We start from the raw sequence: 230,686 nt of genomic DNA on the forward strand, positions 1-230,686 counted from the left end.
GCTGTATATTCATGAGGCGTTAAAGGTAACGGCTGCAAAGGTGACGTCTCTGTCAGCCTACGAGGCTATCCCTCTATTCATCGGCCTGGAGGAGCTGCTGGAGCCGGCGGATACCTGGAATCTGGTGCCGCATACGACGAAGAGCAGTGATCTGCCGCATCAGATGGGCTCTGCAGGACCCATGAGCACCCAGATTCATCCGCTGCTTACCGGTGTGAGTGCAGATGGCAGGCATATAGCGGCCCCGGTCGTGCTGTGGGAAAATTCACGCGGACCCTTTGGAGGCTCGCGCTGGATGTTCGTGAATCAGCCGCTGACAGCGGCCTTTTGGGAGAAGGGCGGCGCGGCGGAGCTGCTGAAATGGGCGGAGTTCTGCGCGAACGGCGTGACGGAAATGTCGCTTAAGTCTAACTATGCTACCTATGAGCTTGGGGAGCGGCCTGTACTGACCCTGCAAACGCAGATTTTGCAGCAGGGAAAGAAGCACCGCAAACAGCCTGAGCCCTGGACATTTGAACTTCATATCGAGCGTGAAGCTCAGAGCCGGCAGGGCTCTGCAGAGGTGATATGGGAGCATAAGCTTTGTGCCGATGTGACCGGAGAGCAGCGCTTTGAGCGCATTGCATTGCCTTTCCCTGTACACAACGGACTGTACCGGGTCATCTGCCGTGCACAGGGGCCAAGCGGTGAGACGCGAGTGCTTCGCCAGGGCTTCTGGGGACGGGATGCCGCGCTGCTATCAGAAGGAGAGATCCTCACGCGTGGGCGGGATTATTTTATGAGAGGCGATCGCGCCATGCCTGTTGTTGGTATGACTTATATGGCCTCGGATGTGGCGCGAAAGTTTCTGTTTTTGCCGAACCCGGATGTGTGGGACCGCGATATGGCGCAGATGGCCCGCGCAGGCATTAACTGGATTCGAACGGGGGTATGGACAGCGTACCGGAATATGATGCAGGTCGATGGCCATGTCTCGGAGGAGGTGCTGCGCGCGATCGATGCCTTCCTGCTGACGGCCAAACGTCACGGGCTGCAGGTTACGTTCACCTTTTTCTCGTTTACGCCGGAGACGTGGGAAGGAGTCAACCCTTATTTGGATCCACAGAGCGTAGAAGCGCAAAAGCGGTTTATTCGCAGCATCGTGAGCCGGCATCGGCATACGACGAATGTCGACTGGGATTTGATCAATGAGCCGTCCATGTTCGATCCTGCCCGTATTTTCTCCAAAGGACCGCGCTCTGCAAGGGATGCTTTTGAGCAGGAAGCTTTTGTTGCCTGGCTGGAGAAGAGGCATGGCACGGTTGAAGCGCTGCAGGAGGCATGGAATATGTCGCCGCAGCAGCTTCCGGATTTTTCGGCTGCGGTCATTCCCGAACCGGAGGAGATCAATTTTGATGTGCAGGATATGCACCAGGCCAAAAAAGGGACGAGATGGCTGGATTACTGCCTGTTTTCCATGGATATGCATAATGTATGGGTAAAACAGCTGGTAGAAGCGATCAAGGATTTATGCCCGCAGCAGCTCGTTACGGTCGGACAGGACGAGGCGCTTGGAGCACAGCGGCCTTCACCATTTTTTTATCAGCAGGAAGTAGACTACACGACAGTACATTCCTGGTGGCTGAATGATGATCTGGTGTGGGACAGCATTTTTGCCAAAACGCCGGACAAGCCTTGTCTCGTACAGGAGACAGGCATCATGTATGTAGAGACACCGGATGGACGCGCCAAGCGGACGGAAGAAGAGCTGTATTGCCTGCTGGAGCGCAAATACGCCTATGCTTTCGCCACCGGGGGGGCGGGAGCCGTGCAGTGGATATGGAACACAAACTTCTATATGGATAACGCCAATGAATCGCATATTGGCGCTTTGCGTGCAGATGGCACCGAGAAGCCGGAAGCGGCAGTGTCTTATGATTTTGGGCGCTTTATGCGGCAGATCGCTCATTTGTTTACAGACCGCAGTCTGGAGGATATCGTCGTGGTCTTCCCGTATTCCAACGACTTCTCGAACCGTGCGCTGGCTTATGAGGCGACAACAAGATTGACCCGGGTCATGGCCTATGAGCTCAAGCTTCCGTTCCGCGCGGCATCCGAATACCATCTGAATTCCCTGCAGTCCCGGCCTCCAAAGCTGATCATTGTGCCGAGTCCGCATAATTTGGATAGCGGCGCATTGCAACAGCTCCTCCAACTGGTGCAGGACACAGGAAGCCATTTGCTGGTGACAGGGCCGCTTGGTCTGGACGCGTACTGGCGTAAGACGGATCGGGCTGACAGTATACTGGGTGAACGCAGGCTGGGCAATGTACAGCGTGAAGAAGTATTGGACATTCAAGGCACCTATCATCGCTTGACCTATGGCCGGCGCCGGATTGCGGAGGTGGCCAAGGAAGAACAGATGCAAGAGCAGAAAGGTAGCCAGCCTGCAGAAGTGGTGCATATGCCGTTTGGTAAGGGAAGCATCCTCTGGAGCCCGCTGCCTGTTGAGCTGAACGGGCGGGATGAACCGCTGGCTGCCCTGTATCGCTGTGCCACCGAGCTCGCAGGGATATCAAGTGAACTGGAGTGGCTTGCGGGAGGCGATTGCGCGGGCGTATATGGCCGGAAGCTTGCTTTTGCAGGCGGCAATCTGTTTATTTTTGTGTCCGAATATGCTGTGTCTGTTCAAGTACATGTCAGAGATGCTGTTACAAGCCTGTCCTATGAATTTTTGCTGGAAAAGAACCGCTCTGTTCTGTTTGCCACCGATGCGGGCGGCCAGCTCTTGGCGGTATATCGTCCTGAAGAAGTCGAGATAACACTACATGGGAGAGAGGTGGAGTAGGCTCATGAGCCATTCAAAAAGAGCGCATATTATCTCACACACTCATTGGGATCGGGAATGGTACCTTCCTTACGAGAAACACCATATGCGTTTGGTCAGCCTGATGGACTCGCTGCTGGACCGGCTGGATCAGGGTACGGATTTTAAAAGCTTTTATCTCGATGGCCAGACTATTATTATTGAAGATTATCTTCAGGTGCGGCCGGATCAGAGGGAACGCCTGCTGAAGCACATTCGGGACGGCCGGATTTTCATTGGACCCTGGTATATTCTGCAGGATGCTTTTCTTACGAGCGGTGAAGCGAATGTGCGGAATATGCAGGTGGGACACAGGGATGCGAAGCGCTACGGGGTACCTTCCAAGATCGGTTACTATCCTGATACCTTCGGCCTGGTGGGGCAGACTCCGCAGCTTATGCGGCAATCGGGCATTGATAATGTGTTTTTTGGACGGGGTGTAAAGCCGACGGGCTTCAACAATACCGTATCGGATGGAAGTTATGAGTCCAGCTTCTCGGAGCTGCTGTGGGAAGGGCCTGACGGCTCACGGGTGCTCGGGATTCTGTTCGCCAATTGGTATTCCAACGGCAACGAAATCCCTGTTGATGCGGAGGAAGCCCGTAAGTACTGGGAGCGAAAGCTGGCGGATGCGGAGAAATACGCAGCGACCCGCGAGCTGCTGTATATGAACGGCTGTGATCATCAGCCGGTTCAGCTGGATTTGCCGGAAGCGATTCGCACGGCGCAGCAGTTGTTTCCGGATGTCGAGTTCGTTCATTCCAACTTTGCGGATTATCTCGCCGCTGTAGAGCAGTCCTTGGATCGTGAATTGTCCAAGGTAAAGGGCGAACTGCGCAGTCAGCGCACGGACGGCTGGGGAACGCTGGTGAATACAGCTTCGGCTCGTATCTATCTGAAGCAGATGAACCAGGCCGGTCAAGCTTTGCTGGAAAAAGTGGCCGAACCGCTGGCTTCCCTGGCTCACCTGCTCGGGCAGGAATATCCGCATGATCGCTTCACCTATGCCTGGAAGACACTGATGCAGAATCATCCACATGACAGCATATGCGGCTGCAGTGTCGATGAGGTGCACCGGGAGATGGTCACCCGATTCGAGAAGAGCCGCCATGTTGCAGAAACGATCATTACAGACAGCGTGCGCCGAATTGCTAATGAGGTAGATACCGCAGGATTTGAGCGGTGGGGAAAGGATGCGTGTCCGTTCGTTGTCTTTAACACCTCCGGGTGGGAACGTACCGGCGTGGTCAGTGTGGAGCTGGATGCAGCTCGTCTTTATTTCCGTGAAGGGCTGACGCTTGCGGAGACGACCCGCCGCATGAAGGAACTGGATCTGTCCGGACGTATACTGGTGGACAGCGAGGGAAAGGAAGCGGCCTGCACGGTAGAGGATTTGGGCCTGCAATTTGGCTATGATCTGCCGGACGACCGTTTCCGCCAGCCTTACAGCTGCCGTCGTGTACGGATTACCTTTGAAGCAGAGTGTGTACCCGCGCTTGGTCTTCGCACGTATGCATGGGTGCGCAAGAGCGGAACCGCAGCAGCGTCTTCGGTAACTCCATCTTCGCTGCTTGCGGGCAAGCGTGGAATGGAGAATGAATGGCTGAAGGTGGATATCGCGGATAATGGTTCGTTCACGGTGACCGACAAGCAGACCGGACGCAGCTACAAGGATCTTGGGGTCTATGAAAATGTGGGAGATATCGGCAATGAGTACATGTTCAAGCAGCCGGATGGAACGGAACCCCTGACAACGGATGAGCTGTCTGCAGAGATTCGGGTGCTGGAAGATACGCCATATAGAGCATCCTATGAAATTATTCATCGCTGGGAAATTCCTGCATCAGCTGATGAGGTGCTGGATCGGGAGCAGAGAGAGCTGATCTATTATCCACAGCGGACTGCGCAGCGTTCCAAGCACACTGTTCTGCTGAACATTCGGACAGTAATATCCTTAAGCCGCAGCGGAAAGGGAGTAGTTGTGGAAGCCTACTTTAATAATGAGGCCAAGGATCACCGTCTGCGGGCATTGTTTCCGACAGATATTTTGTCAGCGACACACAAGGTGGATTCGATGTTCGAGGTCGTGGTTCGTGATAATAAACCGGCGTCTGAATGGGAAAATCCAAGCAATACACAGCATCAGCAGGCCTTTGTGGATGTAAGTGACGACAATGCCGGCTTGACTGTGGCGAATCTGGGGCTGAATGAGTACGAGGTATTGCAGGATGGACGGAATACCATAGCGGTAACCTTGCTTCGTGCGGTGGGAGAGCTTGGTGATTGGGGACTGTTCCCGACACCTGAGGCCCAGTGTCTTGGCGAGCACACAGTTCGTCTGGAGATTATCCCGCATAACGGGGACGGGATAACAAATGGAGCTTATGCGGAAGCCTATCAATTCCAAATTCCCTGGCCGGCTGAGCAGACCGGGGTTCATACAGGCGCTTGGGCGCCGGACACGGCAGTGTTGGCATGGAACGGAGCAGGGATGGCATTCTCTTCTCTCAAGGTGAACCCGGAATCAGGTGACCTCATGCTGCGCTGGTACAATATGAGTGGTCATCAGACAGGGCTAAATTACAGAGCTGCCTCTCTTGCCGCGGAGAAGCTGGCCTTCGGGGAGACGTACTGGAGTAATATTTTGGAGGAGCGCATTGACGATGCAAATCGGATTTTGATGAACCACGCAACCGGTGCATCGCCTGCTCAAGAATGGTCTGTTCAGGTTGGTCCCTGTGAAATTGTTACGGTGGGTATGCCTAAACGAAGATAGCCTGCTTCTGCTTTGTTAGCTAAAACGTAAACAGACGCTTCCCGGTTCCATTGATAAAATGGTTTGGGGAGCGTCTTTGTTTTGAGAACGATTTTGTTATTGGGATTAGATCATGCGGTCGGTTATTTGACGCGTATTAGTCAACTGAGCGATTTTTTTAAACTTTCCAGTTCAGCTTCGAATTTTAACTGGCGACGATTGAGAATATCTATGCTGTGTCCATGTGTTGTCAATTCGGAGGATACTTTACGTTCAAAACTGGCTTGAGCGGTATCGACCTGCTTGGTCAGGGCTAAATTCTCCAATACGGCCTGCTTGATGGCTGGTATATCCTTGGTATGCTCCTTGATGTCCTTAAGCTCCGTCTCCACTTTGCCCAATCGAGAGTCAATTCCATCAAACCTTAAATCCATGTTGTCTACCCGGGAGTTCAGTGACTTAAGCTCGTCTAAAATTTGGTTTAAAAGTGGTTCGCTCAATGATTCCAACACCTTTTTTTTGAATTTTGTCATGAAAAGATTGGAATGTTAATCTGGCTGTGAAAGCAATTGTGACTAAAAACAGTTGTGAACTACTTTCCACTTACACCTCCCCTGAATGGTGGGGCTACCCAACATATCACTTTTTTACGATTCTTTACAAGGTGCAAGATGGTAATCTAACGAGAAAACGAAGGCTGTAAACTATGTGATTCCAAGTGTATAGCGGGCTCTTGTTTGTATGGGCTAATTATATCACAACACGTAAATAAGTGACAATCTAAAAGTTTTAGGCTGCATCTGCCTAACTTCATCCTCCACTTAGATTCATCAAGCTTCGCAAGATTTGGAATAGGAGGTCTTCTTTCATTACGAACTTAACGCAAAAAGACGCTTTCGATGTTATGGATTCGAAAGCGTCTTCTGATATGCTATCTTCGAGAATAGATTACTCCTTCTTAATCTTGGAAGGATTGTTGATTTTATATGGAACCGGATGCTTGGTGAGTTTTTTCTTGATGATCTTGGCATCGAAGGTGAGGATGTCTCCTTCGGCCAGTTCATGCTTCTTCATGGTGGCGCTGTGGCTGGACCAAGCTGTACCGATCTCCAACATCTCCGGCTCAAGGACCCTCACGTCTTCATAAATGATGACCTCATCATCATTGTCCGAGAAATGATTGGGAACTGTGGTAAATTCTTTAATGGTAGCCGTCATTTTGACCTTGTCCTCGGGCAGATCAAGCTTCGGAGCTTTTTCCTTGGTGTTCCTGGACTTCCCTGAGCCGTCACGGCTGGTCTTGTCTTCAGGTGTGACGTCTTCTTCAACCGTCTCATCGGGATCGCTCTTAAGTTGGCTGCCTGCTGATTCTTCCTGAAGCGTATCCATGGGAATAGTTACGTCTGCAGTATCGGGACGTGAATTAGGGTTATTTTCCTGCAAATTTTCTTGCTCCTGCTCTTCAGCAGATGATGACTTGTCAGTTGTGGATTTCCCGATAGCGGATGATTCGTCGTCCCCTGTTTGCTCGCTTCTCGAAGCGGTTGTCTTGGCGTTATAGCCGGCTGCCTGCATTTCTTTCAGATAAGAGGGATGGATACAGTGTTTCTGTCCATTGTCCAGCAGGATAACCGCCGTCAGATCATCAACATATCCAAGCAGCTCACAGGGAATGTTCAATCCGTTACCTTTATAATAGAAGGTCTTCAGCTTCGTGGCCTTGTCCGACAGCAGCCCCCATGTTTTGCATTTGTCCAGCAATTCGTCTTCATTCTCAAACGTTATGTAGTGTACAGGTTCAATCCTGAATGTATAGCTCATGGCCTGGAATTCCGCCCTTTCTCATCTTGTCTAGTTCCCATTAGTTTAGCACAGTTGGCTGCTGACTTCATCGGCATAACAATCGTACATGAAACGGAGTGCAGCAGATGTCTTTTCTGTTGAAAATCATATAGGTCTGTGCTACCATGCGGGAGTTGGGAAATTTTTAAAAAAACATCTATCGATGTAATTCACAGAAGCCAGACCGCGTGTAGTGGAAGTTTTTCTTCCGATATCAGGAAGCCTGTTCCAGGAAGTTTATACTTTCTAATTATCCTGATAAATGGCAGGTAAATTAAAAAGGGCAGCGGCATGATTGATTGCTGGAACTGCACCTGAAGGGGAGTCAGACAGAAATATGAAAAAATGGTATTATGCCGTGGGTGGCATTTGTGTGGCAATCGCTGCCGTACTGCTAATATTATGGGCGGCTCCATTCCAGACAGAGAAAATGGCGGGTGTAGGCAGTGTAAGCCCAGTAAGCTCCGCGGGCCCTGTAACTCCTGCGAACCCTGCAAATCCTACAAGTTCCACAAGTCATACAGATTCTCCTGGTTCATGCGCTGAGGGGTGCGAAAAGTATGATGTTGTAGTAATCGGCAGCGAGATTCAGGGGGTGCTTCTTGCGAGAGAAGCCCGCAATAACGGACTGCGTGTGCTGATTCTTGACCCCCGAAGCAAGCCGGGCGGCGAACTTACGCTTGCGCAGATGCAGTTTCTGGATGAGCCGAATGACAAGAACAAACACAGCCTGGTGCAGGGGGATATCAAGCCCTTGTTTGATGGTTACAAGAGGGGGAGGATTCGCACGGCAGCTGAATTTGACCGGTATTACAACAAGATGGCCGAGGGAATTCCAATGGAAAGCGGGATTGTGATTCAATCCGTGGTAACGAATGACGTACAGCAGGGAAAGACCTTAACCACGCTGACCTATCAAACACCGGACGCCACGACACATAAGATTCAGGCCAATTACTGGGTGGAGAATACGGATTTTGCGGCGCTGACCAGCAAGCTGGGAGTAAAGCGTATTCCCGGAATGGAGAGCCTGTACAACGTTGCTGACCATGAGCCTGATTATATGGCAGCGACACTCATGCTCAAATTCAAGAAGGTCAACTGGGGCAGACTGCATCAGGCAGTACTTGAAGACTATCCGCTGACGAATGTAGTGGAGAAATACGGTCCTAATACATATGTAGACTGGAATATTGCAACAGGCTTCAGCAATATCATGAGTAATTACAAGCCGCAGGATCCGCAGCTGGTGCTAAGGGGTATGAATACCGTGGACCAGAAGCACGGGGAAGCCATTATGAATGCGCTGTTGATTTACGGAGTGGACCCTGCCGACCCGGAGTCGGTTCAGGAGGCTATTCGCAAGGGGGAGAAGGAAGCCCCATTCATACTGGAGTTCCTTCGCAAGAACATCCCGGGGTTTGAAAAGGCGGAGATCAACGGTTTTCCGGAGTACTTGTACATCCGTGATTATAACCGATATGAAACGGAATATGTTCTGCAGTATGATGACGTTAAAGATGGGCACATGTTCTGGGATAACGTAAGTATCGGAGGTTATTCGATCGATCTGCAGGGAACCCAAAAGATACCGAAAGGGATTGGGCTCGGGAAGACCGACCGGTACGGTATGCCGCTTCGTTCCTTCGAACTGAAAGATTATGACAACGTGCTCGTTGTTGGCAAAAATGTTGGTGCCTCCATCAAGGCTTACGGCAGCGCCAGGATCATGCCGAACACGGCCCTTGCCGCGCAGACGATCGGGATTATACTCGGCCGGGAGCGTGATAAGCGTCTGAAGGAATTGACCCCGGATGATTTTCAACGAATTTACGATTACCTGCAGAAGGATTACGATATTGTGTTGAACCATTGATGAGGTTTCAATAACCCGGGATTCTGTAAAATAATCGATAAGCAGAAAAAGCCCGTTAGATCCCTTGAGAAAATCAAGGATTTAACGGGCTTTTCGTATCTTTGTGCATTTATGGTAAACTTCCGATATGGTCAGGGATAAATACATTCAAAGAAGGAGCTTTGCATGAGGAACATTTGGCGGATTTACATAAATGACTGGAAAAATGTATTCAAGGTGTCCACGGGCGTGCTGCTGGTTATTGCTATTATTTTTCTGCCGTCGGTGTATGCCTGGGTGAATTTGAAGGCGATGTGGGACCCTTATGCCAATACCTCCGGGATCAAGGTGGCTGTGACAAGCGAAGACCAGGGGACGGAGGTTAACGGCATGAAGATCAATATCGGGGATGAAGTGATCAACAGCTTGAAAAGCAACACCAAACTCGGGTGGACATTCGTGGACCGCGCGGAAGCCAGGAGGGGGATAGAGGAGGGGGATTATTATGCCAGCCTCCTGATCCCGCAGGATTTTTCCAGCAAGATTGCCAGCATATTGACCGCGAATCCGCAGAAGCCACAGATTGTGTATACGGTCAACGAAAAGCTGAATGCAGTCGCAACGAAAATTACATCTTCAGGCGCAACCTCGCTGACCAATCAAATCAGCAGCAACTTTATTGAATCGGCAAGCGAGGCTGTATTGAGCAAGCTCAAGGAGGCCGGAATCAAGCTTGAAGAGGAACTGCCCACCATTAGAAACATCGAAAACCAGGTGCTGGAGCTGAACGACAGGCTGCCGGATATCGAGAAGCTTGGCAATCAGGCGCTGGAGCTGGAGGCGAAACTGCCTGCGATCAAGCAGCAGGGGCAGAAGATAATGGCACTGCGGGACCGTATTCCCGAAATTAACAAAGCGGGTCAGCTTGTTTTGAAAATTGAGGAAAATCTGCCGCTGCTCGACGAAGCGGCAAAGGTCGTGCTGCTGGTCCAGCAGCGGCTGCCCGAGATCCAAAACGCCGCGGACCGAATCGTAGAGCTTGACGGGAACTTCGGACAGGTGGAGAATACGCTGGAAACAGCGCTGAAGGATCTGCAAAGCGCGCATGAAGTCATCGGTGCCGCACAGGAAGCGCTGCCGAAGCTGGAGCAGGTTGCGGAAAGCGGCGGCAATTTTGCCGATAGCTTGTCCAGCTTTCTGACAGACAACCAGGGGGCGTTTGACTCGCTCGCGCCGATCATCAAAGAGGATCTGATCCTTGTACAGCAAATTGCCGGCGAAGTGACCCAGCTTACGGACATGATCAGAGGCACGGATTTTGATCCGGATGAAACCGCGGCCCTGCTGAACAGGGTGAACGGGCGCATCAATACGACAACCGCGGTGCTGGGGCGTATATCAGGACTACTGACAGAGCTGAATTCCTATCTGCCGGGTCAACCGCTGAATTCCGCCATTTCCCGTATAGGTGGGGTACAGGATCGTTTTAACCGGTTGGCAACTGTCATGACAAGCATAGGCCAAGCCTTGCAGCAGGGGAAAAAACCGGCATCCGATCTGCTGGACAACGCAGATAAGCTCGCAGGGGACATCAGTACCGCGATCGGGGATGTTTTATCCCGCTATGATACAGAGATCGTTCCCAATGTCCGGAATGCGTTGGAGCAGCTTCGGACGACTGCAACGAATGCTGCGGATGTGCTGAAGACGGCGCAGGAACAGCTGCCCAAAATCGGCACCATTCTCGCTGATGCGCAGAAGGCGGCCGAATTCGGCCAGGAGGAACTGACTCGGCTGCAGAACGATTTGCCTGTTATCCGGAGCAGGCTTCATGAAGCGGCCACCACCATCCAGGGGAATATGGATAAATTTACTTTGGCAGTGAATCAGGCCGCCGATTTTGTAAATAAGGATCTGCCGGGGGTAAAGCAAAAAATCCATCAAGCCGCGGATTTCGTCCGCAACGATCTGCCCAAGGCGGAGGCGCAGTTCGAACGGCTCGCGGATCTCGTGGAAAATAAATTCCCCGAAGTGGAGAATGCCATCCATCAGGTGGCTGGCTTTGTTCGCGAGGACCTCCCCGGCGCGGAGAGCTCCATCAGCCGCGCGGCGGCCGCCATCCGGCAGTACAGGGCACAGAACGATCTCGGCCAATTGATCTCCGTGCTAAAAGGAGACGTGCAGAAGGAGAGCGATTTCCTCGGTAGCCCGGTGGAGTTGAAGGAGGAACGGCTGTATCCGATACCGAACTATGGCTCGGCGATGTCGCCGTTTTATACTACATTGTCCATCTGGGTTGGTGCCATGCTGCTTGTATCCCTGTTCAAGGTTGATGTCGAAGATGCGCAAGGGATCTACAAAAGCTATCAGGTATACTTTGGGCGTTATCTGACCTTTGCGACCATCGGCATTTTTCAAGCGTTAAGTGTATCGCTGGGAGATTTGTTATTGCTGGGAACCTACGTACATGCCAAGCTGCTGTTCGTATTGTCGTCGGTGTTAATCAGCCTTGTTTTTGTTGCCATTACCTATACATTAGTCTCGGTGTTTGGCAACATTGGCAAAGGACTGGCGGTCATTTTCCTGGTGCTGCAGTTTTCGAGTTCAGGGGGAACATTCCCGGTCAGCACCAGCACCGCCTTTTTCCAGATGCTGAATCCAATCGTGCCGTTTACGTATGCCGTCAGTCTGCTGCGTGAGATGGTCGGGGGCATTCTGCCGCGTACAGCCATCATGGATGTGCTGATGCTGATCCTGTTTCTCGTCATCTGCTTCGTTGTAGCGCTGATCTTGAAAAAGCCGCTAGGCAAATACACAAAACGGATGGCCGAGAAGGCGAGAGAGACCGGGCTTATTCCGTGATGGATCGAATACCGTAGGGAGGGTTTGCCCCGAACGGGATGCGTACCGCATCGAACGCTTGTGGAGATCCGGTCAGACCTTTCCTGCAGAAGGGCAGCGATCGTTGAAACAAGAAGCCCCTACCTCTTCAGGCCGTGGGAACATTCACACATCGAATGAAGGCAAAGGGTTTTAAACACAGCTAGAAGCATGTAAAATAGTGGTTGGCAGCGTTCTCACTTCGTGGATGGATACTGACTTCAACTGGAACGCAGAAGTTTACGCATTATTGCCAAATCCTATTTCTCTTGAAAGGGCGGGAGGCTGGACATGCAGTATTCTTACTTGGGCAAGTCGGGATTGAAGGTCAGTCAGCTGTGTCTGGGGACGATGAACTTCGGACCGGAGACGGAAGAGAAGGAAGCGTTCAAAATTATGGATGCCGCACTGGATGCGGGCATCAACTTCTTTGATACGGCAAACGTATATGGCGGCGAGGCGCACAGGGGCTGGACGGAGGAAATTATCGGCCGCTGGTTCAAACAGGGCGGCGGCCGGCGCGAGAAGGTCGTGCTTGCAACCAAGGTGTACGGAGACATGAATGATGAGACAGACGGCCCCAATGCAGAACGGGGATTATCGGCTTACAAGATCCGCCGTCATCTGGAAGGATCGCTGCAGCGGCTGCAGACCGATCATATTGAGCTCTATCAGATGCATCATGTAGAACGCAATGTGTCGTGGGATGAGCTGTGGGGCATGTTCGAAAACGCTGTGCAGCGTGGACAGGTCGGTTATATCGGCTCCAGCAACTTTGCCGGCTGGCATATTGCCGTAGCTCAGGCTGAAGCCAAGGCGCGTCATTTTCTCGGGCTGGTGTCCGAGCAGCATTTATACAATCTGATGCAGCGGACGGCCGAGCTGGAGGTGCTGCCGGCCGCGGAAGCGCTGGGATTGGGAGTTATCCCCTGGAGTCCGCTGGCAGGCGGCCTGCTCGGGCGCAATGCGCTTTCCGGAACAGGCGCACGAAGTGCGCGCTCGCAGGAACGGATTGAGCAGAACCGCAGCAAGCTGGAGCAATTCTCCGCTTTATGCCGGGAGCTCGGGGAGAAGGAGGATGTTGTTGCACTGGCGTGGGTGCTGTCCCATTCGGCCGTAACGGCGCCGATCATCGGACCCCGGACCTTGCAGCAGCTTGAAGACTCTCTTCGTGTTCCGGAAGTGAAGCTGGAGGAGGACGTGCTCAAGAAGCTTGACGAGATTTTCCCGGGCCCCGGCAAACCGGCGCCGGAAGCTTATGCCTGGTAATTTGACATAGTGAACTAGGAAAAGGAGTACCGTGCGGTTTGATGTGAACCCGCAGCAGGTGCTCCTTTTCTGTGACAAGCTTAAATGGAAGAGGGCTTGATCCATATTTTTGAAATATCGACAAAGCCGTAGGCTTCCACCTGCAGGCCGCGCAGGGAAGGGTGGAGCCGGCTTTTTTTGTTCACATGGCAGCCATGCAGCAGCCAATTTTCATCGCGGATCATTTGTTCCAATTGGTCAAGACACTGCTCGCGCTCTTCCGGCTTCAGTTGGCCGAAGTTGCCAAGCAGGGCGGCTATTGTCTTTTTCTGGTCGTCCTGCAGCAGCAGGTTAAGGTAATTTCCCGGATTAAGATAGAAATTGATAAGTCCCCATTGCACATCGGTTTCAAGTACCTCTTCAGCGAGAATCATATCCGCTTCTTCTCTGAACATGTACGGGTCAATCCGGTGTATCGGTTGAAGGTCAAGCTGAACACCGACGGAGGCACAGCGCCGCTGCAGCCAATGCGCTTCCTCGGTCTCGTCCTTTTTCGGAAGGAAGTACAGCTTCAATGCTTCCCCATTATATCCGGCCTTTGTCAACAGGGGCCTGACTTCGTCAAGCGGTCTGTCCGGGATCGGCGAATTACGGCTTTTTTCCGGGAGAAGGCTGTTTGCCGCCAAAAGACGGTTTCCCTTCAGATCCCGGATCAGGGCATGCGGATTGTACAGAATGCGCATCGCTTCACGAAACGGACGCTGTCTGTGAACCCCCTTTCTCGTCATATTGAACAGCAGATAGCGGCAGCCGGTAACGGCAAAGTCCAGCTCCGACACAGCCTGCTGCTCCTCCACTTTAGGTGTGTTCGCTTGCGGAAGCGAATAATTTCTGACATTGGACCGCTCGTTGGGCACGAACAGCAGCTCCACACGGTCAAGCAGCGGCCGTTCCCTGAAATGATCGCTGAATGCTTCCAGCACAATCAGATGCTCGGTTTGTTCTGCTATACGGAACGGACCTGTGCCGATCACCGGATGCTCGTTCAGACTGGTTCCCACGGGAAGAATGGACATATGAATGGAGGCAAGGGAATGCAGCAAGAAGGTATTCGGCTTCCGCATATAAAAAACAACAGTCCATCTTCCGCAGGCATCAACCCGCTCCACATCGGCAAACTGCCACAAAGCCGGAGAATGCAGCTCCCGCAACCGGTTAAAGGTGAAAACTACGTCCTCTGCGGACAACACTCTGCCATGATGAAAACGGACATCCTTGCGCAGATAGAATACCCAGCACCCTTTCTCTTCATGGTACTCCCAGGTGTGTGACAAGGACGAAAGAAAGCTGCGGGTAGCCGGATCATACACGATAAGCGTGTTGCACAGCTGGCTGAGAAGGCTGCTTTCGATCGCCGTAAATACTTTGGCTGGATCCATCACATGAAGGTGACGGTTATAGGTTATGCGCAAAACCTCGGGACCGGCGGCATCCTGCTCCAGGGACTGCAGGCCAAACTCCCGGTCCAGCATATTCCGCAGCTTGTCCTGTAAAAATGGAGACAGGGCGGGGTTCACCATCAGCTCTACCGCTTCCCTGACTTTACCGTCGTTGAGATATGCCCTGAAATGTTCCTCTACCATTTCATCCAGTCCGCGCAGCAGGGTAATGCGGGAGGTACAGCCTCGGCCTTTTCCCGCTTGCCAGCGAATATAACCCGTTTCCTCCAGCTTGCGCAGAATAAATTTAACGTTCCTGGGCGTGCAGCATAGCTCGTCCGCCAACTGCTGCACGGTTACAGGGTGCTCCTGCTCCTCGCCGCTTATGTTTCGGCACATTTTCAGAATTCGTATATAATGCTGTTCCATCAAGTTCATGAGACTTCCTCCGGTCGTCAGCAACAAGTATATAGTACATCATACACTCATTTTCCTGTTTTTGCGTGAACATTTGGGGTGCCCTATAGAGGGGCATCTCCGCTTTCGCCCGGAACCATTAAAAATAGGGACGAATACATTGTTAACAGAAGAATGAGAGGGGGGAATATCATGCAGATGATTTACCCGCTGGAGCAAAGCGTGTGCAGACAGCATATTGGCAAAAACGTATGCGTAGTCTTCCATGACGGTTCCTATATGACCGGCACACTGAGTGATGTGACAGATCAGGGACTCGTATTTGGCGGTGCGCCTGTCGCGTCTGTTAGATCGACCAACATCTCCAAGACAAAGCGGCGGCGCAAAAAGGCAGGCGCAGTGAAGACCAAGGCTTTTGGCCCTTTTGGATTCCGCAGGCCATTTTTCAATTTTGCGCCTTTTGCAGCCATATCTTTCTTATTCCTGTTGCCTTTTCTTTTCATTTAGCAGACGGATCGGCAGACAAGTCCCGAGATTGGGCATTGTCTGCCGATTGTTCTCTTGAACTTTACAGCGGGAAAGACATCCCGATATAATGAACCATTATATACATAGGCAAGGATTACACGGTGATCAAAGGTGTTAATTTTGGGGTGCATTTTAATGCCGAGAACAATATCACTATGAAAGCAGGGTGTATAGGGAATGACATATAGTTATGTATCTCATTTGGAGTGCCCGATATGTGAAAAAACGTATGATACGGAAGAACGGCACCAGCTTTGCACCTGCGGGTCGCCCCTGCTGGTCCGGTATCATTTGGATCGGATCAAGGCGGAGGTTGAGCGATTGTCCATAGGGGAGAGGTCCCGTGATCTATGGCGCTATCATGAGCTGCTCCCTGTCCGGAGTCCGGAGCATGTCGTTTCATTGGGGGAAGGCATGACTCCGTTGCTTCACCTGCCGCGGCTCGGCGGAGAGTACGGTCTGGCTCGGCTGTATATGAAGGATGAGGGTCTGGTGCCTACGGGCAGTTTCAAGGCACGCGGAGCGGCAGTGGGAGTGTCCAAGGCAAAAGAGCTCGGTGTCAAGGGGCTTGCCATGCCAACCAACGGGAATGCTGGAGCTGCCTGGGCGCTGTACGCCGCGCGGGCGGGGATCGAGGCGACCATTGTCATGCCGCAGGATGCGCCTTCCATCACCCGCAGCGAAGTCGCTCTTGCCGGAGCAAATCTGTATCTTGTGGACGGGCTGATCAGCGACGCAGGCAAAATTGTGGCTCAGGCCGTAGCGGATCGAGGGCTGTATGATGCTTCCACTCTCAAGGAGCCTTACCGTATTGAAGGAAAGAAAACGATGGGCATTGAGATCGCCGAGCAGCTCGGATGGACGATGCCGGATGTGATCCTGTATCCGACCGGGGGCGGTGTCGGCTTGATTGGCATACATAAAGCACTGCTTGAGCTGAGGGAAATCGGCTGGCTGCAGGGGCCGCTTCCGCGTCTCGTCGCCGTGCAGGCGGAAGGGTGTGCTCCCATTGTGAAAGCCTGGCAGGAGAAGAAAGAACGGTCGGAATTCTGGCACGATTCGACTACGGTGGCTTTCGGCATCAACGTGCCGAAGGCGCTTGGAGACTTCCTGGTGCTGAGAGCCCTCTACGACACAGATGGGGCCGCAATCGCCGTGTCGGATGAAGAACTGCTGCAGGAACAGAAGCGGATTGCCCGTTTGGAAGGGACGTTTATTTGCCCGGAAGGCGCGGCGGCCTTTGTGGCAGCCCGCAAACTCGCGCAATCCGGCTGGATCAAGCCGGATGAGAAGATGGTCGTGCTCAACACGGGGGCTGGCATCAAATATCCGGAAACGGCGGTAGTGAGCCCTCCTTTGCTGAACATCGGGGATCGTATTCCTGCGAAATGATCATATACGACAACAAGAAGAAAGCTCGCCGAAAGGCGGGCTTCCTTTCATCTAATTCCACTCTGGGCGAGAAATCTCGTCAGATCAGTACGTAAGCGCCAAACGATGATTCTAAAATGGAGGTGAATTTCATATGCAAAAATATAATTGGACTGCATTTTCTCTGGCAATAATTTTGTTTATTTTAACTCTATACTCGTTATATTCTTTTATTTATAATAAATGGCTAATTTCGCCGCCTGATTATATTATTCTTATTTTTTCCTTCCTGGCTTTGATTCTGGGTATATTAGGCATTAACGATAAATCAAGCTGGTTTGCGAAGTTACGGAGCTGGGTCTCCATAATTCTTTCCTCAATACTTATTTTCACGCTGCTCATTGCTCTATCATTTACAGTTATGTTCTCCGGATCAAAAGAGCTGCTGGCAACGGTCCATTCTCCTGATGAAAAGTATACAATCCATTTCTATCGTACTAACGCGGGGGCCATGGGGACATTTGGTATATTGGGTGAGTTAAGAGGCCCACTCTGGTCAAAGAAAAAGATTTATGCTGAAAAGAGAGTAGATCAAGTTGATGTTGAGTGGGAAAATAATCACACAATTTTGATTAATCATCATAAATTGGATTTAACGAAAGGGGAATCATTATTTCTACAGTAGGGCCTGAAATGTCGTTTGTGTTATATAAATTAACTCAATAAAATATAGTAAGCGATTTCATATAAAATTTTGTTTACAAAACCTCAACTTCATTGTTAGAATTAGTTACATATCTGGCATCGCCATCCATCAGGTCGACGGAAGTTTCCCTTTTGTCATCCCTCATGAATGTTAGAAGATGCTGATGAAAGGAAGATGCTTGTGAGCTACGACAAGGAGACTGTCTACATCATTGGAGATTCACAGACTTCCATGAACAATCCGATTACACAGCAGTTCAGCGCCTTTTTTATTGGCCTGGTAATCGATCCTGTCAGCCATAAGATTGTGGATGCCGGCTGCTCTTCAACGATTCCGCTGACCTCGCAGTTTATTCAATCCATTTTTGTCGGACACAGCATGCTTGACTTTGAAGCGGTGGCCGAGGAAATACGGCGGAGGTATCACGGTTCGTCGCAGAAGGCTTTGATCGTTGCGTTTAAAGATGCCCAAAAAAAATACAAATCCGTTCTGGCTGCCCGGCAGGAAGAAGCTTCTGAAGCTTCCCGGACAGGCTGAACCGAGCTGCTTTATTTATCAGTATGAAAGCATACGCGTAAATGAAACCCAGCAAATGATGACCGATTGCTCGCTTTGGGCGGTACGGAAGTTGTTTGCCGGGTTTTTTTAATATTCAAAACAGGAGGGAATGCAATGAAGCTGTATATTTCAGTCGATATGGAAGGCATCACAGGTTTGGTGGATCACACCTTTGTGGATTCGTCCCGCTACAATTATCCGCGGGGGCAGAAGATTATGACGGCTGAGGCCAATCATGTCATTGAGACTGCGTTTTTTGAAGGCTTTGCGGAGGTGGTCGTCAATGACAGCCACTCCAAAATGAACAATCTGCTCATCGAAGAGCTGCATCCGGAAACCCAGCTCATCTCCGGGGATGTCAAACCGTTTTCCATGGTACAGGGGCTGGATGCCAGCTTTGCCGGTGCGGCCTTTCTCGGTTATCACTCCATGGCCGCCAAGCGGGGCGTGATGAGCCATACGATGATCTTCGGCGTACGCGGAATGCATATCAACGACACCGCTGTCGGCGAGCTTGGCTTTAATGCATATGTGGCCGGTTATTATGGCGTTCCCGTCCTGCTAGTGGCAGGTGATGACGAGACCGCACTCGAAGCGGAGGCGTTGATCCCGGGTGTTACTACAGCAATCGTCAAAAAGCGCATTTCGCGCTCCGCAGCGCTCTGCCTGACACCGGAGAAAAGCGGCGTGCTGCTGCGGGAGAAAGCGAAAGAGGCTATCGCCGCACGCGACCGTGTCAAACCGCTCGTCCCGCCGGACAAGCCGGTGCTGTCCATTGAATTTGCCAATTACGGTCAGGCGGAGTGGGCGAATCTGATGCCCGGAACGAAAATAGAATCAGGCTCGCCGATCGTTACTTACGAAGCGAAGGACATCCTTGAAGCCTATCAGGCCATGTTTGTCATGACAGAGCTGGCCATGCGCACTACATTTTGCTGAAGAAAGGGTGATTGAATGGCGCAGTACATATTCAAAAGATTTGTATCCATGATCATCACGTTGTGGCTGATCGTCACCGTCACCTTTTTTCTGATGCATGCGGTGCCTGGCTCGCCCTTTGATCGGGACGGCAAGGAAGCGAATGCGAACGTCGTGCAGAACATGATGGAATTTTACAATTTGGACAAGCCGCTGGGGGTTCAATACCTGCTGTATTTAAAATCACTGCTGACTCTGGATCTTGGCCCTTCCATCTCTCACTATCCCGACAGTGTCAACAGCATGATCGAGCGCGGGTTCCCGGTATCCTTTCAGCTTGGCATCATTGCGCTGCTTATGGCGATTATCGCGGGCATTGCTCTGGGTACGGTGGCGGCGCTCAAACAGAACGGCCTGATTGACTACATTGCCATGATTCTGGCGGTGATCGGCATCGCGGTTCCGAGCTTTATCATTGCTCCGCTCCTCATCAAATATTTCGCGGTGGAGTGGAAGCTGCTGCCGGTGGCCACCTGGGGAACGTGGAAGCATGCCGTACTGCCTGCTGCAGCGCTGGCGGTCGGCCCGATCGCTACGATTGCCAGGCTGACAAGGGCCAATCTGATCGAGGTGCTGACACAGGATTATATTGAAACCGCCAGGGCCAAGGGTCTATCGCCGCTGACCATCATCCTGAAGCATGCGCTGCGCAATGCGATTTTGCCCGTTGTGACGCTGCTGGGTGCGCTGCTTGCCAATGTGCTGACAGGAAGCTTTGTGATCGAGAAAATATTTGCGATTCCGGGCATGGGCAAATACTTTGTGGATGGTATAAACAACCGTGACTATGCGGTCATTATGGGAACGACCGTCTTTTACAGCGCCCTGCTCATTTTCCTCATGTTCCTGGTGGATATCGTCTACGGGTTTATTGATCCGCGGATCAAGCTGTACAGGAAGGAGGCGTGAGCATGTCCGTTCCGGATCAATTATTCGTTCCGCTGCACAAACAGCAGGGAGCTTCCGAGCTTATCGTCCGTCCGCGGCTATCGCCCTTCAAGCAGTTCCGGCTGCGACTGTTCAGCAACAGGCTTGCCCTGCTGGGACTGGTGCTGATCCTGGTGCTCGGTGCCTTGGCTGTGTTTGGTCCGCTGCTGACAGAGCACAGCTATGCGGAGCAGACGCTCCTGAACGGCAACCAAAAGCCGTCCGCCGAGCACTGGTTCGGCACAGATGAGCTGGGCAGGGACGTATTTGCCCGCATTATATTTGGCGCACGCATTTCTCTGTCCGTCGGACTGATTGCCGCCCTGATCGACTTTATGATCGGTGTTGTCTATGGGGGCATCTCCGGTTACTTCGGCGGCCGCATTGACAACATTATGATGCGCTTTGTCGATATTTTGTACGGGATTCCTTATCTGCTCGTAGTCATCCTGCTGATGGTGGCGATGGGACCGGGCCTACTGACGATCATCGTCGCGCTGACGGCGACGGGCTGGATCGGCATGGCCCGCATTGTGCGCGGACAGGTGCTGCAATTAAAAACATCCGAGTATGTACTGGCTACCAAAACGCTGGGAGCAAGCTCCTGGTACATTATCCGCAAGCATATGCTGCCTAACGCCATCGGGGTGATCATCGTACAGATTACCTTTTCGGTGCCATCGGCCATATTCGCCGAAGCCTTTCTCAGCTTCCTCGGTCTGGGCATTCAGCCGCCGCTGGCGAGCTGGGGCACGATGGCGAATGATGCACTGCCGACCATTTTGTCAGGCAACTGGTGGAGATTGTTTTTTCCGGCTTTATTCATCTCATTGACGATGCTTGCCTTTAATCTGCTGGGTGACGGTCTGCTGAATACATTCAATCCGAAGCAAAGGAGGTAGGGAGATGGCCGGATTAAATAAAACCAACGACAAAGAGGTGCTGGTCGAGGTTGAAAATTTGCAGGTTTCTTTTAAAACCTATGGCGGTACAGTCCAGGCTGTACGCGGGGTGAATCTCACCCTTCACAAAGGCGAGACTTTGGCCATTGTGGGCGAGTCGGGCAGCGGCAAGAGCGTGACCGCCCGCAGCCTGATGAAGCTGCTGCCTCTTCACACGTCCGTCATTGGACAGGAAAGCAGCATCCGGTATAAAGGCCGGGAAATAACAGGCTTGTCGGAGAAAGAGATGCGTGCGCTGCGCGGCTCGGAAATAGCGATGATCTTCCAGGACGCCATGACGGCGCTGAACCCGACGATTACGATCGGGGAGCAGATCATGGAGGGAATCATCCGGCACCAAAAGCTCTCCCGCACTGAAGCGAGACGCCAGGCCTTGGAAATGCTGCAGCTGGTAGGCATACGTGATCCGGAAGCCCGCATGAAGCAGCATCTTCATCAGTTCAGCGGTGGCATGCGCCAGCGTATCATGATTGCCATTGCCGCCATCTGCAATCCGTCCGTGCTGATCGCAGACGAGCCGACGACGGCGCTGGATGTGACCATCCAGGCCCAGATTCTGGATTTGTTCAAAATGCTGCAGCAGAAGACGGGGGTCTCCATCATCATCATTACCCATGATCTTGGCGTCGTTGCAAGCATTGCAGACAGAGTCAACGTCATGTATGCAGGGCGGGTGGTGGAATCGGGCACGGTGCGCGATATCTTCTATAATCCGCAGCATCCGTATACCTCCGGTCTGCTCGGCTCCATGCCGAGGCTGGACCGGAGCCGCAAGGAGCCGCTGCAGGCGATTCCGGGCACGCCGCCGGATCTGTTCGCCCCTCCCCGGGGCTGTGCGTTCGCCGCAAGATGCAGCTGCGCCATGGAGGTTTGCGCTTCCTATCAGCCGGGTACGACACAGCTGGCTGATGGACATGCCGTCGATTGCTGGCTGCAGGATGCACGAGCCCGTCATTTGGCACCTGGCCGCAGGAAGACGGCGATTGAAACGGCAGCAACACGTTAGGACCAGTATTTTTCGGTGAAGGAGAGGTTGTAATGAAGAACAGGAAAGTAACGGCTTTGCTTCTCGTATGTATGATGATGGTACTTATGCTTGCCGCCTGTGGAGGGGGAGGCAGCCCGGAAAGTGCAGCATCCGAGGAAGGCACCAAAATCCTTCTGTATAACAATACGAGGGAACCGACCTCTCTTGATCCGCCTGTCGGCTTTGACATGGTGTCCTACGATGCGCTCAATAACGCCATGGAAGGTTTGACCCGCCTCGGCAGCGACCAGACCCCGCAGCCTGCGCTTGCCGAATCCTGGACGGTGTCCGAAGACGGCAAAACCTACACGTTCAAGCTGCGTGAAGGCATTAAATGGTCAAACGGCGAACCAATTACGGCCTCCGATGTAGAGTTTTCCTGGAAAAGACTGCTCGATCCGGCGACCGCTTCTCCTGCTGCATTCCTCGCCTATGTTATCGAAGGGGGAGAAGCCTTTAACTCAGGACAGGGGAAAGCGGATGATGTCAAGGTGAAGGCTGTCGATGATTCCACAGTGGAAGTCGTGTTGAGCCAACCGGCACCCTGGCTGCTGAGCATGCTGTCCAACCCGGCATTTTTCCCTGTTCCAAAGGCGGCTGTGGAAGCCAATCCGACTTGGGCGAGCGAAGCGTCAACCTTCGTCAGCAGCGGTCCTTTCAAGATTGCAGAATGGTCACATGATGCGGAAATCAAGATGGTGAAGAACGATCAATATTGGGATGCGGCCAATGTGAAGCTGGACGGTGTCACCTTTAAAATGGTCAATGACAGCAACACAGAGTACCAGATGTTCACGAATGGAGAGCTGCACATTCAGGGCGTTATCCCTCCGGAAATGAGCGAGCAGCTGTTTGCGGAGAACAAGGTAAAGGTGGAGGATTCGGCAGGCACTTATTTTTACCGTTTTAACACAACGATGCCGCCGTTCGATAATGCCAAAATCCGCAAAGCGTTTGTGATGGCCGTGGACCGCCAGACCCTCATCGATCTGGTCGTCAAGCAGAAGCAAAAACCTGCGGAAGGGATCGTCTCTTACGGTCTGAAGGAGCCTTCCGGCAAGGATTTCCGCGAGGCTGGCGGCAACATGGTCACGTATGACCCGGAACAGGCCAAAAAGCTGCTTGCAGAGGGCAGGGCCGAAGCTGGATATTCCACGCTTCCTGAAGTGACACTTACTTATAATACTAACGACCTGCACCAAAAAATTGCCGAAGCGATGCAGGCGATGTTCAAGGACAATCTGGGCGTGAACGTGAAATTGGCCGGCATGGAAGGCAAGGTGCTCACAGCGCAGCAGAAGGCCTTACAGCTGCAGTTCTCCCGATCCTCCTGGCTGCCGGACTTTGCGGACCCGATCAACTTCCTCGATATTTTCCGCAGTGACAGCCCGAACAACCGGACAGGATGGAAAAATGCGGAATACGACAAGCTGATTGACGCGATTTACGCAGAAACGGATGAAACGAAGCGGTTTGGGCTGATGCACCAGGCGGAGAGCATCCTGATGGAAGAAGCCCCGATTCTTCCGATGTATTTTTATAACTCGGCTTATATGCAAAGCGACAGGGTGGAGGGAGTGCTCCGCCATCCGTACGGATATATCGAATTTAAAAGCGCTGATCTGAAATAAGCTTATAGAGCCGGAGACTGATGATTTGTACCGGGAGGCAGCTATCCTCCGGAGGATGCTCCTCCCTTATGATCAGCGCGGATTCAGACACGGAAGGAAGATGTACAATGCTGCCAGTGATTCGACCGCCCCGTTTGCTGCCCGGAGATACGATTGGCATTACAGCTCCCGCCGGATGGGGAGACCCGGAAGGATTGAAGCCGGCTATCGCTCACTTTGAGCAGATGGGGCTGAAGGTGAAAGTGGGGGGCACGGTTTTTAAAAGAAACGGGTATCTTGCGGGAACGGACGCAGAGCGGGCTGCCGAGCTGAATGAAATGTTCGCCGACCCCGTGATTCAGGCTATAGTATGCTCGCGTGGCGGCTACGGAACGGCCCGGATTGCGGATATGCTCGATTACGAATTGATTCGCAGGAATCCGAAAATATTCTGGGGCTACAGTGATATTACTTTCCTGATTAACGCGATCCGCCGCTATAGTGGACTGGTCACCTTCCATGGACCGATGCCTGTCAGTCTTGCCGGAGAGGATGTTCATCCGCTTACGCTGGAAGGTTTTAGCCTGCTGACGGAGCCGCGGCCTTTTCGATACGACGAGACAATAACCCCATTGCAGGTCTTGGTTCCTGGGGAGGCTCGCGGCCGGATTGTGGGCGGCAATCTGACTTTGCTGGCCAGCACGCTGGGGACGCCGTTTGAGCTGGAAACGAAGGACTGCATACTTTTTATAGAGGATATCGATGAAGAGCCGTACCGGATTGACAGAATGCTGAATCAGCTCCGTCAGGCCGGAAAGCTGTCTGAGGCGGCAGGATTTATGATTTGTGATTTCCATCAATGTGAAGCGAAAAAAGGGCAAAACTCTTTCACATTGCCGGAGGTGCTGGAGCATTACTTTAAAGCGGAAGGCAAGCCCGCACTCGCCGGGTTCGGCATGGGGCATGGAACACCGAATATCGCCATTCCGGTAGGAGTGGAAGCGGTTTTGAACACCGGGAAACGTCAGGTTACCTGCGTGGAAGCGGCAGTGCTGGGTTAAGGAGGATAAATATGAAAATTCAAAGCATAGAGGTCATGAGACAGTCTACCCCGTTGACCCATCCGTTCAAGACCGCCTTGCGGACGGTGCACCATGCGGAATCCGTGCTTGTCCGCATTACGGCGGACGACGGACGAATCGGCTGGGGGGAAGCGCCTGCCACCATCGTGATTACGGGCGACAGCCTGGACGCAATTCATTCCGCCATTCAGGATACTTTTGCCCCACTGCTCATCGGCGCGAATCTGCTGGCATATGAGCAAATTTTGCAGTCGGTCCATCACGCCATGGTTGGCTGCAGCAGTGCCAAAGCCGCGGTGGATATGGCGGTATATGATCTGGTGGGGCAATACAGCGGCATGCCCTTGTATCAATTTCTGGGCGGTTACCGCGACCGGATCGAGACGGACTTCACCGTCAGCGTCAATGCGCCGGCGGAAATGGGCGAGGATGCGGCCGAATATGTTCGTTCCGGGTTTAACGTGCTGAAGATCAAAGTCGGGAAGGATGATATCCGCGAGGATATCGAACGCATCCGTGAAATCCGCAGCCGCGTTGGTGAAGATATCAAAATCCGGCTGGACGCCAATCAGGGCTGGCAGGTCAAGGATGCCATCCGCTCGATCCGGAAAATGGAGGATATGGGGCTGGACATCGAGCTGGTTGAGCAGCCTGTGAAAGCGTGGGATATTCCCGGCCTGAAGGCTGTGACCGATGCCGTATCCACGCCGATCATGGCGGATGAAAGTGTGTTTTCGCCCGTGCAGGCCCTGGAGGTGTTGAAGCTGCGCGCGGCGGATCTGATTAATATCAAGCTGATGAAATCAGGCGGCATCTATAAAGCGCAGGTGATCAATCAGGTGGCGGAGGAATATGGTGTAGAATGCATGGTGGGCAGCATGATTGAGTCGCGTCTAGCTGTGACAGCGGCGGCTCATTTTGCGGCCAGCAAAAAAAACATCACCCGCTTTGATCTGGACGCGCCGCTGCTGCTGCAATATGATCCGGTTACGGGAGGAGTGCGGTATGACGGGCGGTCCATGACGTTTCCGAACCGTCCCGGACTCGGCATCGAGCATGTGGAGATCACGGGTGAGATAGGAGTCGTATCATGAGCAAGCTTGCCGGAACACGAATGATCGTATCTGTCTCCGTGGCTACCGTCTGGTCAAGCCCGGATTCTCCCCGGCCCATCGATGCGCCTGCTCTTGCAGCCCCAGCTCTGGTGGAGGAATGGCTGAAATCGATGAGCATTGAGAACAAACTGGACTTATACAGCGCCAGCCGGATACAGACACAGGTGTTATATGGTACAGAGATTGCAGCTGTTGAAGAGCAGGGAGAATGGTTGAAAATTGTAATCCCGGACCAGAGCACACACAAGGAGCCTGCCGGATATCCCGGCTGGGTCCCGAAGCGTCAGCTTGCCAAGTGCCCCGAACATACGGAATTTGATGCTTTTGCGGAAGTGATCGCGAAAAAAACAATTTTGCAGGTTGAACCTGCCGATGCCGCAGCCGCTGTTATAGAGTTAAGTTTTCTGACCCGGCTGCCTCTGCTGGAGGAGCGGATTGATGAAGTGATTGTCAGTACACCCCACGGTCCGGGGAGACTGGCGAAGCAAGATGTCCGCATTACGGGAAGCTGGCCCGCCAGCCCGGAATCGAAAGAAAAGCTAACGGGCGAACAGATTGTACAGGATGGACAAAGTTTTCTCGGACTCCCGTATTTATGGGGCGGCATGTCCGCTTACGGTTACGACTGCTCCGGCTTTGCCTACAGCATGCATAAGGCCCAGGGCATTCTCATTCCCCGGGATGCGTCAGACCAGTCGCGGCAGGGAAATAGCATTGCCAGGGATGAACTCGAACCCGGTGATCTGCTGTTTTTCGCTTATGATCAGGGCAAGGGCAGGGTGCACCATGTCGGTATTTATGCCGGTGAGAACCGCATGATCCATTCCCCGGATTCCAGCGGTAGTATTGAATTCGTGGACCTGGACACATACAAGCTGAAGGATGAGCATTGTGTGTCCCGAAGATATTGGGATTGATCCTGCCTCAACCATTTTATCGCTCTATAATTAAATAGTGTGGTAAAATAGTGGAAATGGTAAATGGTGGGGATCGAAATATGTTCAAAAAGTACAATAAAAAATATTGGATTCTTCTTCCTCCTTTTGTGGCAGCCATAATACTTCTGGAAATTTATTTGCCTCAGGAATTAAAAAAGTTTGTATTTGTTGTACCTCTCGTATTTTGGGCTTCATACTATACTTGGGAATATACAGAGAAGAAAAACGAAGCAAAGAGAAGTCAGTGAGAGAACAATCGAAAACCTTATGGATAGCGAGGGCAATCCCTTAAGTCATGAAAAATGGCTGAGGGACTGCCCTCTTGCTGTGAATAAGCTCTTTATAAGAGGCTCTCAATATTTGCATTTCGCCAGACTCAAGTTTTACCGGTACAAGAGAGGCAAGGCACTGCTGTATAATCTAAAAATGTTCATTCGAAAAAATTTTTCATGATCCTGCTACAAAATAAAAAAAGGCTTCGTCTTCCTAATAGCTGCAGCTGAAAGGAGGCAAAACAAAATGAGTATTCCGGAATCCTCAGCGTTCCGTAACATATTTTATGAGCATTACCCAACCGTACACAGAAAACTGACCGCCTTGGTGCGTGATGAAGCCGCGGCCGACGATTTGGCGCAGGAGGTATTCCTGAGGCTGTACCGGAACCCGCCGGATAACCCGGAAGCCCTGGGAGCATGGCTGCACCGTGTACTGACAAGAATCGGATACGATTACCTGGAGAAAAAAGCTAGAGAGAGAAAGCTGCAAAACAAGCAGGAAATGATGTACGAGGGAGAAGCCGCGCCTGAATCCGGAGAAGAGGCGCTGATGCGCCAGATGGATCAGGAAGAAGTCCGGGCCTGGTTGGGCAGTCTTCCCGAGCGGGATCGCCAGGCGCTGCTTCTCCGCTACTCGGGCTACAGCTACGCGGAGATTGCACAGGAGCTCAATGTCAGGCAGCCGCTGATCGGCAGCCTGCTGCAAAGAGCTACACGAAAGCTGCAGGCCACAGCTACCAAGTCTATGGCCCGGCAGGATCAACAATCGGAAAGGATTGAAAACATATGACGACCAATCCACAGAATTCTCAAGAGGATAAGAGAACACACGAAGCCTGGGAAAAGCTGCAAATGAGACTGGCATCGGAGCCGGCAAACGCCAAATGGGAGACATGGGGGACGGAGAGTAAGCAGAACGGCCTGAAGCTTGCCAATGCTCTTACGGCGCCGGCGGTTTCAGCTGCAGCTTCCAGCCAGGCATCCGAGCTGCACAATGGAGCTCCGGCTCCTGCAAAAGTCGCCCGCCGCCGGGCAAGCAGTGCCCGCAAGTGGACAGCGGCCGCAGCGGCAGCCGTGATCTTTGGCGCCGTTCTTGCCACCCCTTTGGGAAATAATGCGCTCGCGGCGATTTTAAATCAGTTCCGTGTGCAGGAGATCGCCACCGTTGACAGCGATACACTTGAAAGCATGTTTTATCAGTTGACTCCGGGTGAGTCGTTCAGCAAGGACAACTCATTTGGGGAGTTTACAACCAAGGGCGGTGCCGTGCAGGGTGAATTTACCCGTGAACAGGCGGCTTCCCGGCTGGGGTATCGGCTCCTGCCCGCTGATCTGACAGGCGACAAGGATACTGTCTACATTTCCCCATCCAACGAGATTACAATGAAGATGAATGTCGCAGAAGTGAACCAGGCCATGCAGCGTGTGGGGGCAACGAAGCTGCTGCCGGAATCGCTTGATGGAAAACCGATCACTTTAACCCTTCATGAAAGTGTAATGTACGAGATGAAAACAGGTCAGGACCAATGGGCATCCCTGACACAGATGCAGGCACCGGAAATTACAGTGGATCCGTCTGTTGATGTGAAGGAAGCACTGGAGGCTGTTTTGCAGCTTCCGATTTTGCCAAGCAATCTGAAAAACCAGCTGCAGCAGAGCAGCATCCTTGCAGGATCGATTCCGATGCCGTATGTCGTTGATAAAAGCGCCAAAACCGAAGATATCACGATCGGAGACACGAAAGTGCTCGTTGAAGAGCGCAAGTTCAACAGCATGACTGACCGCACGGCAATCTGGATTAAAGACGGACAAATGTTCTATTTTGAAGGTGGATCTGCTTACGAAAAGGAAGCTGACTTCATGAATAAATTGAAGGAGCTGGTGGAGGCATGAGCGAGGCGGCCATCGACGCTAACGGATTGACCAAGGAATACAGCAATGGGCGCGGTTGCCGCAACGTCACCATCACGGTAGGGAAAGGGGAAGCCTTTGGCTTCCTCGGTCCTAACGGTGCGGGCAAAAGCACGTTCGTGAAAATGCTGGTCGGGCTGATCCATCCGACGGCTGGCGAGGCAAGCGTGATGGGCGCCCCCATCGGCACGCTTGAGGCGAAGCGGCAAATCGGCTATTTGCCCGAGCTGTACCGGTATCAGGAGTGGCTGACCGGTGAAGAAGTCGTCCGGCTGCATGCGCGTTTATGCGGATTGGACAAGCAGGAGACGGAGCGAAGAATCCCTGAGCTGTTGCACAGAGTCGGTGTGGGCAAGCGAGGGAAGGACCGGGTTAAGCACTATTCCAAAGGCATGCAGCAGCGGCTTGGATTGGCTTGCGCTCTTGTGAACGATCCGGCAGTCGTTTTCCTGGACGAGCCTGCGTCTGCCATGGATCCCGTCGGCCGGATGCATGTCCGGGCGATCCTGGAAGAGCTGAAGCAACAGGGAAAAACGATTTTCTTGAACTCCCATCTGCTGGAGGATGTGGAGGTGCTGTGCGACCGCATGGCGCTCTTGAATAACGGACAGGTGCTCCGTCACGGACGGGTTGCCGAGGTGCTTCAGAAGCGAGTCTGCTGGCGTTTTAAAGTCGGCGGATTTTCGCCTTTTTTGCTGTCCTGGCTTCAGGAAACGACAGGCTTCAGCTTTCGGGTATCTGCCGATGAAAAAGGAGAAGGCGGCATGAACGCCGCAGGAAGTGCGGATGATACCGTATGGCTTGAAGCGGAGCTGGAGAGCGAAGAACAGGCAGGCTGGATTAATGCGCTGCTGATCGGGCAGGGGATGACGCTGTATGAAGTCACCAAGGTCCGTGAACGGCTGGAGGAGTGGTTCATGGAGGCTGTGGCCGGGCTCAATCATAGGGGGGAACAGGAATGAGGATGATATGGTCCATGACCTGGAAGGAGCTGCTGCGCAAGCGGGTGCTGCTGCTGACATTTTTAATGACAGTCGTATTTCTGATCGGATTCTGGTTTATTGCCGGAGCAATCGGAGGGGAGGCAAGCATAGGCGCGAGTGGTGCTGAAGGGGTGATCCAGGAGTTTACGGTGGGTATGTTCATTTTGATGCTCGGTTTTTTCTTCGCCAGCTTTGTGCTCGCTTTTTTGGCTATTTTCAGTTCCTTTTCCGCCATTGCCGGCGAGGCCGAGCAGGGGGTTATGCAGGCGATGCTGCCGCGGCCGCTTCCGAGGTGGAAATGGTATATTGGCCGCTGGCTTGGCTATGTTTCGCTGGGCATGATTTATGCCTTGATTTTATTCAGCCTGATCCTGTGGATCACCGATATCCATGCTGCAATTCCGCGGGACCCGGCCGTGCTGGCACAGTCTTTCCTGCTCTTTGCCTCCGTTGTTCCTTTGCTCGTTACCGTGTCGATGTTCGGCTCAGGCTATCTGTCCTCCGTTGCGAACGGTGTGGTTATGACGATGCTCTATGGGGCAGGCTGGCTTGGCGGCATGATCGGCAAAATCGCCGGCGCAATCGGCCTGAAGCCTGAGCCGTTGCAAACGTTGAACAATGTGGCGGGAATCCTGCAACTGCTCATGCCGGCCGACGCGCTGCAGCGGAAAATGCAGGCAGTGCTGTTCAGCTTCGAGGATATCAGCGGATTTATACCGGTAAGCATGAGCGGACCACTCGGCATCGGCGAGATTCCCTCGACAGCTTTTTTGGTTTACACGTTATTTTATACGGTTGTCCTTTTTTGCTTGGGGCTGCGCCGTTTTATCCGCAAAGATTTATAAGCGCCCTTATGGAACAGGCTTCTGCAGCCAAGCAAACATATTTTGAATCGCCAAAGCATGCACGGCGGGCGGAAGATGGTGGCCATATCCATGAAACGTATGAAAAGTTACGTCTTTTCCTGCTTCCTGCAGCCGTCTGAACATTCTAAGCCCATGACTGTAATCTACCTGCACATCCTCGGTGCCATGCATGATCAGCACCGGGCAGTGGATGTCGTGTACATAGGTGACTGGTGATCTCATGTCATACGCTTCCGGAATTTTGCCGGTGGAGCCACCGATTACCCGCTTCAGCATGCGGCGCAGATCGATCCGTTCCTCGTAAGTTTGGGCCAGATCCGATACGCCGCCCCATAATACCAGCTTGTACATTTGCTTCATCCGTACGGCTGCAGCAGTTGCATTGATCGAGCCTCTGGAAAAACCCATGACCGAAATACGCCGTTCGTCGACAAAGGGCAGTCCGGCCAGAAATTGATAGGCACTGCACACGTCCTCGATATCGCTTCCCCCGAATTGGTCCCTTCCTTCACCGCCCTCAGTGCCGCGATAGGAAGGGGCAAAAATAATATGGCCATGGATGGAGAAGTCCTCCAGCCAGGTTGTTTTAACCTGACCCACTCGTCCGATGCCCCCGCGGCAGTAAATCAATACCGGCCATTTTCCTTTCGGCATCTCCGTGTGCGTTACACGAATGGGACAGGCGAGCTCCGTTACTTCCAGATCTTTTATCCGGTAATGGTGCTGCAGCCATTCCTGCACCGCTGATACGGGTAGTCTCCAGCCGTGTGGCAGGCATATATAACCTTTTACGCGCAGTCCGTCTGATACATAAGTGAGATGGTACATGTAAGAAGCTCATTCCTTTATGATGTCGGTTGTATACATGTATCTTATATTACCATGAAGGTCAGCTCCCACTAAAATATGGTTTAACAATGAAAGGCCGCAATCCTGTGCGAATGCGACCTTGTTTTAATTCGTCTATATTGGCTTTAGCGGTTTCTGCTCGTATTGTCGCTTCTGTTTCTTAAACCAACCAATCCCAGCAGTCCGGCCAGACCGATCCAGCCCCAGTCCATACGATTATCATTGTTTCCAGCAACGCGTGTATTTGCGTCTGCAGCAAAAGTGTGCTCTTCCGTCCCGGCAGCGGTTGCTGCGGCCGAGATAAGAAGGAACGCCAGCAGGAAGCTAAAGCTTGTAAGCAGCATTTTTTTGAACAAAATCATCAATCTCCTTTTGTAGTAAAATCGTTGGGGTATTCCCGGATTATTCTCCGCTATGCGGCAGAAATTATACATTTCTTTCCTACACGAATGGAAAATGTTTATAATTAATTCAGGAAACTGAGCATGGTCGGAGTTATGCATATTAAATCGGAGCAAGAGCGAATAGATTTTTTCTTCGCTACAAACCGGTGGTCTGGAGAAATTACGAATGCTGAACCGCATAAGTGTGATGATATGAGATGGTTCCGAACCGATCATTTCCCCGACAATATGATACCTTATGTACGGATGGCCTGGGATCAATACGGGGAGGGAACCTGGTTTTCGTCGTACGGATGGAATTAAATTTTGGAGGAGTCGTGATTATGGATTACATTACTTTTTTAACGCTCATTCCTATTTTGCTGTACTTGATCCTTTTTGGAGTAGGCATTTATGTGTTGGTGCTGTTTATCAAGCTGGCAAGAAGGGGGATCAAAGCGCTGGATCTCTACATAGCGGAAAAAAGTAACCGGATGTGATAGGCTTAATGTGCGAGTGATCAGAACCAAAAACAGCAGGGCTGATTGCTAATCTCCCTGTTGTTTTAATTGCCTCCAAGTGGAAAATTATCGTTAAATTAAATTTCGACTTGATTTTTGTAAGTAAAAGGAGTAAAGTAATAGGAGTCAAGAAGATCATGGATTGTTAGCTCAGTTGGTAGAGCATCTGACTCTTAATCAGGCGGTCCAGGGTTCGAGTCCCTGACAATCCATCATTAGTAAGTTCTAAAAAGCTGATACATTGTCCTAACGGACGTCATCAGATTCAAACTGCGACCGCCCTCCGGTTTTACCGGAGGGCGGTCATTTTTTTAAAAATGAATTGGATTGCAAACCTGTTTAATGTCCAAATATACTAAATTCAAGCATCATAATCTTAATGCCGATATTAAAATTAACGAAGTAATGGGACGAAGGAGCATGTACTATGTCACGAAAAAGGGAAATTACCGTTTCCAAAGGCTTTTTTTCCAGATTTAAAACGATTGGCGATGCGATTGCAGCAGCTTCCCCTGGAACGGTAATTTATATTGAGCCTGGAGTTTATGAAGAAAATTTATTTATCAATAAGCCGCTTGAACTGATTGGCAAGGGACGCCCTGAAGACGTTGTGATTTCGGGAAATACAATGAATGAAGATACAACTATAGATGTGTTTGCTGATCATGTCCGAATAAGTGGGTTAACGATACTGCAAAAGGGCAAAAGCATTGAAAAGGATTTCTATTATTCGGCCGTAGATCTGGGAGAAGGCTCTGTTCTTATTGAGAACTGCACCATTATTTCAGCCCACGGCAACGGTATACATGTCATGAGCGAAGGCAGTCAGCCAACGATTCAGCATTGCAAAATTTATAATTCGGCAGGTCATGGGATATATGTTCAAATTTTTGGGAATATAACGGTCATCGACTGTGAAATTTATAATAATCAGCAAAACGGAATTATGTTCGACTCCGGGGGTACGGGGGTATTTGAAAATTGTCATATTTACGGCAACCGCCTAGCTAACATACATATTTCAAACGAAAGTGATCCTGAAATAATCGGCTGCAAAATATACGCCAGCGGGGAATATGGGGTCTGTGTGTCCAATAAGGCCCTTGGCACCTTCACTAATTGCGATATATATGACAATAGATGCAGTAATGTATTGATTGAGGACGAAGGGGACCCGGAATTCACATATTGCAATATTTATAACAGTAACGAGCATGGAGTATACAGCTATGGCGGCTGGGGTACCTTTGACCACTGTGATATTTATGGTAACCGCTCATCTAACATCATGATCGAAACTGAAGCTGAGCCGACCATAAGGAATTCCAAAATTTATAATAGTGAGGAAAATGGTGTTGAGGTAGACGAAGAAGGTTACGGTACTTTTGAAAATTGCGAGATTTACAGCAACGGCCGTGAGTATCATAATGTCGCCATTTTCGGGGGAGGAAATCCGGTTTTCCGGGACTGTATCATTTACGATTCTGAAGATTGTAATATTTGGATAGATGATCGGGGATTGGGCCTGTTCGAAAACTGCGAGATTTATGATTGTAATTCGCCCAATATTATTATTGAAAATGAAGGGAACCCACAGATTAAAGGCTGCAAAATATACAACAGTACAACCTGTGGCGTATGGGTTCTTAACAATGGACGGGGCAGGCTCGCAAATTGTGATATTTATGATACAGAGACGCCGATTATTTCAGAGGAAGGATTACTTGAAGTACTGGATTCATCAGAAAATAAAATAACTGAAAGTACTACTCCGAGCAAATCACCAAATGAGCAGGCAGTTTCGGCTGATTTGTCGGCCATTTTGGAAGAATTAAACTCCTTAATAGGATTGGACAATGTAAAAGAACAAATCGCCAAAATCGTTGAATTCACTAAATTCAACAAAGAGCTGGCAAGCTTCGGAATTGCTGGCACAGATGCCAAAAGCGCTGTGTCCCATACTGTATTATATGGAAACCCGGGAACAGGCAAGACGACCGTTGCACGGATGCTGGGGCAAATCTACAAAGCGATGGGGCTGCTGTCCTCCGGACATCTGGTGCAGGTAAATCGTGAAAAACTGGTCGGAGAATACATAGGGACTACTGCCCCAAAAACAAAGAAAAAGATCGAGGAAGCGATCGGCGGTGTGCTCTTCATTGATGAGGCCTATGAGCTTACAAATAAAGGGCTGGATCGGGATTTCGGCCCGGAAGCCGTTGCGGTGATATTGGAGGAAATGGAAAATCGCAGAGGGGAATTCATGGTTGTCGTGGCAGGTTATGAGGGAGAGATGGAAAGGTTTACTGAATCGAACCCGGGGCTGAAAAGCCGTTTTACCCAATATTTTCACCTGAAGGATTATACACCGGACGAGCTGGCCCGGATTGCGCAAAAAATGGCGAAGGACCAAAACCGTCAACTGTCGCCGGAGGCAGAGCGACTGTTGCATAAGCAATTTACGTTTTTATGGCGCAAAAGGGATAAGTTCTTTGCCAATGCCCGCACTGTCCGCAACTATATTGACGGCATGATGCAGGCGCAGGCTCAGCGGTGTATGCAGATTCCAAAGGAACAGTGGACCAAAGAGCTGATACTAACCTTATCTCCGGAGGACGTAAAGGCCGTGCTTCCGCAAGAAGAGGCCCCGGCATATCTTTTGCCAATTAACGAGGAGCATTTGGCTGAAGCTTTACAGCAGCTCAATCGAATGGTTGGTATATCCCGTATTAAAGCGGAGATTGAGAAGCTGATTACCTTGGTCCGGTATTACAGGGAAGAGGGACGGGATGTCTCGGAGCTTTCGCCGCATACACTTTTGGTCGGCAACCCGGGTACAGGGAAGACGGAAATAGCGCGTATTATCGCGCAGATTTATGAGGCCTTGGGAATTTTGGAGCGCGGGGATTTAGTTGAGGTGAAGCGTGAAAATCTGGTGAGTCCATACCCGGGGGAAAGCGAAAGACTCATCTCCGAATATATTGACAGGGCGATGGGCGGAACGCTGTTTATAGATGAAGCGTATCAGCTTACCCAATACGGCCCGCAGGATCCGGGACATACCGTCATCGAAGTGCTTCTGAAGCGAATGGAGGATGACCGCGGTGAGTTTATCGTTTTGGCGGCAGGTTATAAAGAACATATGGAGCAGTTCCTCGACAGTAATCCCGGATTAAGCAGACGTTTTAACCGTGTGCTGGAATTTGAAGACTACACACCGTCAGAGCTGCTGAAGATCAGTGAATTGATGCTCAGCGATAGAGGCTACAGGCTGAGTGACGGGGCGCGGAGTGTACTTTTCGGCTGTTACGAAGAAGCATATGCCCAGCGTGATCAATCCTTTGGCAACGCAGGCTATGCAAGAAATATGGTAAACGAAATGATAAGCAACATTGATTATCGGGTCGCGAAGATGCCAAAAGAACAGCGCACGCAAGAGATCAGGCAAACGATCCAGGCAGAAGACTTGAACCTGATTTTTCCCCCGGCCTTATAGGCAGGGGGTTCTTTGCGCTCTAATGAAGCTTTGCAAATAAAACGTGATTTTAACCGCATATCTAAGGTATAATCAAAGGATGGACTTTTAGAAAGATGTGGAGGCACAGCCGTAATTGACAACTTATCCATTTACCTTTGATCCTTCGCGGCCGTTTATACAGCAGGCTGCGGATTGGATTGCTGACGTGTTCTATGAAATACTGCCCGAGGCCGGATTTGAGGTCCGGGATGAGCAGATTTATATGGCGTTCCAGCTGGAGCGGGCGTATACCGAGAAAAAAACGATTTTTGCCGAAGCGGGTGTAGGTACAGGCAAGACGCTCGTCTACCTGCTCTATGCCATCGCATATGCCCGTTACACACGAAAGCCGGCCATCATCGCCTGCGCCGATGAATCCTTGATCGAGCAGCTGGTCAAGCCTGAAGGCGATATCGCCAAGCTGGCCCGTCATCTGGAGCTGACCATTGATGCACGCATGGGCAAGTCCCAGGATCAGTATATCTGCTTGAATAAACTGGATGATGCGCGGACAGGCTTGGAAGAAGCGGATCTATACCGCGAAATCTACGAAGGGCTGCCGGAATTCGTTCATTTTCCGGATACCATGCAGTCCTTCCATCCGTATGGCAACCGCAAGGATTATCCTCAGCTATCCGACGGACAGTGGAATAAGGTGGGCTGGGACGTGTTTCAGGACTGTCTCGTGTGTAACCAGCGCCATCGCTGCGGGCAGACCATTTCCCGGGATTACTATCGCCGGGCTGCGGATCTCATTATCTGCTCGCACGATTTCTATATGGAGCATATCTGGACGTACGAGTCCAGAAAGCGGGAAGGACAGCTGCCGCTGCTGCCGGAGCATAGCTCCGTCGTATTTGACGAAGGGCATCTGCTGGAGACGGCAGCGCAGAATGCGCTGACTTATCAACTGAAGCACTCTTTGTATGAAAGCATTATCGTCCGCTTGCTGGAGGGTGAAGTCCGCGAATCCCTGGCGGTGACGATTGAGGAATCAATCATGCAGAGCGATAAGGTGTTCCTGCTGCTCGAACAAATGAGCCAGCCTGTCCCGGGCTCAAACCGGAGAAGGTTTGAGGTGAGCGGCCAGCTGCTGCGTGAAATCAGCCGTTTTGGCGAGCTGCTGTCCACGATTGAGGAGGAGCTGGTGTATGAGGGCGGTTTGTTTACCATTGACGACTATCAGCTCAAGATCGTGGAAGAGCATCTGGATATGATGCAAAGGGCTTTGGCATTGTTCCGCCAGCCGGACAAGCTTATTTCCTGGGTCAGGGAAGACGGGGACGAATTGACACTCGTGATCATGCCGAAGGGTGTTAAGGAAATTATGCGGGAGCGCGTATTTGCCAAGCAAATGCCGGTCGTGTTCTCCTCGGCAACCTTGTCGGTACAGGGTTCATTCGATTACATGGCAGAAATATTGGGAATTGACGACTACCTGTCCTTCTCTGTTGCGTCGCCTTATGATTATGCCGAGCAGATGAAGAGCGTCTTGTACCCTGTAGAGGAACCGGGCGACAAAATAAAGCATGTGCTGAAATTTCTCCAGGACAGCGGCGGGAAAGCGTTAATTCTCTTTCCGTCCCAGGACGAACTGGAGCGGTTCAAAAGGGACGCCGTGCAGACAACTGGCTTTGAGCAGTTCCGTTTTCTGTACGAGGGAGAGGCTGAAATCAGCCATCTGATCTCCTTGTTTCAGAACGATGAAGACAGTGTTCTCTGTGCTGTGACACTGTGGGAAGGGCTGGACATTCCGGGCCCCTCCTTGTCGCACGTTATCATTTGGTCGCTGCCGTTTCCGCCTAATGACCCGTTATTTGAGTCACGCCGGGCGGATGCGCAGGACGCTTTGGCGGAAGTGGATATGCCGTATATGCTGCTGCGGCTGCGCCAGGGAATCGGCCGCTTGATCCGTTCCCGTGAAGACAAAGGTACGGTGTCGATTATGGGAGCTGAATTAAAGCAGGAACGGGTTAGAGAGCAGGTCAGCAAGATTCTGCCCTAGACCGACTAGAGAGGAGGATAAGAGTGGAGATTACATCATTTTCAGTGGAAAAAGTGAAAGATCCGTTTGGCATCATTGCAGGTACACGGTATGAATATAATCTCGATCTTGAGATTGACGAAGACGACGAGTTGTACAGCGAACAAGGTGTGTATCTAAGAGTGATTTACAGTGTGGAAGAGGAGAAAAGCCGCATTGTGAAGTATGAGCTGTACGAGCGATCCACGGACCGTTATCTGGAATTTGATCTTGAAGAGGATGAACTGGCGGAAGTGGACGCATTCTGTCGTGAGCATTTGGCGGAAGCCGAGGTGTAAAGCGGATTAACAGTTCAGCATTGTTTTTGAATCAAGCATTCCCATAGAATACGGGGAAATTAAAAAAAAACGGGGCATTCCCATAGTCATTGAAAATGGCTTAGGGAATGCCCCTTCTATTGAAAGGAATATGGAACAAGCCGATCCAAATGTCGCCATGGGGAGGCCCTACTTCACTAAAGCTGCCCTCAATGTCGTGATGCTGAATTCCATATAAGCCTTCAGGCATGGCATTTTTTTGCCGGCCAATAGCCCGATAAGCCCATCCAGGCATAAATGCCAGCCCGACGCGTAGGATGGTGCCTGTTTCCAATCCGCAAAACGATGATACAGGACAAGAACAGTTCTTTCTCCATCGTCGCTTAACTCCCGGCGCAGGATGTCAGGTATGAAGTACAAAAGGTTGAGAACAGGGGGGATTTGATCCCGTTCTCAACCTTTTTTGTCAAATTAGAAATTTCAGAAGACAGGCGTTTTCTTCCTATCCGAAAAACGTCTGATACAGCAGAAACAGGTTCAGCGCGATGATCAACACGGCCACGCACCAGCCAATAATAGTGGTGATACGCCGGTTCACCAGGCTGCCCATCAATTGACGATTGCTTGTAAACATAATCAAAGGAATTAGTGCAAATGCAATCCCGAATGACAGTACAACCTGGCTCATCACCAGTGCATAGGTTGGGTTGACGCCAAACGCAATGATGACCAGCGGCGGTATCATGGTAATGAAGCGTCTCAGGTACAGAGGAATACGTCTTTTAATAAATCCCTGCATAATGATATCACCTGACATGGTACCTACCGATGAACTGGATAAACCGGAAATCAGCAGGCTCACTCCGAACAGTATCGCCGACACAGGTCCTACCAAATGATTGAACCCCTGGAATGCTACATCAAGATCTTCCACGTTTAACCCATTTTTGAAGAACAATGCGGCAGACACAATGAGCATGCTGGCATTAATGGCTCCGGCAATAAACATGGCGATCAGGATATCAATAAATTCAAAACGGAAAATTTTACGCCGATCCGCTTCCGTTTTGCCCACGATTCTGCGCTGTGTCAGCGCGGAGTGCAGATAGATCGCATGTGGCATGACAGTTGCACCAAGAATACCTGCAGCAAGCAGGATGCTATCCACCCCCTGAAATTGAGGCACGAACAAACCATGCAGGACTGGAGCAATTTCCGGTTTGGCAAAAAAGATTTGGGCAACAAAGCCCAGCACAACGATAAACAGCATGCCGGTGATGCCCGCTTCAAGCGAACGGAATCCCCGCCGCTGCAGCTCCAGGATAGCGAAGGATCCTACAGCAGCAATTAATGCTGCAGGAAGCATCGGAATACCGAACAGCAAGTACAATCCTAAAGACGCACCAATAAACTCTGCAAGGTCTGTAGCCATAACGACCAGCTCAGCCTGGATCCAGAGTCCAAATGAAACTTTCTTCGGAAACCGTTCACGAGCGACCTCAGGCAGGTTTTTGCCGGTTGCAATTCCTAATTTGGCTGACATGGACTGAATCAAAATCGCCATCAAATTGGAAAGCAGCACGACCCACAGGAGCAAATAACCGTACTTTGAACCTCCGGCGATATTGGTTGCGAAGTTTCCCGGATCAATGTAAGCAATGGCCGCAATAAAGGCAGGTCCGAGGAACGGCAATAATCTTTTTAATCCCTGAGTTTTGCCGCTTAAAGCAGCATGTGCAGATTGAACAGTTGCATGATTGGCAGAAGACTGCTGTTGTACAGCGACATTTTCTCTCATAGTTTATCCCACCTTTGAAGATCATAATCTAATATATTATTTTCACCTTAAGCACAGATGTTTCCTTAGGGCAAATTTCATTTTAAAAAAATGCACCGTCCAAATAATTTTGCCTCTGTGCAAATTATATTCCCTAATCCACGTTTTAGGCAATACCTATTTTATTTTTTTAAAACAATATTGCTTTTGCTAATTCATCCATTCCCGGTCACAAGCTCGGCCAGCAATTTTTCAAATTTGTTTGGACTAGGAATTTCATGTGTTATAAATTTTCCATTATAAAAAAAACCAAATGTCGTCCAGATAACCGGGGCGTTTTGTGCTTCTTTTCGGCTGGTAATTCGATGGGCACAAAAGGGCACCTGTCTGTGTAACGCTATCGCTCGCAGTTCTTCCAATACGCCGACAGCAAAAGGGCATTGAACAGTATAAAAAATCGAGATACCTTTGTCAGAGTGAATGATCTTGTTCTTTTTGTTAAAGAAAGGAAGGGGAGCATCGGCGTTCCACTTTAATGCCATTAATTGAAAATAGGGCTCTGCCTGATCTACCGGCTTAAAATCCATGTGCTCGAAAAAACGTTTATCGCTTAAATAAGGGTATTTTTTTGTTCCGACGATATGTACCAATCCATCCATTCCGCGTTGAATGGCGTCCTGCTTGCAATAATTGAGCAGTTGTCTCGCATGATCATTATTTTTATGCCTTCCGGAAACCCATAAGCAATTAATATACATATAATTGGGGGCCTTAATGGGAAGCCAGGCCATCTCAGCCGGCAAATATTCAATAAAAACCTTGGCCCGTTCGTCCAAACGGTAAAAAACCAATCCTTCGTTCATCCGTTCACTCAGCCAATTCTTTTTTTCATTTACGGCCCGCTCGTACTGCTTTGCCCCGAGGGCACAGCAAATGTGCTCAGTATCGATATTTTCTTTTGTGATTTGGATATAGCTCATCTAAAATACACCCCTATATGGATTTCATAATAATTCATCTTTATTATGAATTATTTGAGATGCGCAGTGGATTCCCGGTAGATTGGTTTGGTGTAAACATGTGAGACCTGATAAGGCTGATTCGGATCTTGAATACGGGATAACAGCATTTCGGCCGCTTTGATTCCCATTTCATTGCTGTAAATCCAGACGGTTGTCAATGGAGGCTCAACAATTTCGGATTCAGGGCTGTTGTCAAAACCGCAAATTACAATATCGTCGGGGATCGAAATTTTACAATTCTTCAGCGCTTTCATGGCTCCCACCGCAATGGCATCGTTTGCACAAACAAATGCCACAGGGAGTTCTGTCATTTTTTGCAGCCTTTCTTCCATCCATCCCTGTTGAAAGAAAAAACGATCTTCATCCAAAATACACTGGGAGAGGTTCAGTGGAATCCCCGCCTCGGTTAGCGCCCGATTAAAGCCCACCCATCTTTCATTAAAGCTGCGGCAGTGATTGTAGTCACCGATAAATCCCAAACTTCTGTAACCGTTGTTGATCAGCTTTTTGGCAAGCTGGTAGGTGCTGTGCTCATTCTCCATCAGCAGAACATCGGCTCCAAACTCGGAATAGCAGACTTGAGCGGAGCAATCAATAAAGATGGTAGGGATGTTCAGGCCTGTAATGAGCTTGCTGTACTCTAAATCAAAGAGTTCGATACATATGATCCCGTCCACATTGGATGGATCAAAATTATTCGGTAAAGATAATGATTTCCGCTCAATATCCCTGACAAAATGAATGGACAAGTTAAATCCCTCGGCACTGATTCTTTTCTCAAGACCGCTAATGAGAATGGAGCCAAAGTGGTACATATTGGGGAAATTCTCTGTGAGCAGGGCAATATTCCCCGAGCGTTTAGCCAACAAAGGCTCGCTTTCCATAAATGCGAACTGCTTGTATTTTAACTCAATCGCTTTTTTTATCACTTTATTTCGGGTGGCTTCCGGAATTTTTTCATTCCCGTTAAGAGCCTTGGAAGCAGTGTTGCGCGAAATGCCCAAAGCATTGGCTATATCCTGAATCGTTACTTTTTCTCTCACTAATGTGTCACCTCTATGATTAATGTTCTGCCGAGCATCTATTTGAAAGATTGATTATCTTTGCTGCATAGTTCAAATGTATAGTAATTTATTTAGAATAGCAATAACGTGGTTACAAATGAACAAAAATGTGTTTACAAATAGTGAAAATCATTTACGAAAACAAGTCTACTAAATTTGATTTTTCGTTAAAAAACTACTGGAAAACGAAAAAATATAAAACGAATATAAACTAAGTCTGCGTAAAAGTTACATTTGTAAACTATATTAATATTATTATTTTACATATGTGCATATATATTTTCGCAAAATGTATTGACCCCGTAAGATGTGTTTGGTAAATTGTAAATGCAGAAAGGATACAAAATTTGAAAATGAAAGCCTTTTCTGTTGGCAGGTGCAAACTTCACGGATGATCGGAGGCAATGAAATTGCAAAACTTGATTAGGGTGGCAAAAGGAAAAGAGGGGATCGCCAATATTCGAAGGCAGTCTGTTAAAGAATACCTGAGGAAGCATTATTTCCTCTACCTGCTGCTGACACCGTCTTTGTTGTTGACCCTTATATTCAAGTATGGTCCTATGTATGGGGCCGTTATTGCGTTCAAGGATTTCAGTCCCATTAAAGGCATTGCAGGTAGTGAATGGGTTGGCTTTAAGCATTTTGCGAAATTTTTGTCTTCCCCAAATTTCGAAGTGATTTTTATGAATACGCTTAAATTAAGCTTGTACGGACTCATCCTCAGTTTTCCTGTACCCATCTTGTTGGCCCTCATGCTCAATCAGGTACGCAAGGCGGGAATCAAGAAAAACATCCAATTATTCCTCTATGCCCCGAATTTCATATCTGTTGTGGTCATCGTCGGTATGCTTTTTATCTTTCTGTCGCCGACCGGACCGGTCAATCAATTTATTTCCTGGTTTACTGGAGAGCCCATGATGTTCATGTCACGGCCCGAATATTTCAGGTGGATCTATATTCTATCCGATATTTGGACAGGGGCGGGGTGGTCATCCATTATTTATGTAGCCGCTTTGGCAAATGTAGATCCGGAGCTGCATGATGCGGCGAATTTGGACGGTGCCAACCTGATGCAGCGCATCCGCCACATTGATCTGCCAACCATTCGGCCGATCATGGCCATTGTCTTTATACTTGCGGCGGGCGGAATCATGTCTATCGGTTTTGAGAAAGCATATCTCATGCAGACGGCCATGAATTTGCCGACCTCGGAAATCATCCCGACTTATGTTTACAAGATAGGTCTGCAAGCCGGCGATTACGCCTATTCTTCCGCGGTTGGATTATTCAATGCGGTCATCAATGTTGTGCTGCTCGTAACTGTAAATTTTATCGTCAAAAAGATGAACGAAGGCGAAGGCCTCTATTAAGGAAAGGAGAGAAATACAATGTCCATCAAACACTCCGGGCTGGACCGCTTCCTGCTTGTGCTGAATTCCATTTTTTTGACATTGGCCGTGCTTGTTGTCATTCTTCCGCTGCTGTACATCGTGGTTGCTTCCTTTATGGATCCATCTGTATTGCTAAGCCGGGGGTTGTCGTTCCGTATCTCGGATTGGACTTTGGACGGATATGAGAAAATTCTCTCCAACCCGGCCATGATACGGGGATTTGGAAATTCGATTCTATACTCCATTTCCTTTGCAATGATCACTGTGACAGTTTCCGCCTTTGCCGGATATGCCTTGTCGGATGATCGCCTGAAGGGCAAAGGTTTTTTTATGACTCTGTTTCTGATTACTCTCTTCTTTGGCGGAGGACTTGTCCCCACATACCTCCTGGTCAAAAATCTTGGTTTGATCGACACCGTTTGGGCCGTCATTATTCCCGGAGCCGTAAATGTTTGGAATATCATTTTGTCCCGTACCTTTTTTAAAGGAATTCCCAAGGAATTAAAAGAGGCGGCCGACGTAGACGGTGCTTCCGAAAGCATCATCTTTTTCCGAGTTGTCCTGCCGCTTTCGAAACCGATTATTTTCGTCCTTGCCTTGTATGCTTTTGTGGGCCAATGGAACTCTTATTTTGATGCCATGATTTATTTGGATAATCCGAACCTGCACCCTTTGCAGCTCGTGCTCCGTTCCATTCTCATACAGAATCAGGTGGATCCAAGTATGATCAGTGACCAGCAGGCCATGGCGGAAATGAAGCGTTTGTCAGAGGTTATCAAATACGCAGCGATCGTAGTTTCAAGTATTCCACTGGTTGTGATGTATCCATTCTTTCAAAAGTATTTCGAAAAAGGTGTCATGGTTGGGTCTCTTAAGTAGAAGCCAGGCGCTCCGCAGTTTTCCTGAACATAGTTAGTTACGGGAGGTAAACATGATGAACAAAATGAAAAAAACAGAATTTGTCCGCAAGCCTGTATTTATTTCGCTGCTGGTATCCGTACTTTTGCTCTCCGCCTGCAGCGGCGGAGGAAACGGCGGCTCCGCCAGTGAAAAGCAGGATCCGAACGGGAAAGTAACTCTGAACTTTATAACACAAAGCTCACCGCTTGCCCCTTCGGATCCGAATGAAAAGTTGATTAATAAAAGGCTGGAGGAAAAAACGAACGTCCACATTAATTGGAAAAATTTCACCAAAGACGTATTTGTGGAAAAAAGAAACCTGGCAGTAGCCAGCGGCGACCTTCCGGATGCCATTTTCAATGCTGACTATGGCGATTATGAGCTGCTGAAGCTGGCCAAGGACGGAGCCATTATTCCGCTGAACGATTTGATAGAGCAGTATATGCCGAATTTTAAAAAGGTGCTGGAGGAAGCGCCGGAGTACAGAGCGATGATTACGGCGCCGGATGGCAACATTTATGCTTTTCCCTGGATTGAAGAGCTTGGAACCGGGAAAGAGCGTATCCAGGCCGTTGACGCCGTGCCATGGATCAATGTGGAGTGGTTAAACAAATTGGGGCTCGAGATGCCGAAAACGACCGCGGAATTAAAGCAGGTTCTGATTGCTTTTAAAACGCAGGACCCGAACGGAAACGGCCAGGCGGATGAAATTCCGCTGTCCTTTATCAACAAACCCGGAGCGGAGGATTTGGTTTTCCTGTTCGCATCATTTGGTCTTGGAGAGAATCCCGATCATGCTGTCGTGACGAACGAAGGCAAGGTTGTATTTGCCCCTGCCGACGAGGGATATAAAGAAGCCGTAAAGTTCGTTCATGAGCTTTATAAAGAAGGACTCATTGACGTGGAGGCGTATACACAGGACTGGAGCACCTATCTTGCCAAAGGGAAGGATCAGAAATACGGCCTGTATTTTTCATGGGATAAAAAGAATATTACAGGAGCCAATGACAGCTATGAAGTGATGCCGCCTCTGGCAGGCCCAGACGGAGAAATTAACGTAACCCAGACCAACGCTCTCGGTTTCCATCGCGGCAAAATGGTGATTACCAGCGCCAACCAGAATCTGGAGGCGACGGCGAAATGGGTGGATCAGCTGTATGACCCGCTTCAATCGGTGCAAAACAACTGGGGGACTTACGGGGATGAAAACCAGCCCAACATCTTTGAGTTTGATCAGGGGAAAAACATGCTCAAGCATTTGCCGCTGAACGGAATCGCACCGGTCGAATTGCGGGAAAAAACGAGCATCGGGGGACCGCTGGCGATACTTGACAGCTATTACGGCAAATATACAACCTTGCCGGATGATGCCAAAGAAAAACTGCAGATTGTCAGGGATATTATGGCGCCGTATATGAAGTCAAACCAAATTATGCCCAATGTTTTCAATTCTATTGATGAGCTTGAACGCCTGACCACGATTGAGACGGATTTGTTCGCCTATGTTCTGAGAATGCGGACAGAGTGGTATCAAAACGGGGCGGTTGATCAGCAGTGGGATGAATATCTGCAGGAGCTCGACCGGCTGGGACTTCAGGAATGGCTGGAAATCAAGCAGGCCTCCTATGACAGGGCGATACAAAAATAAGCGGGATACCACCGTGTTAATGGATAAGGAGAGGACAGCATGCCGACGGCTATGAAACAAAATTATAGAGGGGTGTATCATTTTTCCCCCAAAGAAATGTGGATGAATGATCCCAACGGAATGGTTTATTTTGCAGGCGAATATCATCTTTTTTTTCAGCATCATCCGCATGGAATGACGTGGGGACCCATGCACTGGGGCCATGCTGTAAGCAAAGATCTGGTCACCTGGGAAGAGCTTAACATCGCGCTCGTGCCTGATGAGAATGGCATGATTTTTTCGGGAAGCGCGGTAGTTGACTGGCATAATACAACGGGCTTTTTCGATGATGGACCTGGCCTTGTAGCCATATTCACTCATCATCTTGATGCCGTGGGCGAACATCCCGTGCAAACCCAGAGTCTTGCTTACAGCAAGGATAAAGGGAGGAGTTGGATCAAGTATGAAGGAAATCCGGTCCTGAAGCATGATTCTTTTATCGATTTCCGTGATCCCAAGGTGTTCTGGAATGAGACCGCAAGCTGCTGGACCATGATCATAGCATGCGGACAGAAGGTATGCCTGTATCATTCCCCGGATTTAAAGGAATGGACATTGGGCAGCGAATTTGGAACCGGCATAGGTTTTCATGAAGGCGTATGGGAATGTCCCGATTTGTTCCCTCTGCAGGTTAACGGGGATCCGGCGAGGCAAAAATGGGTCATGCTGGTCAGCATCGGCGACAATCCCGCATTTATTGAAGGTTCAAGAACGCAGTATTTTACAGGAGATTTTGACGGCCATACGTTTGTTCCCGACGCTGAATCACGCACGGTACGGTGGCTTGACTGCGGCCGGGACAACTATGCCGGTGTAAGCTGGTCCGATATTCCTTCAGAGGATGGAAGACGCCTGTTTATCGGCTGGATGAGTAACTGGAAGTATGCAAACCTTACCCCGACAGAAGGCTTCCGTGGAGCGATGACTATCCCAAGAGAGCTGCTGTTGGAAGAAAGGGAAGGAAAGGTGACATTGGTGCAAAGACCCGTAAAGGAACTGGAAAAGGCCCGTGTTCCGGTACTTTCCCTTGCGAATGTGTCTATTGAAGAAGCTAATGCAGCCTTGAGCTCTCTGCAGCTTGAGAGTTTTGAACTGAAGGCCGTCGCGGCAGCGGGTACCTCCTTTGCTTTTAAAGTAAGAGCGGGGCAGAATTCGGAAACCGTGGCTGGTGTGGATGCCAAGGAAGGCAAGGTCTATGTCGATCGTACAAGGTCGGGATGCTGTGATTTCCAAGAACATTTCGCAGGAATCCATACAGCCAGCCTGATGGCGGTTAATGAGGAGACCGACATCGATCTTTTTGTGGATCGTGCCTCTATCGAGGTGTTTGCAGCCGGCGGGCAGGCGGTCATTACCGATTTAATCTACCCCGATACGGAATCCACAGGGATATCTGTACATGCAGGGGAGTTGGATATGAAGCTGATCTCGCTGTCGGTGTATGCGTTGGCGCCATCTGCAGTGTCATAATTGTACGGAATTTGAACGGATATGTGAACGCAAAAGAGATTTTGAGTCATATCATTTGGGAGTTGCGGAAAGAAACTTTTTCCATTTCATGTCGTCTAAAGTTGTGGGCAGTGCCTTGACTTTGACATGTAGATGAGGGGAAGAAGCGCTATGCTTAAAAAGCAAATTTTGTTGACTGGGGTATTGTTAATCGGTTTGATTTCTCCATTTTCATCTGTGGAAGAAGCCGATGCTCAATCGGCTGCCGTGGATACGAGCATGTTCCAAACCGGCAACCTGGTGGGAACGAGTGCAAGCCATGCGGATGTCATGTACCAGCCTTTGTTCGCGGCAAGACCGGAGGACCGTGAAAAATTGGCTAAAGTCAGCCGGATCATGAGCACTGTGTGGAGCAAAGGCAAGACATCAGTAAAAGAGGAACTGGATCCCTTTGAATCCTTTTTTGACACAGATATGCGGGTGGAATTGAGGAACGGTCAATGGGTGGGACTTTATCCAGAGAGTGAAAAGAGTGTTGGAATGGTTTACGAAGGGGCGTACAAGACTCTTCAAAATCAAGAGATCCACGATCTGCTGCAAAGCCTGCTCGTTACAGGAGAAAGCATGTCCATAAGCCCGAAAAAAATGAAGATTGATGAAAAGGTGCGTGTGAAAGGCAGTGACGGGACAAGTGAAGCGGGATCCGTTTATGTTTTTCTGGCGCCGGCAGGGGGAGAGTTCTCGTCTCTGGAATCAGCAGATGGCTTAAACTACCCAAACCGGGCATCCTTACTGATTCATCAGGATGAACTCCGGTTCGGACGGTATGATTTCGAGTTTGCCCTTCCAGCCTACGGCAAAGCGGTTGACGGAACGATGAAACCAATTCCTGCGGGGAGCGTTACCATGGCAGTGGATTTTCCAGGTATGACATCCTTCCAACAAGTAACCATTTCACCCGAGCGTCCTGTCTCGATTGCATTAGATGGATCATTGCTTACCGAGCCAGCAGCTCAACCGGTGGTCCACAAAAATACGGTTTATCTTCCAGTCAGAGCTGCTGCCAAGCTGGTTGGGCAGGATTTGCAGTGGGACGGAGCAGCCAGAAGTGTTCTTATTCGTACAAATTCGGCTGCAGCAATGAAAAGAGCGGACGGACAAATCGGCTTATGGATGGATGGCAAGCAATCGGCAGTGCAGCCATTAAATATCAAGAACACCGTTTATATCCCGCTCAGGGTCGCCGCAGAAGCGTTCGGCTTGCAGATCAACTGGAACGCCGCAACCCGGACAGTTGAAATCCGTACCGCTGGGGAACAAGGATAGTCTTATATGTAAAAAAGCCGTTACATGCTCATATGGCAGCTTGTAACGGTTTTTGCGTTCTGATTTTTTTGAAAAAATTTTGATTTTATTTGCAGGGGGAAAGCATTCCCGTTACGTCTAGAGTTAGAAGGCCGCAGGCCTTCGATGCAGGTCTTCGTTCAAGTGTGTGTTCAAAAAGTCAGGTTTTCAGCACCGAGAAGGTTGAATGAAGATAGGGACTGAGGAGCGGAGCGTACTAGGGGTACGTGAGCACCGGAAGGCCCGGCTGAATTCAAGATTCGATGTCGAGTCCGCTTCCTGACTTCCTTCGTGATCAAAAGATGACTTTTTGAACTACCTCTTCAAGAAATTCCGTTCCTGTGGTCATAACGCAGACGGTAAATGTCCTTTACTTCATCGGCAAGATCGCCAAACGGCTCGTACGGGTTGGCCGTAACAATCTTGTGCAGCCGCAGAAAGCGGTCTTCAGGAAGCCTGCGGGCATATCTGTAAATAAATTTGGCATGTGCCACTACATATTTCTTCAGGCGTACGGCAGCACTGGCAACGGAGATCAGGATCTGCTCACCGCCGGGCATGTCCAGAATCCGGTTCTCGTAGAAGGTGACGTAGCGGAGCGTTTTCTCCTTGATCAGCTCGCGCTTGATTTTGGCGATCTCGCCAATATATTCGGCCAGCAGCGGCTCAAAGCTCTTCAGCAGCAGGGCATCCAGGATCAGATCCATATCACGCCGTAACACAAAGGATTGCAGCAGCGCAATCTGCTGCAGCTTCATCCGGTCATCCCTGAGCAATACGCCGACCTCACGCAGCATTTCGTAGCACAACAGCTCATCGGTTTGCCTGCGGGCAACCGCTTCGGCACGGTTTCGGGTCAAGCCTTCCTCAAGATCCTCGAAGCGGTATTTGAAGAGCCGCCGCAGCTGCCGTCTCTGCTCGAAAGGCTTGATCCTGCGTTGTACTGCCCAGAGAAGTAACAGCAGCGCCAAAGAGCCTGCCGCTACGAGCAGCGTTTGCTCTGTCGAGGTGCTGAAATAAATGGCCGCTCCTGCGATCACTATGCCGATGAACAGATCTTTGCCGAAATAGCGGAAGGTTTTGCGGTTAGCCATCTCCTGTACGGGGATGAGCGTGCTTCTTTCGCAGGATGAGCATTGATCCTCCCATAAAGCGGTGAAGCGGCCGCAATGTTTGCAAATGCGCAGCTTCTGAAAGGCGTAACGTGTTCTGACGAACGGACGGAAGCGGACAGGCTGCTTCTGGGTCTTCATGAGTGCTCACTCCTGCGGTTCAAAGCGGCCAGCAGCTCGGTGTCGATATGTTCGAGCGAAGGCGCCTTTTTTCTATGAAAATAGTAGTTTAGCAGCTTGATCATGACAAAAAGAAACAAAACGGCAAGACATCCGTAAGAGATCATATGCATTCCTTTCCATGAAATGGTGTCAGTTTTTTCATAATTTGCGGCATTGATTGCGCTATAATTATATCACTGCTGCTGTTTAATGGTAAAATGCCGGCATGTTTACAGAAGGCTATCCGACAGAGGGAGGGTACTTTTCAGCTAATTTTCATATTCATTTCATCAAAATTTAAGAGAAGCATAGTACAACTATAGAACTATGGGTAAAGGGGTACAGAGATGAGAAGTCGATTCAGGCATATAACATGCAGAATATTGTCGCTGATCATGCTCGCGGCGGCTGTGGCAGGAGTGCTGCCCTTAAAGGCTGACGCGGCAAGCTCTGTTTCACAGGTGGATGCGGTGCTCGTGGTTGATGTCAGCAATTCCATGAATACGAGCGATCCCGACAAAATCGGCAATGAAGCCATGAAAATGTTCATAGACATGCTGTCCCAACAGGACAATAAGGTAGGAATTGTAGCCTATACGGATGTCATCCAGCGGGAGAAGGCTTTGCTGACCGTAAAATCTCAGGAAGACAAGGCCGGGCTGAAGGAATTTATTGACGGCTTGAACCGGGGTGCATATACGGATACCTCCGTCGGGATTAAAGAAGCGGTCAATCTGCTGCAGGACGGGGCGGAAGCCGGGCATGCTCCCATGATTGTGATGCTGGCTGACGGCAATAACGATTTGAATGAAAAAACAGGGCGCACCGAAGCGGATTCACAGCAGGATATGCAGCAGGCGGTCGCGGAGGCGAAGCAGAACGGCATCCCGATCTATACGATCGGCCTCAATGCCGACGGCAAGCTCAACAAGGAGTCACTGGCGAGCATCGCCAAGGAGACGGGCGGCAAGTCCTTCATCACCAGCAACGCGGACGATTTGCCCGGGATATTGAGCGAGATTTTCGCCAGCAATCTGGACCTGAATGTCGTTCCGCTTAAGTCCATGACCGGGAACGGGCAGTACCAGGACGTAACCGTGAACGTACCGAATGAAAATGTGCTGGAAGCCAATATTTCCATCATGTCCTCGAAACCTGTCGATGCGCGGCTTGTAGATCCAGAGGGCAAGATACGACAAATTCCTGCAAATGATATTTTGCTCTCGAAGTCAAAAAGCTACTCGCTCATCAAAATGCTGAAGCCGCAGGCCGGGGACTGGAAGCTGCAAATTAAGGGTGTCAGCCAGGACAAGATCGATATCAACCTGGTATTCAACTACGATCTGGGCCTTACCATGAATCAGATTCCCGATCAGGACTACGGGAAGGGCGACAGCATCAACATCAATGCCTACCTGACAAGCGGGGGGCAGCAACTGCAGGACAGCTTGCTTTATGAAGGCATGAACGCGGTGCTGAACATTACGGATCTGGATACAGGCAAGACGGACAAAATGGAGCTGGACAATCAGAACGGTTCCTTCAGCGGCACCTTCAAAATTCCGGAGGATCACAATTATGAATTAAAGGTAAGGGCAGAGGACGCAAGCTTCTTCCGTGAAACCGATCCGGTAACCATCCGGGCGGGGGCGGCAGCATCTGGCAGCTCGTCTGCATCGGCCGGAGCGGGTAACAGCAAGGCTGGGTTATGGCTTCCGGCAGTCCTGATGGGAATTATTGTTCTTATACTGTTAGCTGCGGCGTTTCTCATCTGGAAGTATTTCAAGAAAGCGACCAGAGGTTTTGTGGGACAAATGGTCGTGGAGGTAAGGGATGAAAATACGGGCGAGAAATCGTACCCGCAGTACAGGAAGCTGAACGGCTTCCGCGGCAAATTCAACCTGCATCAGCTGCTGCAGCTGGCTCCCGAATTCACCGGAACGGAGAAGATTGTGTTTACTCCAGGCAGCGGCGACCGTTTGACAGTGCGCAGCACGGGCGATCTGACGGTGGAGAAATCAGGCAGAGCCATCGATGCATCGCGCGGAGTCGAGCTGAAGAACGGCGACAGACTGACGATTGCCCTCGGCAGCGCAGGCAAAACGATTTTGCTTGAGTATTTGTCGGTCAACAGCTGATAAATCCATCTTTATAAAAAAATTGATCCAAGCATTTATTATGTTCAGGGGGTAAAAGGATGAAACCAGTAGTTAGAGAGCATATCCAGCAGCTGGACGTATCGCTCGGCGGCGGTATCGTCAGTGAGAAGATCAGGGTGAACACGATCGACAATCCGATTTTGATCATCGGTCTGGGCGGCACGGGCATTGATGCCCTGCTGCGCCTGAAATACCAGATCAACCGCCGTTTCAAGCTGCCGGAGGATCCGGTATCCAAGAAAAAGTCCGACAAGCCGGACAATGTCGAATTTCTCGCTTTTGAAACCAATGAGCAGGACCGGAACAAAAAGTACAAGGGCATCGGCCTTGATCCGATTAATGAATTCGTACTGTTATCCAATGCGGAGATCGGCGGTCTGCTGCAAAACCGCAGCATTCTCGAGCCGTACATAACAGAGTGGCTGTCGCCGGAGCTGAGCATTACCGACGGCATGAACGGCGCTGCCGGCGTGCGCCAGGCCGGACGGCTGCTGCTGTTCACCAAGATCAATCAGGTCGTGCAGAGCATCGACAAGAAGATCAAAACACTGTCTGTCGGCACGAACAAAAAGCTGATGGTGTTTCTACTCTCCGGTCTGTCCGGGGGAACGGGCAGCGGCTCGTTCCTGGATATTTCATACATCGTAAGAGGCATTATTGAACGGGATTACGGCTCCGCAGGCATCGACCGGGTGAATATTCTCGGTTATTTGTTCACGCCGGATGTCAATCTGGCGAACAAGAGCCTGAGCGAGCATACCCGCGAATATATCAAGAAGAACGGATACGCCGCCTTGAAAGAGCTTGACTACTGGATGAACGTGGACAGCCGCGGCGAACGGTTCAGGCAGCAGTATGGAAATATTTTGACGGTGAACTCGCCTTTGCCGCCATTTAATCTCTGTCACCTGATCTCGGCCACGAATACGGAAGGCAAGCTGCTGGAGAACGCCTATGATTACTGCATGAACGTGACGGCGGAAAATATTACGAACTTCATGGCCAGCGAGGAAAAACAGTCCGGCGAAGAGTTCGCCATCCATGACTATATCAGCAATATCCGCACCAACATCGCGCAGATGAACCGGGCGTATCCGGCCAACTATGAATACAACATCATCGGCGCTTCGTCCGCTGTCCTGCCGGTGGAGGAAATGACGACATATCTCGCTTACCGTCTGTTCGGCAAGATGGAGAAAATGTTCGAGAAAGCCCCGGGCCAGGAGGAAGTGGAGAAATTTGCGCGTAAGCTGGGCGTGGATCTCGACAGCATGGTCAAAAATTTCGAGTCCCGTGTTCCCGAGCCGCTTCCCGGCTATGAGAACAGCGAGCGGCTCAGCTATAGCAATGTGATCAAAATGCAGGTCGTCAATATGGACACCGAGCTGGAGCAAACCTTCCTGACCCGTGCCCGCGAGGAATACATCAAGGCGAAGAAGCAGCTGCCAGGCGAAATTGTGGGCCAGTTCACGGATCAAATCCGCCGCATGTTCCTGCATCCGGAGCAAGGGCCGTTTTATGTGTCCCGGCTTATTTATACGGAGAAAGGCTTCTGTCTTCTGAAAATGCTGCTGTCCTACATTGAGACGCTGCGCGAGAGCCTGCACCGGATTCCGCGCGATATCGAGACCGCGCGCGAGCAGGCCGAGGACAAAATGGGTGACGCCAAGAGCGCCTTTGTCTCCAAGGACAAGAAGAAGAATGCTTATATTGAAGCCAAAATCAATGAATATTGGCTGCGCGCCGATGTGGAGCGCACGGAGCAGCTGATCGAATTTTACGAGGATTTGTACGATCTGCTGAATCAGGAGAACAGCCGCATTTATAATGTATATTCCGAGATTCTGAATGCCCTGAGCGCGATCTTCTCCAAGAACGGGGACATCCTCATTAACGGGGAGGAGCAGACCGACCATCGGGGCAACAAAACCTACTACTGGAATTTGGTCAGTGTGCCGGATATCGCGGCAGTGGTGTCCAAGATGATGGAGAAACGCGACGGGGACGATTTGATCCGCGATTTCACCCAGGAGCTGCTTACACATTCCAATCAGTGGGTCAAAGAGCAGGAAATTGACATCGTCAGCTCCATTTCCGATTTTTTGACCGAAAAATTCGGCGATCTCATCACTCGCTCCATGGAAGACTTCCTGGTGATGAAATACGGCCAGGACGAAGCGGTGGAGAAGTTTGTGGAGCGCCATATCGCCAGCCGTCTTGATGAAGACGCCGTTCCGGTCTTCCATCTGAGCAACAGCTCCGGCAATTTGTATTTCCCTTCCTGGGGTTTTGTATCCGTTCCGGTGCAGGCGCCGGGCATCCTGAAGGGAATCCGCAATTATCAGAATAATGCGGTCGGCAAGTCCCATTTTACAATCAAGGAGAGTGAGGTCAAGAACCGCATCTTCTGGCTGAATACACGCAACGGGGTGCCACTGTTCGTATATACGCCGCTCAAGGTGTATGAAGAAAGCTATGAAAAAACGATTCTCGACCGCGAAGGCATCGGACGCCACCTCGTGCAAACAGCCCAGAACAACTGGACGTTTCTGCCGTCCCCGATTCCGGAAAAATCGTGGGGGGACACTTACGTTAACCCGCGTGTCCGGCAGCACAATGCGCGTGTACGGGAGGAGTTTGCCCGTGCATCTGCGGCAGGCATCATCCGTTTGAAAGGGGACGACAAGAACACAAGCAGTCGTTATGAAGTGGCGAAGACACGCCCGCTGGACCTGAATGCCATACTTGCCCCTTATGATATGCGCCTTCAGGAATCGAAACCGAACCTTGGCGAAGTGAAGCGCGCGTTGGATTCCCTGAAGAGGCTGCTGTCCGAAGGGCTTGAGACCGAATACGTAAAGGACATCTTTGGCAGCATCAATGAAGAGCTGGCACAGGAGAATCTGATTCGTTCACCTGAGCTGTCACGTGTTGTACGCGATGAATTGGCGAAGCGCGAAAGCATCCAGGCAAAAGTGGCGGAACTGGGCGCCGTGCTGGACAAATTCCAGGACGAGGAGAAATGGCTGGACCAGTTCATCGAGGCATTGTATACGGGCACTATCACCAAAAAAGGAGCGCTGTATGTGTATGACCGCGATCCGGAAGAGGATGCCTGGGAGCCGTTTGCCAATGTGCTGAAAAGCCGCAGTTATGTGGAGTATGAGGTGTTTGGCAATTTCCGCGCTTTGGATGAAAAACACCGAGCTGTGCTTTTGCGCAAAGCTTCGCGCCGCGATGCCGATATGACTTCCTCGGAGGATATCACGCCTCTCCTGGCAAAGCTCGACGAATTGGCTGCCGCATTTACAGAAGGGCGCGACCAGCTGCAGTATGAGCGGATAGAGCTCGCAAACGGCGAGGAGCTGTACGCCTTCTATAGAGAAATGGCGGGCAAGCTTAACGATATCCGCAGAAGGCTGAAGTAGGCCATGAGAGAGAAGCTGAACCAGTTTGCGGAGGATTATGCCCGTGCGGAAGAGCAGCTGATCGGCAGTGGGGATGGGCGCAGCAGCATCCATTACCCCGCTGTGTTTCTCTTTGTCGGGGACCGATGCGGCCCGGCCCTGAAGACGGTGATGGAAATCAACAGCCGCAAATGGGATAACAGCGCTGGGGTTGCCTATATCCATGTGGCTGCGAAGGCTGAAGCACTGCATTCCACCGGCGGGGTGCTCGGACATGTGATCCCGCCGCTTGACGGACTGGATGACAAGTCGGAGAGAAGCGGGTTATACCGCGCCTTTTACAGCAATGAGGAGCAGCTTATACGGCTGAATGCCGTACTGCGGCAGGCCGCCCGTCAGCTGGCGGAATACGGGAGGCTTTATTCTTCCTTTGAACGGGTGCACCTGTCCGTCATCACCTGCGCGGATGATCCGCTGAACACCGTAGTTGCCGAAGTCACGCTGCTGGCGGATTACATTCTGGGCCAATCCTTCAAGTCGGTGCAGACGGATTTATATGCTTTGGTGAAGGAGAGCCCTGAAGAGCAGTTCGGTTACAGCAGCGCCATCAATGTGGCGTTCCTGCGTGAGCTGGAATGGATGCAGAGTCCCGGGTTTACGTTCTCCGCTCCCCTGCACTTGACGGAGGAGCGACTCGCGATTCAGGTGCAGCATGCGCCGGCTCCGCTGTTCGATCTGGTCTACCTGCTTTCGGACAAAAATGAGCGCGGCATGATCGTTCCCGATGAGCTGCGTCAGAACTGTGAAATGATTTGCCACATCCAGCTGCTCAAGAACCGCAGCAGGACAGCGGAAGAATACAGGCCGCAGGACGGCGGGTACAACAATACATCGTTCAAGAACAACATCATGACCGCCTCTGGCCGGGCCGGATATGTGTCGGCAGGCTTTTCGCGGGTGAAGAGGCCCAATGAATCCATTGCCCTGACGGTGTTGTATCATTTCTACATGCAGCTGCTGGAGCGCATGAAGAGCGGCCGGGACTGGAGCATTCGCGACAAGCTGGCCTATTTCGGCCTTGATGCCCCGGACCGGGCGGAGCTGCTCGACAGTCTGGTGCCGGAGCCGTCGGCGATCAGGGATATGACGGGCCTGATGACTTCCGGAATCGGCTACGGTGCTCTGAAGAGAATGACGCTGCAGGAGGCGGAGGAAGCGCTGTTCGGCGAGGGCTGCCGCATGTTCTTCAGGCAAAACTTTGAGGAGTCCGCTGCCGCCCGGCTTCGTTCCTTTGATGCGGAGGAGTGGCTGCGCAGCCGGGTGTCTCTTGCCCTTGCGGGAACGGAGGCGGGCATTTACGAGCTGCTGGAATGGACGGATGAGCAGGCTGCAGGCAGTGTGCTCGGCGCGGTGAGGAATCTGGTCCGCGATACAGCGAACGATCTCGCCGTCAGCAGTGCGGAGCTGGAAGCTCTGTATGCCGCCTCCGTCGAGGATCAGCCCTTTCAGCGGCTGCCGCTGATGGATAAGCATAATACGCGGAACCTGATCCGCTATTTGACAGAGACAGTCTACAGCCTCAAGCTGCATATGCTGCGGCTTCATACAGAGCTGGAAGCCCTCCGCCGCTGCGAGGCTGCGCTGGAGCGGCTGCACAGGCAGACGAAAGCGCTAGCCGTACAGCTGGAGCAGGTAAAGTTGGAGCTGCGGACGGCTGCCGAGGACAGCATTCGTCTGGCAGATCAATATACCGGCCAGAATCTGTTCGAGTATTATGAACATGTGACTGCAGAGATGATGACAGAAATCGAAAATAAGCGGGGCAAGCAGGTGTTTTTCGAGGAACGGTTTATGGGTTCATCCGCGGAGCTGCTGGGCAGAGGACCGGATGGGCTGGTGGACAGACTGATCCTGACCTGCCGCAGCCTGATCCTGAGCGGGGAGCCTTTCAAGCAGACGTTCGAGGAAGAACTTCTGCGGCGCGCCAACGTCGCCTCGGATTATGACAACCGCCAAATTGTGCCTCAGGATGAGCTGTTTAAACGCTTGTACCGCACGCTTGAAGAGAATGCAGTGATCAGTGTGAGACTTCTTGACTACACGCATGAACACAGATACGAAGAAAGATATTTTTTCGGTGATTATGAAGGCGAATTTCTGCCTTACGCCCTGGGCGCGGATGACTCATCCCGCCTCTACAAGACAGGCTTCGTGCATGAAAAGCGCAGCAGCGGGGTGGAGAAGCTGCAGTTGATGGGCGGTTTTCATATGGAGGATTTGATGGTGTACAGGAACGGAAAGACGTATTACGAGACGTACTCCGCGAATGGATACGAGCTGCACGGGATCGCTGCGGAGCGGCTGCCTGAATTACGCTAAGCAGGCACGAAGCTTGATCTAATAGAGGTAGTTCAAAAAATCATCTTTTTGATCACGATTTTTTGAACACTCACTAATTGAAAAGGGGTAAGGGGTTAAGATGCAGAGAAAAATAAATCTTCTTATGCTGCTGTTCAGTCTGATCGGGGGAGCGGCGGGGTTTCTGATCGGTGAAATTATTCTGCTGCGCTTTCTAAACGAGTGGCCGCATTGGTTGGTCATCGGTGTGTATTTCGGAATCATGGCATTCTGTATCGGGTTGTTCTGTCTCATCGCCGAGCTGATCAGCCCGAAGCTGAACGGGATGTCCTGGAAGCAGCGTTATGCGGGCCTGTCGTGGAAGCTGCTGGTGCCTGCCACGCTCGTTCTGCTTTTTGCGGCAGGATCACTGCTGGAGTTGGGGTATCAAATCAATCCTGCGGGAGCCAAAAAGGTGAACGATCTGGTTCTCGTCATCGACAACTCGGGCAGCATGGCACAAAATGATCCAAACAATGACCGGATTGCTGCGGCCAAAAATATGATCGGCCAAATGGACAAGGACAAGCGGGTTGCTGTCATCCTGTTTGGCGACGAGCCGCAGGTGCTGCAGCCGTTCACTCCGGTCGGGACGGATGCCGAAAAGCAGGCCGTCTATGACAAGCTGGACCACATTCCAAGCACGGATTCGGGGACCAATATCGATCTGGCCTTGAGTGAGACGCTGCGCCAGATCGAAGCCCAAGGGGAAAGCGACAATGGCGCCATGGTCATCCTGCTGTCAGATGGCTACAGCGAGCTGAATACGGGCAGCGCTCTTGCTCCTTATATGGAGCGGAATATCGCGGTCAATACCGTGGGCCTCAGCATGACGGATGCCGGCGGGGTCGGACTGCTGCGGACGATTGCACAGATGACCGGCGGCACCTACTATGATGTAACGGATGCAGGCCAGCTTTCGCTCGTATTCGGTGAGATTTACAACAGTCTTGGGGACCGGACGCTGCTAACGGAGCGTACAGGTATGTACGCGGACAGCACCTATCTGGCCATCTACCGTACAGTGGCCTTGGTTATAATCGGAGCATTGATCGGGCTTGCGCTTGGACTCATGTTCGACAATCGTTATTTGGCGCGGAATTTTGCCATTGGCGGCATCCCGGCAGGGCTGCTGGCAGGCCTGCTGCTGGAGAAAGGACTTCATGGCTCCATCTGGCTGGACCCCATCGTCAGGCTGCTTGCGGCGCTGCTGCTGGCAGGCATTATCGCCCTCTTTTCCTTTGTGCTGCCGATTCGCGATCATGGCAGATCATCCGGCGGTACCGGCCGCGGAGTGTCAACCCGCCCGGGCAGAGGCGGGGAAGGGTTCGACCATGCGCGCCGCAACAGCAGCAGCAAAGGATTTTAGGGACGGAAACGGGGGCATATAAACAATGCAGTATAGAGAAGCTCAGCCAGGTATGCCTGCCATATCCGAGCTGTCCTGCAGGCTGGTTGACAACCAAGTGGTGCTCCGCTGGCGCTGGCCTGAAGGTGTGCAGGCGGTATACATTGAAAAGCGGGACGCAGAAACGGCGGACAGCTCTCCTCCTTCGTTGGAAGGGGGGCTGAAGCTGTTTACCCGAGAAGAGTATAAGGCGGCGGGCAGCTACCGGGACCGAATTGAAGGCATTGGCCGTCTTCGTTATACGGTATACGCGAGCATTACAGAAGACGGGCAGGTGCTGCTTGTTCGGCAGAGCGACGGCCGCAACAGCGCGGAAATCAGTACAGGCAAAGCCAGGATTCGTTACACGGTGGATCACAAGAAGGGCCTGTTCAGCCGCCGCAAGACGGTGCGGATCACTGTCACCGCCGAAATTCCCGTTCCCCAGGAAGCGCTCTGCTACGTGAAGAAGGAGGGAGGGTATCCGCTCGACAAGGAGGACGGGACCGTATACCCGTTCACGAGACCATTTGCGGCCGGCAGAAATGTGCTGCCGCCCATTGAGGTGGGGACCAGCGAATATGTGCGTGTTTTTTTCACTGACGGCCGCAAGTATGGGAGCACGTTCGAGCTGATTCCTGAATGAGAGGAGAGGAAGTATGGGCTTTTTTCAACAATTTTTCAAAAAGAAACCGCAGCCTGAACCGAGGCCGCTGTTCTATGATATCGTCTGTCCGTATTGCTTCAGTAAATTTTCACCGGAGGATGTAGTCTTCCGGGCTGCACATCATCGTGAGGATGACGAGGATTTTGCGCTTGGCGAGGATGAGCTGCTGAACAAATACCGGGAGCGGTTCGGCCTCGACCAGGTGTACGAGATGGAGGCGGTTATTCATCCGCATGATGTGCCGGAGGAGCACCACATGTATTCCGATCATGTGCTGATCGGTCTGACGGACCGCTATGGGGAGCTGACCCGGCGCCGTCTGTGCCCGCACTGCCACAACGAGCTGCCGGTAACGGCCGGCAAGGTGCCGAGCAACATCATTTCCATTATCGGGGCTTCGCAGGCGGGCAAGTCGGTCTACATGACCTCGCTGATTCATACGCTGCAGCATTATACCGCCGATCATTTCGGCGCTGCGTGCATGCCGCTGAACGCAGAGATCAGTCGCAAATTCCGCACCCTGTACGAGGAGCCGCTGTTTGAGCGGGGCGATTTGCTCTCGTCCACGCAAAAGGAGAAGATGCAGGAGCCCTTCATTTTCCAGTTTGTGTTCAAGGATGAGGAGAAGGCCCCGCTGACCTTGGTCTTTTTTGACGTAGCTGGTGAGGGCATGGTGGATCAGGATTATCTCGGCCTGCATGGACAGCACATCAAAAATTCGGCCGGCATTCTGTTTATGGTCGATCCGCTGCAGATTCGTTCCATTCGGGAGCGAATCAAGCTGAACCTGGGCGGTCAGCCCGGGGAATTTGTGGCCCAATATGACGAGCCCCGCGATGTTGTGCTGACGCTGTTCGGCGATTTTATCGCTTATCAGGACAAAACAAAAACAGATATTCCGACCGCAGTGGTGCTGACCAAAAGCGATATGCTTACAGCCCTTGCCGATGAGGAAGGCACTTACATCAAGAGCAACAGCAATATTTTTAACCCGATGGAGCACCGCAATTATCTGGATCTGACCGAGGTTGCCAATATTGACGGTGAAATCCGGCGTTTTATCGAGAAGGTGGACAGGCCGTTCAAGGGCACGATGGATGTCTACTTTTCCAACACTGCTTATTTTGCCGTATCCGCGCTTGGCAGCAATCCGGTGAACCAGAAGCTGCAGGGGCTGGTCAGCCCGATTCGGGTGGACGAGCCGTTCATCTGGCTGCTGTACAAGCTGAAGTACATTGAGGGGAGAGAATTGCATTGAGCAGTTTGAAGCCCATCCAGCAGCAGATGTACACCCGTGAAAGACAAGGCATTTTCCGGGCCGCTGAAGGCTTCGATACGATTGCCAAGTCGCAGGGGCTGGAGAACAATTGGATCAAAAAAGTGCTGCATCCTTTATGCGTGTATGATGCGCCTGCCGAGCTGGCTTCGCGCGGGGAGAAGGACGAGAAGGCCTATCCGGATGCCGTTCACCTCGTACGGACAGAGAACGGGGATATCGTGCTGGGGCGCAGCCTTTATAAGGCAGCCGATTTTACGGGTCTGAGAAGCGCATTCTTTACGCATAATTTTGTCATTCCTGCCGGACACGGAGAGGGTACGGCGGACTACAAACAGTGGCTGAATACGACCTTCGCGGACTCCTATGATATCGAACAGGGAATGGAGCTGCCGGAACTGGATACTCTGCCCGGGGAAAAGATTTATCCGGCCATCGCACCGGCATCCGTACTTGCCGAGCTGAACATCGATGAGCAGACCTTCAAAAGATTGCTGTATGCGGTCATGACGTCGCTGTCTGGCCGCAAAAAGGTATACGTCTCGCTGAATGCCCCTGCCGGGGATACGTCAATCGCTGCCAAAAAGCTGCTGTTCGTTTTATACGGCTATATGCCATATGACTTCAGAAAGAAGCTTGGTTTTCTGACTTATTCCGCGGAGCCTGCCAGCAGGAAAGGCATCCATTTGATGTTTGTGCCGCAGGGCAGCCTGCGGCCGGGAGACCGGAATATTGAAAAGGAATTTGTGTTTGACCTTCCGCAGGGACGAATCCTGAATGCAGAGGCCGAGGAGGCTGAAAGGCCTTTTCTGGAGTTTATATGGGAGCATGTAAAAAGCGGAGAATCCCCTGAAGCGTTCTTCAAGTTCGCGGATCAGATGCTCAGCGGAATGGAGTTCGGGCGTGGGCTTAGCCTGCAGGGCTATGATGAACTGAGCGTCTTTTACCGGATGGAGCAGGGCGAGAACGAGTGGTATCAACGGAATAAAGCGTCTGTATTACAGGGGCTGAACGAATACCTGACCAGCCCGGAAGCGATGCGGCGGCGGATGAGGCTGAATGACTTGTTTCTGGCCGCGTTCGACCGTGAATTTGACGCTGTCAGACAAGGCGCGTTGCCTGACCCGGAAGTGGTCAAGTGCTTCAAGGATTACTACAATGCCGATTCATCATATCTCGGTAATAAGCTGATCGAGTATCTGATCCGTTCATTGAACAATCTGTATGCCGCCAAAAGAGCGGACCTGGCGGCGCGGATCTGCCAGATTATCGACAGCAGCCAGGCGCTTCTCACAGCTTTTTTACATAAGGTGCTCAGCACAGGCGCCTTGACGAACGCGTTGTTTCTCCCTTATGCCCAGGAAAAGCTTGCGAGAGCTGCGGACGTCCAGGATATGCTTGACCTGATCCGGGATTGGAGCAGGGTTCAACCGGAGCTGCCGAATCGCCCGGAGTTCCAGAAGCTGGCGGAGACGGCAGTCATGGACCGGCTGCGTTCCATGCCGCAGCGGCACGAAGCAACGGTGCATTTTCAGCAGAGCGTATTGAACATGATGCATGAAAGGCTTGGCACGCCTGCAGAAGAAGAGATGCTGGGCAAGCTGTACGAAGCAGGGGAACGTTTCCTGCTGACGGAAGTCAAGCTGCAGGAGATTACGCCAGCTCAGCTGAAGCAGTTGGGCTTTTGCACCCGTGCGGATCTTGGACCATGGGTAGCCCAGCTCCCGCCGAGGCTGCAGTCGCTGGCTGTTGAATTCGTCGCTGCTTATGATTGGTTCACAACGGAGAAGCCGGAGCCTTCTTTGCTTATGGAGCTTTCGGAGCAGGAACGGGAGCATGTACAGGACTGGGCCAGGCGCTGGCTGCCGGCCGAACTGCAAAACGGAAATTATGCCCGGCTGCTTCCAGTCTACTGCGAGGTTTCGGAGAAAGGCAGCAGGGCTCTGAATTATGACGCGCTGCTGAAGGATGTGCGGAGCTGGGCAGGAGATGTAGAACTCGTCTTCCGTTTTATCCGCTGGAGCGAGCTGCATACGGCATTCGGCAGCCCGCGTACAGGCTTCCATCCGGATTACCAGAAGAGCCTGATGGTGTTCTTCAAGGAGGAAGGAAAGGAAGGATTGCATAAGAAAGCGCTGTGGCGGCGTCATTTCGAGCAGGCACAAGGTCCTTACCTGGCCTTCTATAATAAAGCGAAACGGGCTACCGATCCGCCGCTGCTGCAAACGCTGCGTAAGCTGCGCAAGGGCAGAGCGCTGCTGGTATTGCTTGCTACGGCCGCTTTGGTTGCAGTGGTGGTCGTGTTCGCCTCCGGTCTGTTAAGCCAGGAACCGGAAGACACTTCTCTGCAAGCGGCCCAGACAAATGACACGTTGACTCCCGCTACAACGGAAGCCGAGCCGGCATCGCCGCAGCAGGAGGCTCCGGCAGTACAAGTGACATTGCCGGCGGAAGAGGAAGGCTCAACAGCGAAGGGGTTAAAGCTTTTGTTTGCTTTCACGGACCTCGTACGGCAGGAGACATTTGAGCCAGAGTCGATCAACATCACGGACCCCGAGGGGAATCGGCATGAATTTACAGATTTTAAGCTTGAGCCGGTGACGCCGGATGCTTCGACTGGGGACGGAAAAGGTATCCTGTCAAAGAGCGAGACCGGGTCTGCCAACGACGCGCAGGGGGATACTCAGTCCGCCGGGTCTGCGAATGGCGCACAGGGGGATACCCAGTCTGTCGGCTCTGCGAGTGGTGGCACACAGGAGAACAACCAGCCTGCCGGAGCTGCAAATGGCAGCGGGAACCCGTCTGACGGCGCAGCAGGATCAGTCTCGGGCGCTCCGGCTGTCACGAAGCAGCCTTCCTATCCTTACAAGGTATTGGTTACGATCAATGAAGACTACTCCATTCAGGAAGGCAGCACGGTTGAAGTGGATGGAGAACAATATCCGATCACTTCAGCGGCTGATTCTGAAAAAGGAACTGTCGGAGAACATTAGGGGAATTCGTTAAGAAGGCAAAAAAAAAGGCGGAGACAGCCCAGGACTTCATAAGTCCATAGGTCGTCCCCGCCTTTATTTGCTGAACGCATCATAAACACCGGGCTGCTTCTCTTTGGTCCACGTACTGGTAGCCGGAATTTTCGCGTGGTTCACGCGGTGCGCATATTTCCTGGCGATCATCGTTACCTCCTGCATGAGACCGTGATCGAGAGTGATGGGATTGAGCCCTTTGGACAGCAGATGATCATTGGAGATACTCAGCTCATTCTCGGCCGGCTCGTTGCGGGGATTAGGCACGTACTGAATGGGGGCACCCGTAAGATTACTGACGAGCTCCGCAAGCTCACGGATTCGATACGTTTCGGTGACCTGATTAAAAATCATCACTCTCTCTTCAGGCAGGGGAGGATTCTCGATGGCAAGCTGAATACAGCGGACGGTATCCTGAATATGTATAAAAGCCCGTGTCTGCCCCCCTGTTCCATGAACGGTAATGGGGTGGCCAACAGCCGCCTGCATTAAAAAACGGTTCAAGACGGTACCGTAATCTCCGTCATAGTCAAACCGGTTCATTAGTCTTTCATCCAGACTCGTCTCGTTTGTGTTTGTCCCCCATACAATTCCTTGATGCAGATCAGTAATTCTGACCTGGTCGTTTTTATTGTAATAAAAAAAGAGGAGCTGATCCTGCGATTTTGTCAAATGATAGATGGATTCAGGGTTGGTCGGGTACAGAATTTGCTTTTTCAGACGTTCTCCTGTTTCGGTCTGTACTTCAACGTCCAGATAACCCTCGGGGATTTTGATTCCGGCCGTTCCATATCCATAAATCCCCACAGAACCCAAATGAACAAGGTGAATATCCAAGCCTGATTCTACGATGACGCTTAATAGATTATGTGTGGCGTTCAGATTGTTGTTGATGGTGTAGCGCTTGTGCGCCGGGGATTTCATGGAGTAGGGGGCAGAACGCTGTTCCGCAAAATGAACGATAACATCAGGCTTCTTCTCATTGACGATCTGCAGCAGCTTTTCATACTCCACTGCAATGTCTATTCGGTGGAAATCGATAAACTGCCCGCTCATTTCCTCCCAGGCATTGAGCCTTGTGCCCATGGGATAAACGGGAGTCAGGGAATTGCTCTCAAGTTCATTATCGATGTTGCGTCTGGAGAAATTATCGATAATCGTTACTTCATGACCTAATCCTGAAAGATGGAGGCTGGTAGGCCAACCGCAAAACCCGTCACCGCCTAATACCATAATTTTTTTGCCGGGTTTGAAAAAATTTGCACTTTCAAAGTTCAAAATTCCCCACCCTCTATTCATCTATGATGTAAGACTGCATATTACTTTTCGTCACAAGAAGCCGAACTCCTGCCAGCGCAAATAGAAAAATGGGGATCATTGCCAAGCAATTCCCCTAAAAAATACCCATCATATATCAGCTTTGCCGGATACCAGTGCATGCTGCCGCCTGCCGGAGTCAGGGAGCATTAAAGTGAATATGAGCCGGACTGTTCTAAAATGTAAGGTCCCAGCGTTCTTCGACCAGATGTGCTCCCCATAACGGCTTTTCTTCCAGCACCTCGGTTTTTACAAAGCCGAATTTTTCATACAGCTTCCGGGCCTCTTTCATGCTGCTTACGGTCCATAGAATAACCCGTTCGTAGTTCTGGGTCCTGCAATACTCAAGCAGGTTTTGCATCAATTGCGTTCCTATTCCTCGCTTATGAAAAGCCGGCTCTACAAGAAACCAGCGGAGCTGTGCCGTTGCGGCATCAATCCTCACCAGTCCCACACAGCCGGCGAATTTGCCGCCGCTCTCCGCGATCCATATTTTATCGATGTCCCCTTCAAACGTCTTCCGCAGGTACTCCAGAAATGTGTCATCCCAACCGTGGGCCGCAGCAAAAAAGGCTCGTTGCTTTTCAATCATGGTCTTAATATCGTCGGACAAATGATAGTCTCTTATCGTGATTTCCGTCCGGCTCGACTGAAGCTGTTGTGACAAAATGCTTTCGATCGTTTGCATGGATTCGATGAGCTTGGTTTGTGTGGTTTGCTCCAGGTTATCAAGAATATCGTCAATTTGTTGATTGGCCCTGGCCTCCAGCGTTTTGAAAATCTCTTCCCCGGACTTTGTCAAATACACATAATGGTTGCGGCTGTCCGCGGTGCTTTTTTGCTTATGAATCATGTTTTCCTGTTCAAATCGTTTGATGATTCTGCTCACATACCCGCGGTCCAGGTCCAGATTGTCCTGCAGCACCTTGGCTGTGCAATCCGGCGTATTATAGATTTCATACAAAACCCTCGTTTCTGTTAACGAAAAAGGGCCGTCATAGGCATGTTCATTCAGAAAACCGAGAACCGTTGTGTAAAAGCGGTTAAACCTTCTAAATTCCGCTCCATAGCTATTTTTGCCGTGTGTCATAAGAAGAACCAGTCCTTTCTGGATAGTTGACTTTATCAACAATATAAAACATATGATTGACTTGGTCAACTATTTAATCTGTGCAGGTTCCTATAAGAGAGAAAGGTCCGTCTATCCCTTAGGAGGATAACGGACCTTTTGCATCTTTACAGTCATTTTTCCGTTCCATTCAATTAATTTTATACTGATTGATCCAGAAGTTATTGACAAGAGAAGAGCGATAATTTATATTTGCGGAGTGATCGTTCCAGAAATCATTCAACTCAAGGAGGAGCATATGGTGTCAAGATATTCATCATCACCGGAGGGTGTGGTGCAAATCACAAGTATTCCGGAGCGCCTTCCCTGGCTGGCGCTGCTTGCACTTGCCATGACCGGTTTTACCTGTATTGTTACAGAAACCATTCCTGCAGGTCTGCTGCCGCAGATTGAGGAAGGGCTGCACATTACCAAAGCGATGGCCGGGCAGCTCGTAACGCTGTATGCACTCGGCTCGCTGGTGGCGGCTATTCCGTTCGCCATGTTTACAGGAGGGATACGCCGGCGCCCGCTATTACTCGCCGTTATTATCGGCTTTTTGGTATTCAACACGATTACCGCTTTATCATCCAGCTACGCTTTGACGTTAGCCGCAAGATTTTTTGCTGGTGTGGCTGCCGGGGCTGCGTGGGGAATGATTGCAGGTTATGCGCGGCGCATGGTGCCTGATGCGCTAAGAGGGCGTGCCCTGGCCGTTGCTATGGTAGGAACGCCAATTGCTCTTACATTCGGGGTACCTGCAGGGACTCTGCTCGGTGACGTGATCGGCTGGCGCTGGGTGTTCGGGCTTATGTCTCTTTTAACATTGGTACTGCTTGTATGGGTGCTGTGGAAGGTGCCGGATTATCCGGGTCAGCCGGCAGGGCAAAGGATGTCGGTCGGCCGGGTGTTCATGCTGCCGGGCATACGCCCCATCTTGTTTGTTGTGTTAACCTGGATGCTGGCTCACAATATTTTGTATACGTATATTGCCCCGTTTCTTGAGCGTTCAGGGCTTGCAGGCCGAACGGATCTGGTCCTGCTGGTCTTTGGGGTCGCGGCGCTTATTTCCATCTGGATCGTAGGCCTGGTCATCGACCGCAAGCTGCGTCAGCCGGTAGTGCTCAGCTTGCTTGGTTTCGCGCTTGTCTCCGTTGCACTGTGGATCGGAGGGACGTCTGCTCCGGTAGTTTTTGCCGCAGTGGCGTTATGGGGACTTACCTTCGGCGGAGCAGCCACTCTGCTGCAGACTGCGCTTGCGGAAGCAAGCGGAGAAGAGGCGGTGGATATCGTGATGCCAATCAATACGACGGTATGGAACCTGGCCATTGCCGGCGGCGGAATTGTGGGCGGTGTTTTGGTAGAGCTTGTTGGAGTACAGGCTTTTCCAGGAGTGCTGCTGCTTCTGCTGGTGCTTGCACTGATTACGGTATGGAGTGCGAGAAGGTACGGTTTTCCACGATGATTTTTTAAGGCCTGGAAAAATTTTAAAAAATCCTCCGGATCACAGGTGTCTGCTATTCATTTTTGCAGTGAAGCTGCCGATAAAGAACTTGTATTTGTCTCTTTGGATCCAGAAAGAAGAGGAGAATGTTACCATGATTCATTCCAATAATAATGAACTGAACGCGTCCCTGCTGGTCGCGCTGAATGCCAGAAACCGCGTGATTGCAAACAATGTCGCCAATGTCGATACGCCGTATTACAAAGCCCAGTCTGTTGAGTTTGAGGAAGAGCTGAAGCGCAAGCTGGAAAGGGGCTCGAGTGGCCAGCTTCCCCTGAAGCGTACCGACCCGCGGCATCTGCCCGTGCCGAGCGCCTCCAACCAGGTGGATTTTAAGGTTGTTGAAGATCAGAACACATCGATGAACAACAACCAGAACAATGTGGACATCGACAAGGAGATGTCTGCACTGGCGGAAAACCAGCTGCTGTACAACTACACCGTTGACCGGGTGAGCGGTTATTATTCCAAAATGAAGAATCTGCTTTCCGATTTGAAATAGTTAAAGTGAATATTTAAAGCCAGAAGATCCGCGCCTTGCGCGGATTTTTTGTTCATCGATAGACGTTTTGTTACAGTAGAGTTGAAAAAGGACACTATATAGATAGCTGGTAATTTGCAAGAACTGCTGCAGAGGAGGAGAAGGGATGGCAAGACAAAACATAAGAGTTCCTTACGGATATGAACCGCCTGAAGAGAGCAGGAAGGGAACGCTGATTTTCTATGACTCTTTTGAGGATGTAACGGATGCTGAACTGGAGCGGGCTTTTGCTGCCTTTGAGCAGCGGGCTTTTGCCAGGCTGGTGCTGTACCCGCTGCATGAAGATACGGTTCGGCGAATGTGGAAGGAGCCAGTCAGCGCTTTTCATAAACGGCAAAAACGTCTGGAAGAATGGAAGCTCGATTCCGGTCATTCTGCGGTCAGCATTCAGAATTGGGATGGCAAACGCAAAAAATACACACCGATCGATACTGCCTTGCGCTACCTGACCGAGACATATCCGTCCCCGTATTTTCTCTACATGACCCCGGAGATGGCCAATTTATTCGCTTCCTTTTCCACGTTTGAGGAGTGGATTGTGCAGCTGAGGCTGCTTTTGTCCGCTGAGCCGGAAACCGTACATCCACGGCTGGAAAAGTTTCGACACAGGTGGGATGTATTTTCCGGGGAATAAGAAAAACATCTATCGACGTACATTCAAAAAAGACAGGGTCCCTCCACAAAGGGAGAACCCTGTCTCTGAACCGCTATATGTTACAGAAATGCCCAGCCGACAAGCCCGGCCAGAATGCCGATAACCACAACCGATGAAGCGGTGAACGCCAGCACTTTCGCCGGAAAATGCTTCGCAATCATCAGCAGGGAAGGCAGGCTGATCGCCGGCAGTGTCAGCAGCAGCGCCGCTGCAGGGCCGCCGCCCATGCCCATGGACATAAAGGTTTGAATAATGGGAATTTCAGCCGCTGTCGGAATGACGAACAGCATGCCTGCAATTGCGAAGCCGATAATGGCCAGCAGGCTGTTGGCACCTGCGTCGCTTAATACTGGGAACATCCAGGCCCGGAAAGCGCCAAGCAGCAGAACTGCGATCACGTAGGCAGGCACGAGCGAAATAAACATGCTCCAAATAGCTTTGCCCCAACGTACATAAAGCGGCTGCTCCGGTCTGTCATCCTCAGGAAGCGCAGCTTCGACCTCCCGCGGCACTTGTTCATTTGGCGCGAAGCGGTTGGCCAGGTAGCTTACCCCGAACGTCAGCAGCAGCCCGAATACAAGACGCAGCAAGGTGAATTTCCATGAGAGAACAAATGTCATGAAAATCAGCGTCGCCGGGTTAATGGTCGGATTGCCGATCCAGAACGCCAGGCTTGCTCCGACCGAGGCGTTCTTCTTGCGCAGGCCGACGGCAAGCGGTGCCGCGCAGCAGGTGCACATCATGCCTGGCAGTGAGGCCAGACCGCCGATGGCGGTGCTTTTAAAGGTGGCTTTGCCAAGCATGTTCAAGAGCCACTTGGAAGGCAGCAGCACCTGCACGAGCGAACCGAGCAGGATGCCGAGCACAGCCGCTTTCCAGACAGCTTTGAAATAGGCTAAAGCATATTCCCAGGCCGTGCTCCACGAAGGGGCCGGGATAGCTTCATTCGCACCGTTCAGAATGGAAGAGCCGATGGAATGGGTGGTGGCTGATGTGATGGCTTTGCCATAGTACGGCCACCATTTTACATACAATAAGCCGGCTGCGGCGATCACAATGAATAGCAAGGCCAGCAGCAATGCTCTTCGGTTGAAGTGACCGGACGGCCGGGCGGAACCTGAAGAATTCATTTCTTTCTTTCCCTCCGATAAAACAAATTAGCCGATACATTTTGAAAAATGCAGACGGGAGATATTATATCACATGCAAGCTGCCAAACACCGCTAAAATGGATAATTATAATGTCCTTTACATCGGCAGAGGATTCTAAGGATATCCGTCTCAAAAATACAGTGCAGTTCCTTAGGAATAGTTTAAATACCACTTCCAAAGCATTGCATCCAATACGTGACAAAGTAACGATATCAACAAAGTTTAGAGTCTATAAGGAAAATGGAAACGTGGAAAAGCAAGTAGAAAAAGCTATAGATGGAGCACTTAAACGGCTGAATACAGAATATATTGACCTCTTCTACTTGCATCGAATCAATCCTGAAATTCCTGTAGAAGAAGTGGTATTTGGCATAGGCAAAATGATTGAGAGTGGTAAGATTAAAGGTTGGGGATTGTCACAAGTCAGTGAAGATGAGATCCGACTAGCAAATAATGTTACTCAGCTTATTTTGAAATCCTGGGGCATCCGTGATAGAATACAGCCAAGATCAACTTGTATATACAAGTTTGGAGTTTGTGAATAATCCACTATTTGATTAAAGGAGACGAATCAGATGGCTATCAAGTTAATTGCAGTCGATATGGATGGTACGTTTTTAGATCGTAATCAAAGTTACAATCGAAAACGCTTTAGGGATCAATATTCAGAAATGAAAAAACAAGGGATTAAGTTTATCGTTGCGAGCGGTAATCAATATTTTCAATTAAAATCTTTTTTTTCAGAAATTGAAAAAGAAATCGCTTTTATTGCTGAAAATGGAGCTTATATTGTTGATGAAGGAAAGGACATCTATAACGGTGAGATGTCTACAGAGACTATTAATGAAGTCCTAAAAATGCTCAAGCAGTATGACTATCCTGACTTAGTGGTTTGTGGTAAGAATGGAGCCTATGTTCACGCTTCAGTTTCAGAAGAGTTTTATCAGCAAACATTACGTTACTATCACAAACTTTCTAGGGTTACTGATTTTGAAAAAATAGATGATATCATATTTAAGTTTGCAACTAGTTTTCCAGAAGATATTGCTGCATCTGTTTTGGATGACTTTAATAATCATGTAGGTAAGTATGTCACTCCTGTTTCTAGTGGTCATGGTGACATTGATTTAATCATCCCTGGAATTCATAAAGCGAGAGGAATTAAACTGCTACAAGAACGTTGGGAAATTGCAGATGAAGAAACGGCTGCTTTTGGAGATAGTGGGAACGATTTTGAGATGATCTCTCATGTTAAATATGGTGTTGCTATGTCCAATGCTATTCCTGCTGTAAAAGATGCTGCCATGCATATCACTGGATCAAATAATAACGAAGGTGTATTGGACGCTATAGATTTGATTCTCGATAAAAAATCGCCATTTTATTGATAATATTTCTCTAACATCGGGATCACATCCTCATTGGGTTTGTTTCCCTTTATTACCCGTTTTAGGAGTAACCGATTTTAAGAAAAGTAGTTCTAATGTTCAGTCTATATAATATTTCTTTGGGGGAGTATAATAGTTATTTGGATTAGTTTCATATGAAAGGAAGTTGTGTTCATGTCACTTCAAGATAAAATAAACGGTATCAAGCTGACGTCACTCTCATCCAAAGGAGGCTGCGGCTGCAAAATCGGCCCGGCCGACCTGGCGCAGGTCATCCGCAGTCTTCCGCCTGCCGAACCGAACCCGAACCTGCTGGTCGGTCTGGACACAAGCGATGATGCAGGCGTCTACAAGCTGACGGATGAGCTGGCGATGGTACAGACGGTAGACTTCTTTACGCCAATCGTCGATGACCCGTATTCGTTCGGGCAGGTTGCCGCAGCCAACGCCATCAGCGATATTTATGCCATGGGCGGCACTCCGCTGACCGCCTTGAACATTGTGGCTTTCCCCATTCATACCCTGGATAAAAGCATTCTGTCCGAGATTCTGAGAGGAGCCGGCGACAAGCTGAAGGAAGCGGGCGTTACGCTCGTCGGCGGCCATTCCATCGATGATAAGGAACCGAAGTTCGGACTGGCGGTTACCGGGCTAGTGCATCCGGACAAGGTGCGGACCAACGCGGGAGCACGGCCGGGGGATCAGCTGATCCTGACCAAGCCGATCGGCGTGGGCATTCTGACGACCTCCATCAAGAAGGACCAGCTCAGCGAAGAAGAAGTGAACCGTGTTACCAAGGTCATGTCTACCTTAAATAAAACGGCGGCAGAAACGATGGCTTCCTATGATGTGCACGCCTGCACGGATGTAACAGGTTTTGGTCTGCTCGGACATGCCTCGGAAATGGCCAAAGGCAGCGGCAACGGAGTTGTGATCGAGAAAGCGCTCGTACCGCTTCTTCCACGCGTGCGCGAGCTGGCGGAAGCCGGTTTTGTGCCGGGAGGAACGAAAAATAACTTTGCCCATCTGGAAGGCTCAGTGACCTTCCCGGCGGATATGGATCAGCTCGACCAATATATTTTGTATGATGCAGTAACCTCCGGAGGTTTGCTGATTTCCGTGGAGGGCAGCCAGGCGGAGGCCTTGCTGGCGGATTTGCTCAAAGCGGGCGTTGAAGCAGCACGCATCGGTGAAATTACAGCAGAGCATCCGGGTCACATCGTTGTCCGCTAGGGACAGTAAGAGGGAGCGATAGGGAAATTGATTCAGGACATCACAGTTGAAGAATTGCTAAAGCTTCAGAAAGATAAAAGTCTGCTTCCGGTCGACGTCAGATCACCTTCCGAGTTTGCGGCGGCGACCATACCGGGCAGCATCAATATTCCGATTTTTAATGATGAAGAACGGGCCGAGATCGGTACCCTGTACAAGCAGGTGAACGTACAGGCAGCCAAAGAGAGAGGGCTTGAGATCGTGTCCGCCAAGCTGCCTGCATTTATCCGCGAATTTGCAGCCATTCCGCAGCAGAAGGCCGTGTTCTGCTGGCGGGGAGGCATGCGCAGCAAAACGTCGGCAACCGTCCTTTCCTTAATGGGCATCAAGGCTTACCGCCTGTCAGGCGGAATACGCGCATACCGGAAATGGGTTGTCGAGCAGTTAGAGAACTTTGAGGTCAAGGTTCCTGCCATCGTTATTAACGGGCACACAGGATCCGGCAAAACGAAGATTTTGCGTCTGCTGCAGCAGGAAGGCTATCCGGTGCTGGATCTGGAAGGAATGGCAGGACATCGCGGATCGGTGTTTGGCCATATCGGATATGCCTCCCGCAATCAGAAAACGTTCGACTCCCTGCTGCTGCAGGGACTGCTTCAGCATCATGAAGCTCCCTATATCCTGTTTGAAGCGGAGAGCCAGCGGATCGGCAAAGTGGCACTGCCTGAATTTCTGTTAAACAAGAAGGAAGAGGGCGTTCATCTTTGGATCGAGATCCCGGTCGCAGAGCGTGTCCGCCAGATCATGGAGGATTACGAGCCGGAAAAGCATGCGGAGGCATGCATACAGGCGTTTTTGCGGATCAAGGAACGTATTCATACGCCGGTAGCGGCGGAGATTGAAGCGGATTTGCGTGCGGGGCAGTATGAGGAAGCGATTCGCCTGCTGCTGGAATTTTACTACGATCCGCGCTATGAGCATACTGCGCGCCATTATGACAGCGAGAAGCGCGTAACGGTTCAGGCGGACTCTGTTGAGGAAGCAGCCGGGCGGGTAAAGGACTATCTGGAAAATTTTAAGGGGTAAAGCAGACGGCCTGCGAGGTAAAACTGGAATAGAATCAAGGATTGCCGGATGACAGCCCAATAGCCAGCGAACACGAATTTTGTGTTTGCTGGCTTTTTGCTTTTTTTACGTAAGGTCAAAATAAACGGAACAATTAACAATTTATTTACTTGGATTTTATATTGATTTGGATATTCGACTTTAAGCTTGGAATAGCTTGTCAAGGAATCGAGGTGGATGTCATTAGCCCATGCTAAGTAGCTTCATGAACAATTAAGAGAATATGACAACGACCTGAAAGGGAGGGAAATATACGGTGTCTCAAGTGAAAATATTATTTAGCCGTTTACTGTGTGCCATGCTTGCAGTTATCCTCAGCATACCAACGTTAGGTCTATTTGCACAAAAGGCTCATGCGGCTGATTATACGATGGCTGCGAACAAGTCGGTTTACTGGCAGGGTGAAAGCGTTGAGGTAACCTATTCAGGAGCGGAGAATGCAAAAGATTGGATCGCTTTATATGAAGCTTCCGATGATAATCTGAAAAACTACCTGGAGTGGCATTACACGGGGACAGGAGAAGGTACTTTAACATTCAATACTTCCTCCTTGAAACCGGGAGAATATATCCTGCGTTTTTTGGTTAATGATGGGTATCAAGCTGAGACAAGCACCTCGTTTACCATTGAAGCGCTGCCGGCGCCTTCCGGTCTGTCTCTGGACGCAGTGATCGGCAGCGATAAAACCATTACCGGTGATGTCACGATTACACCGCCTGCAAATAATAAGATCATTCAAAATTATAAATTGTATTGGGGCGGAACGAGCGGTATGCTCCCTGGCGCACCTGAAGTAATCACGGTAACATACGCTGCCTATCAGGAGGATGTCATGTTCACATTTCAACCGGGCACCATCGTACCAGATGGAGCTACTTCACTCCTGGCCTATTCCGAACATGATGGACTGCAATCACAATCCTTCGCGAGAGCGCTGCTTCCCGGATATGTGACCCCGGAGGAGGTGGATTTGACCGTGATGAGCTTTAATATATGGCAAGGACCGGTCAAATCCAAATACGGTGTTGACGGTGCCGCGCAACATATCGCAAACGCCATCCGTGAAAGCGGAGCTGATGTGGCGGGCATTCAAGAAACGGACAGAGATATCGTCGTCAAAGCAGCGCAATTGCTTGGGTTTTATGCGGCTGTCAAAGCGGGCAGCGATCTCAGTCTGATCAGTAAATATCCAATCATTGAGGTTGATGAAGCGAATGACTATTATCTGATTGAAGTTCTGCCGGACAAGGCGGTGGCCATCGGCAATATCCATTTGTCTTCTTCTCCGTATGGTCCATACGATATTCAGGAGGGCAAAACGGTCGAAGAAGTTTTGCAAAACGAGAATATGTATCATATGACAGAAATGAAGAGCATGTTCAACAAGCTTCCGGTGTTGGCCGCGCAAGGAATGCCCGTATTCCTCACTGGCGATTTCAACGTTCCGTCACACCTAGATTGGGTTGAAGGCAATAAAAATCGCCATAATGGACAAGTCGTCGAATGGCCGGTATCCAAGAAACTGGAGGAACTTGGTTTCCAGGATTCCTATCGTGCCATCCATCCAGATCCTGTAGCAGAGCCTACCATTACTTGGGCTGCTGAAGGAACGGAGTGGAAGAACCCGGAAATGTATGATCGGATCGATTATGTATACAGTCACGGTCCCGCTGTTGTAAAGAACAGCCAGGTCTATGGCGAGAAGCAGGTCGTCGGAGGAAACTCCAATTCCTTTACCAAATCCGATGTAGAATTGGATACTTGGGTATCTGACCACAGAGCCGTGGTTTCGACTTTCACCGTAACTCCGCGCAGTTACAATGACCTGGAGCTGCCGAAAGATCCGGAAATCGAAAAGGCGGCGATTCGTCTGGAAAAAACCTCTTTTGTGCAAGGAGAATCTATTACGGTCGGCTATAAAGCAGCTCAACGTAAGACAGATTGGATAGGAGTATACAAGAAAGATGAAGTTCCAGGAGGCCCTGGTTCAACCAAATGGGCGTATGTGCCAAATCTTCCTGACGGCGCGTTGACCTTAAATGACGACAGCCCGGGGACGGCGGGCAAAATGGCCGATATGGCACCGGGAGAATATTTCGTTGCTCTGATGAGCAATGGCGGGTATGAGGAAATTGCCGAACGAATTTATTTTAACGTTACCGCCAAGACAACGCCGGAAACACCGGAGACCCCAGGAACGCCGGAAACTCCAGGAACACCAGGAACGCCGACAACGCCGAAACCGCATGACTCGGATGATGATGATTCGGATCATTCATCCTCGGGCGGCGGTTCGAACCATGGTTCAGTTTCGAAACCGGGACAGGAACAATCCAAGCCTGGCACCGACCCTGAAACCAAACCGGAAACTACACCGGCGGATGACGATAAGCAAAATGCAAAACCAAGCACGCCGGTTGAATCGGTCTTTACCGACATCGACTCTTCGTTCAACGCGATCGATGCGGTTCAATCCATGTTTGACAAAGGTGTCATCAAAGGCGTAAGCGGAAATAAGTTCAACGGCGACGCCAAACTAAACCGTGCGGATTCCATCATCATGTTGAACCGGTTGTTCAACATTGCCGGCCAATCCGGGACCAGCTTTGCCGATGTGAAGCCGAACAGCTACTATGCCAACGATATTGCTGCGGCAAATCAGCTTGGTCTGGTCAACGGAACGGGCAGCGGCAAGTTTAACCCTGCGGGAAATATTCACAAATTGGATTATTTGGTGATGTTCTATAGATACTTGAATTATCAAGGCCGGATATCCAGCCCGCAAGAGATGAACTCGGTGGATGCCGCTGCATTGAATAATGTACCGGCATATGCTCAGCAAGCCATCCATTACTTCCTGAATGCCGGGTTCCTTAAACTTGACTCATTAAATCTGTATAATGAGCTTACTCGCACAGATGCCGTTGTATTGCTTGATCAACTGGATAAACAATTTTTGGCTGAATAAAGTCGGCAAAATAAAGAAAGTATCAAAGAAGACCCCCGCACTTATTTATGGAGTGCGGGGGTCTATTCTCTTTAGCGTGCCATCCAGCCGCCGTCAACACACAGCACATGTCCGTTCATATAGTCGGAGGCAGCGGAAGCAAGGAATACGGCCGGGCCTTTGAGATCCTCCGGCGTACCCCAGCGTCCGGCCGGAATACGCTCGGTAATGGAACGCGTCCGGTCAGGGTCTTTCAGAATCGGCGCCGTATTGTTCGTATCGATGTAGCCTGGTGCGATAGCGTTGACCTGGATGCCCTTTTGCGCCCATTCGTTGGCCAGCGCTTTTGTCAAACCTGCAATGCCATGCTTGCTCGCGGTATATCCGGGGACATTGATGCCGCCCTGGAAGGAGAGCATGGAGGCGATATTGATGATTTTGCCGCTGCCGCGGCTGATCATATGCCGACCGGCGATTTGCGACAGCATGAAAATAGAGTTGAGGTTCAGATTGATAACATCGTTCCAGTCCTGCAGACTGTGCTCAGCCGCCGGAGCTCTGCGAATTGTGCCGGCATTATTGACGAGAATATCAATGTTTCCAGTCAGGCCCAGGGCATCGGTGAACACCTGCTCAATACCGTCGGTCAGACCGAGGTCGGCCTTAATATCAAGCGCCTGTCTTCCCAAATTACGAATGGCAGAGACTGCTTGATCGCTGCCTGATCTGGATACGGTAACAACGTCGGCTCCCGCCTCAGCAAGACCAATCGCAATGCTTTCCCCGATTCCGCCGGAGCTGCCTGTGACGAGCGCCGTTTTTCCTTCAAGCTGAAACCATTGCATATGCGAATGACACTCCTTTATAGAGATTGTGTACAGGTAGAATCAGGTATAACTGATCAAACGGACGCCAGTCTCCTTAATACGCCGTCCCTGTTCGTTATCCGGAATCCGGTCTGTAATCACCGCTGTCAGATCTGACAGAGGGGCGAAGGTACGCAGAGCGGTCTGTCCGAATTTGTGATGATCCACAGCAGCGTACACCTCTTTGGAGACCGTGATCAGGGCCCGTTTGAAATCAATCAGATCGCTTGTATACACGGATAAGCCGTTCTCCGGGTGGATGGCGGTAGCAGAAATGAATGCTTTCCGGATATTCAGGCCGTGTATGAAGGCCACCGCTTCCGGTCCGGCAAGCACGTTACGGACACGGTAGCCGCCTGGCACAACAAGGCGAATGTGATCCTTTGGAGCCAGCTCGCTGATGACATATACATCATTGGTAATGACCGTGATCGGCTCCGGTCCCAGCTGCTTCGCAATTTCAAGCATCGTGCTGCCGCCGTCCAATGCAATAATATCGTTCTCGACGATGAGCGACGAGGCCGCAGCGGCGATTTGCTTTTTCTCGGACAGGTGCTTGATTTGCGATTCCTGCTCGGGCAGAATCCCGTACTGCTCGCGGCTGGCCAGCATGGCTCCGCCGTGAACACGTACGACCAGGCCCTGCTCCTCCAGTTTGGTGAGATCCTCGCGGATTGTTTTGCCGGTCACATTCAGGCGCTCGCTGAGCTCATTGACCGTTACTTCCTTGTCACGCAGTAAGACCTCCATAATAATTTCATATCTTCTAAGAGGGTTCATAAAGCTTCATCCGTTCTGTTTTTGCTTAAGTTTTTCTTATCTTAACTCTTCCATGGCTACGCCGTCCATATCCTCGAAAATCTGGTTTTCCCCGGCCATTCCCCATATAAATGTGTAATTATGAGTGCCAACGCCGCTGTGAATGGACCAGCTTGGGGAGATGACCGCCTGTTCATTACGCATGACGACATGGCGTGTCTGCTGCGGTTCTCCCATGAGATGAAACACGACGGCATCGTCCGGCAGATTGAAATACAGGTAGACCTCGGAACGGCGGTTATGGGTATGCGCCGGCATCGTATTCCACATATTGCCCGGCTCCAGTACAGTCATGCCCATCACGAGCTGGCAGCTTTGAATGCCTTTATCATGGATATAACGGTAAATCGTCCGTTCATTGGAGTGTTCAATGGAACCGAGATGAACGTTAAACGCATCGGAAGGACCTGTTTTCACCGTCGGATAGTTTTTGTGGGCAGGTGTCGAATTCAGATAAAATTTGGCCGGATTGGCGGCATCGGTGCTTTTGAACAGCACTTCCTTGGCTCCCAGCCCCACATACAGGCATTCCCGCGTGTCCAATTCGTAATCGCTGCCGTCTACGGTTACTGTGCCAGCGCCGCCGATGTTGATAATCCCAACTTCCCGGCGTTCCAGAAAGGTGTCTGCGCCAATGGTTTTAGAATCCGCTTTCAATTCAATCGCTTCCTGAACGGGAACGGCAGCTCCGATGATATAGCGGTCTACATGGGAATAGACGAGCTTAAGTTCACCGGGAACAAATAAAGACTCGATCACAAACTCCTGGCGAAGGCGCTCCGTGTCGAAAGCTTTCACTTCATTGGGATGAGAGGCGTGGCGATTTTCCATAATTTTCGTCTCCTTCACTGTTCGTTTTGGTTAAAAATAGGTTTATATAAGTTTAAATTAATCCATATTGGTTCATTTGGCAAGTGAATGAATGAAATTTTATGTATGTGGTGGAAAGAGAAAAAATAAAATAGCCCCCTCTCGGAGCAGAATCTCAGGAAAAAGGTTGGCCTGAGGCTGCGGATGCAGTCCTGTTTCTGCTCGGGCGAGGAGGCTTGCGGTTATTCAGTGCCGGGTTGTCCCGGTCTCTGAGGGAAACTTACTTTAAACATTCCGGTCAATAAGTCATTCCTGTCAGTCCAGGCTGGCGGGGATTTTATCCTGGCGCAGATCGAGCCATTCAAGCTCCGCTCGGGACAGCTTAATTTCGGCCCCTTCAGCACAGGAGTCCAGCTCCGCGGGGTTGCGGGCGCCAATGACGGCACTGGTTGGGAACGGTTGATTCAGCACATAGGCAAGGGCGATTTGAATGGTGCTGGCATTCTTCTGCTCAGCAAGCTGCTCCGCGCGCCGGAGGCGCTCCCAGTTATCATCACTGTAAAATACGCGCACCAAATCCTCATTATCCCGCCGCTCCGGGGTGAATTGCCCGGTGAAAAAACCTCTGGCCTGTGAAGACCAGGATAACAGGGGAAGCTGCTGCTGTTCATGCCAGCTGCAGGTAGCCTCGTCAGCAGAGACACAGCCGGGCCAGAAAGGCTCATTGGCTTTCGCCAGGCTGAGATTGGGGCTGCTGAAGGAGAAGCCCTGCAAGCCGTGAGAGGCTGCGTATTCATTCGCTTCCTGCAGCCGCTGCCATGTCCAGTTGGAGGCGCCGATCGCTTCAATCGTTCCGGCCTCAATGTGGTGATTAAGAGCTTCAAGGATCTCCCCGACAGGGACGGAAGGGTCATCCCGGTGCAGGGCGTAGAGCTCTACCGAGGACGTTTGCAGCCGCTCCAGACTGCGGGCCAAATCCGCATCAATGGCTGCGCGGTTTACACGCGGCCCGTTCTGATCATGATGCGCCCCTTTCGTCAGGATCACCCACTGATCGCGGTTTCCCTTTTCCTGCATATATCTGCCGATGACCTCTTCACTTTGGCCGCCTGTATAGATATGAGCTGTATCGATTGTGTTGCCACCGGCCGCCAGAAAAGCATCCAGATTGCGCGCGGCCGTATCATAGGTCTCATGGGTAAAATAATCGGAGCCTTTAATCAGCCGTGACACCGGTTTACGAGTTCCTTCAATTGAAATATAGTCCATAACGCTGTCGCCTCCCTGATTACTTTAATCACTTCTCAAGAGCAATCGGCTGCTGCCGTCAGGGTTATATTAACATTGTAAAGAAAACGGTTCCATATAAGAAATACGAAGCGGGAGTGCGGAATATCACTTCTTTTTTGTTATATCAGAGGCCTTACAGCCTACGAAAGGGGTGCCCCAGGTCAAAGGACCTTGTGGGACACCCCCGGTATCCGATATTAAAAGTGAGTGTTCAAAAAGTCAGGTTTTCAGCACCGAGAAGATTGGATGAAGCAGGGACTGAGGAGCGGAGCGTACTTGGAGTACGTGAGCACCGGAAGGCCCGGCTGAATTCAAGATTCGATGTCGAACCCGCTTCCTGATTTCCTTCGTGATCAAAAGATGACTTTTTGAACTACCTCTAAAAGTGCCGTCCAGTGATGTAGCGGCTGCCCCAATAGCCTGTATTAATACTGGCGATGCCAACACCCTTGCTCGGCATGTTGCTGATCATTTTGCCGTTTCCGATATAAATGCCAACATGATCGATTTTACCGGGCTTGTTCACGCTGAACATAACAAGATCACCCACGGTCAGCTTGCTTTTACTGTGCACTGCTTTCCCCCGTTTAGCCTGGGCTTTGGAGCCCCAAGGCAGATCTATACCATTTTTCTTGAACACAAATTGAGTAAAGGAGGAGCAATCAAAGATCAGCTTGGAAGGATTGCGAACACCAAACTTGTATGTAACTTTGCCCTGATAGGACTTGGCGGTATTGACGATTTTGCTTCCGCTGGTTGCAGAAAATTCCTGGGCAGAATCGGAGGCAGAAGCGGAACTTGGAGTTATGAAACTCACAGCAGAGAATAGCGTCGAGATCGTTAAAGCAGCAGTAATCAGTTTTTTCATGGGTCAACTCACTTCCTTGATTGGTAGATATATCAGTTACAGGAGTACATTAGCATAGGCGCTAACAAAAAATCCTTAGTGGATGTTTGGGCATGGAGGAAATTTCGGCCAAAGGCACATGAAAATCGACCCGTATGCCGATAAAAAAAACATCTATCGATGCACATTTAGAACATCGGGAAGGTCGGGTGAAGATGGAATGAGAGTTAATGGAAGCAGAAAAGGCGGCAGATTATGGATAAATATGTCCAGCGGATTTCACAAATTGGGGGACTACAGAGAAGAATTCGACGTCAGTACAGGGGACAGGCTCATGTCCAGTCTGACCCGGCGGGTGTATTCCATCGTGCGGATTCAAATCGGAGAGGAGAGCTTTGCCGAGCTTGAGCTGTTCGTGAAGGAAGAAGCCAGCCCTGGCGCCTGAAAAAAACGGATAAAACCCCAAATAACCGGCTTCGAACTTGAGGCCGGTCATTTGAGGTTCATCCTTATGATTATAACTATCCATCCAGTGCAGCTGGTTTAATCAACGTTTTATCGTTACTTTATATTCATTACTTTACGCTCTCCCAGGGGCTGCACCGGACGATGATTGTCAGAAAAAATGACTGCAAATTGGTCAATTTGCGCTTGCGACATCTCAATCGGGTTGTCCAGCACAGTCCAGCTTACACCCTCAGTGCACGGCGGGGTCGTGAGCGAGCCGCTGTAACGGATGGAATGCAGATTTGCCGGAAGCATGGAAGCGAGATCAATGGTGCCTTCCAGTTCAACCGCTTCTTCTGTTTCCTTGGCAGGCATGCTGCTCCATACGTTCCCGAAAGCCTTGTTCTCAGATCCGTTTTTGATCAGAACACCAAGCACGGCGGTTTTGCCATCCTCGCTTTTATGGACAAAATGCAGCTCCATGTCCGCTTTTTGCCCGTCAATCTGATGCTCGCTCGGGTGATGGAAATGGAACTGGGCAAGCGTAAACTTGGTTCCGTCCAGCATGATATAATTTTTGTTATCCTTTAGAGTGACCTGGATCGTATGTCCGTTGTTTTGTATATTTGCTTCCGTTTTGCCGTAATGAACCTCTACCGGCTTGAGGCTGTTGGAGGCTGTCAGCTGGGAATGATTAATATCGATGGGAGACTGCTCTGTTCCATTTTTGCATGCAAGGTAGTCTTCATCCAGCTCGCCCCAGTGCTCCGGTCCGGCATCGTCTTCATAGGTCCAGTGCGCGGGAGAGGCTTGGGAAGCACTGGCCGTTTGAGGGCCGGGAGAATTGCTTCCCGTATCGGCTTCTAGGGTCTGGCCCGACTGCTGCCCGCATCCGGCCATAAAAACAAGGACAAGCACAGACATACAAGCGATTTGCAACCTGTTTCTCATTTCCTTTTCCTTCCTTCTCCTATTTGTATATAACTTGTAACATTGTAATTTGTTTCATATCAACCCTCAAGGGTATTAAGACCTTGTTATATGAGATGCTGCATGACAAATTCTAGGAAAAGAGGAGGGGAAAAAGAGGAAGACCGTCCCAGGTTTGTGCAGCGGGACGGCCATTGAAGGGGATACATTACGGAATAAACTTTCTGATAAGAATAGCGGAATTATGTCCGCCAAAGCCGAAGGAATTGGACATGCCGACCGCCAGCTCGGCCTTCCTTGCCTGATTTGGCACATAATCGAGGTCGCATTCCGGGTCAGGCGTCTCCAGGTTGATGGTCGGCGGGACAATGCCATCCTGCAGGGATTTCACCAACGCAACCGCTTCGACGGCGCCTGATGCTCCCAGCATATGTCCGGTCATGGACTTGTTCGCTGTTACGGGCATCCTGTAAGCATGGTCTCCGAATACTCGCTTGAGCGCGGCGGTCTCCGAGCGGTCCCCGATCATCGTGCTCGTGGCATGGGCGCTGATGACGTCCACCTGTTCCGGAGAGATTCCGGCTTCGGACAATGCAGCAGCCATCGCCCGGGCCGCTCCGTGTCCGTCCGGCGGGGTGGCTACCATATGGTAGGCATCCGAGCTCGCCCCGTAACCGATCACCTCTGCCAGGATGGTGGCTCCTCTTCGCTGAGCATGGGAGAGGGATTCCAGTACGAGGATACCGGCCCCCTCCGCCATAACGAATCCATCCCGTTCCGCGTCAAACGGGCGGCTTGCCCGCTCAGGCTGTGCATTGCGGGTGGAGAGGGCGGTTGCATTGGCAAAGCTCGCCAGGGCAATATCCGTCAGGGCTGCTTCCGTGCCGCCCGTGATCATGATGTCCGAGCGTCCTGCCTGAATGCTGAAAAAAGCTTCTCCAATGGCGGTGTTCCCAATGGAGCAGGCGGTCACCGGCGACATGGAAGGACCAAGCGCGCCATATCTGATGCTAATCATGGCAGCTGCCATATTGGAGATCATCATGGGCACCAGAACCGGACTGATCCGGTCCGGTCCGCGTGCAGCGAGCACGGCGCTCTGGTTCAGCAGGCTTTGAATACCTCCCACTCCGGAGCCGACATATACCCCGAACCGTTCTCTATTAATCTCATCAAGCTTCAGCGCTGCATGCTGGAGGGCCTCGTCCGCAGCGGCCAAGGCGAACTGGCAGAAACGGTCCATTTTGCGGGCTTCTTTAACGCCAAAAAGCGCATTCGCATCAAAATCATGTACGATTCCTGCCATTTTCACCTTATGCTTTGAGGTGTCCAGCGTATCTATTTGCGAAATTCCGGATTCCCCGCGCACAAGGCCGGACCAGAATGTCTCCACATTGTTGCCCAGCGGCGTAATGACGCCCATGCCTGTGATTACGACTCTCTCTTTTTCCATAAAAGGAATCCTCCCTTGGACTGAATAATTTCTGTGGTCTGGAATTAGAATGTCATGAAATTTATCCTATTACAAGATATAGTTTATGCTAGTATAATTACTACCATAATAACTAATGAATCTTGGTGAAAAAGGAGAGACGCATGAATTCTCAAACGAGGCTGCAGGCTTTATCCGCTTTTTTAAAGGCACAGCGGGCCAAGCTTTCTCCCGAAGCGGCCGGGTTTCCGGCAGGAGCGAGAAGGAGAACTCCAGGGCTGCGCAGGGAGGAGGTGGCACAGCTGGCAGGGGTGAGCACCACCTGGTATACATGGCTGGAGCAGGGCCGCGACATCAAGGTGTCCCCGTCTGTACTGGATTGCGTAGCCACAGCACTCCAACTGACAGCCGACGAGCGAAAATACTTGTTTTCGCTCGCTCTGGAAACCGGGCAGTCCGCATCCCACCCGGCAAAACAGGAAGTGCCGCTCATCACCCCCTCTCTGGAAAAAATCATCACCGAGCTGCGCTATTGCCCTGCGATTATTTCAGACCGGACCTGTCATATTGTGGGCTGGAATCTTGCGGCTGCTTATGTGTTTCTTGATTTTGAGCTGATCCCGCAGGAAGAGCGCAATATGATCGAGCTGCTCTTTTCGCGCAGGGAATTCAAAAGGCTGGCGGTGAACTGGGAGCATTTTGCCAGCGGTTATCTTGCGATGTTCCGTTCGTATTATGGCCAGTATGTGGAAGATGAGTGGTATGATCATTTTCTGGAGGAGATGAAAAACCGTTATCCGGATTTTGAGCAGATGTGGGAGCAGAGCCGGGTGAGCTACGCGCCGGAGGTGCATTTGGAGTTCAGGCATGCCAAGGCGGGCAAGATGGTATTTGAGCTTACGTCGCTGCAGGTTTATGGCGAGCATGATCTGCGCTGCAGCATTTATACCCCGGATGCTGCAACGGAAGAGAAGCTGAAAAAATTGATGAATGAGCAGGGTGCATGAGTCGCAAAAATGATGCCGACATGATATGGAGATAAAGTCGAGTGAAACAACCAGCTTTTTTGTGATATTATTTTCTGGAGTATAAATTATTTCTACTACGGAGGTATTACCATGCGACAAGGAAAAAAAATGAGGGCACAAAACAAAGGGGATAACGCATCAACGGCCCTATAAACTGCGTAATCCCCTTACATTAGAAGGGGCATTACTGTATGAATAAGCCACTTGAGGGAAGTATCCGGAAATCTCTGGTTTGGCTAAGCATTCTTGCATTTTTCAGTGTGTTGAACGAGACGGTATTTAACGTATCCTTACCGGACATTGCGGAACAATTCGGTATTCAGCCATCTGCCGCGAACTGGGTGAATACAAGCTTTATTCTTTCTTTTGCGGCGGGAACCGCGGTGTACGGGAAAATATCGGATATGTATGGCATCAAAAAGCTGCTTCTCGCCGGTCTTCTGCTTTATGGGGGAGGATCGCTGATCGGATTGCTCTTTCATGCCTGGTTCCCGCTTTTGCTTGCGGCACGTTTTATTCAAGGAGCTGGGGCTTCAGCTGTCCCTGGACTTATTGTGGTTCTTGTTGCCAGCTGTATCCAACAGCAGCATCAGGGAAGAGCTTTTGGTCTAATCGGTTCGACGGTCGCATTTGGAGAAGGCATTGGCCCGGTTCTCGGGGGCTTGATTACGGACTATGTGGATTGGTCGTATCTTTTTGTCCTGCCGATGATGACACTTTTGACGCTGCCGTTTTTCCTTCGCACACTTCCTGACAAGCCATCGCAAAAAGGCCGGATTGATGTGCCCGGTGGTTTAATGCTTGTTTTTGGAATCATAACGTTTGCCTTGTTTACAACCCATTACGAATGGTGGTATTTAACCATCTGCATTATTCTGTTCTCAGGATTTGCGCTGCGAATCCGGTATGCCAAAGAACCCTTTATCGAGCCTGCCTTGCTCAGGAGAAAAAGGTTTATTGCAGGTGTGCTCCTTGGAGGAGTATTTCTGGGCAGCGTTGCCGGAATGATCTCCATGGTCCCGTATATGATGAGAGAAGTGCATCATATGTCTGCAAGTCTTATCGGATACGGCATTTTATTTCCGGGAACGGTCAGTGTCATTCTTTTCGGAATGATTGGCGGTGCTTTGTTGGATAAACGGGGAACGGGTTTGGTGATCATTGCCGGAATATTATTGATCGGCGCAGGGTTCTTGAGTGTTTCGCTCTTTGCGGATAAGAGCCCGTGGATGATATCCGGCGCGCTTGTTCTCACTTTCGGCGGACTTTCCTTTGTCAAAACAGTGATTTCAACCATTGTGGCCGGGACGCTTCATTCCGAGGAAGCCGGTTCGGGAATGGGGATTTTAAATTTTGCCTGCTTCCTGGCGGAAGGAATCGGGGTTGCTGTAGTGGGGGGACTACTTACGCAGCACTGGCTGAATACTCCCGTGCTGCCTGTCATTACTGACTCTGCAGCCTATCTGTACAGCAATCTGGGGCTGCTGCTGTTTGCCCTGGTGATTGCAGGGGGAGGCGTATTCCTGGCCATATTCAAGGGGGTGGAGCGCTCCCAGAGAAAATTATAAAAAATCTTGAAAAAACGGACTATTGATTGTCGCATAATGTCATACTTGATAAAAAGGTCCTATTCCCAAACGATAAAACGGCATATATATTATACTATATAATTAAAAATTTATTGTTCGTACGACAATAGCAAACCCACCGAAAGGTGGCGACGCAAAGCTACAGGGGCTAAGGAGAAATACTGATCACTATGCCAGCCAGTTGCCGAATACGACGGGAGCCCCCGTCTATTTTGCTATGGCTATCAAAATGGACGGGGCTTTTTCATTTTTGCGAAATGGCTGCCGGATTCGGCAATGGCAATGATTGGGAGATCGATTTCATTATAGTCACTTATACTTAAAGGGAAGAAGGGAAAATAATGGACCACAGAATATTACTTGAAGTAAACGATCATTTTCCTAATATTCTCAGTATGTCTGGAATAAAAGAAAGGCTGATTGAACGGAAAGAAATCCTGCATTTACTGCAAGAGGAAACAAGGAGTATGAACGATATGCTGTCTATACCCTATTTATTTATGATCGCGGATACAGATGGAACCATTGTCGATTATTGCGGTACCGATTCGTTAATAAGTTATTTTGAAAGAAATAATATAAGAAATGGTACATCCTTCGCAATGAAAAACGCGGGAATCCATGCCATATCATTATCCATGGAACATCAAGCGGTGTCTGTCGTCATTGGGGACGAGCATAGCAACAAATTGTTTGCCGAATTGTCTTCTGTTTGTACACCTATTCGAATTAAAAATGTTGTTATAGGCTACCTGGGCCTCTGTTTTCACTATGTTCACCAGGTTACATTTGCACTGCCCCTCATTGAACACCTGGCAAGGAATATTGAAGACAAATTGCCTCAAAAGGACCCCGTTCTGCAAAAAGAGCTGACCTATTCTCTCTTTGAGCAATATGAATTAACCAATCGTGAGAAAGAAATAGCCTATGGGTGGCTCGAAAATAAAAATGTACCTGAAATTGCGGATAGTTGCGGCATTAGTCAAAGTACGGTGCGTACGTTTATCAAAAAAATCTATGCCAAAACGAGAGTCAATCATAAAGGAGCATTTCTTAAGAAATTTTCATAACATACAAAAATACATAAGCATAAAATGCCCAATTGTGGGTATTTTTTTGTTTGTTAACGTTCATTCACATTAATTTATTTTGGGATAGCCTCTTAATCTGCCGAAAAAAATAGTGAGCGGCTGAATGATTCGATTGACTTTTTGGTCCACAATAATATATTATTGTGGACCAAAAAGTGGGGTGAAGCAATGTCGGCCAAAAAGATGGGGCGTCCTCCATCTGACAATCCCAAAAGCGAAACGATCAAGATACGTATCGATCAGGACATGATGAGAAAGCTTGAGGCTTCTGCTAAGAAGCTGAATATGTCACGTTCGGATGTCGTGCGCAAGGGGATTGAGAAGATCTACGACGATCTCCAATAATTAAAGAAGGAAGCAGCGCAATGTCCCCAAAGAACACCGCTACTTCCTACCCCGCATCCGCTTGAGTAAGCAGACTGCATAAATATCCTACCATGTGCAGGATTCTCATTCAAGCGATGCGATGACATTTATGGGAGGATTAATATGCAAACCATTCTGGAAGCCCTGTACCGCGGGCAGCTTCATCCCGATGAAACCATCGTGCCATCTCATCCAGAATACCGACGCTTAAGCCAGCAAGTGGTCGCGCAGACGGAACAATGGCGAGACCGATTGGGTGACGAAGCATTTCGTCAGCTTGAAGAATATTTTGACTTGTGTGATCGTGTCAACAGCATGCATGTTGAAGCCGCTTTTCAACATGGGTTCAAGCTTGGAGCCAACTTGATGATCGAAGTCTCGAGCAAACGCGAAGGATTGCTTCAGGATACAGCTTCAGGATTGTCATGATGATGCAACTAACAACTTAATGACCATCTTCCGGGTCCGCTCGTAATGAGCGGGCTTTTATCTCTTGAATATTCTGACAGATATCTTCATGATTCCTCAATTAGAGAATAAAAGAAATACCCAATTCTGGGTATTCTATTTATTTAAGTCGGATTTTATAATTATTTGTAAGTTGTCCGTGAAGGGTTACTAAGCAAATTGACAATTTCATATTTCGTACGACAATAGCAAACCCACTGAAAGGTGGCGACGCAAAGCTACAGGGGCTAAAGTGAAATACAAATCTATTATGCCAGCCAGTTACCGAATACGACGGAAGCCTCCGTCTATGTTGCTATGCTACCAAAATGGACGAAGGTTCTTCATTCTTTTCAATGGATATCGAATTCAGCCGTGGCGATAATTAGGAGTTGGTTTCATTATTAGTCGCTTATTCTTAAAGGGAAGAAGGGAAAATAATGTACCAAGGAATATTACTAGAAGTTAACGATCATTTTCCTAATATTCTCAGTATGTCTGAAAAGAAAGGTTGATTGAACGAAAAGAAATCCTGCATTTGCTGCAAGAGGAAACCAGGAGTATGAACGACATGCTGTCGATCCCCTTTTTACTTGTGATTACAGATCCGGATGGAACTGTTGTCGATTACCGCGGTACTGATTTGTTAATAAGTTATTTTGAAAGAAATCATATAACAAAGGGTACATCTTTCGCGAAGGAACACTTGGGGATCAATGCCATATCATTATCCATGGAGCATCAAGCGGTTTCTGTTGTCATTGGAGAGGAGCATAGCAGCACATTGTTTGCCGAGTTGTCCTGGGTTTGTACGCCCATTCGCATAAAAAATGTTATTATAGGTTATCTTAGTCTCTGTTTTCACTATTTTCATGAGGTTACATTTGCTCTGCCCCTCATTGAACATCTGGCAAGGAATATCGAAGACAAATTGCCTCAAAAGGACCCCGTTCTACAGAAAGAGCTGACTTATTCTCTCTTTGATCAATATGAATTAACCAATCGTGAGAAAGAAATAGCTTATGGGTGGCTGGAGAATAAAAATGTACCTGAAATGGCGGATATTTATGGGATCAGTGAGAGTACGGTTCGTACTTTTATAAAAAAAATCTATGCAAAAACGAGAGTCAATCATATAAGGGCATTTCTTAAGAAATTTTCATAGCACTTGGTAGAGACGTGGCATTAACTAATTTCAGAAAAATGTTACATAAAAATCATATACCCAATTATGGGTATTTTTTTTATTTATGTAGAATTTTATAATTTTATGTAACAGAATGTTGTAAGGCAGCTTAGAGATCCGCACCCAAGACATGCTACTTTACAAGAAATGAGGGATATGCAAATGCCATTCCAGGGGGAAAGAACAGTTATCGTCACAGGTGCCGCTCGCGGCATTGGCTATTCTATTGCCGAAGCATTTGTCAAAAATGGTGACTTCGTTGCGATTGGTGATTTGAACGTGGAAAGCGCGGTTAGCCGTGCGAAAGATCTTGGAGACCGGGCAAAAGGTTACGAATTGGACGTTGGAGATCCGGTATCAGTACAGCTTTTTGTCCAACAGGTGATCGCAGAGCGGGGAAACGTCCATGTTCTGGTCAACAATGCAGGCTTGCAGCATATTGACAAAGTAGAGGATTTCCCCATTGAAAAATGGAACCAACTGATTAATGTTATGCTGACCGGTCCTTTCTTGTTAACGAAGTACGTGGTTCCTTTTATGAAAGAACAACAGTATGGAAGAATTATTAATATTTCTTCTGTTCATGGTATAAAGGCTGCCGCTTATAAATCCGCGTATGTGTCTGCAAAACATGGCGTTGTGGGTCTCACGCGTACAGTAGCGCTTGAAACTGTGGACGAGGGTATTACAGTTAATGCTATTTTGCCAAGTGCTGTAAAAACGGAATTGATCATGCAACAAATAGCACAAGTAGCCAGAGCAGACGGGATCACCGAGGAGGAAGTTCTCCATAAGCATCTTTGGAGTAAGCAACCTCTGAAACGTTTTATAGATCCGTCTGAGATTGCCGCAGCTGCCATCTATCTTGCTTCCGATGCAGCAGCCGCTATAACTGGTCAAACGCTGAGTGTATCCGGGGGTATGTAATACCAGGGGATTGGGATATTCGAAGACCGTTGAAAGCTCTCTTGGAGGTTAAACCACAATATGAATCAACTGAATAAAAACAATTTACTGAATCAAGTAGAAATTAAAATCAATCAAGGCCAATTCTCTGATGCGTGTAGTACCCTCTATGATGGATTAAGCCACATACGCAGCCATTCCTCAGCAGAAGAATGGAAACAATTTGTCACCCAATATCGTGAACATGCAGTAAGCCAGTTTTTCTTACAAGATCCGCTAACCCGTCGGGCATTTGAAAAACCGCGCGGTTATGCGGGTGATCCTGTAATGATCGACTTTGTATATGACCATGATAAAGTAGCAACACCTTGTGCCAGACCCACCGAGATTTCCGAAATTCTAAACTGCGAACTTAACCGTATAGTTCAAGCAAGTCACGCTGTTCGTGAAAGAAAACATATTTTGTCCAGAAAGATTAATCAAACTGCAGAACGGGTTGCGAATCCATATATTCTCTCAGTTGCTTGCGGCCATCTGAGAGAAGCATTAGATAGTGTGGCGATTCAAAACAGAAAAATCGGAAAATTTGTCGCTATGGATCAGGACAAGGAAGCTCTTTCTGTCGTTGCTGAACTAATAAAGGATTTTGGAGAAACGATCCATGCCACTTTAATTGACCTTATTTGTGACACAGTACCCCTTCCTTCCTTCGATTTTATTTATACCGCTGGTTTATATGACTATCTGCCAGAGAGTCTTGCGCAAAAATTAACCAGCAATTTATTTAACTTACTCAATCCAGGAGGTCGATTGCTCATAGCTAACTATCTTCCGGATACTCCCTCTATTGCTTACATGGAGGCTGTGATGGATTGGTGGCTCATTTATCGGGATAAAGAGCGAATGCAAGCGTTGATACAACAAATACCGCAAGAGAAAATTAATGATGTTGATATGTTTGTGGAAAAAAACCAGGTTATCATTTTTATGGAAATTGAGAAGGTCGGCGGAGCAAACGCTGGATCTGTGTAGCAACGGGCGTTGCAAACTTCGTTACAAAAATATGGGATTGAAGGTGGTTAGCAATGTTAGATCAGCAGAATCCTTGTAATATCGCAATCGTTGGAGTTAGTGCTCTGTTCCCTGGATCGACGGATGTTTCTGGTTTCTGGAATGATATACTTGCTGGAACAGACATGATTCAGGAAGTACCCCCTACACACTGGCTGGTCGAGGATTATTATGATCCTGATCCTGCTGCGATGGATAAAACCTATTCCAAAAGGGGTGCATTTTTGGGGGATGTTGACTTTGATACCTTGGAGTATGCCCTACCTCCCCTTAATCTTCCAGCCACCGATCCGAGTCAGCTATTAGCGTTGATTGTGGCCAATCAGGTATTGCACGATGCTGCACGCGGACAGTTCCGGCAAATGGACCGCGAGCGCATTAGTGTCATCCTTGGTACTTGGACGGCCTCATTGGTTTCCGACATGGCTTCCAGGCTGCAGCGTCCGGTATGGGCCAAGGCATTGCGGGAGAGCGGATTGCCGGAGTCTCAGATCGAAGAGATCTGCGAACGCATTTCGGCTTCTTATGTGCCGTGGCAGGAAAATACATTCCCTGGTTTGCTTGGCAACGTTGTTGCCGGCCGCATCGCGAATCGGCTCAATTTGGGCGGAACCAACTGTGTAGTTGATGCTGCCTGTGCCAGCTCCTTATCAGCGCTTTCCATGTCGATTATGGAGCTGGCCACAGGAAAATCGGATATGGTGATCACAGGCGGCGTTGATGCGATGAACAATATTTTTGCATATATGTGCTTCAGCAAGACCCCCGCACTATCGCCCACCGGCGATTGCCGTCCTTTTTCGGATGCGGCGGACGGCACAATCCTCGGAGAAGGAGTCGGGATGGTTGCACTCAAGCGGTTGGCCGATGCGGAGCGTGACGGGGATAAGATTTATGCCGTCATAAAAGGGGTGGGCACATCTTCCGACGGGAGAGCCAAAAGTATATATGCTCCTGTAGCAGAAGGTCAGGCAAAGGCATTGCGGAGGGCTTATAAAGAAGCTGGCTATTCCCCGCAAACCGTAGAATTAATAGAAGCGCACGGAACCGGAACGAAAGCCGGCGATATTTCAGAATTCGAGGGACTGAAGCTTGCTTTTATGGAGCAGGAGGCGGTTTCGGCCCCCTGGTGTGCTCTCGGATCAGTCAAGTCCCAGATTGGCCACACGAAAGGTGCTGCAGGTGCCGCAGGTTTGATCAAGACGGTTATGGCTTTGCATCATAAAGTTTTGCCCCCAACGATTAAGGTCGAACGTCCCAATCCTAAGATGGGGATTGAAACAAGTCCATTCTATTTAAATACGACGGCTCGGCCTTGGATTCGGGATGGATTGCATCCACGACGGGCATCTGTAAGTTCCTTTGGATTTGGCGGGACTAATTTTCATGTGACTCTGGAGGAATATACCGGTCCTGTGAAGGGTGCTGAGAAGGTGAGATCTTTTCCGACAGAGTTACTCCTATTTAGTGCTGATCTGCTGGAGGAGCTTAAGTCAGAATGCCGAAAGACTGCGGAGCTTTCTCCCAGTGGAAAAGCATGGGTGGCTGCAGCCCGTCGATCGCAGAAGGAATTTGACCCCGGCAAGCGGCTAAGGTTGGCTGTCATTTCCGCAGGCGGCAGCGAGTTAAGCACTAAGCTCCACAAGGCAGTTGCACTCATGGATACGCACAGCAGTTTTTCAATCGAGGGTCTCCACTTCGTAACTGGGATTCCTTCATACGGCCGTATCGCCTTCTTGTTCCCGGGTCAAGGCAGCCAATATGTCAACATGGGAGCAGATCTGGCTATGGGATTTGACCAGGCACGGTTGGCTTGGGACAGCTCGGCTAATATCTCTTTTGCCGGGACTGATACCAAGCTCCACCAGGTCGTTTATCCGATTCCAAGGTTTACGGATGAAGAGCGTAAAGCACAATCAGATGTGTTGACGCAAACGGAGTGGGCGCAGCCTGCCCTTGGCACAGCATCCTTGGCAGCACTTGGTGTGCTGCAGGCTGTGGGACTCAAAGCCGATGCTGTGGGTGGTCATAGCTTTGGCGAGCTGACTGCTTTGTCTGCAGCCGGTGTTATCGACGAAACTGCACTCATTGAAATTGCACGCACGCGGGGAGAACTTATGGCGCAGGCCGCAACCATTCCGGGTGCCATGAGCGCTGTGTTCAGCGATAAGGCAACCGTAGAAGCGCTAATTCAGAACAACCATTTGAATGTTGTCATCGCCAATTATAATAGTCCGGAACAGCTCGTGGTGTCCGGCCGGACAGATGAGGTTGAGCGGCTGGAACTGCACTTGGCGGAGAAGCAAATTCAGTTCAGACGTTTACATGTGGCAACTGCGTTTCATTCTTCTGTTGTGGAAGCATCCGTTGCTCCCTTCCTGGAAAGCTTACGCAAATATCCGTTTAAAAAAGCTGTTACCAAAGTATATTCGAACATGACAGGAAAACCATTCTCCTCAGATTCAGAGATGATCCGTGAAACGATTGCGCGGCAAATTGCCAAACCGGTATTATTTGAGCAGCAGCTGCAGTCTATGTATGAAGATGGCGTCCGCACCTTCATCGAAGTAGGGCCGGGTGGTGTGTTAACAGGCTTGGTCGAACAAACTTTCAAGCACCGGCAGATCACCGCAGTATGTATGGACCGCAGGGGCCAGCATGGAGTGACGATGTTGTGGAACGCACTGGGGAAATTAGCCGCTGCCGGATTGACATTGGATTATGAAGCACTCTGGGAAAAGGCTCTGCCCGAAGAAACGGAACCGGAAACGAAGAAGAAGCCGCGTATGGCTGTGAAAATTAACGGTTCAGGCTACAAAAAACCTTATCCTTCTCTTGGGGGCACAACTAGCGTTACCAAAGGATGATCCGGATAAAGTGGAGAGTTACCCGCAGTGATTTGAATCTTGACCCAAAACAGCACACTATAAAAATGTTATTGAACCCTAGGAGGATTACCTATGACAAACCCATCGGGAAATTACATGTTGACCCAAGTCAATTCTGATTTCACAGCCTTGCTTCACACCTTTGAGGAGCTTCAAAAGCAAACCGCAGAAGCCCATACTGCACACCAGCAATTCATGGCGTCCGGACATGCTGCGTTTCTTCGCGCAGCCGAGGCAACATTTACAAACCTGAGCAGATTAATCTCAGGAGAAATGTCCCTAAGTTATCAACACTCAGCTGCGGGAGAAGCAGTAATTGATGAACAACCTCAGCAAAGCCCTAAAATTATTGAATTTCCTCAACCTAATGCGACAAATGAGTTGGACAGACTCCATCATATTGCACCCGCTCCGGAACTGGGGCAGATAGCTGAGGTACAGCCTGTCATGCAACCTACGGAGCAGCCCGCCACACATTCTGAGGTTGTTCCATCCAGCCTGCAATCAGATGAATCGGTCATAGATATTCAACAGCTCCTTTTTCAAATTGTTGCCGATAAAACCGGTTATCCACTGGAGATGCTCGAATTTGACATGGACTTAGAGTCTGGCTTAGGCATTGATTCGATTAAGCGTGTTGAAATATTATCAGCTCTGCAAGAGCAGCTTCCATCCTCAATGAATCTAAACCCAACCGAAATGACCACTCTTCACACGTTAGGTGAAATTGTTGATTATTTGAGAAAAAATAATGCAAAAGCATCTACGGAAGGCCAGATTGTGGATTCGGACATAAAAGATTCAGCTTCGATCACTTCGTCTACGAAATTAGATACAGCACAATTATTAATAGATATCGTCTCTGATAAAACTGGATATCCCATTGAAATGATTGATCCATCGATGGAATTGGAATCTGAGCTTGGCATTGATTCTATTAAACGTGTGGAGATTCTTTCTGCCCTTCAGGAACAACTGCCAAAGGACATCCAAATAAATGCCAATGAATTGGCTGTCCGCCGGACCCTGGGAGAAATTGCAGAGTATGTGGAGCGCAGCTCTGAAAAAAAGTCGTAACGGTTGAATCGTCAGTTTCGGATTCTCCGGTTCAGCCGCTTGCACGTTATTGTTTAAGCCTGCAAATAGCACCTGCTAGAGGATTTACGATGAAAGCCCTGAGTTCTAGAGTGGAAGGTGTCTTGGCCATCACAGATGATGAAACAGGCATCGCCCCATTACTTGCTAGCAAACTCAAGGCTTATGGTATTCAGTCGGAAGTGGTTGGCAGCGTGCCAAAGCATGCGTCCGGGGTTGTATTCCTCGGAGGTTTGCGAAGTCTGACAACGGAGTCTGAGGCAGTAGCTGTTAATTATGAAGCTTTTGCCGCAGCAAAGTCAGTGGCTCAACAGCTTACGGATCATGGCGGACTATTCGTAACCGTGCAAAATACAGGCGGTTCCTTCGGCTTACGCGGTATGGATTTGCAACAAGTCTGGACAAGCGGGTTGACAGGCCTCGCGAAGACAGCTGCTTTGGAATGGCCGAAAGCTACGATTAAAGCCATTGACTTGGAAATGGCCGGTCTTACCAAGGAACAGGCAGCTGATGCGATTGCGTCTGAGTTAATTTGGGGTGGGCCGGAAGTCGAGGTGGGATTGCGGATGAATGAACCACGTGTGACCGTACAGTCCGAGCCTTCTCCGCTCTCCCAATCCATATCCAAGCGGGTTATTCATCAAAAGGGTGTAATCGTTGTCACGGGTGGAGCTCGTGGAGTTACAGCTGCCGCATTGCAGGCGCTTGCTGAAGCCGTACCTCTGCGATTTGTGTTACTGGGGCGCACAGCTTTGACAGAGGAGCCAGCAATCTTTAAACATGCCAATACAGAAGCCGAGCTTAGACAAATCCTGTTTGATTTCTATAAGGCGAACGGGCAGAAAATGACACCGAGAGAACTGTCAAAGCGTGTCCAGGAAATTATCGCCAATCGAGAAATCAAAGAGACCTTGCATACTCTAAAACAATTAGGTTCTCATGCAAGTTATTATGCAGTTGATATTCAGGATCAGCAAGCATTGGCACATACCCTATCGGAGGTGCGCCGGGAATGGGGGCAGATTACGGGCATTATTCACGGTGCGGGCGTTCTGGCTGATAAAAGGATTGCCGACAAAACATCCGAAAGTTTTGATCTGGTGTTTCGCACCAAGGTAGAGGGGCTGCGTAATTTATTGGCTGCAACCCAACAGGACCCGTTGGATATGCTTGTCTTATTTTCATCTATTGCTGCGAGAGCAGGGAATATCGGGCAATGTGATTATGCGATGGCAAACGAGATTTTGAATAAAGTCGCGGCAGCCCAGGCATTACAACGCGGAGCTGGCTGTCTGGTCAAATCTTTCAACTGGGGGGCCTGGGATGGGGGGATGGTTACCCCAAGCTTACGGACTCATTTTACAGAAAGGGGAGTCAACCTTATTCCGATTGAACAGGGGGCTCGTGCCTTTGTTGAGGAACTGTTATTCGGCGATCGGGAGCAAGTTGAAGTGGTTATTACCGGAGATCGAGTCGGCCAAGGCCTTATGGGAGGACAGACATGAACTTTCAGCGAACTGTTATGAATTATCACAATCAGCTTGTTCAAACGCATAGGGATTATCAAACACAGCAAGGGGAGCTTCATCAGCAGTTTTTACAGCAGAGGGAATTGGCTCTTGCAGAAATGACCGCTGCTTTGTCTAGAAAACCGCTGGTTTTGAGTCAAACAAGTGAGCCTTTACATCCATTTCGACCTGTGGGACCTTCATTTTCCCGTGCTGAACTTGAGGTGTTGGCGTCTGGCAAGGTTTCCGATGTATTCGGAAGCCGATTCGAATCACAGGACAAGTATGCTCATCAAGTGCGAATGCCCAAACCCCCGCTGTTATTCGCTGATCGGATTCTCGGAATAGAAGGTGAGCCGGGCTCACTTGGATTGGGCAAGGTCTGGTTTGAAATGGATGTTTCGGGGGATTCATGGTATTTACATGATGGTTGTATGCCAGCAGGACTCATGCTTGAATCGGTAGTAAACCTTAGTCCACTGCTCATGAGTTGGTTGGGTATCGATACACAAAGTAATGGCGAACGATTTACCCGGTTTTTAGGTTGTGAGTTCATGTTTCATGAATCTCTTGTTAAGCGTAATACTACACTAACTTCTGAACTTACTGTGGATGGACAAGCTCATCATGACGAAACATGGCTGACCTTTCACCACATTGACAGTTATGCCGACGGACAGAAACGATTGACAGTACGAGAAGCACTGGTAGGTTTTTTAACTGAAGCTAAATTGCTTGGAGCCAGTGGCGTGAAATGGGATGCTGAAACAGCAGAGTTTAATACAGATGCCAGACGGGATGCTCCTGTTGTGGCCTGCGAACATCGTTCATTCACTAAGGAACAAGTACATTTATTCTCCGAAGGGCGTACTGCCGAATGCTTTGGAACCGGATATGAAAAGGCTTATACGCACACCAGATCACCGCGTATTCAATCGGGAAAAATGCTCATGATTGATGAAGTGCAATGCTTCGATCCGCAAGGGGGACCATGGGGCTCAGGGTACTTAAAGGCCAAAAAAACAATTCACTCCAATGAATGGTTCTTCTTGTGTCACTTCCATAACGATCCTGTGATGCCGGGTATGCTGCAATTAGAAGGCTGCCTTCAAGCGATGGCATTCTATCTCGCTGGACTTGGGTTTACACTGGATAAGGATGGCTATCGCTTTGAACCTATTCCAGAGGTGATGTATAAGGTGGAATTTCGGGGACAAGCGCTTCCAACCGATAGGGAAGTTATCTATGAGGTATTTGTCCAAGAGGTTCATGGAGGGGATGAACCCAAGTTATATGCAGATTTATTGGTCACTGTGGACGGATTAAAAGTTTGTTATTGCCAAGGAATGGGATTGCGGCTCGTTGAAATGCAAAACGAAAGAAAGGGATGAGCGGTATGAAGCAGCAAGCTGCAGGAGTTTGGAATGCAGATGGTGTAATTGGCGGCTGGCAAAGCGGCGGTGAATCCCCGCACTTTGATGCAGAAGGCATAAAAAGCTCAATCTCCAGAATTCGTGAACCGATCCATATCGTCGGCGGCGGTCCAAGCGGATCGCGAGGGTTAGCCTTCGGAGGAAGCATACACCATAGTTCACATGTGGGTCAGCAAGGAATCTATCCGCTGATTGCCTCCCTACCGGCGATTTATCTGGAATGGCTGGGGGATCGTTCCTTTCTGCAAACCCATGGTCTGCGCTTCCCATATGTAGTCGGTGAAATGGCAAATGGGATTGCAACGACTGCCATGGTTATCGCTGCAGCAAAAGCAGGGATGCTCGGATTTTTTGGATCTGCCGGGTTATCAACCGCGCGGGTCTCACAAGCCATTGACGAATTGAAAGCTGAGCTGGAACCGCTTGGACTGCCATGGGGTGTGAATTTGATTCACAGCCCGAGCGAGACAGATCGGGAAGAAACGAATGTCGATCTGTATCTTAATCGGGGGGTTACTCGCATGTCAGCATCGGCATTTATGAGTCTGACACCGAGTATTGTTCGATATGCATGCAGCGGATTGCGTCTGGATGAAAATGGGCGTATTGTTCGACAGAATCATGTGTTCGCGAAAATTTCCCGTCCCGAAATTGCGAAGCTGTTCATGTCGCCGGCACCTGAGGATATGCTGCTGAATCTTGTCAGGAGTGGAAAACTCACAGCCGAGGAAGCACAGCTGGCCGGTCGTATTCCTCTGTCTGAAAACATCACGGTCGAATCCGATTCGGGCGGACATACCGATAACAGACCCCTGGGCTCATTATTCTCAACCATTGCAGCATTACGGGACGAATTAACGGCTCTTTATGGATACGATCGGCCCATACGGGTGGGTGCAGCGGGAGGGATTGGCACCCCTGCCGCCGCAGCGGCTGCTTTTGCTTTAGGCGCTGCTTATATTGTCACAGGCTCGATTAATCAAGCGTCGCTGGAATCGGGCTTGTCCGATGCGGGCAAGCAGATGCTGGCCAAGGCGGATCTGGCCGATGTCATCATGGCTCCATCGGCGGATATGTTTGAGATGGGAGTCAAGGTGCAGGTGCTTAAGCGAGGGACCATGTTCAGCGTGCGGGCGCATCGACTTTTCGAAGTCTATCGACAATTTGATTCTCTTGAATCTATACCTATGGAGCAACGGGCGAAGCTGGAGAAAGAAATTTTTCAAGACTCCCTGGAACAGATCTGGGATGAGACGGAACGCTTTTTTCAGATTAGGGATCCCCAGCAGTTAATCAGAGCGAAAAAAGATACCAAGCACCGGATGGCACTTGTATTTCGTTGGTATTTGGGAAATGCGAGCCGGTGGGCCATTCAGGGGACAGCCGAGCGCAGACTGGATTATCAAATCTGGTGCGGTCCGGCTATCGGGGCGTTTAATGTCTGGACAGCAGGTTCGTTTTTGGAACACCCGGCGAACCGCAGTGTCGTGCAAATCGGATTGAATATGATGGAGGGAGCTGCGGTCATTACGCGTGCCCATCAATTACGTACGTATGGCGTTGACGTAGTTCCAGAAGCATTTAAAATTTTCCCAAGGCCGATGTCAGTATGAATCCAGGATGCCAATGAACATAGGAGCTATTCGACTTTCTTCTCCGATATCCGATTCTGATTTTCAACAGGCCTATGCAAGAGCGAATCTATCCAGACAAAGAAAAATCGATGCCTATCTGCATCAGGAAGATAAAGAGCGTTCGCTTGTAGGGGATATGCTTATCCGTCTAATGCTCTTTCGCCATTTCGGATATGTTAGCTTGAAAGTACCTTTTACAGCAGATCGCTTTGGTAAACCATATGTGGAGGGTCAAAGCGGTATGCACTTTAATATCTCACACGCAGGTGATTGGATCGTCTGTGCTGTGGACTCGAGCCCGATTGGAATCGATGTAGAACTAATACGGGCCATAGATATGGCTATTGCCCATCATTATTTCTCGGATGTGGAGCAAGAAAGCTTAAAGGCTGTTCCCCCAGAGAATAGACTTTCCTATTTCTTTGATTTATGGACTCTGAAAGAGAGCTATATTAAGGCAATTGGCAAAGGATTAAACGAACCACTCCGTCTTTTTACGATGGATTTATCAGTTAATGAGATCAAACTTATCTCAACAAAAAAGAAAGATGCTGCATGGAACTTCCGTCAATATGAGATTGACCCGGCATACAAGCTATCCATATGCGCGACAAATGACAGCTTTCCCAATAAAGTTACAGAAGTGGTCTGGGAAGAATTGCTTGCTTTTTACATGGAGGAAAGGTGATGGAAAATTGAAAAAAGATGAGGTACGAAAGCAAATGACGACCCCGTTAGGGGCTCCTGCTTATCCTTCTGGCCCTTTTTATTTTCGTAATCGGGAGTACCTGAACATTCTGTATCGTACTGATATGGAAGCCCTTAGACGTGTAGTTCCCGAGCCACTTGAAATTGATGAGCCTCTAGTCAAATTTGAGGTCATGTACATGCCGGATGTTACTGGTTTGGGGGCCTATACAGAATCCGGTCAGGTGATACCGGTATCCTTCAATGGCGAGAAGGGCGAATATCTGCATGCTATGTATGTGGACAATCATCCTGCAATAGCAGTTGGACGAGAGGCGAGTGCATACCCGAAAAAACTTGGTGCTCCCAGATTGTATATTGACTCGGACACATTAGTCGGTACCCTGGATTACGGATCGTTACGTGTTGCCACAGCTACAATGGGTTATAAACATCAACCTATGGATTTAGAACACGCTCGCCAAGAGATTTGCCAGCCAACATTCATGCTCAAAATTGTGCCAAACGCTGATGGAAGTCAGAAGCTGTGTCAATTGATGCGTACTCAGATCAATGATCTGACCATTCATGGTGCCTGGACTGCCCCAGCCCGGCTGCAATTGTTTGCCCATGCTCTGGCACCGATGGCAGACCTGCCAGTGCTTGAAGTAATATCAGCTTCACATATAATTACTGATTTGACGCTATCAAAGCCGGACGTTATTTATGACTATTTGAAAGAACAGTAGGACAACTAAATTTTGTTGATCTATATAGTAATTTTTTAAAAAAAAACAATTCGGATTAGAAGGAAGTGCAGCGATGACATTCGAACCAATCGCGATCATAGGACAAGGCTGCGTGCTGCCCGGTGCGTTACATCCAGAGGAACTGTGGAACGGCGTATTGGCAGGTCGCAGCTTGTTGTCGGAGCCAGAAACGGACCGTTGGCGGGTGAGCCGCGAGCAGGTCGAAACCAATCGAGGGGGAGCGCGTTGGTCGCTGCGGGGCGGCTACGTGCATGGGTTCGAGCAGCGGTTCGATCCGGGCGAATACGCCGTCGACCGAGACGAATGGCTGCGAATGGACCGGATGGTGCATTGGATGCTGCATGCCGCGGGAGAAGCGATCCGCACTTCCGGAACCGGCGGCTTGGCCGAGCGTGAGCGAACGGGCTTGATCGTCGGCAACTTGTCACTGCCGACCGTTTCGCTGGCGCAATATGCCGAATCGGCATGGCTACGCCGCCAAGGGTTGTCCGCAAGCGAGGCCGCCCGCATCGTTGGCGCGCCACCGCAAGCGATCGACCGCTTCATGTCGGGTTATCCCGCGTTTGCGCTGGCCAAAGCGCTCAGGCTTGGCGGGGAAGCGTATTGCCTGGATGCGGCGTGCGCTTCGTCGCTCTATGCGATCAAGCTTGCTTGCGACAGCCTGCACGACGGCCGTGCCGATCTGATGTTAGCCGGCGGGGTGAACGGCGCCGAGCCGCTTTTTCTACATACCGGTTTCCGAGCGCTGCAGGCAGTCAGCAAGACGGGGCAAAGTCGGCCGTTCCACGCTCAAGCGGACGGGCTCGTTCCCGCTGAAGGCTGCGGCTTTGTCGCGCTGAAACGGTTGCCCGACGCCGTCCGCGACGGCAATCGCGTGCTCGGTGTCATCCGCGCCGTCGGATTGTCCAACGACGGCGGCCACAGCGGGCTGCTGGCGCCGTCGGCTGCTGGGCAGGCGGCGGCGATGCGCCAGGCGTATCGGCAGTCGGGCTTGTCGCCAAGCGACATTTCGCTGATCGAATGCCACGCGACAGGCACGCCGCTGGGCGACGCGACGGAAATCGGCAGCATGAGCGACGTATTCGCCGGCTTGCGCGAAGTGCCGATCGGCAGCATCAAAAGCAATATCGGGCACGCGCTCACCGCCGCCGGCATCGCCGGGCTGATCAAGGTGCTCGGCTCGCTGAACAGCGGTGTGCTGCCGCCTTCGTTATTCGGCGAAGAGGAGATCGAAGTGCTGCGTGAGTCGCCATTCCGTCTGCTGCGGGAGGCGGAGCCGTGGCGATGCGACGGGAGGCGCCGCGCGGCGATCAACAGCTTCGGTTTCGGCGGCAATAACGCGCATCTGATCGTCGAGCAATATGAGCCGGTACCGGAGCGAGCCGCCGTGGGGACAATGGTGCGTTTGTCGCCGATGGAACGGGCTGTTGCTCGTGAGGATGGCAGACGCGCCCCAGCCTGCGGCGACGGCAGGCTGGCGATTGTCGGTATCGGCGCGATCGTGGCGGACGGCGGCGGCACGGACGATTTTGCCGCCGCATTGTTTGGCCTGGACCAGCGGCCGTGGTCGACGAAAGCGGAAAAGGTGGAGTTGCCGCTGGCCGGCATCGCCGTCCCGCCCAACGATTTGAAGCGTGCGCTGCCGCAGCAGCTGCAAATGCTGAAAGCGGCCAAGGCGGCCGCGGCCGAAGCGGGTGAACTGCCGTCCGAGCGCACCGGCATTTATATCGGCATGCAAATCGATGCCGAAGTCGCCAGGCATTGCGCGCGGCTGCGGCTTGCCGAAGGGCAGCCGGTCCAATCGGCGACAGCGGGGGACGAAGTGCAGCTGGAAGCCGCCCGCGAGCGGATTTTCCCACAGCTCGACGCGCCGACGGTCGTCGGTTTGCTGCCGAACATACCGGCTAACCGGCTTAACAAGATGTTGAACATAAGCGGCCCGGGCTTCACTGTGTCCAGCGAGGAGCTGTCGGGCATAACCGCGCTGGCGATTGCCGCCCGCGCACTGCGCGCAGGCGAGCTTGACGCAGCGATTGTCGGCGCCGTCGATTTCAGCGGCGAGTACGTGCATGAGACGGCCGTCGCCGAATGTGGCGGCCCGGATGCGGCGACGGCCGGCGATGCGGCAGTGGCGATCGTCGTGAAACGGCTGGCCGATGCGGAGCGGGACCGTAACGTTATTTACGCGGTGTTGCCGGTGGATGTTGAGGGGATGCAACCGGGAGCGGAGCAACCGGGGCTGCTGCTGGGCGATGGGGAAGACAAAGCCGTCGGCAGCGTGATAAATCGTGGCGCGCTTGGCGATGCCGGCAACGCGCGCAAAAGCGGGAACGTAAGCGCCGTAAGGTTGGAGCGGCGCTTCGGCAAGGCGCATGCCGCACATGGCTTGCTGCATGTAGCGGCAGGCGCGCTTTCGCTGCGCTACGGCTTGTGTCCGGCGTTTGACGGAGGCGGGCCGCAGCCGTGGCCAGCTTCGTCGCCGCGCACGGCACGCGTGTCGATCGCCGCGCTCGGCGGTGTAAAAGCGCGCGTAGCGATGGCATCGCACGACGCTGAAGGCGCGGATACCGCCGGCGACGGCCGCGAGCAGCGCTTGCGGCTGGACGCGTTGCTTGCACGCATTGCAGAAGCGGGGCGCGATCGCGATGCTTCGCCTTCGATTGCCATTGCTGCGCACCGGCCGCCGGTCGAGCTGTCGGCCTTCGTGCAAGCATTGCCGCACGCGGCAGGCGTCGCCAGTGCTCCGCATGTTGCCGCCGCGCCTCGCACCGCTGCCCCGGCCGCCGCGTCGCCACATGCCGCTCCTCCGATGGCCGGCCCGATGCGTCGGCCAACCGGCCCGGCCTTTTCGCGTGCGCAATTGGAGCAGCTGGCGTCTGGCCCGATTTCGGCGGTGTTCGGCCCGGCGTTTGCCGACCAGATCGGCTATCGCCGCCAAGTCCGCATGCCGGAGCCGCCGATGCTGCTGGTCGACCGTGTCACCGGCATTGACGCCGTGCCGCATAGCATGGGCACCGGTACGCTCTGGACCGAGACGGACGTCGATCGGTCGCGAGACTACATGCACAAAGGCCGCATGCCGCTTGGCTACATGGTCGAAGCGGGCCAGGCTGATTTGCTGCTTATCTCGTGGCTCGGCATCGACCGCTATAACAAAGGCGACCGCGTGTACCGGCTGCTCGGCTGCGAGATCACGTTCCACGGCGCGCTGCCGCGGCATGGTGAGACGCTGACCTATCAAATCGTGGTCGACTCCCACGCGAAGTCCGGGGATATGCGGTTGTTTTTTTTCCATTACGATTGCTATGCGGGAACTGAGCGGCGGCTGACGATGCGCGGCGGTCAAGCCGGTTTTTTCACCGACGAAGAGCTGGCTAACTCCGGCGGCGTCTTGTGGGACCCGGCAAAAGCCGCGCCTCGGGCCGGTGCGCGGCTCGATCCGCCAGAAGCGGATTGTACGCACAGCCGGTTTACTCCGGAGCAAGTGAACAGCTTTGCCCAAGGCAGGCCGTACGATTGCTTCGGGCCTGGTTTCGAACGGGCGGCGTCGCATACGAGCAGTCCGTCGATCCAGCACGGCGAAAGGCTGTTTTTTCAGGAAGTAACGCGCTTTGATCCGCGCGGCGGTCCGCTCGGCAGAGGGTATTTGCGCGCCGAAGCGGCGCTGGATGGCACGGAATGGTTTTTTCCATGCCATTTCACCAACGATCCGGTTATGCCGGGAACGATGATGCTCGAAGGCTGTGTGCAGGCGATGTCGTTCTATATCGCGGCAATGGGCTTTACGCTGAATAAAGACGGCTGGCGATTCGAGCCGGTTCCGGACGTGTCTTATCGGATGGTGTGCCGCGGCCAAGCGACGCCGGCATCGCGCAAGCTTATTTATGAAGTGTACGTCCAGGAGGTAGCCGGCGGTATGACGCCGACGCTATTTGCCGACGTGCTGGTTACGGTCGACGGGCTCAAAGCGTTCCATTGCGCCGGGCTCGGCATCAGGCTCGTTCCGGATTATCCGCTTGAGACGGCCGACGTCCGCTTGGGGCGGTAACGGCGGGCGCGTAACCCATGACATCCGTGCGCTGCTCGCCTGCGCGCTCGGCAAGCTGACAGACGCGTTCGGGCCGTTCTACGCTTCGTACGATGCCAGTGGGTAGCGGACGGCCCGGCTGCCGGGCCGCCGTATCATTTTATGACGTGAATCACCGCGATCGAAGGTGAAGTCGGCGTCCCCCACATCGGCAGCGCCGTCGAAGCGGAATATGAAATCGAGGAAAAACCCCCCTGCGCCGAGGTCTTGATCAAGACGAAGTCGGAGATGCGACATTATTCTTCATCAGTGATCTATCAAGAGGTGTGACAGGGGAGATCTTGTACGTTGACTCAGGATTTCATATTATCGGTGGTTGACATAACTGCTGTTCTAAAAGGTGTGATAAAAGCAGCGGCTAAAAGAGCGGGTGTCGGTGGAAGATCTCACCAACACCCGCTTTTTTCCTGCACTTTGGCTATGAGCGATAACGGACCCAAACCGTCATTTCTCCCGGCGTCCGATTGCTCCAGGCATAATACGGAACGGCCGTGATCTGAGCTGGTACCCGTGCCGCAGGACTTGTGGCGTACAGCTCATCTGCATCGGCAGCAGAGCTGTCGGACCGGGTAGCGGCGCCGTTGATGACAACTACGCCTCCAAGCAGCTTCTCATCGAATACCGCTTCCAGTTTAGCGTCCGCCGCCAGCTCAATATCCTGCAGGTTGGCGCCGTTATCCGCTTCTTCGAGGCAGAAGACGACCGGTCCCCGCTGCAGAGCGGCTTTGCCCGCATTTTCCCGCAGCGCTGGATGGGCAAATATCAGCTCAACCGGCATGCTCAAATCCAGCGTGATGCGGTCTCCCGGCTGCCAGGTTCTGCGCAGAGAAGCATATCCGCTGTTTGTCACAGCATCCGTTACTTCCACGCCGTTGACGGCGATTTTGGCTTCCTTGCACCAGCCCGGTATGCGCAGTGAAACGCCGAATTCGGTTACCTGTTCCATGTCCAGCTCAAGCTCAACCGATCCGTCCCATGGATAGTTGGTCGTCTGAATGAGCCGCACCGGCTGACCGGCAAGCTCCACTTCGGCCTTGCTGCCGATATACAGGTGCACGTACAGCTCCTTGCGTTCCTCATTTTGCGAGTAGATGTACTGGCCGAGCGAAGCGATCAGACGCGCGATGTTCGGCGGGCAGCAGGCGCAGCCAAACCACGGCTGGCGGGTGACCTTGACCGTCGACATATCGTGGCGGTGGTTGGCGGTATCCGGCCACACCTCCAGCGGGTTGACGTAGAAATAGCTTTTGCCGTCAAGGGAAATGCCGCTCAGCACGCCATTGTACAGCGCCCGTTCCATAACGTCTGCATATTCCCGGTCCGCCTCGATCTGCAGCATTCGGTGTGCCCAGAACATGAGGCCGATGGCCGCGCAGGTTTCCGCATAGGCGCGGTCGTTGGGCAGGTCATAAGGCACGGTGAATCTTTCTTCATATTCGGAAGAGCCGATGCCGCCGGTGACGTACATTTTGCGGCGTGTTGTATCCTTCCACAGCTGTTTGCACGCATCAAGCAGCTGCTGATCCCCGTTCTCCACAGCCAGATCGGCCATGGCACTATAGAGATAGACTGCACGTACCGAGTGGCCTTCCGCCGTATGCTGCTCACGCACCGGGGCATGGGCCTGGAAGTAATCATAACTGCGCTTCCGGGAAGAGTTCTCCTGCCGTTTCTCCGCTTCCTGATCAAAGAAATATGGCTGCTGTCCGCGCTGGTCGACGAAGAAGCTGCTCAGCTCCAGATATTTGGCCTCTCCGGTGGCCTCATACATTTTTACCAAAGCCAGCTCAATTTCCGGATGCCCGTCGTACCCCTGGATTTGATCAGGTCCCGGACCGAAGACGGTGGCAATATAGTCGGCATATCTGGACATGATGTCGAGGAACTTTCTTTTGCCTGTTGCCTGGTAATACGATACGGCCGCTTCCATCAGATGGCCGGCACAGTATAGCTCGTGATTGTCACGCAGGTTGGTCCAGCGTTCTCCCGGTTTTTTGACCGTATAATACGTATTCAGGTAGCCGTCCGGCTGCTGGGCTCTTTCCAGCAGGTCAATGACCTCATCGGCCGTTTTTTCCAGCTCGGGGTCCCGTTCCCTGGACAAAATGAAGCCCACGGTTTCCAGCCATTTGCCGAGGTCGCTGTCCTGGAACACCATGCCGTAATATTCGCCTTTAGCCTCACCGGCGGCGAGACGGAAGTTCTCGATGGTATGGCTGGGCTCGGCGCCAGGGATATTGTCGTTCAAAGCGTCCCATTGATAAGGAACAACCGTCTCGGTAACATTTTGCTCGCGCGAGCTCCAGAAAGGATCCTGAATCGTCACCTGCTGCAGAGTTAGCGGATTCATCTTTTTCTGTACCTGATTATTCATCGTGCTCATGGACATGCTCCCTTCGGAAATGGATTTTTTTACTCACCCTTCAAACCGGACAGCGTAATGCCTTTGATGAAAAAGTCCTGGGCCAGCAGGAACACCACAATGAGCGGAATGATCGTAATGACGGTGCCAGCCATCAGCACAGGCCAATCCGTCGAATACATGCCCTGCATGGAGGCGAGGCCAAGCGGCAGTGTCATCATTTCCTGCGAATTGATGTACACGAGCGGAGAGAGGAAATCATTCCACATCCCCATGAAGACAAACACGCCGAGCGTGGCCATGGCCGGTTTGGAAAGGGGTATGAAAATACGCCAGTACACCCCGAAAGGCGTGCATCCGTCGATCTTGGCCGCATCCTCCAGGGAGGCGGGAATGGTGAGGAAAAACTGGCGCAGCAGGAACGTGCCAAAAGCGGATACAAGGGCGGGCAGAATAAGTGCCCAATGCGTATCCACCAGGTTGTAAGAACGCATGATGATAAAGTTCGGAATCAACGTCACCTGGGCGGGAATCATCATTGTAGCCAGGTACAGTCCAAACAGCAGCTCCCGGTATTTGAACTTCAGCCTTGCAAACACAAACCCCGCCATGGAGCTGGTGATCAACTGGGCCGCCACAGCAATGACAGTGACTTTAATACTGTTCAGCAAATAGGTCATGAATGGAAAACGGTCTGATATGCGCAAATAATTTTCCCATTGAATGGACTCCCCGAAGAGCGTGGGCGGAAATACAAACACTTCGCTGATATTTTTCAGGGATGTACTGACAGACCAGAGAAAGGGCAGAATCATCGTGACGGCACCTGCAAGCAGCACGGCGTGTGCGGCAATTTTCAGCCCCAGATTCGTTTTCACGGCTCACCCTCCTCAATAAATGCTCCATTTTTTTTGACGCCAGAACTGGAACAGGGTAATCAGCAGCACCAGGAAAAACAGAATATAGGCCATGGCGCTTGCATATCCCATATTGAAATACTTGAATGCCGTCTCATAGAGATAATGCACGATGACCGAGGTGGAGCGCGCCGGACCGCCCTGGGTCATGAGGAACACGGTGTCGAACACCTGAAACGAGCTGATCACGGACATGACGGTTACGAAAAATGTCGTCGGTGACAGCAGCGGAACAGTTATATAGCGGAACTTGTGGTACCAGCGGGCACCGTCCATTTCCGCGGCCTCGTAATAGCTCTCGGAGATCGATTGCAGGCCGGCCAGGAACAGCAGCATGTTAAAGCCGATGTTTTTCCACACACTTGTGATGATGACTGCTGGCATGGCCCACACCGTGCTGGTCAGCCAATCCGGCCCCTTGATGCCGAAAAAGCCGAGGAAGTAGTTCAAAATGCCGTATTCGGGATTGTAAATCCACTGCCACACGACCGCGACGGCCACCATGGAGGAAATGACCGGCAGAAAGTAGGCGGCACGGTAAAACTTCTTGAACTTGATGTTCTGATCCAGGGCCACAGCCAGAAACAAGGCCAGTACAATGCCCAATGGAACGGAAACGGCCGAGAAATAAAGGGTGTTCCAGAATACCTTGATGAAGGTCTCATCATGTATCAATCCGGCGTAATTATCCATACCGACCCATTGAATGGGGCTCAGCATATCCCAGGATGTGAAGCTCAGCAGAAAGGATGCAATCACGGGCAAAAACGTAAACGCAAGAAATCCGAGCAGGTTGGGCAGCAGCAGAAGAAACGCCCAGGTGCCATCTTTATAAAACAACCGCTTAAGCCTGCTTGTTCGGCCCGGCGCGCGCGGTTCCACGGATGCCATGCCAGGGTCGGCCAAACCTTGATTCGGAGTCATACAGGGTCACCTCCGCAACGGGGCCCGGCTTGCCGTACCGGGTGCGCCCGTCAGAATATGTGCTGGTGTGCCAGGAGATCATTGGGCAAGCTCAACGTTGGCTCTTGTCTCGATATTGGCGAGCGTGTCATCCACCGACTGGCCGGAATACCAGAGTTTATCCGTCTCTTCGGTAATAATATCGTTCACTTTATTTTGCCGGATCAGGGAGAAAGGATAAGCCTCCGCATCTTTAAAGAAAGAGACCAGCTCTTTGAAGCCTTCGGGATGAACCTTGTCGTTATACCATTTGGCAATGCCTTCTTCGGTGTACAGATCCGTGCGGTTCGGCATCCATAATCCTTCCTTCACCAGCCCGATCTGATATTCCTCGGAGGATAAAAATTTGATCAGCTCCCATGCTTCCTGCGGATGCTTCGTATTGGCTGCGGCCGAGTGCAGATGCGCCTGTCCCTGGGTGATTGCGCGCTCAAATTTGGGCAAGGCCGCCACGCCTACAGGGAAGCCCATGCTCGCCAGCTCCTGCAGCGCCCATGAACCGTCGACCATCATCGCCACCTTGCCTGTCTGCAGCATCTGGGCGGGCTTCATGCCGATGCTCTCCAGTGTCTTTGCGGTGGGGGCGGCGCCGTCGACAAGCCGCAGATCGAGCACGGACTGCAATACCTTTTTCGTTTCCGGCGTATTGATGGCCATCTTTGTGCCGTCCTCATTAAATATCGTTCCGTTGTTGGATAAAATTTCGGCGGTTGTATTGGCGAAGGCTTCCAGACCAAACGCCCCGTACTGCGTAACCTTGTCACCATCTTTAATGGTCAGCTGCCTTGCGGTATCGCGGAACTGCTCCCAGGTCCATGCCTTGGCCGGATCGCTTGGCGGATAGGCAATGCCCGCCTTGTCAAAAAGCTGCTTGTTATAGTAGAGTACAGGGGAAACCGTACAGCTGCTTACACCGAATATTTTTCCGTCAACCTGCATAATGCTTGCTGAGGAAGGAATAAATTGATCCAGCGAAAGATCCGCCTGGAAGCGGTCCGTTAGATCCAGCAATACCCCCCGTTTCTGAAAAGCTCTGTACTCCGCCGAACCGAGGAAAAAGACGTCCGGTGCCGAGTTGCCGGCAAGCATTGTCAGCAGCTTCTGCACATACTGCGCCTGCGGCACGGGCTGATACTCAACTTTGATGTTGGGATGCTCCTTCATGAAGACTTCAAGACCTTGCTTGACGCTTTGCGTTTCGAGGGGACTGGCTTCCCAGCCCATAAACTTGAGGGTAACGACATCGTTCGCCTGATTGCCGTTTGCCGCGCCGCCGCCCGGAGCCGTACCTCCGGAGCATCCGGAGGCAAGCAGAGCGCACACCAGAGCAATGATTAGCAGTTGCAGCTTTCTCACAGAATGACCCTCCTTCAATAAACAAAGATCGTATGGTACGGAAAGGAAAAAGTATTTTTGTTAATTGCAAGCGCTTGCAAAAAAATCATAACATGATTGAATTTTGATGTAAGTAGCGGTTATGACAGAAAAGGTGGATTTTACTGACTAAAGGTGAGTGTTCAAAAAGTCAGGTTTTCAGCACCGAGAAGGTTGAATGAAGATAGGGACTGAGGAGCGGAGCGTACTTGGAGTACGTGAGCACCGGAGGGCCCGGCTGAATTCAAGATTCGATGTCGAGTCTGCTTCCTGACTTCCTTCGTGATCAAAAGATGACTTTTTGAACTACCTCTAATGGAATGACGGATGCGGATCAAAGGCTTGAGGGAGCTGAGAGTATGAAGTTTCTAAAGACAGACATCAGTAATCCGGTCGAATTCATATCATGCGGACATTTTATTTCCAGTGTGCCCTGGACCCACAGCAAACGGAGTATCGATTCTTATGAAGTGCTGATCGGGGTGCACAAAACGCTGTATATTACGCAAAATGAGGTTGAGTATGAGCTGCAGCCGGGACAGGTGCTGCTTCTGCAGCCCGGACTTATCCATTATGGACATAAACCGTGCGAGGAGGGCGTTTCTTTTTACTGGTTTCACTTTATCCCGTCAGCACAGGCAGAGTGGCTGGATGAGCAGGAGATGGCCCGTGTATGGCAGGTTTTGAACGAGCCGGATGCGGATCGTAAGTGTAAGGATATTTATCTCCCCTTGATGTGCACGCCCCTGGCGGTGGAGCGGATTAACATTCTGTTTCAGCAGCTCCAGCATGTCGTGCATTCCAATTATTATTCCCTGCAAAGCGCCCACTATTTGACGACTTCTCTACTGATTGAACTGACAGAGCAGACAATTACGGACGTGTACCGCAGCTCCCAGCAAAATAAAGGGGACCGCAATATTGCGGAAATTATAGAATGGGTGCGCATTCATGCGGCGCAGGACATTTCGGCAGCCGACGTGGCTCGCAGGTTCAATTACAACCGTGACTATCTGTCGCGTTTTTTCAAGAAAAAGACCGGGTATAACCTGCAGGAATACATTCATCTGCTGAAAATTGCCAAAGCCAAGGACATCCTGTCCCGCAGCTCTGCCAGTGTCAAGCTGGTGTCCGCTACGGTGGGGATTGAGGATGAAAAATATTTTATGCGTCTGTTCAAAAAATACGTGCAGATGACACCTACGGATTACCGGAAGGCCTATTATAAAATTCACCTGAACAACCACTGAAAGAGGTAGTTCAAAAAGTCAGCTTTTGATCACGAAGTAAATCAGGAAGCTGACTCGACATCGAATCTTGAATTCAGCCATTGAATTCTCACTGAAAGGTGGCGGGATTCGGAGATTTGGTGGATAATACTGACAAACGGGAAGAGGTGAAAAGATGAAAGAGCAGCTGGAAAAGGCCATGCAGCTCAGAAGCGAGGGACAGCTTGAGGCGTCAAACCAGATATTAGTGGAACTGGTGAGGCTGTACCCGCAGGATGCCTTGGTGAATTATCAGTGCGCCTGGAGCTTTGATGTACTGGGACGGGAAAGGGAAGCCATACCTTTTTATGAAAAGGCTGTGTCGCTGGGACTGGCGGGCGAGGATCTGGAGGGAGCGCTGCTGGGCATGGGCAGCACGTACCGCACATTGGGGGAATATGAAAGCTCACAGCGCACGTTCCGCAAAGGAATGGAGCTGTTTCCGGACAACCGGGCCATGAAGGTTTTTTATGCAATGACTTTATATAACCTGCAGCAGCATCCGCAAGCGATGGAAATTCTGCTGCAATGCATAGCGGAAAGCTCCAGTGACAGCGAAATACAGAAATATAAAAGGGCCATTCTTTTTTATTCAGACCAGCTTGATAAGATTTGGGAGTAAAATAAGGCATCTATGCTTAAGTGAGGTGCACTGCTGATGAAAATTGGAGAGGCAAGACGTGCCGCTGTGGACTGGGTCGTCAGGCATGCCCGCTCTGCGGAAGGTTATATGGGGGCTTATTACAGCGGATCTACAGTGGGGCTTTCTGATGAGCTGGAGCTGCCGGCTTTTTCCGATGTTGACATCGTGGTGGTTACCGCTTTGACCGAGCCTCCGCTAAAACCCGGCAAGCTGGTGCACTGCGGTGTGCTTCTTGAAGTCACTTATCTTTCAATGCAGCAGATTGCTGTGGCGGAAGAGGTGCTGTCTTCCTATCACCTGGCAGGCAGCTTTCGCTTGGATACGATTATTGACGATCCAAGCGGGAGGCTGCGCGCGCTGCAATCCCGGGTTGCTCTTGGATTCAACGATATGTATTGGGTACGCAAGCGCTGCGAGAATGTCATGAAGAAAATTGAAGGTGGTCTGGGATCTATCGACATAAGTGCTCCATTGCACGATCTGGCAACCTCCTGGCTGTTTCCGACCGGAGTAACCACCCATGTGATTCTGGTCGCGGCACTGCGTAATCCGACCGTGCGTCTCCGTTATTCTGCTGCCCGAAATGTGCTCGTCCAGTATAGTCTGGAGCAGCATTATCCGCGCTTTCTCGATCAGCTCGGTTGTACTGGCATGTCCCCTCAGCAAGTTGAAGCTCACCTCATTGAGCTGGAAAAAACATTTGATGCGGCTGCTGGTGTCGCCAAAACTCCGTTTTTCTTCAGCTCCGATATCACTGCCTCTGCCCGCCCGGTCGTCATTGACGGCAGCCGTGAGCTGATCCGCACCGGATACCACCGTGAAGCGGTCTTCTGGATGGCCGCCACCTTTGCGCGCTGTCATAAAATTATGGCGGCGGACGCGCCTTCCGGCCTGCAGCAAGCACTTGCTCCGTCGTTTGAGGCCATGCTGTCTGATCTTGGAATAACTGCAAGAGAGGATTTTAGCCGCAGGGCGGAGGAGACGATTCATTTTTTGCCCCATTTATGGGAAGTGGCGGAAACCATCTTGGCTGCGAATCCGGATATTAAAAAATAATCATATAGGAGCATTGGCACGGTTATGCCGGCAGCTTGTGGGCATCATTCGCTTACCGTTTGTCAAACAGGATATCCGCGGTGAGCTGGATGTGCGCCCTAAAGATCTCGACGGCACGATCGCTGTCGCGGTTAAGCACGGCATCCATTAATGCCTTATGTTCGGCGCGTCCATCGCGAGCTTGCTGCTGTGGGGTTGAATAATGTCGATAAAAATCGCTCAAGTCCCAAAGGCGTCTGCAGATATCCAGGAGAACCGGATTTGGACATGCAGCGATCAGTTCGTAATGAAATTGACGGTGGATTTCTGACCACTCTTCGCGAACGGCAAGCCTGTCATTCACTTCCTCGTACTCGGGCGTTTGCGATAACTTGTGGTGAACGGCGATGACATTGGATTCCCATGTGAGATCACCATGGGCGATGGACAGGCGCAATGCAGCGGATTCATTGATCAACCGTGCCTCTATGATGTTATTGAGTTCTTCTTCCGACACCGTCCTCACTGAAAAACCGTGATTCGGGTTTTGCCGGACGAGGTCCTGGCTCGCAAGCCTGGTCAGTGCTTCGCGAACGACGGCAACCGAGACACCGAAGCTTTTGGCCAGTTCCGAAATGGGCAGCGGAGAGCCTGGTTCATATTGTCCGGCCAGAATATCTGACCTCAGTTTCTTCGTGGCATTTTCACTTAATGTGGACGAGCCATTTCTTTTGGCCATGCAGCCAACACCATCCTTCACGAAATCGGGATTATACACGTTCCAATAGTTTACACTAAATTTATAAAAAAACAAAGGATAAGTTCGACAATCAGTTAATTAAACGATTTATATTTACATAATCGATTTTGAGTAATATAATCGAATTAAATTCATGAAAGGGAGGTCATTCAGAATGAGTAACAATCCGTTTGCCAAATTGCCGGAAGTCGGGGGGACCATCATGAAACCGATCAATGAGCAAACGATTCTTGTTACAGGAGCGACGGACGGCATTGGCAAACAGACCGCGATCGATCTGGCGGCGCGAGGGGCGACCGTGATTGTGCACGGGAGAAGTGACGAGCGGGGAAAGGCTGCGGTGGAGCAGATCGTTCGGTTAACGGCCAACGAAAAAGTTCGTTTCCATAAGGCGGACTTTTCATCGCTTGCTGAAGTGCGGAGGCTAGCAGCGGAGGTGCAGAACAAGTATGACAGTCTCGATGTGCTGATCAACAACGCGGGTACCGCTGGGCCGGGGCAGCGTGCCTTAAGCCGTGACGGGCATGAGCTTGTGCTTGCTGTCAATTATTTGACCCCGTTTCTGCTGACAGGTTTGCTGCTGCCGATGCTGGAAGCAAATTCGGCACGTATCGTGAACGTCGCGTCCGCCGGACAGACACGGATCGATTTGTCCAACCTTATGCTGGAAAGAGGCTATTCGCCATTAGGAGCCTATCAGCAAAGCAAGCTGGCAATCGTTGCGTTCACGTTCGAGTTGGCCAAAACTTTCCGAAGCACTGGCATCACCTGCAATTGCTTGCATCCCGGCACTTTCCTTGATACGAAAATGGTCCGCGAAAGCGGAGTTACTCCGCTGGGCAGCGTCCGTTCCGGCGCAGATGCGGTTGTCCAGCTGGCTGTTTCAGCTGAACTGGAAGGGGTGACGGGGAGATACTACGATCGAAAAAAGGAATCACGTGCCGACAAACAGGCATATGACGACGAATTTCGGCGCAGGCTGTGGGAGCTCAGTGCACGCTTAACGGGGTTGGAATAACAACGTAACAAACACAGGCCACCGACTGATCGGTGGCCTGTTACGCTATGAGCATGAAAGGACATTAAGTTCGGGTACATTTTACCTCACTCCTCATGGATTAAGAAAGCGCTCCATCAATGCACGAGCAAGCTCGAAGAAGTTTGGATATATTCTGCATATCGCTTTGCCTCATGAACGAAATAGGCATCGGTGCCATGAGTAGTGTTATAGGTAACAAAAGCGGGAAGATAGGTGCCATTACATCTGGTAATAGTACTTTGAATCGGTCTGAAAAGTTCGCTGATCGTGAACCAATTGTCCCCGCCTGCTTGGTAGCTTTGTTCCGTTCCCCCTGTCGTGGTTGCAAGCATAAATTCTTTGCCTTTCAAATGATCTCCTTCCGGTCCAAACGCCCATCCATGCGTCAATACATCGTCGAACCATTTTTTCAATAACGGGGGGCAGCTATACCAATAAAAAGGGAATTGAAAAACAATGCGGTCGTACGACAAGAGCAATTGCTGTTCTTTTTCCACGTAAATATTCCAGTCTGGATATATGTTATAGAGGTCTCTTACATCGATGTTTGCATGATTATGAATCTCTTGCATAAAAGCCCGATTGACACGGGATACCTTCAAGTCCGGATGTGCGACGATTACCATGGTTTTCATTTTTTTCCCTCCTGTTTTCTAAACCAGCTTATTTGCACCTCCAATTATTAAAGCGAAACATATTTTTGAAAAGTACGCATTTTTTTCATACTAAGTCTCGAAAACAGTACGATTGATGCGGTCGGGGATAAAGGTAGTACGTTGAACCGTACTATGTATGAAAATAAGGAGTACTATTTTAAATCAGGATGCTTTGGTAAAGTAGAGGTATGCACTTATAGAAAATCAGGGGGTGAGAATATGGATGCCGCTATCGATCCGTTGTATAAAAAAGACGGGATATTGACCACCTTGCAGGTTATAGGGGGCAAATGGAAGCCGCTCATCTTGTTTATTTTGCTGCACGAAGGAACCAGACGGTTCGGTGAGTTAAAACGTCTGCTTCCCAATGTGACGCAAGGCATGCTTACCAATCAGCTGCGGGAGCTGGAGCGGGATGGACTGATCGTTCGCAAGGTGTATCAAACCATCCCTCCGAAGGTCGAATACTCGCTATCCGAACATGGGAAAACGCTGAGTTCTGTTTTGACCGATATGTGTGGATGGGGATTTAAACATATTGATTTTATGAACAGCAGCGGCACCCCCGACAATGTACGGGAAGTTGAAGAGCGAATCTAACGAAAATAATGAAACGGGGGACAAATGATGGCAAGTGTTAGCGAAGGTCAACGCAGCATATTTTCATGCCGCCAGGTAACAGCACAAGATTTCGATGTGATCAGCACCTTTCCACGCAGCGAACAGGAACTGTTCTTCATCTCCCCTAAGCTGCGGTACCCACTTACGGCTAGTCAGCTGGAGGAAATAGCCAAAGAGAGAAGGTGCCCGACCGTACTGGTTTGTGATGGGCACGTCCACGGGTATGCCAACTTTTATAATGCAGAAGAAGATAAATGCTGGCTGGGCAACTTTATTATTTCTCCTGAATACCGGGGGAAAGGTGCAGCGGAATTTTTGATCAGGCATATGATGGGGCTGGCCCGAGTGGAATTGAAGGTTCAGGAGCTGCATCTCATCTGTCATAACATAAATACCAGAGCGCTATTGTTTTATACTCGACTGGGTTTCAAGCCTTATGAGATTGGTACCCGTGCGGAACACCAAGGCACGACCGTCGCTGGCATACATATGAAAATAACCGTTTAATCGGGAGGAAACGTCATGAAACCCATTCGAAATGCGGCCAAAGCCATTATTATTGAAAAAGACAAGCTGCTGCTGATCAAGAACCGGAATGAGGAAGACGGGATTTATTACTCTTTTCCCGGCGGGGGACAGGAGTACGGTGAGCAGTTGAGCGACACGATCAAAAGAGAATGTCTGGAGGAAATAGGAGAAGAAATCGAAGTAGGCCAGCTGATGTATGTACGGGAATATATCGGGGAGCATCATGCGTCAGAGGTTTGGCATATGGATATGCATCAGGTGGAATTTTATTTTCGCTGCACGTTGGTTGCGGGGTCTGAGGCAGTCCTTAATGCCTTCAGTCCGGACTCCGAGCAGATTGGGGTGGAGTGGGTCGGATTCGATGAACTGGACGCCATCCCGATTTACCCGAAAACAGTTGTAAACATCATTAAAAGTGGTCGTGAGCAATTCGGTTATCTGGGCGATGTTATATAATTAACAGGGCAGGGAGTAAGCGGGTGCCGCCTGTATTGAATATCCGTCACAATTTATTGTTTACCCATTTATGCTGTAGGGAAAGCATTATACTCAAAGTTGGACTTAATCTATGATCGAAAGGACGGAGTGTGTTGAGAACTTATTTTATGACAACGGCAAGACTGGGGTTTTCCGTTTGGGAGGAAGAGGATCTTCCGTTAGCCCTGGAGCTCTGGGGAGATCCTGAAGTAACCAGGTACATAAGCGCCAATGGTTACTTTAGTGAAGAAGAAATAAGCAGTAGACTACAGAACGAGATTCGGAATGAAGAGTTATTTCGCGTTCAATACTGGCCTATCTTTAACATGGAAACAGCCGAGCATGTAGGATGCTGCGGCTTGCGTCCCTATGATTTGGATAAGAAGGTCTATGAGCTCGGTTTTCATCTCAGGAGAGAGCACTGGGGATGCGGGTTTGGAAAAGAAGCGGCTGTCGCCGTCATCAACTATGCATTTGATCGTTTGCAGGCAAGCAAGCTGTTTGCAGGTCATAACCCGCATAATGCCGTATCGGGTCAGCTACTGACTAAGCTGGGTTTTCGCTATACGCATGATGAGTATTATGCACCAACCGGACTGAATCATCCTTCTTACGAATTTCTGAGAGAACCATGTTAAGATGCTTGTTACCCGAAAGGGTACGATTCCTGGATCATTTTTAAAGCAAAATTATGTAAAAGGCTGCCAGCATGGCAGCCGCATTTGTTTATAGAGGGATTTCTAATTTCAAGTAATACACAGCTAATGGTTGATATCACATTTGTTCATGATGAACGAAATTTGATTTTCGAGCCGGTTCATGGTTTCACGTGTCTCCTTGTCGTCAGTTCCTTGTGAACGGAGTGAAGCGAGCTGCCGCTTCAATTGCTGCAGATCCTCACCGGCGTTGGCACAGTCATAGTTGCTTTCCAGATTATCGAGCATGCAAAATCCTCCATTGTTCCAGTGTCCCTGTTATTATGCTCAAAAGGTAATGTATATACACAAGTCATGAATCTTAACCTGGTAAGAGTTATAGTTGAATAGGTCAATTCCAAAGCCTTACAATAAGAAAAACGTCCATCGACGTACATTCACAGAAGCCAGACCGCGTTTAGCAGTAGTTTTTCTTGCGATTTCAGGAAGCTTATACCAAGAAGTTTATACTTTCTGAAATCTTCAGGTAGAAGGGGATCATACCAATCCCCATTCCGGGATTATCTGGGAGGATTTTATAATGAAGACCGTATATGATTTTGAAGTAAAATTGCCAAATGGGGAAAAAAGATCGTTAAAAGATTACGAAGGCAAAGTTTTAATCATTGTGAATACGGCAAGTAAATGCGGTTTTACACCACAATTCAAAGAATTGCAGGAGCTGTATGCAAAATATCAAGCTAAAGGGCTGGAGATTCTCGGCTTCCCATGCGATCAATTCAATAATCAGGAATTCAGCAATATAGAGGAAACCACTCAATTTTGCCAGCTGAATTATGGAGTGAAATTCCCTGTTTTTGCGAAAATCGATGTGAATGGAGAGCAGGCAGATCCACTTTTTACATTTTTAAGGGAACAGAAAAAAGGAATTCTCTCCAGCAGAATCAAATGGAATTTCACGAAATTTCTTGTCGATCGGCATGGGCAAGTAGTAAAGCGATATGCTCCGACTACCACTCCGGGAAAAATAGAAGAGGATTTCATAGCCTTAATCTAGTAGTGGATTGATCCCGAAACAACGTGCACATTGGTGGCGGCAGATCAGACCGTTATGAAGCTAACGGATCTGGATGACCTTATTTGCCTGGAAAGCCGCCGTTTTCATTTTTAACGGACGGGAGAGCCGCTATTTGCTCAGAAAAAGCCGGATACGTGTACATCAATACCCAATAAGGTTTGTGGTGTCCGTTACAACACTGAAAGCTGTTGATTTCGCAAAATAACGGCGCTGTGGTCCGTTAGGAATTGTCTTGCAGTACGCTTGGCTTGATCCCCTGCCGAATTCTCTTTAGGATATACATATCCGCTATTACTTTGCTTATTTTGGACGGGAGGATTTCAGGTTTGACACCATTTACAGCCCGGGTCATTGAAGTGATCCAACAGATTCCGGAAGGAAAAGTGATGACATACGGACAAATCGCCAGAGAAGCGGGGAGCAGCCGTGCCGCGAGACAGGTTGTCCGGATTCTTCATTCCATGAGCCGGAAATATCAATTGCCATGGCATCGTGTGGTCAATGCCAAGGGCGAAATAGCGGTCCTGGATGACGAATCGGCTGAACTGCAATGCCTGTTTCTGCAGTCTGAAGGAGTTGAACTGCTGGGCAACCGCAGAATTGATCTGAAAACATTTCAGCATCACCCTAATGCCGATTAAAATGCCATTAGGGTGATGCTGAATTTTCTTGCGATGATTCCCAATCCTCAATTCCTTCAACGGCGTTAGAAAAAAAGCATAGGAATATTATGGGCATCACTTGAGTTTGGTGTTATTGCTGCGTCAGACACGCCGTTTGTTTCTTCGATGGCGGTACTGTGACCATTGAAAATGAATGAAGCAGCCGACACAGAAACCAAGGATCGCCACAAAAGCTGCGATGCAGACCATGGCGGAAAAAATGTAAGCAAATGCATGCCACTGCAGCACATAGCCGATCAATGCAAGCAGCAGAAAGCTTACGGCAAGCGTCTGGTTGAAATTTTGCTGGCCCTTATCCTCCTGCAGATACTCGGAAGGCTTTTTTCTCAGGAAAAGCTTGGCCAGGCGCATGACGGGATTAAAGCCGATCAGCAGACCAAGCAGACCCGCGGCGAGGGGAATAGCCAGGAACCAGTAAAAGCCGGTAAGCCATGTGAAAATGACCGACAGAACGATCACCCACTGATTGGTTCTGACGAGCGGCCTGGGAATGGACTGGGCAGCGTTGTCCATTATAGATCCCCCTTTTTATTGTGGTATGAATTACAAATAATTATATCTGACTTAGGCAACTTAATCGAGAAATTTTACAGGAGTGTCTGCAAAATGCTCGTGTGAAAGAACGAGCACTCAGCTTAAGCTTTTTTGCCGACCGGAGGCTGATCGGACAGCGGAGCTCTGTTGCAAATGCGCCCGCTTTTTTCCTGTCTCAGCAGGCCTGCAGCCCAGCAAGCGACGAGAATGGCGCAAGGGTAGAGCATCGCCCAGCCCGTAAACGGAAAGACCACGGCCGTGCTTATAAAAGAAATCCAGCTTACAACGAGCGCGCGCCGCTCTGCCTTCAGCAGACGGATTCCCGCCGCGCAGCCGCACAGATAAGTCAGAATAAAGGCGGCATTCGGCAGCTGTATCAGTGTTGTCAGCGAAACCAGCCGGGTTCCGTACAGCGTCATGATTACGACAAATGAAGCACCAAGAAAGAGCAGCCCGCCCACAGGAGAATGGTAAGTACCGGACACCCGGCTCATCCATGCCGGAGCATGCCCTTCGCGCGCCAATGCGTATGCCACGCGTGAAGCGGCGCCGGCATAAGCGATAATGGTGGCTGTACAGATAAAAATACCCACAACCCCAACGATCAAGGCCCCCAGGTGTCCAAGGGGGGCGCTGATCAGATGAACCAGCGCCGTGTCGGCGCCCGCAAGATAACTTCCCGTGCCAACGACAGCCAGCGCGGACAGGAAGTAAAGGAGACCGACGATGGCTGCAGCGATCATTACCCCTCTTACAGCAGCCCGCTGCGGATTTTTAAATTCCTCCGACATATGAGACACAGCTTCCCACCCGATAAAACACCAAAACAAAATGGCTGCCGCCTGCCCGATGCTGAGCCAGCCATGCGGCATGAAGGGGGTAAAATGCACGGCCTCTATTTGCGGCACAGAGACGGCAAACGCGAATAAAAGCACGGCTGCAATGGCGATGACGACGGCAATTTGAATACTGCCGGCAAGCTTCATTCCGAACCAGTTGACCAGCAAACCGCAGACCAGGATCAGGGAGGCAATGACGATACGCGCATGCTCGCCCCAGCCCAGCGCGGCGGTCAAATAACCGGCGCCGGTAAGAGCGGCGACAGGGGCACCGATTGGCACGGACATCAGAAAGAACCATCCGACAACCGCCCCGGCACGGGGCCCGAAAGCAAGAGTGACAAAATGGGAAACACCGCCTGCGTTAGGATATTTGGCCGAGAGCAGCCCCATGGAAAGGGCCATCGGCAAAATAAGCAGGGTCATAAACCCCCAGGCCAGCAGCGAGGCGGGACCGGCCATTTCTGCCGCGAGCCCGGGTACGATCAGCACGCCTGAGCCAATGACGGCTCCGATATACAGCGCTACGGCCTGAGGTGTTCCGATTGTTTTTTTCAGCTGTTGTTGAGATGTGTTGGATTCCATAACGTCTTTCCTCTTTCCTTGAATTTGAATCCAGCTTAACAGATAATAGGTTCATCGGAAAAACGGAATTATGAAATCATTTGCATCGATAATATCGATGGAAGAGGAGGAGCTATGGAATCCCGCCATTTATTTACATTCCTTGTCGTTGTGGAAGAGGGGGGCTTTACGCGTGCCGCCCAGCGGCTCGATTATGCGCAATCCAGCATAACGGCGCAGATTCAGGCGCTTGAAACGGAGCTTGGCACACCGCTGTTTGACAGAATTGGCAAGAAAATTGTGCTGACGGATGCAGGGAGAAAGCTTCTGCCTTATGCCCAGGAAATTGCCAAAATGCATGCATTGGCCAAAGACGCTGTCCATTCGGTTACAGAAATGGGCGGCACGCTGATGATCGGTGCGCCGGAATCGCTGGCCGTGTACCGTCTGCCTGCTGTGCTGCGGGAATACCGTGAACGTTATCCTAATGTAAAAATCACGCTGAAACCCGGCTTATGCTGGGAGCTGAAGGATCAGGTCCGGTCGGGACAGCTGGATTTGGCCTTTTTGCTGCACCCGGAAGCAGAGGATAAGGAGCTCCATACCGAGCTGCTGGTCGAAGAGGAGATGGCGTTGATCGCTCCGCCGGGTCACCCGCTTGCAGGGCTGGAACATGTGGAGCCCGAGCATCTCAGACAGGAAACGATTCTGCATACCGAAGCCGGCTGCACATACAGGGCCCTGTTTGAACAGCATTTGAACCGCTGCGGAATTTTCCCGGATCCCAGTCTTGAATTCTGGAACATTGAGGCCATCAAGCAATGTGTTATGACAGGGCTTGGCCTGTCGTTATTGCCGCTCGTTACCGTACAGAATGAACTCAAAGAGGGCAAGCTGCTGAGGCTGAACTGGGACGACAGCCTGCAGCGTGTCTCGACACAGGTTGTATATCATACAAAAAAGTGGCAGTCTCCTGCTTTGAGCGAGATGCTGCGGATCGTATCGAAGCATGCTGCGGAATGGCGGCAAAAGCCTGCACCAGCAATTGATTCCAGTCTATAGGAGAATGAGGAAGGATGTTTACAACTGGTCATATATGGCCAGAGCATCCGATTGTGTGTAAATATAAGGCGTTGCGGGTTCTGCTATAGGCGTGATTTTGGCGGCCTGGATTTCCAGCCTCCCCACATCTTCATCCGCCGACACATGCAGTATTCCTTCCACCTTGACCCAGGAGTCCTTGGCCAGGTTTAGGGCATGCTCCGCCTCAACCATCATACCGAACGGGGTGGCATCCGCAGGGCAGCACATCACGAGGAATCGCCCGATGGCAAAGAGCTGCCCGTTCCCCATTTCCTGATTCTTATACACAAACCCTGTAATGGAGATGGGTTTCCCTTCAAACTCATGCTTATATAGATCAATAGCCCCGATCGTTTCAGAAAAAATTTTATCCTGAACGATAATTTTCGGCTCCAAATATAAACGCTTGGCGAGCTCGGCAAACTCCTCATTGTATTCATCCGGTGCCTTAAACCTTTCATCAAGCGACTTTAAGGCCGCTTCTTTTTCGTTCTCCGCTTTTGCTTCTTGCTGCAGTCCCCCGGAGCCAACCTCTTCCTTGCGGCGGAGATCCTGGACTGGGAGTGAGTAAGACATGCCCTTCTTCGTGGCCATTTCGCTTCCCAGCGCTATATCCGGCAGTAAGCCGCCGAGCAGAAGAGGCAGGACAAAGAGTCCGTAAACAAAGATCTTTTTGTAAAAAGTATCCGGAAGGGGATGCTCACAGTCGCACAGCTCTTCGGTGCGGCCGCCTGCCCCATGGATTCCCATCCCGAGGGCTATAAACAGTAATGGAACGGGACAGAACAGCAGCAGAATCTGCATACGTGGTGCAAGATAATAATGGAGCGCATCCGCCCGGTTCAGATGCATGATGTAGACAGCCAGGCCGGCAATCAGCAGCGCCCGCAGCAAATAGTGCAATCGAACGGAGATGGAAGAGTTCATCGTTTGTTCGCCTCCATTTTCTGAAATCCATTTGGCTGATTCCATAGGTGCTTATTACTGAACAATCCAGTTCACGGCGACGGAGCCCGTAAAAACAAGCAGTATGATAAGCCCTCCAATCCCGATGACAAAGGGCAAACGGAACGTGCTCAACATCATTAGGGTGCCTTTGAAGTCGAGCATGGGACCGAGCACCAGAAAGGACACGAGCGGTCCGGTCGAAAAGGAATGGACAAACGCCGAAGCGACAAAGGCGTCGGAAGTCGAACAGAGGGAAAGCACATAGGCAAAGCTCATCATAAAAGCATAAGAAAGCACCGGTCCGCTGCCCATGGCCAGCAGATCGTCACGGCTGATGAAGGTTTGGATGGCCGCTGTCAGCAAACAGCCGATAATCAGATATTTTCCCATATCGATCAGTTCATCTCCGGAGTGGACAAAAAAGCTTTTCCAGGTTCGCTTATGATGATGATGATTGCATTCGTCAGGCGCCTGAGTTGAAAAGTGCAGCAAGGAGCGCTTAAGCGGGTCATTTTTGACAAAAACATATACAAAGAGCCCTGTTATCACCGCTACTATGAAGGCAAGTCCGAACCGGGCTGCGACAATACTGGGATGCCCCGGAAAAGCCGCCATAGTGGCGGCAACGACAATAGGATTAATAATCGGTCCGCTAAGAATAAAGGCGACGGCAATATACGCAGGCATCCCCTTCAGCATCAGGCGTCGTACAACTGGTATAAGCCCGCATTCACAAATGGGAAGCAGAATGCCGAGCAGGACGGCAAACAGAACGCCAGCCAATGGATTGGAGGGGATCACGCGGCGCACCCATTCCTCGGACACAAACAACAGCACCAGCGAGGACAACAATACACCAGCCAGCATAAAGGGCAGCGCCTCCAGAAAAAGGCCCATGAAAATCGTTTTGATATGCTGGAGTGAACTGGATTTAAACATGGACAGCCAATGCGGGCTGAGGATAATGATGACAGGAATAGCAAAGGCAGAGGAAAGGAACAAGGGCAGCAGTTTGAGGAGCATTGTTTTCGGCATCTTCCGTCTCCTTTGGAATGTGATCTTGGAAACATTGTATGCTTGTCTTCCTCAGAACAGAATAACTGCCTGACAGCGAAAAAAACGTATGCCTTACGGGCATTCATCCATTCTCCAGCGACCCTTTTTTCATAACCGCGCATGGACACAAGCGACTTTAGTCGTGTGAGGAATTGCGCTCGGCATAAGGGCTCCATCGGTAGCTCGAAAGCCGAATGTCCATGCTTCCTCCTTTCGTCATGAGAATTTAACATAGTGTGCTATATTGAATGCAGTGAAAAGAGGTGAATCCGATACCCACCATTACAGCAAAATCCAAATCGATGTCCCGCATGAACATACGGAAATGCTCACCAAGACCATCCATGCCTATCGGGAAGCATGTAACTATCTTTCAGTCATTGTATTTCAAACGAAAGCATTAAGCTCGCCACCACCTACGACAGTCAAAGCCGGACGATATTTTATCCTGGACGAACCGTGAAACACAAACGAGGCCAGTATAAAGTCTTACGCAAGCAGCTTCAAATGAGACAAACCCCATCGGCTCGTAAACGACTCAAGGAAATCGGTTCAAGAGAAAACCGTTATGTTACGGATGTTAATCATCAGGTAACCAAGGCACTCGTTGGAACGTATCCGAAAGGCACGCTGTTTGTGATCGAAAATTTAAAGCATGTTCGTTCGGCAACTGAAAAAGTATGTGTTCGTCATCGATATGTGTCGGTTTCCTGGGCATTTCACCAATTCCGTGAAATGTTGGAGTACAAGGCTGAACTGAACGGACAGCGAGTCATTGCATTAGACCCTAAATATACTTCTCAAACCTGCCCAAAGTGTGGGCATATCGAACGAGCCAATCGAAACAAAAAGACGCATACTTTTGAATGCCGAGCCTGTCACTATCGCTCGAACGATGACCGAATTGGTGCCATGAACCTGTATCGCAAAGGAATCGAGTACATCGGTACAGTTACAGCAGGAGTATAACTCTTGTTGTAGGGGCGAGGTCAGCCGTCCTGATGTTCCAACACGCTAAGGTAGGAGCATTGTGTGCGTTTGCACTACCGGTTAGGAATAAGTCTAAAAGGCTTGTGCGAAGCGCAAGCACTGTCTACGAAGTAGGCAGAGACAAGCTCGTGACTTAAGTCATGAGTTGTTGACTGCCGTTAATGATGGGGAACAAACATAATACATTTTCAGACACCCTCCAATAGCCCCCGCAAATTGAGCGCTTTTTCCTGTCTTGGGGAATATACTGTTTTTGGCTAGGGGCAAAACCAATTTGGGCGGGAGGGATGTGCGTGGATCTGGAGAATTGGCGCTTGGAGACGCTTTTTCGGCAGCCCTTGATCATACTGATCTTATTTTTGCTGCTGATACTTGTTTTGCTTATCTTATAACATTTGGGCGTTGCAGAACACGAATTTTACGTGAACGGGGTATTCGTCCATACATTAAAGGTATTTGGGTCATATAGTATTCTGAGAAACAGAGTACACCTTGCAGAGAAAACTTTTTCAGCTTATATCCTGCAAAGGAGGTGGTAAAATGAGCTGCGTGAAAGGAGCTTTCCATCATCATTTCACTTCCACTGGTGTAATACTTGTACTGTTCATCTTGCTTGTAATCATCACCCGTACCTTCTTTATCTATTAATGATTTCGGTTTGCGCAGGATGGCATTATTCAATTTCATGTCTCTTTGCAGAAGCTCCCGGTTTTCCGGGGCTTTTTTGTTTCCGGTGTGGTCATGCAACGAATAAATACTTATGAATATACTGAGCGATATAAGGATTTATAGATCGTTAATAAGCTTTATTACGAAGAGAGGTGAAGTTTATGCGAAAGGATGCGTTCGAGGCGGCCAAGTGTCTCGTTCAACAGGATTTCCCCGGCTGCTCGCTTGCTGTGCTGGGAGGAAGCGTGACGGGGGATCAGGCCACAATTTACTCGGATCTGGACATTGTCATCTATGACGATACCCAGGAGCTGCCTTTTCGGAGAACCGTTATAGCCTCCGGATGGGTTACAGAGCTGTTTATGCTCAATTCCTCGTCCTATCGTGAGCTTTTTGACGTGGGAATCCATGAAGGAAATCCGACACTGCAGCGGATCATTGCGGAAGGGGAGGTCATCCGTGCCGATGACGACGGGCTTGATATCCTGGAGGAAGCCCGTGCCGACCTGGCATACGGGCCAATGCCCTGGGGGATTTATGAGCTGGATCAGGCCAGGTATGAAATTACGGAGCATATTCAGGACTTGAAAGGCAGCGCGCAGCGCTGTGAAACCTGGTTTGTGGTGAGCAGGCTGAACGAAGCATTGTGCAAGCTGATGCTCAGAGCGAACAATCAATGGATCGGGGAAGGTAAGCATTTAATACGCAATTTGAGGGGATTTGACCCGGAAAAGGCAGCAGCCCTTGAGGCAGCCCTTGCGGAGTTATACCGGAATGATTCCATGGAGCAGCTCATTGATCTCAGTCTGCAATGGCTTGAGCCGTATGGCGGTCCCTTGCTTGAAGGTTATGAAGAATAATCCGGCGGAAACAGGCACAATACCCCAAGAAAGTCCCCGATTGCAGGGACCTTCTTGGGGTTGTGCGCGATAAGGATTAGTACCATACCGAGCGAGTGATAATGACCAGCAGGATAAAAAGAACGAGTTTACCAGTAATACCCCGGATAGCCACCGTAGCCGTAAGGTGCGTACCCGCCACCATAACCGTAAGGTCCGTATCCGCCAAAGGCATAAGGCGCGGTGCCAATGGCAAGAAGATCGAAAAGCACAAGTGGTGCGATGGCTGAGGTTTTCACTTTTTTATCTTTATTGGCTACGTAGATTTTATTGCCGCTGATTCGTACAAGTTTGCCTTGCACGACAGTTCCGTCTTTTCTCAGGGCATAGACTTGCTTGCCGACTAGCTTGCGGACGTCGTTTTTGCGTGCCGCTTTTGACATGTAAGTCACCTCCGTTATTGAATCGTTACTTCCTCGGTTGTTTATCAGGTAACGGTATATTCTATGGATTGTATCCACCAGATGCCTGTATGTTGCCCCAGAAACAAGCAAATGGACGTATTTCCCGTTTAGTAGAACTATGCAGCGAAGATTGAATAATGGTTGACAAGTGGAGTAAAGGCATTTATATTAATCGTAATAATTACAAATAAATCGAAGGAGAAGTGATTATGGATCACAAAAAGGTGCCTGTCACCGTTCTAAGCGGTTATTTGGGCTCGGGAAAAACGACGGTATTGAATCATGTGCTGAACAACCGGGAAGGCATGAAGGTTGCGGTCATCGTAAACGATATGAGCGAGCTGAACATCGACGCCCGGCTGGTCAATGGGGGAACAAATCTGTACCGTACCGAGGAGAAGCTGGTGGAGCTCTCCAACGGCTGCATTTGCTGCACGCTTCGCGAGGATTTGCTGCTGGAGGTAAACAAGCTTGTGCAGGAAGGGAAATTCGATTATATCCTGATTGAATCAACAGGAATATCTGAACCGGTACCGGTTGCCCAAACCTTTACATATGCTGATGAAAGCTTGAGCATCAACCTGCCGGAGGTGGTCAGGCTGGATTGCATGGTCACGGTCGTTGATGCATATCGGTTCTGGCATGATTTTGCATCCGGGGAAAGTCTTTTGCAGCGGGGTGAGTCAACCGGTGCGGAAGATACAAGGGATGTCGTTGATTTGCTGCTGGACCAGATTGAGACCTGTGACGTGCTGCTCCTTAACAAATGCGATCTGGTGGAAGAGGAGGAGCTGAACAAGCTGGAAGGAATCATCCGCAAGCTGCAGCCATCCGCCAAAATCATTCGCACCGTCAATGGGCAAGTTGATCCCTCGGAAATCCTGAATACCGGACTGTTCGACTTTGAACGGGCCAGCATGTCAGCGGGTTGGATTCAGGAACTGAATAAGGAAAGTCATACTCCTGAAACCGATGAATATGGCATCAGCTCGTTTGTGTACCGCCGGAGAAGGCCTTTCCATCCGGGACGTCTGGCCGAGTATCTCGGGGAATGGCCGGCAGAAGTTGTGCGCGCCAAAGGACAGATGTGGATTGCAGTCGAGCAGGACTGGGCGGCCAGCTTCAGCCAGGCCGGACCGTCCATTCAATTCGGGCCTGCCGGAGCCTGGCTCGCGGCTTTTCCAAGGGAAGAGCGGGAAGAGATCTTGCGCAGCCATCCCGAGGCAAGGCAGGCATGGGATGAGAAGTGGGGAGACAGATTGAATGAATTTGTGATGATCGGGATCGCTATGGACCGCGAAGCCATCGAGCAAAATTTGGACGCCTGCTTGTTAAGTGAGGAGGAAATGGCTATGAATTGGGCATCCTTTGACAATCCCTTGCCGTGGCTGCCGCGCGAAGCATTTGGAGCCTAACAGGGGAAGGGCCTCCCAGAGTGTGGGGGCAAGGGATGGCAAAAAGTAAAAATTACTGTTAAAATAAATATCGTCATAAGCCGCTGGAGCTGGCAACTTACAGCTTCAGCATGAGGGAAGGGACGATATGCCATGACAGAGCACAAGCACGAGCATAATCAAAGCCATGAAGCCATGGTTCAGGATATAATTGATATAATGACACGGCACGGCTGGCGCATCACCGAACAGCGGAAGAAGCTTGCCGAAATTTTTGCAAAGGCTGACGGTTATTTGTCCCCCAAGGATGTTTATGATCAGATGACTGTCAAATATCCAAACGTGAGCTTTGATACCGTATACCGCAATTTGCGTTTATTGAGCGAAATGGGTGCTTTGGAGCAGTTTTATTTTATGGATGGCGGTTTGAAGTTCCGTGCGAGCTGCACAGAGCATCACCACCATCACCTGATTTGTGTCAACTGTGAAAAGACGCTTACCTTTGATTACTGTCCCATGGAGCAGTCGCTTCACCTGCCGGGCTCCTTCAAAATTATGAACCACAGGTTCGAGGTGTACGGTGTCTGCGAAGAATGCCAGAATCAAACGGCCAAGTCGTAAAGAAGCTGTGGTGACCGGCTTCTTTTTTTGCCGGGATTTATAAATTGGTTGACGCAGTGCATACAGTGGTGATAAACTGACTCGTACGTAAAAATTACATTTAACCGGATAGTCATTATTTTTTTGTGTATTGATCGTAATATTTACAGTAGTGGCTCCGGTTTTATAGATAAAGAATGGAAGATTGGAAAGGAAGCGAATGGGCATGCTTTTGGCATCGTTACAGAATGTCGTGTTTGGTTATAACGATGTTCCCGGACTTGAAGATGCAAGTGTTGAAATATATTCCGGCGAGTTTGTTGCCATCACCGGACCGAACGGAGCGTCCAAATCAACGCTGCTGAAGCTGCTTCTCGGACTGCTGCAGCCCTGGAAGGGCAAGGTATTCCGTTCTCCGGTCAACGCGGAGGGCAAGAAGCTTGTCATTGGATATGTGTCACAGCAGATCGCAGCCTTTAACGGAGGATTTCCCAGCACGGTGATGGAATTTGTCCGTTCAGGCCGGTATACAAAGGGCTCCTGGCTGCGGAGAATGACGGAAGAGGATCATAGAGAGACAGAGAAGGCCTTGCGGCAGGTTGGCATGTGGAACTTGAGACACCGCAGAATCGGTGAGCTGTCCGGAGGGCAGAAGCAGCGCATCTGTATTGCACGGGCGCTCGCCCAGGAGCCGGATCTGCTGGTTCTGGATGAACCGACAACAGGGATGGACCAACAAAGCCGCCAGGGCTTTTATGAACTGATGCATCATCAGGTAAAAGTGCATGGCAGAACCATCGTCATGGTGACCCACGGACTTTCGGAGGTAGAGGGTTATCTGGACCGCATCATTGAGCTGCAAAGAAAGGAGGAGGGCGGATGGAAATGCTGCACTACGACTTCATGCAGCGGGCATTTTATGCCGGTGGGATAATCGCGCTGCTGGCGTCGGTGCTTGGTGTCTACCTGATGCTGCGCAGGCAGGCGCTGATGGCGGATATGCTGTCCCACGTCTCCCTGGCCGGTGTGGCAGCAGGAGCTTACCTGAAGCTGAATCCAACCTTGAGCGGTTTTGCGGTTGCGGTTCTGGGGGCGGTTATCGTGGAATACGTAAGACGCTCCTATAAAACGTACAGCGAAATATCCGTCGCTATTATTATGGTAGGCGGACTTTCCACGGCCGTTATTCTGATGAGCCTTAACCAGAGCGTGAACAAAAGCTTTACATCCTATTTATTCGGATCGGTTGTAGCTGTTAACACAACAGAGCTTAAGTTGATGTTTTTTGTAGCCGCGGTGGCCGCGGTATTCTTCATTCTCTTCAGACGGCCGCTGTATCAGATTACATTTGATGAAGAAACGGCAAAAACGAACGGACTGCCGGTCAACTGGATTTCGTTTGGCTTCAGCATTTTGACTGGGATGGTTGTCGCAGCCGCCATGCCGATTGTTGGTGTGCTGCTCGTATCCTCGTTGATCGTGCTGCCGGCGGCATTGGCTATACGGATAGCCCCCAGTTTCACGACAGCGATCTTCCTGGCGATGGGCATCGGCCTGATCGGCGTCTTCACAGGCTTGACCGCATCCTATGAATTCAGCACACCACCTGGGGGCACAATTGCCTTCGCCCTGCTGCTGCTGCTCATTTTGGGAACAGGCATCAAGCGGCTGGTGCTGAAGCTGGCGAAGCTCAGATCGGCCGGCAATCCTGACGACCAGGCCAAAATCCATGAACATGTTACAAATTTCACCAAAGATGTGCCTGAGCAGTAATGGGAACTGCTCTGCCGAGGGAGAACGATATAGATGGGAGAGAGAGCTTTGAACAGGTTGTTTGCAAAATCATGGCTGGTCAGTGCGGGCCTTGCGCTGGTATTGGCAGGCTGCGGATCGGATGCGGGCAGCACGACCTCCGGCTCCGGCAATGAGGCGGGGACAGGAGCGGACGGAGGCAAGCTGAACATTGTCACGACATTTTATCCGATGTACGAGTTCAGCAGACAAGTGGCCGGGGATCATGCCAATGTAACGGCATTGGTGCCCACCGGCACGGAGCCTCACGATTGGGAGCCGAGCGCCAAGGATATGGCGCAGATTGAGAATGCGGACGTATTTGTTTACAACGGCATCGTGGAAACCTGGGTGGAGGACGCGCTGGCCAGCACGAATAACGATAAACGTGTTGTCGTGGAAGCTTCCAGCGGTATTGAGCTTGCTGAAGGAACAGAAGATGAGCATGAGGGTGAAGACCATGATCATGCCGCTGAAACAGCGGAACATGCGCATGAGGAAGGTGACGGCCATTCCCATGATTACGCGCTGGACCCTCATGTATGGCTGAGCCCGGCGCTTGCCCAGAAGGAAGTTAAAGCCATCGAGACGGCGCTGATCAAAGCTGACCCTGCCAACAAGGCTGATTATGAAGCCAATGCGAATGCTTATATCGCCAAGCTCAAGGAGCTGGACACAGCTTATAGAAGCAGCCTCGCCAACGTCAAGAACAAGGAGCTGGTCACCCAGCATGCCGCATTTGCTTACCTGGCCCAAGAGTATGGCCTGACCCAGGTGCCGATTTCAGGACTTTCTCCCGAGCAGGAGCCTTCTCCGGACCAGATGGCCCGGATTGTGCAATTTGCGAAGCAACACCAGGTGAAAACGATTTTCTTCGAAACGCTGGTTGATCCGAAGGTTGCACAAACCATTGCTTCCGAGATTGGTGCGAAGACCGCTGTGCTGAATCCGCTGGAAGGGTTGACCGAGGACGATATCAAGAATAATCGTGATTATATCACTGTGATGCAGGAGAATCTCAAGGCTCTCACTACAGCACTAAACGAATAAGAAGGATTTGAAGTCGCCGTGACTGCAACGGCGGCTTTTTTCCTTTACCGAGTTTTCTTAAGATTCTGGAAAGTATAAACTTCTTGGTATAAGCCTCCTGGAATCGCAAGAAAAACTACTGCTAAACGCGGACTGTCTTCTGTGAATTGCATCGATAAATGTTTTTCTTATAGGGCAATTGCCTGTAAAATAGTAGAGTGTAACCCTAATTGAGGAGTGATCATGGTGAATGCGTGAAACTGGCTGGAAGCGACGGGGCTGTGCGTATTACGACTATGCCTTGGATGCAATCTGTACAAAATCAAGGTGTAAATGCTTGGAACCGGGGCATAACATGTAAGTAAACTTGAGGAAGGATTGTGAGGGTACTGAAACAGGAGGAAAGCAAGAAATCTTCGTCCCTTTGGTCCTGGGGAGCAGTTATTGTGCTTCTTCTGGCCAAAGGCAAATCCTTGTTGGCGCTTCTGAAGCTGGGGAAATTCGGCGGTGCGCTCCTTTCCATGGCGGCATCTATCTGGGCGTATGCCCTGATCTATCCATGGACGTTCGCACTCGGATTTGTCCTGCTGTTGTTTGTTCATGAGCTGGGTCATGTGATCGCCGCGAAGCGGAAAGGGCTGCCGGTCAGCGCTCCGGTTTTTATTCCGTTCGTCGGCGCTTTGATTGCGTTGAAGAAGCATCCGCAGGACGCGGTTACAGAAGCTTATATGGCATTTGGGGGACCGCTGCTGGGAACGGTCGGAGCGGTGGCTGTATTCGGTGCTGCCTGCATAACGGATAGCCCGCTGTTATTTGCATTATCCTATGTTGGCTTTTTTCTCAACCTGATCAACCTGCTCCCCATTCACCCGCTGGACGGCGGACGGATTGCCACTGCGGTCACCCGCTGGTTGTGGATCGCAGGTCTGGTGGGGGGACTGGTGGTCATCATATATTTGAAATCCTTTGTCTTTATTATCATTTGGTGTATGTTCGCCTTTGATTTGTTCAAAAAATACATCCTGCGCCGTTCAAATCAGCAAAGTGAAACCGAAACCGACAGCTTCCTGTTCCCGGTCGGGCATTTGCAGGAGCAGGGGATGCTGATTCCCGGACCGGAACACCGGCGGGAGCTTCCCTATACTACATATAGTGACCGTGAAGGCCGGCAGTACGTCAAAGTAATGTGGGATAGCATGGATTTTGAAGGCACGGTTGCGCTGCCCAGACAAGGGATTGTGGAAAGGGTTCATGTATATAAAATCGAGCATCTGGAGGCGGAGAATGGTCTTCATTTAAGAATCCATGTAGCCGTAGATTATATCGTGTTGGAAAATGACACCTATTATGAAGTGCCCATGGCGTCACGGCTGAAATTCGGTGCCGGTTATGTGGGGCTGGCTTCATTTCTTGGTGTCATGATGTATCTGGTTCACCAGGTGGGAAATGTGACGTTGTAAATATAAGCAGCAGCGGCCTGATGGTGGTTCTGCTGCTTTTTTACTGCCTATAACAAAGGGAAACTGGGACTATTGATGCCAAATAGCCTGCCATTAGTTGGTATGTTGGACTTATTATCCATATTGTGGGAACGTGTTAAAATGAGAGGATCACGATAGACAGGTGGACGATGGAATGACAACGATTCTGGTAACACCGGAGCAGTTGGAGGCAGCTTCCAGGCAGTTTGAGCAGGCTCGCCAGGAGATTGCCCGGATGAACGGAACACTAACGCTTCAAGTTTCAATGATGGAGGCACTCTGGGATGGAACAACAAAGCAGCGTTTTTATTCCGATTTTGTGACGGCGCGCGGCAGCATGGAGGCAGCAATAGAGCTGACGGATTCCATTTCCCGCGAGCTGCGGAATCATGCGGAGAAATTCAGACTGGCGGACGAAGCGGTGTCTGGGGGAATTGACCCGGCATGTATGGCGCCTCCGCCCAATTCCTGCGCTGCGCCAACGGTGGATACACGCAATGCCTTGGAAAAATCGGCCGACAGCTTGAAGGAGCTGGGGAGCAACTTTATGGCCTCAGCCAATGAGAGATATGAAAAACGGTATGATTCGGTGGGTGCTTTTCTGGATTACTGGACATTTGGTATTCCAAAGGGGATGTGGCAGGGATATGAGGACCGGGCGGATAAATGGCTGGATTCCCCGGAGGATTTCGCGAACGGCCACCCTCGGCGTTCACGTACGATCCGCGAAACGATCTTTCCCAAAAACGCCTGATCAACCGAGCACTGGGCAAATATACTAGGAACAGCAGGGCTGGTCGTCGGCGGCACAATTGCCTCAACAATTAAGCCGAAGAATTATTTTGGCACGAGCACTAAGGCGGTAGCTGAGGTGACGGAGAGAGTTAAAAGGGATGAGATTGTAGCACCTGTTAGTGGAAAAGCGATAAAAGTATACACGGACGGAAATACGCGGGTACCAATCGATAAAATTGAGAAATATATGAGAGGCAAAGTAAACGTTAATATTGAAGAAGTAAACAAAAAAATAAGAGAATTAAACCAAAAGAAACAAACCCAAAGAAAATTATTTGATGCTGATCCTCAGAATGCAAAGGAAATTGAGAAGCTAAAACAATTAAAGCATAATTATGAGCGCTCACAAGATATGAAGAAAAAACTTGAGACAATTGGCTTAAATGATACTGTAGAGAATAATGAGAAAATAGCAGAACATTTTATTGAGGTAGGTAAAAAGGTAACGCCTGAAAATAGATTGGATTTTCCTAGTGTCATAGAGGGCCCAAATGGAAAATTAAAGGTCTTAACAACATGGACTATGGTTGAAGGAAAACCGTATTTGGCAACCATCAAATTAATACCAATAAAGAACCAGGAGGGATAATGATGGAGCACGACTCGTTGGATAGATTAATTGATTATGGGATTTATATTAAGAACTTGTCTACTAGTGATTTAGTTGAATTAATTAAAAGGCTGGAAAACTATGAGGAAGTTTCTAGTGCATTAACGGAATTATCTCAAAGGGATAAAACAATTTTAATTCCATTATGTCATAATATTTTGCAAGCAGAACTTGGAGATGAGTATCTGCAAGCTATAGCTTTCAATTTGCTGTATACTAGTGACCGTGAAAAAGCAATGGAATGGGTAAAAGTGAAATTAGAGAGTGTATTTACATCCGTATTAGGCGAAATATTTGACAATTTATCTACTGACAGCTTACAACCATTCGGGTTATCACTTTCATCTGAATTTTTGCAATCGCTAGCAGATAGGTACTTTGATTTTAGCGACGATGACAAGAAACGTATTTATGAAAATTATGAGTGGTTTAAGGAATCTTATAAAGATAAACTTTCGTAATAAAATTAGGATTCTTATTATGTTAATAAGTCTATTTAACAGGAGATACTTATTGAGTGCAAAGCTCAATGAGGATGTGATCCGTATAGAAGAAGTGAAATTGAGAGCAGCGGCAGCCCGGTGGAGGATCTGCTGCTTTTCTATTGCCCCCCAGGCAGTTTGAGCAGGATTGCCAGGGGTAGCCCGGAGAACTGACTCTTCAAGTTCATGATGGAAACTCTTTGGGATGGCATAAGCAAAGCACTTTTATTCCGAGTTGTAAGTGAATAAATGGGAGGCAGTAACTGATGGAATTGAAACCTTTAACTTTATCGAAGGAAATAAGAGAAGGTAAATTAAGTGATCTTGAGATTATCAAGTGTTTAGATGTTCATCATAATCAGGTCCTAGTCAGCGCAATAAGCCAAATTGTCAGCAGGAAATTGTGTAATGAAGAAATAATCTTAAAATTAGCTGAGATCAGTACGTTTAGGGATCCGAAAGTGAATAAACTTTTTGGAATTGATACATTGGGACATTACAGTATAGCGGCGCTTAAGGCAATAAATACTCCTGAGTCGAAAAAGAAATATGAAGTATTAATGAATGGTCTAGACGACTTGGACAAAGAAATTGTGCAAAGAATTGTAGAAGGTATTGGGAACTGATGATAGTAATTAAGGGATGCTCACTTGTCCTTTACGGATTATCAAGCAATGCTGGTATTTTAAAATATTATAGCCGTTAAAGGAGTGACAACCTTTGACTGTTCTTTTAATCTTAGAAGATATAATTAATGTACCTAACAGAGGGGCAGTACTAATGGGAGCCGCCGATGATGAATTTCATCAAAAAGGTTCTTTGTATAAAAACTTGATAGGTTCAAAAATAAGTATTGAAAAAAAAGATGGAACTAATATGACACTTGAAGTAAAAGACATTAGTATATCTTTTTCTATAGCTAACAATGTGCTTATAGGGATAAATGTTAAAGAAGATATACATGCAGAAGAAATCAAGAAGGGGTCAAAGGTGCTGCTTTTAGAATAAGGCGGCAAGTGCCAAGGACTTTTTGGGGCTAAAAATTGCTGCCTAACGCATTAAAAAATTCGCGCAGCGAGACGCCATCCAGCTCCTCCAAAAGCTGGTCCAATTTGCTGCGTCGCCGCAGTGAACCGCCTAAGACGATTTGCAGGCGCTGGTCTTTATCCACCAGAATGGAATCTACAGTTAATGCGTTGGAAAGCAAACCGGCGATGACCGCAATCTGCTGTGGAGATAACTGGGACAAGAGGGAAGGGCTCTGGGGCAAAGGAGCCTTTTTTTTGGCTCTGCCTTTTTTTTGATTGGCCATCTCATTTCCCTCCTGCGTGCATTCAGTCCTTATTCCGGTATAATGGTTGCAGATGGACCCGGTGTAAGCTTTCCGAATCCGAAAATAAAAGCCATGGAGACGATAATAAACACAACAAGATTTATGCTTCGGTTACGATTGCTCATTTTCTTTTTCCTCCTTCAATCGGAGATCAAACAGCATACAAGGCCTGATATTATCTGACAACCAAAGGGGTTTCAGGGAATGGTCGTACCAATATCTTTCTTGTGGCCCCGTCAGATGCTGACAGTGAAGGGAAGAAGTGAGACGGTGTGACAAAGAAGAGAAAAAATAAGATTGCGGTGATGAAAATGATGGAAAAGTCCTTAAAGTCTTCCTGAGTCTCAAGGAGTGCGTATGCGCTCATAATCCCCCCCCCTATCCGGATCGATATGTTTTATTATAAGAAGGAGTTAAAAAAATGTTCATGGTAAGATGGCAAACGGGCTCAAAAAGGTTAACTATTTGCCTTCATGCGCATCTTCCTTCAGAAAATACAAAAACCATACGGCATGATTCTGCTCGTCTGCGGCTGCGCGGCTGAATTCGTGTTTAATGCGCGGATCATGCGCGCGGTCGAAAATGTCGAGATAAGCATCCACCGTTTCCTGTTCGTCCTTGAAAGAAGACCTTACTCCCTCCAAATAGCTGCCGGGACAAGGCTCGTTCAGGTGGGGTGTATGCTGTCTGCCCGTCAAGGATGTGTAGAGCTTCGAGAACATCTGGTAATGGCGGATCTCATCATTACGGATTTCAAGAATCTGCTTTCTGGCTTCCTCACTGGGGGCCATTTTGGCCAACTGCTCATAACAAAGCACGGCGGTGTATTCCCCGTCGATCGCTTTGGCGATATCGGGCGTCAAATTCATATTTGGTGAAGCATGCATGTATGGGCCAAACATAATCAAGTCTCCCTTCTTAACTAAACACTTGCCTATTCAGCATATGTAATGCGCGGGCAGAGGTGAATGAAGGGAACAGACAACAGACCACTCTGCCGACAGAGTGGTCTGTTGTCTTGCGCTAAGATTATAGAATTTATAAGTTTTCAGCGGAGCTGAACAATTCTATTAAACGCGGTCTGTCTTCTGTGAATTACGTCGGTAGACGTTTTTCTTATAATAAATGCAGCTGATTGCGCATTGAAAGATGAAAAGAGATGCTGCTGATCAGCACCATATCATTATTCCGCTTGGCTTCCTGGATTCGCTGTCTCTTTTCCTGGTCCGTGCCTCGTAAAAACTGGGTCATCCACATCGAAGTATATACTCTGTCCATCATCCTGAGCCCTCCCCCGGAAATCATTGTTAGTTTCATTATATATGTCCAACCTTAATGAAAAATGTCGTCAACCTTAAAATCTGCTTAAATTTGGGTAAATAGTAGTATTCAATCTGTCAAAGGAGGAAGAGGTATAACCCATGACCGTTCCCGGCCATGGTAAGTACAGTGAACTCTGAGTGCCTATTGGGCATATAGTACCCTATAACCATTTTGGAGGGATCGCTATTGAGTTCAAAGGAGAAAAAGAAAACACTGGCCTGGCATGAGACACTGGAAATTCATGAGTTAACGGCATTTCAGGCTAATCATTTGATGGGCTTCAAAATGATGCTGCCAGAGGTTGCAGACCCGGCTCTCAAGACATTGTACAGTCATACTATTGCCGCGCTTGAGCATAATCTGAAGGATTTATTAGGTTTTTATCCGCTTGCGCCTTCCTACACCCGTAAAGCAGGGCAGGAGGATTTGACGGCATTTCAGGCAGGGCATCTCCTGGGCTTCTGGAAAAATGCGGTACGCAGCTATGCGAACAGCATTACAGAAGCAGCGACTCCTCAGGTCAGGGAGACCATGCGCAAGCATCTGAATGCAGCCATTGAGATGCATGCCAAGGCCTTTAATTTCATGCTGGAACGGGGCTTGTACCCTGCTTACGACCTTCCGAAGCTGCTTGAGAATGATGTGAAGACAGCGCAAAAGGCCATTGCTTTATAAATCTCAAGATTCCGTTATTTTCGGACAATATTATGTAAGAAATTGTATCCAACTCCTGTTATACTCAAGCTCGATCATGCATATGCGGGAGGGGAAAGAATGAGCAGCAAGTATCGAATCGCCGTTGCCGGGTGCGGGGGCATGGCTAATGTATGGATGGATTACGTCAGACAGCGCCCGGATGCGGAGATTGCCGCGCTGGTGGATATCCGGCTGGAAGCGGCTGAAGTCATGAGGGAAAAGCACGGCCTTCACTGTCCCGTATTTACGGACTTACATGAAGCGCTGGAGCAGACAGAGGCGAATCTGGTTTTTGACATCACCATTCCGGCAAGCCATTTTGAAATCGCTTCGGTGGCGCTGCGGCATGGCTGTCATGTTTTTGCGGAAAAGCCGCTTGCCGAAACGATGGAGCAGTGCGATGAACTGATCAGCCTCGCAGAACAGGTAAACCGGTCCCACTCCGTCATGCAAAACCGGCGCTTTGATCCCCGTCTTCGTGCGCTGAAAAAGCTGATCGCAGAGGGAACTATAGGCAGGCCTGGCCTAGTATGCGCGGATTTCTTCCTTGCCCCTCATTTCGGGGGCTTCCGTGAAGTGATGGACAGCCCGCTGCTGCTGGATATGGCGATCCATACCTTCGATCAGGCCAGATGCATTCTCGGGGCCGATCCCGTAACCGTCTACTGCGAGGAATTTAATCCGCCAGGTTCTTGGTACAAGGGGAATGCTGTGGCCGTGTGCACATTCACGATGTCGGACGGCTCCATCTTCAGCTATCGCGGGTCCTGGTGTGCCGAGGGGGCGCCAACATCCTGGCAGGCTTCATGGCGCATTACGGGAGAGAAGGGAACGGCCATCTGGGATGGGACCGATATGCCCTATGCTGAGGCAGTCAGCCCGGAAGAACAGGCTGGAGGCCAGTTCATGAACCGTTATGTCCGCAAGGAAGGGGACATGAGCGGCATTCAGATACCTGAAACATTTCATCACGGCTGTCTGGATGAAATGTTTCAGGCTCTGGAAGAGGGGCGTCCGGCGGAAACGGACAGCAGGGATAACCGTTTAAGCATGGCGATGGTTCTTGGTGCACTGGAGAGCGCCAAAAGCGGGCGCAGAGTGGCGATTGAGGAACTGATCAGCTAAAAAAAGCCTGCCCGGCACAGTGCCGGGCAGGCTTTACTTTACTTTGCGATATCAGACTTTCATGCCGCTTTGCGGCACCACTGATGAATGAAAATTTTGCCGCTAAATGCGGGCTGTCGTTTTTCTTACCAGCGGCTTCCCGCTGGGGAGGGGCAGCTGGAGGTCTGCAGTTTGGCTTTGATCTCCATCAGGCAACCGCACCAGCGGCAGGTGGTGCCGAATTGAAAGGCCTCGCACGACCGGCAGGCCTGCATGCGCCGATCGTATTCCTCCTCCGTGGTGAGTTTGACGGAACGGATGCGGGCAACGCTGCCAATCAGCTGCCGGATTTCCTCCTCCGAAACATGAACTGTTGTGGTGCAGCCTTTGCAGAAGCTGCCACTCTGCGACGATGGGGACATGCTGGACATGCTTGCTGCCCCCTTTTATTTGATGCTGAGCACAACGACGGATGCGGCAGGCAGCTTGATCAGCCAGCTGCCATTCTCCTGACGGAAGTCGTGGAATTCAGCCGGAGCGACCTGCTCAGGCTCATCAAATGTATTATGGGCGTCCAGACCGGAGGCCTGCAGTATGGTCCCGGATATCACAGCAGCCTCTGTTCCACGCAGTTCACAGCGCAGTTCAACGGAATCCGCATGGTGCAGATTGCAGAGCGAGATATGCATCGTTCCCTCGGCATCGACCGATGCCGAGGCGCTGATCTGTTCGATCGACTCGCCATTCATTTCGTAGCGCGGCGATTCCAGAGCCAAATCCACCCGCTGTGCCCCTTGATGGACCTTGAACATCTCGAAAATATGATAGGTAGGCGTCAGGAGCATCCGGCTGCCTTCGGTCAGAATAACGGCCTGCAGTACATTAACCAGCTGTGCGATGTTGGCCATTTGCACTCTGTCGTTGTGCTTGTGGAAAATGTTCAGGTTCACCGCCGCCACCAGCGCATCGCGCAGGGTGTTCTGCTGGTACAGGAAGCCGGGATTGGTGCCTGGCTCAACGTCATACCAGGTTCCCCATTCATCCACAATTAGGGCAACTCTTTTCTCCGGATCATACTTGGACATAATGGCGTCATGCCGTTCAATTAACTCGTCCATGTAGACGGTTTGCTTGAACGTCTGGAACCATGCCTGCTCGTCAAAGCCGGTAGAAGGGCCTTTGTTGTTCCATTCACCCGTCTGGGTTGTGTAATAGTGCAGGCTGAGGCCGTCCATCAGGCTGCCGGCTTCGCGCATGAGCACTTCGGTCCAGTTATAATCGGCCGTATTGGGGCCGCATGCGATTTTGAAAATTTTATTATCTCCATAATTGCGAACATAAGAAGAGTAGTGGCGGTAGAGGTCGGAATAATATTCCGGCCGCATGTTGCCCCCGCAGCCCCAGTTCTCGTTGCCGATCCCGAAATATTTCAGGGACCATGGCTTTTCACGCCCGTTGTCCTTGCGCCACTCCGTCATGGGTGATTCGCCTTCAAACGTTATGTATTCCACCCATTCGGCCATTTCACGGACCGTTCCGCTGCCGACATTGCCTGCAATGTATGGCTCCGTGCCAATGAGCTCGCAAAAGCGGAGAAATTCGTGGGTGCCAAAATGGTTGTTTTCCACAACTCCGCCCCAATGGACATTCACGACTTTTTTGCGCTGTTCATAAGGTCCGACACCGTCCTTCCACAGATACGCATCGGCAAAGCATCCCCCCGGCCAACGCAGAACAGGGATTTGCAGGGCGCGCAGCGCTTCGATCACATCATTGCGCATGCCCTCCGTATGCGGAAGGGGAGAGTCATGGCCCACCCAGATCCCTTCATAAATACAGCGTCCGAGATGCTCGGCAAAATGGCCGTACAGGTTGCGGTTGATCGTTCCTTTGTTAATGTCTGCATTAATAATAAGCTTGCTCAAATTTCTCATCTCCTTTTCATGTGGCCTAAAATGAATTGAGAAAACGATTGCAAAGTAATTCGCAATAACTAATTTAATAAAAATATTTATTAATAATATATATGCGAACTATACTCCTATCTTATCATCCCATGGCCGATTTGCAATGAAAAAATAGCAGAAAACCAACAAAAATCAGACTTTTGTAAGCGGAACCAACACGAAAAGCATTTTTGGCGTTACACTTAAGTCAGTAGAAATAGCTGTAAATTTCCTCGAAGGAGATGAAGAGCATGTCTGTTGGTGTATTGGCTCATTTATTCGGCAGCCTGTCTTACCGGGAACTGGCCGCCAAAATCGGGGACGCCGGTTTCAGCCATATTCAGCTGGCTTTGTGGAAAGCCGTGAGCGATGCAGATTTTACGAAGCCCGGCCGGCTTAGCCCAGGCTTGGTAATGGCTATGGCTGAGGAGTTCCGCAAGCATGGTGTGGCGGTATCCGTACTGGGCTGTTATTTGCATTTCTTTCATCGCGATCCGGCGGTGCTGCGGGAGAACAAGGAGCGGTTTAAAGAGCTGATTCGGTATGCACGGCTGTTTGGAGCGCCGATGGTGGCAGCGGAGACGGGAACCCATCCGGACAGGAAATATAACGAGCTGGACCGGATTATTTTGCGCGAGACCATCAAGGAACTGGCGGAGGAGGCGGAGAAGTGGGGCGTTTTTATCGGCCTGGAAGCGGCCAACGGGCATCTTGTCGGCACGGCTCAGGAACTGAATGAGCTTCTTATGCAGGTGCCTTCTTCCCATATCGGGGTGGTGCTTGATCCTGGCAATCTCCTGCATGAGGGGAACATAGACAGACAGGATGAAGTCATCCGGGAGGCGTTCGACCTGCTGGGCACGCGCATTATCGCCTGCCATGCCAAGGACCGAAAGCTTACGGAGGAAGGACGGGTTATCACGGTGTCGCCGGGCCAGGGAGATATGAATTACCCTTTGTACATGAGTCTTCTGCAGCAGTATAAACCGGAGGTACACATTATTATGGAACATGCAGGAGAGCAGGAAATGGCTGCCTGCAAAACATTTATTGAGGAAACACGAGCCGAGGCGGTGAAGGTGGAAGCATGACAAAAACGTCCATCGACTTACCTTCTAAGAAGCCAGACCGCGTTTGATGGAAGTTTTTATTTCGATTGCAGAATTGTTCAGCTTCGCTGAGTACTTAAATCTAAAACAATCAGCCCTCTCCGGATGCGGGAGGGCCGATTGTTTTTGTGTGCTGCTCAGGAAGGAGAAAAGCCTTCCTCCCGCAAGTATTCTTCGGCCTCGTCAAGTGCTTCGAACACCATCTCGAGGCTTTCACCCGCGTAAATGTACCACATTTCGTCTTCCGGCAGCAGCTTTAACGTATGCCCGTCAGGATCTGTCCAAACAGAAGCTTGTTCGGCTGCGGCTGAACCGGCAGCAGATGCATGTTCACCGGCCTCCTGTTCCGGACGATCCTGCCCGGAGAGGGAGTCAATCGATGCCTTCACGATTTCTTTGAGCTCTGCGGCGGAGAAGTCGCGGATATTCACCAGCCCCTTGGCATCGGTCTCATGTCCCGGCAAGAGCCCTGCGTATACATAACCATTTCCGTTGGGATGCAGATGGTAGACGACCGTTTTTTTATCATAGATGCTGTCTTCATAGTGAAAGTTGACCCGACCGAGAGAGACGTTTCTCCGTTCCAGCTCGGGGAAGGATTCAAGAATGCTTAATTTTTGCTCAAACGTTAGCATAAGGCCTCCGACAAATTTTCTTAGTAATGAACCGGATTATATCACAATGCTGTCGGCTGTACCAATGATAGATAGCGTTTCCTGCTGCAAGCTGCCTACCCGCAGATGGATTTACAGCAGCCTGTAATGTCAGTACAATGGGAAAAGCTTGTTAGCATAAAGACATCTTAGTTATTGGGGGAGCAGAGTTTTTGGAAACACAAATTGGAACTTTTATTACAGTCGGATTGTATTTTCTTGTCATGCTGCTGATCGGCTGGTATGCCTTCCGCAAAACAACCAATGATATTGAAGGATTTATGCTCGGCGGACGGGGCGTCGGTCCTGTAGTTACGGCCTTGTCAGCAGGTGCTGCCGATATGAGCGGCTGGATGCTGATGGGGCTGCCGGGCGCCGTATTTGTGCAGGGCTTCTCGGGCATGTGGATCGTCCTTGGCCTCAGTCTGGGGGCATACCTGAATTATGTGTTTGTGGCACCGCGGCTGCGCATTTATACGAAGATTGCGAATGATTCCATCACCATTCCGGACTTTTTTGAAAACAGGTTTAAAGACGGCTCGCGCATGCTGCGCTGGATATCGGCCGCGGTTATTCTCGTGTTTTTCACTTTTTATACGTCTTCGGGCATGGTATCGGGGGGACGTTTTTTTGAATCGGCATTCGGAATGGACTACCGCTTCGGCCTGTTCCTTGTGACCGCGATCGTTATTGCTTATACCCTGTTCGGCGGATATCTTGCCGTGAGTTTGACCGATTCCGTGCAGGGGCTGATTATGTTCGCGGCGCTCGTCACCATTCCTGTAGTCGTGGTGAGTCACCTTGGTGGTGTTAAGGAATCATTTGATGTCGTGCGGACGCTGGATCCCGATCATTTCGCATGGTTCCGAAATACGACGATAGCGGGCATTATTTCTTTGCTGGCCTGGGGGCTTGGTTACTTCGGGCAGCCGCATATTCTGGTGCGCTTTATGTCCATTACTTCAGCCGGCGAGCTGAAAAAAGCGCGCAGAATCGGTATGAGCTGGATGGTAATCGGACTCGTCGGCGCATCCATGATCGGTTTCCTCGGCTTCGGTTATGTACAGCATAACGGGCTGCAGCTGGATGATCCGGAGACCATTTTCATTTTGCTGTCCGGAATTCTGTTCAATCCGTACGTGACAGGCATTTTGCTGGCTGCTTTGCTGGCGGCCATCATGAGCACGATCTCCTCGCAGCTGCTTGTGACAGCCAGTGCGTTAACGGGGGACTTTTACAGAACGTTTCTGCGCAGGGAGGCGTCCGGCAAGGAGCTGGTGCTCGTAGGCCGTCTTTCCGTATTGCTGATCGCCATCATTGCTTTAATCATGTCCTATACGCCAAATGATACGATTCTGAACCTTGTCGGTTATGCATGGGCAGGCTTCGGCTCTGCCTTCGGGCCGGCCATCCTGCTGAGCCTGTTCTGGAAACGGATGAACAAATGGGGAGCGCTGTCCGGAATAGTAGTTGGTGCTCTTGCAGTTATTATTTGGGTGCGTCTGGGATTGTCGGGTGTGCTGTATGAAATGATCCCGGCTTTCTTTGCAAGCATGATCTCCATCATTGTGATTAGCCTGCTGACCAAGGCTCCTAAGGCAGAAATTCAAGCGGAATTTGAGCAAACGGGCAGCGAGCTTGCCCGCAATGTTAAATAGAGCGCGATCAGTTTAACAAGAGGGTGCAAGTGTGCATCCTACAACCATTTCACATAAAGAGGCTAACCGTCCGCGCGGTTAGCCTCTTTATTATCGAAACAGCCCCGTTCCCCGGTTGTATGGCCCGAGAGCGGGATGCGAAAGGAGGAGGGATGGATCGCCGCTTATTCCTTCAGCGAGCCGATGAGCAGACCTTTGATGAAATAGCGCTGCAGGAACGGATAAAACAGCACCACCGGACCGATGGTCAGTATGGCCGTGGCCATTTTCACCGACTCCTGCGGCAGCGTCTGGTTGCCGGGAATGGCGCCGCTGCTCTGCATTTGCTGAATCATGCTGATCTCGGAGTTGAGCTTGAACAGCAGGTACTGAAGCGGATACAGCTTCTCATTGTCCACCAGCATGATGGCGTTAAACCAGTTGTTCCAGTAGGCAATGCCATAGAACAGCGTGATCGTGGCAAGGACGGGCATGCTTAAGGGCAAAAAGATCCGGAACGCGATATAGAAATCGCTTGCGCCGTCGATCTTCGCTGCTTCCGTGAGCGACGCCGGAATTTGGGACATGTAGTTGCGAACGAGAAACAGGTTGAACGGGTTGAACATCAGCGATGGGATGATCAAGGCCCAGATCGTGTTATTTAATCCGAGATTGAGGTTGATCAGGTACCAGGGCACGAGGCCCGTATTGAACACCATGGTGATGAAAAAGAACAATCCGAGTCCATGGCGGTAACGGATGTGCTTGGCGGCCAGCGTGTAGCCGGCCATGGACGTAATGGTAACGGCCAGGATCGTGCCGAACGCGGTTACGAAGATCGAGATCATATAGCTACGGTACAGCGGAGTGCTGCCAAACAGAAGCAGCTTATAGGCATCGAGCGACAGCTCGGTCGGAAACAGTTGGTAGCCGTGCTGTTTGATGCTGGCTTCATCGGTAAAGGACACCATGAGCACCAGCAGCATTGGCAGAATGCACAAGAAGGAGATGATGCTGATCAGGACGGCGTTTACGGTGTCGAACATTTTGGGTCTGGAGGTCATCGGGTTTCGCTCCTTTCAGGACGTTTCCGGTTCATGTCAGAACAACGCATGATCCGTGTTCACCTTCTTCACGATTTTGTTGCTGCCCCATACGAGAATAAAGCCGACCACGGACTGGTACAGCCCGACAGCCATCGCCTGCGCAGGATTTCCGATCGTGCGGAGGGAACGGAACACATAGGTGTCAATGACGTCAACGGTCGGATAAAGGAGGCCGTTATCCTTCACAATGGCATAGATCATGTCGAAGCTTCCGTACATGATTTTGCCAAGCGCCAGCAGGGTCAGAATGGATATGGTCGGCAGCATGAGCGGAATCGTGATGTGGCGGATAAGCTGCCAGCGGGTGGCGCCGTCGATCCGTCCTGCTTCGTAATAGCTGTCATTGATGCCCGTAATGGCGGCCAGATAAATGACGAGGTTCATCCCGAGGTCCTTCCAGACCGCCGCGATCGTAAGAATCCAGGTCCAATATTGCGGCGAGGCATACCAGTTGACGGGATCCATATGGAAGAACGCCAGAATCCGATTCAGAATTCCGTAGTCGGTCGACAGTAGACTGTAAATGATGTAGCTGACGATGACCCAGGACAAGAAATGCGGGAACAAAATCGTGGATTGGCTGATTCGCGAAAACCAGCGGCTGCGCAGTTCGTTGAAAAGAATGGCCAGCGCCATGGCGCCCAGTGTGCCGACGATAATGAACAAGAAGTTGAGCTTCAGCGTATTGAAGGTGACCTCCCACGCCCGGGGAGACGAGAAGAAGAACTTGAAATTGTCAAATCCGACCCACTCCGAGTTGAAGAGCCCGGTCCTGAAGTTGAATTTCTGAAACGCAATGAGCATGTACGGGAGTGTGAAATAGCCGAAGATCAGCGTATAGATGGCGGCCGGTAAGACAAGCAGGTACGCGGAACCGTTCGTGCGGATTTCCCGCAGAAAGCCGGAGCGGCTTTTTTTCATAGACAGGCACGTCCTTTCGTTTAAGCTGGGGCTGCAAGCGTGAGCAGTTCTGTTTTGAGTGTAAAGAGAGTTGCCGCGGTCCGTAAACTATGAAAATGGAGTTTGAGCGGATTGGAAGGCGGAAAGGGGATTTTAAAAAAGGGGAAAAACTTCAAATTTTCGTACTCAAAATGGCGGTTTCTGAACCAAGAACGGCGGGGAATGCTTGATTTTATAAGGTTTTTCGCTGATGATGCTAATGGCTGGAGGGAAAGGGGCGAAAAATAAGAATGCGTTTTCATGTTGATGAATGCCTGCTGCAAATATAAAATGAAGTAACATCCGGATTCAGGCCTAGCGAATTCGATAACGAGACAAACATCATTAAAGTAACATATATATTACATATACACGACATCTAAAAAACAATAACTTTGTTTGCATGTGGATCAAAACCGATGCTTCATGATGATCACCAAATGGCAGGGAGGGAGAATATGATCCGGCAGCGATTGTTCCGTTATGCGGTGTACCGCAACATGTTTCTCAGTTTTGTTTTGCTTACGGCAGCCATGATTGCCCTCGTAACCGTCGTTCTGTTCATGATGTTCTCCTGGAGCACCGCGAAAGAGGTAGGAAAAATTTCCGAGTCGATGCTGAAACAAAACAGCGCTGTGTCCAGCGTGATCCGTGACCAGGTCTATAATGTGGGCAACCTTCTGCTCAGCGATAAGGAAATCGTGGGCGCTCTGCTGGACAAAGGAAACGATCCCGTCAAGCAGTATGGAGTGTTCGGCACCCTCAGACGAATTCAGTCGACCTATCCGTTCATCCATTCGATCGGGATCTATAACGGCTCGAATAACACGTATCTCAATACGAAGGGCATTACCAAAGAGCAGGAGAAGGAGCTGCTGGAGGAGATCAACAGCAAGAACACCTCCTACTTCCACCTGTTTCCGCGCCGGATCTCGGCCGCCAATTCCTCTAACCAGAGCGAGGACGTCATTACCTTCGTTCTCCTTCCAAGCTATTATTCGCCGGTGAACTCCAAAGGCGCCATCGTAATCAACATGAGCACCTCCACCATCCAGAAGCTTATTGGCGGGTACCGGAACGAAGCGACGGATTCCCTGTACGTCATTGACGACAGCGGGACGATCATTACCCATTCGGACCATGCCCGCTTTATGGAGGATGTCTCGCAGGAGTCCTATGTGCAGTCCATTCTTTCATCCGCAGCGGAGAGCGGCTATTTCACCCGCTCTATTGACGGCCGCAAGAGCGTTGTCACGTACGTCAAATCCAAGGAAATGAACTGGACGTTTATCAGCGTAAGCCAATATCAAAATCTGCTGTTCAACATGCAGGCTTTACGTACGACCGCGCTGATTCTCGCTCTGGCCTGCTTCGCCGTCAGCATCTTCCTGTCGATCTGGCTGACGCACCATGCGTATAATCCGATCCGACACCTGCTGGATAAAATGAGCGCTATTCCGAAGATGAAGGGAAATCGGCGGCAAATCAACGAATTCGCCATACTGGATACGACCTACGCGGAAATGACGGAGAGGATGCGTTCGATGGAATCCGAGGCTTTCGCCGCTCGTCAGGCCCATGTGCTGCAGTTGTTGAACGGCGGCGATGAGACGGCATTCCGCCGCTTGGCCGGGGAAGGCAGGGGGCCGTATTTCCTGGCGGCGGCCTTGCTCCTTGATAGCCAAGACGGCTCGCCGGGAGGAGAGGACGAGGGGCTGCAGTCGTATTCCTGCGCCACCGTCGCCCGGGCGGCCCAGCAGATGCTGGAGCCGGAGGGAGCGAGCGTAGCCGCGGTCGGCGAGGGAATCGTGGCGATCATCCTGCCTATCAAGCAGAACCGGCCTCCAATCGGTGCAGTCGGCATGCTGGAGGAGCTGCAGAGTGAGATTTTCCGCACGCTCCGCGTATCCGTCACCGTCGGCATCGGGACGGCCGCGCAGACATACGACGGGCTGCGCGAATCGTTCGATTATGCGCAGTCCTGCTTCCGCCAGCGGTTCTTCGAAGGCAAGGGCAGGCTGTTCCACTGTGACCCGGTTATCGCGACGGAGAAGAAGCGGTCTGACGCGCAGTATCCGGACAAGCGGGAGAAACGCATTATCGAGGCGATCAAGCTGCAGCAGCGGGATAAGCTGGAGAAAGAAATCGATCTGTGGATCAAGGAAATCCGGGATTGCACATACCATGAAGCGATGTTCTTCATCAATCAATTTATCGGCGGGTTATACAAGCAGCTTAATGTCCATATGGTGAAAAACCGGGAGAGCGCGGAGCTCTTCCTTCGCTTCACACGAAGGATTACCCGCTTTCAGACCCTCATGGAAACGGCGGATGCCTTGAAGGAGCTCGCCTTGCGGTTATGCAGCCTGTCCGAGGAATCGGGCGCGGTGCGGCATGCGGAGGTCGTGGATTTCATTCAGATGTATGTGCGCAAGCATTACGCGCGGCCGGATATGTCTCTTGAGCAAGTGGCGGGTGAGGTCAAGCTGTCCCGCAGTTATGTCGGCAAACTGTTCAAGGCGCATTGCGAGCTGTCGTTCAATGATTATCTGAATGCCGTGCGCCTGGAAAAAGCGAGAGAGCTTCTCGCGAGCACCGAGGATTCGGTGCAATCGATCAGCGAGCAGGTGGGCATCTTGAATACGACCTATTTCTATACATTGTTCAAAAAGCATTATCAAATATCGCCGGCACAGTTCCGAAGCCAGCATGCATTAGAGAAGAAAATGGCGCAGTGACAGATAACCTGACTTTTTGAACACGCACTTCAAGCGTTTTAAAATGGCGGAATCCATCATTTTAAAGTATACGTCATCCCAATGTCTCCTTAAGATAGACATCGTACCTATAGCGGCAGGACAATACCACTTGAAGTCAGGGGGGCAAGGCATGAAAAAAAGGAAAGCGCTAGTGCGATGGTTGGCCGCACTCTTCATCGTTTCCGTGATCGCAGGCTGCTCCGGCGGAGGCAATGCCGGTGGAGAGAACCGCTCGACAAGCGGGGAGAGCGGTGGCGGGAACAAGCTGCCGGTCCGGTACCTGCTTCCGGGCAACGCGCCGCAGGATTTGGACACGGTGGTCAAGGCGATTAACGAGAAGCTTGAAGCCGACGGCCTCAACCTTACGTACGAACCAACGTACATACCCTGGGACGCATGGGACCAGAAGACGAACCTCATGATGTCGACAGGGGAGGAATTCGAGCTGATCGCCATCATGCATGATGTGAAAGGACCGACGGTGCTTGCCGGCAGCGGCGGGATCATTCCGATCGACGATCTGCTGGATCAGTATGGCAAGGAGCTGAAAAAATCCATGCCGGACTGGATCTGGGAATCCGCGAAAATCAACGGCAAGATTAACTATGTGCCGAACTTTTGGGCGGATACTGCTTTTAACGACGGCATGTTTACGATCCGGACCGATCTGCTCGAAGCGAACGGACTCAAGCCTCCGGCATCGCCGGAGGAGCTGCTGGATGCGGCGGAGACGCTGCAGAAAAATTGGCCGCAGGAGAACAAGAACGTATATATCAAAATGCTGGAGGAGCCTGCCTACTTCCTGCATACGACGTATGATACCTATCCGTTTACCGTTGCCGACAACATGATTTACATCGATCAGCAGGGGAACGTGAAGTCCTGGATTGAAACCGAGGAATTCAAAAAAGATGTGCAGTACATGAACGAGGCGTATCAGCGCGGGCTGATCATGAGCGATCTGCTGACGACCCCGACGGAAGTCATCAACCAGGAGGAATTGGCCGGACGTTATCTGTACCGCCCGGGGGATGTCGGCACAAGCGATGCCATTCTACAGACGTTCCCGGACGCCAAGCTGGATATTTACTATTTGGCTGACCAGCCGAAGTTCAGATCCTATGCGATCCGTAACTCCAACGGGGTATCGGCCACCTCTCCGCATCCGGAAGCGGCTATTCAATTTTTGAATTGGGTGTACAGCAGCCAGGAGAACATGGATCTCGTACAGAACGGTGTGAAGGACGTGCATTGGAAGGATACCGGCAAGAACACCAAAGACTATCTCGCCAAGAACGAGAACGGTTCCCCAGCTTATGAGCTGCCGTATTGGCTGCTCGGCCACGTTGAAATGAACCGGTATCCGACGAATATCGACCCGGCACGGCTGGAGCGCCGCACAACGATTGCCGACGATGCCGTGAACAGCATTGCGATCGGCTTCACCTTCGACCCGACAAACGTCGCATCCCAATACGCCAACTGCATCGCCGAGCTGAAGACGAGTGTCTATCCGGTCATGCAAGGTGTCGTGAAATACGAGGACGGCTACGAGAACATGCTCGCCGCCATGAAAGCTGCCGGTCTCGATGAGGTCGTGGCAGAATATAAACGGCAATTCGATGAGTGGAGAGCAGGTTAAGGAGGATATGAAAATGACCATTCAGGCGCCAGCCATCCGGGAAGGCTGGAAATGGTTTACGGAAAGCCGATACGGCCTGTTCATTCACTTCGGGCCTTATGCCCGATACGGGCGCGGCGAACAGGTGCTGTTCCGGGAGCATCTGGACCAGTCCGAATATGCCCGCGAGGCCTGCGAGTGGAACCCGGTGTTTTTTGACGCCGAACTGTGGGCCTACACGGCCCGCAAGGCGGGCATGAAATACGCTTGCTTAACGACTCGGCATCATGATGGATATTGCTTATGGGATACGGCCACGACAGATTACTCAAGCGCGAAGCAGGCGCCAGGCAGGGATCTGGTGCGGGAGTTCACCGACGCGTTCCGGGCCGGGGGGCTTCGGGTTGGCTTATACTATTCATGGATCGATTGGCGAATTCCGGCTTACTTCGACGGACCGGAAAAGGATCCGCAAGGCTGGGAGGACATGAAGCGGTACTTGCACGCCCAGGTAGAGGAATTGGTCACAAAATACGGGCGTATCGATCATTTCTTTTTCGATGGTGTGTGGCCGAGAACCGCCGAAGACCTGGACAGCATCAAGCTGGTGGAGCGGATGAAGTCAATTCAGCCGGATATTCTGGTTAACAATCGTCTCGGGCTGTCCGAGGAGGAGAAGCTGCATGCGGACGGAGGCGGCGGGTCGGGAGATTCCGAGGTGCTCGGCGACTTCGGTTCACCGGAGCATGTCATCGTCCCGGACGGGAAGCGGCTCTGGGAATCCAGCCAGGTGACGACATGGCGATTGTGGGGTTATACAAACGGCGAACGATGGCGACCGGCCGACGTCCTGCTCGACATGCTGTGCGAGTGCGCTGAGAAAGGCGGTACGTACGGCGGGAATTTACTGCTTAACGTCGGGCCGCAGCCGGACGGACAGCTGCCGCCGGAATTCGTGGAACGGGCGCTGAAGATCGGACAATGGCTGGAGGTTCACGGTGAGGCGATCTACGGCTCGGATGGCGGCAATCTGACCGAGTTTATTACGTATGGGCGGCAGACGATGAAAGGCAATTATTTGTATCTCATTATCCGGTTCTGGGATGGGAGTCCAGTACTGCGGTTGGCGGATCTCGTCACGCCGGTGGTTCGCGTGACGCTGCTGACGACAGGACAGGAGCTTACGTTTCGGCAGGATGGCGATGTGCTCTGGATCGAAGGTCTTCCACGGGAACGTCCGACCGAACTGTTCCCGGTGATCCGCATCGAATGTGAGAGCCGTCCGGAGACGAACCAATGGGGAAGCGAGCGCCTCTGGACAGGTGATCCTTCCCGGATTGCCGATTGGGCCAGATCGCGTGGGACCACCGTCTATGCCGACGGCCAGCCGCGACATGCAAAGAAATAACCGATGAGGCGGTGGAAGAAGTGCTGATCATGCATGCCAACCAGACAAGCGCTGAGAACCCTTCTGTTATCTAAGCGTAGAAACTGAGGAACAACCGGCAACCGGCGTTTCCTGCTTCGGTTCTTTGAAACAGTGAGCTTGGAGGCTGGACAGCTCTTACTAAAGTGAGCGAAAAAACCGGAGCGGGCCAGAGGGTTTATCCTCGCCCGGTCCGGTTTTTAGTTTTGATTTCACAGACCATGCCCTTACTACAAGAAAGCTGTTTTTGGGACAGACTCCTTTGCCCGGTGTGCCAAAATCAGATTTCAGACCTCAAGCCAGAGCGCCGGTGTTGTCGGCGGTTCCCAGCCCGGCAGAGAAGTGTGGGCCTGACGGCATTGATAGACAACGCCGTTATAGGTCACAAGATCGTTTACATTATAGCTTGTATTAGGAGCCCAATCCGGCGCTTCGGTCGAAGGGGCGGGGGTAGTGGCAGTTGCCGCATTACTGGCGCCGGATTCATTGCCGGCGGCATCCAAGGCTGTGACCGTAAAAGTATAGGTCGTATTTGCGGTTAAGCCTGAGGCTGTGTAGCTCAATAAAGTGCCACTGACGCTTCCGATTTTATCGGTGCCGTTGTAGATGTTATAGCCTGTGACGCCTACATTATCGCTGGATGCTTTCCAGGAGAGTGAAATCGTAGAGGAGGTCATCGCAGTTGCAGTCAAGTCTGACGGTGCAGACGGGGCCTGTTCATCCTTCTCCGGTCCCACAGCGGTTGAAGCGGTCACGGTGTTGCTGGCTGCAGATTCGTTGCCGGCGGCATCTTTGGCTTTAACGGTAAAGGTATACTGGGTACCTGCGGACAATCCTGTAACCGTGTAACTTGTCAGTGTTCCGGCTACACTTCCGACTGGCGTCGTGCCACGGTAAACCGTATATCCGGTGACACCGACATTGTCGGTTGCCGCATTCCAGGCAAGTGTGATGGAGGATGAGGTTGCGGCCGTGGAACGGAGATTGGAAGGAGCGGTTGGAGCTTGTGTATCCGGTCCGCCGCCGGTGTCGCCGTTGGACAGATTTACATCAATAGCCTGATAAAAGGCGTTGCCGGTATCCGCAATTTCCCACACGCCGAGAATGACATAATATCCGCTCCGGTCTGTAGGCACATTGCAGGTATGCGTTACACTGGATGACGGACGGGCGCCACCGTCGTTGAAGGAGCAGAACAGCTCAAGGTCGCTGCGGGCAATCGGCTTGTTGGGGTCCCAGCCGATTTTTGTAATATAATACTTCCATTCCTTGGTGGCATGGGCGGCAGTCAGTGTCCAGTGAAAGGTGTTGGGACCGCCGTTCATATTGACTTTGCTCCAGCGGGTTGCTGTCTGCTCGAACAGCGGGGGGAATATGCCGCCTCCTGTAATTTGTCCGTCAGCAGGCCCGCCAGCAGGAAAGTTGCCTTTCGCTTCTATGCTGTGGGGCTCATACTGCACCGGTCCGCAATTCGTATTTACGCCCTGTCTGCAGAGCTGCGCCCGGCTCGCCGGGGAGTCCACGTACCCATGTGCGGAAATGACACCTGAAGAGATCGAGACAAAGACCAGCACGAACACCGAAACTGCGACAGAACGCAGCCTTTTGTGGATTTTTGCTTTTTGGGTCAATAGAATTCTCCTCCTTCATTAATATGATGGCGTCAAAAATCTGTTAGATGATTTTATTTCCTGCTGCTAACCTGGATCAGCCCCTTTCTTCATAAGATAGAACTTCTGCGTGAATGAGTCTGTTCGCGGCTATGTATAAAGAAAGGTGGAGTAGTACTGAAATAGTCAGGATTGATTTCAATATATTAAGTCGAAAAGATGAAAGAAAGGATAAATTTTAATGATTTAGGGAGAAAAAATGTGAATCCGGACGAAAGTGCGGAAGAATGAATATAAAGAATGGACAGCTTTCCGTTAAGGAAGAACGAGCTGTCCATTTTTACTAGTCAGTCAGCAGAAAACCGGCACGTTCCAGGGCCTGACATGCCTGATCGAGCCGTTCCTGATCCGGCGCAGTCAGCGTATGAAGATGAATACCGCCAGTCAGCTCTGACAAATATGCCGCATTCGTGGAAGTGATGCGCAGAATAAATTCATGTACTTCCTGGCGGGTGGAAGCCAGAATGGGAGCGGTAATCTCACCGTAAACCGGGTGCTCGACAATGACGTCCTTCACCGTAACCCCGTAATCCACAATCAACTGCAGTTCCTCCTCCGTCCGCTCGGGACCGTGCTGAACGGCGACAATCCGTTCCACCGGCCTGTCGGATGCCTCGGGCTGTGCCAGATACATATAGCCCTGGCTTGTTGCCATAATCGGTTCATTCTTCGCCTTGAGCAGCGTAATATCCTGCACTATAACCTGGCGTGACACAGATGCCCTGCGGGCCAGCTCACTGCCAGTAAGCGGGGAATGCTCCTTCAGCCATTGCAGCAGCTTCTCTCTCCGCTCTGCACCGCTTAGCTTAGTCTCATCGTTCATCTATTTTAATCCTCCTTTTACACAGCTATAGCTTGTTCATCACCGTTTCATGCAGAGTGCTCAGAAGTGAATCCACTTCCTGCAAAGTTGTGTGCTGCCCGAAAGATATGCGTATGAAATGCAGAGCCTCCTGATCCGACGCCCCCAAAGCTTTGACGGAAGGGGACGGATTCTGCTGTCCTACGGCGCATGCGCTCCCGGTGGATATGCATATCCCGCTGCGGTTGCATTCTAACATTATATACTGTCCCTCGGCTTTCAGAAAATAGCAGCCTGCAATATGAGGAAGCACCTGTACGCGGGTTTCGTCCACTACAGGCTGTAAAGGGATGCCGAGCCGGTGCCCCTCCATGAACAGATGGGATCTTAATTTCCGGAAATGCTCCGAGAGCTTTGTCATTTGCCGGACCATTGCCTCAGCGGCGGTCACAAAGGCGCCGATGCCCGGCACGTTGACGGTGCCCGGCCGGAAGCCTTTTTCATGCGTGGTTCCGGGGTAGACGGGCTTCCAATCGACTCCGGGGCGAATATACACGGCGCCCACGCCTTTCGGGCCGTAAACTTTGTGGCTGGACACTGTGAGTACATCAAAGCCCAGTTCATCCGCATGAACGGGTATTTTGCCGAAGGTCTGAACCGCATCGGTATGCAGGAGGATGCTGCGCTTTTTCAGAAGCGGTGACAGTTCCTGCAGGTCCTGAATGATGCCGGTTTCCGAATTGGCGTGCTGTATGGAGACGAGCCCCGTGTTCTCCCTTATATGGCTGAGCAGAATTTCAGGTGTAATACGCCCGTTGCCGTCCGGCTGCATGATGGAAACTCCCCAGCCCTGGCTCTGCAGCAAAGCCGCCAGATTGCGGATGGATGAATGCTCCACCGAGGTGGTAATAAAATGCCTCCGATCCGCGGGAAGCCCGTTTAATACGGATTGCAGAGCAAGTATATTCGACTCTGTGCCCCCGCTTGTAAAATAGATTCCATCCTCATGTCCATGAATCAGGGCGGCGAGCTGTCTGCGGCAGTAATTAAGGATATGCTCGGCTTTCCCACCTGCGTCGTGCAGGCTGCTTGCATTCCCGTAGACTTCTTTATTCAATTCATGAAACACCTGCATGGCTTCTTCACTGATCGGCGCCGACGCGGCATAGTCAAGATAAATCATGTCTTTTCTCCTCCATACGGAAGTTAAATTTCAAATAAAAACTCTTGAGTTTATTGTAGGGATGTGTAAAGATATGTGTCAAGACACATGTGACGACAAGAGGTGTTGATATGTCCTATCGATCGGTAATTGTGATTGGCGGCGGAGCAGCGGCCCTGTCCCTGGCTGCGGCAATGCCCGAAGATATACAGATTACGCTGCTTACCAAGAGCACGACGGGCCGCAGCAATTCCATGCTGGCACAGGGAGGCATTGCCTCCTTCCATCAGGCGGGAGATTCTGCGGCTGAACATCTGACCGATACGCTCGCCGCCGGGGGCGGACACAATGATGTCAATGTAGCCTCCGGCATAATCCAGGACGGCAGGCGCATGATTGAACAGCTGCTGGAGCAGCGTTTTCCCTTTGACCTTGATGAACTTGGCGAGCCGCAGCTTGGCCGGGAAGGGGGACATCACAGGAACCGGATCTTTCATGCAGGCGGGGACGCGACAGGTAAAATGCTGGTGCAGCATCTTGAGGGGCTCTTGGGTGACAATGTCCGTGTGATGGAGCAGATTACGGTGTATGAGCTGCTGCTGGAGCAGGGCAGATGCACGGGGGTGCTGGCCAGCCATGAGGAGACGGGGCTGTTCGAGATGAGGGCGGATGCCGTGGTCATCGCGACCGGAGGCTGCGGCAGCCTGTTCAGCCGTCATACGAATGATGCAACGGTGACGGGCGACGGTTTGATGATGGCTTACGAGGCAGGCGCCGAGCTTACGGACCTGGAATTTATTCAATTTCATCCGACTCTGTTGGTGCATGATGGTGTTGTTTATGGACTCGTTTCCGAGGCGGTGCGCGGTGAGGGAGGAGTGATCCGGGACGAAGACGGCAGACGGATTATGAACGGGCGACATGAGATGGGTGACCTTGCCCCGCGGGATGTGGTAGCGAGAGCGATGCATGAGGAAATCCGCAGTGGACACTCCCTGCATATCGATATCAGCGGCATCCAGGATTTCCGGGGCCGTTTCCCGACGATTTCTGGCCTATGTGATGCTGCGGGAGTGGATATCCGCGAGGGCTGCATCCCGGTTGCTCCGGGCATGCATTTTCTGATGGGAGGCATTCGCGTAAATGAATGGGGCGAGAGCACTGTCCCAGGCTTGTATGCAATAGGCGAGGCCGCCTGCACGGGGCTGCACGGAGCCAACCGGCTGGCCAGCAATTCGTTGTTGGAAGCTTTGGTCATGGGCAACCGGGCGGCGGGGCGGATTGCTCAGGTTGTGTCTGCCCGGATAACGGGCGAGAGCGGGCACAGCCTTCCAGCACCGGATCGAGGCGGCTGTTATGAAGTCCCCCGCATCACCCTTGAAGAGCTGCAGCGGCACATGAGTAAATCTGTTTCCATCCAGAGGAGCGGGGAAGAGCTTCAGGCTCTGGGCCGCTGGCTGCATGAAGTGCAAACCGACCCCATTCATGTGCAAAAGATCACAAAAAAACAGCTTGAGCTCCTCCATCTATGGCAGCTCGCGAGGCTCGTTGCGGCCTCTGCATTGCTGCGCGAAGAAAGCAGGGGCGCTCATTATCGAACCGATTTTCCTGTAAGCGATGATGCGGGCTGGAAAGGGAAGCAAATCATCCACAGCCGGAACGGCATACAAATCAGAGAAAATGAAGGGATTGCTCAATCATGGAACGTTTACAGCTGAAACGCATGCTGGAGGCTTTTTTTACAGAGGATATCGGGAACGGCGATCTGACGTCTTCCCTGATCTTCGGAGATCAGGTCTGTGAAGCTGTCATTCACAGTAAAGGCAGCGGCGTCTTTGCGGGCAGCGATATTATTCGTGAAGGCTTTGCGCTGCTTGATGTGGACATTGAGGTTGAGATGTGCAGGAGCGACGGAGATCCCGTGGGACCCGGCACCGTTATTGCCGAGCTAAAAGGCCGCGCGGCGTCGCTTCTGACAGGGGAAAGGGTCGTGCTGAATCTCATTCAGCGGATGTCGGGCATTGCGACTTTGACAAGGGAGTGCGTCTCCCGGCTCAATGATTCAAGTATCCGTCTCTGTGACACCCGAAAGACCACTCCCGGTCTAAGAATGCTTGAAAAATACGCCGTCCGCATTGGCGGCGGTTATAACCACCGCTTTGGCCTCTATGACGGCATCATGATCAAGGATAACCATATCGCCGCCTGCGGCTCCATTCGGGAGGCTGTTGCCAAGGTCCGCAGCGCCGCGGGACATATGGTGAAGATCGAGGTGGAAATCGAGGATAAGGAGCAGCTTCGGGAAGCGATTGAGGCAGGCGCGGATGTCATCATGTTTGATAACTGCCCGCCGGATACGGTCCGCACATTTGCCGCCATGACCCCGCCGCATATCGTGACAGAGGCTTCGGGCGGCATTATCCCGGACAGTCTGCCTTTGTTCCGTGGGACGGGAGTAAATTGCATTTCGCTTGGATTTTTGACGCATTCAGTTCAGAGTCTTGATATCAGTATGGATGTAAAAATATAACTGGCACGAAATAAAGCTATGGGAGAGGAATGAGGAACAATGTCTATTCTGGAAGCGTTGAATGGGCAGCACGGAATGATGCCGGAGCATTACAAGTACATGTCGGCAGCCGAGATGGAGCAGCGGGTTGCCGCGCTAAAAGAAAAATTCGGTAAAAGGCTGCTCATCCCCGGCCACCATTACCAGAAGGACGAAGTGATTCAATTTGCCGATATTACCGGCGATTCACTGCAGCTGGCACAGCAGTCGGCGCTGAATACGGAGGCTGAATATATCGTATTTTGCGGGGTTCACTTTATGGCGGAAACGGCCGACATGCTGACCTCGGAAGGGCAGACGGTCATGCTGCCTGACATGCGCGCAGGATGCTCCATGGCAGACATGGCCGATATCATGCAGACGGAGAGGGCGTGGAAGGAGCTGCAGCTCCAGTTCGAAGACACGATCCTGCCTTTAACTTATGTGAACTCTACGGCAGAGATCAAGGCTTTTGTCGGACGAAACGGCGGAGCAACCGTAACATCTTCCAATGCCAGCAAAATAGTGGATTGGGCGCTTAAACAGAAGCAGCGGATCCTGTTCCTGCCAGACCAGCATCTGGGACGCAATACCGCTTATGATCTGGGCGTGCCCTTGGAGCAAATGGCGGTATGGGACCCTCATCAGAACAGGCTGCTGACAGAACAGGACCCTGATTCTATCAAAGTTATTTTATGGAGAGGGCACTGCTCTGTGCACGAGAAGTTTACGGTGGAGAATGTGCTTAGGCAAAGGGAGCTGGACCCCGAAGTCCGCATCATCGTGCATCCGGAATGTGCGCATGAAGTGGTGCAGCTGGCGGATTGCGCGGGCTCGACCAAATTCATCATCGAAACGATCCGCAATGCGCCGCCAGGCACCAAATGGGCGGTAGGCACGGAGATGAACCTTGTACAAAGAATCATCCGCGAGCACCCCGAACAGCACATTGTTTCCCTCAATCCGGATATGTGTCCGTGCCTGACCATGAACCGTATTGATCTTCCTCATCTCCTGTGGTCGCTGGAGTCTATTGATCAGGGGAACCCGGCAGGAATTGTAAAAGTCCCGTCCCATATCCAGCGCGAAGCGGTGCTGGCTTTGGACAAAATGCTCCATATTGTATAACATGTAAGGATACAGACCTGAGCTGCCAGCTTGGGCTGTATCCTTTTTTTTCGTACAAAAGCGTTCATTGCCGGGCAAAACGGGTACTAAGTCAGCAATGAAGGAGTGAGCGCATGACGGCAAGAGATTATTATTTCGATAATGTGAAATTTGTATTAATTGCACTGGTCGTGACCGGGCACCTGATTGAACCGCTTGGCTCCCAGCCTTTTTTGCGGCCGCTGTATTTGCTTATTTACGCTTTTCATATTCCGCTGTTTGTGCTGGTATCGGGCTATTTCTGCAAAAATCTAAGCAGCGGCGAATATACCAATAAGGTGATCAGCAGGCTGGTTGTTCCTTATGTTATTTTCGAAACGCTGTATTCTTTGTTTGATTATTACGTGCTCGGTGAACAGACACTGAAGTTTTCCTACTTTACGCCATATTGGCTGATGTGGTTTTTGTTCAGCATGATTTTATGGAAAGCGGCATTGCCTTATGCTGTCAAAATCCGCTATGCGCTGCCCATATCCATCATCGTTGCCATTCTGGCCGGTTACGCGAATGATGCCCAGTATTATGCAAGTATTTCGCGCACATTGGTTTTCTTCCCGTTTTTCCTCGCCGGTTATTATTTGAAGAGGGAGCATATTTCCCGTCTGCGGACCCCGCTAATACGAAGTATAGCGGTTATCGTCGTTTTGGCAGCCGCCGCGGTCATGATTTTGTACGGAAACGGTTTTGAGGAGAAATGGTTTTACGGCAGCGTGCCTTATGAAGCTATGGGGCATCCCGAGTGGAGTGCAGGCCTGTACCGGGCGGCTGTTTATGCCGGGGCGGTTTTGCTTGGCGGATCAGTGCTGGTGCTTGTGCCGGAAAACAGATTTCCGCTGATTACCGCCGGAGGAAGAAATACGCTGTACGTATACTTGCTGCACGGATTCATCATCAAGTTTTTGGCGAAGGCCAGCGGCTTGTACGCGTTATTCCGCGATCCGGCGCTGCAGCCGCTTTTGCCGTTGGCGGGTATCCTGCTGACTGTGCTGCTGTCTGGCGGCGGTATCCGTCACTTGTTTAAATGGCTGGTGGAGCCGCGGCTGAACAGATTGTTTAAAAAGCCGCTAAGCAACCGGAGCCAAAGCCGTACCATGAGCAGATAGATTCTTATCGACAAAGGGAGTGCATTCCTTGAAAAGGAAATATGGAGACCATACAGATTGGTAGCGTGTACTGGATAGGGAATATGCAATATTTTGACAAGAGTGTGTGCATCGTTAATGATGGATACTTAACTCTATTCGGTACATTTCTTTCTTACGGTTGCGATATCGCTTATTCGGGCGAAAAAACCAGGGTTTCTTTTCTAACGGTCGTATGCGCGTTTATTTAGACGAGACAGCCCCTTATTTGCGGAAAAATGGGACATAAGCTCGCTGGCAACCATTACATTTTGTACCTCCATGTTTTTACCCATATAGCGTCGCTCACACCCGTTAGAATATCGCACTTTTATATGTACTCGAACCTATTCCACGCCCAAGCACTGATTCGGTTTTTGTGCCAAAAAATCAAATATAAATGGGGGGTCAGCGATTGAAGTAATGGTTCATCCTTGGAACGCCTCTCAACAAACGAAAGGAGTGCCCACGGGTTAAGGATATTTTGGGACACTCCTCTTTGTACTAATAGATGTATGAAATAATTATACCGGACCCCACTTGATCAGCACACCTACAATGATGGAAACAAGCCCGATGATAAACCAGGTCAGGGCGAGCGGCCAAATAAATTTCAGCCATTTTGTATATGGAATGCCTGTCGCGGCCAATATGGCCATCAGCACACCGGAGGTAGGATTGAGGCAGTTGACTACGCCTTCGCCCATCATGACCGCCTGCACGGTGACCTGGCGGGTTACGCCAAGCAGGTCGGACAGGGGCGCCAGAATAGGAATCAGCACAACGGATTCTCCGGAACCCGAGGAAATCAGGAAATGCAGCAGAGCGCTTGCCAAATACATTCCAACCGATACGAAAATGGGGCCATTTCCTTGCAGGAGGCTTGCCAGCCCGTTAACGATCGTATCCAAAATGTTGCCGTCATCAAGCACAATCGAAATACAGCGGGCCATACCGCAGATCAGAGCGCCATACACCAGCTTTTGACAGCCGCCGAGAAACGTTTTTGCCGTTCCGTTGCCGCCCAGCCCGCCGATGATTCCAGCAGCGATGGAAATGAAGACAAACGTGCCGGCCATTTCCTTGTCTCCCCATTTGAGATAGAACGTGCCGGCCAAGAAACCCGCGAGGCACAATCCCGTAACAGCAATAATCCATTTTTGTCTGGCCGTCCACACTGCATTTTCCGAGCCCTCATCTTCACTGATAAGCGCCTTGCTAGGAAACCAATCGCCTGTAAGCAGACTGCCGCGTTCCGTTTTCAGCCTTTTGGAGTACAAATACAAATAAATAATGGTGGCAGCCACAAAACAAACGTAAATGATGCTGCGCAGCCCAATCCCCGAGAACAGGGGCACTTCGGCGATCGTCTGCGATATGCCGAGCGGGGAAGGGGAGAGAAGCGTCGAGTTGAAGCCGGCATAAGTACCGAGGTAAATGACGGCCGCACCCAATACAGCGTCCCATTTCAGAGCCCGCGCTACCAGAATGCCCAGCGGAATAAAGCCGATGACGGAGTTCACGACAATGCCTGTCGTTCCTAGCACCGAGAAAATAGCGGCGACAATCAGGATAAACAATAGCTGCCGTTCACGGAATTTGTTCACAATGGTATGCACCATGCCTGTGATCGCGCCTGTTTTCTCAAGGACTGCAATCGCTCCGCCTGTGAACATAATCAAAAAGATGATGGAGGAAGCGTTGGACATGCCTTCGGCGATGGCTGAGAAGAAGCCGACAAATGAAATGGGTGATCTTTCAACCTGATGATAGCTTCCCGGAACGGTGGTTGTGATATCATTGTTGGTGACGCGATCAAACTCGCCGGCAGGCACAAAGTATGTGGCAATGGCACATATCAATGCTACAGAAAACAGAAGTACATAAGCATCAGGCATTTTCAGCTTGATTTTTCGTGCGGTGTGTTGCGGGGCTGGATTTTGCATTGAGTCAACCTCCTGTGTTGTGTAATCAAGCTTGTTCATTTGCTTCCAGATAATGTTGTAAAAGGCGATTTGTTTGCTATATCATAATAAAGGATTTGCAATATTTCAATCATTTTTGAATAAAAAACTTCAAAAACCAGCTATTGAGGTGATATAATCTGACATCATACCGGGAGAAAATCGAAAAGCATTATGGGGAACTGACGAAAGGGATGAAGAAGGTAGCGGACCTGCTGCTTTCCAATCCCACCGCCATCGCAGCCCATTCCGCCCGCAAGGTCGGGGAACTGGCTGAAGTCAGTGAAACGATGGTTGTCAGACTGGCCGTTGCCCTCGGTTATCAAGGTTACAGCGAGCTTCAGCAGGCGGTGCGGCAGGCGGTATATAACATTTACACAGACATCCATGAGCTGAAAGGGGAGGGACAAACGGAGGAACTGCATTATTTTCAGCAGATGATGCGGGCCGATCAGGCGAATATCGAGCGTGTCTCGCAAAGTATTTCCCCGGAGGATCTGGACAAAGCGGTGCAGCTGCTGGACAATGCAGACCAGATTGTAGTGGCTGGCGTCCATTTCAGCTTTTCCATGGCGCACTGGTTTGCGTTTTCGCTGGGGCTGCTCAAGCCTCAATGCAGGCTGTATCGTCCCGAGGATCAGATTCATCTGAACCATCTGACGGGGGAGAGTGTGCTGATCGTCTTTTCCTTCTACAGGTATGCTTTGGAACCGCTGTGGATTGCCGAGGAGGCCAAGCAGAAGGGCATTACCGTCATTGCATTTACCGACTCCAGAACGGCGCCGATCGTTCCGCATGCAGATATTGTATTTTCTCTCGAGCTGCCGATCAGATCCATTATTCAGATGTCACCCGTTATATTTTCTATCATGAACTCGATTATTATGGAGCTTGCCAAGCACAATGATCAGAATGTAAAAATGACCGAAGGCCATCATATCCGCAAGTTTTACACACAGTAAACGTGGATGCCTGTTTGCCGTGCGACAATGACGAGGGAGAGGGATGATGATTATGCCATTATTGCCTGAAGAATACCGTGCAACGATTAAAGAAGTATTTGCGCACCTGCATGCCAATCCGGAAATCAGCATGAAAGAGGTCAATACCACCAAATATGTAAAGGAGTGGCTGGATAAGCTCGGCTGCCGGACACGGACCTTTGATTCCTGCCCGGGTGTGATCGGGGAGATTGGGGAAGGCAAACCGGTCGTCGCCGTGCGAGCGGATATGGACGCGCTGTGGCAGGAGGTGAACGGAGAATTCCGTGCGAACCATTCCTGCGGCCATGATGCGCATATGACCATGGTGATCGGGGCCGCGATCGCGCTTACCCAAATGAAGGACCTGCCGGCAGGAACCATCCGCTTTGTTTTCCAGCCTGCAGAGGAAATTGCACAAGGGGCATTGGCTTTAATTGAAACAGGGGCCTTGTCGGATATCGATTATTACTACGGTGTGCACCTGCGCCCTGTGCAGGAGCTGCCTGCAGGTAAAGCCGCTTCTTCCATCCGCCACGGGGCCAGCCGCGGAGTCACCGGTGTGATTTATGGAGAGGAAGCCCATGCGGCGCGGCCGCATCTTGGGATTAACGCCATTGAGGTGGCGTCATCCATCGTGCAGGAGCTCGGTCATATCCACCTGGACCCGCGTATTCCTTATTCCGTGAAAATGACCACGATGCATGCCGGTGAGACCCGCAACATTATTCCGGGTACGGGACGTTTTACCCTGGACCTGCGTGCCCAAACCAATGAAGCGATGACAGAGCTTGTCGAGAAAGTCCAGCAAACCGTGAACGGGGTCGCCAGCCGGTACGGTGCACGGATTGAGCTGGAAATCGCACATGGCCTTGCGGCGGCACAGGTGGATGCGACAGCGGAGAATTATATGGCTGCTGCTATTGCTGAGGTGATTGGCCAGGAGAACACGGCCTCGGCGCTATTAACAACAGGCGGGGATGATTTCCATCAGGTAGCTATCAAGCTGCCCCATGTGAAAGCGACCATGCTCGGTTTGGGCTGCGGTCTGGCCCCAGGATTGCATCATCCGCATATGAGCTTTGAGCATGATGCGATGTATACCGGAATTGAAATATTGGCCAGGGTCATCCTGAACACGCTGCAAAATGAGGCTGTAACTGTATAACAGAAAAATGGCTGCCCCAACCATTCAAAGGGTTGAAGGCAGCCATTTTTTTGCCATATCCTAGCTGAGCAAGCGTGTGGTAGCGGAGGGGGCAGCAGCTATTTGACCGTCAAGCATAGCCGTTTTCCACCGTATATAGCTGTCCCAAGCAGTCCCGCTTTCGAGCACGGATTTGCAGGTGTAAATTCCTTCCTCGATCGATTGCACACGTTCTCCGATAAATAGCCGCACGGCGCTGTTGAGCAGCACCTGATTCGTAAACGCCATATGGCCGGTGCCGTTCAGGACCTGCTCCGTCACCTCAAGCTGGAGGGCCGGCGTCCAGGACAGCTCAGGCAGGATGCTTTCGAGGCCGAACATCTCCGGATCGATCAGCTCCAGCCGGGCTGCGCCATTTTCCACAAAATAAGTCCGGGTCGGGCGGTCAATGAACAGGTCCTCGGACCCTTCGCAGCCCTGCACAATCACCGCTTTACGGTAGCCGAGCTTAACGAGCAGCTTGGCGGTTCTTTCAAAGACCGTGTTATGGAATACCCCGAATGCAAGATATGGTGAGCAGCTGTAATCAATCAGCTTCTCCGCCGTATTCAGCACGGTCCGCAGTCCCAATTCCTCGCGGAGCGGGCGCAGTCTGCCGAGCGGCGGGCATTCCTGCTCGGAGGAGACGAACATCACTCCGGTATTTGCTGCTGCCGCGGCGGCTTGCCGGCGCGGGACGCGGGCGCTGTCGATCCCCATCTCCCTGAGCAGCATCGGGATGGTGATGCCCCGTTTCGGCGGCAGCGGCTCCGTGCCGTGCAGCGTGACAGGCAGGCCGCAGGAGGCCACGATAAAGGCCGATGCAAAAGTCGCCATAAACGTCGAGGTCCGTCCGTCATATGGACCCGCGAAATCGATGCCTTGCCGCTCACCGGAACGATTCGCAAAGCTGCGGCATACATCCACGAACGCTTTGAGCTCATCCACACTTTCAATCTTGATCCGTTCAGCGGTAAAAAAGGCCCCGATCTGGGCCGGACTTGCCGTTTGTGTGAGTATTAGGCGGGCGGCGGCAGCGGCTTCCTCATAGGTCAGATCCCGCGCTCCGCGCTTGCCGCGACCGACTTCCTTCAGCAATTCAACCATAGTCATATCCAATCTCCCCCTTATGAGCTATGCCTTAAGCATTTGATGAGCCTTTACAATGGAAACGGCAACGTCCACAATTCTTTTCCGTTCGTTCATGGCTTTCTTGCGCAGCAGTTCGTAGGCTTCAGCTTCGGGAATGCCGTTGACCTCGCCCAGAATGCCCTTAGCCATATCGATCCATTTCCGTTCCTCCAGCCTGGCTTTTAGCTGGTCCCGCTCACTCTTCCACTGCTTGCGCTCGAAAAAGCGTTTGGACCCGAAATGAAGCGCCCAGTTCAGTTCATGCTCCTTCATGCCGGGAGTCAGGATTCCGTCGATGGACACATCGACCTCGCAATCTTCCGTGGAGGAAAGAGCCGCATCCGCGCTGCACCACCAAAAAAGCGGCATCTCCTTTTTCGCTGTCAACTCCGTACCCCACATCTGGATTAATGCGACAGGCAGATGCAGAATAGCGGCATCGGCGTCCTGAAGAATTTGACCTGCCGAGGTTTTGTCACAGGCCAGGAACACCTGATAACCGTGAGCTTCCAGGATCGCCTCCGGACCCGCGCCACTCGGATGATCTCTTTTCTGAACATCAATGACCAAAAATGATCGCATGAAGAGGCTCCCCCTCCTGTAAATGATGACTTAGTAGGTCTCCATACTGTATTAAAGTGCGTGTTCAAAAAGTCAGGTTTTCAGCACCGAAGCCTCTGCTTCCGAAGTGCGTTTTGTGAATCAAGATAGAAAATATGACATACCCTTTTGCCTATTTTGCTGTCTTTTTAATGAAAAAGCAATCTTCTTTTTTGAAATGTGATAAATGATATCTGAAAAAACATAAGTTTATCCTAAAATATATGTTTCGGCCATTTTTTACGTCAATAATATTGACATGAACTCCGAATGCGTATATATTTGAACCAATAATTTAAAATTTACGTATCGGATACAATGGCGTATCCATAACAAGCGGCAACGAAGCCCATTTTCACTTGTGAACAGATGTTTGCAGGGTGGAGTGGGCTTTTTTCATTTTTAAGAAGCAAAAAGATGGGGATTTACGGAGGGGAGAAGTCTCATGGAGAATAAAAAGAAGCTCGTGATGATCGGTAACGGAATGGCAGGTGTAAGAACGATAGAGCATGTGCTGAAGGTGGCTCCCGGGCTTTATGATATTACGATTTTTGGCGCGGAGCCTTATCCGAACTATAACCGCATTATGCTTTCTTCCGTGCTTGCGGGCGGTACCGGTCTGGAGGATATCGTCATCAACGATTGGAGCTGGTATGAGGAGAATGACATCCAATTATATACCGGTGACCCGGTAACAGGGATCGATATTAAACACAAGAAAGTAAAATCCGCCTCCGGGCGTGAAGCGGACTACGATGTTCTGCTGCTGGCTATGGGCTCGAAAGCGTTTATGCTGCCGCTGCCGGGAGCAGACAAGGAGGGCGTAATCGGCTTCCGTGATATCAAGGACTGTCACACGATGATGGATGCGGCGGGAAAATACCGCAAGGCGGCCGTTATCGGCGGCGGACTGCTGGGCCTGGAAGCGGCAAGGGGACTGCTGAACCTCGGCATGGAGGTCACCGTCATTCATAACAGCAAATATCTGATGAACCGCCAGCTTGATCCGGCATCATCCCTTATGCTGCAGGGCGAGCTGGAACGGCAGGGAATGACCTTCCGGCTGGAGTGCCAGACGGCGGCGATTGAAGGGCATAAACGGGCGGAACGCCTTGTATTCCGGGATGGCAGCTTCGAGAAGGCCGATTTGGTTGTGATGGCCGTGGGCATTCAGCCTGAAATCAGGCTGGCGAAGGAGGCCGGCATCGGTACCGGGCGCGGAATCCTCGTGAACGATTTTATGGAAACGAATGTGCCTGATATTTATGCTGTCGGAGAATGTGCAGAGCACAGAGGGATTACGTATGGGCTGGTGGCGCCGTTATATGAGCAGGGCACCGTACTTGCGAAGCGTCTGGCGGGAATGGAGACGGCTGGTTATGAAGGCTCGGTTACATCCGCCAAGCTGAAGGTTTCCGGTGTGGATGTATTCTCGGCGGGACTGTTCGAGGATGCGCCCGGGCTGCGGTCTCTGCGCTACCAGGACGAAATTGATGAAGTGTACAAAAAGATTGTGCTTAAGGATGACAGGCTGGTCGGAGCCGTTCTGTTCGGGGATACGACCGATGGATCCTCCTTATTTTCACTGATTAAATCCGGTGAATCCGTAGCAGGCAGAGAAAAAGAACTGCTGCTCGGCTTCCCGGCCGGTAAAGCTGAAGGTTCCGGGACCGCCAGATTCGAGCAAATGCCGGATGACGAGATTGTATGCGGATGTAACGGAGTCACCAAGCAGATGATCGGCGAGGCGGTAGCCGGCGGCTGCCGTACGGTGGGGGAGATCAAGGCATGCACGAAAGCGTCCGCTTCCTGCGGCGGCTGCAAGCCGCTCGTGGAAGGCTTGCTGCAGTTCTATGCGGGTGATGAAGCGGGAGAAGGTGTGAAAGAAGGCATTTGCTCCTGCACCAAGCTGTCCCGTGAAGAGATCATCAGCGGCATCAAAGAAATGGGTCTGAGCACGGTGAAAGAGGTTATGAATGTGCTGGGCTGGGATGAGCCGGGAGGCTGCTCCAAATGCCGTCCTGCGCTGAATTATTATCTGGGCATGATTTCGCCCGGTACGTACAAGGACGAGAAAGAATCCCGTGTCACCAATGAGCGCTACCACGCCAACATTCAGAAAGACGGTACGTATTCGGTAGTGCCCCGTATTTACGGCGGCGTAACTTCTCCGGGGGAGCTGAAGAAAATTGTCGCCGTCGCTGAGAAATACAATGTGCCTCTTGTGAAATTCACAGGCGGACAGCGGCTTGACCTGCTTGGCGTGAAGAAAGAGGATCTTCCAGGGATTTGGGCGGAGCTCGATATGCCGTCAGGACACGCTTACGGCAAAACACTGCGCACCGTAAAGACCTGTGTCGGCAATACTTTCTGCCGCTTCGGGACCCAGGATGCGATGGGTATGGGCATCAAGCTTGAAAAGGCGTTCGAGCGTTTGAATGCGCCCGCGAAGGTTAAACTTGCCGTCTCCGGATGTCCGCGAAACTGTGCGGAAGCGACGATCAAGGATCTGGGTGTCGTAGCCATCGACGGAGCCTGGGAGCTCTACGTCGGCGGCAACGGAGGCATCAAGGTGAGAGCGGCAGAGCTGTTGTGCACGGTGAAAACGGAGGAAGAGGTCATCGAGTGGACGGCCGCTTATCTGCAGTACTACCGTGAGCAGGCGAGCTGGAATGAGCGCACAGCGCACTGGGTGGAAAGAGTAGGCCTGGAGTCGATCAAGGCGGCGCTGGCAGACGAGGAGGAACGGAAAGCTCTGGTGGCCAGAATCACGGAAACGCTCAGCTATACGACCGATCCGTGGAAGGAAATCATCGAGAATCCCGAGCTGCGCAAAAATTTTGAGCCGCTGGGCGGCCTGCAAACGGTGAATGAGCGTATGCTTCCGAGGTAGTTTTGTACGAAGAGATATCAGGGCAGTAACGCTCACAAAACTTTAAGGGGGAGCATGCATGGAGGAGAAAATCCGGATAGCGAGCATACAGGAAATCGACCTCAGAGGAGCGAGAACGTTCCGGATGGGGGAGTTGGAGGTCGCCGTATTCCGTTTAGATGACGGAAGCATTAAAGCACTGGAAAACCGTTGCCCACATAAAGCCGGGAAGCTGTCGGAAGGCATGGTGTGCGGCACGAATGTGCACTGTCCGCTGCATGATTGGAAAATCGATCTGGCAAGCGGGCTTGTCCAAGCGCCGGATGAAGGCTGTGTGACCACGTTCGGCACGGAAATTGACGAGCAGGGCAGCGTATTTATTTTGGTGGAAAAGGAAGTGCTGCAGTCAGCTTCGGGGACGTGATGAGGACTGTTCAGCGTGGAGAAGCAATGAGGGGTATCCTGCTGGCCGTTTGGCTGTCAGGATACCCCTTTGCATGTTTACTCACAACTGTCGTATAACCTGCAGGTGCTGTACCAGTCGGTACCCTTTAAGCCCCCTTTGCCACAGAAACAGCGCGGGACCGTTCTCCGGCAGGCCGGTTTACCAGATAAATGCCGATGCCGATAATTACGGCTCCTGCCATAGTGTACCAGTGCAGCGGCTCCTTCAGGATCAGCCAGCCTGATAGCACGCCAAACAACGGAATCAGGAATAAATACACGTTTGCTTTGTTCGGATCACTGTTGCTGAGCACATAATACCAGGCTACGAATTGGGCTATAGAGCTGATGAGAATCATCCATCCCAGCACGAACAGCTCCTTGAACGGATTGGCTGCGTCCCAAATAAGTGACGAATGCTCCACAAAAGGACCAAGAATGAATAAAATCACTCCGCCGATCAGCATCTGGTACGCCGCCATCACCCAGGTGTCGAATTCTTTGCCCCAGCGAGAGGTAAGCAGGGTGGCCATGCCCCACGCCATACCGGCTCCAAGAGATAACCAGAACCCGCTTTGCATCTCCACGGCAAATCCCTGCGTCATTGCCACACCTGCGAACCCGATGACCACACCTGCCCATTGCATCGAACGGTAGCGTGTTTTAAATAGAAGAAAGCTGAAAACAATGAACCAGATCGGGTTGCTGGAAGATAAAATGGAGGCACTTCCGGAAGAAATGGTTCTCATGCTTAAATAGTTCAAGCCCATCACAAGCGTGGATTGAAATAATCCGATGACGGCAAGCTTCAGCCAGGAGGCTGCACTGCGCGGATGCGGCCGTCCCCATATGAAAGGAAGCATCAACAGCCCTGCTCCAACGAAACGTATTCCCAGAAGCACAAAGGTGGACCCGTAAGAAAGCGATATTTTTCCGAGGGGAAAATTAAGCCCGGCTACGAGCATCGTAAACAGCGTTAGAATCCATATCCGGGAATTACTCATGAAACGTCAACCTCCTTTCTGAAAATGTATTCCCAGTTTATTTCAACACAGATATCTTGTAAAATAATCATTAAAGATATAAACCATCATTTAAAATGATGGTTCTGAAAGGAGTACACTATGGAAAGCGGGGATTTGAAAATATTTCAGGCGGTAGCCCGTGAAGGCAACATTACCAGGGCCGCGGCACTCTTAGGTTATGTGCAATCCAATGTTACGGCAAGAATCCGCCAGCTCGAATCCGAACTGAACACCCCACTCTTTTACCGGCAGAGCCGTGGGGTCGCACTAACCTCCGCGGGGAGCAATCTGCTGAAATACGCGGATCAAATCACGCATTTGCTGGAGGAAGCAGTTAAATCAACCCAATATTCGGAGGAGCCCTCTGGTCCGCTGCGGATTGGCTCGCTGGAAACGACGGCTGCAGTGCATCTGCCGGGTATCATGCTTGATTATCACAAGCAATATCCCGAGGTCAAGCTGTCGCTCGTTACGGGCCATACTTCGAAGATGGTCGAAAGCTTATTGAATTACGAATTGGATGCCTCTTTTATCAGCGGACCGCTTGAGCATCCTGAGCTGGAGGCGATATGCGCGTTCAGGGAGGAACTTGTGCTAGTCTCCGAACCCACTGATGAAAACTTGGAGCAGCTTCTGGAAAGACCGTTTCTGTTTTTTGGCGTGGGCTGTGCCCACCGGGAACGACTGGAGCAATGGCTTCGCGAGGAGAAGGTGACCCCATTGAATATTATGGAATTTGGCACCCTGGAGGCGATTATAGGCGGGGTGGCGGCGGGGCTTGGCGTTTCGCTCCTGACACGCTCTTCTGTTCGGGAATGGGAGAAGGCCGGCAAAGTGCAGTGCTTTCCGATCCCGGAGCACTACCGTAGATCCAGCATTTATTTTGCATACCGTAAAAATGCCTTCCGCACCAGCGCGTTTAACCGGTTTATGGAGTTGATCGAGCGGCGCGCCGACGAGCAGATCCAACAAGTCTGTTCATAAAATGTAACAAGGCCCTTTTCACTTCATAGAGGAAGGGAAAGGGCCTTGCTACTCTTTTTACATTTAAAATGATAATGATGGTATCTTAGGAAATCGCTTTGCCTGTATTTGCTGTAGAGACGCGCAGCCAGGTGTTTTTCCACTTTATGTGCATTACAATGATCAGGGTGAGTGCTGCCGCAACGATCAGGCTCACCGTGATAAAGCCGGGAGCATAGGAGCCGGTCGTTTTATACAGATTGCCGAGAATGAGCGGCAGGGCATAACCACCGAGTCCGCCGGCGGCGCCGACGATGCCGGTCATCAGGCCGATCTCATTGCCGAAGCGCTGCGGCACGAGCTGGAACACGGCGCCGTTGCCTGCGCCAAGGCACATCATCCCGGCGAACAGGAGAACGATTACGACAGGCAGCGGCGGCAGCAGGGCCACACAGGCCAGCATGATTCCCGCTCCTGCATACAGGAAGGTCAGCATACGGGCTCCGCCGATTTTATCGGATAAAAAGCCGCCCACAGGTCTGAAGAAGCTGCCCGCAATTACGCAGATCGTTGTGATATCCGCAGCCTGTACGGCAGCAAGCCCGTATTGGCTGTTGAAGAAGATCGTCAGATAGTTGGAGAGTCCGACAAAACCGCCGAAGGTTACACAGTACAGCCCACAGAATACCCATGCGTCCTTCTGGCTGAGAATTCCTGCATAGGCAGACAGTTTCTTGGGCTCCGGACGATTCGGGCTGTTACGGGCAAACAAAGAAAACACGACAAATACGATGGCGATAGGAATAATAGCGAGTCCAAAAACGATTTCCCAGCTGCCGAAATGCTGTGCCAGACGGTTGGCGAACAAAGTGGCCAGCACAGTGCCGCTGTTGCCCGCTCCGGCAATGCCCATGGCCAGACCTTGATGCTCTTTCGGATACCATTGACCAGCAAGCGGCAGAGCGGCTGCGAAAGATGCTCCCGCCACGCCGAGCAGCAGTGCCACAATGTAAAGCTGATCCAGGGAATCTACCCACATCCAGCCGAGCAGCAGTGGGAGCAGCGTTACGATCATGCCGATCTGTCCGGTCAGCTTTGGCCCGATATAGTCGGACAAAAAGCCGAACAGCAATCTGAGGATCGATCCGCCGAGCACCGGAAGGGCGACCAGCTGTGCTTTCTGCACAGGGTCCATGGGAATATCCGCCGCGATCACGACGGCCAGGGGGCCGATCATGCCCCAGATCATAAAGCTAATGTCAAAATAGAGGAATGCTCCCAACAGGGTGGGCTTATGCCCGGATTGCAAAAATCCTTTTTTCTCCATCCTTGATTTCTCTCCCTTTTGTTTTTTTTGTCTCCTATTCTCTGGGTGAATCCAAAAAAAGGCCGCAATCCGTCCTTGAAAGAACGATTTGCGGCCTCTTTGCCGTAGCCGGGAACACGTCTTTGTGTCCAAGCTGATGATTTGTTTTCACAGCATTGTGAATTTGATTCAAATTATAAAAAGCGGCAAAACAAATGTCAATATAGATAACACAAAAATTTGAATAATTAAAAAAGTAGTTTGATTCCATTAAAATATGTCATTATTATTGACATAAATGCTTTCATCGAATACGCTGGTTCTATGAGCTGTCACAATGAGGTGACGGTATTATCCGGCAATGGAGCCCTTTTTCTATTTACATTAGGAAAAGGGCTTTTTCTGTCTTCTGGCAGATGTATATAAAGAGAACGGGTCTTGATCCCTGAAAAGGAGAGGATTAGGTTGAGAGAAAGACTGGTTGTCATCGGCAACGGGATGGCAGGGATCAAATGTGTGGAGGAAATTCTGAAGCTTGACCCCGAAAGGTTTGATATCACCATTTTCGGAGAGGAGCCGCATCCGAACTATAACCGCATTATGCTTTCCAAAATGCTCAGGGGCGATGTAGCATTTGATGACATCGTTCTGAATGATTGGTCCTGGTACAAAGAAAACGGCATTACGCTTCATGCGGGAGTACGGATCATTCGCATCGATCCAGCCGGCCGCTTCGTATTTGCAGCCGATGGCAGCAAGGTGCCCTATGATGTGCTGGTGCTGGCTACCGGCTCCTCGGCTTTCATTCCGCCTATCTCTGGTGCGGACAAGGAAGGGGTCATGGCGTTTCGCACGATGGAAGACTGCGAGACGATGATCCAAAGCACAGGCAGCTGCCGCAAGGCGGTGGTAATCGGCGGGGGTCTGCTGGGGCTGGAAGCGGCACGTGGCCTGCTCCATCTTGGCATGGAGGCGCAGGTGATTCATAACGCGCCTTATCTTATGAACCGTCAGCTGGATGTTATGGCGGCAGGCCTGCTGCAGGCTGAGCTTGAGCGGCAGGGTATGGTGTTTCATCTCAGCAAAAATACGGTCAAAATCACGGGCCGGAAACGCGCAAAAGGATTGCGTTTTGCTGATGGTAGTACATTGGAGGCCGATCTGATCATTATGGCGGTTGGCATTCAGCCCAACATTGAACTGGCAAAGGACTGCGGCCTGCGCACGAACCGGGCGGTTGTTGTTGATGACTATCTTGCCGCCAGCATTCCGGGAATTTATGCTGTCGGGGAATGCGCCGAGCATCGGGGCATTGCTTACGGGCTGGTGGCGCCGTTATTCGAGCAGGCCAGAGTGCTGGCGAAGGTGCTATGCGGCAGGGAGACGGGTCCCTACACCGGGTCCGTTCCATATTCACAATTAAAGGTATCCGGTGTTGATGTGTTTTCGGCAGGAGATATCGGCGACCGTGGTGTTATTACAGCGATTCAGCAGTATGACGGAATCCGCAAAACCTACAAAAAAGTGACGATAGCCAACGGCAGAGCCGCCGGAGCCATTCTGTACGGGGATATCTCCGAGGCTCCGGCTCTTCTGAAAGCGGTCCAGCTTGGTGAAGAGGTCACGAAGCTTGCGCTTTCCGACAGCACTGAAAATCCAATGGAAGCCGCAGCCGCAGCGATGGCGGAGCAGGAGACAGTATGCGCCTGCAATGCGGTGACGAAGCAAACTATTCTGCAGGCCGTTACCAGAGACGGTCATAAGACGGAAGAAGAAGTAAGGAAGCACACGAAGGCTTCCTCCTCTTGCGGCAGCTGCAGGCCAATGGTTCAAGCCTTGATCCAGCTTGCGGCATCGGGAAAGGCTGTGGCCGGAACAACGGAGGAGCCTGCGGCTGCCGAAAAGGTACCGGTATGCGGCTGCACGTCGCTGGAGCATGCTGAGCTCAAACAGGCTGTAAGCGGGATGTCTGCTTTTTCTCCTGAAGAAGTATTTGCTCAATTGGGATGGCAGCAGAAAGAAGGCTGTGAGGTATGCAGACCTGCAGTCCATTATTATCTGGCTTTGCAGAAGTATTCTACAGAATCGTATGAACCTCATTCATCCCCTGCCTATGGCAGCGTGGACCCGTCAAGGATCACTTTTGTTCATGATGGGCCCATGGAACAAGGTTTTGGCGGCGAAGGCTGTGCAGGTTTGGCGGCGGAGCTGAAGCTGAGATGGGACGGCTTGAGTCTGCCCGCCCCGATTACAGCAGCGGTAGCAGAAGGTACCGTTTCGCCTGCCGCGGTTTTGATCCGCGATCTCGGGCTGGCGGCATGTCCAGCGGGCTGGGAGGTATATGCGGGGGGCAGAGGAGGACGTCCTGTGCGGGAAGCTCAGCTGATTGGGTTGAGCGAGACGGAGGAGCACGCCGCCGATTTGGCAACTGCCTGCCTGCAGCTGTACCGCAAGGAAGCCTGGTATGAGGAGCCCTTGTGGAAGTGGCTGGAGCGCGCAGGTCTTCTTTCGGTAAGAGAAGCTCTGTATGACCCTGTGAGGCAAAAGAGTCTGCTGGCGGAGCTGCAGGATTGGCCACAGCCGGTTGAAACGGTATAAACGATAGAGCAAAAGATAGAACGGGAGGGAGAAAAGGAATGAACGAGTTGACGACAGGGGCTGCTGCTGTTCAGGAGCCTGATGAAACATGGAATAAGGTGCTGCATACTCAGTGTCCTTTTTGCAGTGTGCAGTGCAAAGCGCAAATCCGAATGGAAACAGCTTCTTCCGGGGCTGTCACATATACCGTTGAAGGAGTTCCCAATGCGGCATCCGGCGGGAGATTGTGTGTCAAGGGACTGAACGCCCACCAGCATGGGCTCCATAGTGAACGGCTGCTGCAGCCCTTCATAAGAAAAGAAGGAAAGCTGGAGCCCGCAACCTGGGAGGAAGCGCTGCAAGTGATCGTGGAACGCTTCACCGAGGGGATGGCAGCGTATGGTTCCGACTCCATCGGGGTGTACGGCGGCGGGTCGCTGACCAATGAAACGGCTTATTTGCTTGGCAAATTTGCCAGGATTGGCATCGGAACGAGATACATCGACTATAACGGACGTTTCTGTATGTCGGCGGCTGCGTCGGCGGGCAGCAAGACCTTTGGCATCGACCGCGGGCTGACCTGCAGGCTGGCCGATATTCCCCTGGCCCGCTGCATTATTTTGGCAGGCACCAATATCGCGGAGTGTCAGCCAACTTTAATGCCTTATTTTAATGAAGCGAAGGAAAAAGGTGCTTTCATTATTGTCATCGATCCGCGGGTTACGGCAACGGCCAAAATGGCGGACCTGCATCTGCAGATCAGACCCGGGACGGACATGATGCTGGCGGATGCCATGCTGAAGATCATGGTTGATGAAGGGTGGATCGATGAGAGATTTATTCGAGAACGGACGAACGGTTATGAAGAATTGCGGTCTCGTATGCAGACGGTCGACTTGGTGGAGACAGCACGGCTATGCGGGATCGAAGAGGAGCTGATTCGCAAGGCCGCATCCGCCTACGGACAGGCGGAGACCGGTATTATTTTCACAGCAAGGGGCGTGGAGCAGCAGACGGATGGGCATTTGGCGGTCAGGGCATTTCTGAATCTGGTGCTGGCAAGCGGCAAAATCGGCCGGGAAGGCTGCGGCTATGGTGCGGTCACAGGTCAGGGCAATGGCCAGGGCGGCAGGGAGCATGGGCAGAAAGCAGACCAGCTGCCTGGCTACAGATCCATTGAAAATGAGTCAGATCGAGCCTATGTGGCTTCTGTGTGGGGGGTGGCTCCGGAAGACATTCCCGGTAAAGGTGTATCCGCGTATGAAATGATGGAGCTGATGCATCAGGGAGAAATCAGAACACTTTTCCTGATGGGCTCCAATCCCATCGTATCCAATCCGAATGTAAATCTGGTCAAGGAAGCGCTGGAAAAGCTGGATTTTCTGGTGGTGGCGGATATGCTGCTCTCCGAAACAGCTCGTTTGGCGGACATTGTGCTTCCGGTTACGTCTTATCTGGAGAACACGGGCACACTCACGAACCTGGAAGGAAGAGTGCTGCTGCGGGAGGCAGCCCTGCCGGCGCCGGGGGAGGCGCGCCAGGATTGGCGCATCCTGTGCGACATTGCGGAACGGCTTGGAAAAGGGCAGCTATTTTCCTATGCATCTGCTGAAGACATCTTCGAGGAATTAAGAGTGGCAAGCAAAGGCGGGGCTGCGGACTATTACGGGATCACGTACGACAGGCTGCGCAGAGAGGAGGGCATTTATTGGCCTTGTCCTTCAACGGATCATCCCGGTACGCCGTTTATGTTCTCCGCAGCATTCGCCCATCCCGACAGGAAAGCCGTATTCACATCCCTGCAAAATCCCGTCACCAAGGAAAGGGTCAGTAAGGATTATCCCTTGATTCTGACGAACGGCAGGGTGCTGGCCCATTATCTCACTGGCGTACAGACCAGAAGAAGCCCTGCGCTCGCGGCAAGGTCAGAGGCCAATTTCGCGGAAATCCATCCGGACACGGCCCGCCGTTACCGGGTTGAAGACGGCCAGTGGATCGAGATTGAATCGGAACGGGGCAGCTTCTCTGTCCGCAGCCGCATCTCCGGCAACATCCGCAAGGACACCATCTTCGTCCCGATGCATTGGGGCGGCGTGCAGAATGTAAACCTTGCAACAACTCCCGCGCTGGATCCATTCTGCAAAATGCCTGGTTTTAAGGTGGCCGCAGTGCGAATAAAACAGGTATATTAATCATCAGCATAAAGAGTCTTCTCATTCGGGAGGACTTTTTTTCTTTAATTACAATTTTCACGGTATAAGGTAATGAACAGGTTAATAAAGTATGAGCTTCATTATATACGAACAGAATAATTTTGACTTTTATAAAATGGAAGTTCTGCTCATCGAAGCTTTTCTGCAGGAGGTAATCACATTTATGGCTCACGAAATGCAGCTTTTGCTGGATCAGTACGGATATTACGTCTTGGGAATTGGCCTAATGCTTGAGCTGCTTGCATTGCCCTTGCCGGGCGAGGTCATCATGACCTATAGCGGTCTGATGGTTTTTCATGGAGAGGAAAATTGGATCGTAAGCATCCTCGTAGCCGCACTTGGCGCTTCTGCAGGCATTACGATTTCTTATTGGATAGGATACAAGCTCGGCCAGCCCTTTTTCATTAAATACGGCTCCAAAATCCACCTGGGACCGGACAAGCTGGAGCGAACCTCCCAATGGTTCAAACGATACGGCAACAAGCTGCTGATTATCGCTTATTTTCTTCCCGTAGTCCGGCATATCACCGGTTATTTTTCCGGTTCCATACGCATGCCTTTTAGAATTTTCAGTATTTACGCTTATACGGGGGCTTTATTGTGGACGGGCACCTTTATCTCCCTTGGCAAAATTCTTGGGCCCAAATGGGAAGAGTACCATCCTGTAATCACCAGATATTTGATTATTGCGGCTGTTGGCGGGATTGTCATTTTCATCATCTTTTATGTCTATAAAAAGCACCGCAAACAGCTGTATCTGTGGACTGTTCAGTGGCTGCAAAAGGCGGTTGCCGCCTTTCACTCGCTCGGCCGGGTTAAATTTCTCATTCTGGCTTCCTTTGCGGCATTTCTTTTGCTGTTTATTTTGATGGCAGGCTTGGTTCAGGATTTTCTGGCTCATGAGTTCGCCCTTTTTGACACCATCACAGCCTATATTGTTCACGCGATATTCGATAAGAGTTGGAGCGAGTGGATGAACCGTTTTGCATACCTGGCCTCGTTTCAAGTGCTTGCAGCAGCGGCGGTGCTTGCATTGATCCGGGTTATCGTAAAAGGGAAAGACCGGCTGCTGGAAGGTACGTTTCTGCTCTTTGCAATGGCCGGAGGCGAGGTGTGGGAGGGGCTGCTGAAAGTTCTATTCCACCGAGTGGGCCCCGGCGGCCTGATGAATACTTTTCCAAGTGAACAGGCTTCCTCGGCAGTAATTATCTGGGGCTTTGCGGCCTATCTTATTTTCAGGCATATGGGAATAACATGGGCTAAATTGGTGGCTTTTGTGCTTGTATTGGCCGCCGCATTTCTGGTGGGACTCAGCAGTGTCTATTTCAACGTTCAATACCCGAGCGACGTGGCGGCAGGATACGTCTTTGGCGGTGTCTGGCTCAGCCTGAATATCGTTCTGCTGGAAATATTCCGGCTGTTGAAGCAAAGGTGAAGGAAGATCCAAACGTGGGGCTTCACTGCGAAAAATGCCGAAAAGGCGTGTTGAAGTTTCCAAACGCCTTTTTACCATTTTCTTCGATTTCTATTTAAGTGCAGCGGGAAGCTTCCGAATTTGCGTTTGCCCTGTCATCGGAAAAGTCCTTTATGAGTGATATCAGCAGAAAATAAAGTATTAGACTTGCGTTGGCGTTAAGCTAAACGGGCTAAAAGAGCACGGTGGATTCCATTCAACGAGCGTGATTCTCATGTAGTGGCGCAGCGGTGAGTTCGCGTTCTTATGGCGCCGGATTTAATGTCGGCATGAGACAGGAAAAGAAGTCATGGTAGTCTACGAACGAAACATCATGTCGAAGACTAGGATCTTCACCTTAATGATAGAGTATTTCAGCAGATCCTATAATTAATAAACAACTTAGAAATGCGATACAAACTTTGCTAGAAGAGTTGGTTTCCTCGCTAACTCTCCTTTAATATTACCGTGATTAGAAATTAACATTGTCAGGGTCCATACCAAAACGCTTATTTTGATTTAATGCGTCAATTTTCTCCATGTCTTCAACACTCAGTTCAAAATCAAACAAATCCGCATTCTCTATGATACGCGACTCTCGGAATGACCTGGGAATTGTGATTACATCATTTTGTAAATCCCACCGTAAAACCACCTGTGCAGGCGTCTTGCCATACTTATCCGCGAGTCCTTTCAACAATGGCACATCCAACTTACCCTGCATCAGTGGACTCCACGCCTCCATCTGAATGTTCTGCTCCTTACAATAAGCGTGCAGTTCCTTCTGTGTGAGGTACGGATGGTACTCAACTTGATTCACCATAGGGCGAACTTCTGCGACTGAGAGTATATCCTCAATATGATGCACTTGGAAGTTACTCAGACCAATTGCACGTACGTAGCCATCCTTGTACAGTTTCTCAAGAGCCTTCCAAGTATCTTTGTATTTTCCCTTAACAGGCCAGTGAATCAGATACAAATCCACATACTCGAAGCCGAGACTCTTGCGACTCGCTTCAAACGCTTGAAGAGTTGACTCATAACCTTGATCCGCATTCCAAACCTTTGTCGTCACAAAGATATCTTCACGCTTGACGTCCGACTTGGCAATGGCTCTGCCGACACCCTCCTCGTTTCCATAAATACCCAGTGTGTTCATAAACGCAGCGGTATCAATTAGGCGATATCCAGCCTTGAGTGCAAATGTTACAGCATTCTCGACCTCTTCGCCGTCCTCCCTTTGCCACACGCCTAAACCGAACCATGGCATCTTAACGCCGTTATGTAGAGTTGTCGTGTCGGTCAAATTTTTAGCAGCCATATAAACACCTCCCAATGATGATCGCTACATCGAGTGTAGTATAGAAAACAACTGAATAGCAGTCAAGTTTGTGCGACCCAAGCGTCGTTGCGGTTAAGGTTGTTAACGTACTGCCGGAGCTGAATGACCCGGTAAATGGGTTAGCAATGATCGAACATGCAAGCGACTCACCGTGACATAATTAGGTTAATGGATAAGCTAATCATTTGATCCAACAATTATATGAACGAATAGGGAGCGATGGAGTAGACAACTTGTTCAGCTGTCTTTCTTAATTCAAAGAAGATAAGATTATGGTCAAAAAACCTCATTACGCTACGTAAAGTCGCCTTTCTTTCCAAGGGTATATGCGCGTTCCCTTACTCTCGCCAGTCTGCAAATTAAAATGGAAACTTCAATTTTTCGGTTCACAGGGTCGTATGAACACATATATTCATCGGTTTCCGAAGCTTTCCATTTGATTTTGCCGCTCGCTGCATCGATAGCCGCAAATTTCAGGTCAGCGGTTACGTACAAGGGAGGTGCCTTCCGTACTTAAAGGACTCAGAAGAAGAGTACAAGCCACACATGCGGCGGTCATGGGACGTGTCCATCCAACCATACGATCTACCTCCATAATGTAAATTTATGTATATGGATTAGACGTGATTCTTCTCCATAAGTTGTACAGCAGGCGAAAGAATGATTATGCCAAGCTCGTAGTAAAGGAATATGTGACGTGGTGAATATACTCAAAAATCCGAAGTAGCTACGGAACAAATCCAAAAATACAGTGAAGGTTTGGACATTCTGTTAACGCCTTAGGTGTTTGCAGGAATAAGTGGTACAATAGGAGCAGCAAAGAAAGGAGGTGAATCCCTTGTTTTTGTTTGAGCTGCAGGAGCTGGTTCCCTTTATTTTTACCATCGGTTTGATTTGTACGGTCAGCTACGCCTGCATTGCCCATCTCTACTGCGGTGTCACTGAATATTGGGTGGAAGGCGGCGGCTGGATCGCTCAGGATATGCTTCCGCTCATTTCTGTGGAAGGGCGTCCGATTTCCTTCATATTATGCCGGGCTGTCCGCCGCAAGGAATCCCCCGATGAGGACACATCGGACTGCCGCCTCCCGTTGATCGCCATCAGAAGAATCAACAGGGAGGATATACATGGAGAAGATCAAGGGATTCACCGGCTTTAAGAAGAACGGAAGATTAATAGGTATTGTTGCAGCGGTGCTTGCTGTGCTGCTGCTTTCAGGATGCGGTACCGGCATGTCGGAAATCAATGCGCAGACACCGGGCTTCTTTAATCATTATGTCGTATTTCCGCTGTCCTATCTGCTAGTGCATATTGCGGGCTGGTTTGGCGGAAGCTTTGGCATGGCTGTGATCATTTTGACGCTGGCCGTCCGTCTGCTGCTGCTGCCGCTGATGATGCGCCAGGCCCGTTCCCAGCAGGCCATGAAGCGAGTCATGAACAGCATGCAGCCGGAGCTGGATGAATTGAAGCGCAAATACGAGAAAAAGAAAGACCGTGACAGCCAACAGAAGATGCAGCAGGAAATGATGGCGCTGTACAAGAAGCATAATTTCAATCCTTTGAACATCGGCTGTCTGCCGTTATTGATTCAGCTCCCGATTTTATCGGGCATGTATACGGCGATCCGTTTTACACCGGATCTTGCGGCTCATTCCTTCGGCTGGTTTCAATTGGGAAAGCCGGATCCGATTCTTGCGGTGCTGGTCGCCTGTATTTATTTGCTGCAGTCCAAAGTATCCCAAATGAGCATGACGCCCGAGCAGCGCAAGCAGTTTGCCATTATGGGATACCTGTCACCCATTATGATGGCAGTGTTTTCGTTCAGCGCACCGGCTGCAATGCCGCTGTACTGGACGGTGAGCGGCACATTCCTGCTGCTGCAGACGCTCTTGTTCAGGAAGCTTTACCCGTCGGATACAGCGGAAAAGTCAACTGATGTTAAACTCAATGATGCCAAATCCAAGGTTAAAACGGTTAAAGGTTAAAATATAATAAGAATGAGGCTGCATTTTCAGGCACAATGTGTCGTGCTTGAAAATCAGCCTCTTTTGCTATGAATCCGCTCATTCTCTTGACCTTTCAAGCAGCACGATTATTATAATAGGAGATTACATCAGTTTCTTGACTATCACTACAAAGAATCGGCAGGGAGGACCGGCGATGAACGTAATTGTGGAACGTGTGGAGTGGGGGTCGCCCGAATATGAGCAAGGACTGGAATTAAGGGACCGTGTGCTGAGAAAGCCGCTCGGACTCAGCATTCAGAATGATCCTACCCATGTGGAGAACGTGGATATTCATATTCGTGCGGTTGCGGATGGACATACGGCAGGTGTGCTCCTTCTGAGAAAGCTGGATGACAGCCGGCTGCAAATGAAGCAGGTGGCCGTAGACGCGGCCGTGCAGGGGCAAAGCATCGGGAGAAAAATGGTCGAGTTTGCCGAACAGACAGCCCTGGAGCTGGGATTTACCGCAATCCTGCTGCATGCCCGCCTGACGGCGGTGCCTTTTTACGAAAAGCTTGGTTATGTCAAAGAGGGGGATTTGTTTACAGAGGTAGGGATTCCCCATTTTCATATGATTAAGGATTTACGGGGGCAAGAGAAATAATTGTTCAAGTAAATTCCAAATGTCGTATACTTCCAACAACCCGCCAATGTTATAATAATTTGGAATACATAACCAAGGGGCAGGTTTAATTGGGGCTCTTTTTTGTCGATATATTATAGTAGAGCCAGAACCGTATATGAAGGAGATAACCCACGATGAGAGTACACGAATTTGCCGTTAAGGAACAGCTGAGCCGGGAGCAGCTTGTCCATATTTCGACGGAGGCCTCCCGCTTTTCTTCAACGATTACAATAACTTACAGCATTGGCGAGTCGGAGCATCGAATCGATGTAAAGAGCTTGCTGGGCATGATGCTGATGATTGTCGTTCCCGGTTCAACGATACGGATGACGGCAGCAGGGGAAGACGATCTGGAGGCACTGGAATATCTGATCCCGATGCTTGAAGGCAGCGGACAATACCTGACTACAGATTAACTGTATAAATCAAGGCCAATACGGCCCGAACACCAACACCCCTTTAAGTTAACAGACAAAAGTTATCCCTGACACGGACTTTTGGTTGTGGAATGAAGGGGGTTTATTTTTTGCATAATGAGCCTGGGCAAAACTATAATGGAAAATAATCGGGAGAAAGGAGATTGAATGAACACACTGCCGCACCGGAATTGGTTATTACTAATAAAGACGAAGCGCAACAAACCGTATCCGGGAGGAATGCGATATGCAACAAGCCGACTTCGAGAAGGCCCGCAAGGCGGAAGCGAGCTATCATGATGAGCTGTACAGCGAAAATGATATTTTGGAGCCTGGGACGTGGATGGCAAAGCCGGTACCTGTCGTAATGGAGATGCTGGAAAGGCTGCTGCGGTTTAAGAGCAGGCTGGAGGTGCTGGATCTGGGGTGCGGAGCAGGAAGGAATGCCATTCCCGTCGCGCTGAGGCTTCGACATACCGGAAGCACAGTTACCGGCCTGGACCTGCTGGATGAAGCGGTAGAAAAGCTGCGGGAAAATGCACAGAAGTATAAAGTCGAGGATATGATCCGGGTTGAAAAGGGGGATGCGGAGCATACCCAGCTCTCTGATGGCAAATATGATTACATTATTGCTTGCGGATGTCTGGAACATGTATCCTCCGAACAGGCTCTCATCAATGTGCTGGAACGGATGAAGGCTGGCACTGCGCCGGGAGGGATACACTGCATTACGATGAATACCGGAATCGAGGAAATCGAAGCAGATTCCGGCCGCAAGCTCAAGCCGCTGATCGAGCTCAACCTGCCAACGGACAGAGCATTAACTTTATTCCGTCAGGCATACGAAGACTGGAATGTACTGGCGCAATCCAGCGTGCTGCAGTCCATCCCTGAAGAAAAATATGATAAGCCGACCCAGTTCAGGGCCTGTTCCGTTTTATTTGCTGTCCAAAAGACAAGCTGACTGCGGGCGGTTTGCCTTTAACTTAATATATACAGGAGGCATGACAATGGACGAAATGACCAAGATGATGAAGGAGCTGACGGAAACGGACGGAGTTCCGGGCTTTGAAGGAAATGTTAAGGATAAAATGCTGGAGTATCTGCAGCCGCTGACAGAAGAGATCGTTAAGGACCGTCTGGGCAGCGTGTTGGGGAAAAAGACGGGAGATGCTGCCGGGCCGAAGGTGCTTTTGGCCGGACATCTGGATGAGATTGGCTTTCTGGTGACCGCCATTACGCCGAAGGGCTTCCTGCGCTTCCAGCAGCTTGGCGGCTGGTGGCCGCATTCGGTGCTTTCCCAACGGGTGAAGGTAAAGACGCGCAAAGGAGATTACATAGGCATTGTCGGCTCCAAGCCGCCGCACATTCTGGACAAGGCCGAGCGGGAGAAAGTGGTTCCGCTTAAGAACATGTACATTGATATCGGAGCGAAGGATGCGGAGGATGCCAAAGCGATGGGCGTTCGTCCGGGGGACTGGGTTGTGCCCGTATCCGAATTTACAACTATGCGTAATGATGAGCTGTGGGTCGGAAAAGCGCTCGATAACCGCGCAGGCTGCGCGCTGGCTGTAGAAGTGTTGAAAAGGCTGCAAAATGACAGCCATCCTAACATTATCTATGCCGGGGCTACGGTACAGGAAGAAGTGGGACTGCGCGGTGCCGTAACGGTGGCTAATGCGGTTCAGCCTGATATCGCTTTTGCCCTGGACGTGGGTGTAGCCTACGATACGCCGGGAAATGAGTCCCAGCATACGGTGTCCAATGTCGGAGAAGGGCCGCTCGTGCTGCTGTATGACGCCACCATGATTCCTCATGCCGGACTGCGTGACCTGGTGATGGATACGGCCGAGGAGCTGGGAATCCCGGTTCAGGTTGATGTTATGCCAGGCGGCGGAACGGATGGCGGCAAATTTCATATCAGCGGCACCGGTTGTCCAACCTTGTCCGTCGGCTTTCCGGTGCGGTACATCCACTCTCATAATGGAGTGATGTCCAAGCAGGACTTTGATCAGGCTGCGGCACTGCTGACAGCAGTCATCAAGAAGCTCGACCGTGACAAAGTAAATGAATTATTTGGCTAGAATAAGGGATTCATTCTTCGGACATGCGGCGGATTTTGATATATTCGCGCGGCCTGAAGTGAGCAGGGGAAGATGGAACAGCATTTCCGTCCGGTGTTGATTTAATTTCGTAATGGTCTGTTATGGTTGAATTGCTCTTGGCAAGATGAGCTTGCATACGGTAGTTCAGCAAAGCTCCGAACAGGATCAGCAAAGCGAACAGAGCGGCACAAATAAATAAGTTGCGTTTCGGCAGGGGAATCACTCCTTATTATTATTAAGCATCAGATTTCCCTGCTTTGATGCATTTTTATACGTTAAACGTCCGCTGTTTTGACACAAAATACAAAATCATGTATACTTATTGCTAATTGCGAACAGAAAATAGCATATGCTTTAAACCGGAGGAGCCTGCCAACAGCGGGCTCTTTTTGCGTTTTTTTTGGAAATTTGGGTCGAAATGATGAGATTTATGGAAAAGCTGTTTTTAGTCGCAAATGTTTTTAAGAGGAGGAGAGAAACTTGTCTTTGCTGCATGCAGCCATCCTGCTGCCCTTCATCTTTGCCGCAGCCATTCCGCTTGCGCAGCGGCTGGCTCGCCGCGTGCATGCCGGCTGGTTCGTTCTTCCGGTCCCGGTCCTGCTGTTTGCGTATTTTCTAAGCCGTCTGCCTGAAATGCAAAATGGCGGGCAGGGTAGCTCGGTCCTGCCGTGGATGCCGTCGCTGGGAGTCGACTTTATCGTCAGGCTGGACGGTCTGAGTCTGCTATTTGCCCTGCTCATTAGCGGGATCGGCTCTCTGGTAGTTCTGTATTCATTATTTTATCTGGATAAGAACAAAGAAGCGGTTCATCGCTTTTACGTGTACCTGCTCATGTTTATGGGTGCCATGCTGGGTGTGGTCTTGTCCGACAACCTGATGGTTCTGTACGGCTTCTGGGAGCTGACGAGCGTATCGTCGTTTCTGCTGATCGCCTTTTGGCACCGCAGGGAAAGATCGTTATACGGAGCCTTGAAGTCCATGCTGATTACGGTGTTCGGCGGGCTTGCCTTGTTCAGCGGCTTTATTTTGCTCTATGTCATGACCGGAACGTTTAGTGTTAGCGAGATTATGGGTCAGGCGTGGGGGTTGGCGGATCAACCGCTGCTCGTGCCTGCCATGCTGCTGATTCTGATCGGCGCATTCACGAAATCTGCCCAGTTTCCGTTTCATATCTGGCTGCCGGATGCGATGGAAGCACCGACGCCGGTCAGCGCTTATCTGCATTCCGCGACGATGGTGAAGGCGGGCATTTATCTGGTTGCCCGCTTAAGCCCACTGTTTGCCGGTTTGGCAGGCTGGTTCTGGCTTGTAACCGGGTTTGGGCTGGTGACCCTCATCTATGCCTCTTACCGGGCGCTAAAGCAGACCGATTTGAAAGCCATGCTGGCTTTCTCCACCGTCAGTCAGCTCGGCTTGATTATGAGCTTGCTGGGCATCGGTTCTGCCGCGGCGTTTTATACGGGAGAGGAAGCTCTCTTTTATACCAAGGCAACAACAGCCGCCATCTTTCACCTGATCAATCATGCGGTATTTAAAGGTGCTCTGTTCATGGTGGTCGGCAATGTGGATCATGAAGCAGGCACGAGGGATATCCGTAAGCTCGGCGGGCTGATGTCGCTTATGCCAGTGACCTTCACGGTCGCTCTGATCGGTACATTTTCCATGGCAGGACTGCCGCCGTTTAACGGTTTTCTCAGTAAAGAAATGTTCTTTACCGGTGTGCTGAGCGTCATGGAATTGGATGTATGGAATTTGCAGGCCTGGGGGGCGCTTATCCCTGTTGTCGCCTGGATTGCCAGCATTTTTACGTTCGTGTACAGCATGCTGCTTGTGTTCAAGACGTTTACAGGCAAGCAGAAACCGGAAGCACTGGAGCGGAAGCCTCATGAAGCGCCTCTCGGCATGCTGATCCCGCCTGTAGTGCTTGGTTCGCTCGCCGTTGTATTCGGTCTGTTCCCGAATTTGCTGTCCCAGTCGCTGATTGAGCCGGCCATGTCAGCCATTCATCCGGCTGTGCTTGCAGCCGGTGAATCATTTCATGTGCATATTTCCTTCTGGCACGGCTGGACGATGGAGATATTCATGACGATCGGGGTGGTGCTGCTTGGCATCGTGCTGTACAGGCTGCATGGAAGGGCACGTGTGCTACACCAGCCGCTTACTGGGCGAGTCAGCATCAATCAGGTCTATGATTCGGGCTTGAAGCTGCTGGATAAAGGTGCGCTTAAAGTAACGAGGACTTATATGACCGGGTCTGTCCGTCACTATCTGCTGTATATTTTTTCGTTTATGATCGCTGCTTTGGTGATCGCATTCTACGCGGCGGACGGGATAAGCCTCAATATGGAGGGCTATGCCCCGATGTCGTTTTACGAAGCTGTTGTGCTGCTTGTGCTTGTGCTGGCGACACTGGCGGTTCCGTTCGCCACATCACGCGTCACCTCTATTATTTTGACGGGCGCCGTCGGCTATGCGGTCTCACTGTTCTTTGTCGTATTCCGGGCACCGGATCTGGCGTTGACCCAGATTATCGTTGAGACGGTATCGGTTGCGCTGTTTCTGCTCTGCTTCTATCATCTGCCCAAGCTGCGCAGGGACCGGTCGTCCCTGAAGTTCAGGCTGCCGAATCTGGTGATCTCCATCGGAGTCGGGGCAGTTATGACCCTGATCGCTCTTGCAGCCAGCGGCAGCCGGGCTTTCGATTCCATTTCGGATTTCTTCCTGGCCGAAAGTTATAACCTGGCAGGTGGGCGCAATGTCGTCAATGTCATTCTCGTTGATTTCAGGGGATTTGATACGCTGCTGGAGATTATGGTGCTCGGCATCGCATCTTTGGCGATCTTTGCTTTGGCAAGACTTAGCTTGGATGCAGATGCGGATGGATTACAGTCACAAAATAAGCGCCCCGGCGCAGGCATGTATCTTGCCAGAAGCAATGACGTGATTCTCCGGACAGCAGCCAGAACAGGCGTTGTATATATCGTGATGACGTTTGCATTATACCTGTTTTTTGCGGGACATCATGAGCCGGGAGGGGGTTTCATCGGTGCACTGATGACTTCCGGAGGACTGGTGCTGATGCTGATGGCCTTCGGAATGAAGACGGTGAACAGGCTTATTCCGATTGATTTTAAAAAGCTGATTGCCACCGGTCTTTCAGTTGCCCTCTTGACAGGCATCGGCTCCTTTGTGTTTCAGGCTCCGTTTCTGACGCATACATTCGGATATTTTCAGCTTCCGCTGCTGGGTAAAACGGAACTGGCTACGGCCGTGCTGTTTGATCTCGGTGTATATCTGGCCGTCATCGGCGTCACGATGAATATTTTGTATACGATTGTGAGGGATGAGTAGGCATGGAATTGTATATGGCTTTGGCCATCGGCGTGTTATTTTCCGTAGGAGTATATATGATCCTCTCCAGAAGCCTGCTGCGGGTCATTCTTGGCACATCCCTGCTGACCCATGGCGTTCATCTGCTGCTGCTCACGATGTCGCGGCTGAAGACAGGTGCGCCTCCGCTGCTCGGGGAAGAAGCGCAGTCCTATGTGGATCCGCTGCCACAGGCGCTTATTCTAACCTCCATTGTCATCAGCTTTGGCGTGACATCCTTTTTCTTCGTGCTGGCCTACAAGGGCTATCGGAAGCTGGGGACGGACAGCATGGATCAGCTTGGGGAGGAAGATCATGAATAATCTGCTTGTTTTGCCGCTTTTGATTCCTTTGTGTACGGCGGTTGTACTTGTATTTCTTAAAAATAGCGTTTCAGCCCAGCGGATCATCAGCACCGTCAGTGTCTTGTTAAATGTGATTGTTGGGGCTGTCATCGTACAGCAGGTTCGCGAGCAGGGGATTCAGACACTTCATATGGGGGGCTGGATGCCGCCGTATGGCATTGTGTTTGTGGCGGATATGTTCGCGGCTCTGCTTGTGCTGACGTCGGCGGTTGTCAGTGCTGCTTGTCTGTTTTACGCCTTCGGCACGATAGGAGAGCCGCGCGAGAAGCATTATTTTTATCCGTTTTTTCAATTCCTGCTTGCCGGAGTGAACGGTTCTTTTCTAACCGGGGATATCTTCAACCTGTTTGTCTGCTTCGAAGTGATGCTGATCGCTTCTTATGCGCTGCTCGTTCTGGGAGGAACGAAGGTGCAGATCCGGGAGACCTTGAAATATATACTCGTCAATATTGTGTCGTCCACCCTGTTCGTCGCTTCGGTTGCTTATTTGTATGGCGTGGTAGGCACTCTGAACATGGCGGACCTGAGTCTGCGCATTTCAGAAACAGGGCAGGGAGGAATCCTGTCCGTCATTGCGATCCTGTTTCTGATCGTGTTTGGTTTGAAGGCTGGTCTGTTCCTGTTTTTCTGGCTGCCGGGCTCGTACAGCGCTCCGCCGCCAGCAGTTGCGGCATTGTTCGGGGCACTGCTGACCAAGGTGGGCTTGTACGCCATCATTCGTACATTTACGCTCATTTTTCTGCAGCAGCTCTTTGATATTCAAAGCTGGATCGGCTGGATGGCGGCGGGCACGATGATTCTGGGTGGCATCGGAGCCGTTGCTTACGGGGATATCCGGCGCATCCTGAATTACAATGTCATCATCGGTGTCGGTTTTATCGCATTCGGTGCGGCCGTCGGAAACGGAGACGCCATGAACGGTGCTGTGTATTACCTGGTCCATGACATGATTGCCAAAGCGCTGATGTTTTTCCTTGGCGGCATGATCATTGCGGCTGCGGGTACGGATAAGCCGAGTGCAATGGGCGGTATGATCAAGCGTTATCCTGCCGTAGGCTGGATGTTTCTCATTGTGGCGCTGGCGCTTGTCGGCATTCCGCCGCTCAGCGGTTTTCCCGGCAAGCTGTTGATCGTGCGTGGCGGTCTGGGGGAAGGAGAGTACTGGTTGACAGCTATAGGCGTTGCTTCCAGCCTCATCGTGCTTTATTCCCTGATCCGTGTGTTCATGAAGGCGTTCTGGGGAGAGGAGAAGAATACCGCTCCTGACGCCGGGAATGATCCCAAAACCAGAATTTCGTGGAAGCTGGCCTGTATCCCGTCCGTTTTCCTGCTGCTGATCGTCTTTATTCTGGGCTTCGCTTCGGAGGGGATCTATTCATACGTTTCCCAGGCGGGAGAGGTGCTGGTGCAGCCGGCCCTTTATATTGAAGCCGTATTAAAGGAGTAGTTGAGATGGCCTATCAAATTGGATTGAATATTGCAATTGCGCTGGTATGGACCTTTCTCCACGATGAATGGTCGGCTTCACAGCTTGTGGTGGGGTATCTGATCGGCATGGTGCTCATATGGGCGATTTACCGCGTGCGTCCGGACAGGTTTTATATGAAAAAGACATTGGCGATTATTTATTTGCTGCTGCTGTTTCTGAAGGAGCTGTGGGTGTCCAGTCTGGCGGTTGTCCGGCAAATTCTCCGTCCCAAGCTGAACATTCGTCCCGGCATTTTCGCCATGACCACGGAGCTGGAGACGGATTTTGAAATTACTCTGCTTTCCTGCCTGATCTGTCTGACTCCCGGCACGCTGACGCTGGAGGTGGGGCATGACGGACGGACGCTTTATATCCATGCCATGGATATCGAGGATGCGGATGAATTATCCCGCCAGATCAAAAGCACATTTGAAAAGGCAATTATGGAGGTGACGAGAGCATGATGCACGGACTGCTCATTGCTTCGCTGGCTATCATGTCGCTGGCAGCGCTTGGCTGCCTGCTGCGGCTGCTGATGGGGCCTTCCATGGCGGACAGAATCACCGCGCTGGATACGATCGGCATTATCATCCTGTCTATGATCGCCGTGCTCAGCATGCTGCTGGAGACGAAGGCTTTCATGGATATCATTCTTCTTTTGGGCATTTTGACGTTTATCGGAACGACCGCTTTTGCCAGATATATAGAAAGGGGTGTGGTGATTGAACGTGGAGATGATGATCAACATCGCTGAATGGATTTGCGGAATCATTGTGCTGGCCGGTTCGTTGTTTACAGCGCTCAGCGCCTTTGGGTTGCTGCGGCTGCCTGACGCGTATTTGCGGTCCCATGCCGCCACGAAGAGTGCCACGCTTGGCGTGCTGCTGGTGCTGTTGGGAGCGTTCCTTTACTTTTGGCTTTATTTGGATCATGTGAGCGTCAAGCTGCTGCTGGGCATTCTGTTTGTGTTTATCACCGGCCCCGTGGCAGGCCATTTGAACGGCAGAGCCGCCTATCGTTCCGGCGTTTCGCTCTGGGAGCAGAGTGTGCAGGACGACCTTAAAAAGGCGCATGCCGAAGAGAAAGCCAAGAGCAAAGCATAAAGAAGAACATATTTCGATGTACATTCAAAGAAGACAGACCGCGTTTAGCGGAAGTTTTTCTTGCGATTATAGAATTGTTCAGCTCCGCTGAAAACTTATAACTCAGCTTTCGCAGCATGAAATCGGCAAACAGGCCTTGATGTGACTGGCAAGACGGAGATCTACTGCTGGAGTTGACGTTGAATCAAAGCAGACACTTTTTTCTAGCTTTTTTGGAAGAAGGGGATTCGGCCCACTCAGAGTCTAGTATCCAGAATGAGACGGGTGTCTATAGAGTATGGTGTTTGGTATTTGGTGTCTGGTGTGTCTGGTGTCTGGGTCTAGTGTCCGTTGGCTGATGCCTGTTGCCTGTTGCCTGTTGCCTCTTCATACAGCTTTGCATGATTATCCCGTTTGCTCAGAATGCGGGGGTTGGGGTTTGGGGGACTAGGGGAAGGAATAAAGAGAAAAGAGATACGAAAAAAAGAGGCAGCTTTAGTGGGATGTTCGGCTTGAAACAGGAACATATGTTTGGTATAATGATAAAAAGAACATATGTTCTTATTTTGTTGATTCGGGGGCGAGCAGACATGGAAGTCCAAGCGGAAACAGAACTTCAATCCTTTAGCAGTTGTTATCACAACGAGCAGGACTGCATGAAGGCATTGATCGCGATGAAGTGGCCGAACGGCTTCGTCTGCCCGCGTTGCGCTTACACCCGCTGCAGTCGTCTGACTTCCCGGCGCATTCCCCTGTTCGAGTGCACCAGGTGTGCGCATCAAACGTCGGCTTTGGTCGGTACGATTTTTGAACGAACCCATCTCCCCTTGACCAAGTGGTTCCAGGCGCTGGAATTGTTCCTGCTGCCCGACGGCATCTCGGCGATGCGGCTGAGCCAGGTGATCCAGGTCACCTACAAGACCGCCTGGTTAGTGCTGCAAAAAATCCGCCATGCCGTCGGGGAGTTCGATGCCCGGGAGCTGCTCTGCGGAGACGTGAAGGTGAACAGCGACCTGTATGGGCGTAATCCGACCCGGCCACAGTTTCCTCATCCGTATGCTTCGGCAGTCGTAGCGGGATGCACGGTCACGGAGTCGGGCGAGCCGGAGCGGGTCAAAATCCGTCTGGTGCCGCAGATGAGGGGAGATGGGAACGGAGCGAATCGACTCGAACTCGCTGCGTTTATCCATGAACAGGTAGATGTTCGTGGATCGGTGGTACAGTCGTTCCCTCAAGCCTTTCGGCTGTATAGACCCTTGCGGAAAGTCGTGAGCGAGGCGTGGGAATCGCTGAAGCGTACGTATATAGCCTTGGGTCCGAAGCATCTGCAGGCATACCTCAACGAGTACACCGTACGTCGCCGACTGCGCCTGCCCGGAGCGGAAGAATCGATGTGGCAGAAGTTGTTGTACATGGGCGTGGCGATTCCGGCGATCCCTTACCGCCGATTGATCGCGCGCCAACCGGTTCAGCTTCTTGCGGCTGCTTCCTGATCACAGGGCTTGAACGAGGAAAGGTGAGCATGAAGTGCGTGGCTTGAACGGTGTGGGTTAGGATGAACGAGGAGATCGGAAAAATTCAGGTTCAAGCGGCAACGAGGGCCAGGGTCTTTTATTTTTTCAGGACTTTGCTCCGCTCCCTCCTTCTCTCTCGGTCGGTTTCACATCACCTAAATGCTCTGCTTTCTGCAAAGATCACCTCATAATCTCGAACCGATCTGCTTTCTCCTAAGATCACCTCATGATCTTGAGCCGATCTGCTTCTCCATAAGGCACGATCCCAAAATAATAGACCCATTCGATTGTCCTGAATAGCGTAAAAACAGGCATTTTCGCGCCTCATTTGATCCGTTATTTTCTTTAACGCGCCTAAAGTATATTTTCGGTTCCCGGTTTTCTGTTTTTCTTTACCTGATCCAACGGGATAATCGTGCAAGGCTTTCGGGCAGCAAGTTCACATGCCTTGCCACGATCGACGGGCGGCTTGACTGTCAAGCCTTAACTTTCGCAGCATGAAACTGGCAAACTTGAAAGGAGGGGATTCGAATTCCTCAGAACCCAGCCAGAAGCTACAAAGGTTTAAGTGGATTTAGACTCTGCGAAAGTTGAGTTATAAATTCTATAATCAATCTTAAAACATCTGATTTCTGCACCCGTTCAGGGTGCTTTTTTCGTCACCTTTCTTGCGGTTTACGCAATACTGAACCATAGTGTATAACATTGAGTATACAAGAACTGTCAGGAAAGGAGCTGCAGTCATGAGGTTGATCGAATACCGTAACGGCACAGCATCCATAGTGGAAGTTAAGCAACTGCTGTCCTATGCAGCAGGGTCATCAAGCGAGAGGCTTAACCAGATTCTGGATAAAGTATACTCCGGCCCTAATACGAAACTGTATGTTATGACAGATAACAATATGGTGTTAGGGATTATTGGCTCTAAACGGTCAGAAGATTCCGCTGAAATTCTCCATCTGGCTGTGGATACACATAAACGCAGGCAAGGGATTGGTCGGAATATGGTCGATGAATGGATGGCCTTGGAGTGGCCGGTAGAAGTGACTGCCAAAACGGATCATGATGCGGTTGGTTTTTACCGAAAATACGGATTCATCATTCACTCCCTTGGTGAAAAGTATCCTGGTGTGGAGCGTTTTCTGTGCAGGTTTATCCCCCAGTCTCGCTGAATCGTTGACCAAAATAAGCCTGAAAAGCCGGATTTCTGTACATATTTTCCGAAAATTATATTAGACGTGCTCTTTTTCAGGAAATGTCTTATTTACTTGTCTAGGCTCGAACATCCACGACTTGATTTCAAGAAGTGAATTCAAAATAATGATAGCGTATTTCAAAATGTGAATGAACAATCAGAGTGGAAGGAGAAAACCGTCAATGGATTTTTCCAGGCGCAAGCTGATAACCTGTGAGGTGCTGTTGGAGGAGATGAATATCAAGGAACTGCCGGTGCTTGCACGCGGCAAGCTGTCTTTCGGCGGGATCGGGGAGCGGGATGTATACAATATCACAGCCCCATTTCTGGATGAAGGCAGGCGAGTGCTGGCCGGCAGGGTGGAGGCAAGGGATAACGAGGATTCGGAGATTATGTTCTTTACCGAGCAGGACGGGATATGGAGACCGCAGGAGGGTGCACCGGTGTTCAGGCTGCAGGATCCGTTTTTTACCCATGTCGACGGAGAGCTTGTACTCGGCGGGGTTCAGATTTACCCTAATCCTGAACAGCCTGGTGAGCTTAAATGGCGTACCTTAATGTATAAAGGGCCATGCCTTGCGAAGCTGCGGCTGTTCTTTACCGGACCGGCCGGCATGAAGGATATCCGACTTGTTCAGCTTCCGGGCGGAGATATTGCCGTGTTCACCCGGCCGCAGGGGAAGAAAGGAGGGCGCGGCAAAATCGGATTTATACGCGTCGGCGGTCTGGAGCAGCTGTCGGCACAGCTGGTGCAGGATGCCCCACTGCTGGAAGAGCAGTTCGCCGAAGGAGAATGGGGAGGAGTCAATGAAGCGATGGTGCTGACCAACGGTTTGGTCGGAGTGCTGGGCCATATCGCCAGATTCGACGAGGATGGGAACCGGAATTACTATCCCATGGTGTTCGCGCTGAATCCGGATACGGGAGAGCATTCGGAAATTGAGATCATTGCTGTCCGGGATGACTTTATTCCGGGGCCGGCCAAGCGGAAGGACCTGGCAAATGTCGTATTCAGCGGCGGAATCGTCCGCAAAGCGGATGGTACGGCGGATTTATATGCGGGTACAGGGGACGCGGAGGCGCAATGGATTCGTATTCCCGACCCGTTTCTCAAATATGAGCAAGAGACCAACAGAAACAGAAAGAATAAATGAAAATGGGTTCAAAAGTACTGGAAAATTGCTGCAAAAAAGCGGATTTCAGAAAAATTTGCGGCAAAATCCTGATTGAACAAATAAGCGGCTCTGGGTTATTTGTATTATTAGCAGTCATCTATGAAGAGTGCTAATATGCTGAGGAGGGTGAGCCATGAGAAGCAAAATGCTTGCTGCGTCATACCATTCCCGTCAGTATCAAAGGAAGCTAAGGCTTAGACTGAGGCGAGTGCTTCGTCGCAACCTGATCATTTAGATTGAACAAGATGAAAAGGAGGCTGCAGCTTTATGACTAGAATTGCTTATGTTGGTACCTATATTCCACAGAAATGCGGTATAGCCACTTATACCCATCATTTAAGACAGAGCATCCGGGGTGCAAAGGGCTGGAAGGGCATCGATCCGGTCATCGCCGTGAAACCGGCGGGCACGCTGCATGAAATGTCCGACCCCGTCATCTTGGAGATGGAAAAGGAAGACCGGGCCGCTTACCGGAAACTGGCTGAACGAATGAACCAAAGCGACGTATCCGTCGTTTCCCTGCAGCATGAATTCGGGATTTTCGGCGGGGAAGCGGGCAGCTACATTCTGGATTTTGTCGAGCATCTGGAAAAGCCGCTTGCCGTCACCTTCCATACCGTATTTGAGGAGCCGCAGGAACCTTATAAGTCGATCCAGAAGCGGATTGCCGAGCGCAGTGATCTGATTCTTGTCATGAACCGGGTCGCGGGGGAATTTCTGCATAAGGCCTACGGGGTGCCATTAGACAAAATCAAAAATGTGCCGCACGGCACTCCCGAACCGGTTCCGGGAAAAAGAAACAGCGTCAGAACGGATATGGGCTGGACTGACAGACAGGTGGTGATGTCGTTCGGACTGCTAAGCCGGGGCAAAGGGCTGGAAACGGTTCTCCACGCGCTGCCTGATGCTGTACGCAGGGTGCCGAACTTGCTGTACGCCATTGTGGGGCAGACACATCCCGAGGTGAAGAAGCACGAAGGTGAGTCATACCGCGAGGAGCTGAAGGACTTGATCCATCGGCTGGGACTCGAAAACAATACGGTCATGATCGACCGCTACGTTGAAGAAGAAGAACTGGTTGGACTTCTCTTAGCATGTGATTTATATGTAACACCTTATCCGGGGCTGCGGCAGATTACAAGCGGAACACTGGCCTATGCCGTGGGGCTAGGCCGGCCTGTTCTGAGTACTCCGTATGAGTATGCCAAGGATTTGCTGGCAGACCATCCGACGCTTCTGCTTCCGCCTGGTCAACCCGAGCCATGGTCGGAACGCATAGCTTCCATTCTGAACAACAAGGTGGAGCATCGCAGACTGGAGAAAGAGATGCTGAAATTGGGCACCCCAATGCACTGGAGAAAAGTAGGGCAGCTTCACCTCGAGCTGTTCTCGAAGCTGGCTCAGAACGAGCCAGTCCGCCAGGCATAACGGAGGAGGGGATTGCTTTGCTGATCAGGCATCTGGAAAGAATGACGGACGATACAGGGCTGCTGGAGCATGCCATGGGTACCATCCCCCGGCGCAAGGAAGGCTACACGACGGATGACAATGCCCGCGCTTTATGGGCATGCATGGAGTGGATGAGCCACACTGCTGCAGAGGAACTTCAGGCGTGGGAATCACTGGCAGACATTTACCTGTCCTTTCTGCTGTGGGCACAGAACGAGGACGGAACGTTCCATAACAATTATGCCTATGACCGCACGCGGGAAAAAGAATCCCCTTCAGATGACTGCTTTGGCCGGTCCGTCTGGGCGGCAGCCGCTGTCTGGACCTGTGATCACAGCCATGACCGCAGATTGGCGGCAGAGCAGATTCTTGATACGTCGGCCAAACAGGCATTAAGCCTGAAGTATCCACGCGGATGGGCCTATACCCTTTCGGCATTTGCCTCCGTGTTGAACGCCAGGGATTGCGTATCCTTGTTAGGGGAGAGGGGGGAATGGCTGTCCCGCCTTCAGGCCAGGGAAATTGTATTACAGCTGCAGGATCGGCTGTTGGAACAATATCGCCGCGAATCCAGTCCTGGCTGGAGCTGGTTTGAGCCGGAGCTTACATACGGCAACGGGGTGCTGCCCTGGGCGCTGTTTAACGCTTACCGGATCAGCGAGCGTGAGGAAGTGCTTGATGCGGCACAAGCTTCTTTCCGTTTTCTGGCTGACCGGATGTCCGCACCGGAAGGCTGGATCCGTCCTGTCGGCAACGAACGCTGGGGAAGTCCCGGGTACATGAGCAAGTGGGATCAGCAGCCGCTTGAAGTCATGAAGCTGGCGCTGGCGGCCAGAGAGAGCTGGCGGGTGCAGGGAGGTCAGGACGGACCGGATATCATCCGCCGCTGTCATGATTGGTTTTATGGTAAAAATGATTGCGGTGTGCCACTGGCGGATGAAACCGATGGCAGCTGCTGCGACGGATTGACTGCCGAAGGTCCGAACCGTAACAGAGGGGCCGAGTCCACCCTTGCTTATTTATTGACAGAAGCGATCTATACGGAGGTTTTCCACAGCAGCGAGGCTCTATTGGAGCAAGTACCTTAGGTCTCCGGGAATCTGTTGATGAATTATGTGTGTAACGAGTGGTAAAGCAAATTTCAGGGCATAATCCCATTAGAACATGTATCGATTGGGGGAAATGTCATGAAAACAAACGGCAAAAAAGGGCATGTGGAATTTCATCAGCCTGTTCTCAAGCTGACGGCCGATCTGCCCGGGGATGCTGAAATGCGCGAACATCTGGCGGAAATGAAAGCGACGGACGGCTATAAGGGCTCCTGTATTCGTATCGGTCAGCAGGCGGATCAAGATACAAAAACTGTTGAATAGGGGGCAAGCCAGTGGAATCAATGCTTGAGGATGTAACCAACTGGTTAAACGGCCATACCAACCGTTCCATATTAATCCGCAAGGTGGAGTCGGGCAACGAGAATGACGTAAAAATGCAGCTGGAGCGTGCAGCCGTGCACAGCGACAGCACCCACGCCATCGATGACTATACCGGCGGGGAAGTCCTGTGCTTGTATGGTAAGGGCATAGTCATAAACGGTCAGGAGGATAACCTGCCTCTCCCGCAAAATGCCTTTCTTATACCGGCAGCAGGCATCCATCAAACCGGCATAAACGATCATTCCGTTCAGCTGACAACAGAACGGGCCCAGTATTCTATTCTACTTGTGTAGATTTACATACGGTGCCCGTTGTTCAATTACCGTTTGAAGGTCAACCTTCAGTATTAACATCTTGCTGGGACAAGGGGCTTAACGCTGATTCATGAATGGCGTTAAGCCTTTTCTTGTCTCTCCTTTGCCGCGGAGATCATTAAAAACATAGGTCTGCGGGTTTCATCCTTCATTTCAGGTATAGTTTCCAGCATTTCAGCGGAAGGAGCGGGCTCCTTAACAGCTTTAATACTGAAACCGGCATGAATCAGGTCATTCATATAGGTTGATATGGTACGATGATATTTTATAACATGCTCGGTTAAAAATGATGTTTCACGCAAGCCCTCTGCCTGATAATGATCAACGGGCCAATGCACACGTTTTCCCTCGCTATCATAATACCAATCTTGTTCATTTCGGGAAGTGAATATTGGATGTTCTACGGAAAAAACAAAAGCCCCATCTGTTTTAAGACACTTATATACTTTTTTGCAAACAGATTCAAACGATTCAACATAGTGAAAAGCCAGTGAACTGATAACCACATCAAACTGCGCCTCAGAAAAGTCGATGTCTTCAATCGGCATTTGTACATATGAAATCAGCGGATCATCCGTCATTTCACGAGCCTTCTGCAGCATTTTTTCGGAAATATCCACGCCGATTACGGAACTTGCCTGCTGCTCACGGGCATATCGGCAATGCCAACCGTAACCGCAGCCCAAATCAAGCACATTTTTATTACGCAAATCCGGCAGTATTGCTTTTAGCACATGCCATTCTCCTGCAGCCTCCAACCCTCTGACAGACCTCGGCATTTTATCATACGCCGAAAAGAAATCCGGGTCATCGTATTTGTTTTGCTTCATCGCTCATTACATCTCCTTTTTACTGACATCCCATTCTAGAAAAACAAGTAACTACTGCTAAACGCGGTCTGTCTTCTGTGAATGTACGTCGATAGACGTTTTTCTTATTATTCAACATAATGGTCCTATATTCCTTGCAAGGCGGCGGTTACTGCCATTTGAAGTACAGCTGAAAAAAAGAAAAAATATTGACATATTTTATCACGTTAAAGTAACATCAAATTCATGAAAATGAATAAATAAGCTGAAAACAGGAGGAAATATGGCATTCACAGAGTATTATGACGAAATTTATAGTGTGGCGCGTGATATTTTCGAACATCCGGAGCTAGGCTATAAGGAAAATCGCACCAGCGCGCTGATTGCAGAATTCCTTCGCAAGGTGAATCCGGACATTGAATTGGAGTCCTTCAGTACCACCGGGTTGAAAACGTATTTGGGCGAGAGCAAACCGCTCACTGTCGGATTCATTGCGGAGCTGGATGCCGTTTATGCGCCAACCCATTGGCGCGCCGATCCGGTGACAGGAGCAGCGCATAACTGCGGACATTACAGTCAGGTTGCCATCGCACTAGCCTTGTATAAGCATTTTTATACGACAGGCTTGTATAAAGATTTGGACTACAAAATTGCGTTTATATTTGTGCCTGCCGAGGAGTATCTGGACCTTGAATACCGGCAAAAGCTGCTGGATGAAGGCACGATTTCCTACTTCGGCGGCAAGCCTGAGGCCATGAAGCTGGGAGTGTTTGACGATATTGACGTGGGGATATGCGTTCACGCCATGGGCGGAGAGTATCCGGTGAGAACGGTGGAGATCAACTGCGACCTGGCCGGATTTTTATACAAAAAATATACGTTCGGGGGTAAAGCCTCTCATGCGGGCTTCGATCCTTTTTCAGGCAAAAATGCGTACAGCATGTCCACATTGTTTAATGTTACACTGGGTCTGGCGCGCCAGCACATGAAGGATGCGGAGAAGGTGCGCATGAATCCGATCGTCATGCATTCGGATATGTCCACCAACGTCATCCCCAACCATATTACAGTGGGAACGGATCTGCGCACCCAGACGGTCGACTATATGAAAGAGGCTGCGGCCAAAATGGACGCCGCCGCCCAAGGCAGCGCCGTAGCGCTGCAGGGAGAGGTCGAGATTGTCACGCAAATGGGGTATCTTCCTTTCGTACAGAACCGTTATCTGTCCACGTTTGTTATGGAGGCTTTTGAAGCCAGCGAGGAAATTCAGGATATTCTGAACAATAACGCCATCAGTGCGGCGGGTGATATCGGGGATTTATCGTATATGATTCCATGCATCCAAATCGGCTACAGCGGGTTTTCCGGCACGATTCACGGCGATGACTTCAAGGAAATCGACCCTGAATTCATATATGAGGTATTTCCGCGTTTTCTGACCGATGTATTCGAGCGCATGAAGGGCTGTATTGACCGTAATCAACTATATCGACGTAGTTTTACAGACTATGAAGAACTGCTGGCTTCCATTATGAAAACTGAATAGGAGAAGAGACATCAATGAAATTTAAAGCTACATATATATACCTGCTTGCTTTCGTGCTTTTGGTCATTGCCGCGTCAGAGTTTATTGGCATTCAATCGTTTATGGTCGGAAATATCCGCATCAATCTGCTGCCGCTTGTGTTTGCGATCCTGATCACGATGGTGCTGGGTGTGCCGGTGTTCCGCAAAGGGCTGCTCAAAAAAATTTACAGTCCCGACAATGTGGGCTTTGCAGGTAAATATCTGATCTTTATCATGCTGCCGCTTATGGCCAGATACGGAGCGGATGTGGCTCCCAAGCTGCAGGAAATCTTCGCGGTAGGCTGGGTGTTTCTGATTCAGGAGATCGGCAACCTCGGTACCGTTGTGCTGGGGCTTCCGGTTGCCATTTTGCTTGGTCTGAGACGTGAAGCGATCGGCGCGACTCTCGGATTGGGCCGTGAAGGTGAACTGGCGTATATTTCGGAGAAATATACCCTGAACTCGGACGAAGGCCGTGGTGTACTGTCCCTGTACATTATTGGAACGCTGTTCGGCACATTGTTCTTTAGCGTTATTGCGCCGGTGCTGCATGGTTTGGGCTTTTCCATCGAAGCCTTGGCGATGTCGTCCGGTGTAGGCTCTGCAAGTATGATGACGGCTGCATCGTCGGCATTAGTCTCGCAGCAGCCTGATATGGCGGAAACGATCAATGCATATGCGGCTGCAAGCCAGCTGCTGACAAGCTTCCTGGGCACATATACGATGGTATTCCTGGCTGTGCCGCTGCAGCGCATGATGTACAAACTGTTCGTAAGAGGTGGTAACAAGTGAGTAAAGGCTTGAATCAATACGTTAAATATGCACTTATTCTTCTGCTGAGCGTCTCGCTCATTTTATTTACGGAGCAAATGAAGTTTTTGAAGGCCGGTGAGGGCGGGCATGTGACGTGGGGCACGATCAGCGGGCTTGCCGTTTTGTGGTTGTTTTCGTTTATCGGCATTTTAATATCACAACTTATGAAAAAACAGCCCCTCAAATTTCTTGCCGAATTCCCGGTCCTGGGCTGGGTGTCGATTACGTCACTTGTATTCTGCCTGATCTCAGATGTGTTTGTTAATGCCATTGCACAAGTGAATTTCCTGTCGATCACAACGCCGATTCTGGCCTTCGCGGGCATTTCCGTCGTGGACCGGCTGGTGGATCTGCGCAAAACGTCCTGGCGGGTTGCCATTGTGGCCATTTTTGTATTTACCGGTACCTACCTGGGCAGTGCAATTTTGTCGGAAATCGGATTGGCGCTGTCAAGCAAATAATCAATGAAACAAAGGGGATTCTCCAAAGATCCGTTGATCTGGAGATCCTCTTTTTTTCATGCTCTGAAACGCTTCGGGTTTCAGCAAGCTCTTTACCGTATTAATAGACCTATAGAGAATATTTATGATGTTATATATGCTGTAGTATGTTGCATAATCATTATTTATGACGTATTATATGTTCAAGTCAATTGTTGGAACTTACTTCGTCCTGGACTGCCCGGTGAATCATGTCGAATGCGCAGAGCAGTGGAGGGGGTGAGCAGGCCAAGGAAAGTGGAACAAAGCGGAGGGATCAACATCGAACTAACGCCAAGACAAATGGAAATCGTAAAAATTGTGCAAAAGCATGCCCCGATCACAGGGGAACAGATTGCAGAGATGCTGAAGGTGAGCCGGCCGACACTGCGCTCGGATCTTTCGAAGCTCGTTATTCTGAATTATATCGACGCCAAACCGAAGGTTGGCTACTTCCTCGGCCAGAAGGGCAATACGAGACAGGAAGAGAAGTTCAAGATGCTGCAAAAGAAGGTCGGGGAAATTCACAGTGTTCCAGTCATTGTGAGAGAAATGACAACCATCCAGGATGCGGTGGTGTCCCTGTTCCTCGCCAACGTCGGCAATCTGATCGTTACAGATGAGGAAGGGAACCTGGCGGGAGTAGCTTCAAGAAAGGATCTGCTGAAGGTAACGCTCGGCAATCCGACGGCCGGGTCTATTCCGGTCAGCATGGTCATGACCAGACAGCCCAATGTCGTGACTGTATCCCCGGAGGACACCATATTGGAGGCGGCGCGCAAAATTATTGCTCACCAAATCGACAGCCTTCCGGTCGTCATACCGTCCGACTCGGGGAAGCCGGGCTCTCACTGGAAGGTCGTGGGCCGGATTACGAAAACCAACATTATTAAAATGCTGCTCGACATGGTTGCCGAGGATTAACGGGAGGAATGGAATGGTACAGTCGTCAAGTCACTTTATTGCAATATGCTCGGATTCGATCGGGGAAACTGCAGAGGCCGTCGTGCAAGCGACGATGCGGCAGTTCGATCTGCCGAACACGGAAATCAAACGTTATATGAATGTCAGAGATGAAGATGAATTAAGACAGATGATGGAGGAGGTTGCGGATAGAGGCGGTCTGGTTGCCTATACACTGGCCCTGCCGGAGCTGCGGGAAGCGATTAAGGAAGAAGCGGTGCGTTTGAGTGTGCGTGTGGTGGACGTCATGGGTCCGATGATGCAGGCGGTGGCGGATACGTTCAACAACGATCCCTTCGAGAAGCCCGGTCTGCTGCACCGGATGGATGAACCGTATTTCAGAAGAGTGGAAGCGATGGATTTCGCCGTGCAATACGATGACGGCAAGGATGTCAGCGCCATTCTGAGGGCAGACATTATCCTGCTTGGTGTATCACGCATATCCAAAACCCCGCTGTCCATGTTTCTGGCTCATAAAGGCTACAAAACCGTCAATTATCCGCTCGTTCCCGAGCTTACGCCGCCGGCCCAATTGTATGAAAAGCTGGAGGGCAAAATATTCGGCTTGACCATTAACGCGGAGCATTTGCTTAAAATCCGCAGCGAGCGCCTTAAGGTGATGGGACTGCCCAATAATGCGCAGTATGCATCCATGGAACGTATTCAGGAAGAGCTCGCGTATGCCAACCGCATTTTCGGGGAGCTGGGCTGCCCGGTTATCGACGTGACGGATAAAGCGATCGAGGAAACGGCGGGCCTGATTCTAAACGACCTATTAAGATAAATTATACAAATAAGATAAATTGTACAAACCAAACCATATTTATTTGGAGGGATGAGGAATGGAGAGTCAACTGGCTTTGGAATTGGTACGGATTACGGAAGCGGCAGCGCTGGAATCGGCAAGATGGACCGGCAGGGGAGACAAAAACAGCGCTGATGATGCGGCTACAACCGCCATCCGCAGCCATTTCAATACAGTGCCGATGGATGGCACCGTCGTCATTGGCGAAGGTGAAATGGACGAAGCACCAATGCTCTATATCGGTGAGAGAGTCGGCAACCGCAAGGGACCGAAAATGGATATCGCTGTGGATCCGCTGGAGGGAACCGAAACCGTCGCGAAGGGGCTGAATAATGCCATCTCGGTTATTGCAGCGGCTCCCCAAGGAAGTCTGCTTCATGCGCCGGACATGTATATGCAAAAGCTGGCCGTCGGACCCAAGCTGGCCGGCAAGCTGTCGCTCGACGATCCTCTTGAGCAGACTCTCACCAAAGCAGCGCTCCTGCTGGATCGGCCTTTGACAGATCTGACGGTATCCATTCTGGATCGGGAACGTCATCGCTCGATCATTGAGGTGCTGAGACAAGCGGGCGTGCGCATCAAGCTGCTCGGACATGGGGATGTCATGGCCGCTATTGACACCTGCGCGGACAGCGGCGTTGATCTCTATATAGGCTCTGGCGGTGCACCGGAAGGAGTGCTTGCCGCTGCGGCCATGAAGTGCATGGGCGGCGATATCCAGGGGCGGCTGCTCCCTGAATCCGAGGCGGATGTGGAGCGCTGCAAGCGGATGGGTATCGACCAGCCTGATCGCCTGCTGACCATGGACGATATGGTGGGCCGGCAGGGGGTTCTCTTTGTAGCCACAGGTGTGACGCCCGGAGAGTTCCTGCAAGGTGTTCGTTATCTTCCTGGTAGCCGTGCGGAAACTCACTCGGTGGTCATGTATTCCGAAACGAAAACCGTTCGCTTCGTACGGAGTGTCCACCAGCTCGAAACGCAGCTTGGCACATTGGCCCAAGCCGTATCCTTCTAAAACAAATTGAATTTACTTATAATATGGAGCCGGCCGGAAATAAGGTCGGCTCTTATTTCATCTCAAGATAAACTTACTTTAAACGCGGTTCGGCTGCATAGAACATACGAAGATAGACTTTTATCTTACGGATGTGTCAGTACCTTGAAATTAACCGAAACGCAGCTGCTGAAGGTCTAATGGAGCTTGTTCAAGCGCTTTTTAAGAGCTATAATGGAAAAGGTCATGTTTGAAACGAAAACCAAATTTCTAGATTCAATATAGAAAGAGAGCGGAACAGTATGGGTCGTAAATGGAATAATATTAAGGAAAAAAAGGCGTCCAAAGACGCCAACACGAGTAAAGTATATGCGAAGTTTGGCGTAGAAATCTACGTAGCCGCCAAGAAAGGCGAACCGGACCCGGAATCCAACCGCGCCCTGAAGGTGGTACTGGAACGCGCTAAAACCTATAATGTGCCTAAAGCCATTATTGACCGTGCGCTGGAGAAAGCCAAAGGCAGTGCGGATGAAAACTATGAAGAGCTGCGGTACGAAGGTTTTGGCCCCAACGGCTCCATGATTATTGTAGACGCGCTGACGAATAACGTGAACCGCACGGCACCTGCTGTACGCGCTGCATTCAGCAAAAATGGCGGCAACATGGGTGTGAGCGGCTCGGTTGCTTATATGTTTGACGCCACGGCCATTATCGGGCTGGAAGGCAAGACGGTCGATGAGGTCATTGAAGTTCTGCTTGAAGCGGATGTGGATGTGCGAGACGTGCTTGAGGAGGATGAGGCAGTCATCGTTTACGCGGAGCCGGATCAATTCCATGCTGTGCAGGAGGCGTTGAAAAATGCCGGAGTTGACGAGTTCACCGTTGCGGAACTAACGATGCTTCCACAGACCTATGTAACGATTCCGGAAGACGGACAGGCACAATTCGAGAAGCTGATCGATGCGCTGGAAGACCTCGAAGACGTGCAGCAGGTTTATCATAATGTTGAATTTGAAGACTAATTTTTAGAATCATTAAGCGAAACTCGCTTTTTGTATGGATTCATCCATACGAAAAGTGAGTTTTTTTGTTCATAACTTTTGCTATAATCTTCTCAAACAAATGGGGAGGAAAAAACTTGATCCGAATTGAGAAAATGACCTCATGCACCATAGATGAAGCCGTGCAGGCCTGGAATGACGGGTTTGAAGGATATTATTTTAATATGGCCACAACACCGGATGTTTTTGTGAAAAGAATGGTGGCAGAGGACCTGTTACCTTCGCTCACACTGATCGCATTTGATGGAAACCAACCCGTCGGAATCATCATGCACGGCATACGAACTGTTCAGGGACAAAAAATCGCCTGGAATGGCGGGACCGGGGTTGCGCAGTCCATGAGGGGAAAAGGGGTGGGGAAGAAACTAATATCTGCCGCGCTTGATCTTTTAAAAGGTGAAGGTGTAGAGAAAGTAACGCTTGAAGCGGTGAGCAAAAATGAAGGGGCGATTTCGTTATATAAAAAGGCGGGCTTTGAGATCGTGGATGAGCTTGAGTATTTAACCCTCAAAGGAAGCTTGAACGGTTATACCCCGCTGAGTATTCCGGCCAGTGCGGATTATCATATAGAAGCTGCGTTTCCTGTTCATGCTGGGCAGCTCCAGTTCTACCGTGCGTCTCATCCCTGGCAGACTCAATGGCAGAGTGTAAAAGACGGCGAAGCTGTTATCGTTCGTAGCGGGATGGGCGATCCAGTAGGTTACGCGTATTATCGCAGAAGCTTCAACACAGATGGAGAACACACATCCACCACTTTATATCAGTGTGAAGTGTTTCCCGATCACCCAGATAGCAAATATTTGATACATATGATGTTAAGCCATGTGTTTGGCAAATTTACAGACAATATGAACCGTACTGTTCCCAATCTCCCAAAGCATGCAAGTGCTGTAACCGGGAAAATTCTGAAGCAAATCGGCTTTACTGTGTATGCCGAACAGGTGCAGATGAGCCGTCAGCTCTGATCTGCACCTGAAAAAGTTGACTATTCTTCTATTAAACTTTCAGCTCACCATGCTGCAGCTGTCCATCTTCTACCTGAATGGTGGCGTGGGTAATGTTGAATTTTTGTTCAATCAGCCGGAGAGCCTGCTGCAGCACGGCCTGAGGGTCTTTCTGGTCTGCAATCACCAAGTGGCAGCTTAACGAATTCATTCCGGAAGTGATGGTCCAAATATGGAGGTCATGCACATCGACAACACCATCCACCTGCATCAGTGTCTCGCGCACCTGTGCCGAATCGACTCCTGCCGGTGTGCCCTCCATCAGGATGTGGATCGCATTTTGGATAACACCCCAGGCGCTTTTCAAGATAAGCAGGGCCACGAGCACGCTGATAATCGGATCAGCGACGTACCAGGAGGTCAGGCTCATAATCAGTCCGGCTGCGATGGCACCCACCGAACCAAGCGCGTCACCAAGTACATGAAGATAGGCGCTGCGCACATTGATATTCTCTTTCACATCGCTTTTTCTCATCAGGAACCAGGCGCTGAGCAAATTGGCAAACAGCCCGATAAAAGCGATGACCATCATGGAGCCGCTGGCTACAGTTGGAGGCTCAAAGAAGCGTTGATAAGCTTCCCAAATGATAAATCCGGCAATGACGAACAGAGCGACACCGTTCAGCAGAGCGGCCAATATTTCGAACCGGTAAAAGCCGTACGTTTTTTTTGCGGATGGCGCTTTAGCCGACATGAACATGGCAACGAGACTCAAAGCGAGCGCTCCGGCATCGCTAAGCATATGACCCGAATCCGACAGCAGAGCAAGACTGTTGGTGACAAGTCCGCCGAAAAATTCCAAAAACATAATTCCGGTTGTAATGATGAGGGCGATGGCAAGCCCTTTTTTGTTATTTGGCATGTGGGCATGCGCGTGATCGTGATGGCCGTGAGCATGTCCGTGGCTGTGTGCATGATCATGATGAGCATGCGCAGAGTGCTGATGTGTGGAATGGCTCATAACATTTTCCTCCTAATATATGAATAGTTGCTCATGTGTTCTTATGTGGCAATCATACAATCATTTTCTGAATGATGCAAGCTTTTTTGAAAAACTTGTGAAAAGCGAGAATAACACAAATGAGCTGCTAATTTTACCAACACATATAAGTATGACCGGAAGAACAGAGATCAAGCGCTGTTTGATATCAGCGGGAATACAAAGCTTTGGGGGCCTGCATACTAAACGGGTATGTGCATCCTGTCCAGACAGTCATTCCTAATTTGGAATACAGCCGGAATGGGTAATACATAATGACAGGCATCGGAGAGACATCGAAGGAGGTGCAAATGATGAGTAATGGCGCTAAAAATTCCGTGCAGGAAACCAAGGAAATGCTGGAATCCACAAAAGAGGGCTTTCAGGATCTGGAGTCCGCTGGTTTAGCCGAGGATGCAGGGGAAGAAACGATTGCGGGCGGCAAACTGGTGAAAGAAGGAAACGGGTTTGTCATCCGGGGGGAGCATGGGCTGATCGGGGAAATTACTTATTCGGTCAGACCGGGAACAGATACCTGGATGCTTGATCATACCTATGTTACACCCGAATACCGCGGCGGTGATATCGCCAAACGAATGCTGGACAGGGTGGCCGAAGAGGCGAGACAGGAAGCCAAAAAAATTATTCCTTTATGCTCCTATGCGAGGATTCAATTTGAAAGAAATCCCGGGTACCACGATGTGTGGCAGCAATAAAACAGCATGTACAGTATTTCGGCCGGGGGAGACCCCGGCCTTTAAAATAGTTGGACGATGTTTTGCTCATTTGGGGAACCAGCGGATCACTTACATAACCAGCGGCTGGATAGAGTACCTTTCCCGTTATTGGAAAATTTCATGTTTACAGCCTGCAAGCTAACATGGTATGGTATATAAAATTTTCCATCAACAGGGGGAGTGGTATATGATTCGCAAGCTGACGGAGGCGGACCGTGAGAGTGTAATGCAGCTGGCAGGGCGGGAGCCGTCCCTCAATTTGTTTATTATCGGAGATGTGGAGAACTTCGGCTTTGAAACTGATTTCCAGGAACTGTGGGGAGAGTTTGATGCTGCCGACGGCCGTCTGAAGGCTGTGCTGCTGCGGTATGATGGCAGCTTCCTTCCTTATGCAGAGGGAGATTTTGATGTGCAGGGTTTCGCGGAGCTTGTGTTATCCGGCAAAAAGAAGGAAATGATGTCAGGCTCCTCACCCATTGTGGATCGTTTTGTCCGAGAGATCAGCTTTGCAAAGGAGAAGCGCCTGCACTTTGCTGAGCTTACCGCTCTGCAGGAGAGTGGTGGGATGGGGGCGAACAGTCATTTTGAGATCAGACAATCAGGTGTGGAGGATGTCGAGGCGGTTTGTTCGCTGCTCGATCAGATTCAGGAATTTGTCTCAAGCGGGGAATCCATGCGCAGCGGCATGCGGCGTAAGCTGGAGAGCAGTACGGGACGCAGCTATTTTGTCGAAAAGGAAGGGAAGGTTATTGCGGTTGCTTCTTCCACGGCGGAAAACTCGCTGTCTGCCATGATCGTGGGTGTAGCCACACATCCCGAATATAGAGGGCAAGGGCTTGCCTCGTACCTGGTGCGGCGCCTTTGTGCCGATCTTTTGGCGGAAGGCCGAACCGTCTGTTTGTTTTATGATAATCCGGTTGCAGGCTCCATTTATAAAAGACTTGGCTTTAAAGACATCGGCCAATGGTCCATGATGTACTTATAGATTGTATCTATCCATCCACGGAATGTGGGTGGATATTTTTTATTGCGGAGCACTTTGCCATTGTAACTTTGTATTTTATTTCACAAAGTATAACATACTAAACACATCTGAGATTGGAATCCAATAGTGGAGAAATGAGGAACAGCTCATGATTAATGTAACGAGACTGCTTACGGGTATGGAGGGCACGGGAGACCAATGGCGCTATTCTATATCCATCGGAGAAAAGCCGCACGGCGTTTCAGAAGGGAAAGGCCCTGTAGTAGTCTGGAATGCTACACGGGCATGCAACCTGCAGTGCAAGCACTGCTATGCAGATGCCTGTACTTCCAGGGCTCCCGGCGAGCTGTCAACAGAAGAAGCGATGGCATTCATCGAGGACCTGGCGAGCTTCAAGGTGCCTGTGCTGTTATTCTCCGGCGGGGAGCCGCTCCTTCGTCGTGACATTTATGAACTTGCTGCTTTTGCCGCTTCCAAGGGAATTCGCCCGGTTGTCTCGACGAACGGAACCTTGATCACGGCAAAACGGGCAAAACAGCTCCAGGATGCGGGTGTTCAGTATGTCGGGATCAGCCTAGACGGCCTTGAAAACAGGCATGACCGTTTCCGCGGCCGACAGGGAGCCTTCAATCAGGCGATTGCGGGGATTCGCAGCTGTCTTGCCATCGGCCAAAAAGCCGGACTGCGCTTTACGATCAGCCGGCATACCTATCATGATCTTGACGGCGTATTGGATTTAATCGAGCAGGAAAATATTCCGCGAGCCTGCTTTTATCATCTTGTCTATTCCGGCCGCGGCAGCAAGCTGCAGCATGAGGATGTCACGCGTGAGCAATCCAGGAGCGCTCTTGAACGGATTATTGCCAAGACACTCGACCTTCACGGCAAAGGAAAACGGGTGGAGCTGCTGACCGTGGATAACCATGCCGACGGCGTTTATTTGTATAACTGGATGAACCGGCGTGATCCAGAACGGGCGGATCAGCTGCTGGAGCTGCTGCGCCGCAATGGCGGCAACCGTTCCGGCGTGGCGATTGCGTGTGTTGATTGGCATGGACGTGTCTACCCGGATCAGTTCACCAGGGATGTTGAAGTTGGCAGCATCAGGGAAAGGAAATTCAGCGAGATCTGGAAGGAGGCTGCCCATCCGGTGATAGTGGGACTGCGCAACCGCAAGCCATTGCTTCAAGGACGATGCCGGCATTGCCGATGGCTGGATATCTGCAACGGCAATTTCAGGGCGCGCGCTTCAGCGGGAGGTGACTTTTGGTCACCCGATCCTTCCTGCTACCTGAACGACCAGGAAATTGGCGTGTGATGAACAGACCTAGAGGAGGCAGAGGATAAATGCTTATATCCTGGAATATAACGAGGCGGTGCAACTTATATTGCGAACATTGCTATCGGGATTCCGGCCCTCAGGCTCCGGTTGCGGGGCAGTTGAGCACCGAAGAGGGGCGGCGTCTAATTGATCAGATCAAAGAGGCAGGTTTCAGGCTGCTCATACTCAGCGGTGGGGAGCCGCTGACACGTGACGATGTGTGTGAGCTTGTGGCCTATGCGGCATCAACAGGCCTGCGGCCGGTAATGGGCAGCAACGGCACGTTATTGACCGCAGCCAAGGCCGCCGCTTTGAAGGCAGCAGGTCTGGGGGGCATCGCCATTAGTATTGACAGTTCTGCTCCTGCCTATCATAACCGATTCAGGAACGCTTCCGACGGGTGGCAAAAAGCTGTCATGGGCATCCGCCATGCACGGGAAGCAGGCATGAAGGTTCAAATTAATATGACTCTTTCGGAAAAAAATATCGACGACTTCGAGCAGGTGGTCCGGCTTGCCGAGCAGCTGAATGTTGTTTCACTGCACCCCTTTTTTCTTGTGCCTACAGGGCGCGGAGTGAACATGGAGGAAGAAGCATTAAAGCGGGAGCGGTATTTCAGCGTGTTGAAGAGGGTGCTGGTTAAGCAAAAAACAACTGCGGTGGAGATCAAGCCGACCTGCGCTCCCCAGTTCATGCCCTTGGCCAAAAGCATGGGACTGGATTTGCGCTACACTCGCGGCTGCCTTGCCGGCGTGTCTTATTGCTCGGTATTGCCGGAAGGAGACGTTCATGTATGTCCTTATTTGCCGGTCAAAGCAGGCAATGTGCGAGAGCAGCCGTTTCATGAAATCTGGAGCCACAGCTCTGTCTTCAAGGACTTAAGGAACTTCCAGAAATACGAAGGGGCGTGCGGTTCCTGCCCGGATATTCATATATGCGGCGGATGCCGGGCCAGGTCTTACTTTTACAGTAATGGAAATTATCTGGCTGAAGAACCCTGGTGTTTTAAAAGATTTGCCGATCAATTAGCGGTGGAGGGATAGCAGTGGATCTGGATGCAAAGGACGTTCTTGTGCTGAACCGTCTGCAGCAGGGGATACCTCTTGTGGAACGGCCCTGGCTCGCCATCGCGGTGGATCTGAAACTGGGGGAGGAAGAAGTGATCCACACACTGGCGAAGCTGGAAGTCACGGGCATCATACGCCGTATCGGAGGGATTTTTAATCCGCGCAAGCTGGGGTATGAGGTGAGGCTGTATGCCATGCAGGTGGAAGATGAGCTTTTTTATTGCGTTGCTGATGTGGTAAACAGCCTTCAAACCGTGACCCATAATTACCGCCGTGAAGGCAGATTGAACATGTGGTTTACCTTGGCGGCACGCACCGAAAAGGAACGGGAGAATATGTTAGAGCTCATCCGTGCAGCGGCAGGCAATACGAGGCTGTATGAATTTCCGGCAGAGCAGGTATACAAGCTGAATGTATTTTGGAATATGGATGCGAAGAAAGGCGAATCAAGATGAATGAATTCGAAACGGACATCGATATGATTATTATGCGGGAGCTGCAGCAGGATTTTCCGCTGGTTTCAGAGCCTTATGCTGAAATCGCACGGCGGATCGGATGCACAGTGACCGAAGTGCTTGAGCGGCTTAAGCATCTGCAGGCATCTGGGTCTTTGAAAAGGATCGGGGCCGTTCTGAAACACAGAAAAGCGGGATTTGAGGCGAATGGCCTGTTTGTATGCCTCGTCCCCGAAGAGCAAATAAATGAGGCCGGGCGCATGCTGGCTGCATACAAGGAAGTCAGTCACTGCTATCACCGCAGTCCCTGCCATGATTGGCCATATAATCTTTACGCGATGATCCACGGTATTCGCAAAAATGACGTATTGGCTATTGCAGAGCAATTCACCCGTGAGCAGCGTGTTCAAGTGTACGAAATTCTGTTCAGTACGGAAGAATTGAAGAAAACCAGCTTCTCCTTATGACATCCACAGCCGGCTGATAATTAGCGGCAAAGAGGATCACACTAGTAGCTGTATCCGAATACAGTCATAGTGGGTGAACGGGGTGTTGACGCAAAATAGCAAGAGCGTGATTTATCTTTTGATTGATTCGCTGCTGGCTTCGGCCATCGACCAGGGAGTGGCGCAGAAGAAGCTGCCCGCCCTGCAATTTCTGATTGAACACGGTCAATATTACCGCGATATGGTCACTTCCTTTCCGACGATGTCCGTTACGATAGACAGCTCACTGGTGACGGGCACCTATCCGGATCAGCATTCTGTGCCTGGCCTGGCTTGGTATGATTCGGATGCCGAAAGGGTGATCAATTACGGAACCGGGCCCATGGAAGTGATCCGGCAGGGTATACCGGCTGTGCTTGAGGATGCGGTTCTTCGGTTAAACGGGGAGCATTTGAATCCCGACGTGCCGACGATTTATGAAGATCTGGCACGGCGCGGCTTTACTAGCGGAACGATCAACGGTCTTGTGTACCGGGGTCCGGTCCAGCACACCATGACGATCCCGTCCTGGATGCGCATGATTACATCATGGCCCGAGCGGATTCAGGTCAAGGGCCCGGACTGGTTCAGTCTTGGGGGCTTATCCAATCCGTTAAACGGTAAAATACAGGCACCGCAAAGCATATTTCATCGTCTGGGGCTGAACGATACATATTCGGTTGAGACACTGAAGCACTTGATCCGGACGGAACAGCTGCCTGATTTTCTATACGTCTACATGCCCAGTATGGACAAGCTGCTCCATAAAAAAGGGCCATCCGTTCTGAAAGGTGCAGTGGAGGCGGACAAGAAGCTTCAAGCGGTGCTGGAGGCTTTCGGCTCACCGGAACAGGCGTTGCAGCAGGCTGTATTTGTCATTTCCGGGGACAGCGGGGTCAGCCAAATCATGCCGGCTCAGGAACAGCCCATCATCCAGCTGCACAAGCTGTATGAAGGATATAACGTGCTGCATCCGGGTCAAAAGGTGACGGCCCATACCGAGGTCGTACTTGCCGTCAATGAAACGATGGCCTATGTTTACTGTTTGAAAGAGACGCTCGATTTACGGCATATTGCACAGCCGCTGAGCGCGGATGACCGGATCGATTTTGTTGCGTGGAAGGAAGAAGGATGGATTGTGGCAGCCAGAAACGGGCAGGAGCTTCGTTTCAAGACAGGAGACGCATGGACGGATGATTATGAGCAGACATGGACGATAGAGGGGCCGTTGGAGCTGCTGGATCTGCAGCCGGATGAATCAAGGCATGAAATCCGGTACGGAAAATATCCGGATGTCCTGCAGCGGATATACGGCTCCTTGAATTCCCACCGGGGCCGGTATCTGATCGTGGGAGCCAAGCCTGGTTATGAACTCGCTGACCGGAGTTCCCCAACGCATAAGGGAGGGGGAGGACATGGCTCTTTAAGCTTGGGGGAGTCGCTGATCCCGCTTATTATCGCCGGAACGGATATGAAGCCGTCCAAGCTGCGGCTTGTCGATCTGAAGGCCTATATCATGGAGGTGGTTTCATCCGGAAACTTTTATACATGAGCTGCCCTTTCGGGAGAAATGCTAAGAATGCAGGACACTACAGGTTAAGGAGTGAACAGCGTTGAAGCAGCCTGAACAAGGAGCAAACGAGGATTTGTCGACACACAATGCCGACCATGCCTGGAACGGTCAGCCCATCCCTCATTTTGAGCCTATGGACAGCCAGGGCTCCGGGCAGGATGCAGGCATGCAGCAGTCTGAAGCAACCGGTACGTTTATGCGAGAAGGGACCAGGTATGGAGCCGGACCGCACACGATCGATCCGCGCAAGGCACAAATCGAGGCCGTGCATTACGACAACGGAGCGATTGCCGCCGTCCGCTTGAACAACGGGCAAGTGGTTGATATTGCAACAGCCATCGGAATGGCGGAAGCAGAGCTGATCGAGGATGTGAACACAGGTAAGAACCGTGAGGGGCAAAAAACATTAAGATCCTACCCGGACGGGGATCCGGACAACAATCTGTCTAATCTGCCCCGGTTCTGAACAAAAATGGCAGCCTAGCTTTAGCCGAGGCTGCTTTGTTTTTTTTGCTGGAACGGGTGCAGAACTGCAGTTAGCTTAAGCCCTTACTTGACAGGAAGCGGTATTACGGCAATCATCAATAAATGAAGGTGTACCAACCCATTAGTATCAGGAAATACAGCAACCTACAAATTTCTATAGCAGGTGAACAGGATGAGCAAAATCATTGATAAGATTGCATGGATTTATCTTCAAAATGGCCGTGTGCTTGGCGCGCGTTCCCAAGGGAAAGAGCTCTGTTATCTGCCGGGTGGGAAAAGAGAGCCCGGCGAGACGGATGAGGAAACGCTTATCCGAGAAATCAAGGAAGAGCTGTCCGTAGACATTTTGCCGGAAAGCATTTCTTATGTTGGAACCTTTGAAGCACAGGCGGATGGAAAGTCGGAAGGGATCATCGTGAAAATGACCTGTTATACCGCCAAATTCACCGGCGAGTTGCGTCCTGACTCGGAAATTGCCGAGCTGGTATGGCTGACCTCTCAGGATCGTGACCGTGTGTCACGAGTTAGCCAAATCATTCTTGAACAGTTACACAAGGAAAATCGCATGATGTAAGATTTCATAACAAATTGAGGAGGAGGTGCCCCTGAAACAATCGTTTATTAGGGACACCTCTTTCTTTTGTTGCACGCCAAGACAATCCGTAAAGTTTTTAAAAGCCTTTATATTGAGGCTCTTCATTTTCCAGCTGCTGAACTCTTTGCTCCACCTGTTGAACGATCTGCTGCGTTTGCTGAGCCGCATTTGTGAACAGCGTTTTCGCCTCTTGATTTTGCGTCGACAGAGCAAACTGTTCCAGGCTCGCTTGTGCGCTTTTTAACGAAGCTACGCAGGTTTTTACGTCAGATGCCACGGTCACCGAACCCACCTCCTTCACTCGTATAAGTTGTGCTTGCTAACTATTTCCTCAGCAAGCAACGAAGTTAATGTAACCTTCCTTTTCAAAAAACATACCTGCTTCATCCTTACCGATTTCCCCGGTCGATCTATGTTTAAAATGGTTGAGAATGGAAATCCTGCATACTGTAAATTTTTTCCTCGTGGAATTTGAGAAAGAAGGTGCAGCAATGCAGGATTGGTTTATCGTCGCTATACGTACCCTGGTGGCTATAGTCGTTCTTTTCATTATGACCAAGCTGCTCGGAAAAAGGCAGGTTTCCCAGCTCTCCTTGTTCGAATACATAACCGGAATTACTGTCGGAAGCCTGGCCGCCTATATTCCGCTCGAAGTTGACGGCACGTGGTATCTGGGCGTAGTCTCCCTTTGCGTATGGGTGCTTGTATCCCTGGCCATCGAGTATTTTCAGCTGAAGAGCAGGAGATTCAGAGGCATTATGGACGGTGTGGCCAGGGTGGTCATTAAAGACGGTAAAATTCTCGAAGATAACTTGAAAAAAGAACGGATGACAGCCGACGAGCTACTGGAGCTGCTGCGCAGTAAAAATGTGTTCAGGACCGCGGATGTTGAGTTTGCCATTATGGAACCAAGCGGGGAATTGAATGTGCTGGTCACGAAAGAAAACCTGCCTCTTACCCCGAAAAACCTGGGCATCAAGGTAGCACCTGAGCAGGAGCCGCAAACGGTGATCATGGACGGGGAAATTATGGACGAGCCTCTTTCAACGATCGGCTTCAACAGGGGCTGGCTTGCAGTGGAGCTGGAAAAACAGGGGGTTGCACTGGAGAATGTGTTCCTCGGACAGGTCGATTCTTACGGTCAGCTCTATGTCGATTTGTTTGATGATCAACTGAAGGTCCCGCAGCCTCAGGAGAAAGCCTTGCTGCTCGCTACGCTCAAAAAATGCGAAGCAGATCTGGAAATGTTCTCTTTATCCACAAAAGACAAGGACGGAAAGAAGCTGTATGAAGAATGCTCCAAACAACTGGAAAGCGTGATTAAAGATGTGAAGCCGCTGCTCAGCCGCTAAATCTCAGCCTATAAGAGGTAATTCAAAAAGTCATCTTTTGATCACGAAGGAAGTCAGGAAGCGGACTCGACATCGAATCTTGAATTCAGCCGGGCCTAAGTAGATGCTTCCGAAGCATGTTTCCTGCGGAAACATTTCAGGTGCTCACGTACCCCAAGTACGCTCCGCTCCTCAGTCCCTAGCTTCATTCAACTCCAGCGTTTTGAAAAAACGCACTTCGGAAGCATAGGCTTCGGTGCTGAAAACCTGACTTTTTGAACTCACACTATAAGCAGAAACGGAGGAACTTATCTTGTCGAACAGCAAAAAGAAAAATATGACCCCCACACAGCAGGAGTACCAGAAGCTTGCCCAGCAAAAGGAACCGCCCCGGCCGGTCCTCCTCAACTGCTTGCGGGCGTTTCTTGTCGGGGGCACCATTTGTATTGTAGGCCAGGCCATTCAGGAAATGTTCATTCATTGGGGAGGTTTTGATAAAAAGAGTGCCGGCGATCCAACTGTCGCCACCCTCATCATTATTTCGGTCATCCTGACCAGTCTCGGCGTTTATGACAAAATTGCCCAATGGGCGGGAGCCGGTTCTGCCGTACCCGTGACCGGATTTGCGAACTCCATGGCATCCGCAGCCATCGAGCATAAAAGTGAAGGTTATGTTCTCGGTGTCGGAGGCAAAATGTTCAAGGTTGCGGGACCTGTAATCGTGTACGGAACGGTAGCTGCCTTTGTTATTGGCATTCTGACCTTAGTTTTTAAAGGCGGAGGGGGATCATGAGATGCTAAAAGGGCATCAAAGCTGGATATTTGAAAACAAGCCGGTCATCCGGTCAACGGCAACTGTTGTAGGCCCGTTCGAAGGCAGAGGCCCCCTTGCTGAAGACTTTGATATTGTCCACGGCGATTCCACGCTGGGGCAGGACAGCTGGGAAAAAGCGGAACGGACGCTGATTGAAGAGGCGGCCAAGCTGGCGATTGAGTCGGGTGGACTGACGAAGGAGCAAGTCCAGTTTTACATCGGCGGCGACCTTATGGCCCAACTGATCAGCAGCAGCTTCGCGGCGCGAACATTGTCGATACCGTTTCTCGGCGTATTTGGCGCTTGTTCTACCTCGATGGAGAGTCTTGCGCTTGCTTCCATGATCGTCAACTCCGGTTCGGCCAAGTTTGCGCTTGCCGGCACATGCAGTCACAACTCCAGCGCAGAAAAGCAGTTCCGTTATCCGACCGAATACGGATCACAGAAACCGCCGACAGCCCAATACACGGTAACCGGCGCGGGGGCGGCACTGGTATCCTCCGAGGGTGAAGGACCTGTTGTGACCTCTGCTACAATCGGGCGTGTCATTGATATGGGAATTACAGACCCGTTTAATATGGGAGCGGCGATGGCACCGGCTGCCGTGGATACAATTGAAGCTCATTTCCGTGATTTGGGCGTGGAACCAGGCCATTACGATCTGATTGTAACGGGCGATTTGGCCAAGGTTGGCTACGAGATCGCTTCGGAGCTGTTCCGCAAGCACAACATCCCTATGGACCAAACCGAATATTCGGACTGCGGCATGATGATTTACGACTATGAGCAGCAAATGGTGCAATCCGGGGCCAGCGGCTGCGCCTGTTCAGCGGTTGTTACCTACGGTCATCTGCTGAAGCGGATGCGCAAAGGGGAACTGAAGCGTATTCTGGTGGTCGCGACAGGTGCCTTGCTCTCCCCGATCAGTTACCAGCAGGGAGAATCCATACCCTGTATTGCACATGCCGTTTCCATTGAAGCAGGAGGCGTATCATCATGATATTTTTATGGGCATTTTTGGTAGGCGGAGCGATTTGCGTGCTTGGGCAAATTTGCTTTGATGTGTTTAAGCTGGACCCCGCACACACCATGGCTCTGCTGGTCGTATTGGGTGCGATTGCGGACGGACTCGGGTGGTATGATCCGCTCATTGAATTTGCCGGCGCGGGCGCATCAGTCCCCATTACCAGCTTTGGCAACGCACTCGTTCACGGTGCTATCACGGAGCTGAAAACCGTCGGCTGGATCGGTGTGGTTAGCGGTATCTTCAAGGTGACCAGCGCCGGCATCTCCTCAGCGATTATTTTCTCGTTTCTCGCTGCATTGGTGGTCAAACCAAAAGGGTAATCTTGCTGTATAATCCCTGGTTTCAACTGATTCTCTGCTGCAGGCAACGTACATGAATGACGGCCGGACAGTCGGCCTAAATTTAAAAAAAATTGCAAAATGTCTTGACTCCGCTATTTTGATTTTGTAAGATAACCAACAAATCAATATTGAGGCACGGACCAAAGACATGATTTCCTTCACGAGCTGTCCAGAGAGAGAAGTTCAGGCTGCAAGCTTCTTCAGCAACCGGATGGAAATTACCCCTTTGCAGCTGTGGCGTTGAACCTGTGGATTTGTTCCATGGCAGTAAGCGTCACCGTTTTATCCCCGATACCGGATACCAATAAGGACCTTGCTAACTTTGTGCCTGTAGGCATAAGCAGTCTAGCGAGGTTGAATTAGGGTGGAACCACGAGCTGAACGCACTCGTCCCTTGAGGAGAGCTGCGTTTTTTTGCGTTCACATTTTTCACCATAATTCAGGAAATGGAGGAACAGTCATGGGGATGAATATCATTTTGCCGGATGGAGCAAGCAGGGGGTATGCGAAAGGCACCACAATGGCACAGGTGGCGGCTTCAATCAGTTCAAGTCTGCTGAAGCAGGCGGTCGCCGGGAAAATAAACGGCAGGCTCGTTGATCTTCATCAACCTCTGCAGGAGGATGGTTCTGTTGAGATCATCACACTGGAAAGCAAGGAAGGACTGGAGATTTACAGGCATAGCACAGCACATGTGCTGGCACAGGCGGTCAAGAGAATTTATGGGAACCGTGCGGTAAAGCTTGGCATCGGTCCTGTGATCGAAGATGGCTTTTACTACGACATGGATCTGGAGAACCCTCTGTCCGCAGATGATCTTGTCAGCATCGAAAAAGAAATGGAGCGCATTATTCAGGAGAACCTGCCTTTCGAGCGCCGGATCGTAAGCCGTGCGGAAGCACTGAAGTTGTTTGAAGATCGGGAAGAGCCGTTCAAAATGGAGCTGATCCGGGATTTGCCTGATGATGCGGTAATTTCGATATACTCGCAAGGTGAATTTATCGACCTGTGCCGCGGGCCGCACCTTCCGTCCACTGGAATGATCAAGGCATTCAAGCTGCTGAATGCAGCAGGGGCTTATTGGCGGGGAGATTCAAGCAACAAGATGCTGCAGCGCATTTATGGCACAGCTTTTGCCAAGAAAAATCACCTTGCTGTGCATTTGGAGCTGCTGGAGGAGGCAAAGAAACGGGATCACAGGAAGCTTGGCAGAGAGCTTGGGCTGTTTATGTTTTCCGAAGAAGCGCCGGGAATGCCATTCTATCTTCCCAAAGGCATGACGCTGCGCAATGAGCTCGAAAGCTTCTCGCGTGAATTGCAGCTGCAGCGCGGTTATGATGAAGTACGGACTCCGTTAATGCTGAACAACAGGCTGTGGGAGCAATCCGGTCATTGGGATCATTATAAAGACAACATGTATTTTACAGATGTGGATGATGCCAGATTCGCGCTTAAGCCGATGAACTGCCCGGGTCACATGCTTGTTTACAAAAACAGCCTGCATTCCTACCGGGAACTGCCGATCCGTCTTTTCGAATTCGGCCAGGTGCACCGCCATGAATTTTCAGGTGCTCTCAACGGGATGATGCGGGTGCGGACCTTCTGCCAGGACGATGCCCATCTGTTTGTGCTGCCGGAGCAAATCGAAGCGGAGATCCATGGTGTAATTGAACTGATTGGCTTCGTATATCAAACGTTCGGTTTTGAATACAGGATCGAGCTGTCGACACGCCCGGCTGATTTCATGGGCTCGGAGGGGCTGTGGGACCAGGCGGAGAAGTCCCTGCAAAATGTTCTGGAGCAAAAGGGAATTGAATACCGGATCAATGAAGGAGACGGGGCGTTTTATGGTCCGAAAATTGATTTTCACATTCTGGACGCGCTGAAACGAAGCTGGCAGTGCGGCACGATTCAGCTTGATTTTCAGATGCCGGAAAAATTCGAACTTAGCTACGTCGGCGCTAGTGGCGGCAAACAACGTCCTGTCGTCATTCACCGGGCGGTTTATGGTTCCATTGACCGGTTTATCGGCATCCTTACTGAGCATTACAGCGGAGCTTTTCCGTTATGGCTGGCTCCTGTACAGGCGAAAATACTGGCGGTTTCGGACAACGATGCTGAATATGCGTACAAGGTTAAAGCAGCGCTGGATCAGGCCGGATTGCGTGCCGAGGTGGATGCGCGCAGCGAGAAGCTTGGTTATAAAATTCGCGAAGCCCAGCTGGAAAAGGTGCCGTATATGCTGGTGGTGGGTGAGCAGGAGAGAGAGAACAACCTTGTGTCCATCCGGAAAAGGGGAGTGGGGGACATGGGCTCCAAATCCACGCCCCAGGTTATAGAGCTGCTGCGCATGGAAGTACAGGAAAGAGTATAAGTTGGAAGCTTAATAAGTTCGTTCACTAGGGATTCCCAACAGTCAAGACGTGGTCAGTAGAGCTTGACCTCTCTAATAAAACAGCGGTCTCTTCTTAACACGTTGGAAGAAGCCGCTGTTTTATTAACTCAACTTTCGCAGTATGATATCGGCAAACAGGCCTTGATATAACGAGGTAACACGAAGATCTGGTACTGGGGTTGACGCTGAATCAAAGCAGACAGCTTTTTGCCAGCTTTGGTTGCAAGAAGGGGATTCGCCCCCCTCAGAGGTTTAGTATCCAGAATGAGACGGGTGTCTATAGAGTATGGTGTTTGGTGTTTGGTGTCTGGTGTGTCTGGTGTCTGGGTCTAGTGTCTAGTGTCCGTTGCCTGTTGCCTCTTTATACAGCTTTGCATGATTATCCCTTTTATTCAGAGGGTAGGGGGGGGAGAGGGCCCAAGGGAAGGAATAAAGAGAAAAGAGATACGAAAAAAAAGAGGCAGCTTTAGTGGGATGTTCGGCTTGAAATAGGAACATACGTTTGGTATAATGAGGAAAAGAACTTATGTTCGTGTATCATTGATTCGGGGGGCGAGCAGACATGGAAGTCCAAGCGGAAACGGAACTTCAATCCTTTAGCAGTCGTTATCACAACGAGCAGGACTGCATGGAGGCATTGATCGCGATGAAGTGGCCGAACGGCTTCGTCTGCCCGCGTTGCGCTCATACCCGCTGCAGCCGTCTGACTTCCCGGCGCATTCCCTTGTTCGAATGCACCAGGTGTGCGCATCAAACGTCGGCTTTGGTCGGCACGATTTTTGAACGAACCCATCTCCCCCTGACCAAGTGGTTCCAGGCGCTGGAGTTGTTCATGCTGCCCGACGGCATCTCGGCGATGCGGCTGAGCCAGGTGATCCAGGTCACCTACAAGACCGCCTGGCTGATGCTGCACCGCATCCGCCATGCCATCGGGGAGTTCGATGCCCGGGAGCTGCTCTGCGGAGACGTGAAGGTGAACAGCGACCTGTATGGGCGTAATCCGGCCCGGCCACAGTTTCCTCATCCGTATGCTTCGGCAGTCGTAGCGGGATGCACGGTCACGGAGTCGGGCGAGCCGGAGCGGGTCAAAATCCATCTGGTGCCGCAGATGAGGGGAGATGGGAACGGAGCGAATCGACTCGAACTCGCTGCGTTTATCCATGAACAGGTAGATGTCCGTGCATCGGCGGTACAGTCGTTCCCTCAAACCTTTCGGCTGTATAGACCCTTGCGGAAAGTGGTGAGAGAGGCGTGGACATCGCTGAAGCGTACGTATATAGCCTTAGGGACGAAGCATCTGCAGGCATACCTCAACGAGTACACTGGACGCCGCCGATTGCGCCTGCCCGGAGCGGAAGAACCAATGTGGCAGAAGTTGCTGTACATGGGCGTGGCGATTCCGGCGATCCCTTACCGCCGATTGATCGCGCGCCAACCGGTTCAGCTTCTTGCGGCTGCGTCCTGATCACAGGGCTTGAACGAGGAAAAGCGAGTATGATGGGTGTGGATTGAACGGTGTGGGTTAGCATGAACGAGGACATCGGAAGAATTCAGGTTCAAGCAGCAACGAGGGCCAGGGTCTTTTATTTTTTCATGGCTTTGCTCCGCTCCCTCCCTCTCGGTCGGTTTCACATCACCTAAACGCTTTGCTTTCTCCTAAGATCACCTCATAATCTCGAACCGATCTGCTTCTCCATAAGGCACGATCAAAAAAATAATAGACCCATTCGATGGTCCTGAATAGTGTAACAACAGGCATTTTCATGCCTCACTTGATCCGTTATTTTCTTTAACGCACCTTAAAGTATATTTTCGGTTCCCGGTTTTCTATTTTTCTTTACCTGATCCAATGGGATAATCGTGCAAGGCTTCCGGGCAGCGAGTTCACATGCCTTGCCACGGTCGACGGGCGGCTTGACTGTCAAGCCTTAACTTTCGCAGCATGAAATCGGCAAACTCGCAAGGAGGGGATTCGAATTCCTCAGAACCCAGTAGCTACAAAGGTAACTACATCCTTTTCGGGATTGGGCCGAGTTAGTAAAGTTCCGCTGCAATCCGGCGTGTCAGCACCATAAAATTTTTTCGGATGGGAGATTTACAATAAAGAAAAAATACTGTACTATATTTTTATAAATTTAGAAATATAGAATTAGGCGAACGGAATGTACACGGGGAGGTAGAGGAACGCTAAAAACCTGAATCGCGAATTGGCGAATTAATAGGCCCCCTATCTGAAAACGTAAATTTTTTTGGTCAATTATTCTATATTTTTAGAAATATAATAATTAATTTGAATGAATGGAGACCTGATGGTTTTGAACTATTTTTTGGCAGGAGAAGTTGATCATTGAAAACTGACAATGAAGTCAGGTTTAGATCTGTTACTCAGTCATTGTCCAGTTTTGAGAGTTCAACTCTCAGCCGCTAATATAGAAAGGTGGAACACGACATGATAAAGTTCGTCTACATGATTAATCGGATCGAGGGGATGAGTGTTGATAAGTTCGTAGAATATCATCGATTTAACCACGCCCCCCTATTTATCTCGATCCCGGAGGCCAAGAAGTATGTTCGAAAATATGTGGTGTCTCATCCGGTTGCAGCCGAGGGCTATCCCCAGCCCGCGTATGATGGGCTTACTGAAATCTGGTTCGACAGTTGGGCCGACCATGATGCGTTCTTCGCGTCGGACAACTACCTGCAAAAAGTTCAACCCGACGAAAAGAAGTTCATCGACTTCAGTTCTGTCGGTGTCATGGTCACAGAAGAGAAAGTAGTACTCTAACTTTGTGAATCGCCCGTAGTATCACCGCAATTGGTGCCGCTAAGGAGGATCAACAGTTCGTATTAGCACTGTCGACAATTCGACAGTGCTCTTCGTTGCTTTTTGGCGTGCCTTGAGGCATGCATTTTCTTACCGGAGAAAGTCCGGTCGCGGAACATTGCTGAATACTATTATTTAGGAAATAATGAAATCAGGCGTTGGCCAACTGCATGGCAGGACCAAAAAATTCATAGTGAATACGCTCTTCACCCATTCCCATGGCCCGCAGCTCACGAATGATACTTTCCATGAAAGACACCGGTCCGCATACATAAGCGTCGCCCGTAATATCGACATACTCTTCCAGCACGGCACGATTGATAAAGCCATCCGGCTGACTGGAATAAAAGGTATTGTACTTGACATTGCTCATTCCCGCGGCTTTTTCCTCAATATCGCGCTGGAAGGCGGCGAGCTCTTCATTCCGGGCGGCATGCAGGAATACCGTCGGACGGTCAGGTGTCAAATTGGAGACAGTCTCGAACATGCTCATCATTGGCGTAATACCGACTCCACCCGAGATGAAGGCAACCGGAGTTGTTTTCGTTGTGTCGAGCACAAATTCGCCGGCAGGCGGACTCACTTCAACTGAGTCACCTTCATTGACCTGTGTATGCAGATACACGGAGACAACTCCGTTAGGATCATTGTCCGCTTCCCGTTTCACGGAAATACGGAACTCGTCCGGGTTTGGTGCCTGGGACAAGCTGTATTGACGGATCATCATATATTTCTCGCCCGGAATCTTAACACGGACGGAAATATACTGTCCGGGCCGATATGCAGGCACGCTTAATCCGTCTGCCGGCTTCAGATAGAATGACATGATATTTTCGCTTTCCTTCACCTTCCGGGCTACAGTGAACGGCTTGAAGAAATTCCATCCATTTTCCTGCTCTCTTGCTTCTTGATACATTTTTGACTCGACTCCGATAAAAGCAGCAGCAATAACGCCATAGGCTTCCTTCCAGGCGTCAAGAATTTCTGCGGTAGCAGCGTCCCCAAGCACTTCCTTGATCGCCTTCAGCAGATGTTCACCTACAATCGGGTAATGCTCAGGCTTGATACCGAGGCTCACATGTTTATGTGCAATCTGCACGACGGCAGGGAGGATATTTTCAAGATTATCGATATGAACGGCGGCTGCATATACAGCGTTAGCGAGCGCGGTCTGTTGGCGGCCTTTTGCCTGGTTCGCATGGTTGAAAATATTCAAAAGCTCCGGATGAGCTTCAAACAGGTTCCGATAAAAAACCTTAGTAATTGTGGTTCCGTGTTCTTCCAGCACAGGGGCGGTTGATTTGACGATTTTTCGTTGTTCCGCAGTCAGCATAATAAGAAGCCTCCTTAATTGAAATTTTTATTAATAAAATGATTGTATTTCAAAACTAAGGACAAATTTGTGATTACACTCACAACATTTAAATTTTTAAGTACCAGCATAACATCTCCGAAAAAAAGAAAGCGCAACCAAAAATGACGCGTTAACATAGGATTTTATTGACAATGTCAGAAGGGTGTGGTTAACTGAACATTGATGGTAATGATAATCAATATCAATACCATTTTCAGTCATATTTGAACAGAGAGAAAGGAAGAGGGGACATTGTTGAAGGCGAAAAAAAGCATTTTCATGCTGGCTGCAATATTGATGATTATATTTGTTCTTGCAGGCTGCGGGGGGAATGAAGCGACAGGCACCACCTCTGAAACAGGCCAAACAGCAGCGGCAGGACAGCCTGCGGATCAGGGGGATGTCCGGG

At 50.7% G+C, this 230,686-nt stretch carries 205 protein-coding genes, 1 tRNA gene, 3 pseudogenes and 2 riboswitches (2 of these 211 cut by a window edge); of the genes and pseudogenes, 154 read left to right on the forward strand and 55 right to left on the reverse strand.

From position 1 onward, the window contains the following. Both ACE5KN_RS02935 and ACE5KN_RS02940 read left to right on the forward strand, forming a co-directional pair. A protein-coding gene (locus tag ACE5KN_RS02935; RefSeq protein ID WP_375527705.1) for a beta-galactosidase crosses the window boundary here: on the forward strand, positions 1-2,827 show its 3' portion. It extends 350 nt beyond the left edge of the window; 2,827 of the gene's 3,177 nt are visible here — the last part of the coding sequence; its start codon lies beyond the left edge, outside the window; the stop codon is at positions 2,825-2,827. Positions 2,828-2,831: 4 nt separating this feature from the next. Beyond that, the gene (locus tag ACE5KN_RS02940; RefSeq protein WP_375527704.1) at positions 2,832-5,621 is read left to right on the forward strand and encodes an alpha-mannosidase; all 2,790 of its coding nucleotides are present in this window, start codon (positions 2,832-2,834) and stop codon (positions 5,619-5,621) included. 140 nt (positions 5,622-5,761) lie between these two features. Here the strand turns inward: ACE5KN_RS02940 and ACE5KN_RS02945 are convergent, their stop codons facing one another. Both ACE5KN_RS02945 and ACE5KN_RS02950 read right to left on the reverse strand, forming a co-directional pair. Continuing rightward, on the reverse strand, positions 5,762-6,133 hold the full coding sequence (locus ACE5KN_RS02945; protein ID WP_375527703.1) for a hypothetical protein: 372 nt from the start codon (positions 6,131-6,133) through the stop codon (positions 5,762-5,764). 415 nt (positions 6,134-6,548) lie between these two features. Further along, complete coding sequence (locus ACE5KN_RS02950; RefSeq protein ID WP_375527702.1) at positions 6,549-7,421, reverse strand: hypothetical protein; 873 nt, start codon at positions 7,419-7,421, stop codon at positions 6,549-6,551. A gap of 358 nt (positions 7,422-7,779) precedes the next feature. Here ACE5KN_RS02950 and ACE5KN_RS02955 point away from each other — a divergent pair, with 358 nt between their 5' ends. From ACE5KN_RS02955 to ACE5KN_RS02965, 3 genes are all read left to right on the forward strand, one after another. Further along, the gene (locus tag ACE5KN_RS02955; protein WP_375527701.1) at positions 7,780-9,318 is read left to right on the forward strand and encodes an FAD-dependent oxidoreductase; all 1,539 of its coding nucleotides are present in this window, start codon (positions 7,780-7,782) and stop codon (positions 9,316-9,318) included. Between the two features lie 165 nt (positions 9,319-9,483). Next, a complete protein-coding gene (locus ACE5KN_RS02960) occupies positions 9,484-12,159 on the forward strand; it encodes a YhgE/Pip family protein (protein ID WP_375527700.1) in 2,676 nt (891 codons plus the stop codon). Positions 12,160-12,468: 309 nt separating this feature from the next. Next, positions 12,469-13,446 (forward strand): aldo/keto reductase, encoded by a 978-nt coding sequence (locus ACE5KN_RS02965; protein ID WP_375527699.1) that lies wholly within the window; start codon positions 12,469-12,471, stop codon positions 13,444-13,446. Between the two features lie 80 nt (positions 13,447-13,526). Here ACE5KN_RS02965 and ACE5KN_RS02970 read toward each other — a convergent pair whose 3' ends face one another. Next, a complete protein-coding gene (locus tag ACE5KN_RS02970) occupies positions 13,527-15,302 on the reverse strand; it encodes an ABC transporter substrate-binding protein (RefSeq protein WP_375527698.1) in 1,776 nt (591 codons plus the stop codon). Between the two features lie 171 nt (positions 15,303-15,473). Between ACE5KN_RS02970 and ACE5KN_RS02975 the strand changes: the two genes are divergently transcribed. The 17 genes from ACE5KN_RS02975 to ACE5KN_RS03055 all read left to right on the forward strand — a co-directional run bounded on the left by ACE5KN_RS02975 (position 15,474) and on the right by ACE5KN_RS03055 (position 31,097). Continuing rightward, on the forward strand, positions 15,474-15,788 hold the full coding sequence (locus ACE5KN_RS02975) for a hypothetical protein (RefSeq protein WP_375527697.1): 315 nt from the start codon (positions 15,474-15,476) through the stop codon (positions 15,786-15,788). 198 nt (positions 15,789-15,986) lie between these two features. After that, a complete protein-coding gene (locus tag ACE5KN_RS02980) occupies positions 15,987-17,201 on the forward strand; it encodes a threonine synthase (RefSeq protein ID WP_375527696.1) in 1,215 nt (404 codons plus the stop codon). Positions 17,202-17,334: 133 nt separating this feature from the next. Next, the gene (locus ACE5KN_RS02985) at positions 17,335-17,865 is read left to right on the forward strand and encodes a DUF5412 family protein (protein ID WP_375527695.1); all 531 of its coding nucleotides are present in this window, start codon (positions 17,335-17,337) and stop codon (positions 17,863-17,865) included. Positions 17,866-18,060: 195 nt separating this feature from the next. Further along, positions 18,061-18,423 (forward strand): DUF3870 domain-containing protein, encoded by a 363-nt coding sequence (locus ACE5KN_RS02990; protein WP_375533043.1) that lies wholly within the window; start codon positions 18,061-18,063, stop codon positions 18,421-18,423. 135 nt (positions 18,424-18,558) lie between these two features. Continuing rightward, complete coding sequence (dppA, locus tag ACE5KN_RS02995) at positions 18,559-19,383, forward strand: D-aminopeptidase DppA (protein WP_375527693.1); 825 nt, start codon at positions 18,559-18,561, stop codon at positions 19,381-19,383. A 15-nt stretch (positions 19,384-19,398) separates the two neighbouring features. Next, positions 19,399-20,331, forward strand: coding sequence for an ABC transporter permease (locus ACE5KN_RS03000; protein WP_375527692.1), 933 nt, complete (start codon positions 19,399-19,401; stop codon positions 20,329-20,331). Between the two features lie 2 nt (positions 20,332-20,333). Further along, on the forward strand, positions 20,334-21,251 hold the full coding sequence (locus ACE5KN_RS03005; protein WP_375527691.1) for an ABC transporter permease: 918 nt from the start codon (positions 20,334-20,336) through the stop codon (positions 21,249-21,251). Positions 21,252-21,255: 4 nt separating this feature from the next. Then, a complete protein-coding gene (locus ACE5KN_RS03010; RefSeq protein ID WP_375527690.1) occupies positions 21,256-22,317 on the forward strand; it encodes an ABC transporter ATP-binding protein in 1,062 nt (353 codons plus the stop codon). Positions 22,318-22,349: 32 nt separating this feature from the next. Further along, a complete protein-coding gene (locus ACE5KN_RS03015) occupies positions 22,350-23,969 on the forward strand; it encodes a peptide ABC transporter substrate-binding protein (RefSeq protein WP_375527689.1) in 1,620 nt (539 codons plus the stop codon). Between the two features lie 107 nt (positions 23,970-24,076). Beyond that, a complete protein-coding gene (locus ACE5KN_RS03020; protein ID WP_375527688.1) occupies positions 24,077-25,009 on the forward strand; it encodes a S66 peptidase family protein in 933 nt (310 codons plus the stop codon). Positions 25,010-25,020: 11 nt separating this feature from the next. Next, positions 25,021-26,124 carry a mandelate racemase/muconate lactonizing enzyme family protein gene (locus tag ACE5KN_RS03025; protein WP_375527687.1) on the forward strand — a complete coding sequence of 368 codons (1,104 nt, stop codon included), beginning with the start codon at positions 25,021-25,023 and terminating at the stop codon, positions 26,122-26,124. Next, on the forward strand, positions 26,121-27,062 hold the full coding sequence (locus ACE5KN_RS03030) for a C40 family peptidase (RefSeq protein WP_375527686.1): 942 nt from the start codon (positions 26,121-26,123) through the stop codon (positions 27,060-27,062). Before ACE5KN_RS03025 ends, ACE5KN_RS03030 begins: the two co-directional genes overlap by 4 nt. Before the next feature lie 56 nt (positions 27,063-27,118). Continuing rightward, complete coding sequence (locus ACE5KN_RS03035; protein ID WP_375527719.1) at positions 27,119-27,331, forward strand: hypothetical protein; 213 nt, start codon at positions 27,119-27,121, stop codon at positions 27,329-27,331. A gap of 271 nt (positions 27,332-27,602) precedes the next feature. After that, positions 27,603-28,148 carry a sigma-70 family RNA polymerase sigma factor gene (locus tag ACE5KN_RS03040; protein WP_375527685.1) on the forward strand — a complete coding sequence of 182 codons (546 nt, stop codon included), beginning with the start codon at positions 27,603-27,605 and terminating at the stop codon, positions 28,146-28,148. Positions 28,149-28,210: 62 nt separating this feature from the next. Beyond that, positions 28,211-29,251, forward strand: coding sequence for a hypothetical protein (locus ACE5KN_RS03045; RefSeq protein ID WP_375533029.1), 1,041 nt, complete (start codon positions 28,211-28,213; stop codon positions 29,249-29,251). Continuing rightward, on the forward strand, positions 29,248-30,231 hold the full coding sequence (locus tag ACE5KN_RS03050) for an ABC transporter ATP-binding protein (protein WP_375527683.1): 984 nt from the start codon (positions 29,248-29,250) through the stop codon (positions 30,229-30,231). The genes ACE5KN_RS03045 and ACE5KN_RS03050 overlap by 4 nt, the downstream gene beginning before the upstream one ends. Continuing rightward, positions 30,228-31,097: an ABC transporter permease subunit gene (locus tag ACE5KN_RS03055; protein WP_375527682.1), complete on the forward strand. Its 870-nt coding sequence runs from the start codon at positions 30,228-30,230 to the stop codon at positions 31,095-31,097. The genes ACE5KN_RS03050 and ACE5KN_RS03055 overlap by 4 nt, the downstream gene beginning before the upstream one ends. Before the next feature lie 6 nt (positions 31,098-31,103). Here ACE5KN_RS03055 and ACE5KN_RS03060 read toward each other — a convergent pair whose 3' ends face one another. Both ACE5KN_RS03060 and ACE5KN_RS03065 read right to left on the reverse strand, forming a co-directional pair. Beyond that, positions 31,104-31,946: a prolyl oligopeptidase family serine peptidase gene (locus tag ACE5KN_RS03060; protein WP_375527681.1), complete on the reverse strand. Its 843-nt coding sequence runs from the start codon at positions 31,944-31,946 to the stop codon at positions 31,104-31,106. Between the two features lie 146 nt (positions 31,947-32,092). After that, the gene (locus tag ACE5KN_RS03065; RefSeq protein ID WP_375527680.1) at positions 32,093-32,323 is read right to left on the reverse strand and encodes a WGxxGxxG family protein; all 231 of its coding nucleotides are present in this window, start codon (positions 32,321-32,323) and stop codon (positions 32,093-32,095) included. A 341-nt stretch (positions 32,324-32,664) separates the two neighbouring features. On the opposite strand from ACE5KN_RS03065, the gene ACE5KN_RS03070 reads away from it, so the two are divergent. From ACE5KN_RS03070 to ACE5KN_RS03090, 5 genes are all read left to right on the forward strand, one after another. After that, the gene (locus ACE5KN_RS03070) at positions 32,665-32,850 is read left to right on the forward strand and encodes a hypothetical protein (protein ID WP_375533030.1); all 186 of its coding nucleotides are present in this window, start codon (positions 32,665-32,667) and stop codon (positions 32,848-32,850) included. A 160-nt stretch (positions 32,851-33,010) separates the two neighbouring features. Next, a tRNA-Lys gene (locus ACE5KN_RS03075) sits at positions 33,011-33,083 on the forward strand. Positions 33,084-33,298: 215 nt separating this feature from the next. After that, a complete protein-coding gene (locus ACE5KN_RS03080; protein WP_375527678.1) occupies positions 33,299-36,367 on the forward strand; it encodes a right-handed parallel beta-helix repeat-containing protein in 3,069 nt (1,022 codons plus the stop codon). A 115-nt stretch (positions 36,368-36,482) separates the two neighbouring features. Further along, on the forward strand, positions 36,483-38,393 hold the full coding sequence (locus tag ACE5KN_RS03085) for an ATP-dependent DNA helicase (RefSeq protein ID WP_375527677.1): 1,911 nt from the start codon (positions 36,483-36,485) through the stop codon (positions 38,391-38,393). A 23-nt stretch (positions 38,394-38,416) separates the two neighbouring features. After that, positions 38,417-38,710, forward strand: coding sequence for a DUF6509 family protein (locus tag ACE5KN_RS03090; protein WP_375527676.1), 294 nt, complete (start codon positions 38,417-38,419; stop codon positions 38,708-38,710). Positions 38,711-38,878: 168 nt separating this feature from the next. Here ACE5KN_RS03090 and ACE5KN_RS03095 read toward each other — a convergent pair whose 3' ends face one another. The 4 genes from ACE5KN_RS03095 to ACE5KN_RS03110 all read right to left on the reverse strand — a co-directional run bounded on the left by ACE5KN_RS03095 (position 38,879) and on the right by ACE5KN_RS03110 (position 42,531). Further along, entirely contained in the window at positions 38,879-39,109 is a 231-nt protein-coding gene (locus tag ACE5KN_RS03095; RefSeq protein WP_375527675.1) for an SRPBCC family protein, read from the reverse strand. An 82-nt stretch (positions 39,110-39,191) separates the two neighbouring features. Then, positions 39,192-40,487 carry an Nramp family divalent metal transporter gene (locus tag ACE5KN_RS03100; RefSeq protein WP_375527674.1) on the reverse strand — a complete coding sequence of 432 codons (1,296 nt, stop codon included), beginning with the start codon at positions 40,485-40,487 and terminating at the stop codon, positions 39,192-39,194. Between the two features lie 194 nt (positions 40,488-40,681). After that, a complete protein-coding gene (locus ACE5KN_RS03105) occupies positions 40,682-41,446 on the reverse strand; it encodes a GNAT family N-acetyltransferase (protein ID WP_375527673.1) in 765 nt (254 codons plus the stop codon). A gap of 50 nt (positions 41,447-41,496) precedes the next feature. Then, positions 41,497-42,531, reverse strand: coding sequence for a LacI family DNA-binding transcriptional regulator (locus ACE5KN_RS03110; protein WP_375527672.1), 1,035 nt, complete (start codon positions 42,529-42,531; stop codon positions 41,497-41,499). A 425-nt stretch (positions 42,532-42,956) separates the two neighbouring features. Here ACE5KN_RS03110 and ACE5KN_RS03115 point away from each other — a divergent pair, with 425 nt between their 5' ends. The 5 genes from ACE5KN_RS03115 (at position 42,957) to ACE5KN_RS03135 (ending at position 49,305) form a co-directional block, all read left to right on the forward strand. Further along, positions 42,957-43,922 carry an ABC transporter permease gene (locus ACE5KN_RS03115; protein WP_375533031.1) on the forward strand — a complete coding sequence of 322 codons (966 nt, stop codon included), beginning with the start codon at positions 42,957-42,959 and terminating at the stop codon, positions 43,920-43,922. Positions 43,923-43,940: 18 nt separating this feature from the next. Further along, positions 43,941-44,822, forward strand: coding sequence for a carbohydrate ABC transporter permease (locus tag ACE5KN_RS03120; RefSeq protein ID WP_375527670.1), 882 nt, complete (start codon positions 43,941-43,943; stop codon positions 44,820-44,822). 64 nt (positions 44,823-44,886) lie between these two features. Then, entirely contained in the window at positions 44,887-46,491 is a 1,605-nt protein-coding gene (locus ACE5KN_RS03125; protein WP_375527718.1) for an ABC transporter substrate-binding protein, read from the forward strand. A 39-nt stretch (positions 46,492-46,530) separates the two neighbouring features. After that, positions 46,531-48,000, forward strand: a complete 1,470-nt coding sequence (locus ACE5KN_RS03130) for a glycoside hydrolase family 32 protein (RefSeq protein WP_375527669.1) — start codon at positions 46,531-46,533, stop codon at positions 47,998-48,000. A 150-nt stretch (positions 48,001-48,150) separates the two neighbouring features. Beyond that, positions 48,151-49,305, forward strand: coding sequence for a copper amine oxidase N-terminal domain-containing protein (locus tag ACE5KN_RS03135; RefSeq protein ID WP_375527668.1), 1,155 nt, complete (start codon positions 48,151-48,153; stop codon positions 49,303-49,305). Between the two features lie 341 nt (positions 49,306-49,646). Here the strand turns inward: ACE5KN_RS03135 and ACE5KN_RS03140 are convergent, their stop codons facing one another. Further along, on the reverse strand, positions 49,647-50,576 hold the full coding sequence (locus tag ACE5KN_RS03140) for a hypothetical protein (protein ID WP_375525132.1): 930 nt from the start codon (positions 50,574-50,576) through the stop codon (positions 49,647-49,649). Beyond that, positions 50,573-50,728, reverse strand: a complete 156-nt coding sequence (locus tag ACE5KN_RS03145) for a hypothetical protein (RefSeq protein ID WP_375533045.1) — start codon at positions 50,726-50,728, stop codon at positions 50,573-50,575. Before ACE5KN_RS03145 ends, ACE5KN_RS03140 begins: the two co-directional genes overlap by 4 nt. 216 nt (positions 50,729-50,944) lie before the next feature. Here ACE5KN_RS03145 and ACE5KN_RS03150 point away from each other — a divergent pair, with 216 nt between their 5' ends. The 7 genes from ACE5KN_RS03150 (at position 50,945) to ACE5KN_RS03180 (ending at position 64,883) form a co-directional block, all read left to right on the forward strand. Then, on the forward strand, positions 50,945-52,735 hold the full coding sequence (locus ACE5KN_RS03150; RefSeq protein ID WP_375525134.1) for a VWA domain-containing protein: 1,791 nt from the start codon (positions 50,945-50,947) through the stop codon (positions 52,733-52,735). A 59-nt stretch (positions 52,736-52,794) separates the two neighbouring features. Next, positions 52,795-56,184 carry a tubulin-like doman-containing protein gene (locus ACE5KN_RS03155; RefSeq protein WP_375525135.1) on the forward strand — a complete coding sequence of 1,130 codons (3,390 nt, stop codon included), beginning with the start codon at positions 52,795-52,797 and terminating at the stop codon, positions 56,182-56,184. Positions 56,185-56,187: 3 nt separating this feature from the next. Then, a complete protein-coding gene (locus ACE5KN_RS03160; protein ID WP_375525136.1) occupies positions 56,188-58,542 on the forward strand; it encodes a transcription initiation factor TFIID in 2,355 nt (784 codons plus the stop codon). A gap of 100 nt (positions 58,543-58,642) precedes the next feature. After that, entirely contained in the window at positions 58,643-59,929 is a 1,287-nt protein-coding gene (locus tag ACE5KN_RS03165) for a vWA domain-containing protein (RefSeq protein ID WP_375525137.1), read from the forward strand. A gap of 25 nt (positions 59,930-59,954) precedes the next feature. Continuing rightward, complete coding sequence (locus tag ACE5KN_RS03170) at positions 59,955-60,593, forward strand: beta-mannanase (RefSeq protein ID WP_375525138.1); 639 nt, start codon at positions 59,955-59,957, stop codon at positions 60,591-60,593. A 13-nt stretch (positions 60,594-60,606) separates the two neighbouring features. After that, positions 60,607-61,872, forward strand: a complete 1,266-nt coding sequence (locus tag ACE5KN_RS03175) for a TRAFAC clade GTPase domain-containing protein (protein ID WP_375525139.1) — start codon at positions 60,607-60,609, stop codon at positions 61,870-61,872. Next, the gene (locus ACE5KN_RS03180) at positions 61,869-64,883 is read left to right on the forward strand and encodes a GAP1-N2 domain-containing protein (RefSeq protein ID WP_375525140.1); all 3,015 of its coding nucleotides are present in this window, start codon (positions 61,869-61,871) and stop codon (positions 64,881-64,883) included. Before ACE5KN_RS03175 ends, ACE5KN_RS03180 begins: the two co-directional genes overlap by 4 nt. Positions 64,884-64,958: 75 nt before the next feature. Here the strand turns inward: ACE5KN_RS03180 and ACE5KN_RS03185 are convergent, their stop codons facing one another. Together ACE5KN_RS03185 and ACE5KN_RS03190 are read right to left on the reverse strand one after the other, a co-directional pair. Beyond that, the gene (locus ACE5KN_RS03185; protein WP_375525141.1) at positions 64,959-66,194 is read right to left on the reverse strand and encodes an NAD-dependent epimerase/dehydratase family protein; all 1,236 of its coding nucleotides are present in this window, start codon (positions 66,192-66,194) and stop codon (positions 64,959-64,961) included. A 214-nt stretch (positions 66,195-66,408) separates the two neighbouring features. Then, positions 66,409-67,323: a bifunctional helix-turn-helix transcriptional regulator/GNAT family N-acetyltransferase gene (locus ACE5KN_RS03190; RefSeq protein WP_375525142.1), complete on the reverse strand. Its 915-nt coding sequence runs from the start codon at positions 67,321-67,323 to the stop codon at positions 66,409-66,411. A gap of 277 nt (positions 67,324-67,600) precedes the next feature. On the opposite strand from ACE5KN_RS03190, the gene ACE5KN_RS03195 reads away from it, so the two are divergent. The 3 genes from ACE5KN_RS03195 to ACE5KN_RS03205 all read left to right on the forward strand — a co-directional run bounded on the left by ACE5KN_RS03195 (position 67,601) and on the right by ACE5KN_RS03205 (position 70,020). After that, complete coding sequence (locus tag ACE5KN_RS03195) at positions 67,601-68,806, forward strand: MFS transporter (RefSeq protein ID WP_445993923.1); 1,206 nt, start codon at positions 67,601-67,603, stop codon at positions 68,804-68,806. Positions 68,807-68,939: 133 nt separating this feature from the next. Then, positions 68,940-69,347 (forward strand): flagellar basal body rod protein FlgB, encoded by a 408-nt coding sequence (gene flgB, locus ACE5KN_RS03200; protein ID WP_375525144.1) that lies wholly within the window; start codon positions 68,940-68,942, stop codon positions 69,345-69,347. A gap of 145 nt (positions 69,348-69,492) precedes the next feature. Next, on the forward strand, positions 69,493-70,020 hold the full coding sequence (locus ACE5KN_RS03205) for a hypothetical protein (protein WP_375525145.1): 528 nt from the start codon (positions 69,493-69,495) through the stop codon (positions 70,018-70,020). 80 nt (positions 70,021-70,100) lie between these two features. Here ACE5KN_RS03205 and ACE5KN_RS03210 read toward each other — a convergent pair whose 3' ends face one another. Next, on the reverse strand, positions 70,101-71,171 hold the full coding sequence (locus tag ACE5KN_RS03210) for a permease (RefSeq protein WP_375525146.1): 1,071 nt from the start codon (positions 71,169-71,171) through the stop codon (positions 70,101-70,103). Positions 71,172-71,282: 111 nt separating this feature from the next. Here ACE5KN_RS03210 and ACE5KN_RS03215 point away from each other — a divergent pair, with 111 nt between their 5' ends. The 5 genes from ACE5KN_RS03215 to ACE5KN_RS03235 all read left to right on the forward strand — a co-directional run bounded on the left by ACE5KN_RS03215 (position 71,283) and on the right by ACE5KN_RS03235 (position 77,886). Beyond that, a complete protein-coding gene (locus tag ACE5KN_RS03215) occupies positions 71,283-71,738 on the forward strand; it encodes an aldo/keto reductase (protein ID WP_375525280.1) in 456 nt (151 codons plus the stop codon). 30 nt (positions 71,739-71,768) lie between these two features. Then, entirely contained in the window at positions 71,769-72,581 is an 813-nt protein-coding gene (locus ACE5KN_RS03220) for a Cof-type HAD-IIB family hydrolase (RefSeq protein ID WP_375525147.1), read from the forward strand. A 174-nt stretch (positions 72,582-72,755) separates the two neighbouring features. Next, entirely contained in the window at positions 72,756-73,814 is a 1,059-nt protein-coding gene (gene selD, locus ACE5KN_RS03225) for a selenide, water dikinase SelD (RefSeq protein WP_375525148.1), read from the forward strand. Between the two features lie 27 nt (positions 73,815-73,841). Beyond that, complete coding sequence (gene mnmH / locus ACE5KN_RS03230; RefSeq protein WP_375525149.1) at positions 73,842-74,879, forward strand: tRNA 2-selenouridine(34) synthase MnmH; 1,038 nt, start codon at positions 73,842-73,844, stop codon at positions 74,877-74,879. Positions 74,880-75,174: 295 nt separating this feature from the next. Further along, a complete protein-coding gene (locus ACE5KN_RS03235; RefSeq protein ID WP_375525150.1) occupies positions 75,175-77,886 on the forward strand; it encodes an endonuclease/exonuclease/phosphatase family protein in 2,712 nt (903 codons plus the stop codon). A gap of 71 nt (positions 77,887-77,957) precedes the next feature. On the opposite strand, the gene kduD is transcribed toward ACE5KN_RS03235, so the two are convergent. The 5 genes from kduD to ACE5KN_RS03260 form a co-directional block, all read right to left on the reverse strand. Beyond that, positions 77,958-78,710 (reverse strand): 2-dehydro-3-deoxy-D-gluconate 5-dehydrogenase KduD, encoded by a 753-nt coding sequence (gene kduD, locus ACE5KN_RS03240; RefSeq protein WP_375525151.1) that lies wholly within the window; start codon positions 78,708-78,710, stop codon positions 77,958-77,960. Between the two features lie 42 nt (positions 78,711-78,752). Next, positions 78,753-79,511, reverse strand: a complete 759-nt coding sequence (locus tag ACE5KN_RS03245) for a DeoR/GlpR family DNA-binding transcription regulator (protein WP_375525152.1) — start codon at positions 79,509-79,511, stop codon at positions 78,753-78,755. Between the two features lie 36 nt (positions 79,512-79,547). Beyond that, a complete protein-coding gene (kduI, locus tag ACE5KN_RS03250) occupies positions 79,548-80,381 on the reverse strand; it encodes a 5-dehydro-4-deoxy-D-glucuronate isomerase (RefSeq protein WP_375525153.1) in 834 nt (277 codons plus the stop codon). A gap of 294 nt (positions 80,382-80,675) precedes the next feature. Beyond that, a complete protein-coding gene (locus ACE5KN_RS03255) occupies positions 80,676-81,629 on the reverse strand; it encodes an aldo/keto reductase (RefSeq protein WP_375525154.1) in 954 nt (317 codons plus the stop codon). 400 nt (positions 81,630-82,029) lie between these two features. Next, entirely contained in the window at positions 82,030-82,518 is a 489-nt protein-coding gene (locus ACE5KN_RS03260; RefSeq protein ID WP_375525155.1) for a C40 family peptidase, read from the reverse strand. A 244-nt stretch (positions 82,519-82,762) separates the two neighbouring features. Between ACE5KN_RS03260 and ACE5KN_RS03265 the strand changes: the two genes are divergently transcribed. Continuing rightward, complete coding sequence (locus tag ACE5KN_RS03265) at positions 82,763-82,942, forward strand: hypothetical protein (RefSeq protein ID WP_375525156.1); 180 nt, start codon at positions 82,763-82,765, stop codon at positions 82,940-82,942. Positions 82,943-83,058: 116 nt separating this feature from the next. On the opposite strand, the gene ACE5KN_RS03270 is transcribed toward ACE5KN_RS03265, so the two are convergent. Then, a complete protein-coding gene (locus tag ACE5KN_RS03270; RefSeq protein ID WP_375525157.1) occupies positions 83,059-83,895 on the reverse strand; it encodes a carbonic anhydrase in 837 nt (278 codons plus the stop codon). 187 nt (positions 83,896-84,082) lie between these two features. Beyond that, positions 84,083-85,327, reverse strand: coding sequence for a beta-ketoacyl-ACP synthase II (gene fabF / locus ACE5KN_RS03275; RefSeq protein WP_375525158.1), 1,245 nt, complete (start codon positions 85,325-85,327; stop codon positions 84,083-84,085). Positions 85,328-85,470: 143 nt separating this feature from the next. Between fabF and ACE5KN_RS03280 the strand changes: the two genes are divergently transcribed. From ACE5KN_RS03280 to ACE5KN_RS03360, 17 genes and pseudogenes are all read left to right on the forward strand, one after another. Then, positions 85,471-86,313 carry a helix-turn-helix transcriptional regulator gene (locus tag ACE5KN_RS03280; protein ID WP_375525159.1) on the forward strand — a complete coding sequence of 281 codons (843 nt, stop codon included), beginning with the start codon at positions 85,471-85,473 and terminating at the stop codon, positions 86,311-86,313. Between the two features lie 212 nt (positions 86,314-86,525). Then, positions 86,526-87,902, forward strand: coding sequence for an MFS transporter (locus ACE5KN_RS03285; RefSeq protein ID WP_375525160.1), 1,377 nt, complete (start codon positions 86,526-86,528; stop codon positions 87,900-87,902). Between the two features lie 119 nt (positions 87,903-88,021). Next, positions 88,022-88,112, forward strand: a riboswitch (cyclic di-GMP riboswitch). Between the two features lie 152 nt (positions 88,113-88,264). Further along, a complete protein-coding gene (locus ACE5KN_RS03290) occupies positions 88,265-88,993 on the forward strand; it encodes a LuxR C-terminal-related transcriptional regulator (protein ID WP_375525161.1) in 729 nt (242 codons plus the stop codon). Between the two features lie 141 nt (positions 88,994-89,134). Continuing rightward, entirely contained in the window at positions 89,135-89,359 is a 225-nt protein-coding gene (locus ACE5KN_RS03295; RefSeq protein WP_375533032.1) for a ribbon-helix-helix protein, CopG family, read from the forward strand. Positions 89,360-89,503: 144 nt separating this feature from the next. Continuing rightward, the gene (locus tag ACE5KN_RS03300) at positions 89,504-89,809 is read left to right on the forward strand and encodes a DUF6809 family protein (protein WP_375525163.1); all 306 of its coding nucleotides are present in this window, start codon (positions 89,504-89,506) and stop codon (positions 89,807-89,809) included. 216 nt (positions 89,810-90,025) lie between these two features. Next, positions 90,026-90,117, forward strand: a riboswitch (cyclic di-GMP riboswitch). A 272-nt stretch (positions 90,118-90,389) separates the two neighbouring features. Beyond that, positions 90,390-90,992 (forward strand): helix-turn-helix transcriptional regulator, encoded by a 603-nt coding sequence (locus tag ACE5KN_RS03305; RefSeq protein ID WP_375525164.1) that lies wholly within the window; start codon positions 90,390-90,392, stop codon positions 90,990-90,992. A gap of 168 nt (positions 90,993-91,160) precedes the next feature. Beyond that, a complete protein-coding gene (locus ACE5KN_RS03310; RefSeq protein WP_375525165.1) occupies positions 91,161-91,940 on the forward strand; it encodes a 3-hydroxybutyrate dehydrogenase in 780 nt (259 codons plus the stop codon). A 60-nt stretch (positions 91,941-92,000) separates the two neighbouring features. Then, on the forward strand, positions 92,001-92,951 hold the full coding sequence (locus tag ACE5KN_RS03315) for a class I SAM-dependent methyltransferase (protein WP_375525166.1): 951 nt from the start codon (positions 92,001-92,003) through the stop codon (positions 92,949-92,951). Positions 92,952-93,004: 53 nt separating this feature from the next. Then, positions 93,005-95,857, forward strand: coding sequence for a type I polyketide synthase (locus tag ACE5KN_RS03320; RefSeq protein ID WP_375525167.1), 2,853 nt, complete (start codon positions 93,005-93,007; stop codon positions 95,855-95,857). 93 nt (positions 95,858-95,950) lie between these two features. Continuing rightward, a complete protein-coding gene (locus tag ACE5KN_RS03325; RefSeq protein ID WP_375525168.1) occupies positions 95,951-96,955 on the forward strand; it encodes a phosphopantetheine-binding protein in 1,005 nt (334 codons plus the stop codon). An 89-nt stretch (positions 96,956-97,044) separates the two neighbouring features. Further along, positions 97,045-98,478: an SDR family oxidoreductase gene (locus tag ACE5KN_RS03330; RefSeq protein WP_375525169.1), complete on the forward strand. Its 1,434-nt coding sequence runs from the start codon at positions 97,045-97,047 to the stop codon at positions 98,476-98,478. Continuing rightward, positions 98,475-99,872: a hotdog family protein gene (locus tag ACE5KN_RS03335; RefSeq protein WP_375525170.1), complete on the forward strand. Its 1,398-nt coding sequence runs from the start codon at positions 98,475-98,477 to the stop codon at positions 99,870-99,872. The genes ACE5KN_RS03330 and ACE5KN_RS03335 overlap by 4 nt, the downstream gene beginning before the upstream one ends. 5 nt (positions 99,873-99,877) lie before the next feature. Beyond that, complete coding sequence (locus ACE5KN_RS03340; RefSeq protein WP_375525171.1) at positions 99,878-101,527, forward strand: PfaD family polyunsaturated fatty acid/polyketide biosynthesis protein; 1,650 nt, start codon at positions 99,878-99,880, stop codon at positions 101,525-101,527. Between the two features lie 7 nt (positions 101,528-101,534). Continuing rightward, positions 101,535-102,236: a 4'-phosphopantetheinyl transferase family protein gene (locus tag ACE5KN_RS03345; protein ID WP_375533033.1), complete on the forward strand. Its 702-nt coding sequence runs from the start codon at positions 101,535-101,537 to the stop codon at positions 102,234-102,236. Positions 102,237-102,243: 7 nt separating this feature from the next. Next, positions 102,244-102,984: an acetoacetate decarboxylase gene (locus ACE5KN_RS03350; RefSeq protein WP_375525173.1), complete on the forward strand. Its 741-nt coding sequence runs from the start codon at positions 102,244-102,246 to the stop codon at positions 102,982-102,984. 73 nt (positions 102,985-103,057) lie between these two features. Further along, positions 103,058-107,053 (forward strand): hotdog fold thioesterase, encoded by a 3,996-nt coding sequence (locus tag ACE5KN_RS03355; protein WP_375525174.1) that lies wholly within the window; start codon positions 103,058-103,060, stop codon positions 107,051-107,053. A 224-nt stretch (positions 107,054-107,277) separates the two neighbouring features. Next, positions 107,278-107,412 (forward strand): annotated as a pseudogene (locus tag ACE5KN_RS03360) (SDR family oxidoreductase); the annotation flags it as partial. Between the two features lie 98 nt (positions 107,413-107,510). Here the strand turns inward: ACE5KN_RS03360 and ACE5KN_RS03365 are convergent. The 4 genes from ACE5KN_RS03365 to ACE5KN_RS03380 all read right to left on the reverse strand — a co-directional run bounded on the left by ACE5KN_RS03365 (position 107,511) and on the right by ACE5KN_RS03380 (position 112,690). Further along, positions 107,511-109,475, reverse strand: a complete 1,965-nt coding sequence (locus tag ACE5KN_RS03365) for a glycoside hydrolase family 127 protein (RefSeq protein WP_375525175.1) — start codon at positions 109,473-109,475, stop codon at positions 107,511-107,513. 29 nt (positions 109,476-109,504) lie between these two features. Continuing rightward, the gene (locus ACE5KN_RS03370) at positions 109,505-110,332 is read right to left on the reverse strand and encodes a carbohydrate ABC transporter permease (protein ID WP_375525176.1); all 828 of its coding nucleotides are present in this window, start codon (positions 110,330-110,332) and stop codon (positions 109,505-109,507) included. Positions 110,333-110,344: 12 nt separating this feature from the next. Further along, positions 110,345-111,262 (reverse strand): carbohydrate ABC transporter permease, encoded by a 918-nt coding sequence (locus ACE5KN_RS03375; protein ID WP_375525281.1) that lies wholly within the window; start codon positions 111,260-111,262, stop codon positions 110,345-110,347. A gap of 111 nt (positions 111,263-111,373) precedes the next feature. After that, on the reverse strand, positions 111,374-112,690 hold the full coding sequence (locus ACE5KN_RS03380) for an ABC transporter substrate-binding protein (protein WP_375525177.1): 1,317 nt from the start codon (positions 112,688-112,690) through the stop codon (positions 111,374-111,376). 377 nt (positions 112,691-113,067) lie between these two features. Here ACE5KN_RS03380 and ACE5KN_RS03385 point away from each other — a divergent pair, with 377 nt between their 5' ends. The 3 genes from ACE5KN_RS03385 (at position 113,068) to ACE5KN_RS03395 (ending at position 115,675) form a co-directional block, all read left to right on the forward strand. Continuing rightward, positions 113,068-113,958 (forward strand): AraC family transcriptional regulator, encoded by an 891-nt coding sequence (locus ACE5KN_RS03385; protein ID WP_375525178.1) that lies wholly within the window; start codon positions 113,068-113,070, stop codon positions 113,956-113,958. Between the two features lie 154 nt (positions 113,959-114,112). Beyond that, positions 114,113-114,598 (forward strand): tetratricopeptide repeat protein, encoded by a 486-nt coding sequence (locus ACE5KN_RS03390; protein WP_375525179.1) that lies wholly within the window; start codon positions 114,113-114,115, stop codon positions 114,596-114,598. Between the two features lie 36 nt (positions 114,599-114,634). Further along, positions 114,635-115,675 (forward strand): hypothetical protein, encoded by a 1,041-nt coding sequence (locus tag ACE5KN_RS03395; RefSeq protein ID WP_375525180.1) that lies wholly within the window; start codon positions 114,635-114,637, stop codon positions 115,673-115,675. 52 nt (positions 115,676-115,727) lie between these two features. Here the strand turns inward: ACE5KN_RS03395 and ACE5KN_RS03400 are convergent, their stop codons facing one another. Next, on the reverse strand, positions 115,728-116,393 hold the full coding sequence (locus tag ACE5KN_RS03400) for a GntR family transcriptional regulator (RefSeq protein ID WP_375525181.1): 666 nt from the start codon (positions 116,391-116,393) through the stop codon (positions 115,728-115,730). Between the two features lie 175 nt (positions 116,394-116,568). On the opposite strand from ACE5KN_RS03400, the gene ACE5KN_RS03405 reads away from it, so the two are divergent. Continuing rightward, positions 116,569-117,432, forward strand: a complete 864-nt coding sequence (locus ACE5KN_RS03405) for an SDR family NAD(P)-dependent oxidoreductase (RefSeq protein ID WP_375525182.1) — start codon at positions 116,569-116,571, stop codon at positions 117,430-117,432. A 116-nt stretch (positions 117,433-117,548) separates the two neighbouring features. Here ACE5KN_RS03405 and ACE5KN_RS03410 read toward each other — a convergent pair whose 3' ends face one another. Continuing rightward, complete coding sequence (locus ACE5KN_RS03410) at positions 117,549-118,088, reverse strand: NAD(P)H-dependent oxidoreductase (protein ID WP_375525183.1); 540 nt, start codon at positions 118,086-118,088, stop codon at positions 117,549-117,551. 240 nt (positions 118,089-118,328) lie between these two features. Between ACE5KN_RS03410 and ACE5KN_RS03415 the strand changes: the two genes are divergently transcribed. The 4 genes from ACE5KN_RS03415 (at position 118,329) to ACE5KN_RS03430 (ending at position 120,373) form a co-directional block, all read left to right on the forward strand. Continuing rightward, on the forward strand, positions 118,329-118,709 hold the full coding sequence (locus tag ACE5KN_RS03415) for a winged helix-turn-helix transcriptional regulator (RefSeq protein ID WP_375525184.1): 381 nt from the start codon (positions 118,329-118,331) through the stop codon (positions 118,707-118,709). A gap of 27 nt (positions 118,710-118,736) precedes the next feature. Next, positions 118,737-119,237, forward strand: a complete 501-nt coding sequence (locus ACE5KN_RS03420) for a GNAT family N-acetyltransferase (protein ID WP_375525185.1) — start codon at positions 118,737-118,739, stop codon at positions 119,235-119,237. Between the two features lie 15 nt (positions 119,238-119,252). After that, positions 119,253-119,714: an NUDIX domain-containing protein gene (locus ACE5KN_RS03425; protein WP_375525186.1), complete on the forward strand. Its 462-nt coding sequence runs from the start codon at positions 119,253-119,255 to the stop codon at positions 119,712-119,714. Positions 119,715-119,848: 134 nt separating this feature from the next. Continuing rightward, positions 119,849-120,373, forward strand: a complete 525-nt coding sequence (locus tag ACE5KN_RS03430) for a GNAT family N-acetyltransferase (protein WP_375525187.1) — start codon at positions 119,849-119,851, stop codon at positions 120,371-120,373. Between the two features lie 123 nt (positions 120,374-120,496). On the opposite strand, the gene ACE5KN_RS03435 is transcribed toward ACE5KN_RS03430, so the two are convergent. Beyond that, positions 120,497-120,679, reverse strand: a complete 183-nt coding sequence (locus ACE5KN_RS03435; RefSeq protein WP_375525188.1) for a DUF2524 domain-containing protein — start codon at positions 120,677-120,679, stop codon at positions 120,497-120,499. Between the two features lie 292 nt (positions 120,680-120,971). Between ACE5KN_RS03435 and ACE5KN_RS03440 the strand changes: the two genes are divergently transcribed. Both ACE5KN_RS03440 and ACE5KN_RS03445 read left to right on the forward strand, forming a co-directional pair. Further along, a complete protein-coding gene (locus ACE5KN_RS03440; protein ID WP_375525189.1) occupies positions 120,972-121,448 on the forward strand; it encodes a glutathione peroxidase in 477 nt (158 codons plus the stop codon). Between the two features lie 347 nt (positions 121,449-121,795). Continuing rightward, a complete protein-coding gene (locus ACE5KN_RS03445) occupies positions 121,796-122,110 on the forward strand; it encodes an MGMT family protein (protein WP_375525190.1) in 315 nt (104 codons plus the stop codon). Between the two features lie 123 nt (positions 122,111-122,233). Here ACE5KN_RS03445 and ACE5KN_RS03450 read toward each other — a convergent pair whose 3' ends face one another. Further along, on the reverse strand, positions 122,234-122,665 hold the full coding sequence (locus tag ACE5KN_RS03450) for a DUF4395 domain-containing protein (RefSeq protein WP_375525191.1): 432 nt from the start codon (positions 122,663-122,665) through the stop codon (positions 122,234-122,236). Positions 122,666-122,787: 122 nt separating this feature from the next. Continuing rightward, positions 122,788-124,110 (reverse strand): APC family permease, encoded by a 1,323-nt coding sequence (locus ACE5KN_RS03455; RefSeq protein WP_375525192.1) that lies wholly within the window; start codon positions 124,108-124,110, stop codon positions 122,788-122,790. Positions 124,111-124,224: 114 nt separating this feature from the next. On the opposite strand from ACE5KN_RS03455, the gene ACE5KN_RS03460 reads away from it, so the two are divergent. Continuing rightward, a complete protein-coding gene (locus tag ACE5KN_RS03460) occupies positions 124,225-125,151 on the forward strand; it encodes a LysR family transcriptional regulator (protein ID WP_375525193.1) in 927 nt (308 codons plus the stop codon). 18 nt (positions 125,152-125,169) lie between these two features. Here ACE5KN_RS03460 and ACE5KN_RS03465 read toward each other — a convergent pair whose 3' ends face one another. Both ACE5KN_RS03465 and ACE5KN_RS03470 read right to left on the reverse strand, forming a co-directional pair. Then, a complete protein-coding gene (locus ACE5KN_RS03465; protein ID WP_375525194.1) occupies positions 125,170-126,099 on the reverse strand; it encodes a TIGR03943 family putative permease subunit in 930 nt (309 codons plus the stop codon). Between the two features lie 54 nt (positions 126,100-126,153). Next, entirely contained in the window at positions 126,154-127,155 is a 1,002-nt protein-coding gene (locus ACE5KN_RS03470; RefSeq protein WP_375525195.1) for a permease, read from the reverse strand. Between the two features lie 274 nt (positions 127,156-127,429). On the opposite strand from ACE5KN_RS03470, the gene ACE5KN_RS03475 reads away from it, so the two are divergent. The 4 genes and pseudogenes from ACE5KN_RS03475 (at position 127,430) to ACE5KN_RS03490 (ending at position 129,695) form a co-directional block, all read left to right on the forward strand. Next, positions 127,430-127,639 carry a hypothetical protein gene (locus tag ACE5KN_RS03475; protein WP_375525196.1) on the forward strand — a complete coding sequence of 70 codons (210 nt, stop codon included), beginning with the start codon at positions 127,430-127,432 and terminating at the stop codon, positions 127,637-127,639. After that, a pseudogene (locus ACE5KN_RS03480) lies at positions 127,582-128,145 on the forward strand (RNA-guided endonuclease InsQ/TnpB family protein); the annotation flags it as partial. The gene ACE5KN_RS03475 and the pseudogene ACE5KN_RS03480, both read left to right, overlap by 58 nt. 561 nt (positions 128,146-128,706) lie before the next feature. Next, entirely contained in the window at positions 128,707-128,814 is a 108-nt protein-coding gene (locus ACE5KN_RS03485; protein ID WP_375525197.1) for a YjcZ family sporulation protein, read from the forward strand. Between the two features lie 182 nt (positions 128,815-128,996). Next, complete coding sequence (locus tag ACE5KN_RS03490; protein ID WP_375525198.1) at positions 128,997-129,695, forward strand: nucleotidyltransferase domain-containing protein; 699 nt, start codon at positions 128,997-128,999, stop codon at positions 129,693-129,695. A gap of 128 nt (positions 129,696-129,823) precedes the next feature. Here ACE5KN_RS03490 and ACE5KN_RS03495 read toward each other — a convergent pair whose 3' ends face one another. Next, positions 129,824-130,117 (reverse strand): hypothetical protein, encoded by a 294-nt coding sequence (locus tag ACE5KN_RS03495; protein ID WP_375525199.1) that lies wholly within the window; start codon positions 130,115-130,117, stop codon positions 129,824-129,826. A gap of 230 nt (positions 130,118-130,347) precedes the next feature. Between ACE5KN_RS03495 and ACE5KN_RS03500 the strand changes: the two genes are divergently transcribed. The 11 genes from ACE5KN_RS03500 (at position 130,348) to ACE5KN_RS03550 (ending at position 139,328) form a co-directional block, all read left to right on the forward strand. Then, the gene (locus tag ACE5KN_RS03500; protein ID WP_375525200.1) at positions 130,348-131,553 is read left to right on the forward strand and encodes a GTP-binding protein; all 1,206 of its coding nucleotides are present in this window, start codon (positions 130,348-130,350) and stop codon (positions 131,551-131,553) included. A gap of 132 nt (positions 131,554-131,685) precedes the next feature. Continuing rightward, on the forward strand, positions 131,686-132,153 hold the full coding sequence (locus ACE5KN_RS03505) for a Fur family transcriptional regulator (protein ID WP_375525201.1): 468 nt from the start codon (positions 131,686-131,688) through the stop codon (positions 132,151-132,153). Between the two features lie 205 nt (positions 132,154-132,358). Further along, positions 132,359-133,066: a metal ABC transporter ATP-binding protein gene (locus tag ACE5KN_RS03510; protein ID WP_375525202.1), complete on the forward strand. Its 708-nt coding sequence runs from the start codon at positions 132,359-132,361 to the stop codon at positions 133,064-133,066. After that, positions 133,012-133,905, forward strand: a complete 894-nt coding sequence (locus ACE5KN_RS03515) for a metal ABC transporter permease (RefSeq protein WP_375525203.1) — start codon at positions 133,012-133,014, stop codon at positions 133,903-133,905. The genes ACE5KN_RS03510 and ACE5KN_RS03515 overlap by 55 nt, the downstream gene beginning before the upstream one ends. Before the next feature lie 48 nt (positions 133,906-133,953). Further along, on the forward strand, positions 133,954-134,973 hold the full coding sequence (locus ACE5KN_RS03520) for a metal ABC transporter substrate-binding protein (protein WP_375525282.1): 1,020 nt from the start codon (positions 133,954-133,956) through the stop codon (positions 134,971-134,973). 359 nt (positions 134,974-135,332) lie between these two features. Further along, a complete protein-coding gene (locus ACE5KN_RS03525; protein ID WP_375525204.1) occupies positions 135,333-136,412 on the forward strand; it encodes a site-2 protease family protein in 1,080 nt (359 codons plus the stop codon). A gap of 175 nt (positions 136,413-136,587) precedes the next feature. After that, the gene (locus tag ACE5KN_RS03530; protein ID WP_375525205.1) at positions 136,588-137,187 is read left to right on the forward strand and encodes a WXG100 family type VII secretion target; all 600 of its coding nucleotides are present in this window, start codon (positions 136,588-136,590) and stop codon (positions 137,185-137,187) included. Between the two features lie 117 nt (positions 137,188-137,304). Then, positions 137,305-137,817, forward strand: a complete 513-nt coding sequence (locus ACE5KN_RS03535) for a hypothetical protein (protein WP_375525206.1) — start codon at positions 137,305-137,307, stop codon at positions 137,815-137,817. A gap of 2 nt (positions 137,818-137,819) precedes the next feature. Further along, the gene (locus tag ACE5KN_RS03540; protein WP_375525207.1) at positions 137,820-138,299 is read left to right on the forward strand and encodes a hypothetical protein; all 480 of its coding nucleotides are present in this window, start codon (positions 137,820-137,822) and stop codon (positions 138,297-138,299) included. A gap of 287 nt (positions 138,300-138,586) precedes the next feature. Beyond that, positions 138,587-138,946, forward strand: a complete 360-nt coding sequence (locus ACE5KN_RS03545) for a hypothetical protein (protein ID WP_375525208.1) — start codon at positions 138,587-138,589, stop codon at positions 138,944-138,946. 94 nt (positions 138,947-139,040) lie between these two features. Beyond that, on the forward strand, positions 139,041-139,328 hold the full coding sequence (locus tag ACE5KN_RS03550) for a hypothetical protein (RefSeq protein ID WP_375525209.1): 288 nt from the start codon (positions 139,041-139,043) through the stop codon (positions 139,326-139,328). Between the two features lie 28 nt (positions 139,329-139,356). Here ACE5KN_RS03550 and ACE5KN_RS03555 read toward each other — a convergent pair whose 3' ends face one another. From ACE5KN_RS03555 to ACE5KN_RS03565, 3 genes are all read right to left on the reverse strand, one after another. Further along, positions 139,357-139,632 (reverse strand): hypothetical protein, encoded by a 276-nt coding sequence (locus ACE5KN_RS03555; RefSeq protein WP_355323480.1) that lies wholly within the window; start codon positions 139,630-139,632, stop codon positions 139,357-139,359. A gap of 482 nt (positions 139,633-140,114) precedes the next feature. Continuing rightward, positions 140,115-140,555, reverse strand: a complete 441-nt coding sequence (locus ACE5KN_RS03560; protein WP_375525210.1) for a ferritin-like domain-containing protein — start codon at positions 140,553-140,555, stop codon at positions 140,115-140,117. Between the two features lie 214 nt (positions 140,556-140,769). Beyond that, complete coding sequence (locus tag ACE5KN_RS03565; protein WP_375525211.1) at positions 140,770-140,934, reverse strand: hypothetical protein; 165 nt, start codon at positions 140,932-140,934, stop codon at positions 140,770-140,772. 228 nt (positions 140,935-141,162) lie between these two features. Between ACE5KN_RS03565 and ACE5KN_RS03570 the strand changes: the two genes are divergently transcribed. Beyond that, the gene (locus tag ACE5KN_RS03570; RefSeq protein ID WP_375525212.1) at positions 141,163-141,651 is read left to right on the forward strand and encodes a spore coat protein; all 489 of its coding nucleotides are present in this window, start codon (positions 141,163-141,165) and stop codon (positions 141,649-141,651) included. Positions 141,652-141,750: 99 nt separating this feature from the next. After that, on the forward strand, positions 141,751-142,797 hold the full coding sequence (locus tag ACE5KN_RS03575) for a Gfo/Idh/MocA family protein (RefSeq protein WP_375525213.1): 1,047 nt from the start codon (positions 141,751-141,753) through the stop codon (positions 142,795-142,797). 125 nt (positions 142,798-142,922) lie between these two features. Here the strand turns inward: ACE5KN_RS03575 and ACE5KN_RS03580 are convergent, their stop codons facing one another. Continuing rightward, on the reverse strand, positions 142,923-143,198 hold the full coding sequence (locus ACE5KN_RS03580) for a DUF6171 family protein (RefSeq protein WP_375525214.1): 276 nt from the start codon (positions 143,196-143,198) through the stop codon (positions 142,923-142,925). 24 nt (positions 143,199-143,222) lie between these two features. Beyond that, positions 143,223-144,710 carry an alpha-N-arabinofuranosidase gene (locus ACE5KN_RS03585; protein ID WP_375525215.1) on the reverse strand — a complete coding sequence of 496 codons (1,488 nt, stop codon included), beginning with the start codon at positions 144,708-144,710 and terminating at the stop codon, positions 143,223-143,225. 263 nt (positions 144,711-144,973) lie between these two features. Between ACE5KN_RS03585 and ACE5KN_RS03590 the strand changes: the two genes are divergently transcribed. Continuing rightward, a complete protein-coding gene (locus ACE5KN_RS03590; RefSeq protein ID WP_375525216.1) occupies positions 144,974-145,813 on the forward strand; it encodes a sugar phosphate isomerase/epimerase family protein in 840 nt (279 codons plus the stop codon). 155 nt (positions 145,814-145,968) lie between these two features. Here the strand turns inward: ACE5KN_RS03590 and ACE5KN_RS03595 are convergent, their stop codons facing one another. Further along, positions 145,969-146,466, reverse strand: a complete 498-nt coding sequence (locus ACE5KN_RS03595; protein ID WP_375525217.1) for a hypothetical protein — start codon at positions 146,464-146,466, stop codon at positions 145,969-145,971. A 242-nt stretch (positions 146,467-146,708) separates the two neighbouring features. Here ACE5KN_RS03595 and putP point away from each other — a divergent pair, with 242 nt between their 5' ends. Next, positions 146,709-148,142 carry a sodium/proline symporter PutP gene (gene putP / locus ACE5KN_RS03600; protein WP_375525283.1) on the forward strand — a complete coding sequence of 478 codons (1,434 nt, stop codon included), beginning with the start codon at positions 146,709-146,711 and terminating at the stop codon, positions 148,140-148,142. A gap of 164 nt (positions 148,143-148,306) precedes the next feature. Here the strand turns inward: putP and ACE5KN_RS03605 are convergent, their stop codons facing one another. Both ACE5KN_RS03605 and ACE5KN_RS03610 read right to left on the reverse strand, forming a co-directional pair. Further along, complete coding sequence (locus ACE5KN_RS03605) at positions 148,307-149,185, reverse strand: carbohydrate ABC transporter permease (RefSeq protein WP_375525218.1); 879 nt, start codon at positions 149,183-149,185, stop codon at positions 148,307-148,309. A gap of 36 nt (positions 149,186-149,221) precedes the next feature. After that, on the reverse strand, positions 149,222-150,148 hold the full coding sequence (locus ACE5KN_RS03610) for an ABC transporter permease (protein WP_375525219.1): 927 nt from the start codon (positions 150,146-150,148) through the stop codon (positions 149,222-149,224). A 476-nt stretch (positions 150,149-150,624) separates the two neighbouring features. Here ACE5KN_RS03610 and ACE5KN_RS03615 point away from each other — a divergent pair, with 476 nt between their 5' ends. The 3 genes from ACE5KN_RS03615 to ACE5KN_RS03625 all read left to right on the forward strand — a co-directional run bounded on the left by ACE5KN_RS03615 (position 150,625) and on the right by ACE5KN_RS03625 (position 155,954). Continuing rightward, the gene (locus tag ACE5KN_RS03615) at positions 150,625-152,904 is read left to right on the forward strand and encodes a helix-turn-helix domain-containing protein (RefSeq protein ID WP_375525221.1); all 2,280 of its coding nucleotides are present in this window, start codon (positions 150,625-150,627) and stop codon (positions 152,902-152,904) included. 151 nt (positions 152,905-153,055) lie between these two features. Beyond that, positions 153,056-154,567 (forward strand): extracellular solute-binding protein, encoded by a 1,512-nt coding sequence (locus tag ACE5KN_RS03620; protein ID WP_375525222.1) that lies wholly within the window; start codon positions 153,056-153,058, stop codon positions 154,565-154,567. Positions 154,568-154,574: 7 nt separating this feature from the next. Then, positions 154,575-155,954: an alpha-L-fucosidase gene (locus ACE5KN_RS03625; RefSeq protein ID WP_375533044.1), complete on the forward strand. Its 1,380-nt coding sequence runs from the start codon at positions 154,575-154,577 to the stop codon at positions 155,952-155,954. A gap of 305 nt (positions 155,955-156,259) precedes the next feature. Here ACE5KN_RS03625 and ACE5KN_RS03630 read toward each other — a convergent pair whose 3' ends face one another. From ACE5KN_RS03630 to ACE5KN_RS03640, 3 genes are all read right to left on the reverse strand, one after another. Then, complete coding sequence (locus tag ACE5KN_RS03630; protein ID WP_375525224.1) at positions 156,260-157,603, reverse strand: lytic polysaccharide monooxygenase; 1,344 nt, start codon at positions 157,601-157,603, stop codon at positions 156,260-156,262. A 322-nt stretch (positions 157,604-157,925) separates the two neighbouring features. Then, the gene (locus ACE5KN_RS03635; protein WP_375525225.1) at positions 157,926-158,465 is read right to left on the reverse strand and encodes a transcription repressor NadR; all 540 of its coding nucleotides are present in this window, start codon (positions 158,463-158,465) and stop codon (positions 157,926-157,928) included. A 25-nt stretch (positions 158,466-158,490) separates the two neighbouring features. After that, a complete protein-coding gene (locus ACE5KN_RS03640; protein WP_375525226.1) occupies positions 158,491-159,627 on the reverse strand; it encodes an IscS subfamily cysteine desulfurase in 1,137 nt (378 codons plus the stop codon). A gap of 110 nt (positions 159,628-159,737) precedes the next feature. Here ACE5KN_RS03640 and nadB point away from each other — a divergent pair, with 110 nt between their 5' ends. The 4 genes from nadB (at position 159,738) to ACE5KN_RS03660 (ending at position 164,424) form a co-directional block, all read left to right on the forward strand. After that, a complete protein-coding gene (nadB, locus tag ACE5KN_RS03645) occupies positions 159,738-161,324 on the forward strand; it encodes an L-aspartate oxidase (RefSeq protein WP_375525227.1) in 1,587 nt (528 codons plus the stop codon). After that, positions 161,306-162,136 carry a carboxylating nicotinate-nucleotide diphosphorylase gene (nadC, locus tag ACE5KN_RS03650; RefSeq protein WP_375525228.1) on the forward strand — a complete coding sequence of 277 codons (831 nt, stop codon included), beginning with the start codon at positions 161,306-161,308 and terminating at the stop codon, positions 162,134-162,136. Before nadB ends, nadC begins: the two co-directional genes overlap by 19 nt. A gap of 39 nt (positions 162,137-162,175) precedes the next feature. After that, on the forward strand, positions 162,176-163,282 hold the full coding sequence (gene nadA / locus ACE5KN_RS03655; RefSeq protein WP_375525229.1) for a quinolinate synthase NadA: 1,107 nt from the start codon (positions 162,176-162,178) through the stop codon (positions 163,280-163,282). Positions 163,283-163,395: 113 nt separating this feature from the next. After that, positions 163,396-164,424 (forward strand): acyltransferase family protein, encoded by a 1,029-nt coding sequence (locus tag ACE5KN_RS03660; RefSeq protein WP_375525230.1) that lies wholly within the window; start codon positions 163,396-163,398, stop codon positions 164,422-164,424. Positions 164,425-164,966: 542 nt separating this feature from the next. Here ACE5KN_RS03660 and ACE5KN_RS03665 read toward each other — a convergent pair. After that, entirely contained in the window at positions 164,967-166,388 is a 1,422-nt protein-coding gene (locus ACE5KN_RS03665; RefSeq protein ID WP_375525231.1) for a YfcC family protein, read from the reverse strand. 179 nt (positions 166,389-166,567) lie between these two features. Here ACE5KN_RS03665 and ACE5KN_RS03670 point away from each other — a divergent pair, with 179 nt between their 5' ends. Both ACE5KN_RS03670 and ACE5KN_RS03675 read left to right on the forward strand, forming a co-directional pair. After that, positions 166,568-167,368, forward strand: a complete 801-nt coding sequence (locus ACE5KN_RS03670) for a MurR/RpiR family transcriptional regulator (protein WP_375525284.1) — start codon at positions 166,568-166,570, stop codon at positions 167,366-167,368. A gap of 52 nt (positions 167,369-167,420) precedes the next feature. Further along, positions 167,421-168,554: a M20 peptidase aminoacylase family protein gene (locus ACE5KN_RS03675; protein WP_375525285.1), complete on the forward strand. Its 1,134-nt coding sequence runs from the start codon at positions 167,421-167,423 to the stop codon at positions 168,552-168,554. Between the two features lie 60 nt (positions 168,555-168,614). On the opposite strand, the gene ACE5KN_RS03680 is transcribed toward ACE5KN_RS03675, so the two are convergent. Next, the gene (locus tag ACE5KN_RS03680; RefSeq protein ID WP_375525232.1) at positions 168,615-169,685 is read right to left on the reverse strand and encodes an anthranilate phosphoribosyltransferase; all 1,071 of its coding nucleotides are present in this window, start codon (positions 169,683-169,685) and stop codon (positions 168,615-168,617) included. 21 nt (positions 169,686-169,706) lie between these two features. Beyond that, entirely contained in the window at positions 169,707-170,285 is a 579-nt protein-coding gene (locus tag ACE5KN_RS03685; protein ID WP_375525233.1) for an ANTAR domain-containing response regulator, read from the reverse strand. A 463-nt stretch (positions 170,286-170,748) separates the two neighbouring features. Here ACE5KN_RS03685 and nirB (ACE5KN_RS03690) point away from each other — a divergent pair, with 463 nt between their 5' ends. Beyond that, the gene (gene nirB, locus ACE5KN_RS03690) at positions 170,749-173,196 is read left to right on the forward strand and encodes a nitrite reductase large subunit NirB (RefSeq protein WP_375525234.1); all 2,448 of its coding nucleotides are present in this window, start codon (positions 170,749-170,751) and stop codon (positions 173,194-173,196) included. 58 nt (positions 173,197-173,254) lie between these two features. After that, on the forward strand, positions 173,255-173,599 hold the full coding sequence (nirD, locus tag ACE5KN_RS03695) for a nitrite reductase small subunit NirD (protein ID WP_375525235.1): 345 nt from the start codon (positions 173,255-173,257) through the stop codon (positions 173,597-173,599). A 127-nt stretch (positions 173,600-173,726) separates the two neighbouring features. Here nirD and ACE5KN_RS03700 read toward each other — a convergent pair whose 3' ends face one another. Further along, positions 173,727-174,623: a DMT family transporter gene (locus ACE5KN_RS03700; protein WP_375525236.1), complete on the reverse strand. Its 897-nt coding sequence runs from the start codon at positions 174,621-174,623 to the stop codon at positions 173,727-173,729. 120 nt (positions 174,624-174,743) lie between these two features. On the opposite strand from ACE5KN_RS03700, the gene ACE5KN_RS03705 reads away from it, so the two are divergent. Beyond that, on the forward strand, positions 174,744-175,628 hold the full coding sequence (locus ACE5KN_RS03705) for a LysR family transcriptional regulator (protein ID WP_375525237.1): 885 nt from the start codon (positions 174,744-174,746) through the stop codon (positions 175,626-175,628). An 85-nt stretch (positions 175,629-175,713) separates the two neighbouring features. On the opposite strand, the gene ACE5KN_RS03710 is transcribed toward ACE5KN_RS03705, so the two are convergent. Next, positions 175,714-176,934 carry a nitrate/nitrite transporter gene (locus ACE5KN_RS03710; RefSeq protein ID WP_375525238.1) on the reverse strand — a complete coding sequence of 407 codons (1,221 nt, stop codon included), beginning with the start codon at positions 176,932-176,934 and terminating at the stop codon, positions 175,714-175,716. 444 nt (positions 176,935-177,378) lie between these two features. Between ACE5KN_RS03710 and nirB (ACE5KN_RS03715) the strand changes: the two genes are divergently transcribed. From nirB (ACE5KN_RS03715) to ACE5KN_RS03725, 3 genes are all read left to right on the forward strand, one after another. Next, entirely contained in the window at positions 177,379-179,511 is a 2,133-nt protein-coding gene (nirB, locus tag ACE5KN_RS03715; protein WP_375525239.1) for a nitrite reductase large subunit NirB, read from the forward strand. 38 nt (positions 179,512-179,549) lie between these two features. Next, on the forward strand, positions 179,550-181,682 hold the full coding sequence (gene nasC, locus ACE5KN_RS03720) for an assimilatory nitrate reductase catalytic subunit NasC (RefSeq protein WP_375525240.1): 2,133 nt from the start codon (positions 179,550-179,552) through the stop codon (positions 181,680-181,682). A 136-nt stretch (positions 181,683-181,818) separates the two neighbouring features. Next, on the forward strand, positions 181,819-183,138 hold the full coding sequence (locus ACE5KN_RS03725; RefSeq protein ID WP_375533034.1) for a VTT domain-containing protein: 1,320 nt from the start codon (positions 181,819-181,821) through the stop codon (positions 183,136-183,138). Positions 183,139-183,628: 490 nt separating this feature from the next. Here the strand turns inward: ACE5KN_RS03725 and ACE5KN_RS03730 are convergent, their stop codons facing one another. After that, positions 183,629-184,477 carry an aldo/keto reductase gene (locus ACE5KN_RS03730; protein WP_375525242.1) on the reverse strand — a complete coding sequence of 283 codons (849 nt, stop codon included), beginning with the start codon at positions 184,475-184,477 and terminating at the stop codon, positions 183,629-183,631. Between the two features lie 859 nt (positions 184,478-185,336). Here ACE5KN_RS03730 and ACE5KN_RS03735 point away from each other — a divergent pair. The 6 genes from ACE5KN_RS03735 to ACE5KN_RS03760 all read left to right on the forward strand — a co-directional run bounded on the left by ACE5KN_RS03735 (position 185,337) and on the right by ACE5KN_RS03760 (position 189,629). Then, positions 185,337-185,657 (forward strand): hypothetical protein, encoded by a 321-nt coding sequence (locus ACE5KN_RS03735; protein WP_375525243.1) that lies wholly within the window; start codon positions 185,337-185,339, stop codon positions 185,655-185,657. Further along, on the forward strand, positions 185,626-186,483 hold the full coding sequence (yidC, locus tag ACE5KN_RS03740) for a membrane protein insertase YidC (RefSeq protein ID WP_375525244.1): 858 nt from the start codon (positions 185,626-185,628) through the stop codon (positions 186,481-186,483). The genes ACE5KN_RS03735 and yidC overlap by 32 nt, the downstream gene beginning before the upstream one ends. 175 nt (positions 186,484-186,658) lie before the next feature. Then, positions 186,659-187,108 carry a GNAT family N-acetyltransferase gene (locus tag ACE5KN_RS03745; RefSeq protein ID WP_375525245.1) on the forward strand — a complete coding sequence of 150 codons (450 nt, stop codon included), beginning with the start codon at positions 186,659-186,661 and terminating at the stop codon, positions 187,106-187,108. Between the two features lie 155 nt (positions 187,109-187,263). Next, the gene (locus ACE5KN_RS03750; RefSeq protein WP_375525246.1) at positions 187,264-187,545 is read left to right on the forward strand and encodes an HPr family phosphocarrier protein; all 282 of its coding nucleotides are present in this window, start codon (positions 187,264-187,266) and stop codon (positions 187,543-187,545) included. Between the two features lie 247 nt (positions 187,546-187,792). Then, positions 187,793-188,509, forward strand: coding sequence for a class I SAM-dependent methyltransferase (locus ACE5KN_RS03755; RefSeq protein WP_375525247.1), 717 nt, complete (start codon positions 187,793-187,795; stop codon positions 188,507-188,509). Between the two features lie 46 nt (positions 188,510-188,555). Beyond that, positions 188,556-189,629, forward strand: a complete 1,074-nt coding sequence (locus ACE5KN_RS03760; RefSeq protein ID WP_375525248.1) for a M42 family metallopeptidase — start codon at positions 188,556-188,558, stop codon at positions 189,627-189,629. Positions 189,630-189,639: 10 nt separating this feature from the next. On the opposite strand, the gene ACE5KN_RS03765 is transcribed toward ACE5KN_RS03760, so the two are convergent. Continuing rightward, a complete protein-coding gene (locus ACE5KN_RS03765) occupies positions 189,640-189,873 on the reverse strand; it encodes a hypothetical protein (protein ID WP_375525249.1) in 234 nt (77 codons plus the stop codon). 257 nt (positions 189,874-190,130) lie between these two features. Between ACE5KN_RS03765 and ACE5KN_RS03770 the strand changes: the two genes are divergently transcribed. From ACE5KN_RS03770 to ymzB, 13 genes are all read left to right on the forward strand, one after another. Further along, positions 190,131-193,001 (forward strand): Na+/H+ antiporter subunit A, encoded by a 2,871-nt coding sequence (locus ACE5KN_RS03770; RefSeq protein ID WP_375525250.1) that lies wholly within the window; start codon positions 190,131-190,133, stop codon positions 192,999-193,001. Between the two features lie 2 nt (positions 193,002-193,003). Then, entirely contained in the window at positions 193,004-193,342 is a 339-nt protein-coding gene (locus ACE5KN_RS03775; RefSeq protein WP_375525251.1) for a Na(+)/H(+) antiporter subunit C, read from the forward strand. Then, on the forward strand, positions 193,335-194,831 hold the full coding sequence (locus ACE5KN_RS03780; protein WP_375525252.1) for a Na+/H+ antiporter subunit D: 1,497 nt from the start codon (positions 193,335-193,337) through the stop codon (positions 194,829-194,831). Before ACE5KN_RS03775 ends, ACE5KN_RS03780 begins: the two co-directional genes overlap by 8 nt. Before the next feature lie 5 nt (positions 194,832-194,836). Then, positions 194,837-195,316 (forward strand): Na+/H+ antiporter subunit E, encoded by a 480-nt coding sequence (locus tag ACE5KN_RS03785; protein WP_375525253.1) that lies wholly within the window; start codon positions 194,837-194,839, stop codon positions 195,314-195,316. After that, positions 195,313-195,606: a Na(+)/H(+) antiporter subunit F1 gene (locus tag ACE5KN_RS03790; protein ID WP_375525254.1), complete on the forward strand. Its 294-nt coding sequence runs from the start codon at positions 195,313-195,315 to the stop codon at positions 195,604-195,606. The genes ACE5KN_RS03785 and ACE5KN_RS03790 overlap by 4 nt, the downstream gene beginning before the upstream one ends. After that, positions 195,590-195,955 carry a monovalent cation/H(+) antiporter subunit G gene (mnhG, locus tag ACE5KN_RS03795; RefSeq protein ID WP_375525286.1) on the forward strand — a complete coding sequence of 122 codons (366 nt, stop codon included), beginning with the start codon at positions 195,590-195,592 and terminating at the stop codon, positions 195,953-195,955. The genes ACE5KN_RS03790 and mnhG overlap by 17 nt, the downstream gene beginning before the upstream one ends. Positions 195,956-196,524: 569 nt before the next feature. Continuing rightward, complete coding sequence (locus ACE5KN_RS03800) at positions 196,525-197,427, forward strand: transposase (RefSeq protein ID WP_375525255.1); 903 nt, start codon at positions 196,525-196,527, stop codon at positions 197,425-197,427. Between the two features lie 764 nt (positions 197,428-198,191). Further along, positions 198,192-198,620: a GNAT family N-acetyltransferase gene (locus ACE5KN_RS03805; protein ID WP_375525256.1), complete on the forward strand. Its 429-nt coding sequence runs from the start codon at positions 198,192-198,194 to the stop codon at positions 198,618-198,620. Between the two features lie 205 nt (positions 198,621-198,825). Beyond that, on the forward strand, positions 198,826-199,797 hold the full coding sequence (locus ACE5KN_RS03810) for a DUF1861 family protein (protein WP_375525257.1): 972 nt from the start codon (positions 198,826-198,828) through the stop codon (positions 199,795-199,797). Between the two features lie 288 nt (positions 199,798-200,085). Then, positions 200,086-201,246, forward strand: coding sequence for a glycosyltransferase (locus ACE5KN_RS03815; protein ID WP_375525258.1), 1,161 nt, complete (start codon positions 200,086-200,088; stop codon positions 201,244-201,246). Positions 201,247-201,263: 17 nt separating this feature from the next. Further along, positions 201,264-202,355 (forward strand): glycosyl transferase, encoded by a 1,092-nt coding sequence (locus tag ACE5KN_RS03820; RefSeq protein ID WP_375525259.1) that lies wholly within the window; start codon positions 201,264-201,266, stop codon positions 202,353-202,355. A 99-nt stretch (positions 202,356-202,454) separates the two neighbouring features. Continuing rightward, positions 202,455-202,640 carry a hypothetical protein gene (locus tag ACE5KN_RS03825; protein ID WP_375525260.1) on the forward strand — a complete coding sequence of 62 codons (186 nt, stop codon included), beginning with the start codon at positions 202,455-202,457 and terminating at the stop codon, positions 202,638-202,640. A gap of 20 nt (positions 202,641-202,660) precedes the next feature. Then, positions 202,661-202,993 (forward strand): protein YmzB, encoded by a 333-nt coding sequence (ymzB, locus tag ACE5KN_RS03830; RefSeq protein ID WP_511215698.1) that lies wholly within the window; start codon positions 202,661-202,663, stop codon positions 202,991-202,993. A gap of 101 nt (positions 202,994-203,094) precedes the next feature. Here ymzB and ACE5KN_RS03835 read toward each other — a convergent pair whose 3' ends face one another. Further along, the gene (locus ACE5KN_RS03835; RefSeq protein ID WP_375525262.1) at positions 203,095-203,844 is read right to left on the reverse strand and encodes a class I SAM-dependent methyltransferase; all 750 of its coding nucleotides are present in this window, start codon (positions 203,842-203,844) and stop codon (positions 203,095-203,097) included. Positions 203,845-204,106: 262 nt separating this feature from the next. Here ACE5KN_RS03835 and ACE5KN_RS03840 point away from each other — a divergent pair, with 262 nt between their 5' ends. The 8 genes from ACE5KN_RS03840 to ACE5KN_RS03875 all read left to right on the forward strand — a co-directional run bounded on the left by ACE5KN_RS03840 (position 204,107) and on the right by ACE5KN_RS03875 (position 211,469). Next, complete coding sequence (locus ACE5KN_RS03840; protein WP_375525263.1) at positions 204,107-205,369, forward strand: M20/M25/M40 family metallo-hydrolase; 1,263 nt, start codon at positions 204,107-204,109, stop codon at positions 205,367-205,369. A 14-nt stretch (positions 205,370-205,383) separates the two neighbouring features. After that, the gene (locus ACE5KN_RS03845; RefSeq protein ID WP_375525264.1) at positions 205,384-206,181 is read left to right on the forward strand and encodes a DUF3100 domain-containing protein; all 798 of its coding nucleotides are present in this window, start codon (positions 205,384-205,386) and stop codon (positions 206,179-206,181) included. After that, complete coding sequence (locus tag ACE5KN_RS03850) at positions 206,178-206,663, forward strand: hypothetical protein (RefSeq protein ID WP_355326192.1); 486 nt, start codon at positions 206,178-206,180, stop codon at positions 206,661-206,663. Before ACE5KN_RS03845 ends, ACE5KN_RS03850 begins: the two co-directional genes overlap by 4 nt. 321 nt (positions 206,664-206,984) lie before the next feature. Beyond that, on the forward strand, positions 206,985-207,605 hold the full coding sequence (locus ACE5KN_RS03855; protein ID WP_375525287.1) for a helix-turn-helix transcriptional regulator: 621 nt from the start codon (positions 206,985-206,987) through the stop codon (positions 207,603-207,605). 13 nt (positions 207,606-207,618) lie between these two features. Next, entirely contained in the window at positions 207,619-208,428 is an 810-nt protein-coding gene (locus ACE5KN_RS03860; protein WP_375525265.1) for a pyruvate, water dikinase regulatory protein, read from the forward strand. A gap of 58 nt (positions 208,429-208,486) precedes the next feature. Then, entirely contained in the window at positions 208,487-209,464 is a 978-nt protein-coding gene (gene glpX / locus ACE5KN_RS03865) for a class II fructose-bisphosphatase (protein ID WP_375525266.1), read from the forward strand. A 281-nt stretch (positions 209,465-209,745) separates the two neighbouring features. Beyond that, on the forward strand, positions 209,746-210,465 hold the full coding sequence (locus ACE5KN_RS03870; protein ID WP_375525267.1) for a YebC/PmpR family DNA-binding transcriptional regulator: 720 nt from the start codon (positions 209,746-209,748) through the stop codon (positions 210,463-210,465). 116 nt (positions 210,466-210,581) lie between these two features. Next, on the forward strand, positions 210,582-211,469 hold the full coding sequence (locus ACE5KN_RS03875; RefSeq protein ID WP_375525268.1) for a GNAT family N-acetyltransferase: 888 nt from the start codon (positions 210,582-210,584) through the stop codon (positions 211,467-211,469). A 31-nt stretch (positions 211,470-211,500) separates the two neighbouring features. On the opposite strand, the gene ACE5KN_RS03880 is transcribed toward ACE5KN_RS03875, so the two are convergent. Next, positions 211,501-212,469, reverse strand: coding sequence for a cation diffusion facilitator family transporter (locus tag ACE5KN_RS03880; RefSeq protein WP_375525269.1), 969 nt, complete (start codon positions 212,467-212,469; stop codon positions 211,501-211,503). Positions 212,470-212,801: 332 nt separating this feature from the next. Between ACE5KN_RS03880 and ACE5KN_RS03885 the strand changes: the two genes are divergently transcribed. The 9 genes from ACE5KN_RS03885 to ACE5KN_RS03925 all read left to right on the forward strand — a co-directional run bounded on the left by ACE5KN_RS03885 (position 212,802) and on the right by ACE5KN_RS03925 (position 220,170). Further along, positions 212,802-213,203 carry a GNAT family N-acetyltransferase gene (locus ACE5KN_RS03885; protein WP_375525270.1) on the forward strand — a complete coding sequence of 134 codons (402 nt, stop codon included), beginning with the start codon at positions 212,802-212,804 and terminating at the stop codon, positions 213,201-213,203. A 208-nt stretch (positions 213,204-213,411) separates the two neighbouring features. Then, positions 213,412-214,209, forward strand: coding sequence for a GNAT family N-acetyltransferase (locus ACE5KN_RS03890; RefSeq protein ID WP_375525271.1), 798 nt, complete (start codon positions 213,412-213,414; stop codon positions 214,207-214,209). 148 nt (positions 214,210-214,357) lie between these two features. Next, on the forward strand, positions 214,358-215,527 hold the full coding sequence (locus tag ACE5KN_RS03895; RefSeq protein WP_375525272.1) for a radical SAM protein: 1,170 nt from the start codon (positions 214,358-214,360) through the stop codon (positions 215,525-215,527). Between the two features lie 29 nt (positions 215,528-215,556). Beyond that, positions 215,557-216,573 carry a radical SAM protein gene (locus tag ACE5KN_RS03900; RefSeq protein WP_375525273.1) on the forward strand — a complete coding sequence of 339 codons (1,017 nt, stop codon included), beginning with the start codon at positions 215,557-215,559 and terminating at the stop codon, positions 216,571-216,573. A 2-nt stretch (positions 216,574-216,575) separates the two neighbouring features. Then, positions 216,576-217,052, forward strand: a complete 477-nt coding sequence (gene ahbA, locus ACE5KN_RS03905) for a siroheme decarboxylase subunit alpha (protein ID WP_375525274.1) — start codon at positions 216,576-216,578, stop codon at positions 217,050-217,052. Next, positions 217,049-217,519 (forward strand): siroheme decarboxylase subunit beta, encoded by a 471-nt coding sequence (gene ahbB, locus ACE5KN_RS03910; RefSeq protein ID WP_375525275.1) that lies wholly within the window; start codon positions 217,049-217,051, stop codon positions 217,517-217,519. Before ahbA ends, ahbB begins: the two co-directional genes overlap by 4 nt. Before the next feature lie 106 nt (positions 217,520-217,625). Further along, on the forward strand, positions 217,626-219,089 hold the full coding sequence (locus ACE5KN_RS03915; RefSeq protein WP_375533035.1) for an alkaline phosphatase family protein: 1,464 nt from the start codon (positions 217,626-217,628) through the stop codon (positions 219,087-219,089). 61 nt (positions 219,090-219,150) lie between these two features. Next, a complete protein-coding gene (locus tag ACE5KN_RS03920; protein WP_375525277.1) occupies positions 219,151-219,576 on the forward strand; it encodes a DUF3892 domain-containing protein in 426 nt (141 codons plus the stop codon). Positions 219,577-219,768: 192 nt separating this feature from the next. Further along, positions 219,769-220,170: an NUDIX hydrolase gene (locus tag ACE5KN_RS03925; RefSeq protein ID WP_375525278.1), complete on the forward strand. Its 402-nt coding sequence runs from the start codon at positions 219,769-219,771 to the stop codon at positions 220,168-220,170. 97 nt (positions 220,171-220,267) lie between these two features. On the opposite strand, the gene ACE5KN_RS03930 is transcribed toward ACE5KN_RS03925, so the two are convergent. Then, the gene (locus tag ACE5KN_RS03930) at positions 220,268-220,474 is read right to left on the reverse strand and encodes a DUF1657 domain-containing protein (protein WP_375358008.1); all 207 of its coding nucleotides are present in this window, start codon (positions 220,472-220,474) and stop codon (positions 220,268-220,270) included. A gap of 208 nt (positions 220,475-220,682) precedes the next feature. Here ACE5KN_RS03930 and ACE5KN_RS03935 point away from each other — a divergent pair, with 208 nt between their 5' ends. From ACE5KN_RS03935 to ACE5KN_RS03965, 7 genes are all read left to right on the forward strand, one after another. Beyond that, positions 220,683-221,543: a DUF421 domain-containing protein gene (locus tag ACE5KN_RS03935; protein ID WP_375525279.1), complete on the forward strand. Its 861-nt coding sequence runs from the start codon at positions 220,683-220,685 to the stop codon at positions 221,541-221,543. 292 nt (positions 221,544-221,835) lie between these two features. Then, on the forward strand, positions 221,836-222,315 hold the full coding sequence (spoVAC, locus tag ACE5KN_RS03940) for a stage V sporulation protein AC (protein ID WP_375528896.1): 480 nt from the start codon (positions 221,836-221,838) through the stop codon (positions 222,313-222,315). A 1-nt stretch (position 222,316) separates the two neighbouring features. After that, complete coding sequence (gene spoVAD / locus ACE5KN_RS03945) at positions 222,317-223,336, forward strand: stage V sporulation protein AD (protein ID WP_375528895.1); 1,020 nt, start codon at positions 222,317-222,319, stop codon at positions 223,334-223,336. Continuing rightward, entirely contained in the window at positions 223,333-223,683 is a 351-nt protein-coding gene (gene spoVAE / locus ACE5KN_RS03950; RefSeq protein WP_375528894.1) for a stage V sporulation protein AE, read from the forward strand. Before spoVAD ends, spoVAE begins: the two co-directional genes overlap by 4 nt. Positions 223,684-224,164: 481 nt before the next feature. Beyond that, the gene (gene thrS / locus ACE5KN_RS03955; RefSeq protein WP_375528893.1) at positions 224,165-226,078 is read left to right on the forward strand and encodes a threonine--tRNA ligase; all 1,914 of its coding nucleotides are present in this window, start codon (positions 224,165-224,167) and stop codon (positions 226,076-226,078) included. 583 nt (positions 226,079-226,661) lie between these two features. Further along, positions 226,662-227,564 carry a transposase gene (locus tag ACE5KN_RS03960; protein WP_375533036.1) on the forward strand — a complete coding sequence of 301 codons (903 nt, stop codon included), beginning with the start codon at positions 226,662-226,664 and terminating at the stop codon, positions 227,562-227,564. A gap of 984 nt (positions 227,565-228,548) precedes the next feature. Then, a complete protein-coding gene (locus ACE5KN_RS03965; RefSeq protein WP_375528103.1) occupies positions 228,549-228,884 on the forward strand; it encodes an EthD domain-containing protein in 336 nt (111 codons plus the stop codon). A 190-nt stretch (positions 228,885-229,074) separates the two neighbouring features. Here ACE5KN_RS03965 and hmpA read toward each other — a convergent pair. Then, positions 229,075-230,268 (reverse strand): annotated as a pseudogene (hmpA, locus tag ACE5KN_RS03970) (NO-inducible flavohemoprotein); the annotation flags it as partial. Between the two features lie 306 nt (positions 230,269-230,574). On the opposite strand from hmpA, the gene ACE5KN_RS03975 reads away from it, so the two are divergent. Next, positions 230,575-230,686 carry the 5' portion of an ABC transporter substrate-binding protein gene (locus ACE5KN_RS03975; RefSeq protein ID WP_375533037.1) on the forward strand. Its footprint extends 860 nt past the window's final position, so 112 of the gene's 972 nt are visible here — the first part of the coding sequence; it begins with the start codon at positions 230,575-230,577; its stop codon lies beyond the right edge, outside the window.

It is taken from the genome of Paenibacillus terreus (genome assembly GCF_042138595.1).
In the GTDB taxonomy this organism is placed as follows: Bacteria; Bacillota; Bacilli; order Paenibacillales; family Paenibacillaceae; genus Paenibacillus; species Paenibacillus terreus.

Excerpts from the sequence above, each read along its gene's own strand:
- ACE5KN_RS03500 (WP_375525200.1), top strand. The coding sequence starts at position 130,348 with ATGGATCACAAAAAGGTGCCTGTCACCGTTCTAAGCGGTTATTTGGGC.
- ACE5KN_RS03710 (WP_375525238.1), bottom strand. The coding sequence starts at position 176,934 with ATGGAGAAAAAAGGATTTTTGCAATCCGGGCATAAGCCCACCCTGTTG.
- ACE5KN_RS03005 (WP_375527691.1), top strand. The coding sequence starts at position 20,334 with ATGTCCGTTCCGGATCAATTATTCGTTCCGCTGCACAAACAGCAGGGA.
- ACE5KN_RS03320 (WP_375525167.1), top strand. The coding sequence starts at position 93,005 with ATGTTAGATCAGCAGAATCCTTGTAATATCGCAATCGTTGGAGTTAGT.
- ACE5KN_RS03675 (WP_375525285.1), top strand. The coding sequence starts at position 167,421 with ATGCCATTATTGCCTGAAGAATACCGTGCAACGATTAAAGAAGTATTT.
- ACE5KN_RS03335 (WP_375525170.1), top strand. The coding sequence starts at position 98,475 with ATGAACTTTCAGCGAACTGTTATGAATTATCACAATCAGCTTGTTCAA.
- mnhG (WP_375525286.1), top strand. The coding sequence starts at position 195,590 with ATGATCAACATCGCTGAATGGATTTGCGGAATCATTGTGCTGGCCGGT.
- ACE5KN_RS03325 (WP_375525168.1), top strand. The coding sequence starts at position 95,951 with ATGACAAACCCATCGGGAAATTACATGTTGACCCAAGTCAATTCTGAT.
- ACE5KN_RS03040 (WP_375527685.1), top strand. The coding sequence starts at position 27,603 with ATGAGTATTCCGGAATCCTCAGCGTTCCGTAACATATTTTATGAGCAT.
- flgB (WP_375525144.1), top strand. The coding sequence starts at position 68,940 with ATGATTCATTCCAATAATAATGAACTGAACGCGTCCCTGCTGGTCGCG.
- ACE5KN_RS03120 (WP_375527670.1), top strand. The coding sequence starts at position 43,941 with ATGTCCATCAAACACTCCGGGCTGGACCGCTTCCTGCTTGTGCTGAAT.
- ACE5KN_RS03545 (WP_375525208.1), top strand. The coding sequence starts at position 138,587 with ATGGAATTGAAACCTTTAACTTTATCGAAGGAAATAAGAGAAGGTAAA.
- ACE5KN_RS03455 (WP_375525192.1), bottom strand. The coding sequence starts at position 124,110 with ATGGAATCCAACACATCTCAACAACAGCTGAAAAAAACAATCGGAACA.
- nadB (WP_375525227.1), top strand. The coding sequence starts at position 159,738 with ATGTCCTATCGATCGGTAATTGTGATTGGCGGCGGAGCAGCGGCCCTG.
- ACE5KN_RS03635 (WP_375525225.1), bottom strand. The coding sequence starts at position 158,465 with ATGAACGATGAGACTAAGCTAAGCGGTGCAGAGCGGAGAGAGAAGCTG.
- ACE5KN_RS03220 (WP_375525147.1), top strand. The coding sequence starts at position 71,769 with ATGGCTATCAAGTTAATTGCAGTCGATATGGATGGTACGTTTTTAGAT.
- ACE5KN_RS03270 (WP_375525157.1), bottom strand. The coding sequence starts at position 83,895 with ATGAGAAACAGGTTGCAAATCGCTTGTATGTCTGTGCTTGTCCTTGTT.
- ACE5KN_RS03050 (WP_375527683.1), top strand. The coding sequence starts at position 29,248 with ATGAGCGAGGCGGCCATCGACGCTAACGGATTGACCAAGGAATACAGC.
- ACE5KN_RS03315 (WP_375525166.1), top strand. The coding sequence starts at position 92,001 with ATGAATCAACTGAATAAAAACAATTTACTGAATCAAGTAGAAATTAAA.
- selD (WP_375525148.1), top strand. The coding sequence starts at position 72,756 with ATGTCACTTCAAGATAAAATAAACGGTATCAAGCTGACGTCACTCTCA.
- ACE5KN_RS03640 (WP_375525226.1), bottom strand. The coding sequence starts at position 159,627 with ATGATTTATCTTGACTATGCCGCGTCGGCGCCGATCAGTGAAGAAGCC.
- ACE5KN_RS03390 (WP_375525179.1), top strand. The coding sequence starts at position 114,113 with ATGAAAGAGCAGCTGGAAAAGGCCATGCAGCTCAGAAGCGAGGGACAG.
- nirD (WP_375525235.1), top strand. The coding sequence starts at position 173,255 with ATGGAGGAGAAAATCCGGATAGCGAGCATACAGGAAATCGACCTCAGA.
- ACE5KN_RS03660 (WP_375525230.1), top strand. The coding sequence starts at position 163,396 with ATGACGGCAAGAGATTATTATTTCGATAATGTGAAATTTGTATTAATT.
- ACE5KN_RS03755 (WP_375525247.1), top strand. The coding sequence starts at position 187,793 with ATGCAACAAGCCGACTTCGAGAAGGCCCGCAAGGCGGAAGCGAGCTAT.
- ACE5KN_RS03575 (WP_375525213.1), top strand. The coding sequence starts at position 141,751 with ATGAGCAGCAAGTATCGAATCGCCGTTGCCGGGTGCGGGGGCATGGCT.
- ACE5KN_RS03495 (WP_375525199.1), bottom strand. The coding sequence starts at position 130,117 with ATGTCAAAAGCGGCACGCAAAAACGACGTCCGCAAGCTAGTCGGCAAG.
- ACE5KN_RS02990 (WP_375533043.1), top strand. The coding sequence starts at position 18,061 with ATGCTTGTGAGCTACGACAAGGAGACTGTCTACATCATTGGAGATTCA.
- ACE5KN_RS03800 (WP_375525255.1), top strand. The coding sequence starts at position 196,525 with ATGGAAGTCCAAGCGGAAACAGAACTTCAATCCTTTAGCAGTTGTTAT.
- ACE5KN_RS03020 (WP_375527688.1), top strand. The coding sequence starts at position 24,077 with ATGCTGCCAGTGATTCGACCGCCCCGTTTGCTGCCCGGAGATACGATT.
- ACE5KN_RS03775 (WP_375525251.1), top strand. The coding sequence starts at position 193,004 with ATGGAATTGTATATGGCTTTGGCCATCGGCGTGTTATTTTCCGTAGGA.
- ACE5KN_RS03870 (WP_375525267.1), top strand. The coding sequence starts at position 209,746 with ATGGGTCGTAAATGGAATAATATTAAGGAAAAAAAGGCGTCCAAAGAC.
- ACE5KN_RS03685 (WP_375525233.1), bottom strand. The coding sequence starts at position 170,285 with ATGCGATCATTTTTGGTCATTGATGTTCAGAAAAGAGATCATCCGAGT.
- ACE5KN_RS03730 (WP_375525242.1), bottom strand. The coding sequence starts at position 184,477 with ATGGCTGCTAAAAATTTGACCGACACGACAACTCTACATAACGGCGTT.
- ACE5KN_RS03195 (WP_445993923.1), top strand. The coding sequence starts at position 67,601 with ATGGTGTCAAGATATTCATCATCACCGGAGGGTGTGGTGCAAATCACA.
- ACE5KN_RS03705 (WP_375525237.1), top strand. The coding sequence starts at position 174,744 with ATGGAAAGCGGGGATTTGAAAATATTTCAGGCGGTAGCCCGTGAAGGC.
- ACE5KN_RS03375 (WP_375525281.1), bottom strand. The coding sequence starts at position 111,262 with ATGGCATCCGTGGAACCGCGCGCGCCGGGCCGAACAAGCAGGCTTAAG.
- ACE5KN_RS03060 (WP_375527681.1), bottom strand. The coding sequence starts at position 31,946 with ATGTACCATCTCACTTATGTATCAGACGGACTGCGCGTAAAAGGTTAT.
- ACE5KN_RS03210 (WP_375525146.1), bottom strand. The coding sequence starts at position 71,171 with ATGAATTCTTCAGGTTCCGCCCGGCCGTCCGGTCACTTCAACCGAAGA.
- ACE5KN_RS03010 (WP_375527690.1), top strand. The coding sequence starts at position 21,256 with ATGGCCGGATTAAATAAAACCAACGACAAAGAGGTGCTGGTCGAGGTT.
- ACE5KN_RS03465 (WP_375525194.1), bottom strand. The coding sequence starts at position 126,099 with ATGAACTCTTCCATCTCCGTTCGATTGCACTATTTGCTGCGGGCGCTG.
- ACE5KN_RS03385 (WP_375525178.1), top strand. The coding sequence starts at position 113,068 with ATGAAGTTTCTAAAGACAGACATCAGTAATCCGGTCGAATTCATATCA.
- ACE5KN_RS03420 (WP_375525185.1), top strand. The coding sequence starts at position 118,737 with ATGGCAAGTGTTAGCGAAGGTCAACGCAGCATATTTTCATGCCGCCAG.
- ACE5KN_RS03750 (WP_375525246.1), top strand. The coding sequence starts at position 187,264 with ATGAGAGTACACGAATTTGCCGTTAAGGAACAGCTGAGCCGGGAGCAG.
- kduI (WP_375525153.1), bottom strand. The coding sequence starts at position 80,381 with ATGGAAAATCGCCACGCCTCTCATCCCAATGAAGTGAAAGCTTTCGAC.
- ACE5KN_RS03625 (WP_375533044.1), top strand. The coding sequence starts at position 154,575 with ATGAAAATGACCATTCAGGCGCCAGCCATCCGGGAAGGCTGGAAATGG.
- ACE5KN_RS03845 (WP_375525264.1), top strand. The coding sequence starts at position 205,384 with ATGAAATTTAAAGCTACATATATATACCTGCTTGCTTTCGTGCTTTTG.
- ACE5KN_RS03565 (WP_375525211.1), bottom strand. The coding sequence starts at position 140,934 with ATGATGGACAGAGTATATACTTCGATGTGGATGACCCAGTTTTTACGA.
- ACE5KN_RS02985 (WP_375527695.1), top strand. The coding sequence starts at position 17,335 with ATGCAAAAATATAATTGGACTGCATTTTCTCTGGCAATAATTTTGTTT.
- ACE5KN_RS02960 (WP_375527700.1), top strand. The coding sequence starts at position 9,484 with ATGAGGAACATTTGGCGGATTTACATAAATGACTGGAAAAATGTATTC.
- ACE5KN_RS03530 (WP_375525205.1), top strand. The coding sequence starts at position 136,588 with ATGACAACGATTCTGGTAACACCGGAGCAGTTGGAGGCAGCTTCCAGG.
- ACE5KN_RS03255 (WP_375525154.1), bottom strand. The coding sequence starts at position 81,629 with ATGGACTATATTTCAATTGAAGGAACTCGTAAACCGGTGTCACGGCTG.
- ACE5KN_RS03835 (WP_375525262.1), bottom strand. The coding sequence starts at position 203,844 with ATGAAGCAAAACAAATACGATGACCCGGATTTCTTTTCGGCGTATGAT.
- ACE5KN_RS03615 (WP_375525221.1), top strand. The coding sequence starts at position 150,625 with ATGATCCGGCAGCGATTGTTCCGTTATGCGGTGTACCGCAACATGTTT.
- ACE5KN_RS03890 (WP_375525271.1), top strand. The coding sequence starts at position 213,412 with ATGATTCGCAAGCTGACGGAGGCGGACCGTGAGAGTGTAATGCAGCTG.
- ACE5KN_RS03460 (WP_375525193.1), top strand. The coding sequence starts at position 124,225 with ATGGAATCCCGCCATTTATTTACATTCCTTGTCGTTGTGGAAGAGGGG.
- ACE5KN_RS03030 (WP_375527686.1), top strand. The coding sequence starts at position 26,121 with ATGAGCAAGCTTGCCGGAACACGAATGATCGTATCTGTCTCCGTGGCT.
- ACE5KN_RS03140 (WP_375525132.1), bottom strand. The coding sequence starts at position 50,576 with ATGAAGACCCAGAAGCAGCCTGTCCGCTTCCGTCCGTTCGTCAGAACA.
- ACE5KN_RS03415 (WP_375525184.1), top strand. The coding sequence starts at position 118,329 with ATGGATGCCGCTATCGATCCGTTGTATAAAAAAGACGGGATATTGACC.
- fabF (WP_375525158.1), bottom strand. The coding sequence starts at position 85,327 with ATGGAAAAAGAGAGAGTCGTAATCACAGGCATGGGCGTCATTACGCCG.
- spoVAD (WP_375528895.1), top strand. The coding sequence starts at position 222,317 with ATGCTAAAAGGGCATCAAAGCTGGATATTTGAAAACAAGCCGGTCATC.
- ACE5KN_RS03055 (WP_375527682.1), top strand. The coding sequence starts at position 30,228 with ATGAGGATGATATGGTCCATGACCTGGAAGGAGCTGCTGCGCAAGCGG.
- thrS (WP_375528893.1), top strand. The coding sequence starts at position 224,165 with ATGGGGATGAATATCATTTTGCCGGATGGAGCAAGCAGGGGGTATGCG.
- ACE5KN_RS03490 (WP_375525198.1), top strand. The coding sequence starts at position 128,997 with ATGCGAAAGGATGCGTTCGAGGCGGCCAAGTGTCTCGTTCAACAGGAT.
- ACE5KN_RS03355 (WP_375525174.1), top strand. The coding sequence starts at position 103,058 with ATGACATTCGAACCAATCGCGATCATAGGACAAGGCTGCGTGCTGCCC.
- ACE5KN_RS03410 (WP_375525183.1), bottom strand. The coding sequence starts at position 118,088 with ATGAAAACCATGGTAATCGTCGCACATCCGGACTTGAAGGTATCCCGT.
- ACE5KN_RS03280 (WP_375525159.1), top strand. The coding sequence starts at position 85,471 with ATGAATTCTCAAACGAGGCTGCAGGCTTTATCCGCTTTTTTAAAGGCA.
- ACE5KN_RS03425 (WP_375525186.1), top strand. The coding sequence starts at position 119,253 with ATGAAACCCATTCGAAATGCGGCCAAAGCCATTATTATTGAAAAAGAC.
- ACE5KN_RS03145 (WP_375533045.1), bottom strand. The coding sequence starts at position 50,728 with ATGCATATGATCTCTTACGGATGTCTTGCCGTTTTGTTTCTTTTTGTC.
- ACE5KN_RS03205 (WP_375525145.1), top strand. The coding sequence starts at position 69,493 with ATGGCAAGACAAAACATAAGAGTTCCTTACGGATATGAACCGCCTGAA.
- ACE5KN_RS03665 (WP_375525231.1), bottom strand. The coding sequence starts at position 166,388 with ATGCAAAATCCAGCCCCGCAACACACCGCACGAAAAATCAAGCTGAAA.
- ACE5KN_RS03245 (WP_375525152.1), bottom strand. The coding sequence starts at position 79,511 with ATGAACCCTCTTAGAAGATATGAAATTATTATGGAGGTCTTACTGCGT.
- ACE5KN_RS03035 (WP_375527719.1), top strand. The coding sequence starts at position 27,119 with ATGGTAAATGGTGGGGATCGAAATATGTTCAAAAAGTACAATAAAAAA.
- ACE5KN_RS02950 (WP_375527702.1), bottom strand. The coding sequence starts at position 7,421 with ATGAGCTATACATTCAGGATTGAACCTGTACACTACATAACGTTTGAG.
- ACE5KN_RS03395 (WP_375525180.1), top strand. The coding sequence starts at position 114,635 with ATGAAAATTGGAGAGGCAAGACGTGCCGCTGTGGACTGGGTCGTCAGG.
- ACE5KN_RS03115 (WP_375533031.1), top strand. The coding sequence starts at position 42,957 with ATGAAATTGCAAAACTTGATTAGGGTGGCAAAAGGAAAAGAGGGGATC.
- ACE5KN_RS02980 (WP_375527696.1), top strand. The coding sequence starts at position 15,987 with ATGACATATAGTTATGTATCTCATTTGGAGTGCCCGATATGTGAAAAA.
- ACE5KN_RS03790 (WP_375525254.1), top strand. The coding sequence starts at position 195,313 with ATGATGCACGGACTGCTCATTGCTTCGCTGGCTATCATGTCGCTGGCA.
- ACE5KN_RS03825 (WP_375525260.1), top strand. The coding sequence starts at position 202,455 with ATGAAAACAAACGGCAAAAAAGGGCATGTGGAATTTCATCAGCCTGTT.
- ACE5KN_RS03700 (WP_375525236.1), bottom strand. The coding sequence starts at position 174,623 with ATGAGTAATTCCCGGATATGGATTCTAACGCTGTTTACGATGCTCGTA.
- ACE5KN_RS02940 (WP_375527704.1), top strand. The coding sequence starts at position 2,832 with ATGAGCCATTCAAAAAGAGCGCATATTATCTCACACACTCATTGGGAT.
- ACE5KN_RS03105 (WP_375527673.1), bottom strand. The coding sequence starts at position 41,446 with ATGAGCTATATCCAAATCACAAAAGAAAATATCGATACTGAGCACATT.
- ACE5KN_RS03215 (WP_375525280.1), top strand. The coding sequence starts at position 71,283 with ATGTCCTTTACATCGGCAGAGGATTCTAAGGATATCCGTCTCAAAAAT.
- ACE5KN_RS03725 (WP_375533034.1), top strand. The coding sequence starts at position 181,819 with ATGGAAGTTCTGCTCATCGAAGCTTTTCTGCAGGAGGTAATCACATTT.
- ACE5KN_RS03135 (WP_375527668.1), top strand. The coding sequence starts at position 48,151 with ATGCTTAAAAAGCAAATTTTGTTGACTGGGGTATTGTTAATCGGTTTG.
- ACE5KN_RS03175 (WP_375525139.1), top strand. The coding sequence starts at position 60,607 with ATGGGCTTTTTTCAACAATTTTTCAAAAAGAAACCGCAGCCTGAACCG.
- ACE5KN_RS03580 (WP_375525214.1), bottom strand. The coding sequence starts at position 143,198 with ATGTCCCCATCGTCGCAGAGTGGCAGCTTCTGCAAAGGCTGCACCACA.
- ACE5KN_RS02975 (WP_375527697.1), top strand. The coding sequence starts at position 15,474 with ATGCAGATGATTTACCCGCTGGAGCAAAGCGTGTGCAGACAGCATATT.
- ACE5KN_RS03025 (WP_375527687.1), top strand. The coding sequence starts at position 25,021 with ATGAAAATTCAAAGCATAGAGGTCATGAGACAGTCTACCCCGTTGACC.
- ACE5KN_RS03510 (WP_375525202.1), top strand. The coding sequence starts at position 132,359 with ATGCTTTTGGCATCGTTACAGAATGTCGTGTTTGGTTATAACGATGTT.
- ACE5KN_RS03560 (WP_375525210.1), bottom strand. The coding sequence starts at position 140,555 with ATGTTTGGCCCATACATGCATGCTTCACCAAATATGAATTTGACGCCC.
- ACE5KN_RS03345 (WP_375533033.1), top strand. The coding sequence starts at position 101,535 with ATGCCAATGAACATAGGAGCTATTCGACTTTCTTCTCCGATATCCGAT.
- ACE5KN_RS03190 (WP_375525142.1), bottom strand. The coding sequence starts at position 67,323 with ATGACACACGGCAAAAATAGCTATGGAGCGGAATTTAGAAGGTTTAAC.
- ACE5KN_RS03260 (WP_375525155.1), bottom strand. The coding sequence starts at position 82,518 with ATGAAAAAACTGATTACTGCTGCTTTAACGATCTCGACGCTATTCTCT.
- ACE5KN_RS03000 (WP_375527692.1), top strand. The coding sequence starts at position 19,399 with ATGGCGCAGTACATATTCAAAAGATTTGTATCCATGATCATCACGTTG.
- ACE5KN_RS03925 (WP_375525278.1), top strand. The coding sequence starts at position 219,769 with ATGAGCAAAATCATTGATAAGATTGCATGGATTTATCTTCAAAATGGC.
- ymzB (WP_511215698.1), top strand. The coding sequence starts at position 202,661 with ATGCTTGAGGATGTAACCAACTGGTTAAACGGCCATACCAACCGTTCC.
- ACE5KN_RS03305 (WP_375525164.1), top strand. The coding sequence starts at position 90,390 with ATGAACGACATGCTGTCGATCCCCTTTTTACTTGTGATTACAGATCCG.
- ACE5KN_RS03860 (WP_375525265.1), top strand. The coding sequence starts at position 207,619 with ATGGTACAGTCGTCAAGTCACTTTATTGCAATATGCTCGGATTCGATC.
- ACE5KN_RS02965 (WP_375527699.1), top strand. The coding sequence starts at position 12,469 with ATGCAGTATTCTTACTTGGGCAAGTCGGGATTGAAGGTCAGTCAGCTG.
- ACE5KN_RS03340 (WP_375525171.1), top strand. The coding sequence starts at position 99,878 with ATGAAGCAGCAAGCTGCAGGAGTTTGGAATGCAGATGGTGTAATTGGC.
- ACE5KN_RS03555 (WP_355323480.1), bottom strand. The coding sequence starts at position 139,632 with ATGGCCAATCAAAAAAAAGGCAGAGCCAAAAAAAAGGCTCCTTTGCCC.
- dppA (WP_375527693.1), top strand. The coding sequence starts at position 18,559 with ATGAAGCTGTATATTTCAGTCGATATGGAAGGCATCACAGGTTTGGTG.
- ACE5KN_RS03785 (WP_375525253.1), top strand. The coding sequence starts at position 194,837 with ATGGCCTATCAAATTGGATTGAATATTGCAATTGCGCTGGTATGGACC.
- ACE5KN_RS03130 (WP_375527669.1), top strand. The coding sequence starts at position 46,531 with ATGCCGACGGCTATGAAACAAAATTATAGAGGGGTGTATCATTTTTCC.
- ACE5KN_RS03885 (WP_375525270.1), top strand. The coding sequence starts at position 212,802 with ATGAGTAATGGCGCTAAAAATTCCGTGCAGGAAACCAAGGAAATGCTG.
- ACE5KN_RS03760 (WP_375525248.1), top strand. The coding sequence starts at position 188,556 with ATGGACGAAATGACCAAGATGATGAAGGAGCTGACGGAAACGGACGGA.
- spoVAE (WP_375528894.1), top strand. The coding sequence starts at position 223,333 with ATGATATTTTTATGGGCATTTTTGGTAGGCGGAGCGATTTGCGTGCTT.
- ACE5KN_RS03935 (WP_375525279.1), top strand. The coding sequence starts at position 220,683 with ATGCAGGATTGGTTTATCGTCGCTATACGTACCCTGGTGGCTATAGTC.
- ACE5KN_RS03900 (WP_375525273.1), top strand. The coding sequence starts at position 215,557 with ATGCTTATATCCTGGAATATAACGAGGCGGTGCAACTTATATTGCGAA.
- ACE5KN_RS03485 (WP_375525197.1), top strand. The coding sequence starts at position 128,707 with ATGAGCTGCGTGAAAGGAGCTTTCCATCATCATTTCACTTCCACTGGT.
- ACE5KN_RS03150 (WP_375525134.1), top strand. The coding sequence starts at position 50,945 with ATGAGAAGTCGATTCAGGCATATAACATGCAGAATATTGTCGCTGATC.
- ACE5KN_RS03155 (WP_375525135.1), top strand. The coding sequence starts at position 52,795 with ATGAAACCAGTAGTTAGAGAGCATATCCAGCAGCTGGACGTATCGCTC.
- ACE5KN_RS03070 (WP_375533030.1), top strand. The coding sequence starts at position 32,665 with ATGGAATTAAATTTTGGAGGAGTCGTGATTATGGATTACATTACTTTT.
- ACE5KN_RS03680 (WP_375525232.1), bottom strand. The coding sequence starts at position 169,685 with ATGACTATGGTTGAATTGCTGAAGGAAGTCGGTCGCGGCAAGCGCGGA.
- nirB (WP_375525234.1), top strand. The coding sequence starts at position 170,749 with ATGGAGAATAAAAAGAAGCTCGTGATGATCGGTAACGGAATGGCAGGT.
- ACE5KN_RS03265 (WP_375525156.1), top strand. The coding sequence starts at position 82,763 with ATGTCCAGCGGATTTCACAAATTGGGGGACTACAGAGAAGAATTCGAC.
- ACE5KN_RS03515 (WP_375525203.1), top strand. The coding sequence starts at position 133,012 with ATGGAAATGCTGCACTACGACTTCATGCAGCGGGCATTTTATGCCGGT.
- ACE5KN_RS03620 (WP_375525222.1), top strand. The coding sequence starts at position 153,056 with ATGAAAAAAAGGAAAGCGCTAGTGCGATGGTTGGCCGCACTCTTCATC.
- ACE5KN_RS03400 (WP_375525181.1), bottom strand. The coding sequence starts at position 116,393 with ATGGCCAAAAGAAATGGCTCGTCCACATTAAGTGAAAATGCCACGAAG.
- ACE5KN_RS03805 (WP_375525256.1), top strand. The coding sequence starts at position 198,192 with ATGAGGTTGATCGAATACCGTAACGGCACAGCATCCATAGTGGAAGTT.
- ACE5KN_RS03895 (WP_375525272.1), top strand. The coding sequence starts at position 214,358 with ATGATTAATGTAACGAGACTGCTTACGGGTATGGAGGGCACGGGAGAC.
- ACE5KN_RS03290 (WP_375525161.1), top strand. The coding sequence starts at position 88,265 with ATGGACCACAGAATATTACTTGAAGTAAACGATCATTTTCCTAATATT.
- yidC (WP_375525244.1), top strand. The coding sequence starts at position 185,626 with ATGGAGAAGATCAAGGGATTCACCGGCTTTAAGAAGAACGGAAGATTA.
- ACE5KN_RS02955 (WP_375527701.1), top strand. The coding sequence starts at position 7,780 with ATGAAAAAATGGTATTATGCCGTGGGTGGCATTTGTGTGGCAATCGCT.
- ACE5KN_RS03595 (WP_375525217.1), bottom strand. The coding sequence starts at position 146,466 with ATGCTAACGTTTGAGCAAAAATTAAGCATTCTTGAATCCTTCCCCGAG.
- ACE5KN_RS03505 (WP_375525201.1), top strand. The coding sequence starts at position 131,686 with ATGACAGAGCACAAGCACGAGCATAATCAAAGCCATGAAGCCATGGTT.
- ACE5KN_RS03125 (WP_375527718.1), top strand. The coding sequence starts at position 44,887 with ATGAAAAAAACAGAATTTGTCCGCAAGCCTGTATTTATTTCGCTGCTG.
- ACE5KN_RS03815 (WP_375525258.1), top strand. The coding sequence starts at position 200,086 with ATGACTAGAATTGCTTATGTTGGTACCTATATTCCACAGAAATGCGGT.
- ACE5KN_RS03435 (WP_375525188.1), bottom strand. The coding sequence starts at position 120,679 with ATGCTCGATAATCTGGAAAGCAACTATGACTGTGCCAACGCCGGTGAG.
- ACE5KN_RS03965 (WP_375528103.1), top strand. The coding sequence starts at position 228,549 with ATGATAAAGTTCGTCTACATGATTAATCGGATCGAGGGGATGAGTGTT.
- ACE5KN_RS03330 (WP_375525169.1), top strand. The coding sequence starts at position 97,045 with ATGAAAGCCCTGAGTTCTAGAGTGGAAGGTGTCTTGGCCATCACAGAT.
- ACE5KN_RS03745 (WP_375525245.1), top strand. The coding sequence starts at position 186,659 with ATGAACGTAATTGTGGAACGTGTGGAGTGGGGGTCGCCCGAATATGAG.
- ACE5KN_RS03470 (WP_375525195.1), bottom strand. The coding sequence starts at position 127,155 with ATGCCGAAAACAATGCTCCTCAAACTGCTGCCCTTGTTCCTTTCCTCT.
- ACE5KN_RS02945 (WP_375527703.1), bottom strand. The coding sequence starts at position 6,133 with ATGACAAAATTCAAAAAAAAGGTGTTGGAATCATTGAGCGAACCACTT.
- ACE5KN_RS03540 (WP_375525207.1), top strand. The coding sequence starts at position 137,820 with ATGGAGCACGACTCGTTGGATAGATTAATTGATTATGGGATTTATATT.
- nadA (WP_375525229.1), top strand. The coding sequence starts at position 162,176 with ATGTCTATTCTGGAAGCGTTGAATGGGCAGCACGGAATGATGCCGGAG.
- ahbB (WP_375525275.1), top strand. The coding sequence starts at position 217,049 with ATGAATGAATTCGAAACGGACATCGATATGATTATTATGCGGGAGCTG.
- putP (WP_375525283.1), top strand. The coding sequence starts at position 146,709 with ATGCTGCTGATCGGCTGGTATGCCTTCCGCAAAACAACCAATGATATT.
- ACE5KN_RS03440 (WP_375525189.1), top strand. The coding sequence starts at position 120,972 with ATGAAGACCGTATATGATTTTGAAGTAAAATTGCCAAATGGGGAAAAA.
- ACE5KN_RS03045 (WP_375533029.1), top strand. The coding sequence starts at position 28,211 with ATGAGACTGGCATCGGAGCCGGCAAACGCCAAATGGGAGACATGGGGG.
- ACE5KN_RS03585 (WP_375525215.1), bottom strand. The coding sequence starts at position 144,710 with ATGAGAAATTTGAGCAAGCTTATTATTAATGCAGACATTAACAAAGGA.
- ACE5KN_RS03855 (WP_375525287.1), top strand. The coding sequence starts at position 206,985 with ATGGAAATCGTAAAAATTGTGCAAAAGCATGCCCCGATCACAGGGGAA.
- ACE5KN_RS03170 (WP_375525138.1), top strand. The coding sequence starts at position 59,955 with ATGCAGTATAGAGAAGCTCAGCCAGGTATGCCTGCCATATCCGAGCTG.
- ACE5KN_RS03840 (WP_375525263.1), top strand. The coding sequence starts at position 204,107 with ATGGCATTCACAGAGTATTATGACGAAATTTATAGTGTGGCGCGTGAT.
- ACE5KN_RS03405 (WP_375525182.1), top strand. The coding sequence starts at position 116,569 with ATGAGTAACAATCCGTTTGCCAAATTGCCGGAAGTCGGGGGGACCATC.
- ACE5KN_RS03160 (WP_375525136.1), top strand. The coding sequence starts at position 56,188 with ATGAGAGAGAAGCTGAACCAGTTTGCGGAGGATTATGCCCGTGCGGAA.
- ACE5KN_RS03960 (WP_375533036.1), top strand. The coding sequence starts at position 226,662 with ATGGAAGTCCAAGCGGAAACGGAACTTCAATCCTTTAGCAGTCGTTAT.
- ACE5KN_RS03285 (WP_375525160.1), top strand. The coding sequence starts at position 86,526 with ATGAATAAGCCACTTGAGGGAAGTATCCGGAAATCTCTGGTTTGGCTA.
- ACE5KN_RS03880 (WP_375525269.1), bottom strand. The coding sequence starts at position 212,469 with ATGAGCCATTCCACACATCAGCACTCTGCGCATGCTCATCATGATCAT.
- ACE5KN_RS02970 (WP_375527698.1), bottom strand. The coding sequence starts at position 15,302 with ATGAACTTGATGGAACAGCATTATATACGAATTCTGAAAATGTGCCGA.
- ACE5KN_RS03080 (WP_375527678.1), top strand. The coding sequence starts at position 33,299 with ATGTCACGAAAAAGGGAAATTACCGTTTCCAAAGGCTTTTTTTCCAGA.
- glpX (WP_375525266.1), top strand. The coding sequence starts at position 208,487 with ATGGAGAGTCAACTGGCTTTGGAATTGGTACGGATTACGGAAGCGGCA.
- nadC (WP_375525228.1), top strand. The coding sequence starts at position 161,306 with ATGGAACGTTTACAGCTGAAACGCATGCTGGAGGCTTTTTTTACAGAG.
- ACE5KN_RS03450 (WP_375525191.1), bottom strand. The coding sequence starts at position 122,665 with ATGGACAACGCTGCCCAGTCCATTCCCAGGCCGCTCGTCAGAACCAAT.
- ACE5KN_RS03365 (WP_375525175.1), bottom strand. The coding sequence starts at position 109,475 with ATGAGCACGATGAATAATCAGGTACAGAAAAAGATGAATCCGCTAACT.
- ACE5KN_RS03015 (WP_375527689.1), top strand. The coding sequence starts at position 22,350 with ATGAAGAACAGGAAAGTAACGGCTTTGCTTCTCGTATGTATGATGATG.
- ACE5KN_RS03610 (WP_375525219.1), bottom strand. The coding sequence starts at position 150,148 with ATGAAAAAAAGCCGCTCCGGCTTTCTGCGGGAAATCCGCACGAACGGT.
- ACE5KN_RS03590 (WP_375525216.1), top strand. The coding sequence starts at position 144,974 with ATGTCTGTTGGTGTATTGGCTCATTTATTCGGCAGCCTGTCTTACCGG.
- ACE5KN_RS03165 (WP_375525137.1), top strand. The coding sequence starts at position 58,643 with ATGCAGAGAAAAATAAATCTTCTTATGCTGCTGTTCAGTCTGATCGGG.
- ACE5KN_RS03605 (WP_375525218.1), bottom strand. The coding sequence starts at position 149,185 with ATGACCTCCAGACCCAAAATGTTCGACACCGTAAACGCCGTCCTGATC.
- nasC (WP_375525240.1), top strand. The coding sequence starts at position 179,550 with ATGAACGAGTTGACGACAGGGGCTGCTGCTGTTCAGGAGCCTGATGAA.
- kduD (WP_375525151.1), bottom strand. The coding sequence starts at position 78,710 with ATGCAATGGTTTCAGCTTGAAGGAAAAACGGCGCTCGTCACAGGCAGC.
- ACE5KN_RS03300 (WP_375525163.1), top strand. The coding sequence starts at position 89,504 with ATGCAAACCATTCTGGAAGCCCTGTACCGCGGGCAGCTTCATCCCGAT.
- ACE5KN_RS03780 (WP_375525252.1), top strand. The coding sequence starts at position 193,335 with ATGAATAATCTGCTTGTTTTGCCGCTTTTGATTCCTTTGTGTACGGCG.
- ACE5KN_RS03100 (WP_375527674.1), bottom strand. The coding sequence starts at position 40,487 with ATGAGAGAAAATGTCGCTGTACAACAGCAGTCTTCTGCCAATCATGCA.
- ACE5KN_RS03810 (WP_375525257.1), top strand. The coding sequence starts at position 198,826 with ATGGATTTTTCCAGGCGCAAGCTGATAACCTGTGAGGTGCTGTTGGAG.
- ACE5KN_RS03310 (WP_375525165.1), top strand. The coding sequence starts at position 91,161 with ATGAGGGATATGCAAATGCCATTCCAGGGGGAAAGAACAGTTATCGTC.